The organism is Streptomyces sp. NBC_00459, from assembly GCF_036013955.1.
Taxonomy (GTDB): domain Bacteria; phylum Actinomycetota; class Actinomycetes; order Streptomycetales; family Streptomycetaceae; genus Streptomyces.
Genome location: NZ_CP107903.1, coordinates 1,941,383 through 2,170,005 on the forward strand (window position 1 = coordinate 1,941,383; position 228,623 = coordinate 2,170,005).

General features: G+C 70.1%; 204 protein-coding genes, 1 tRNA gene, 3 rRNA genes, 1 pseudogene and 1 riboswitch (2 of these 210 running past the window's edge). Of the genes and pseudogenes, 86 read left to right on the forward strand and 123 right to left on the reverse strand.

From position 1 onward, the window contains the following. The 7 genes from OHN74_RS08390 to OHN74_RS08420 all read right to left on the reverse strand — a co-directional run. Positions 1-425, reverse strand: partial view of a slipin family protein gene (locus OHN74_RS08390; protein WP_327693890.1) — the start only. 589 nt of this gene lie to the left of the window's left edge; the window shows 425 of its 1,014 coding nt (coding positions 1-425); the start codon lies at positions 423-425; its stop codon lies off the left edge, out of view. A gap of 242 nt (positions 426-667) precedes the next feature. Next, the gene (locus OHN74_RS08395) at positions 668-1,576 is read right to left on the reverse strand and encodes a S1 family peptidase (protein WP_327693891.1); all 909 of its coding nucleotides are present in this window, start codon (positions 1,574-1,576) and stop codon (positions 668-670) included. 220 nt (positions 1,577-1,796) lie between these two features. Then, positions 1,797-2,579, reverse strand: a complete 783-nt coding sequence (locus OHN74_RS08400) for a DUF1684 domain-containing protein (RefSeq protein WP_327693892.1) — start codon at positions 2,577-2,579, stop codon at positions 1,797-1,799. Positions 2,580-2,726: 147 nt separating this feature from the next. Continuing rightward, positions 2,727-4,034, reverse strand: a complete 1,308-nt coding sequence (locus tag OHN74_RS08405) for an NtaA/DmoA family FMN-dependent monooxygenase (protein ID WP_327693893.1) — start codon at positions 4,032-4,034, stop codon at positions 2,727-2,729. Next, on the reverse strand, positions 4,031-5,137 hold the full coding sequence (locus OHN74_RS08410) for an LLM class flavin-dependent oxidoreductase (protein ID WP_327693894.1): 1,107 nt from the start codon (positions 5,135-5,137) through the stop codon (positions 4,031-4,033). The genes OHN74_RS08405 and OHN74_RS08410 overlap by 4 nt, the downstream gene beginning before the upstream one ends. A 52-nt stretch (positions 5,138-5,189) precedes the next feature. After that, entirely contained in the window at positions 5,190-7,064 is a 1,875-nt protein-coding gene (locus tag OHN74_RS08415; protein WP_327693895.1) for an FAD/NAD(P)-binding protein, read from the reverse strand. After that, positions 7,061-7,927, reverse strand: a complete 867-nt coding sequence (locus OHN74_RS08420; protein ID WP_327693896.1) for an amino acid ABC transporter permease — start codon at positions 7,925-7,927, stop codon at positions 7,061-7,063. Before OHN74_RS08420 ends, OHN74_RS08415 begins: the two co-directional genes overlap by 4 nt. Positions 7,928-8,451: 524 nt before the next feature. Between OHN74_RS08420 and OHN74_RS08425 the strand changes: the two genes are divergently transcribed. Continuing rightward, positions 8,452-9,426 (forward strand): ABC transporter substrate-binding protein, encoded by a 975-nt coding sequence (locus OHN74_RS08425; RefSeq protein ID WP_327693897.1) that lies wholly within the window; start codon positions 8,452-8,454, stop codon positions 9,424-9,426. A 318-nt stretch (positions 9,427-9,744) separates the two neighbouring features. Next, a complete protein-coding gene (locus OHN74_RS08430; protein ID WP_189151702.1) occupies positions 9,745-10,188 on the forward strand; it encodes a cell division protein SepF in 444 nt (147 codons plus the stop codon). A 38-nt stretch (positions 10,189-10,226) separates the two neighbouring features. On the opposite strand, the gene OHN74_RS08435 is transcribed toward OHN74_RS08430, so the two are convergent. Further along, on the reverse strand, positions 10,227-11,423 hold the full coding sequence (locus tag OHN74_RS08435; protein ID WP_327693898.1) for an acyl-CoA dehydrogenase family protein: 1,197 nt from the start codon (positions 11,421-11,423) through the stop codon (positions 10,227-10,229). A gap of 448 nt (positions 11,424-11,871) precedes the next feature. Continuing rightward, on the reverse strand, positions 11,872-13,482 hold the full coding sequence (locus OHN74_RS08440) for an MFS transporter (protein WP_327693899.1): 1,611 nt from the start codon (positions 13,480-13,482) through the stop codon (positions 11,872-11,874). A 269-nt stretch (positions 13,483-13,751) separates the two neighbouring features. On the opposite strand from OHN74_RS08440, the gene OHN74_RS08445 reads away from it, so the two are divergent. Continuing rightward, complete coding sequence (locus tag OHN74_RS08445; protein WP_327693900.1) at positions 13,752-14,966, forward strand: mannosyltransferase family protein; 1,215 nt, start codon at positions 13,752-13,754, stop codon at positions 14,964-14,966. Positions 14,967-15,187: 221 nt separating this feature from the next. Next, positions 15,188-16,234, forward strand: a complete 1,047-nt coding sequence (locus tag OHN74_RS08450) for a phosphatase PAP2 family protein (protein WP_327693901.1) — start codon at positions 15,188-15,190, stop codon at positions 16,232-16,234. Between the two features lie 10 nt (positions 16,235-16,244). Here OHN74_RS08450 and OHN74_RS08455 read toward each other — a convergent pair whose 3' ends face one another. The 4 genes from OHN74_RS08455 to OHN74_RS08470 all read right to left on the reverse strand — a co-directional run bounded on the left by OHN74_RS08455 (position 16,245) and on the right by OHN74_RS08470 (position 19,758). Then, positions 16,245-16,457 (reverse strand): I78 family peptidase inhibitor, encoded by a 213-nt coding sequence (locus OHN74_RS08455; protein ID WP_327693902.1) that lies wholly within the window; start codon positions 16,455-16,457, stop codon positions 16,245-16,247. A 398-nt stretch (positions 16,458-16,855) separates the two neighbouring features. Continuing rightward, positions 16,856-17,854, reverse strand: a complete 999-nt coding sequence (locus OHN74_RS08460) for a helix-turn-helix transcriptional regulator (RefSeq protein ID WP_327693903.1) — start codon at positions 17,852-17,854, stop codon at positions 16,856-16,858. A gap of 46 nt (positions 17,855-17,900) precedes the next feature. Beyond that, positions 17,901-19,214, reverse strand: a complete 1,314-nt coding sequence (locus OHN74_RS08465; RefSeq protein WP_327693904.1) for an ABC transporter substrate-binding protein — start codon at positions 19,212-19,214, stop codon at positions 17,901-17,903. Further along, positions 19,189-19,758 (reverse strand): hypothetical protein, encoded by a 570-nt coding sequence (locus OHN74_RS08470; protein WP_327693905.1) that lies wholly within the window; start codon positions 19,756-19,758, stop codon positions 19,189-19,191. The genes OHN74_RS08465 and OHN74_RS08470 overlap by 26 nt, the downstream gene beginning before the upstream one ends. Positions 19,759-19,892: 134 nt before the next feature. Here OHN74_RS08470 and OHN74_RS08475 point away from each other — a divergent pair, with 134 nt between their 5' ends. Genes OHN74_RS08475 through OHN74_RS08485 form a run of 3 tightly spaced genes read left to right on the forward strand, consistent with a single transcriptional unit; the run spans position 19,893 to position 23,662 of the window. Further along, complete coding sequence (locus OHN74_RS08475; RefSeq protein ID WP_327693906.1) at positions 19,893-20,381, forward strand: hypothetical protein; 489 nt, start codon at positions 19,893-19,895, stop codon at positions 20,379-20,381. A gap of 3 nt (positions 20,382-20,384) precedes the next feature. Then, positions 20,385-23,018 carry an ABC transporter permease subunit gene (locus OHN74_RS08480; RefSeq protein ID WP_327693907.1) on the forward strand — a complete coding sequence of 878 codons (2,634 nt, stop codon included), beginning with the start codon at positions 20,385-20,387 and terminating at the stop codon, positions 23,016-23,018. Continuing rightward, positions 23,015-23,662: an ABC transporter ATP-binding protein gene (locus OHN74_RS08485; RefSeq protein WP_327693908.1), complete on the forward strand. Its 648-nt coding sequence runs from the start codon at positions 23,015-23,017 to the stop codon at positions 23,660-23,662. The genes OHN74_RS08480 and OHN74_RS08485 overlap by 4 nt, the downstream gene beginning before the upstream one ends. Before the next feature lie 88 nt (positions 23,663-23,750). Here the strand turns inward: OHN74_RS08485 and OHN74_RS08490 are convergent, their stop codons facing one another. Then, positions 23,751-24,464: a LysM peptidoglycan-binding domain-containing protein gene (locus OHN74_RS08490; RefSeq protein WP_327693909.1), complete on the reverse strand. Its 714-nt coding sequence runs from the start codon at positions 24,462-24,464 to the stop codon at positions 23,751-23,753. Positions 24,465-25,003: 539 nt separating this feature from the next. On the opposite strand from OHN74_RS08490, the gene OHN74_RS08495 reads away from it, so the two are divergent. Both OHN74_RS08495 and OHN74_RS08500 read left to right on the forward strand, forming a co-directional pair. Beyond that, complete coding sequence (locus OHN74_RS08495; RefSeq protein ID WP_327693910.1) at positions 25,004-25,777, forward strand: hypothetical protein; 774 nt, start codon at positions 25,004-25,006, stop codon at positions 25,775-25,777. 179 nt (positions 25,778-25,956) lie between these two features. Continuing rightward, positions 25,957-26,430 (forward strand): hypothetical protein, encoded by a 474-nt coding sequence (locus tag OHN74_RS08500; protein WP_327693911.1) that lies wholly within the window; start codon positions 25,957-25,959, stop codon positions 26,428-26,430. 72 nt (positions 26,431-26,502) lie between these two features. Here OHN74_RS08500 and der read toward each other — a convergent pair whose 3' ends face one another. From der to aroH, 5 genes are all read right to left on the reverse strand, one after another. Beyond that, a complete protein-coding gene (gene der / locus OHN74_RS08505; protein WP_327693912.1) occupies positions 26,503-27,975 on the reverse strand; it encodes a ribosome biogenesis GTPase Der in 1,473 nt (490 codons plus the stop codon). Positions 27,976-28,066: 91 nt separating this feature from the next. Next, the gene (locus OHN74_RS08510) at positions 28,067-28,810 is read right to left on the reverse strand and encodes a lysophospholipid acyltransferase family protein (RefSeq protein WP_327693913.1); all 744 of its coding nucleotides are present in this window, start codon (positions 28,808-28,810) and stop codon (positions 28,067-28,069) included. Continuing rightward, positions 28,768-29,445: a (d)CMP kinase gene (cmk, locus tag OHN74_RS08515; RefSeq protein ID WP_327693914.1), complete on the reverse strand. Its 678-nt coding sequence runs from the start codon at positions 29,443-29,445 to the stop codon at positions 28,768-28,770. The genes OHN74_RS08510 and cmk overlap by 43 nt, the downstream gene beginning before the upstream one ends. A 198-nt stretch (positions 29,446-29,643) precedes the next feature. Continuing rightward, positions 29,644-30,729, reverse strand: a complete 1,086-nt coding sequence (locus OHN74_RS08520) for a prephenate dehydrogenase (RefSeq protein ID WP_327693915.1) — start codon at positions 30,727-30,729, stop codon at positions 29,644-29,646. Further along, positions 30,726-31,088, reverse strand: coding sequence for a chorismate mutase (gene aroH / locus OHN74_RS08525; protein ID WP_189151717.1), 363 nt, complete (start codon positions 31,086-31,088; stop codon positions 30,726-30,728). Before aroH ends, OHN74_RS08520 begins: the two co-directional genes overlap by 4 nt. 292 nt (positions 31,089-31,380) lie before the next feature. Between aroH and OHN74_RS08530 the strand changes: the two genes are divergently transcribed. The 4 genes from OHN74_RS08530 to OHN74_RS08545 are packed head-to-tail and all read left to right on the forward strand — an operon-like array spanning position 31,381 to position 33,885. Further along, complete coding sequence (locus OHN74_RS08530) at positions 31,381-32,064, forward strand: hypothetical protein (RefSeq protein WP_327693916.1); 684 nt, start codon at positions 31,381-31,383, stop codon at positions 32,062-32,064. 27 nt (positions 32,065-32,091) lie between these two features. Then, a complete protein-coding gene (locus OHN74_RS08535) occupies positions 32,092-32,676 on the forward strand; it encodes a DUF6529 family protein (protein ID WP_327693917.1) in 585 nt (194 codons plus the stop codon). Next, entirely contained in the window at positions 32,673-33,080 is a 408-nt protein-coding gene (locus tag OHN74_RS08540) for a Rieske (2Fe-2S) protein (protein WP_327693918.1), read from the forward strand. Before OHN74_RS08535 ends, OHN74_RS08540 begins: the two co-directional genes overlap by 4 nt. A gap of 22 nt (positions 33,081-33,102) precedes the next feature. Then, on the forward strand, positions 33,103-33,885 hold the full coding sequence (locus OHN74_RS08545; protein ID WP_327693919.1) for a nucleotidyltransferase domain-containing protein: 783 nt from the start codon (positions 33,103-33,105) through the stop codon (positions 33,883-33,885). Here OHN74_RS08545 and OHN74_RS08550 read toward each other — a convergent pair. From OHN74_RS08550 to OHN74_RS08605, 12 genes are all read right to left on the reverse strand, one after another. After that, the gene (locus OHN74_RS08550) at positions 33,811-34,581 is read right to left on the reverse strand and encodes a nucleotidyltransferase domain-containing protein (protein WP_327693920.1); all 771 of its coding nucleotides are present in this window, start codon (positions 34,579-34,581) and stop codon (positions 33,811-33,813) included. The genes OHN74_RS08545 and OHN74_RS08550 overlap by 75 nt on opposite strands. Positions 34,582-34,584: 3 nt before the next feature. Continuing rightward, positions 34,585-35,607: an ADP-ribosylglycohydrolase family protein gene (locus tag OHN74_RS08555; RefSeq protein ID WP_327693921.1), complete on the reverse strand. Its 1,023-nt coding sequence runs from the start codon at positions 35,605-35,607 to the stop codon at positions 34,585-34,587. Then, complete coding sequence (locus OHN74_RS08560) at positions 35,604-36,425, reverse strand: NUDIX hydrolase (protein WP_327693922.1); 822 nt, start codon at positions 36,423-36,425, stop codon at positions 35,604-35,606. The genes OHN74_RS08555 and OHN74_RS08560 overlap by 4 nt, the downstream gene beginning before the upstream one ends. A gap of 301 nt (positions 36,426-36,726) precedes the next feature. Beyond that, positions 36,727-37,935: a pseudouridine synthase gene (locus OHN74_RS08565; RefSeq protein WP_327693923.1), complete on the reverse strand. Its 1,209-nt coding sequence runs from the start codon at positions 37,933-37,935 to the stop codon at positions 36,727-36,729. Next, positions 37,935-38,597, reverse strand: a complete 663-nt coding sequence (gene scpB, locus OHN74_RS08570) for an SMC-Scp complex subunit ScpB (protein WP_327693924.1) — start codon at positions 38,595-38,597, stop codon at positions 37,935-37,937. The genes OHN74_RS08565 and scpB overlap by 1 nt, the downstream gene beginning before the upstream one ends. Then, positions 38,594-39,625 (reverse strand): segregation and condensation protein A, encoded by a 1,032-nt coding sequence (locus tag OHN74_RS08575; RefSeq protein WP_327693925.1) that lies wholly within the window; start codon positions 39,623-39,625, stop codon positions 38,594-38,596. The genes scpB and OHN74_RS08575 overlap by 4 nt, the downstream gene beginning before the upstream one ends. Positions 39,626-39,643: 18 nt before the next feature. After that, complete coding sequence (locus OHN74_RS08580) at positions 39,644-40,225, reverse strand: hypothetical protein (protein ID WP_327693926.1); 582 nt, start codon at positions 40,223-40,225, stop codon at positions 39,644-39,646. After that, positions 40,210-41,346 carry a ParA family protein gene (locus OHN74_RS08585; protein WP_055530198.1) on the reverse strand — a complete coding sequence of 379 codons (1,137 nt, stop codon included), beginning with the start codon at positions 41,344-41,346 and terminating at the stop codon, positions 40,210-40,212. Before OHN74_RS08585 ends, OHN74_RS08580 begins: the two co-directional genes overlap by 16 nt. A 434-nt stretch (positions 41,347-41,780) precedes the next feature. After that, positions 41,781-42,896 (reverse strand): alanine dehydrogenase, encoded by a 1,116-nt coding sequence (ald, locus tag OHN74_RS08590; protein ID WP_327700045.1) that lies wholly within the window; start codon positions 42,894-42,896, stop codon positions 41,781-41,783. Positions 42,897-43,039: 143 nt separating this feature from the next. After that, positions 43,040-45,136 carry a tetratricopeptide repeat protein gene (locus tag OHN74_RS08595; RefSeq protein ID WP_327693927.1) on the reverse strand — a complete coding sequence of 699 codons (2,097 nt, stop codon included), beginning with the start codon at positions 45,134-45,136 and terminating at the stop codon, positions 43,040-43,042. 181 nt (positions 45,137-45,317) lie between these two features. Continuing rightward, positions 45,318-45,947, reverse strand: a complete 630-nt coding sequence (locus tag OHN74_RS08600; protein ID WP_327693928.1) for an NUDIX hydrolase — start codon at positions 45,945-45,947, stop codon at positions 45,318-45,320. Between the two features lie 137 nt (positions 45,948-46,084). Then, the gene (locus OHN74_RS08605) at positions 46,085-47,752 is read right to left on the reverse strand and encodes a CTP synthase (protein ID WP_327700046.1); all 1,668 of its coding nucleotides are present in this window, start codon (positions 47,750-47,752) and stop codon (positions 46,085-46,087) included. A gap of 533 nt (positions 47,753-48,285) precedes the next feature. Between OHN74_RS08605 and OHN74_RS08610 the strand changes: the two genes are divergently transcribed. The 3 genes from OHN74_RS08610 to OHN74_RS08620 all read left to right on the forward strand — a co-directional run bounded on the left by OHN74_RS08610 (position 48,286) and on the right by OHN74_RS08620 (position 53,346). Next, positions 48,286-50,091, forward strand: coding sequence for a glycoside hydrolase family 15 protein (locus OHN74_RS08610; protein ID WP_327700047.1), 1,806 nt, complete (start codon positions 48,286-48,288; stop codon positions 50,089-50,091). Between the two features lie 150 nt (positions 50,092-50,241). Then, the gene (locus tag OHN74_RS08615) at positions 50,242-51,624 is read left to right on the forward strand and encodes an FAD-binding oxidoreductase (protein WP_327693929.1); all 1,383 of its coding nucleotides are present in this window, start codon (positions 50,242-50,244) and stop codon (positions 51,622-51,624) included. A gap of 66 nt (positions 51,625-51,690) precedes the next feature. Beyond that, positions 51,691-53,346 (forward strand): PucR family transcriptional regulator, encoded by a 1,656-nt coding sequence (locus OHN74_RS08620; protein ID WP_327693930.1) that lies wholly within the window; start codon positions 51,691-51,693, stop codon positions 53,344-53,346. A gap of 16 nt (positions 53,347-53,362) precedes the next feature. On the opposite strand, the gene OHN74_RS08625 is transcribed toward OHN74_RS08620, so the two are convergent. From OHN74_RS08625 to OHN74_RS08645, 5 genes are all read right to left on the reverse strand, one after another. Beyond that, positions 53,363-54,493 (reverse strand): glycosyltransferase family 4 protein, encoded by a 1,131-nt coding sequence (locus OHN74_RS08625; RefSeq protein WP_327693931.1) that lies wholly within the window; start codon positions 54,491-54,493, stop codon positions 53,363-53,365. 233 nt (positions 54,494-54,726) lie between these two features. Next, positions 54,727-56,469: a DNA repair protein RecN gene (gene recN / locus OHN74_RS08630; RefSeq protein WP_327693932.1), complete on the reverse strand. Its 1,743-nt coding sequence runs from the start codon at positions 56,467-56,469 to the stop codon at positions 54,727-54,729. Positions 56,470-56,696: 227 nt separating this feature from the next. Then, positions 56,697-57,602 (reverse strand): NAD kinase, encoded by a 906-nt coding sequence (locus OHN74_RS08635; RefSeq protein WP_327693933.1) that lies wholly within the window; start codon positions 57,600-57,602, stop codon positions 56,697-56,699. Further along, positions 57,599-58,414, reverse strand: a complete 816-nt coding sequence (locus OHN74_RS08640) for a TlyA family RNA methyltransferase (RefSeq protein WP_327693934.1) — start codon at positions 58,412-58,414, stop codon at positions 57,599-57,601. The genes OHN74_RS08635 and OHN74_RS08640 overlap by 4 nt, the downstream gene beginning before the upstream one ends. 14 nt (positions 58,415-58,428) lie before the next feature. Next, positions 58,429-58,749, reverse strand: a complete 321-nt coding sequence (locus tag OHN74_RS08645) for a hypothetical protein (protein WP_327693935.1) — start codon at positions 58,747-58,749, stop codon at positions 58,429-58,431. A gap of 42 nt (positions 58,750-58,791) precedes the next feature. Between OHN74_RS08645 and OHN74_RS08650 the strand changes: the two genes are divergently transcribed. Beyond that, positions 58,792-59,139, forward strand: a complete 348-nt coding sequence (locus tag OHN74_RS08650; RefSeq protein WP_327693936.1) for an SCP2 sterol-binding domain-containing protein — start codon at positions 58,792-58,794, stop codon at positions 59,137-59,139. A 6-nt stretch (positions 59,140-59,145) separates the two neighbouring features. On the opposite strand, the gene OHN74_RS08655 is transcribed toward OHN74_RS08650, so the two are convergent. From OHN74_RS08655 to OHN74_RS08670, 4 genes are all read right to left on the reverse strand, one after another. Next, the gene (locus OHN74_RS08655) at positions 59,146-60,024 is read right to left on the reverse strand and encodes an ABC transporter ATP-binding protein (RefSeq protein WP_327693937.1); all 879 of its coding nucleotides are present in this window, start codon (positions 60,022-60,024) and stop codon (positions 59,146-59,148) included. Then, positions 60,021-61,085 carry a FecCD family ABC transporter permease gene (locus OHN74_RS08660; protein ID WP_327693938.1) on the reverse strand — a complete coding sequence of 355 codons (1,065 nt, stop codon included), beginning with the start codon at positions 61,083-61,085 and terminating at the stop codon, positions 60,021-60,023. Before OHN74_RS08660 ends, OHN74_RS08655 begins: the two co-directional genes overlap by 4 nt. Further along, positions 61,082-62,125, reverse strand: coding sequence for a FecCD family ABC transporter permease (locus OHN74_RS08665; protein ID WP_327693939.1), 1,044 nt, complete (start codon positions 62,123-62,125; stop codon positions 61,082-61,084). Before OHN74_RS08665 ends, OHN74_RS08660 begins: the two co-directional genes overlap by 4 nt. Positions 62,126-62,197: 72 nt before the next feature. Then, complete coding sequence (locus OHN74_RS08670; RefSeq protein ID WP_327693940.1) at positions 62,198-63,232, reverse strand: HAD hydrolase-like protein; 1,035 nt, start codon at positions 63,230-63,232, stop codon at positions 62,198-62,200. Between the two features lie 73 nt (positions 63,233-63,305). On the opposite strand from OHN74_RS08670, the gene OHN74_RS08675 reads away from it, so the two are divergent. Beyond that, positions 63,306-64,610 (forward strand): DUF1015 domain-containing protein, encoded by a 1,305-nt coding sequence (locus OHN74_RS08675; RefSeq protein WP_327693941.1) that lies wholly within the window; start codon positions 63,306-63,308, stop codon positions 64,608-64,610. A 56-nt stretch (positions 64,611-64,666) separates the two neighbouring features. Here OHN74_RS08675 and OHN74_RS08680 read toward each other — a convergent pair whose 3' ends face one another. From OHN74_RS08680 to OHN74_RS08705, 6 genes and pseudogenes are all read right to left on the reverse strand, one after another. Further along, on the reverse strand, positions 64,667-65,509 hold the full coding sequence (locus OHN74_RS08680) for a hypothetical protein (RefSeq protein WP_327700048.1): 843 nt from the start codon (positions 65,507-65,509) through the stop codon (positions 64,667-64,669). Between the two features lie 96 nt (positions 65,510-65,605). Next, positions 65,606-67,144 (reverse strand): annotated as a pseudogene (locus OHN74_RS42860) (hypothetical protein); the annotation flags it as partial. Positions 67,145-67,287: 143 nt separating this feature from the next. Beyond that, positions 67,288-67,404: ribosomal RNA gene (gene rrf, locus OHN74_RS08690) — 5S ribosomal RNA — on the reverse strand. Between the two features lie 106 nt (positions 67,405-67,510). After that, a 23S ribosomal RNA gene (locus OHN74_RS08695) occupies positions 67,511-70,633 on the reverse strand. Between the two features lie 322 nt (positions 70,634-70,955). Further along, positions 70,956-72,482, reverse strand: a 16S ribosomal RNA gene (locus tag OHN74_RS08700). Together the 16S, 23S and 5S rRNA genes form the textbook arrangement of a ribosomal RNA operon. Positions 72,483-73,010: 528 nt before the next feature. Next, entirely contained in the window at positions 73,011-73,652 is a 642-nt protein-coding gene (locus OHN74_RS08705) for a DNA-3-methyladenine glycosylase (RefSeq protein ID WP_327693942.1), read from the reverse strand. Between the two features lie 134 nt (positions 73,653-73,786). Here OHN74_RS08705 and OHN74_RS08710 point away from each other — a divergent pair. The 4 genes from OHN74_RS08710 (at position 73,787) to OHN74_RS08725 (ending at position 76,833) form a co-directional block, all read left to right on the forward strand. Beyond that, positions 73,787-74,730 (forward strand): IS5 family transposase gene (locus OHN74_RS08710; protein ID WP_443060330.1). Its coding sequence is split into 2 segments (ribosomal slippage): positions 73,787-74,215 and positions 74,218-74,730, totalling 942 coding nucleotides; the frame shifts between segments, so codons are not numbered across the junction. A 73-nt stretch (positions 74,731-74,803) separates the two neighbouring features. Further along, on the forward strand, positions 74,804-75,586 hold the full coding sequence (locus tag OHN74_RS08715; protein ID WP_327693943.1) for a sporulation protein: 783 nt from the start codon (positions 74,804-74,806) through the stop codon (positions 75,584-75,586). A 52-nt stretch (positions 75,587-75,638) separates the two neighbouring features. Continuing rightward, entirely contained in the window at positions 75,639-76,178 is a 540-nt protein-coding gene (locus OHN74_RS08720; RefSeq protein WP_327693944.1) for a YbhB/YbcL family Raf kinase inhibitor-like protein, read from the forward strand. A gap of 148 nt (positions 76,179-76,326) precedes the next feature. Further along, the gene (locus tag OHN74_RS08725) at positions 76,327-76,833 is read left to right on the forward strand and encodes an HNH endonuclease (protein WP_327693945.1); all 507 of its coding nucleotides are present in this window, start codon (positions 76,327-76,329) and stop codon (positions 76,831-76,833) included. An 88-nt stretch (positions 76,834-76,921) separates the two neighbouring features. Here the strand turns inward: OHN74_RS08725 and OHN74_RS08730 are convergent, their stop codons facing one another. The 3 genes from OHN74_RS08730 to OHN74_RS08740 form a co-directional block, all read right to left on the reverse strand. Beyond that, positions 76,922-77,875, reverse strand: coding sequence for an SPFH domain-containing protein (locus OHN74_RS08730; protein ID WP_327693946.1), 954 nt, complete (start codon positions 77,873-77,875; stop codon positions 76,922-76,924). Positions 77,876-78,023: 148 nt separating this feature from the next. Beyond that, on the reverse strand, positions 78,024-78,455 hold the full coding sequence (locus OHN74_RS08735; protein ID WP_327693947.1) for an NfeD family protein: 432 nt from the start codon (positions 78,453-78,455) through the stop codon (positions 78,024-78,026). A 109-nt stretch (positions 78,456-78,564) separates the two neighbouring features. Then, entirely contained in the window at positions 78,565-79,356 is a 792-nt protein-coding gene (locus OHN74_RS08740) for an ABC transporter ATP-binding protein (RefSeq protein ID WP_327693948.1), read from the reverse strand. 123 nt (positions 79,357-79,479) lie between these two features. On the opposite strand from OHN74_RS08740, the gene OHN74_RS08745 reads away from it, so the two are divergent. Continuing rightward, on the forward strand, positions 79,480-80,262 hold the full coding sequence (locus tag OHN74_RS08745; protein WP_327693949.1) for a hypothetical protein: 783 nt from the start codon (positions 79,480-79,482) through the stop codon (positions 80,260-80,262). Between the two features lie 217 nt (positions 80,263-80,479). On the opposite strand, the gene chpE is transcribed toward OHN74_RS08745, so the two are convergent. From chpE to OHN74_RS08760, 3 genes are all read right to left on the reverse strand, one after another. After that, positions 80,480-80,725, reverse strand: coding sequence for a chaplin ChpE (gene chpE / locus OHN74_RS08750; protein WP_327693950.1), 246 nt, complete (start codon positions 80,723-80,725; stop codon positions 80,480-80,482). A gap of 147 nt (positions 80,726-80,872) precedes the next feature. Beyond that, the gene (locus OHN74_RS08755) at positions 80,873-81,514 is read right to left on the reverse strand and encodes a response regulator transcription factor (RefSeq protein ID WP_327693951.1); all 642 of its coding nucleotides are present in this window, start codon (positions 81,512-81,514) and stop codon (positions 80,873-80,875) included. Next, entirely contained in the window at positions 81,507-82,652 is a 1,146-nt protein-coding gene (locus tag OHN74_RS08760; protein ID WP_327693952.1) for a GAF domain-containing sensor histidine kinase, read from the reverse strand. The genes OHN74_RS08755 and OHN74_RS08760 overlap by 8 nt, the downstream gene beginning before the upstream one ends. A gap of 185 nt (positions 82,653-82,837) precedes the next feature. Between OHN74_RS08760 and OHN74_RS08765 the strand changes: the two genes are divergently transcribed. The 3 genes from OHN74_RS08765 (at position 82,838) to OHN74_RS08775 (ending at position 85,640) form a co-directional block, all read left to right on the forward strand. Then, positions 82,838-83,533: an SDR family NAD(P)-dependent oxidoreductase gene (locus OHN74_RS08765; RefSeq protein ID WP_327693953.1), complete on the forward strand. Its 696-nt coding sequence runs from the start codon at positions 82,838-82,840 to the stop codon at positions 83,531-83,533. Further along, positions 83,530-84,576 carry an S-adenosylmethionine:tRNA ribosyltransferase-isomerase gene (locus OHN74_RS08770; protein ID WP_327693954.1) on the forward strand — a complete coding sequence of 349 codons (1,047 nt, stop codon included), beginning with the start codon at positions 83,530-83,532 and terminating at the stop codon, positions 84,574-84,576. Before OHN74_RS08765 ends, OHN74_RS08770 begins: the two co-directional genes overlap by 4 nt. Positions 84,577-84,917: 341 nt before the next feature. Next, positions 84,918-85,640: a transglycosylase SLT domain-containing protein gene (locus OHN74_RS08775; protein WP_327693955.1), complete on the forward strand. Its 723-nt coding sequence runs from the start codon at positions 84,918-84,920 to the stop codon at positions 85,638-85,640. Between the two features lie 101 nt (positions 85,641-85,741). Here the strand turns inward: OHN74_RS08775 and OHN74_RS08780 are convergent, their stop codons facing one another. Next, positions 85,742-88,252: an ABC transporter ATP-binding protein/permease gene (locus tag OHN74_RS08780; RefSeq protein ID WP_327693956.1), complete on the reverse strand. Its 2,511-nt coding sequence runs from the start codon at positions 88,250-88,252 to the stop codon at positions 85,742-85,744. A 239-nt stretch (positions 88,253-88,491) separates the two neighbouring features. On the opposite strand from OHN74_RS08780, the gene OHN74_RS08785 reads away from it, so the two are divergent. Together OHN74_RS08785 and serB are read left to right on the forward strand one after the other, a co-directional pair. Next, the gene (locus tag OHN74_RS08785) at positions 88,492-90,624 is read left to right on the forward strand and encodes a streptophobe family protein (RefSeq protein WP_327693957.1); all 2,133 of its coding nucleotides are present in this window, start codon (positions 88,492-88,494) and stop codon (positions 90,622-90,624) included. Positions 90,625-90,729: 105 nt separating this feature from the next. Continuing rightward, positions 90,730-91,932: a phosphoserine phosphatase SerB gene (gene serB, locus OHN74_RS08790; protein ID WP_327693958.1), complete on the forward strand. Its 1,203-nt coding sequence runs from the start codon at positions 90,730-90,732 to the stop codon at positions 91,930-91,932. A gap of 120 nt (positions 91,933-92,052) precedes the next feature. On the opposite strand, the gene OHN74_RS08795 is transcribed toward serB, so the two are convergent. The 4 genes from OHN74_RS08795 to OHN74_RS08810 form a co-directional block, all read right to left on the reverse strand. Further along, a complete protein-coding gene (locus OHN74_RS08795; protein ID WP_327693959.1) occupies positions 92,053-92,571 on the reverse strand; it encodes a SixA phosphatase family protein in 519 nt (172 codons plus the stop codon). Between the two features lie 85 nt (positions 92,572-92,656). Continuing rightward, positions 92,657-92,863 (reverse strand): hypothetical protein, encoded by a 207-nt coding sequence (locus OHN74_RS08800; RefSeq protein WP_327700049.1) that lies wholly within the window; start codon positions 92,861-92,863, stop codon positions 92,657-92,659. Positions 92,864-93,020: 157 nt separating this feature from the next. Further along, positions 93,021-93,137: an SGM_5486 family transporter-associated protein gene (locus OHN74_RS08805; protein WP_105974872.1), complete on the reverse strand. Its 117-nt coding sequence runs from the start codon at positions 93,135-93,137 to the stop codon at positions 93,021-93,023. A 66-nt stretch (positions 93,138-93,203) separates the two neighbouring features. Further along, positions 93,204-94,520, reverse strand: coding sequence for a CynX/NimT family MFS transporter (locus OHN74_RS08810; protein ID WP_327693960.1), 1,317 nt, complete (start codon positions 94,518-94,520; stop codon positions 93,204-93,206). 46 nt (positions 94,521-94,566) lie between these two features. Here OHN74_RS08810 and OHN74_RS08815 point away from each other — a divergent pair, with 46 nt between their 5' ends. Next, on the forward strand, positions 94,567-95,256 hold the full coding sequence (locus tag OHN74_RS08815) for a FadR/GntR family transcriptional regulator (protein ID WP_327693961.1): 690 nt from the start codon (positions 94,567-94,569) through the stop codon (positions 95,254-95,256). Here the strand turns inward: OHN74_RS08815 and OHN74_RS08820 are convergent. The 3 genes from OHN74_RS08820 to fabG all read right to left on the reverse strand — a co-directional run bounded on the left by OHN74_RS08820 (position 95,231) and on the right by fabG (position 97,258). Next, on the reverse strand, positions 95,231-95,584 hold the full coding sequence (locus tag OHN74_RS08820; RefSeq protein WP_327693962.1) for a hypothetical protein: 354 nt from the start codon (positions 95,582-95,584) through the stop codon (positions 95,231-95,233). The two genes, OHN74_RS08815 and OHN74_RS08820, sit on opposite strands and share 26 nt — an antisense overlap. Before the next feature lie 196 nt (positions 95,585-95,780). Further along, positions 95,781-96,548, reverse strand: coding sequence for an enoyl-ACP reductase FabI (gene fabI / locus OHN74_RS08825; RefSeq protein ID WP_327693963.1), 768 nt, complete (start codon positions 96,546-96,548; stop codon positions 95,781-95,783). A 5-nt stretch (positions 96,549-96,553) separates the two neighbouring features. Continuing rightward, positions 96,554-97,258: a 3-oxoacyl-[acyl-carrier-protein] reductase gene (fabG, locus tag OHN74_RS08830; RefSeq protein ID WP_327693964.1), complete on the reverse strand. Its 705-nt coding sequence runs from the start codon at positions 97,256-97,258 to the stop codon at positions 96,554-96,556. A 300-nt stretch (positions 97,259-97,558) separates the two neighbouring features. Here fabG and OHN74_RS08835 point away from each other — a divergent pair, with 300 nt between their 5' ends. The 3 genes from OHN74_RS08835 (at position 97,559) to tyrS (ending at position 101,813) form a co-directional block, all read left to right on the forward strand. Further along, positions 97,559-99,082 carry a TldD/PmbA family protein gene (locus OHN74_RS08835; protein WP_327693965.1) on the forward strand — a complete coding sequence of 508 codons (1,524 nt, stop codon included), beginning with the start codon at positions 97,559-97,561 and terminating at the stop codon, positions 99,080-99,082. Further along, positions 99,079-100,473, forward strand: a complete 1,395-nt coding sequence (locus OHN74_RS08840; RefSeq protein ID WP_327693966.1) for a metallopeptidase TldD-related protein — start codon at positions 99,079-99,081, stop codon at positions 100,471-100,473. The genes OHN74_RS08835 and OHN74_RS08840 overlap by 4 nt, the downstream gene beginning before the upstream one ends. A 74-nt stretch (positions 100,474-100,547) precedes the next feature. Then, positions 100,548-101,813: a tyrosine--tRNA ligase gene (gene tyrS / locus OHN74_RS08845; protein WP_327693967.1), complete on the forward strand. Its 1,266-nt coding sequence runs from the start codon at positions 100,548-100,550 to the stop codon at positions 101,811-101,813. Between the two features lie 73 nt (positions 101,814-101,886). On the opposite strand, the gene OHN74_RS08850 is transcribed toward tyrS, so the two are convergent. Then, the gene (locus tag OHN74_RS08850) at positions 101,887-102,162 is read right to left on the reverse strand and encodes a GlsB/YeaQ/YmgE family stress response membrane protein (protein ID WP_164412995.1); all 276 of its coding nucleotides are present in this window, start codon (positions 102,160-102,162) and stop codon (positions 101,887-101,889) included. Between the two features lie 246 nt (positions 102,163-102,408). Between OHN74_RS08850 and OHN74_RS08855 the strand changes: the two genes are divergently transcribed. Together OHN74_RS08855 and OHN74_RS08860 are read left to right on the forward strand one after the other, a co-directional pair. Continuing rightward, on the forward strand, positions 102,409-102,807 hold the full coding sequence (locus OHN74_RS08855; protein ID WP_327693968.1) for a DUF3099 domain-containing protein: 399 nt from the start codon (positions 102,409-102,411) through the stop codon (positions 102,805-102,807). 209 nt (positions 102,808-103,016) lie between these two features. Beyond that, complete coding sequence (locus OHN74_RS08860) at positions 103,017-103,241, forward strand: hypothetical protein (protein WP_327693969.1); 225 nt, start codon at positions 103,017-103,019, stop codon at positions 103,239-103,241. Between the two features lie 27 nt (positions 103,242-103,268). On the opposite strand, the gene moaA is transcribed toward OHN74_RS08860, so the two are convergent. From moaA to OHN74_RS08875, 3 genes are all read right to left on the reverse strand, one after another. Next, positions 103,269-104,258, reverse strand: a complete 990-nt coding sequence (gene moaA, locus OHN74_RS08865) for a GTP 3',8-cyclase MoaA (protein WP_327693970.1) — start codon at positions 104,256-104,258, stop codon at positions 103,269-103,271. A gap of 177 nt (positions 104,259-104,435) precedes the next feature. After that, on the reverse strand, positions 104,436-106,061 hold the full coding sequence (locus OHN74_RS08870) for a solute symporter family protein (protein WP_327693971.1): 1,626 nt from the start codon (positions 106,059-106,061) through the stop codon (positions 104,436-104,438). Continuing rightward, positions 106,058-106,414: a DUF485 domain-containing protein gene (locus OHN74_RS08875; protein ID WP_327693972.1), complete on the reverse strand. Its 357-nt coding sequence runs from the start codon at positions 106,412-106,414 to the stop codon at positions 106,058-106,060. Before OHN74_RS08875 ends, OHN74_RS08870 begins: the two co-directional genes overlap by 4 nt. A 459-nt stretch (positions 106,415-106,873) precedes the next feature. On the opposite strand from OHN74_RS08875, the gene OHN74_RS08880 reads away from it, so the two are divergent. The 4 genes from OHN74_RS08880 (at position 106,874) to OHN74_RS08895 (ending at position 112,670) form a co-directional block, all read left to right on the forward strand. Next, entirely contained in the window at positions 106,874-108,406 is a 1,533-nt protein-coding gene (locus tag OHN74_RS08880; protein ID WP_327693973.1) for a S8 family peptidase, read from the forward strand. 67 nt (positions 108,407-108,473) lie between these two features. Beyond that, complete coding sequence (locus tag OHN74_RS08885) at positions 108,474-110,000, forward strand: S8 family peptidase (RefSeq protein WP_327693974.1); 1,527 nt, start codon at positions 108,474-108,476, stop codon at positions 109,998-110,000. Positions 110,001-110,137: 137 nt separating this feature from the next. After that, positions 110,138-111,529 carry a CoA transferase gene (locus tag OHN74_RS08890; protein ID WP_327693975.1) on the forward strand — a complete coding sequence of 464 codons (1,392 nt, stop codon included), beginning with the start codon at positions 110,138-110,140 and terminating at the stop codon, positions 111,527-111,529. A gap of 97 nt (positions 111,530-111,626) precedes the next feature. Continuing rightward, positions 111,627-112,670 (forward strand): CopD family protein, encoded by a 1,044-nt coding sequence (locus OHN74_RS08895; RefSeq protein ID WP_443060357.1) that lies wholly within the window; start codon positions 111,627-111,629, stop codon positions 112,668-112,670. Here the strand turns inward: OHN74_RS08895 and OHN74_RS08900 are convergent. Then, positions 112,636-113,337 (reverse strand): lysoplasmalogenase, encoded by a 702-nt coding sequence (locus OHN74_RS08900; RefSeq protein ID WP_327693977.1) that lies wholly within the window; start codon positions 113,335-113,337, stop codon positions 112,636-112,638. The genes OHN74_RS08895 and OHN74_RS08900 overlap by 35 nt on opposite strands. Continuing rightward, positions 113,334-114,209, reverse strand: coding sequence for a sterol desaturase family protein (locus OHN74_RS08905; protein WP_327693978.1), 876 nt, complete (start codon positions 114,207-114,209; stop codon positions 113,334-113,336). The genes OHN74_RS08900 and OHN74_RS08905 overlap by 4 nt, the downstream gene beginning before the upstream one ends. A gap of 142 nt (positions 114,210-114,351) precedes the next feature. On the opposite strand from OHN74_RS08905, the gene OHN74_RS08910 reads away from it, so the two are divergent. The 5 genes from OHN74_RS08910 (at position 114,352) to OHN74_RS08930 (ending at position 119,243) form a co-directional block, all read left to right on the forward strand. Further along, on the forward strand, positions 114,352-115,365 hold the full coding sequence (locus tag OHN74_RS08910; RefSeq protein WP_327693979.1) for a DEDDh family exonuclease: 1,014 nt from the start codon (positions 114,352-114,354) through the stop codon (positions 115,363-115,365). Between the two features lie 88 nt (positions 115,366-115,453). Beyond that, positions 115,454-115,687 (forward strand): hypothetical protein, encoded by a 234-nt coding sequence (locus tag OHN74_RS08915; protein WP_327693980.1) that lies wholly within the window; start codon positions 115,454-115,456, stop codon positions 115,685-115,687. Between the two features lie 86 nt (positions 115,688-115,773). After that, on the forward strand, positions 115,774-116,580 hold the full coding sequence (locus tag OHN74_RS08920; protein ID WP_327693981.1) for an SURF1 family cytochrome oxidase biogenesis protein: 807 nt from the start codon (positions 115,774-115,776) through the stop codon (positions 116,578-116,580). Between the two features lie 60 nt (positions 116,581-116,640). Then, complete coding sequence (locus tag OHN74_RS08925; RefSeq protein ID WP_327693982.1) at positions 116,641-118,482, forward strand: glycoside hydrolase family 15 protein; 1,842 nt, start codon at positions 116,641-116,643, stop codon at positions 118,480-118,482. Between the two features lie 5 nt (positions 118,483-118,487). Continuing rightward, positions 118,488-119,243, forward strand: coding sequence for an SDR family oxidoreductase (locus OHN74_RS08930; RefSeq protein ID WP_327693983.1), 756 nt, complete (start codon positions 118,488-118,490; stop codon positions 119,241-119,243). 10 nt (positions 119,244-119,253) lie between these two features. On the opposite strand, the gene amaP is transcribed toward OHN74_RS08930, so the two are convergent. The 8 genes from amaP to OHN74_RS08970 form a co-directional block, all read right to left on the reverse strand. Then, entirely contained in the window at positions 119,254-119,832 is a 579-nt protein-coding gene (gene amaP / locus OHN74_RS08935; RefSeq protein ID WP_327693984.1) for an alkaline shock response membrane anchor protein AmaP, read from the reverse strand. Between the two features lie 6 nt (positions 119,833-119,838). Then, on the reverse strand, positions 119,839-120,546 hold the full coding sequence (locus OHN74_RS08940; protein WP_327693985.1) for a DUF6286 domain-containing protein: 708 nt from the start codon (positions 120,544-120,546) through the stop codon (positions 119,839-119,841). Then, positions 120,543-120,956, reverse strand: coding sequence for a hypothetical protein (locus OHN74_RS08945; protein ID WP_327693986.1), 414 nt, complete (start codon positions 120,954-120,956; stop codon positions 120,543-120,545). Before OHN74_RS08945 ends, OHN74_RS08940 begins: the two co-directional genes overlap by 4 nt. Before the next feature lie 6 nt (positions 120,957-120,962). Continuing rightward, complete coding sequence (locus tag OHN74_RS08950; protein WP_044472255.1) at positions 120,963-121,148, reverse strand: hypothetical protein; 186 nt, start codon at positions 121,146-121,148, stop codon at positions 120,963-120,965. 42 nt (positions 121,149-121,190) lie between these two features. Continuing rightward, a complete protein-coding gene (locus OHN74_RS08955; protein WP_327693987.1) occupies positions 121,191-121,691 on the reverse strand; it encodes an Asp23/Gls24 family envelope stress response protein in 501 nt (166 codons plus the stop codon). Between the two features lie 168 nt (positions 121,692-121,859). Then, positions 121,860-122,681 carry an enoyl-CoA hydratase/isomerase family protein gene (locus OHN74_RS08960; protein WP_327693988.1) on the reverse strand — a complete coding sequence of 274 codons (822 nt, stop codon included), beginning with the start codon at positions 122,679-122,681 and terminating at the stop codon, positions 121,860-121,862. 136 nt (positions 122,682-122,817) lie between these two features. Continuing rightward, entirely contained in the window at positions 122,818-123,039 is a 222-nt protein-coding gene (locus tag OHN74_RS08965; RefSeq protein WP_006123601.1) for a helix-turn-helix domain-containing protein, read from the reverse strand. Positions 123,040-123,403: 364 nt separating this feature from the next. After that, a complete protein-coding gene (locus OHN74_RS08970) occupies positions 123,404-125,002 on the reverse strand; it encodes an ABC-F family ATP-binding cassette domain-containing protein (protein ID WP_327693989.1) in 1,599 nt (532 codons plus the stop codon). A 199-nt stretch (positions 125,003-125,201) separates the two neighbouring features. Here OHN74_RS08970 and ypfJ point away from each other — a divergent pair, with 199 nt between their 5' ends. Together ypfJ and OHN74_RS08980 are read left to right on the forward strand one after the other, a co-directional pair. Next, positions 125,202-126,092, forward strand: a complete 891-nt coding sequence (gene ypfJ / locus OHN74_RS08975) for a KPN_02809 family neutral zinc metallopeptidase (RefSeq protein WP_327693990.1) — start codon at positions 125,202-125,204, stop codon at positions 126,090-126,092. Positions 126,093-126,240: 148 nt separating this feature from the next. Continuing rightward, positions 126,241-126,654: a VOC family protein gene (locus OHN74_RS08980; protein WP_327693991.1), complete on the forward strand. Its 414-nt coding sequence runs from the start codon at positions 126,241-126,243 to the stop codon at positions 126,652-126,654. Positions 126,655-126,835: 181 nt separating this feature from the next. On the opposite strand, the gene OHN74_RS08985 is transcribed toward OHN74_RS08980, so the two are convergent. The 3 genes from OHN74_RS08985 to OHN74_RS08995 all read right to left on the reverse strand — a co-directional run bounded on the left by OHN74_RS08985 (position 126,836) and on the right by OHN74_RS08995 (position 130,404). Then, a complete protein-coding gene (locus OHN74_RS08985; protein ID WP_327693992.1) occupies positions 126,836-128,245 on the reverse strand; it encodes a hypothetical protein in 1,410 nt (469 codons plus the stop codon). 235 nt (positions 128,246-128,480) lie between these two features. Further along, positions 128,481-129,608, reverse strand: a complete 1,128-nt coding sequence (locus OHN74_RS08990; RefSeq protein WP_327693993.1) for an alpha/beta hydrolase family protein — start codon at positions 129,606-129,608, stop codon at positions 128,481-128,483. A 70-nt stretch (positions 129,609-129,678) separates the two neighbouring features. Further along, positions 129,679-130,404: a class II aldolase/adducin family protein gene (locus OHN74_RS08995; RefSeq protein ID WP_327693994.1), complete on the reverse strand. Its 726-nt coding sequence runs from the start codon at positions 130,402-130,404 to the stop codon at positions 129,679-129,681. Between the two features lie 195 nt (positions 130,405-130,599). Here OHN74_RS08995 and OHN74_RS09000 point away from each other — a divergent pair, with 195 nt between their 5' ends. The 10 genes from OHN74_RS09000 (at position 130,600) to cobI (ending at position 144,417) form a co-directional block, all read left to right on the forward strand. Continuing rightward, on the forward strand, positions 130,600-131,349 hold the full coding sequence (locus OHN74_RS09000; RefSeq protein WP_327693995.1) for a lysozyme: 750 nt from the start codon (positions 130,600-130,602) through the stop codon (positions 131,347-131,349). Between the two features lie 142 nt (positions 131,350-131,491). Next, positions 131,492-132,760, forward strand: a complete 1,269-nt coding sequence (locus OHN74_RS09005; RefSeq protein ID WP_327693996.1) for an inorganic phosphate transporter — start codon at positions 131,492-131,494, stop codon at positions 132,758-132,760. A gap of 40 nt (positions 132,761-132,800) precedes the next feature. Further along, a complete protein-coding gene (locus tag OHN74_RS09010; RefSeq protein ID WP_327693997.1) occupies positions 132,801-133,022 on the forward strand; it encodes a hypothetical protein in 222 nt (73 codons plus the stop codon). Between the two features lie 145 nt (positions 133,023-133,167). Next, positions 133,168-133,312, forward strand: a riboswitch (cobalamin riboswitch). A gap of 98 nt (positions 133,313-133,410) precedes the next feature. Next, the gene (locus OHN74_RS09015; RefSeq protein WP_327693998.1) at positions 133,411-134,355 is read left to right on the forward strand and encodes a cobalamin biosynthesis protein; all 945 of its coding nucleotides are present in this window, start codon (positions 133,411-133,413) and stop codon (positions 134,353-134,355) included. Continuing rightward, positions 134,352-135,875, forward strand: a complete 1,524-nt coding sequence (locus OHN74_RS09020; protein WP_327693999.1) for a cobyric acid synthase — start codon at positions 134,352-134,354, stop codon at positions 135,873-135,875. Before OHN74_RS09015 ends, OHN74_RS09020 begins: the two co-directional genes overlap by 4 nt. Further along, positions 135,872-139,528: a cobaltochelatase subunit CobN gene (gene cobN / locus OHN74_RS09025; protein WP_327694000.1), complete on the forward strand. Its 3,657-nt coding sequence runs from the start codon at positions 135,872-135,874 to the stop codon at positions 139,526-139,528. The genes OHN74_RS09020 and cobN overlap by 4 nt, the downstream gene beginning before the upstream one ends. Further along, entirely contained in the window at positions 139,525-141,546 is a 2,022-nt protein-coding gene (locus OHN74_RS09030) for a putative cobaltochelatase (RefSeq protein ID WP_327694001.1), read from the forward strand. Before cobN ends, OHN74_RS09030 begins: the two co-directional genes overlap by 4 nt. Further along, positions 141,546-142,145 (forward strand): cob(I)yrinic acid a,c-diamide adenosyltransferase, encoded by a 600-nt coding sequence (gene cobO / locus OHN74_RS09035; protein WP_327694002.1) that lies wholly within the window; start codon positions 141,546-141,548, stop codon positions 142,143-142,145. The genes OHN74_RS09030 and cobO overlap by 1 nt, the downstream gene beginning before the upstream one ends. Continuing rightward, positions 142,142-143,671: a cobyrinate a,c-diamide synthase gene (locus OHN74_RS09040; RefSeq protein WP_443060358.1), complete on the forward strand. Its 1,530-nt coding sequence runs from the start codon at positions 142,142-142,144 to the stop codon at positions 143,669-143,671. Before cobO ends, OHN74_RS09040 begins: the two co-directional genes overlap by 4 nt. After that, positions 143,656-144,417: a precorrin-2 C(20)-methyltransferase gene (gene cobI, locus OHN74_RS09045; RefSeq protein WP_443060359.1), complete on the forward strand. Its 762-nt coding sequence runs from the start codon at positions 143,656-143,658 to the stop codon at positions 144,415-144,417. Before OHN74_RS09040 ends, cobI begins: the two co-directional genes overlap by 16 nt. A 29-nt stretch (positions 144,418-144,446) precedes the next feature. On the opposite strand, the gene OHN74_RS09050 is transcribed toward cobI, so the two are convergent. Beyond that, the gene (locus OHN74_RS09050; protein ID WP_327694005.1) at positions 144,447-145,187 is read right to left on the reverse strand and encodes a ZIP family metal transporter; all 741 of its coding nucleotides are present in this window, start codon (positions 145,185-145,187) and stop codon (positions 144,447-144,449) included. A gap of 98 nt (positions 145,188-145,285) precedes the next feature. Between OHN74_RS09050 and cobM the strand changes: the two genes are divergently transcribed. From cobM to cobC, 5 genes are all read left to right on the forward strand, one after another. Then, the gene (gene cobM / locus OHN74_RS09055; RefSeq protein ID WP_327694006.1) at positions 145,286-146,125 is read left to right on the forward strand and encodes a precorrin-4 C(11)-methyltransferase; all 840 of its coding nucleotides are present in this window, start codon (positions 145,286-145,288) and stop codon (positions 146,123-146,125) included. Next, entirely contained in the window at positions 146,122-147,399 is a 1,278-nt protein-coding gene (gene cbiE / locus OHN74_RS09060) for a precorrin-6y C5,15-methyltransferase (decarboxylating) subunit CbiE (protein WP_327694007.1), read from the forward strand. Before cobM ends, cbiE begins: the two co-directional genes overlap by 4 nt. After that, positions 147,396-149,120 (forward strand): precorrin-3B C(17)-methyltransferase, encoded by a 1,725-nt coding sequence (cobJ, locus tag OHN74_RS09065; RefSeq protein ID WP_327694008.1) that lies wholly within the window; start codon positions 147,396-147,398, stop codon positions 149,118-149,120. The genes cbiE and cobJ overlap by 4 nt, the downstream gene beginning before the upstream one ends. Before the next feature lie 76 nt (positions 149,121-149,196). Next, positions 149,197-150,135, forward strand: a complete 939-nt coding sequence (locus OHN74_RS09070; RefSeq protein WP_327694009.1) for a sirohydrochlorin chelatase — start codon at positions 149,197-149,199, stop codon at positions 150,133-150,135. Beyond that, entirely contained in the window at positions 150,125-151,198 is a 1,074-nt protein-coding gene (gene cobC, locus OHN74_RS09075) for an Rv2231c family pyridoxal phosphate-dependent protein CobC (RefSeq protein ID WP_327694010.1), read from the forward strand. Before OHN74_RS09070 ends, cobC begins: the two co-directional genes overlap by 11 nt. 235 nt (positions 151,199-151,433) lie before the next feature. Here the strand turns inward: cobC and OHN74_RS09080 are convergent, their stop codons facing one another. The 5 genes from OHN74_RS09080 to OHN74_RS09100 all read right to left on the reverse strand — a co-directional run bounded on the left by OHN74_RS09080 (position 151,434) and on the right by OHN74_RS09100 (position 156,114). Further along, the gene (locus tag OHN74_RS09080; RefSeq protein ID WP_327694011.1) at positions 151,434-152,330 is read right to left on the reverse strand and encodes an SCO1860 family LAETG-anchored protein; all 897 of its coding nucleotides are present in this window, start codon (positions 152,328-152,330) and stop codon (positions 151,434-151,436) included. A gap of 164 nt (positions 152,331-152,494) precedes the next feature. Then, on the reverse strand, positions 152,495-153,586 hold the full coding sequence (locus OHN74_RS09085) for an amidohydrolase family protein (RefSeq protein WP_327694012.1): 1,092 nt from the start codon (positions 153,584-153,586) through the stop codon (positions 152,495-152,497). Positions 153,587-153,596: 10 nt separating this feature from the next. Then, positions 153,597-154,439, reverse strand: a complete 843-nt coding sequence (locus tag OHN74_RS09090) for an amino acid ABC transporter ATP-binding protein (protein ID WP_327694013.1) — start codon at positions 154,437-154,439, stop codon at positions 153,597-153,599. Continuing rightward, positions 154,436-155,272 (reverse strand): amino acid ABC transporter permease, encoded by an 837-nt coding sequence (locus OHN74_RS09095; protein ID WP_327694014.1) that lies wholly within the window; start codon positions 155,270-155,272, stop codon positions 154,436-154,438. Before OHN74_RS09095 ends, OHN74_RS09090 begins: the two co-directional genes overlap by 4 nt. Then, entirely contained in the window at positions 155,269-156,114 is an 846-nt protein-coding gene (locus tag OHN74_RS09100) for a transporter substrate-binding domain-containing protein (protein ID WP_327694015.1), read from the reverse strand. Before OHN74_RS09100 ends, OHN74_RS09095 begins: the two co-directional genes overlap by 4 nt. Positions 156,115-156,314: 200 nt before the next feature. Between OHN74_RS09100 and OHN74_RS09105 the strand changes: the two genes are divergently transcribed. From OHN74_RS09105 to thpD, 5 genes are all read left to right on the forward strand, one after another. Continuing rightward, on the forward strand, positions 156,315-157,418 hold the full coding sequence (locus OHN74_RS09105) for a pyridoxal-phosphate-dependent aminotransferase family protein (protein ID WP_327694016.1): 1,104 nt from the start codon (positions 156,315-156,317) through the stop codon (positions 157,416-157,418). Positions 157,419-157,680: 262 nt separating this feature from the next. Further along, positions 157,681-158,268, forward strand: coding sequence for a diaminobutyrate acetyltransferase (gene ectA, locus OHN74_RS09110; RefSeq protein WP_327694017.1), 588 nt, complete (start codon positions 157,681-157,683; stop codon positions 158,266-158,268). 31 nt (positions 158,269-158,299) lie between these two features. Further along, the gene (gene ectB, locus OHN74_RS09115; protein ID WP_327694018.1) at positions 158,300-159,589 is read left to right on the forward strand and encodes a diaminobutyrate--2-oxoglutarate transaminase; all 1,290 of its coding nucleotides are present in this window, start codon (positions 158,300-158,302) and stop codon (positions 159,587-159,589) included. 64 nt (positions 159,590-159,653) lie between these two features. Further along, positions 159,654-160,076 carry an ectoine synthase gene (locus OHN74_RS09120; RefSeq protein WP_053740449.1) on the forward strand — a complete coding sequence of 141 codons (423 nt, stop codon included), beginning with the start codon at positions 159,654-159,656 and terminating at the stop codon, positions 160,074-160,076. A 5-nt stretch (positions 160,077-160,081) separates the two neighbouring features. Then, positions 160,082-160,987 (forward strand): ectoine hydroxylase, encoded by a 906-nt coding sequence (thpD, locus tag OHN74_RS09125; RefSeq protein WP_327694019.1) that lies wholly within the window; start codon positions 160,082-160,084, stop codon positions 160,985-160,987. Between the two features lie 77 nt (positions 160,988-161,064). Here thpD and OHN74_RS09130 read toward each other — a convergent pair whose 3' ends face one another. The 4 genes from OHN74_RS09130 to OHN74_RS09145 form a co-directional block, all read right to left on the reverse strand. Then, positions 161,065-162,123, reverse strand: a complete 1,059-nt coding sequence (locus OHN74_RS09130) for an aminotransferase class V-fold PLP-dependent enzyme (RefSeq protein WP_327694020.1) — start codon at positions 162,121-162,123, stop codon at positions 161,065-161,067. A gap of 108 nt (positions 162,124-162,231) precedes the next feature. After that, complete coding sequence (locus OHN74_RS09135) at positions 162,232-162,954, reverse strand: DsbA family oxidoreductase (RefSeq protein WP_327694021.1); 723 nt, start codon at positions 162,952-162,954, stop codon at positions 162,232-162,234. Positions 162,955-163,289: 335 nt separating this feature from the next. Beyond that, positions 163,290-163,898, reverse strand: a complete 609-nt coding sequence (locus tag OHN74_RS09140; protein WP_327694022.1) for a DUF1349 domain-containing protein — start codon at positions 163,896-163,898, stop codon at positions 163,290-163,292. Between the two features lie 107 nt (positions 163,899-164,005). Beyond that, the gene (locus tag OHN74_RS09145) at positions 164,006-165,535 is read right to left on the reverse strand and encodes an aldehyde dehydrogenase (NADP(+)) (protein WP_327694023.1); all 1,530 of its coding nucleotides are present in this window, start codon (positions 165,533-165,535) and stop codon (positions 164,006-164,008) included. A gap of 144 nt (positions 165,536-165,679) precedes the next feature. Here OHN74_RS09145 and OHN74_RS09150 point away from each other — a divergent pair, with 144 nt between their 5' ends. The 3 genes from OHN74_RS09150 (at position 165,680) to OHN74_RS09160 (ending at position 168,515) form a co-directional block, all read left to right on the forward strand. Continuing rightward, positions 165,680-166,453, forward strand: coding sequence for an IclR family transcriptional regulator (locus OHN74_RS09150; protein ID WP_327694024.1), 774 nt, complete (start codon positions 165,680-165,682; stop codon positions 166,451-166,453). A gap of 3 nt (positions 166,454-166,456) precedes the next feature. Continuing rightward, positions 166,457-166,948, forward strand: coding sequence for a GNAT family N-acetyltransferase (locus OHN74_RS09155; protein WP_327694025.1), 492 nt, complete (start codon positions 166,457-166,459; stop codon positions 166,946-166,948). 112 nt (positions 166,949-167,060) lie between these two features. Continuing rightward, positions 167,061-168,515, forward strand: coding sequence for a peptidoglycan D,D-transpeptidase FtsI family protein (locus OHN74_RS09160; protein ID WP_327694026.1), 1,455 nt, complete (start codon positions 167,061-167,063; stop codon positions 168,513-168,515). 82 nt (positions 168,516-168,597) lie between these two features. On the opposite strand, the gene OHN74_RS09165 is transcribed toward OHN74_RS09160, so the two are convergent. Continuing rightward, the gene (locus tag OHN74_RS09165; RefSeq protein ID WP_327694027.1) at positions 168,598-170,049 is read right to left on the reverse strand and encodes an NCS2 family permease; all 1,452 of its coding nucleotides are present in this window, start codon (positions 170,047-170,049) and stop codon (positions 168,598-168,600) included. A 285-nt stretch (positions 170,050-170,334) separates the two neighbouring features. On the opposite strand from OHN74_RS09165, the gene OHN74_RS09170 reads away from it, so the two are divergent. The 4 genes from OHN74_RS09170 (at position 170,335) to OHN74_RS09185 (ending at position 174,420) form a co-directional block, all read left to right on the forward strand. Next, positions 170,335-170,901: a SigE family RNA polymerase sigma factor gene (locus OHN74_RS09170; protein WP_327694028.1), complete on the forward strand. Its 567-nt coding sequence runs from the start codon at positions 170,335-170,337 to the stop codon at positions 170,899-170,901. Continuing rightward, positions 170,898-171,767, forward strand: coding sequence for a hypothetical protein (locus OHN74_RS09175; RefSeq protein ID WP_327694029.1), 870 nt, complete (start codon positions 170,898-170,900; stop codon positions 171,765-171,767). Before OHN74_RS09170 ends, OHN74_RS09175 begins: the two co-directional genes overlap by 4 nt. A 107-nt stretch (positions 171,768-171,874) precedes the next feature. Then, entirely contained in the window at positions 171,875-172,705 is an 831-nt protein-coding gene (locus OHN74_RS09180; protein WP_327694030.1) for a pectate lyase, read from the forward strand. 32 nt (positions 172,706-172,737) lie between these two features. Continuing rightward, positions 172,738-174,420, forward strand: a complete 1,683-nt coding sequence (locus tag OHN74_RS09185) for a rhamnogalacturonan lyase B N-terminal domain-containing protein (protein ID WP_327694031.1) — start codon at positions 172,738-172,740, stop codon at positions 174,418-174,420. 73 nt (positions 174,421-174,493) lie between these two features. Here OHN74_RS09185 and OHN74_RS09190 read toward each other — a convergent pair whose 3' ends face one another. Further along, complete coding sequence (locus OHN74_RS09190) at positions 174,494-175,648, reverse strand: right-handed parallel beta-helix repeat-containing protein (RefSeq protein ID WP_327694032.1); 1,155 nt, start codon at positions 175,646-175,648, stop codon at positions 174,494-174,496. Between the two features lie 266 nt (positions 175,649-175,914). Between OHN74_RS09190 and OHN74_RS09195 the strand changes: the two genes are divergently transcribed. Then, positions 175,915-178,167, forward strand: coding sequence for a family 43 glycosylhydrolase (locus OHN74_RS09195; RefSeq protein ID WP_327694033.1), 2,253 nt, complete (start codon positions 175,915-175,917; stop codon positions 178,165-178,167). 4 nt (positions 178,168-178,171) lie between these two features. On the opposite strand, the gene OHN74_RS09200 is transcribed toward OHN74_RS09195, so the two are convergent. From OHN74_RS09200 to OHN74_RS09295, 20 genes are all read right to left on the reverse strand, one after another. Continuing rightward, positions 178,172-178,969, reverse strand: a complete 798-nt coding sequence (locus OHN74_RS09200; RefSeq protein ID WP_327694034.1) for an HAD family acid phosphatase — start codon at positions 178,967-178,969, stop codon at positions 178,172-178,174. Between the two features lie 154 nt (positions 178,970-179,123). Continuing rightward, positions 179,124-180,248 (reverse strand): right-handed parallel beta-helix repeat-containing protein, encoded by a 1,125-nt coding sequence (locus tag OHN74_RS09205; protein ID WP_327694035.1) that lies wholly within the window; start codon positions 180,246-180,248, stop codon positions 179,124-179,126. Between the two features lie 88 nt (positions 180,249-180,336). After that, positions 180,337-181,518, reverse strand: a complete 1,182-nt coding sequence (locus OHN74_RS09210; RefSeq protein ID WP_327694036.1) for a dienelactone hydrolase family protein — start codon at positions 181,516-181,518, stop codon at positions 180,337-180,339. Next, positions 181,505-182,548 carry a pectinesterase family protein gene (locus tag OHN74_RS09215; RefSeq protein WP_327694037.1) on the reverse strand — a complete coding sequence of 348 codons (1,044 nt, stop codon included), beginning with the start codon at positions 182,546-182,548 and terminating at the stop codon, positions 181,505-181,507. The genes OHN74_RS09210 and OHN74_RS09215 overlap by 14 nt, the downstream gene beginning before the upstream one ends. Position 182,549: 1 nt before the next feature. Then, complete coding sequence (locus tag OHN74_RS09220; RefSeq protein ID WP_327694038.1) at positions 182,550-183,671, reverse strand: pectinesterase family protein; 1,122 nt, start codon at positions 183,669-183,671, stop codon at positions 182,550-182,552. Positions 183,672-183,673: 2 nt separating this feature from the next. Further along, the gene (locus tag OHN74_RS09225; protein ID WP_327694039.1) at positions 183,674-184,993 is read right to left on the reverse strand and encodes a pectate lyase family protein; all 1,320 of its coding nucleotides are present in this window, start codon (positions 184,991-184,993) and stop codon (positions 183,674-183,676) included. A gap of 50 nt (positions 184,994-185,043) precedes the next feature. Further along, the gene (locus tag OHN74_RS09230) at positions 185,044-185,844 is read right to left on the reverse strand and encodes a rhamnogalacturonan acetylesterase (RefSeq protein WP_327694040.1); all 801 of its coding nucleotides are present in this window, start codon (positions 185,842-185,844) and stop codon (positions 185,044-185,046) included. Between the two features lie 102 nt (positions 185,845-185,946). Further along, on the reverse strand, positions 185,947-187,284 hold the full coding sequence (locus OHN74_RS09235) for an ABC transporter substrate-binding protein (protein WP_327694041.1): 1,338 nt from the start codon (positions 187,282-187,284) through the stop codon (positions 185,947-185,949). Positions 187,285-187,335: 51 nt separating this feature from the next. Then, positions 187,336-189,360: a pectinesterase family protein gene (locus OHN74_RS09240; RefSeq protein ID WP_327694042.1), complete on the reverse strand. Its 2,025-nt coding sequence runs from the start codon at positions 189,358-189,360 to the stop codon at positions 187,336-187,338. 33 nt (positions 189,361-189,393) lie between these two features. Then, positions 189,394-190,935, reverse strand: a complete 1,542-nt coding sequence (locus tag OHN74_RS09245) for a glycoside hydrolase family 43 protein (RefSeq protein WP_327694043.1) — start codon at positions 190,933-190,935, stop codon at positions 189,394-189,396. Continuing rightward, positions 190,932-191,783 carry a PmoA family protein gene (locus OHN74_RS09250; RefSeq protein WP_327694044.1) on the reverse strand — a complete coding sequence of 284 codons (852 nt, stop codon included), beginning with the start codon at positions 191,781-191,783 and terminating at the stop codon, positions 190,932-190,934. Before OHN74_RS09250 ends, OHN74_RS09245 begins: the two co-directional genes overlap by 4 nt. Next, the gene (locus OHN74_RS09255; RefSeq protein ID WP_327694045.1) at positions 191,783-192,958 is read right to left on the reverse strand and encodes a Gfo/Idh/MocA family protein; all 1,176 of its coding nucleotides are present in this window, start codon (positions 192,956-192,958) and stop codon (positions 191,783-191,785) included. The genes OHN74_RS09250 and OHN74_RS09255 overlap by 1 nt, the downstream gene beginning before the upstream one ends. After that, complete coding sequence (locus OHN74_RS09260; protein ID WP_327694046.1) at positions 192,955-194,253, reverse strand: pectate lyase family protein; 1,299 nt, start codon at positions 194,251-194,253, stop codon at positions 192,955-192,957. The genes OHN74_RS09255 and OHN74_RS09260 overlap by 4 nt, the downstream gene beginning before the upstream one ends. After that, the gene (locus OHN74_RS09265; RefSeq protein WP_371659093.1) at positions 194,250-195,149 is read right to left on the reverse strand and encodes a carbohydrate ABC transporter permease; all 900 of its coding nucleotides are present in this window, start codon (positions 195,147-195,149) and stop codon (positions 194,250-194,252) included. The genes OHN74_RS09260 and OHN74_RS09265 overlap by 4 nt, the downstream gene beginning before the upstream one ends. Continuing rightward, positions 195,146-196,081, reverse strand: a complete 936-nt coding sequence (locus tag OHN74_RS09270) for a carbohydrate ABC transporter permease (protein WP_327694047.1) — start codon at positions 196,079-196,081, stop codon at positions 195,146-195,148. Before OHN74_RS09270 ends, OHN74_RS09265 begins: the two co-directional genes overlap by 4 nt. Before the next feature lie 100 nt (positions 196,082-196,181). Next, complete coding sequence (gene araD / locus OHN74_RS09275) at positions 196,182-197,930, reverse strand: L-arabinonate dehydratase (protein WP_443060360.1); 1,749 nt, start codon at positions 197,928-197,930, stop codon at positions 196,182-196,184. Next, positions 197,918-198,829, reverse strand: a complete 912-nt coding sequence (locus OHN74_RS09280) for a dihydrodipicolinate synthase family protein (RefSeq protein WP_327694048.1) — start codon at positions 198,827-198,829, stop codon at positions 197,918-197,920. The genes araD and OHN74_RS09280 overlap by 13 nt, the downstream gene beginning before the upstream one ends. Beyond that, positions 198,829-199,494, reverse strand: a complete 666-nt coding sequence (locus OHN74_RS09285; protein ID WP_327694049.1) for a GntR family transcriptional regulator — start codon at positions 199,492-199,494, stop codon at positions 198,829-198,831. Before OHN74_RS09285 ends, OHN74_RS09280 begins: the two co-directional genes overlap by 1 nt. A gap of 187 nt (positions 199,495-199,681) precedes the next feature. Continuing rightward, positions 199,682-200,434 carry an MBL fold metallo-hydrolase gene (locus OHN74_RS09290; protein ID WP_327694050.1) on the reverse strand — a complete coding sequence of 251 codons (753 nt, stop codon included), beginning with the start codon at positions 200,432-200,434 and terminating at the stop codon, positions 199,682-199,684. A 79-nt stretch (positions 200,435-200,513) separates the two neighbouring features. Then, positions 200,514-201,104: a TIGR03086 family metal-binding protein gene (locus OHN74_RS09295; RefSeq protein WP_327700052.1), complete on the reverse strand. Its 591-nt coding sequence runs from the start codon at positions 201,102-201,104 to the stop codon at positions 200,514-200,516. 142 nt (positions 201,105-201,246) lie between these two features. Here OHN74_RS09295 and OHN74_RS09300 point away from each other — a divergent pair, with 142 nt between their 5' ends. Further along, a complete protein-coding gene (locus tag OHN74_RS09300) occupies positions 201,247-202,482 on the forward strand; it encodes an MFS transporter (RefSeq protein WP_327694051.1) in 1,236 nt (411 codons plus the stop codon). Here the strand turns inward: OHN74_RS09300 and OHN74_RS09305 are convergent. After that, the gene (locus OHN74_RS09305; RefSeq protein WP_327694052.1) at positions 202,419-203,591 is read right to left on the reverse strand and encodes a hypothetical protein; all 1,173 of its coding nucleotides are present in this window, start codon (positions 203,589-203,591) and stop codon (positions 202,419-202,421) included. The genes OHN74_RS09300 and OHN74_RS09305 overlap by 64 nt on opposite strands. Continuing rightward, positions 203,588-204,571, reverse strand: coding sequence for a 5-dehydro-4-deoxyglucarate dehydratase (locus OHN74_RS09310; RefSeq protein ID WP_327694053.1), 984 nt, complete (start codon positions 204,569-204,571; stop codon positions 203,588-203,590). The genes OHN74_RS09305 and OHN74_RS09310 overlap by 4 nt, the downstream gene beginning before the upstream one ends. A 254-nt stretch (positions 204,572-204,825) precedes the next feature. Here OHN74_RS09310 and OHN74_RS09315 point away from each other — a divergent pair, with 254 nt between their 5' ends. The 6 genes from OHN74_RS09315 (at position 204,826) to OHN74_RS09340 (ending at position 210,965) form a co-directional block, all read left to right on the forward strand. Continuing rightward, positions 204,826-205,635 (forward strand): NAD-dependent epimerase/dehydratase family protein, encoded by an 810-nt coding sequence (locus tag OHN74_RS09315; RefSeq protein WP_327694054.1) that lies wholly within the window; start codon positions 204,826-204,828, stop codon positions 205,633-205,635. A gap of 322 nt (positions 205,636-205,957) precedes the next feature. Continuing rightward, positions 205,958-206,725 carry a DeoR/GlpR family DNA-binding transcription regulator gene (locus OHN74_RS09320; protein WP_327694055.1) on the forward strand — a complete coding sequence of 256 codons (768 nt, stop codon included), beginning with the start codon at positions 205,958-205,960 and terminating at the stop codon, positions 206,723-206,725. A 97-nt stretch (positions 206,726-206,822) separates the two neighbouring features. Beyond that, positions 206,823-208,193 (forward strand): ABC transporter substrate-binding protein, encoded by a 1,371-nt coding sequence (locus tag OHN74_RS09325; protein ID WP_327694056.1) that lies wholly within the window; start codon positions 206,823-206,825, stop codon positions 208,191-208,193. Further along, positions 208,190-209,131 (forward strand): carbohydrate ABC transporter permease, encoded by a 942-nt coding sequence (locus OHN74_RS09330; protein ID WP_327694057.1) that lies wholly within the window; start codon positions 208,190-208,192, stop codon positions 209,129-209,131. The genes OHN74_RS09325 and OHN74_RS09330 overlap by 4 nt, the downstream gene beginning before the upstream one ends. Then, the gene (locus OHN74_RS09335; protein ID WP_327694058.1) at positions 209,128-209,979 is read left to right on the forward strand and encodes a carbohydrate ABC transporter permease; all 852 of its coding nucleotides are present in this window, start codon (positions 209,128-209,130) and stop codon (positions 209,977-209,979) included. Before OHN74_RS09330 ends, OHN74_RS09335 begins: the two co-directional genes overlap by 4 nt. Beyond that, positions 209,976-210,965: a zinc-dependent alcohol dehydrogenase family protein gene (locus OHN74_RS09340; protein WP_327694059.1), complete on the forward strand. Its 990-nt coding sequence runs from the start codon at positions 209,976-209,978 to the stop codon at positions 210,963-210,965. The genes OHN74_RS09335 and OHN74_RS09340 overlap by 4 nt, the downstream gene beginning before the upstream one ends. A 180-nt stretch (positions 210,966-211,145) precedes the next feature. Here the strand turns inward: OHN74_RS09340 and OHN74_RS09345 are convergent, their stop codons facing one another. Next, a complete protein-coding gene (locus OHN74_RS09345) occupies positions 211,146-211,937 on the reverse strand; it encodes a TetR/AcrR family transcriptional regulator (RefSeq protein ID WP_327694060.1) in 792 nt (263 codons plus the stop codon). Between the two features lie 106 nt (positions 211,938-212,043). Between OHN74_RS09345 and OHN74_RS09350 the strand changes: the two genes are divergently transcribed. The 3 genes from OHN74_RS09350 to OHN74_RS09360 all read left to right on the forward strand — a co-directional run bounded on the left by OHN74_RS09350 (position 212,044) and on the right by OHN74_RS09360 (position 214,424). Then, positions 212,044-212,505: a nuclear transport factor 2 family protein gene (locus tag OHN74_RS09350; protein WP_327694061.1), complete on the forward strand. Its 462-nt coding sequence runs from the start codon at positions 212,044-212,046 to the stop codon at positions 212,503-212,505. Between the two features lie 415 nt (positions 212,506-212,920). Next, entirely contained in the window at positions 212,921-213,142 is a 222-nt protein-coding gene (locus tag OHN74_RS09355; protein WP_164316274.1) for a hypothetical protein, read from the forward strand. A 64-nt stretch (positions 213,143-213,206) separates the two neighbouring features. Next, positions 213,207-214,424 (forward strand): TerD family protein, encoded by a 1,218-nt coding sequence (locus OHN74_RS09360; RefSeq protein ID WP_327700053.1) that lies wholly within the window; start codon positions 213,207-213,209, stop codon positions 214,422-214,424. Positions 214,425-214,511: 87 nt separating this feature from the next. Here the strand turns inward: OHN74_RS09360 and OHN74_RS09365 are convergent, their stop codons facing one another. Beyond that, positions 214,512-215,003: an FBP domain-containing protein gene (locus OHN74_RS09365; RefSeq protein ID WP_327694062.1), complete on the reverse strand. Its 492-nt coding sequence runs from the start codon at positions 215,001-215,003 to the stop codon at positions 214,512-214,514. Between the two features lie 70 nt (positions 215,004-215,073). On the opposite strand from OHN74_RS09365, the gene OHN74_RS09370 reads away from it, so the two are divergent. Beyond that, positions 215,074-215,652 (forward strand): TetR/AcrR family transcriptional regulator, encoded by a 579-nt coding sequence (locus OHN74_RS09370; RefSeq protein ID WP_327694063.1) that lies wholly within the window; start codon positions 215,074-215,076, stop codon positions 215,650-215,652. 20 nt (positions 215,653-215,672) lie between these two features. Beyond that, the gene (locus OHN74_RS09375; protein ID WP_327694064.1) at positions 215,673-216,881 is read left to right on the forward strand and encodes a GDSL-type esterase/lipase family protein; all 1,209 of its coding nucleotides are present in this window, start codon (positions 215,673-215,675) and stop codon (positions 216,879-216,881) included. On the opposite strand, the gene OHN74_RS09380 is transcribed toward OHN74_RS09375, so the two are convergent. The 6 genes from OHN74_RS09380 to OHN74_RS09405 all read right to left on the reverse strand — a co-directional run bounded on the left by OHN74_RS09380 (position 216,878) and on the right by OHN74_RS09405 (position 223,853). Beyond that, positions 216,878-217,894, reverse strand: a complete 1,017-nt coding sequence (locus OHN74_RS09380; protein ID WP_327694065.1) for a 1-aminocyclopropane-1-carboxylate deaminase — start codon at positions 217,892-217,894, stop codon at positions 216,878-216,880. The genes OHN74_RS09375 and OHN74_RS09380 overlap by 4 nt on opposite strands. Positions 217,895-217,914: 20 nt before the next feature. Beyond that, positions 217,915-218,562, reverse strand: coding sequence for a GntR family transcriptional regulator (locus OHN74_RS09385; protein ID WP_327694066.1), 648 nt, complete (start codon positions 218,560-218,562; stop codon positions 217,915-217,917). Positions 218,563-218,656: 94 nt separating this feature from the next. Beyond that, positions 218,657-220,252 carry a TROVE domain-containing protein gene (locus tag OHN74_RS09390; RefSeq protein ID WP_327694067.1) on the reverse strand — a complete coding sequence of 532 codons (1,596 nt, stop codon included), beginning with the start codon at positions 220,250-220,252 and terminating at the stop codon, positions 218,657-218,659. A 354-nt stretch (positions 220,253-220,606) separates the two neighbouring features. Continuing rightward, positions 220,607-220,676 (reverse strand) — tRNA-Met (locus OHN74_RS09395). Between the two features lie 45 nt (positions 220,677-220,721). Continuing rightward, a complete protein-coding gene (locus tag OHN74_RS09400; protein ID WP_327694068.1) occupies positions 220,722-222,176 on the reverse strand; it encodes an alkaline phosphatase PhoX in 1,455 nt (484 codons plus the stop codon). A 207-nt stretch (positions 222,177-222,383) separates the two neighbouring features. Further along, on the reverse strand, positions 222,384-223,853 hold the full coding sequence (locus OHN74_RS09405) for a hypothetical protein (protein ID WP_327694069.1): 1,470 nt from the start codon (positions 223,851-223,853) through the stop codon (positions 222,384-222,386). 482 nt (positions 223,854-224,335) lie between these two features. Here OHN74_RS09405 and OHN74_RS09410 point away from each other — a divergent pair, with 482 nt between their 5' ends. After that, on the forward strand, positions 224,336-226,165 hold the full coding sequence (locus OHN74_RS09410) for an endonuclease/exonuclease/phosphatase family protein (RefSeq protein ID WP_327694070.1): 1,830 nt from the start codon (positions 224,336-224,338) through the stop codon (positions 226,163-226,165). Between the two features lie 36 nt (positions 226,166-226,201). Here OHN74_RS09410 and OHN74_RS09415 read toward each other — a convergent pair whose 3' ends face one another. The 4 genes from OHN74_RS09415 to OHN74_RS09430 form a co-directional block, all read right to left on the reverse strand. Then, positions 226,202-226,945 carry an SRPBCC family protein gene (locus tag OHN74_RS09415; RefSeq protein ID WP_327694071.1) on the reverse strand — a complete coding sequence of 248 codons (744 nt, stop codon included), beginning with the start codon at positions 226,943-226,945 and terminating at the stop codon, positions 226,202-226,204. A gap of 17 nt (positions 226,946-226,962) precedes the next feature. Next, the gene (locus OHN74_RS09420; protein WP_327694072.1) at positions 226,963-227,562 is read right to left on the reverse strand and encodes an ArsR/SmtB family transcription factor; all 600 of its coding nucleotides are present in this window, start codon (positions 227,560-227,562) and stop codon (positions 226,963-226,965) included. A 102-nt stretch (positions 227,563-227,664) separates the two neighbouring features. Further along, entirely contained in the window at positions 227,665-228,369 is a 705-nt protein-coding gene (locus OHN74_RS09425) for an antibiotic biosynthesis monooxygenase (RefSeq protein ID WP_327694073.1), read from the reverse strand. Between the two features lie 92 nt (positions 228,370-228,461). After that, a protein-coding gene (locus OHN74_RS09430; protein ID WP_327694074.1) for a hypothetical protein crosses the window boundary here: on the reverse strand, positions 228,462-228,623 show its final stretch. It continues 534 nt past the right edge of the window; 162 of the gene's 696 nt are visible here — the last part of the coding sequence; the start codon falls outside the window, past its right edge; the stop codon is at positions 228,462-228,464.

Sequence of the window (228,623 nt, forward strand, 5' to 3'; positions counted from 1 at the left end):
CCCTGGTTGAGCTTTTCGCGGTTGGACAGCAGATCGTCCAGGTCGCTCTTGCCGATGATCGAGCGCAGCGAGGTCTGCGCCATCTGCGAGACCGCGAACCGGTAGTCCTCGACCTGGACGACCGCCTCGGCCGCGTCGACGACCTTGAAGTAGACGACCGCGTCCACCCGGACCGTGACGTTGTCCCGCGTGATGCCCTCCTGCGCGGGCACGGGCATCGTCACGATCTGCATATTGACTTTGCGGATCCTGTCGACGAAAGGCACGATCACGGTGAACCCCGGCCCGCGCACATTCGACGACAGCCGCCCGAGCCGGAACACCACACCCCGCTCGTACTGTTTGACGACGCGCGCCGCAGCCGCCACGTACAGCACTCCGGCGGACGCGACAGCGACTCCCGCCGTCACCAGCTCCTCGACCATGCCGGCCCCCCAGGGTCCGAAGTGGGCGTGTGCAGGGGAGACTTCCCGTACGGCGGGCCTGCCCGCACTGCGGGTACTTCTCGTTCCGCCGATGCTTCCCGTACTTCTTCCTGTACTCCGAAGGTAACTCCGCCGGGCGGACAAGGGCGAGCCCCCGCACGCGACTCGCGTACGGGGGCTCTCCTGCTGCTGCCGGCTGCAGGTCAGGCCATGCGAAGAACGATGATGCCGTGGGGCAGGCCCTAGAAGACGCTGACGCCGTAGGCGCTCAGGGCCTCCGTGACGGGCTGGAAGAAGGTCGTACCACCGGAGGAGCAGTTGCCACTGCCGCCCGAGGTCAGACCGTAGGCGATGCCACTGTTGGAGTAGAGCGGGCCGCCGGAGTCGCCGGGCTCGGCGCAGACCGTGGTCTGGATCATGCCGTAGACGACATCGCCGCCGCCGTAGTTGACGGTCGCGTTCAACGCGGTGACCCGGCCGCTGTGCGTGCCGGTGGTGGAGCCGCGGCGGTAGACCGTGGTGTTCACCGACGGGGTGGCGGCGCTGGTGATGTCGACGCTGCCGACGGTGCCCGAGATCGAGCTGACGGGGTAGCTGCTCGCGTACTTGACGAGGCCGTAGTCGTTCGTCGGGAAGCTGGAGCCCGAGGTCGCGCCGAGCAGTGTCGTACGACCGGAGTTGGACCACCAGTTGCCCGCGCCGTCGGTGCAGTGACCGGCGGTCAGGAAGTAGTAGGTGGAACCGCTGCGGACGTTGAAGCCCAGGGAGCAGCGCCAGCTACTCGCATAGATTGCGTCGCCGCCGGAGATCAGTTTGCTGAACTTGCCCGGGGTCTTCTTGATGGTGAGGGCGTCGGCGGTGGTGCCCGCCTGCCGCTTGATCTTCGCGATCTCCGCCTTGGAGACCGTGCTGTCGACGGTGACGACAACGCGGTTCGTCTTGGCGTCGACGGCCCAGGCGGTACCTGGGATGTCGGCCTTGAGAACCGAGCTGCTCGCCTTGGAGAGCTGGGCGGTGCTGAAGGTGGTGACGTCGGCGGCGGTCGCATTGGGGATCGCGACGGCGGCCGCGGCCACGAGTCCGGTGCTGACAGCGATCAGCCGGGTCCGTCTCGTGATGCCACTGCGGGGGGTGGTGCGCTTGATCCTCACTTGTCGTTCCTCCACATGGGAAGTCGGGGGCCCGCGTGGGGTCGGGGCCCGTGAGGCGCAGTCAGGGCTTGTTCCGTCCGGATTCCGAACATGCTGTGACCCTGACAAGCGCTGGGTGGGAGTATTCGACCGTTCAACCGGTCGACGCAAGGGCGCCTTTCGGCCTCACGTTGTTCAACCCCCGCACAGCCCACAGGAGTTGATCAAGAACCATGGTGTTCTAGCGAAGGTTGCGCTCTCCTGCGGCTATTGCGACGCCCAGCGTATTGCCCGGCTGGGGAAAGGGGCAGACGAAGTGGTCGGCGAACGCACCCGGTGGGAGCAGGGACCGGTTGAAGTCCACCGTTGTGCGCCCCTCGACGTCCGGGGCCACCGGGCGCAGGAAGCGGAAGCGGTAACTGCCGTCACCGCTGGTGGAGTCGGCGAAGACGGCCCACAGTGTGCCGTCCTCATCGACGGTCACGCGCAGCGTCTGCTCCTGCCCGTCGAGCGAGAACGTCAGTTCACCGCCGAGCCCGAGCCCGCGCTCCCGCCCGTCCGCGTTCGCCACCCGCACGGTGCGCCGCCCGTCGTACGGCGTGAACCGGCCGGACACCGACCAGCGCGGGTCGTACGAAGTCGCCTCGATGCCCTTGAAAGCGGTGCGCGTCTCCGCATCGGGGTCGAAGTCGCGCACACCCCAGCTGCCCTCGCGCACCAGTACGACCAGGCGTCGCTCGCCCAGACCGACCCGGGCCTCGCCCGCCGGCCCCTGGTCGGCGGGCAGCCGGATCTCCCCGGTGAAGGGCTCGCCGTCGAGCGTCAGCCCGTCCGCGGCACCAGCGGCCGGCACGACAGTGTCGCCGTCGACCGTCCATCGGCCGGTGATGGCCGGAAGTCGACCGTCCGGAAAGTCTTCGAGCCAGTGTGTACCGACGAGCGCGAGGGGCCCGTAGGGCGCCGACGCCGTCTCGATGCGCCGTTCGTGCCGCTCCTGCCACGCCTCGGACCCGTCCCCCGTCATGAACCCACTCCCGAACCCACGCCAGAATCCACGCCAGCTCACTCCCTGGAATCCCACCGTGCGCCGCCTTCGGCGCACCCCGGGCCACGCGTTCCGCGCGCGGCCCGTACACAACCTGTATGTCATCTTTGTAAGTGCGGCGCTCAGTCAGCCCGTCCATACGGGTTCGCCCAGCCCGAGGTGCGAGCGCAGTGTGGTCCCCGCATATCGCGTACGGAACGCGCCACGTTCCTGGAGCAGCGGCACGACCCGGTCCACGAACTCGTCCAGACCGCCCGGGACGGGGTGCGGGACAAGAACGAAGCCGTCGGCCGCGCCCTCCCGTACGAACGCGTCGAGCACGTCGGCGACCGACTGCGGTGTCCCGACGAGGGAGTCCCGGCCGCTCGCCTCGATGACGGTCTGCCGGATCGACAGCCCCCCGGCCCGGGACAGGGCCCGCCACCGTTCGGCCGCCTTCACCGGATCGGCGGTCCTGAGCTGCCCCTGGGCCGGGGCGGACGCCGGCACCGGGTCGAAGTCGGGCAGCGGACCGTCGGGGTCGTAGGAGGAGAGATCGGTGCCCCAGACCTGCTCCAGGGCGAGGATGGCGTGCTGCGGCGAGACCTGCTGCCGGCCGATCACGGCCGCCCTCTCCCGCGCCTCGGCGGCGGTGTCCCCGAGCACGACGGTCACCCCGGGCATGATCTTCAGGTCTCCCGGCGCCCGCCCGTACCTCGCGAGCCGCCCCTTGACGTCGGCGTGGAAGGCGCGCCCGGCTTCCAGGCTCCGGTGTCGCGCGAGGACCACGTCGGCGGCCGAAGCGGCGAACTCCCGCTCCTGCTCCGAGTCCCCCGCCTGGATCACCACCGGATGCCCCTGCGGTGAGCGCGGTACGCCGAACTCGCCCGCGATGTCGAAGTGCCGGCCCCGATGGGCGAAGTGCCGGGACACCCCGTCCGGTGTCCAGGAGTCCCACAACTCGCGTGCCACGTCGAGGAGTTCGGCCGCACGCGGGTACCGCTCGGCCGGGTCGAGGCAGCCGCCGCGCCGGAGGTTCTCGCCGGTGGAGGCGTCGGCGGAGGTCACCATGTGCCAGGCGGCCCGGCCACCGCTGAGATGGTCCAGCGTGGCGAATCTACGGGCCAGTCCGTACGGTTCGTCGAAGGCCGCGTCGGCCGTGGCGGCGAGCCCGGTCCGCTCGGTGACGGCGGCGAGCGCCTCCAGGACGGTGACCGGTTCGGGCCGCCCGGCCTCGTCCGGGCCATGGACACCCCCCAGGTGTTCCCCCAGCGGCCCCTCCGCGACCAGGAGGAAGTCGAGCAGCCCGCGCTCTGCGGTCCGGGCGAGCCGCTCGAAGGAGGAGAAGTCGACCGGCGCCCCCGCTCTCGGACCGGCCCCCACGGCGGCGCCGCCGACGCCCGGGAGACACGCGGCGAGGTGCATCTGCCCACGCCCCGGCGCCCGTACGGTCATGACGCGCCCCCGGCGGCCACGACCGGCCCGGCGTACTGGTTGACCGGCCGGGCCAGCCCCAGGTGCTCCCGGAGCGTGCGGCCCGGGTAGAAGGTGCGGAACAGGCTCCGGTGCTGGAGCAGCGCCACCGTTCCGTTGACGAGCCGCTCCAGGTCACGGCGCGGCTCGGCGGGGACGAGATGGAAACCGTCGACGACGCCGGACGTGTGCCAGGTGGTGATCAGTTCGGCGAGGTCGACGGGCCCGCCCCGGTACAGCGGGCCGTGCACGCTCGGCCGGGGACCACCGCCCCCGTGCCCCGGCTCGGCCGCGTGCTCGCCGCCGCCGAGGTCGACGACAAGGCTCGCGAGGACCCGCAGCTCGTCCGGGTCACGCCCCAGGTCCTTTGCCGCGACCCGCAGTTCGTCACGTACGGCCCCCGCCTGCGCGGCGCTCACCGCCCGGACGAGCACCACGTCGGCGTACCGGGCCGCGGTCTGCCTGGCCTGTCCCTCGGTGGCGTCGACGAGGCGGACGGGGTGGCCCTGCGGTGGCCGCGGCACGGTGGACGGGCCTTTGACGGAGAAGGTGGCGCCCTCGAAGTCGACGTGGTGCAGCTTGCCCCGGTCGACGAAGCGGCCGGCGGCCACGTCCCGCAGCTCGGCATCGTCCTCCCTGCTGTCCCACAACCGGGCTGCCACGTCGGCGACCTCACCGGCCTCCCGCCACAACTCGTCGCCGGGTACGGCGCGGCGACGGCCGAAGAGCCGGGCCTCGGCCTCGGTCGCCGACACGTCCAGCTGCCAGCCGGCCCGGCCGCCGCTGACCCAGTCGAGGGTCGCCACCGCAGCCTGGACGTGGAAGGGCTCGGTGTGTGTGGTGGTCACGGTGGGCACCAGACCGATCCGCGCGGTGGCGGGTGCGACCCGGGCGAGCACACCGAGCGCGTCAGGACCGGGGCGCGCGAAGGAGTCGCCGAGCGTCACGAAGTCGAGCCCGCCGCTCTCGGCGAGCCGCGCCGACTCGACGTACAGGTCGGCGTCGAACAGGGCCTGTGGGCCGGCCACGGGTTGGTCGACGGCGGCGGCCAGGTGCAGCAGCCCCCGGCCGTGCGTTGAGGTCATGAGGATGAACCTTTCGTCGGTGCGTCACAGCACCCGCGTCGTAAGGGAGGCTTCATGCGGCGGTGTCGTGATCGGCGACCGGCTCGGCAGCACGCTCGGTGACGCGCTCGTCGCGGCGCTCGGAATCGCGATCTTCACCGTGGTCGGCACCGCGATCGGCATCGCGTCCGTGAGAGTCCAGCGCTCCCAGAAAGGTCAGCGCGGCGCGCGCGGTCGCGTCGTTCTGCCGGAAGGCCGGCCCGCCGGTGCGCGGCCGGGTGAACGCGCCGGAGCCACGCGCCTCTGTGTGCGGCCCGAGCGCGAAGCGGCGTGGATGCGGCCGGCCGTCCCGGTCGAGGAGCCGCCCGTCTCCGGGGTGCACGGCGAGCAGCCCCTCGGGGGTCACTCCGGTCCCGTCGTTGTACAGCTCACGCAACAGGGTGTCGCGGGCGCGCTCCAGGGTGGGTTCCGGCAGCCGCGCCTCGACGAGCGCGCGAGCCTCCACCGAGGCACCGGGCACACTGGCACCGCTCGCCCGGAACACCCCGTCCTCGGCGGTGACGGTCGTGTCCGCACCGAGGAAGTTGAGGATTCCGGCCCGGGACAGGGCGAGCATCTGCCGCAGCCGGGGTCCGGGCGGCCCGGAGGCGAGATAACTGAAGAAGCCGTGCCACCAGGACCCGATGTCACCGAGCCGCACCAGCTGCCCGTAGACGGAGAGCAGCCCGAGGAAAACGGCCAGGTCCGGGCTGTACGAAGCATTGTGACGTCGCGTCAGATCGTCTCGAATGTACCCTCGCAGTCCTTCCTGAAGCGCTTCGTACGACGGATACCGCACCCCCTCCAGTGGACGGTCGAGGGCGCCGAGGTCGAGCCGGTCGGCCGGATCGGGCACGGTGGAGGCGACCAGCACCTCCCGCTCCGCCCAGTCCGCGGCGGCGTACTTCTCCTCGAAGTCCGCCCAGGCACCGCTGGTGCGCTCCGGGTGGACGGTGAACAGCCGGTGGTAGTGCGCGAACCCCAACTCCTTCTCCACCAGCGGCCATACGTCCCGCCGGAAGTCGAAGCCGTCCGGACGCGCGAGCAGGGCGTCCACCTCGCCGGGCCCGAAGAACCGTGGCAGGGGCGGTCGTTCACCGGTCCAGTCGTAGCCGATCTTCGAGTGGTACGGCACCCCGCGCCGAGAGCCGACGTACAGCACGGGTTCCCGCCCGGACGGCCGATAGATCAACTCCCCCTCGCCGTCTTCCTCATAGCGCCCGCCACGCCCCTCCGTCAGCAGGACCATCAGGTCGACGAAGGCGAGCCCGAATCCCCGCACGAGGACGGGTTCACCGGGCCGCAGTGCGGACAGGTCGCTGTCGGCGGTGAAGTCGGGCGGCAGATGGACCAGCCCTTGGGCCTGCGCATACGCGGCCAACTCACTCTGCTCGTCGTCGAGTTCGGCATCGAGGTGCCCGAGCGTCAGGACCACCAGGTCGGCGAGCAGCGGCCGGGCGCGCCCCTCCAGCCACACCTGCTGGCGCCCCTCGCGCGGCCCGCCGACCCGCAGGGCGCGCCCGACGTGGTGCTGGACGCGGATGCCGGGCGGCAGAGCGGCCACCGTGTCCTCGTACACCCAGTTCAGGTAGGCGCCGAGGCTCCGGCGGTCCGAGAAGACCCGGCCGTCGATCTCCGCCCACTCGTGCAGCGTGGGTCCGGGACGCACCGGGCCCGCCATGGCCACCGTCTCGTCGGTGAACATGGTGACGTCCTGGGCCTGCGAGTTCATCCACAGCAGCGGGGACTGCTCCTGGCGCCAGATCCGGCCGCCGCCCGGCGGATGGGGGTCGACGAGATGGATGTCGAGGCCCGAATCCCCGTACAGCTCGGGCGCGTTGGCGGCGATCCGCTCCAGGAGACCGGTCCCCCGCGGACCGGCCCCCACAATGACGAGCACCGGCCTCATCGCGCACGCTCCGAACCGCGCGCGTAGTGGCGCTCCACGTAGTACTGGCCGACGCTGAGCACCGAGGTGACGACGACGTACCAGACGGTGGCCACCATCAGCAGCGGGATGACCTGGTAGGTGCGGTGGTAGACGAGCTGCACCGAGTAGAGCAGGTCCTGTACGGCGATGACGCTGACGATGGACGTGCCCTTGAGCGTGCCGATCAGCATGTTCCCGGCGGGCGGCACGATGGAGCGCATCGCCTGCGGCAGCACGATCCGCCACCAGCGCCGCCATCGGCTCAGCCCGAGCGCCTGCGCGGCCTCGATCTGCCCCCGGTCGACGGAGAGGATGCCGCCCCGGACGACCTCGGCGGCGTACGCGGCCTCGTGCAGGGTGAGCCCGATGACGGCGACGGTGACCGGGCCGAGCAGATCGACGGTCCGGACGCCGAGGATCTGCGGGTACAGGGCGCCGATGTTGAACCAGAGCAGCAGCTGCACCAGGATCGGGATCGACCGGAACAGCCACACGTATCCCCAACTGACGCTTCTCAGCACCGGGTTGGTGGAGAGCCGGCCGGCGGCGAGCAGGGCGCCCAGCGCGAAGCCGAGCACCATGACGACGGCGGTCAGCCAGAGGGTGAGCCACAGTCCGCGCAGTACGGCGGTCGAGGTGAAGTAGTCACCGACGACGTCCCACTGGAACGCCCGGTTGCGGACAACGGAGTTGACGGCGAGCCCGAGCAGAACGAGGACGACAACGGCTGCGATCCGCTGGCCGTGCCGACGGCGCCGGACGACGGTCGGAAGCGGCGCGTCGTCGCGCGGTTGTTCCGGATCTGCCGCCGGGGCCGACTTGGCCAGGGTGTGTGAGGACATGGGAAGGCTCCGTGACGCGATAGGTCGAACACGGTGGTGCCTTCACACGGGTGACGCGGGACGCGCGGTACGGCGCACATGGCAGCAGAGCGGCGTACGGAGCGCGCGATACGGCCGAGCCCCTCAGCAGGGCCGTCCACCGACTGTACGGCGACGTTTCCCCTCACTGTCAAGGCTGTCCGAACTGTGAGCGGTTCGTCTCACGTCAGTTGACGCAACACCGAATGCCTGTTCCACTTGCCCCATGCATCCACAGCAGTGGCTGGTCAAACGCTCCCACATCGACCTCGGTCGAGTGTGGTCCTCCTCCTGTTGAGCTGACCCCCTGCGCGCCCGCTCGTCCGGGCGCCTTTTCGCGTTCTCCCGCACGCAGCACGAACTTCACGCCTCGCCCGCGCCTTCACACCCGCGCACACCCCTCCCCTCAAGCACCCTCATTTCCTTTCACCTCCTTTCGCTCCCTTTCCCCTTGCTCATTTCTCTCTGCTCCTTTCTCTCTGCCTGCTCCCAGGAGACCGCACAGCATGAGCGACAGCTTGCGCACGACCACGCCCACGCGCGCCCGTAATCGGCTGTTCATCCCCTTCACCCTGATCACCTCGGCCGCGCTGCTGCTCACCGCGTGCGGCTCGGGTCCGGACACCGCGAACGGCGGGGGCACCGCCCAGGCCGCCGTCAAGATCGGCGCGATCCCCACCGCGGACGTCGTCTCCCCCATCGAGAAGGACCCCACCGCGGCAGCACTGCTCCCGTCCGGCACGAAATCGCTCACCGTCGCCATCAGCGTCGGCGGCTCCCCGCCCGGCACCTCCTACCTGGAGGACGGCAAGACGCTCGCCGGCCAGGACGTCGACTTCGCGGACGCCGTCGCCAAGGTGCTCGGCATCGGCCTGAAGCGCGAGTCGGCCGGCTTCGAGGCGATCCTGCCCGCGCTGGACAGCGGCAAGTACGACTTCGGGGCGAGCAACTTCGGCGTCACGGACGAGCGCCGCAAGACGATCGACTTCGTCACCTACATCAACGACGGCCAGGGCTTCGCCACGCGTGCGGACAGCAAGCTGACGAAGATCACGGACCTTGCCCAGTTGTGCGGCCTGAACGTGGCGACCGGCGCGGGGACGACTTTCGAGGCGACACTGGAGGAGAACGCGCACGTTTGCTCGGACGCGGGCAAAAAGTCGTACAAGGTGCAGACCTACAGCGAACAGGGCGCCATCTGGTCCTCGCTGCAGCAGGGCCGCAGCGACATCGTGATGTCGACGATCAACGGCCTGCGTTACGCGGTCGCCCAGCAGCAGGGTGTGAAGTTCCTGAACGAGTTCCACCGCCTCGACGTCGGCTTCGCCTTCAAGAAGGGCACGAAACTGGCCCCCGCCTTCCAGGCCGCGGTGAACGAACTCATCACCGACGGGACGTACGACAGGATTCTCAGGAAGTGGGGCACGACGGGCTCGGCGATCGAGAAATCGCGGATCTCCCCGCCGGAGATCAAGGACTGACCCGACGTCAGGTGTGATCCGGGCCCGACTGGGCACCTGCCGACCGTGACTGAGTCTCCGTCAGGAAAGCGGGCAGGACGCCCATTCACCCATACGTCCCAACGCTCACCCATACGCCACGAAGAATCATATTTCACTCTCAGTCAGCAGTCGGACACAGCAAGACCCTTGCGGCGCGGGGCCTCTCGACGAAATGGTTGTGCACCAGTACCGTCACGAAACCCCCGCGCGGCGTCTATTCACTTGGCGCGCCATCCGCATCATGGATGACCATAGGGATGCGGAAAGCATGAGAGACCGCTGTGAGAGGAGGCGTCCATGGGATCGGTACGCAAGGCGAGTGCCTGGCTTGGCCTCGTCGACGACAACAACGATGACGAGCGTTACTACGACGACGACTACTCCGAGGGGACCGAGCAGCCCGGGGATGCCTGGGTCACGGACCCCCGGGTCAAGGTCGCCGGCGAGGTCGCCGAGGAGAAGGGCCGCCGGATCGGCACGGTCACCCCGGACAGTTTCCGGGACGCCCGCGCCATCGGCGAGCTCTTCCGTGACGGCGTACCGGTCATCATGAACCTCACCGCCATGGAGGCCGCCGACGCCAAGCGCGTCGTCGACTTCGCCGCAGGCCTCATCTTCGGTCTGCGCGGCTCCATCGAGCGGGTGTCCAACCGCGTGTTCCTGCTGACCCCCGCCGACACGGAGATCGTCAGCGGGGAGGCCCAGCCGCACCGGGCGGACGGTTTCTTCAACCAGAGCTGAGCAAGGCCGCTCACCGGCCCCGCCGTCCGTTGTTCAGGTCAGCGGAAGGCGTCAAGTCCGGTGAGCGCCTTGCCCAGCACCAGCTGGTGCATCTCGACGGTGCCCTCGTACGTGAGCACCGACTCGAGGTTCGTCGCGTGCCGCATCACGGGGTATTCGAGCGAGATCCCGTTGGCGCCGAGGATCGTCCGGGCCGTACGACAGATGTCGATGGCCTCTCGTACGTTGTTGAGCTTGCCGAAGCTGACCTGCTCGGGACGCAGGCGGCCGGCGTCCATGCGCCGCCCCAGATGGTGGGCGAGCAGGATCCCCTTGTGCAGCTCGACCGCCATGTCGGCGAGCTTGGCCTGGGTGAGCTGGAACCCGCCGATGGGCCGCCCGAACTGTTCGCGCGTCTTCGCGTAGTCGACGGCGGCCTCGAAACAGGACCTGGCCGCGCCCATGGCGCCCCAGACGATCCCGTAGCGGGCGTGGGAGAGACAGCTGAGGGGTCCGCGGAGTCCGGTGACGTCGGGCAGTACGGCGTCTGCGGGCAACCTCACCTCGTCGAGCACCAGTTCGCTGGTGACGGAGGCGCGCAGGGACCACTTGTGCTTGATCTCGGGCGCGGAGAACCCGGGAGTGTCGGTGGGGACGACGAACCCGCGGATCCCGTCGTCGGTCTGCGCCCATACGACGGCGACGCCGGCGACCGACCCGTTGGTGATCCACATCTTCCGCCCGTTGAGCACCCAGTCGCCGCCGCTGCCGTCGCGCTTGGCGTACGTACGCATGCCGGCGGGGTCGGAGCCGTGGTCGGGCTCGGTCAGCCCGAAGCAGCCGATGACATCGCCGGAGGCCATGCGCGGCAGCCAGTGCTGCTTCTGCTCCTCGCTGCCGAAGGCGTGGATGGCGTACATGGCGAGCGAGCCCTGTACGGAGACGAGGGAGCGGATTCCGGAGTCGGCGGCCTCCAGTTCCAGGCAGGCGAGACCGTACTGCACGGCGGAAGCACCGGCGCATCCGTACCCCGTGAGGGACATCCCGAGGGCGCCGATGCCGCCCAGCTCACGGGCGAGCCCTCTGATGTCCGGCAGCTCGCCCTCCTCGAACCACCCGGCGACATACGGCAGCACACGGTCCGCCGCCCAGGTCCGCACGGTGTCCCTGATCGCCAGGTCCTCCGTGTCCAGCTGGTCGTCGAGGCCGAGCGGGTCGGCGGGGTCGAAAGGGGGCAGCTTCGCGAACTCGGCCACGGGAGCCTCCGGCAAGTTAAACTAGCACCGCTAGTGACGCGGCTGACGGTACGACGGAGTGCGACGTACGTCCAGCCGACGTTCACCCACCCCGTCGACAGGCTCGCGTCACCAGCGGGGCGAACCCGTCGTCGGCGTCTGCCCGCCACAGCACTTCCCACTCCGCCGGCCGGTGACCGTCATCTGACGAGGTGGGCGTCTCCCTTGGGGGTGCGGCTACCCGCATCGTCGACGGCAGCCGGGCCCAGCGGTCCGCTCGCCCTGGCGAGGACCCACCCTCGTCCCACTCCTCACCCGTACCCGTGCCGACCGACGCTCCCACGCCCCGCCACCCGCCACCCGCCACCCGCCACCCGCCACCCGCCGACGCTCCCGCACCCCCACGGGAGACGTCCACCCTTTCAGATGCCCGTCACGGGTGGTGCGTGGGTGGGAGATTCCGTGACGGTCACACCGACACACGTGACCCCGCGACCTCCCGAGGACCAGGCACGGCAACCGGCTCAGCGGCGCCGCCACACTGCATCATCCGCGGCAACCGCAACGCCATCACCGCCCCCAGCAGCAACAACCCCGCACTCACCAGCAACGTCACATGCAGCCCGTGCACAAACGCGTCCCGAGCCGCCGCCCGCAGGGCCACACCCGGTGACCCCCCGAGCCGCCCGGCAACCTCGTACGCCTCGCCCAGTGAATGCCCCGCCGCAGCCGACGCCGACGCCGGAACCCCTGGCACCGACCCCACCCCCGGCGCGTACGCCGCGTTCATCACGCTTCCCAGGAGCGCGATCCCGATCCCCGCGCCCAGCTGGTACGACGTCTCGCCGATCGCCGCCGCCCCACCCGCCTGCGCCGCCGGAGCCTCGCTCAGCATCGACTCGTACGCCCCGAAGAGCGTCGTCTCCAGGCCGAAGCCCAGCAACACGAACCCGGACAGCATCAGCCCCGCGTTGTCCTCGCCGCCCATCGTCGTCAGCAGCACGACCGCCGCCGCGGTGAGACAGAACCCGGCGCACACCATCGTCCGCGGCCCGAACCTCCGCAGCAGCCGCGCGCCGGCGAGTCCGGCCGCCATCGCCGCCACCGTCAGCGGCAGCAGTCGTAGCCCCGTCTGCAACGGCGAGAGGTCCAGCACCAGTTGGAGATACTGCGCCGCGATCAGCTCAAGCCCGACCAGCGCGAGCATCGCCAGCACGATGCACCCGACGGACGTACTGAACGCGGGCCGCGCGAACATCCCCAGGTCAACCAGCGGATGCTTGCGCCGCCGCTGCCGCCGTACGAAGACGACCAGCAGCACCGCACCCGCCACCAGCGGCGCGACCGTCAGAAGACTTCCCGCGCCCTCCCCGCCGCCCAGCCGCTTCACGCCCAGCACGACGCCGAACAGCCCACCCGCCGCCGTCAGCGCGCCGACCACGTCCCATGGACCCTCGACCCCCTCGCCGCGCGACTCGGGCAGCAGCAGTCGGCCTATCGGCAGGCTGACCAGCATCAGGGGGATGTTGACGAGAAAGACCGAACCCCACCAGAAGTGCTCCAGCAGGAAGCCGCCCAGCAGCGGACCGACCGCCGCGCCCACCGCGGCCACCGCGCTCCAGACACCGATCGCCAGCGCCCGTTCGCGCCGTTCGGGAAAGACCTGGCGCAGGATCGAGAGCGTCGCCGGCATGATCATCGCGCCGCCGACGCCCAGCAGCGCCCGCGCCAGGATCAGTACCGGGGCGCTGTCGGCGAGGGCGGCCAGGCCGGAGGCGACGCCGAACAGCCCGTACCCGAGGAGCAGGATCCGTCTGCGGCCGACCCGGTCGCCCAGCGTGCCGAAGAGGATCAGCAGCGAGGCGCAGACCAGTGGATAGATGTCGACGATCCAGAGCAGCTCTATCGCGCCGGGCCGGAGGTCCTCGCTGACGGCGGGCACCGCCACGTGCAGCACGGTCGCGTCGACCGCGACGAGCAGCAGGCTCGTACAGAGGACGAGGAGGACCACCCAGCGGTTGGCACTCGCCCCGGCCGCCCGACGGCGCAGCGCAGCGGCAGCCGTGGTCGTCCCGGACATGTACGTACCTCCAAGATTCCCTCGCGTTCGGCTGTCCGCGGGGTGGGGACTCCCCGGGGGCTTCGGCTTCGACCGAGGAGGAGCGGTGACAGGTGTCCTCGGGGCAGCGCGGCGAAAAGCGAGTGGTCCGACAGCGTACGCGAGTTCGCAGCGGCGAAAAGTGGCAGACCTCTCACGTGTCCACGGAACCCGTGTGTCGTACACCACGCCCCCGGCGGGCCGCCCGCCTCCGCGCCCGCCCTCGTCCCGTGCCCGTCGATAATCGACCGGTGACAGCTCTTGGACCTCGCCCGCTCCCCACGCTCCGCCGTGCCGCGCCCGCCCTTCTCGGGTACGCGGCCGTCCGTGTGCTGGGCCTGATCGTGCTGGCCCTGTGGAGCGCGGCGCGGGACAAGAGCGCGTACACACTGCTGACCGCCCGCTGGGATTCGCTGTGGTACACCCGGGTCGCCGAATTCGGCTACGGCTACGAGGTGCGCCTCCCCAACGGCGACGTGCACTCGAACCTCGCCTTCTTCCCGCTGCTGCCCTGGCTGGAGCGGCTCCTGGCATCCGTCAGCCCGCTGTCGTACGCCGACGCGGGCTTCGCGGTGAGCGCCCTCGCGTCACTCGCCGCCGCCTGGGGTGTGTTCGCGGTCGCGGATCAGGTGTACGGCCGCCGGGTCGGCGTCTGTGCGGCACTGCTGTGGGCGGTGCTGCCGGTCGGGATCGTCCAGTCGATGGCGTACAGCGAGTCACTGTTCACGGCCCTGGCCGCCTGGTCGCTGTACGCGGTCCTCACCGGCCGCTGGCTGACGGCGGGCACGCTGGCCCTGCTGGCCGGCCTGACCCGTCCGGTGGGACTCGCGGTGGTGGCGGCGGTGTGGGTGACGGCCATCGTCTCGTTCAGTTCGTCGTCCGGCACGCCGTCCCCCTCCTCGTCCGGCACTTCGTCCGGTACCTCGTTCGTACGGGACCGAAGCGCGCCCGGCTCGCACGGCGCACCCGTCTGGCGACGCGCCCTCGCCATGCTGATCGCGCCGCTCGGCGCCGCCGGCTACGTCCTGTGGGTCGGCCACCGCACCGGCAAGGGCCCCTTGGGCTACCTGGACGTCCAGGCGGGCTGGCGCAACGGTTTCGACGGCGGCGCCGCCTTCGCCCGCTTCGTCGCCGACAAGTTCACGTCTTTCCCGTCGGCGCTCGCCGGGATCGGGCTGATCGTCGGTGTGGGCCTGCTGATCTGGCTGTTCGTCAACTGTGTACGGCAACGCCAGCCGCTGCCGTTGCTGGTGTACGCGGGTGTCGTCACCGTGCTCGCCCTGTGCGCGTCGAGCTACTTCGGCTCGAAACCACGCCTGTTGCTGCCCGCGTTCCCTCTCCTGCTGCCGCTCGCCCGGGCTCTGGCCCGGCCGCGCACCCTCAGGCCGGTGCTGGTGACGGGCGCGGTCGCGGTGGCTTCCGCGATCTACGGAGCGTTCTGGCTGAACGGCTCCGGTCCGCCCTGAGCGACCTTCCGGCGAATTCCGGACAACGACCTGGTGAACCAATTCGAAAGAGCCATAAAACAGGACTGCCGCATGATCAATGGAAATTAAGGGAACACGGGCCGCCGAATAGGGATTCCAGGGAATTAAACATCCCCCTGAGAGGAATCCCACATCACATCGTCATTACAAAGCCGTGGATTGGGCGAAGATCCGAGCTCACTCGCTGTAACGTCGATTGGGTGCGTACCGAACGAAACCTCGCCCGTCTGGACCGGGTGTTCGCGAGGCTGGACCGTGAACCGGGACGGCCGACCCACATCGATGTGCCGAAGATGAGCCGGCACAGGATCGCGCTTCTCCTCGCGACCCTGGCCTTCTATCTCGCCACCGTGTGGGCCGTCGTGATCACCTCGTGGCTGGTCCGGCTCGACTGGCAGGTCATGTTCTTCCGGCCCTACCAGCAGTGGCCGGAGATCCACGCGTTCCTCGACTACTACGTGGTGCTCGGTCAGCGCGGCCCCACCGCCGTGATGATCTCGGCCTGGCTGGGCTGGCGCGCCTGGCGTCAGCACACCCTGCGCCCACTGCTCACGTTCGGTGCCGCTCTGTTGCTGCTCAACGTCACGGTCGGTGCCGCCAAGATCGGTATGGGCCGCCTCGGACCGCATTACGCGACCACCATCGGCTCGAACGAGATGGGCATGGGCGGGGATATATTTCCCAGCGGTCACACCGCGAACGCAGTGGTGACCTGGGGCATCCTGGCCTATCTGGCCTCGACCCCGGGGACCAGGCGCTGGCTGTCCGCGAGTTCGGCACTGATGTCCCTCGGCGTCGGCCTCACCACGGTCTATCTGGGCACGCACTGGCTGAGCGACGTCATCCTCGGCTGGGTCGCGGGTCTACTGGTCCTGCTGGCGCTGCCGTGGTGCGAGCCGCTGATCACCCGTGCCGAGACCTGGATCCTGGACCAGCGCGACCGCAGGCGCGCCCGTGGCCCCAGCACCGCGCCCGCCCCGGCCCGGGTCGGTTCGCCGGCGCTGCTCAAGCCGCACGCAACCGCCGAGGAAGAGGCCACGGTCCGCGAGAACACCACCCCCGCGGCCCGTTCGTCCCGGGCGCCCGCGCACCCCGCACACCCCGCACATCTGGCCTCGGGCCCGCACGCGAGCCGCTCGGAGCGCACCCCGGTCACGCCGACCGGCAGCCGCCGCCCACCGCACGCGGACCGCGCCCCGCGTGCCACCGGCAACCCTTCGACCCACCCCCTGCCCGGCAACGGCTGAGCCGTCGGCCTCAGCCCTTCCAGCAGCGCGTCACCCTGCCGCCGGTGACCTCGAAGTTGAGCCGCCCCGACCGGTACTCCATGGTGATGATCGCCCCGGGCGGCAGTGACCGCACCGCGGACCAGCCGCGCTCCCGGGCGAGCCGCTCGGCCCCCGCCGCATCGAGGCCGACATAACTGTCCGGATTGTCCTGGATTTCTTCGGGCCTGGGAATCGATGACATGCCCGCCACGGTAGGCGCCCACCGACAGCCGGGGAAGGCCGGACCCCGGCACCACGCATCACTCCGTACGACTCCGGTCACGCTTCCGTCACAGGATGGCACCGCCTTCTTCGAGCGACAGTCATCACGCGCACGGCTTACGCGAGGCCGGTCACCCATACTTCCGACAGCCATTCGAACGTAATTCGCCGACTCTTCGCGAGCCCCCATAAACCCCGTTCGCGATCGCCGAAAGAGCGACTCGGGGACGGTGAATTGCACCGGCATCCCCCGCCCCGACGCCTTACGTGCTTCCTACATACGTCATACGTGCTGATGCCACGCGTCTCGGCCGCCCACCCGGCGACAGAACGTATAAAACACCCACGACTTCCCCACATAATCTACGCATCACATCTTCACGACAGCTCCTCCGAGCTGCTCCGGGTACGCGGCGATCGCTCCACCGCGCGAGACAGCCGGTCCCGGGAGGCACTGATCACGTCGACGAGTTCCGCGGGCTCCAGTACCTCGAACTCGAAACCCATCAGCATGACGTGGATGACCATCACGTCGAGGCTCGCGGCCCCGGTGCGCAGCAGACAGGCCCCTTCGCCGTCCGGCTCCAGCGTTCCGGCGGAGGGCGAGATCCGCTCCGCGGCCTCCGCGAGGGGCACCAGCAACCGGACGACGGCATGCGAGGCGTACGCGCGCGTGGAGACGCCTCGGGAGACATAGGCGGCGAGATCGTCCGCAGGCGGCGTACGAGAGGCGAAGCGCGGTCCGTGCGGCGGCTTCGGCGTGATGCGGTCCACCCGGAACGTACGCCAGTCGGCGCGGTCGACGTCCCAGGCAACCAGGTACCAGCGCCGCTCGGTGCACACCAGGCGGTGCGGTTCGACGGTACGGCGGGACACGGATCCCTCGTGTGCCCGGTACTCGAAGCGCAGCAGCTCCGCGTCCCGGCAGAGGTGGGCGAGTTCGGTGAGGACGGCCGGGTCGACGGCGGAGGGCTGCGGCCCCCGCAGCATCGGCACGGTGAAGGCGTTCAGGGCCCCGACCCGTCGGCGGAGCCGGTCGGGCAGCACCTGTTCGAGCTTGGCCAGTGCCCGTACGGAGGTCTCGCCGATGCCCTCGATGCCCTGTCCGGCGGCGGTCCGCAACCCGACGGCGACGGCGACCGCCTCGTCGTCGTCCAGCAGCAGCGGCGGCAACTCGGCCCCGGCGCCGAGCCGGTAGCCGCCGCCGGTGCCCGGACTGGCGTCCACGGGATAGCCCAGCTCGCGCAGCCGGTCCACGTCCCGGCGGACGGTACGCGCGGTCACACCGAGGCGGTCCGCCAGGTCGGGGCCGGACCACTCACGATGAGCCTGAAGCAGCGAGAGCAGGCGAAGCAGCCGTGCCGAGGTCTCCAACATGGGAGCGAGTCTGCCAGCGGTCGCGGACAGCCACTGTCCTCAAGGGTCAAGGCCGGTAGGCAAGCTGCGGTACGTCGAAGCAGTCGGCGTTCATGTCCCGCTGCGAGACCCAACCCCTCCCGTCCTGCCACCGCGCCACCGACAGACATGTCCGGCGCGTCCTGGGCGGTTCGCTCAGCCGCTCGAACCGCACCGGAATCAGCAGACCGTCCGCCGTGTAACCGTCGCTGCGGTTCATGAATTCGTCGACACACGCGCGCGTGACGCCCGTTCCGGCTTCCGCACAGGCCCGGGCGGCCTCCGTGAACCACTTCGCCGCCGCCCACCCCTCCAGCTGCCACTGCGAGTGCGTGCCGAGCTTCTCGGTGCCGTCGCGGAACTCCCGTACGGCCGCCTGGTCCGTGTCCTCGTAGTTGCGGCTCGACCCGGTCGCCCACAGGGCGTTGCGGCACCGCGGGGAGTCCTTGTAGTCCTCGGGGACGGTGGAGGTCCAGTTCTGTACGTTCGTCACCTTGGCGGTGATCTCGGCCCCGACCTCGTCCATCGCCTCGCACAGTCGCGCGTTGCCGTGCGTGTCGAGTGCGTCGAGGACGAGGTCGGCGCCCTGCTCCTTCAGGTCGGCCGCCGCCGCGCGGAAGTTGGGCAGCGCGAAGTCGACCTCCTCGGTGACCACGTCGTAGCCCTCGGCCTTCAGCCCCCGGACGACCAGCCGGGCGTACGCGGCCGAGGCGGCCTGGTTGTACGAGACGACGGCGGCCGTTCGGGCACCGTGCTCACGCGCGAAGTACCGGTAGACCTCCGTGCCGCCGTACAACTGCCCGCCCCAGCCCGGGGTGCCGTTCCGGGGCGCGAGGCTGCCGTAGATGCCGTACAGGTGCGGGTAGGTGTCGTAGGCCGCGCCGATGGGCTGGCCGCCGATGTCGGGCACGCGCGCGTGGGAGACGCGGGAGGCGCCCGCGTAGTCGAGGGCGGTGGTCGCGACCAGGGCGACGACTGTGTCCGCGCCGTTCTCACCGTTCTCGCCGATCAGCCGGTGCACGCACTCGTTGTTGCCGACGCCGCTGCCGCCGTCGTCGCACAGCCGGACCTCGACCGGGCGGCCGTCGATGCCCCCGCGCGCGTTGAGCCGCTCGAACCAGGCCTTCGCGCCGTCGCGCGGGCCGGTGAAGGCGGCGGCGCCGACCGGGCTGGTGGCGCTGGTGATGATGCCGACGCGGATGGGTGTCGTACCGCCCGACGGTGTCGCCGAGGCACCGCGGTGCTCGAAGTCGCTCTCCGGGAGACGGCTGCCGCAGGCCGCGCTCAGCAGGAGCAGCAGTCCCAGGGCGGCCGACTCAACAGCCCGGAGCCGTCGACCCATTGCCGCTCAGCCCGACCAGCGCGCAGAGCGTGTTGAGGGAGACCTTCCAGGTGCCGTCCTGTTCGACGGCGGTGCCGGACGCGTTGGGCAGCGCCGTGGCGCCGTCGAGGAGGAGCGCGTAGTTCACGCTCGCGGCGGTCGGCGAGTTGAACTCGACGTCGGCGACCTTTGCCTCGACCTGTCCGCCCCGCTGGTCACCGCTGAACGCCTGGAGCAGCGGTCCCAGCTTGTCGCCGTTCTCCAGGACGGCCTGCTTGTCCTTGAGGGAGACGGCCGGGTCGAAGAACTTCACCCAGTTCTGCCGGATCTCCTTCTCGGCGGCGACGGGGTCGGCCGGACCGTCGCCGCTCGGCTGCGCGGAGGTCTCCGCCGGTTCCGCCGGTTCCGTGGCGGCCGAAGGGGTGGGGGATCCCGCGTCGCCGCCGGCTCCCCCGCCGTCGTCGCTGCACGCCGCGAGGGCCGGGCCGAGGAAGAGCAGCAGGGCGGCCGTGATCGCCGTACCCCGCCGTGTGTTCCCCCGCCTGAGGTCGCTCCCGAGAACCATCTGGCTCACCACCGGGTGTCGGTCCGGGCCATGGGTGCCCGGAGCTTTCAGGGTCGACCGACAGCAGGCATAGTGCAAGCCATTGGCCGGCTTGGACGGACACAGCCAGGACACACGACGTGTGGGAGCCAAGAATGCAGACAGCTCGGTCAGCTCGATCGGCTCGACTGCGGACCGCGCATCCCGTCCTCTGGACGGGCTGGGCCGTGCTGGCGGCGGGCGCGGTGCTGTGCGTGCTCGGCTGGTACGGCGTCTCGGGCGAGCGGTTCGCCGAACGACAGCTGCCCTACCTGGCGTCCTGCACGGTGCCCGGCGCGGCACTGATCGTCGCGGGCGCCGTCCTCCTCGCCCACGGCCGCGAGGCGCTCGCCGCAGCCCGCGTGGAGGAGCTGTACGGCCTTCTGGTGGCCGCCGAGCCCGCGGAGGCCGCCGGAGAGCCGGTCACCGCTCCCGTGGCCGTCAGCGGCCGTCTGCTGATGGTCCCGGGCGGGACCCTCTGGCACCGCGCGGACTGCCCGCTGGTCGCCGGGAAGCCGGAGGCGGTACCCGTGGACGGCAAACTCCTGGCCACCGGCGAACTGGCCCCCTGCCCGATCTGCGAGCCGGACTCGGCGGACGGCTGACCGATGTCCTCCCTGACGTACGACCTCACCCTCGCGGGTCTCTCGGTCGGCAGCACGGCGGCGCTCACCGGGATCGGTCTGATCGTCACGTACCGCGCGACCGGCGTGCTGAACTTCGCGCACGGCGCGATCGCGATGGTGTGCGCGTACGCGCTGCGGCAGTGCACGGTCGAGTGGGGCTGGCCGCTGTGGCTGGGGTCGCTGGTAACGCTGTTCGTGCTGGCCCCGGCCATCGGCATCGCCCTGGAGCGGTTCGTGTTCCGGCCGCTCGCCGTCCTGGGCGGCGGTCCGGCGCGGACCCTGGTCGCGTCGATCGGCGTGTTCGTGCTGCTGGTGGGCGGGGCCGCGCTGGTGTGGGGGCCGGGGGCGCGGGCGGACGCGCCGGAGCTCGTGTCGGCGGATCCGTGGGGGCAGCTGGCGGTGGCGCTGGTCCTGGCGGCGGTCGTGGGCGCGGTCACGCGGTGGACGCGGTTCGGGCGGGAGCTGCGCGCTGTGGTCGACGACCGGCGGCTCGCGGTGCTGAACGGCATCGACGCGGACCGGGTGGCCGCGGCGGGCTGGGCGTTCGGCTCGTTCACCGCGGGCCTGACGGGCGTCCTGCTGGCTCCGTACGTGCGGCTGGACCCGTACGGCATGCCGCTGCTGGTGATGGAGGTGGTGGCCGTCGCCGTGGCCGCCCGGATGCGCAGTCTGCCGGTGGCGGTACTGGTGGCCCTGGGTGTCGGGGTCGCCCAGAGCCAGCTGACCCGTGTGCATCCGGCGGGCTGGGCGCAACCGTTGCTCCAGGCCGTCGGCGCCAACCTCTTCGTGGTCGCGCTGCTGGTCGCTGCCCTGGTGCTGCCGGGGATCGGCACGCGCGACGCGATCGCGCGCGGGGCCACGGTCCGCGTACCGACCCCGCCGGGCGCGTGGATCGTAGCGGCGGTGCTGTTCCTGCTCCCACTGGGGTTCGCGGGCCCGGACCTGCACACGACGGTCCAGGTGCCGGCGCTGGGCGTGGTGCTGTTGTCCCTGGTGGTGGTGAGCGGCCGGGGCGGCCAGATCTCACTGGGCCAGGCCGCGTACGCGGGTCTGGGTGCCCTCTTCACGGCTCTGCTGGCGGCGGGCCGCTTCCCGGGCCTGCCCCGCCTGCCGGAACTGGCCGCGCTGGCCCTGGCGGTGTTCCTGGTGGCTCCCCTGGGCCTGTTGACGGGCTGGCCGGCGATCCGCCGCCACGGGCTGGCACTGGCGCTGGCCACGTTCGCGGTGGGCGTCGGGGTGAGCCGCTTCGTCCTCGCCCAGCCGTACGCCGTCTCGGGCCTGACCGTGCGCCGTCCGGCGGGCTTCGAGGGCGACCGCGCGTACTACGTCCTGGAGCTGGTCCTCCTGGCAGGCGCCTTGCTGGCGACGCGCCTCCTGCGGACGGGCCGTACGGGCCGGGCCCTGGCCGCGATGCGGGACCACGAGTCGGGCGCGTCGGCGGCGGGAGTGCGGGTCCCGTCCCTGAAGCTGCTGGCCTTCGTCGCGGGCGCCGCCCTGGCCGCTCTGGGCGGTGCCCTGCTCACGATGGGCCTGCGCGCCTTCGACCCCGGCGCGTTCGACCCCGTACGGGGGCTGCTGTGGTTCGCCGCGGTGGTGGTCCTGGGCGCCGACAGCACCCTGGGCGCGCTGGCTGCCGCGGCGCTGCTGGTGGGACTGGACGCGGGGGCACGGGGTGGGGTGGCGGCGGCCCTGATCGGCGTCCTGGCGGTTCTGGTGGGCCGGTTCCCGGGCGGCCCGTACGAGGCCCTGCGCGCGGCGACGAGACGGCTGCGACCTGGGCGGGGTGCGCGGCTGACGCCCCTGGGGGTCGCCGTACGTGAGCGGCTGCGGGGCGAGAGCCCGCGACCGACCGCCGCTCCGCCTCCCGCGCCCATTACCCGGACCGCCCCACCAAAGGGCTCCCCCTCCCCCGCCCCGCTCCTGCGCGCGCGTGGCCTGCACGTCCGCTACGGCGGCTTCGCCGCGCTCGACGGGGTGGATCTCGATCTCCGGCCGGGCCGGATCACCGCGGTCGTGGGGCCCAACGGCGCCGGGAAGAGCACCCTGTTCCACTGTCTCGCCGGAAGTGTGCGTCCGACGCGCGGGAAGGTGTTCTTCGGGGCGCGGGACGTCACACGGCTCGCCGCCCATGCCCGTACCCGCCTGGGAATCGCGCGGACCTTCCAGCGACTGGCCGTCTTCCCGTCGCTGACCGTGGCCGAGAACGTCCGCGTGGGCGCCGAACAGGGCTGTGCATCCGATGTGTCCGATCCGGCGGCGGCCGAGCGGGCGTTGCGGCTCCTCGCGCTCGACGGAGCGGTACGGGCACTGCCCGCCGCCGGCCTGCCGACGGGCACCCTGCGCCGCGTCGAGCTGGCCCGCGCACTCGCCGGAGGTCCGCGCGTCCTGCTCCTCGACGAACCCGCCGCCGGTCTCGACACCGCCGAAGTCACCGCGCTGACCCGGGTACTGCGTGCCCTCGCCGCCGACGGCACCGCCCTGCTCGTCGTCGAGCACGACCTCGACCTGGTCGCCGACCTGGCAGACGAGGTCCACGTCCTGACGGCGGGCCGGATCGTCGCGTCCGGGCCGCCCGGCCCGGTCCTCGCCGCCCTGGAAGCGACGGTGGGCCGATGACCCTCTCCCTGCGGCACGCGCGCGTGCGGTACGGCCCGTTGGAGGCCCTGCACGGCGTCTCCCTCACCGCCCCCGGTCAGGGCATCACCGTCCTGCTGGGCCGCAACGGCTCCGGCCGTACGACCGCCCTGCGCGCCCTCGCCGGAGCGGTTCCGCTGTCCGGGGGCGCGGTGGTGTGGGACGGGGTCGACGTGACCCGTGTGCCGGCGTACGAGCGGGCCAGACGCGGTCTGTGCCTGGTACCGGAGCGGCAGGCCGTGTTCGGGTCGCTGACCGTCCGGGAGAACCTGGAGCTGGGGCCGGGCGGTCCCGCCCCCGCGCTCGACGCCTACCCGCGGTTGGAACCCCTGCTGCCGCGCCGTGCCGGCACCCTCTCCGGCGGTGAGCAGCGCATGCTCGCGCTCTCCCGCGTCCTGTCGGCACGCGCGCGTGTGGTGCTCGTCGACGAACCCGCGCAGGGCATGTCACCGGCGGTCGCGGCCCGCACGTACGAACTGCTGAGTGCGCTGGACGGCTGTGTGATCCTCGCCGAGCAGCGGTTGCCGCCCGCCCTGCACGGCCGCCGGGCTCTCGTGTACGAACTCCGCCGGGGTGCTGTCGTGTTCAGCGGGGAGGCGGCCGAACTGGCCGGGCCCTCGCCATGACCGGCGGTCGGACGACCTCATGGGAAGCCGGTGCCCCACCCGGTCCGAGGACCGGATGGGGCACCGTGCCCGAAGCAGGGGGAGCTGCTCAGAAGTCGAGCCTCTGTCCGGGCACGATCAGGTCGGGACTGTCGCCGATGACAGCCTTGTTGGCGGCGTAGAGGTGCTGCCAGGTGGTCGTGTACCGGGCGGCGATGCCGCTCAGGGTGTCGCCCGCGCGGACGGTGTAGTCACCGCGGGACGAGCTGCGACCGACGTGGGCCGGCGAACGCTCCGGTGCCTTCGACGGAGCCTCGGACGCGGTGGACCCGCCGGAACCGGTCGCCTTCCCGGCCGACTGCCCGGTGGACGGCTTGGCCGACTTCTTCGTCGGCTTGGTCGACTTGGTGGTGGCCGAACCGGATCCCGAGTCTGAGCCCGATGCGGCGGGAGCGCTCCCAGAAGCACCGGCGCGCGCCGAACAGGTCGGCCAGGCACCCCAGCCCTGGGCGCCCTGGACCTTGGTCGCGACGGCGATCTGCTGGGACCTGCTGGCCCCGTCGGCGGTGGCCGCGTAGGCCGTGCCGCCGTAGGCGCGCCAGGTGCTCGCGGAGAACTGGAGTCCTCCGTAGTAGCCGTTGCCGGTGTTGATGTGCCAGTTTCCGCCGCTCTCGCACTGGGCGATGCGGTCCCACACCCCGCTGTCCGCCGCCGCGGCGTTGCCGGTCGCGGCCAGCAGTCCGAGCGGAGCGAGCAGTGCCGCTCCGGCGAGGACCGCCGTCTTGCGCGTCTTGCGGGTGTAACTATCGGCACATTCGGACATGTAGATCCCTCTCCACAGACCCGGGCTCCCCCTGACCGGAGCAAGCCGACCCCGCTCTGACGCGGTCGGCACACTCCACCCCGTCCGCCGGCGATGGTGCTGCGCGATGTCTGGTTCTGCGCTGCCGGCGGACCTACCCGAGCGGTGCTAGGTGCACACGGCGGAGGAATCTATGGACCCTGACGAGCCGTTATCAACCAACTCCCTGTCGCCCCAGGCCAGTTCACGGTTACCGCAGGTATCGGCGAATTCCGGCCACCCACTTCATACGTTCATTTCCTGATTTGTCGACCACCTACTCGGACAAACTGTGAGTCAGTTCACCAAACCAACTTCCGTAACCTGTCCGTTACTTGACATGGAGTGTCCAATTCCGCACCCAGTGTGACCGTGTGCGCAGGATGGTTCGATTACGTGCGCCGTGCAGCGTGACCCCTGACACAGATCGCCGTTGTCCTCTTCATGAGCCCGGACTGTCCGGGCCCACCGGCCGGGGGCGACCCGGCCCCGCCACGCACCGCATCCCGAGGGAGCCACCCGTGCCGCGCATGCTCGATGTCAGCGACGAGGTCCGCGCCGAGATCGGCGACGAAGAAGCCGACCGGCTGCTCGCCGGCGACAACGCCCCGGGCAGTTACGACTGCACGTCCTGTCGCACGCCGGGCGACTCCGCCCAGGAGCGCACCAGCACCGTCCTCTTCATCGGGGACGAGACCGCCGTCCTCGCCTTCGCCCATGCGGGCTGCCTGCCTTCGCAGGTCGTCCAGGTCACCGAGGAGCAGCTCCAGGGCGCGGTCCGCTCCATCAACGCCGACGAGGAGGCCCCGATGGCCGCACCCGAGCAAGCCGTACTGGGCATCACCAGTGGACTGGTCCTGATCGAGGGCGAGTTGCACCCCGCCCTGGTCGTCGAGCCGACCGCCCCGATCGTCCGCCCCGGCGCGACCGGCGCCGGCGACGACTTCCTGCCGCTCCTCATCGAGCAGGGCTTCATGCCGCTGACCGAGCTGACGGAGGTGCCGCCCGTACTGCACGGCTGGTCGGTGCTGCTCGCGGCGGGGCAGTTGCACGCCGTACTCCAGCCGGGCCCGAACGGCGGCTCCGCGGTGGCCTGGTGGCAGGCGCACCAGCCGCTCCAGGTCACCGAGAGCTGGCGCGCCGCCGCCAACAAGCACCAGCAGGTACTGATGTTCGCGGCGCCGGTCGGCTCGATCGGCCGCCAGCCCCGCGAGGACCTGCTGCGAGACGCGCTGGACAAGGCGGCGGGGATCGGCAAGCTGGTCGCCAGCGCGTTGCCGCTGGCGGGGACGTGAGCGCGTCGCCTCCGGCGGGGACGCGGGCGCCTTAGGCCGGCAGTGGTTCGGCTTGTTGGCGACTCACGGTTGAATGTGGCTGGTCGCGCAGTTCCCCCGCGCCCCTGCAGGGGCGCTCGCGCGCCCCGCAAAACCCGCGTCGGCCGCATCCGATGAACGGTGGGGTCGTTTGGACGTACGTGCACACCTATGACGTCCCCCGCCGCCAGTCCTATCAGCCGATCCCGTCCGCGCGGTCGACCCAGGACTACTCCAGCGGCCCATCGGCCACGCCGATCTACGACGCGCTCTATGCCGAGTACGGCAAGTCCTTCCGTTCGCTGCCGGGCGACCGCAGCGGCGAGGACGAGCTGGACTTCTCGGCCTTCGGGAACAGCCCGAACGGTCTCGCCCCGTACGGCGGCTCTTACGGCTCGGGCACGGGCTCGTACAGCGCCTACAGCGCGGGGGCGTTCAGCGCGCGCAACAGCGGTCAGGGCAGCCAGGGCGGCGGGCAGCAGTCCGTGTGGCAACGGGTCGGCCAACTCGACGCGCAGCAGGGCCAGACGGCCACCCCGACCGCCGTATGGCCGACGGGTGGACGACAGCAGCACTACACCGGGATGACCCACATCCCGGCGGCGCTGCCACCGGGCCCCCGCCGGGGTGTGTGACCACGTCCTGCACATGACTGAGGGCGGCTCCCAGCCGGGGCCGCCCTCAGTCATGTACGGGACGTACGACTGCTACTTCTTGCGGCCGCGCTTCTCGCGCACCCGGACCGAGATGTGGATCGGCGTGCCCTCGAAGCCGAACTCCTCGCGCAGGCGGCGCTCGATGAAGCGGCGGTAGCCGGCCTCGATGAAGCCGGAGGCGAAGAGCACGAACCTCGGCGGCTTGGTGCCCGCCTGGGTGCCGAACAGGATGCGCGGCTGCTTGCCGCCCCGGACCGGGTGCGGGTGGGCGGCGACCAGTTCACCGAGGAAGGCGTTCAGCCGGCCCGTCGGGACCCGGGTCTCCCAGCCCGCGAGGGCGGCCTCGATCGCCGGGACCAGCTTCTCCATGTGCCGGCCGGTGCGCGCCGAGACGTTGACGCGGGGCGCCCACGCGACCTGGGCGAGCTCGGTCTCGATCTCCCGCTCCAGGTAGTAGCGGCGCTCCTCGTCAAGCGTGTCCCACTTGTTGTACGCGAGGACGATCGCACGGCCCGCGTCGACGGCCATGGTGACGATCCGCTGGTCCTGGATGGAGATGTTCTCGGAGCCGTCGATCAGGATGACGGCGACCTCGGCCTTCTCGACGGCGGCGGCCGTACGCAGCGAGGCGTAGTAGTCGGCGCCCTGCTGGAGGTGGACGCGCTTGCGGATGCCCGCCGTGTCGATGAACTTCCAGGTGACACCACCGAGTTCGATGAGCTCGTCGACCGGGTCACGGGTGGTGCCCGCGATCTCGTTGACGACGACACGCTCCTGGCCCGCCACCTTGTTCAGCAGCGAGGACTTGCCCACGTTCGGGCGGCCGATGAGGGCGATACGGCGCGGGCCGCCGACCCCGGCGCCGAAGGTCTGCGCGGGTGCCTCGGGCAGCGCCTCCAGGACGGCGTCCAGCATGTCGCCGGTGCCGCGGCCGTGCAGCGAGGAGACGGGGTGCGGCTCGCCGAGCCCGAGGGCCCACAGGGACGTGGCATCGGCCTCGCCACTCGGTCCGTCGACCTTGTTGGCGCACAGGACGACGGGCTTGCCGGCCTTGCGCAGCAGCCGGACGACGGCCTCGTCGGTGTCGGTAGCGCCGACCTTGGCGTCGACGACGAAGACGACCGCGTCGGCCGCCTCGATCGCGTACTCGGCCTGCGCGGCCACGGAGGCGTCGATACCGAGGACGTCCTGCTCCCAGCCGCCGGTGTCGACGATCTTGAAGCGGCGCCCGGCCCATTCGGCCTCGTAGGTGACGCGGTCGCGGGTGACGCCGGGCTTGTCCTCGACGACGGCCTCGCGGCGCCCGATGATGCGGTTGACGAGCGTCGACTTGCCGACGTTCGGCCGCCCCACGACGGCGAGAACGGGCAGCGGCCCGTGCCCCGCCTCGTCGAGCGCGCCCTCGATCTCCTCGGCGTCGAAGCCCTCCACCGCGGCGAGCTCCATGAACTCCGCGTACTCGGCATCGCCAAGCTCTCCGTGCTCGTACTCTCCCGAGCCCTCGGAGGGAATGTGGTCGTTCATGAAGTCCGTACCTCGTTCATCGTGGTGATCGGTGGAACCTCCCGGTATCGGGTGATCCACTACTCAAACTGCTCAAGTACTCAAGTGTCGCTCAGTGCTCAGCGGGGCGCCCGGCGTTTTCCTGACGGCCGGTGAGCCGTCTGGCGTTCTCCAGGTGCGCGGTGAGCTGCTTCTGAATGCGTACGGTCGCCTCGTCCAGCGCCGCGCGCGTACGCCGCCCGGTGCCGTCGCCCGCCTCGAACGGGTCACCGAAGACCACGTCGACGCGGCTGCGCAGCGGAGGCAGCCCCTTTATCAACCGTCCGCGCCGGTCGGTGCTTCCCAGGACGGCCACGGGAACCACCTGTGCGCCGCTGCGAACGGCGAAGTAGGCGAGACCTGAGCGCAGCGACGCGAAGTCGCCCTCGCCTCGGCTGCCCTCGGGAAAGATCCCGAGGACCCCGCCTCTCTCCAGCACACCCAGGGCGTGGGTGATCGCCGTGCGGTCGGCCGTCGAGCGGTCCACCTCCACCTGGCCGAGGGCACGCATGGCAGGGGCGAGCGGGCCGATGAACGCCTCCTTCTTGACCAGGAAGTGCGACGCCCGGGGCGCCACGCCGATGACCATCGGGCCGTCGATGTTGTGCGAGTGGTTGACGGCGAGGATCACCGGGCCGGTCGCGGGGACCTTCCAGGCGCCCAGGACGCGCGGCTTCCACAGCCCGTACATCAGGCCGACACCGATGCGCCGCCCGACCTCGGCACCCCGCTCGGTGGGAACCCCGGCCGCCTTGGGCGCCTTCGACGGAGCGCTCACTTCGCGTCCCGCTTCTCCTCGACGAGGGTGACGACGCACTCGATGACCTGCTGCAGGGTCAGCTCGGAGGTGTCGACCTCCACCGCGTCGTCCGCCTTGGCGAGCGGGGAGGTCTTACGGCTGGAGTCGGCCGCGTCCCGCTTCAGCAGCGCCTCGCGGGTGGCGTCGACGTCGGCCCCCTTCAGCTCACCGCTGCGGCGGGCGGCACGCGCCTCCGGGGAAGCGGTGAGGAAGATCTTCAGGTCGGCGTCGGGCAGCACGGTCGTGCCGATGTCCCGTCCCTCGACGACGATCCCCTTGGCTGCGGACGCGGCGATGGAACGCTGCAACTCGGTGATGAGGGCACGCACCTCCGGGACAGCGCTCACCGCGCTGACCTTGGAGGTCACCTCCTGGGTGCGGATCGGACCGCCGACGTCGATGCCGTCCACGGTGATCGTCGGGTTCGTCGGATCGGTACCGGAGACGATCTCGGCCTTGCCGGCCACGTCGGCGATCGCGGAGGGGTCCGTGATGTCGATCCCGTTGGTCACCATCCACCAGGTGATCGCCCGGTACTGGGCCCCGGTGTCCAGGTAACTCAGCCCGAGCTGCGCGGCAACGGCCTTCGACGTGCTCGACTTGCCTGTGCCGGAGGGCCCGTCGATGGCGACAATCACTGCGGCGCGATCCACTGTGGAGGCACCTTCCTGGTCCGGGGTGGTGGGGTGGGGCCGGTTGGTGCCCCGGACAAGGTTACTGGGTGCGGGTCACTCATCCGGCCGCACGCCTTCACACCGGGCACCTTCAGCCCGTCCGGCGTTTGAGGACGAGGCCCCTTCAGGGCCGATCGGGGGTCTGGGGGCGGAGCCCCCAGCAGCGAGGCCCACTCCCTACTGCCGAATCGCCCACCCTCGCTCCCGCAGCGAAGCCGAAAGAACAGGCGCGGCCTTCGGCTCGACCATCAACTGCACAAGCCCCGCCTGCTGCCCCGTGGCGTGTTCGATCCGCACATCCTCGATGTTGACCCCCGCCCGTCCCGCATCGGCGAAGATCCGGGCCAGCTGACCGGGCTGGTCGTCGATGAGAACAGCCACGACCTCGTAGGCCCGCGGAGCGGACCCGTGCTTGCCGGGCACCCGGACCTGCCCGGCGTTCCCGCGCCGCAGGACGTCCTCGACCCCGGTGACGCCCTCGCGGCGCTTCGCCTCGTCGGAGGACTGGAGGGACCGCAGCGCCTGAACCGTCTCCCCCAGGTCGGCGGCGACGTCCGTCAGGAGGTCGGCGACCGGACCGGGGTTGGCGGAGAGGATGTCGATCCACATGCCGGGATCGGACGCGGCGATCCGGGTCACGTCCCGGATGCCCTGCCCGCACAGCCGTACGGCCGCCTCCTCCGCGTTCTCCAGCCGCGCGGCGACCATGCTGGAGACCAGGTGGGGCATGTGGGACACAAGGGCCACGGCACGGTCGTGGGCGTCCGCGTCCATGACCACGGGGACCGCACGGCAGTGCGAGACCAGTTCGAGGGCGAGGTTCAGGACCTCTGTGTCCGTGTCCCGGGTCGGCGTCAGCACCCAGGGCCGGCCCTCGAAGAGGTCGCCGGTCGCGGCCAGCGGGCCGGACTTCTCACGGCCCGACATGGGGTGCGAGCCGATGTACGACGCCAGGTCGAGACCCAGCGCCTCCAGCTCGCGGCGCGGACCGCCCTTGACGCTGGCCACGTCGAGGTAGCCGCGCGCGACACCCCGGCGCATCGCGTCGGCGAGGACGCCGGCCACGTACGCGGGCGGCGCGGCGATGATCGCGAGGTCGACCGGCCCCTCCGGCGCCTCGTCCGTACCGGCGCCCAGCGCGGACGCCGTACGGGCCTGCTCGGGATCGTGGTCGGCGAGGTGGACGACGACGCCGCGCGAGACGAGGGCGAGCGCGGCGGACGTACCGATGAGGCCGGTGCCGATGACGAGTGCGGTTCTCACTGGGCGATGTCCTTGCGCAGGGCACCAGCGGCACCGAGGTAGACGTGCGCGATGTCGGCGCGGGGCAGGTCCGACTCGATGTGCGCGAGGATCCGGACCACCCGAGGCATCGCGCCCTCGATGTCCAGCTCCTGCGCACAGATCAGCGGTACGTCGACGATGCCCAGCTTGCGGGCCGCGGCGGCCGGGAAGTCGCTGTGCAGGTCGGGAGTGGCCGTGAACCAGACGCTGATCAGGTCGTCAGCGGTGAGGCTGTTGCGCTCCAGGACCGCGGTGAGCAGCTCGCTGACCCGCTCGTCCATGTGTCCGGCCTCGTCCCGATCCAGTTGGACGGCGCCCCGGACAGCTCGTACCGCCACGGTGATGCTCCTTGCTGACGTACGTATACGGAGCCTATCCACGTGTTCGAATCCATTCGGATCCATGGATCGGCTCTTGGTGCATCCAGCCTAGTCAGCCGGTGCGGAACGGACGCGTGGCGCCCGCCCGCTGAGACGCGCCGCACGACTCGGGCCCGGCTCGGACCCGGCTCTGTCAATGTCACCCGATTCGCCCCAATCCGCGAGTTGGAGTGCGAACACGCCCGTGCGCTCTGGACGCGGGGGCGCGGGTCCGCTCTGATAGCAGGAAACTCGCCTCGGGGGAGGCCCGATGAAACGCACCGGACCGCTTTTCACACTGCTCGCGGGACTGTTGTTGGCCCTGTTCATGCTGTCGCTCAATGCGACGACCGGGACGAAGCCCGCATCCACGTCCCAGGCCGACTCACCCGCCGACAAGGTGTCACAGTCGCCGACGCCCACCGCCTCGAAGGCGTCTCCATCGCCCGCCCCCTCCGCGACCCCGTCCGCGTCACCCACCAAGGCACCCGCGCCGAACGCCGACTACGCGGGCCGTACGGACGACGACTCCTCCGCGGTGTCGGTGTCGCTCCGCGACGGCAGGGCGATCGCGTACTTCTGTGACGGACGTGACAAGGAGTCGTGGCTGAAGGGCGATGTCGGGGCCGACGGTTCCATGAAGCTCACCGGCGACGGCGGCTCCGTACTGAACGGCGCCCTCAAGGGGAAGAGCATCCGCGGCACGGTGGACATCGAGGGCGGGCACTACGCCTTCACCGCGGACAAGGCGGTCAAACCGTCCGGGCTCTACCGGGCGACCGCGACCGTCCGCGACGCCAAGGTCGACGGCGGCTGGATCGTGCTGTCGACCGGGGAGCAGGTGGGCATCCTCAGGCGCGACGGCAAACCCTCCCCCGCGCCCCGGATCGACCCGGAGACCGGCGCGGTCACGATCGACGGCCAGCGGCTCACGGCCCGCCCGGTCACACCCTGACACCCCATTGCCCACAGGGAGCCGAACATGACCGTGGACCCGAACGCCGCCACCCAGAGCTTCCCCCCTCGCCCGCCGGCCCCCAGTGCCCCAAGCGCCGCCCGCTACCTCGTCCCGGCCCTCGTCGCCGCCGCGGTGGCGGTGGGCCTCGGGGTGTACGGCAAGGTCCACGACCCGGAGGGCACCGCCTTCAACCTGGCCGGGTTCAGCAGCACGGGCGCGGTGAAGTCCTGGCTCGCGACGACGGCGTTCGGCTTCGCGCTCGTCCAGGTCGTGTCGGCGCTGATGGTGTACGGGAAGCTGCCGGGCCCGAGCTGGTCGGCGAAACTGCACCGCTGGTCCGGGCGGATCGCGTTCCTGGTGGCCGTTCCGGTGGCGGTGCACTGTCTGTACGCGTTCGGATATCAAACATACGATTCGCGAGTGATATGGCACTCCCTCCTGGGTTGCTTCTTCTTCGGTGTTTTCAGTGCAAAGATGCTGTTGCTTCGCTGGGACAGGCTGCCCGGCTGGCTGCTGCCGGTCGTCGGCGGACTGGTCTTCACCGCCCTGACGATCCTCTGGCTCACTTCCGCCCTCTGGTTCTTCCGCAACTTCGGAGTGACGACATGACGCAAGGCCCGACGCGACGCACGATCCTCCTCGCGACGGGCGTGGCGGCGCTCACAGCGGGATGCAGCGAGTACGGCGACGAATCCGCTTCCTCGGAGGTCTCCGCCGGCTCCCCCGGACAGGAGCTGGCCACGACGGCCGACATCCCGGTCGGCGGCGGGAAGATCTTCAAGGACGAGCAGGTCGTGGTGACACAGCCCAAGAAGGGCGAGTTCAAGGCCTTCACCTCGATCTGCACGCACCAGCAGTGTCCCGTGGCCAACGTCACGGGCGGCACCATCAACTGCACCTGCCACGGCAGCAAGTTCAACATCACGGACGGTTCGGTGGCCAACCCGCCGGCGACACAGCCGCTGGCCGAGAAGAAGATCACGGTCGCGGGAAATTCGATCCGCCTGGCGTGACCTTCCCGCGTACGCTCCCGGAATGCGCCCGCATTCCGGCCTCGAAGGCCCCGAGGGTTCCGAAAGCCCCGAGACCCTGGTACGCGACCACACGGTCTACGCCTGTGTGATGGGTTCGCGCGCCTTCGGCCTGGCCACGGACGACAGCGACACGGACCGGCGCGGGGTGTTCCTCGCGCCCACTCCCCTGTTCTGGCGCTTCGAGAAGCCGCCCACGCATGTGGAGGGTCCGGCGGAGGAGCAGTTCAGCTGGGAGCTGGAACGCTTCTGCACACTCGCTCTGCGGGCCAACCCGAACATCCTGGAGTGCCTCCACTCGCCCCTCGTGGAGTACGCCGACGACACGGGCCGCGAACTCCTCGCCCTGCGCGGGGCGTTCCTCTCACGCCGGGTGCACGAGACGTTCGCGCGCTACGCGCTCGGCCAGCACAAGAAGCTGGAGGCCGACGTCCGCATCCACGGCGCCCCGCGCTGGAAGCACGCGATGCACCTGCTGCGTCTCCTGATGAGCTGCCGCGACCTGCTGCGCACGGGCACCCTGACGATCGACGTCGGTGACGAGCGCGGCCCCCTGCTGACGGTGAAGCGGGGCGAGGTGCCGTGGCCGGAGGTCGAGGCCTGGATGAACCGCCTCGCGGCGGAGGCCGAGGCGGCGTCCCACCGCAGCCCTCTCCCCGATGAACCGGACCACCGACGCGTCGAGGACTTCCTCGTCCGCACCCGTCGCTCCTCAGCCCGCCAGCCGGACCCGTACGACGAAGTCGTGCAGGGCATCGTGCGCGGCGGGAGCATCCGGCAGCCCTGAGGCGGCCTGCGCCTCGTCCAGCACGCGGTGCAGCCGCTCCACATCGCGCGCCACGCGCGCGTGGTCGACACCGGCCGGCCCGTGCTCCCGCTCCGCCTTGGCCGCGACCAGTTCCGGCAGATACGCCGGTGCCTCACCGATCTCCCCGACGAGGGTCGGCAGATGGGCCTGCACACCGCCGGCACGCATCAGCCGGATGCCGGTGAGCAGCGCACGGAACGTGTACAGCAGCGGCTTGAGCTCACCGCTCTTCTCGAAGAGCCGCCACTGTGTCACCGCGAAGCCCCGGTAGTGGTGGGCATGGTGACCGGTGAGAACTCCGGGGGCGAGCGCGGCGAGCTCCCGGTGCGCGTCGGACGTGTGCACCACCAGCGGGGACAGCAACTGCTCCAGCACATAGCCGTTGCGGCGCAGCATCAGCCGTACGAACTTGCGCAGGTCGTGGGTGACGAGGTCCAGCTCGACACCGTCCCGCACCCACATCCGCGACCGGGTCTCCGCCGGCTCCCGGAGCCCGACCAGGTCGGCGGTCGGCAGCAGATGGACACCCCGGAGGTCCACGTCCGAGTCGCGGGACGGGAAGCCGTAGAGGTGGGCGCCCGAGACGGTGGCGAAGAGCACCGGGTCGGGCTGCTCGGCGACCACCGACGTCAGGTCGAGATCCGGGAGGTCCGCGAGACCCAGCGCGTCGTTCATCCGTCAAGCGTCCCAGAGCGCGCCCAGGGTCTGCAGGTCACCCCCGTACTCGATGCGGTCAGCCCAGCGGGTCGGCCAGGCGTCGGTGCCGTGGTGGGCGCCGGCGAAGGCCCCGGTCAGGCAGGCGATCGAGTCCGAGTCGCCGGAGGTGCAGGCGGCGCGGCGCAGGGCCGTGAGCGGCTCGTCGGGAAAGAGCAGGAAGCACAGCAGGCCGGTGGCCAGAGCCTCTTCGGCCGTCCAGCCGGCGCCGGTGGCGAGGCAGGGGTCGTCCTCGGGCGAGGCGGTGCGGACGGCGAGCTGGAGCCGGTCCAGGATCGCCAGGCACTCGTCCCAGCCGCGGGCGATGAAGTGCTCGGGGCTCTGGTCGTGGCCGTGCGTCCACAGGTCGCCCAGCCAGCGGTGGTAGTAACGGCTGCGGCTCTCGTGCGCGTGCGTACGCAGCAGCGTCACCAGTTCGGCCGGGCCCGCGCCGTGGGCGAGCAGCCGTACGGCGTAGGCGGTGAGGTCGGACGCGGCCAGAGCCGTCGGGTGTCCATGGGTGAGCGCGGCCTGCAACTGGGCGGCGCCCGCGCGCTGTTCGTCGCTCAGGGCCGCGACCAGGCCGAGGGGCGCCACGCGCATGTTGGCACCGCAGCCCTTCGAACCGATCTGGCTGGCCTCCTGCCAGGGCAGCCGCTCGTTCTCCAGCAGGTTGCAGGCGACCAGGCAGGTGTGACCGGGCGCCCGGTTGTTGTCCGGCGACCGGAACCACTTCACGAACTCCTCGCGCACCGGCCGTTCCATCCCGGCCGGGGCGAGCAGCCCCCGGTCCATGGCCGCGCGCAGACCGTGCGCGAGCGCCAGCGTCATCTGCGTGTCGTCGGTGACGACGGCGGGCGTGGGCAGCTCCATGCGCCGCCAGGGGCCGTACGCGGCGAGGATCGACGGGATGTCCTTGAACTCGGTCGGGAAGCCCAGGGCGTCGCCGAGCGCGAGCCCGATCAGTGCCCCACTGGCGGCGCGCTTCCTGACGGTCGTGGTGGTCATGCGGGGCGTCCTTCCGGTGACGACGGAGACGGTGACGAAGGGGACGGGGAGGAGGGAGGCGAGGCGGGCGACACCGACGTGGTCGGGCGCAGCAGCGGCGGATGCAGGGTGTCCGCGGTGCCCGCGCGGTAGAGCGCGGCGGGCTTGCCCCGGCCTCCGGTGAGACGCGCGGCGCCCGGTACGGGCTCGACGAAGCCCGGGGTGGCCAGCACCTTGCGGCGGAAGTTGGGCGGGTCGAGCGCGGTGCCCCACACGGTCTCGTAGACCTGCCGCAGCTCGCCGAGGGTGAACTCGGGCGGGCAGAAGGCGGTGGCGATGCAGGAGTACTCCAGCTTGGCGCCGACCCGGTCGTGGGCGTCGGCCAGGATGCGGTCGTGGTCGAAGGCGAGCGGCCCGAGTGCGTTGTACCGCAGCCATTGGGCCTGCGCCGCGTCCCCGCCGCCGTGTGGTTCGGGAGCGTGCGGCAGCAGCGCGGCGAAGGCCACGGACACGACCCGCATTCTCGGGTCGCGGCCGGGTTCGCTGTAGGTGCGCAGCTGCTCCAGGCGCAGCCCGGACACGTCCGACAGACCGGTCTCCTCGGCGAGTTCCCGCCTGGCCGCGTTCTCCGCGGACTCGTCGGGCAGGACGAACCCTCCGGGCAGCGCCCAGCGACCTGCGTAGGGCTCGTGACCGCGCTCGACGAGCAGCACGTGCAGCGCACCCGCGCGAAGGGTCAGGACGGCCAGATCGACGGTGACGGCGAAGGGTTCGAAGGCGTACTTGTCGTATCCCTCGGGCGCCCGGCCCCGGGCCGTTCCGTTCACAGGCGCGGTCATGCCTGCCACCCTCCCTCACGATCACTCTTTATGGTCACCATGACCAATAGTCATACCGACTATAAAGAGCGCGAGCGGACCGCACAACCCTTCTTGACGACTCCCATACGCCAAAAGCCCCTCAGTGGCCCCTCAGCCGCCCGGAAGGGGCATGACGGCCCCGAAGGGCACCCGAGGCCCTCCAGCGCTCCCAGGTGCGCGCCAGTGGCCTTCCTGGTGAAACAAAAAGGCCGGCCCCGGAAAGCTCCGGGACCGACCGACGGCACAAGCACTCAGCACTCAGCGCTCTGCGCTCTGCGCTCTACAGATCGACTTCCTGCATCAGCATGCCGACCTCCGTGTTGGACAGACGGCGCAGCCAGCCCGACTTCTGGTCGCCCAGGGTGATCGGACCGAAGGAGACACGCACCAGCTTGTCGACCGGGAAACCGGCCTCCGCGAGCATGCGGCGCACGATGTGCTTGCGGCCCTCGTGGAGGGTGACCTCGACGAGGTAGTTCTTGCCGGTCTGCTCGACGACCCGGAAGTGGTCCGCACGCGCGTACCCGTCCTCCAGCTGGATGCCCTCCTTGAGCTGCTTGCCCAGGTCGCGCGGGATCGGGCCCACGATGTGCGCGAGATAGACCTTCTTCACGCCGTACTTGGGGTGGGTCAGCCGGTGCGCCAGCTCACCGTGGTTGGTGAGCAGGATGACGCCCTCGGTCTCGGTGTCGAGCCTGCCGACGTGGAAGAGCCGCGTCTCGCGGTTCGTCACGTAGTCGCCGAGGCACTGCCGGCCCTCGTTGTCCTCCATCGTCGAGACGACGCCCGCGGGCTTGTTCAGCGAGAAGAACTGGTAGGACTGCGTGGCCACCGTCAGGCCGTCGACCTTGATCTCGTCGCGCTCGGGGTCGACGCGCAGCCCCTGCTCCACCACGATCTCGCCGTTGACCTCCACGCGCGCGTGCTCGATCAGCTCCTCGCAGGTCCGCCGGGAACCGTAGCCCGCGCGCGCCAGGATCTTCTGGAGCCGCTCGCCCTCCTGCTCGGCACCCGGGAACGTCTTGGGCAGCTTGACGTCCTTCTTCTCGGCGTACCGCTCCCGGTTGCGCTCCTCGGCCCGCGCGTCGTACTCACGAGAGGTCGCCGGGACCCAGCGCCCGCGTCCGGTGCTGTTGTGGCCCTGCCTGGGCCCGCCCTTGGCACCGCCGCGCGCGGAGGCACCGCGCCCGGACTTCGGACCGTCCGGAGTCGCGGCCGGCCCCACGTCGTAGCGGCGCTCCTCGGGACGCGGCTTACTGGGACGACCCTGAGCCTGGCCCTTGGCCTGGCCCTGAGCCGGACCCTGGCCTCGCCCCTGGCCCTGACCCTGACCGCGGCCCTGAGCCGGGCCCTGACCGCGACCCTGTCCCTGGCCGCGTCCTTGGCCCTGACCCTGGCCCCGCCTGTCGCCCCCGCCGTTGCCGGCGCCGCGAGAGTTACCGCGCCCGCCACCGCTCTTGCCGCTACCGCTGCCGCTACTGCTTCGCATCAAAATTCCGTCTGGTCGTCTGCGTCGTCTGCACCCGGAGCATCGGGAGCATCCGGATCGAACGACGGAACACCTTCCTGCGTCTCGGCCTCGATCGCGTCCGCCTCCGGAAGGAAGGGCGCGAGCTCCGGGAGTTCGTCCAGGCCTCGCAGGCCCATCCGCTCCAGGAAGTAGTTCGTCGTCGTGTACAGGATCGCACCTGTTTCGGGTTCCGTCCCCGCCTCCTGGACCAGACCCCGCTGCAACAGGGTCCGCATGACCCCGTCACAGTTGACTCCGCGGACGGCCGAGACCCGGCTGCGGCTGACCGGCTGGCGGTACGCGACGACCGCCAGCGTCTCCAGCGCCGCCTGGGTGAGCCGGGCCTGCTGCCCGTCCAGCACGAAGCCCTCGACGGCCGCCGCGTACTCGGGCCGGGAGTAGAAACGCCAGCCGCCGGCAATGAGCCGCAGCTCGAAACCGCGCCCCTGGACGGTGTACTCGTCGGCCAGCGCGCGCAGGGCGTCCGCGATCTGCCGCCGGGGCCGCTGGAGGATCTTCGCGAGGTGTTCCTCGGTCGCGGGTTCGTCCACGACCATGAGGACGGCCTCCAGGGCGGGCCTGAGATCGAGATCGGCGACGGTACGCGGCCCGGCCGACAGCTCGGTGGTCTCCTCGCTCACGCCTTCCTCTCCTCCTTCACCGGCTCCGGCGGCCGGTCGAACTCGTCGGTGACCGTCGGCTCCCGATCACCCTCCCCGCCCGTCCAGCGCACCACCAGCTCCCCGAGGGCGGTCTCCTGGTCCAGGGCGACGGCCTTCTCCCGGTAGAGCTCCAGCAGGGCCAGGAAGCGCGCCACGACGGTCAGCGTGTCGTCGGTGTCCTCGACAAGGTCCTGGAAGGTGGCCTCACCGAGCTCCCGCAGCCGCGCGACCACGATCTGGGCCTGCTCCTGCACGCTCACCAGGGGCGCGTGGATGTGGTCGACGTACACCTGCGGCCTGGGCCTCGGCTGCATCGCCTTCACGGCGAGCTTCGCGAAGCCCTCCGCCCCGATGCTGATGACGACCTCGGGCAGCAGTTCGGCGTGGTGCGGTTCCAGTCCGACGGTACGGGGATAGCGGCGGGCCTCGTCGTCGAGGCGACGGCTGAAGATGTCGGCGACCTGTTTGTACGCGCGGTACTGGAGCAGCCGCGCGAACAACAGGTCGCGCGCCTCCAGCAGAGCCAGGTCGGCCTCGTCCTCGACCTCGGCGGTGGGCAACAGCCGCGCGGCCTTCAGGTCCAGCAGGGTGGCCGCGACGACCAGGAACTCGGTCGTCCGGTCGAGATCCCAGTCCGGTCCCATCGCCCTGATGTACGTCATGAACTCGTCGGTCACCTTGGAGAGGGCGACCTCGGTGACGTCGAGCTTGTGCTTGGAGATCAGCTGGAGGAGAAGATCGAACGGCCCCTCGAAGTTGGCGAGCCGGACCTTGAAGACCCCGTCATCGGGTTCGTCCGACGCGGCGGGCTCTACAGGCCCGGCAGGCGGCTCCGGCTCGGGTTCCACCGGGGGAACCGGGGCCTCCGGTACTTCCCGTACCTCTTCGGCCGAGGATTCGACCAGGGATTCGATCGAAACGGGCGGCGCGCCCCCCGGACCCCGCCCCAGCACACGCCGACGACCGGCGGAGCCGGGGCCGGGTGCGGGGGCGTCGTTCGAGGTCATGGCCCACGCAGGCTACCGCTAGCGACCGCGCAACCGTCGTACGAGAATGCTCGCGTCCCCACGGGACTCGAGATCCGCGAGCACCACCGCGACCGCCTCGCGCACGATGCGCCCGCGGTCGACCGCGAGTCCGTGCTCGCCCCGAAGCACCAGACGCGCGTGCTCCAGGTCCATCAGCTCCTCGGCGGAGACGTACACCGTGATCTTCTCGTCGTGCCGCTCGCGCCCGCTGGGCCGCCGCGAGGGAGCCCGTCCGCGCTTGCGGGACGCCGACACCGACTGCGGTGACGGCCCCTGCCCGGAGGCAGAACCTTCCTGCTCGCCCTGGCGCCGCTCCGCGGTGCCCCCGCGGCTGCGGGACTCCCCGGCATCGGCCCGGTCCGCGCCTGCGGCGACATGCTCGTCGCCCGCGCCGTCCCCGCCCTGGACGGGCACCGAGTGCGGCGCGTCCTCCGCGGCGGCCCCGTCGCTCTCCCCGGCGGGACCCGGTACCCGGGCCTCACCGTTGGCCTGGCGCCTGGGACTGGACGACTGGAGCGCCATGCCCCCGGTGGTACGGAACAGTTCGTCGGCCCCCGGCAGACTCACTCGGCGTGACACCGGGCGAGCACCTCCCTGGCGAGCTGGCGATAGGCGGCGGCACCGACGGAGTTCGAGGCGTACGTGGTGATCGGCTCGCCGGCGACCGTGGTCTCCGGGAAGCGGACCGTGCGTCCGATGACCGTGTGGTAGACGTGGTCGTCGAAGGCCTCGACGACACGTGCGAGCACCTCACGGCTGTGCACCGTGCGCGAGTCGTACATCGTGGCGAGGATCCCGTCGAGCTCCAGCTCCGGGTTCAGCCGCTCCTGGACCTTCTCGATGGTCTCCGTCAGCAGCGCGACACCGCGCAGCGCGAAGAACTCGCACTCCAGAGGCACTATCACCTTGTGAGCCGCCGTCAGGGCGTTCACGGTGAGCAGGCCGAGCGAGGGCTGGCAGTCGATCACGATGTAGTCGTAGTCGGCCATGAGCGGCTTCAGGGCGCGCTGGAGCGTCGACTCGCGCGCGACCTCCGACACCAGCTGCACCTCGGCCGCCGACAGGTCGATGTTGCTCGGCAGCAGGTCCATGTTCGGGACCGCCGTCTTGAGCAGGACCTCGTCCGCGGACATCCCCCGCTCCATGAGCAGGTTGTAGACCGTCAGGTCGAGTTCCATCGGGTTCACACCGAGGCCCACGGAGAGGGCGCCCTGCGGGTCGAAGTCGACCAGCAGGACCCGGCGTCCGTACTCCGCGAGCGCGGCACCCAGGTTGATGGTCGACGTCGTCTTGCCGACGCCGCCCTTCTGGTTGCACATCGCGACGATCGTCGCGGGACCGTGACTGGTCAGCGGACCCGGGATCGGGAAGTACGGCAGCGGGCGTCCGGTGGGACCGATGCGCTCACGGCGCTGACGGGCCGCGTCGGGCGCGAGCGTGGCCGCGTACTCCGGATCGGGCTCGTACTCGGCGTCGGGGTCGTAGAAGTGCCCGTCGGGCAGTTCGTCGTAGTCGGCGAAGTGGTTGTGGACCCCGCCACTACCGTCGCCGGCCATGGCGTTCACGTGATGGCCATCCATGCTCATGTGTCCTGGCTGGGTCACCCCGGACATCTGGTGACCCTGATGGGCTGCGAAGGTGCGAACCGCGACGGAGCCGACCGCCGCGAGCCCCGCGGGGCCCGATTCCCGCGCCGGCATTCCTGGTTGACCACCCCCGGGAGTAAATGTCGACTCATTCACAAGTCGTCTTACCTCCTTGGTGACCAGGAAACTTCTCGATAGGTCAGCGTGGCACCATGCCGACGGTTGGCGACTCTATGGCGTGTCGGCCGTTCGCAGCAACACAATCCGCCGGACCCGGCCCGATGTGTCGGCAATGAAACATCCCTCTGTCAAGGGCGTACGGCCGTCGCACGGCAGGGTTCACCGGTGCGCGAATCGGTTGAAGCGTTACGTTCGAGGCGAGTTGAACGAGTGTCGCAAAGTGACCATACACACATCCGGCCGGACCTTGGCGGGCAAGGTCCGGCGGGGCGCGGGGCGTTGACGATCCCTGTTGACGTATCGCCTTTTACCCGCTGATGACTTGGTCGTTTAGTCGACCGGGAGCACCTGCGAAGGGGCCGGGAGGGTCAGCCCAGCAGTGCTTCCAACTCCACGTGCTCAAGGCCGTGCGCCTCCGCGACCTCGCGGTAGACGACCTTGCCGTCATGGGTGTTGAGACCCCGGGCGAGCGCGGGATCGCGGCGCAGCGCGGCCACCCAGCCGCGGTCGGCGAGTTCCACGATGTACGGCAGCGTGGCGTTGGTGAGCGCGTAGGTCGAGGTGTTGGGCACCGCGCCGGGCATGTTGGCGACGCAGTAGAAGACCGATCCGTGGACCGGGAAGGTCGGTTCGGCGTGGGTCGTGGGACGCGAGTCCTCGAAGCAGCCGCCCTGGTCGATCGCGATGTCGACGAGAACGCTGCCCGGCTTCATCCGCGACACCAGCTCGTTGGTGACCAGCTTCGGGGCCTTGGCACCGGGGATGAGCACCGCGCCGATGACGAGGTCGGCGTCCAGGACGGCCTTCTCCAGCTCGAAGGAGTTGGACATGATCGCCCGGACCTTGGTGCCGAAGACCTTGTCGGCCTCGCGCAGCTTGTTGATGTCGCGGTCGAGCAACGTGACATGGAAGCCCATGCCGACGGCGATCTGCGTGGCGTTCCAGCCGGAGACGCCGCCGCCGATGACGACGGCACGCGCGGGCTGCGTGCCGGGGACGCCACCGGGGAGCACGCCACGCCCGCCGACCGAGCGCATCAGGTGGTAGGCGCCGACCTGCGGGGCCAGCCGGCCGGCGACCTCCGACATCGGGGCGAGCAGCGGCAGGGCGCGACCGGGCAGCTCGACGGTCTCGTAGGCGATCGCCGTGGTGCCGGATGCGACGAGCGCGTCGGTGCACTCCTTGGACGCGGCCAGGTGCAGGTACGTGAAGAGCGTCTGGTCCTTGCGGAGGCGGTGGTACTCCTCGGCGATGGGCTCCTTGACCTTCAGCAGCAGGTCGGCGGTGGCCCACACCTCGTCGGCCGTCGGAAGGATGCTCGCCCCTGCGGCCACGAACTCGTCGTCGGTGATCGAAGAGCCGACACCGGCGTTCCGCTCGATGACGACCTGATGGCCGTGGCGCACCAGTTCGTGCACGCCGGCGGGGGTGATGGCGACGCGGAACTCGTTGTTCTTGACCTCGCGGGGGATGCCGACCTTCACGTCGATCACGGTCCTTGGCTCAGAGGATGCGGGGGCATAGCAATACATACCCGGACGTGCGGGGGCACACCAGGAGACCGCAGGAGAAGGCGCGGTAGAGCCAGTCTAATGAAGGCGTTCTCGGTGTCTAGCCTTTCAATGCATCAATCTTCCACTGATGTACTACGGATTTCGTAGGCGTTAGCGTCGTGTTCCAGGTCAGGATCACCTTCGGGGAGGTCCGGCCCGCTCTCCTGGGGGTCCGGCTCGTCGGCCAGCAGCCGCTCGGCCGCGCTCCGGTGCAGCCGGGCCGCCGCCGGATCGCCGAGGTGCTCCATCGTGTCGGCCAGCCGCAGATGGAGCGCTCCCTGCAGCCGTAGGTCGTCCGCGCGGCGCGCCCACTCCACCGCCTCCTGGCAGGTGCGCAGCGACTCCTCGGGCCGCCCCGCGTACTCCTGGACCCGCGCCAGCTCGCTCAACGCCCGTGCCTGCGCGGCCACATCGCCGTTCTTGCGGTAACCGGCCACCGCGGCCCGCCAGTTGCGCAGCGCCTCGCCGTAGCGGCCCGCGTAGGTGTGCGCGGCGGCGATACGGCCGAACAGCCGGGCGGCGTCCTCGCGCTCGTCGCGCGCCAGGCGCTGGGCGAGCGCACGCCCGTACCAGTCGGCGGCGCGGTCGTAGTCCCCGAGCTCCTGGTGTGCGCCCCCTACAGATTCCATCGCGCGCCCGGTCGCATACGGGTCGTTCGCCTCGCGTCCGGCGTCCAGGGCGGCCCGGTAGCGGGCCAGCGCGTCGTTCGTACGACCGGTCTGCGCGTCCAGGTCGGCGAGGTTCAGGAGGGCGGCGGCCCGCTCTCGGGGCAGGTCGCGGCGCTCGGCGACATCGAGGACGAGGCGGTGGATGCCGTAGAGGTCGGGGGCGGCGGCCTGGGTGCCGACGTGCGCGACCATCGCCTTGACCAGGGCGGACATCAGGCGGCGGGCCAGGGTGTCCAGCTCCCCGTCGGCCACCGCCAGCCGGGCCGCGGCCAGCAGGGCCGGTCGGCGGATCTCCAGCCAGTCCGCCGCCGCCCTCGGGTTCGGGAAGCGCAGCGAGCCGGGCGTGCCGAGGAGTTTCTCCCGGGCCAGCGGGCTGTCGGTCTCGGTGATCGTCCGGCAGGACACCAGCAGCCGTACCGTCCGCTCCAGCATCCGGGCTCGGGCCAGCTGGAGTTCGGCCGGGCGGTCCTGGGTCTCGGCGAGAGGGCGCAGGAGGGGCAGCAGGCAGCCGGGGACCTCGTACTGCGGCAGCGGCGACTCCACGGCCGTCAGGAGGCGCAGAGCGACGAAGTCGTCCAGGGTGGCGCGGGCGCCCCCGACCGAGCACCCGGCCAGCGCGGAGGCGGTCTGCGGGTCGACCAGGCCGCCGGGGGCCAGCGCGAGCAGTCGCAGTATCCGGGCGGCCGGGGTGGGCAGTGCGGCGTACACGAGGCGAAAGACGCGGCTGAGGGCGGTGCCCTCGTCGCTCTCGGCGTGCAGTTGCTTGGCGAGGTCGGAGACGGCCGACTGGGGCCGGGCCGCGAGCCAGCCGCCGGCCAGCATCAGCGCGGCGGGCTGCCCCTGGCACACCTCGGCGAGTCCTTCGGCGGAGCGCGGGTCCACGGTGACGCGCACCGACCCGGTGAAGCGTTCGAGCAGTTCCACGGCGGACTTGGTGTCGAGGCCGCCCAGGGTGCACGGGCGGACGTCGGTGATCCCGGTCAGCGGGCCCCCGGAGACGGCGACGGCGAGGCAGTCGGGGTTGTCCGGCAGCAGCGCGTCGACCTGCTCGGCGTCGGCCGCGTCGTCGAGCAGGAGCAGCATCCGCCGATCGGCCAGCGCGTCGCGCAGCGCCTCGGACAGCTCGTCCTCGTCGGCGCCGGGCGGGGTGGGCAGGCCCAGGACGGTCAGCAGTTCGCGGGCGGTGCGTTCGGTCGGCACGCGCGTGCCGTCGGGCTCGGTGAGCCGGGCGCGCAGCACACCGTCCGGGTAACTGTCCGCGACCTGCCGGGCCAGCTCCTCGGCGAGCGCGCTGCGGCCCGAGCCGGGCTTACCGGCGATGAGGAGCACGCGCGCGCGAGGCGCCTTCCGGCCCGCGAGAGTGTCGAGTCCGGCGCGCTCGATGTCGGCGCGCAGCTCCTTCAACTCTCTTGTCCGGCCGAGGAACTGACTGTCCGTAGGAACGGGCGAGCGATCGTTTCCGGACAGCTTCGTGCCGTCTGTGTCCACCGCCTGATCCGTCACGGGCCACACTCCCGTCCACCTGCACGCGCAAGCCCGCCGGGACTCCGGTTCGGGCGTTTCCAGAGCCTAGTTCACGCTCTGCAACGATCTGCGCGGAGCGCGGCGGGCAGGTCGCCCGATCGGATCAGGCGATGGTCACACCGGAGGTGAAGGGCGACCCCTGAGGGCGCCTCATGCCTCCTCAGGCCTCGAAGGGCCGGGCCGGCCAAGGCGCCCCGGCCGGGCGCAGCGCGTCGAGCCCGTCGCCCTTCTCTGCCGCCACCAGCGAAAGGACGCCCACGACGAGGCAGTTGTTGTGCAGTTCGCCGGCGAGGACACCCCGGACGAGCTCGTCGACGGGCACGCGCGCGTGCTCCATGTCGGCCTCCTCGTCCTCGACCTCGAAGCGCTCCCCCTCGGCCTCGGACAGATTCCGGGCCAGGAAGATCCGTACGGCCTCGTCGCAGCCGCCCGCCGTGGGGTAGACGTCGGTCAGCACCCGCCAGTCCTCGGCCTTGACGTGCGCCTCCTCGTACAGCTCGCGCTGGGCGGCGTGCAGCGGATTCTCGCCAGGTACGTCCAGCAGGCCGGCCGGGATCTCCCACATCCGCTGGCGGACGGGGTGGCGGTACTGGCGGATCAGCAGGACCCGGCCCTCGGCGTCCAGGGCGAGGACACCCACGGAGCCCGGGTGCACCTGGTAGTCGCGGCCCACGACCGAGCCGTCGGGCATGACCACCTCGTCGGTGCGCACGGAGGTCTTGTTGCCCACGAAGGGGGTCTCCGTGGCCCGGATCTCCCACTCCTCCGGAGTGTCCTTGATGGTGGTCATGTCGACTTGTCCTCCCGCATCCCGCGTCCCGCCCGTACACAGAGAACCGGCCCGGGGAACCGGCCCCGCGACCGGCACAGAAAACCGGGGCACGCACCCCCAAAGGCGCGCACCCCGGTCACCGTACAGCCCTTGCGCTACTTGCCCGTCTTGCGCTTGACGGCGGCCTTGACGAGGCCGGCGAAGAGCGGGTGGGGGCGGGTGGGGCGGGAGCGCAGTTCCGGGTGGGCCTGCGTGGCCACCAGGTAGGGGTGCACCTCGCGCGGGTACTCGACGTACTCCACCAGTTTGCCGTCCGGGGAGGTGCCGGAGAACTGCAGACCGGCCTTCTTCTCCAGTTCGGAGCGGTAGCTGTTGTTGACCTCGTAACGGTGCCGGTGGCGCTCCTCGACGTACTCCTTGCCGTCGTACACATCGCGCACGATGGAGCCCTCGGCCAGCTTGGCCGGGTACATGCCCAGTCGCATCGTTCCGCCCATGTCCCCGTCGCCCGCGACGATGTCGAGCTGCTCGGCCATCGTCGAGATGACCGGGTGGGCGGTGGCGGCGTCGAACTCGGTGGAGTTCGCGTCCTCGATGCCGGCCAGGTTGCGGGCCGCCTCGATGACGATGCACTGGAGGCCCAGGCACAGCCCCAGCAGCGGGATCTTGTGCTCGCGGGCGTACTGGATCGCGCCGACCTTGCCGGACACCCCGCGGTCACCGAAGCCGCCCGGGATGCAGATCGCGTCCACGTCCTCCAGCTGCTTCTTGGCGCCCGCAGGGGTCCTGCAGTCGTCCGAGGTGACCCACTTGATCTTCACTCGCGCGTGGTTGGCGAAACCGCCCGCGCGCAGCGCCTCGGTGACCGAGAGGTAGGCGTCGGGCAGGTCGATGTACTTGCCGACCAGCGCCAGGTTGATCTCGTGGGCGGGGTTGTGGACGCGGTCCAGGAGGTCGTCCCAGGTCGTCCAGTCCACGTCCCTGAAGGGCAGGTCCAGCTTGCGGACGACATAGGCGTCCAGGCCCTCGCGGTGCACGGTCTTGGGGATGTCGTAGATCGAGCGGGCGTCGGGACAGGCCACCACCGCGGCCTCGTCGACGTCGCACATCAGGGAGATCTTGCGCTTGATCGCGGTGGGGACCTCGCGGTCGCAGCGCAGCACGATCGCGTCCGGCTGGATACCGATGTTCCGAAGGGCCGCCACGCTGTGCTGGGTCGGCTTGGTCTTCAGCTCGCCGGAGGGACCGATGTAGGGCAGCAGCGAGATGTGGACGACGAACACGTTGTCGCGGCCGACCTCGTGACGGACCTGACGCACGGTCTCCAGGAAGGGCAGCGACTCGATGTCGCCGACCGTGCCGCCGACCTCGGTGATGACGACGTCGACCTCGTCGGTGGCCATCCGGCGGATGCGGTGCTTGATCTCGTTGGTGATGTGCGGGATGACCTGGACGGTGTCGCCCAGGTACTCGCCGCGCCGCTCCTTCGCGATCACCGTCGAGTAGATCTGGCCGGTGGTGACGTTGGCCGAGCCGTCGAGGTCGCGGTCGAGGAAGCGCTCGTAGTGGCCGATGTCCAGGTCGGTCTCGGCGCCGTCGTGGGTGACGAACACCTCACCGTGCTGGAAGGGGTTCATCGTGCCGGGGTCGACGTTGAGGTAAGGGTCGAGCTTCTGCATGACGACCCGCAGTCCGCGCGCCTTGAGAAGCATGCCGAGGCTGGAGGCGGTCAGGCCCTTGCCGAGCGAGGAGGCGACACCCCCGGTGACGAAGATGTGCTTGGTCGTCGTGGCTGTGCTGTTTCGAAAAGCAGCGGGTGTCATGGCCAAGGCGGGGCTCCCGTGGTCGCGGTCTGGAGTGCGGAACGGCCGCCCGGCCCGGAGCTTTCCGGGTTTTCATGGGGGGAGCCGACGCTGCGGTTCGGGGGTTTCGTGCCCACCGGTCCACGGGCTACCAGGGTATCAGCGACCCGAGGAGATGGCTTCCGGCCACGCTCCGCGCACACGCGGCCACGCATCCCGTACACGAGTCACCATCACCCTGTCCGGCGCTCACCCGAAACAGTGCCCGCTCACCCGAGCTTCACTCGTTCAGCGGACGCGGGTTGTCCGGAGCGGCACGCGGATCATCTGAGTGCGTCGTATGCTCCTCGGACACTCGCTGCCGAGCCCGGCCGGCAACACGGCACCACCCCCGCCCGTAACCCCGGAACAACGAGCGCTCGTCAGTCCGTTGAGCAAAGATTGGTGTTTGCTTCACCGCTCAACGATGGTGGACAACGAACCCTTGACCGCAAGATCGAGACCCCCGTTTTCCTTTTTTTGGGGGCGACGTGGCCGTTCGACTGGAGTTGCACGTGGCCGGGCTCATCGAGGACTACGCACTCATCGGGGACATGCAGACCGCCGCCCTGGTCTGCCGGGACGGCACAGTCGACTGGCTGTGCCTGCCCCGCTTCGACTCCCATGCCGTCTTCGCGGGACTGCTCGGCACCGAGGAGCACGGCTTCTGGCGCCTCGGTCCCGCGCACGCGGCGGACGCAGCACCGCCCGTGGCGGCCCGCCGCCGCTACCGGGGCGACTCACTGATCCTCGAATCGGAGTGGGACACCCCGCGCGGCACGGTCAGAGTGACCGATTTCATGCCCCCTCGCGACGGCGCCCCGCAGCTGATCCGCATCGTGGAGGGCGTCAGCGGCCGTGTGCCGATGCGCTCGGCCCTGCGTATGCGGTTCTCGTACGGCCGTGTCGTGCCGTGGGTGCACAAGCACGAGGGGCGGACGGTCGCCGTCGCCGGCCCCGACTCGGTGTGGTTCGACACCACCGCCGAGACGTACGGCAAGTCCCTGACGACGTACGCCGACTTCACGGTGGCGCCCGGCGACCGGATCGCGTTCACGATCTCCTGGGAGCCGTCGCACAAGCAGCCGCCCCCGCTGCCCGAACCGGAGCAGTCCCTCGACGCCACCGAGGAGTTCTGGCGCGAGTGGGTCGAACAGTGCACGTACCACGGCCCCTACCGCGAGGCCGTCGTCCGCTCGCTGATCACCCTCAAGGCGCTCACGTACGCGCCGACCGGCGGCATCGTCGCCGCGCCCACCACCTCCCTCCCGGAGGACATCGGCGGCGTACGCAACTGGGACTACCGGTACACCTGGCTGCGCGACGCGGCCATCACCCTGTCCTCCCTCCTGCGCACCGGCTACCGCGACGAGGCCCGCGCCTGGCGCGAGTGGCTGCTGCGCGCGGTCGCCGGCGACCCGGAGAACCTGCAGATCATGTACGGCATCGCGGGCGAACGGGAGCTGGGCGAGGCCGAGTTGGACTGGCTGCCCGGCTACGAGAACTCAGGCCCCGTCCGGGTCGGCAACGGCGCCGCGCACCAGCTCCAGCTGGATGTGTACGGCGAGGTCACCGAGGCCCTGCACCTGGCCCACATGACGGGCCTGGCCCGCAACGACTACGCCTCCCTGCTCCAGTTGAAGCTGATCCGCTATCTGGAGCAGCACTGGGACGAGCCCGACGAGGGCATCTGGGAGGTGCGCGGTCCGCGTCGGCACTTCGTGCACTCGAAGGTCATGGCCTGGGTCGCGGTGGACCGCACGATCAAGCTCATCGAGTCCGGCGACGCGGACGGCCCGCTGGAGAAGTGGCTCGAACTGCGCGACGACATCCACCGGGACGTGTGTGAGAAGGGTTACGACAAGGAGCGCAACACCTTCACACAGTCGTACGGCTCGAAGGAACTGGACGCCTCCCTGCTGCTGATCCCGCAGATGGGCTTCCTGCCTCCCGACGACAAGCGCGTCATCGGCACCATCGAGGCCATCCAGCGCGAACTGTCCACCGAGGACGGCTTCATCCTGCGCTACCCGACGACCTCGGGCGGCGACGAGAACCTCGACGGTCTGCCGGGCGACGAGGGCGCGTTCCTCGCCTGTTCGTTCTGGATGGCGGACGACCTGGCGATGATCGGCCGGGTCGACGAGGCCCGCAAGCTCTTCGAGAAGCTCCTCGCCCTCCGCAACGACCTGGGCCTGCTGGCCGAGGAGTGGGACCCGCGTCTCAAGCGCCAGGTGGGCAACTTCCCGCAGGCCTTCAGCCACGTCCCGCTGATCGACACGGCACTGAGGCTGACGGCTTCGGGGGCGTACGGCGGCTAGAGGCGAACGTCCAGGGAGCCGCGCCCAGCTTTCCGGGGCGCGGCTCCCTGGACGACCGGCCGCCCCGGCGCCGGGGCGAAAAAGCGCGCCCGCCGACCAGGACGCCTAGGCTGAAAACGCACCTACCCCTCCTTCAGAAGGGGGGACCCCATGGCCTCCCTGTCCAAGGTGAACGCGCGTCTCACCGCGTTCCGCGAAGACCTCACCGGCGACGTACTCGCCCCGGAAGAGCCGGGATACGACGACGCCCGTACCGTCTTCAACAGCATGATCGACCGCCGCCCGGCGGTGATCGCGCAGTGCGCGGACGAGGCCGACGTGGTCCGTTCCGTGCGCTTCGCCCGCGACCTGGACCTGCCGATCGCGGTGCGCGGCGGCGGCCACAGTGTGGCGGGCATGGGCGTGAACGACGCGGGTCTGGTGATCGACCTGCGCCGGATGCACGACGTGACCGTCTACCGTGCGGCGCAGTCGGTACGTGTCCAGGGCGGGGCCCTGATGAGCCACCTGGACCGGGCTACCCAGCCGCACGGGCTGGCGACCACCGGCGGCCGGGTCTCCACGACCGGCGTCGCCGGCTTCGTGCTCGGCGGCGGCAGCGGCTGGCTCGACCGGGTCCAGGGCCTCGCCGTCGACAACCTCCTCGGCGTCGACCTGGTCACCGCCGACGGCACCGCGCTCCACGCGAGCGCCGAGCACAACCCGGACCTGTTCTGGGCCCTGCACGGCGGCGGCGGAAACTTCGGTGTCGCCACCTCGCTCACCCTGCGGCTGCACGAGTTGCCCGCGTTCTCCATCGCGCTGCTGCTCTATCTCCCCGAGTTCGCCGGAGAGGTCACCCGTACCTACCGCGACGTGATCGAGGCAGGCCCGGTCGAGGCGAGCGGCGGGGTCATCCATCTCACCGGCCCGCCCGAGGAGTTCGTCCCGCCGCATCTGGTCGGACACCTGCTGTGCGGGGCGCTGCTGACGTACGCGGGCGCCGAGGAGGACATGCGCAAGCTCGTCGAGCCGCTGCTGGCGCTGCCGCACGAGGTGGAGATCGTCACCGCGATCCCGTACGCGGACTTCCAGTGCATGCTCGACGACCCGCCCGGGATGCGGAACTACTGGTCGGCCGAGTACCTGACGGGCGCGCCCGACGAGCTGCTGGACGTCTTCTGCGCTCTCGGGGACGCGCTTCCGGTGCCCACCGGAACCCAGAGCGCGCTGTTCCCGCTCGGCGGCGCCATCGCCGACGGCCCGCCGGAGTACCCCGTCCCCTACCGGGACGCCTCATGGGCCGTGCACCCCTACGGCTGCTGGGAGGACCCCGCCGACGACGAGCGCTGCGTCCAGTGGGTCCACGACGTCCGTACCGCCGTACGGCCGTGGAGCACCGGCGCGGTCTATCTCAACTTCATCGGCGACGAGGGCGCGGAGCGCGTGATAGCGGGCCTGGGCGCCGAGAACACGCGCCGGCTGGCGTCGGTGAAGCGCCAGTACGACCCGGACAACGTGTTCCGCTTCAACCACAACATCGTTCCGGCGTAGGCGAGCCGCGCGTGCCGCCGATGCGCAGGTCGTCAGCCGTACGTGGGTACGGGTAGCGTCCGCTGCATGGACAGCCGTGCGGACAGCCGTTTCGAGACCCGGGGCGCCGGCATCACCGTGCGGCGGGCGCTGGAGCTGCCCGGGCTGCGCAGCGGGCTGCCGGAGATCCTGGCGGGCGCCGACCGGCTGGGGCGGAACGTGCGGTGGGTGCACGCGGGCGAGGTCCCGCACATCGCCTCGCTGCTCAAGGGCGGCGAACTGCTCCTGACGACCGGGTACGGGCTCGGCACCCGGCCGGCCGAGCAGCGCGCGTTCGTCCGTACGCTCGCCGAGCGGGGCATCGCGGCGCTCGTCGTGGAGCTGGGCCCGCGCTTCACCCGGCTGCCCGCGGCCCTGGTCGAGACGGCCCGCTCGACCGGTCTCCCCCTGGTCCAGCTGCACCGCGAGGTGGCGTTCGTGGCCGTCACCGAGGAGATCCACACCGAGATCGTCAACGGCCACTACGCGCTGCTCCAGCGGGCCGAGGAGGTCCACCGGCGCTGCACGGAGGCCCTGCTGGGCGGTGGTGGCATCCCGCAGGTCCTGGGCATCCTGGCCGACTTCAGCGGCAACCCGGTCTTCCTGGAGACGACGGACGGCCAGCTCCTGTACGCCGCCGGAGCCGGCCCCGAGGGCGCCGACCCGCTCCAGGTGTGGGAGGGCCTGCGCGCCCAGCACAAGGACGCGCCGCCGCCCGCCGGTTCCGTGCTCGTCGATGTCCCTGGGGGCGGCCCCGGGGGCGGCCCCGGCACCGGCTCGGTCCGCGCACGCCTGGTTCTGCTGCCCGTCCTCGACCCCCTCGCCCCCGTGCACCGCATGGCCGCCGAACGGGCCGCCGGCATCCTGGCCGTCGTCCTCATGCAGGCCCGCCAGGAGGAGGAACTGGCGGCGCGTGGCCGCGGCGACTTCCTCACCGACCTCGCCGAGGGCCGCGTCGACGCGGAGGCCGCACCCGCGCAGGCCCGCGTCCTCGGCTTCAAGCCCGGCACCGGCCCACTGCTGCCGATGGTGATGCGACTCGGCGACACCCTGTCACCGGGGGGCGGCTGGGCGGTGCTGGCGCGGGCGGTCACGGAGGAGCTGGCGTCGGTGGGCGTACCTGTGCTGCTGGGCGTACGGCCGGTCGAGGGGCGCGTGCCGCTGCTGGTGGGCCTGCGTGCGGAGGCGGAGCGCCCGGCGGTCGCCGACCGGGTCGCGGCGGCGCTGCGGGCGGGTGTGGAGCGGGCCGGGATGCAACGCCCGGGCGCCCGGCCACCGGTCGTCGTGGTCGGGGTCCCCGGCGGCTGGGCGGCGGCCTCGGCGGGCCTGCGCCACGCGGCGGAGACGGCGACGGCGGCCCAGGGCCTGCCGGACCGCCCCTGGTACGACGCCCGCCGCCTGGACATCGACCTGCTGCTGTGGCGCCTTCGCGACCAGCCCGACCTGGCGGCCTTCGTGGACCGCGCGATCGGCCCGCTGCGCGCCCACGACGACCGCTCCAAGCCGCCTCTGCTGCCCACCCTGGAGACGTATCTGGCGCACGCGGGCCGCAAGGCGGAGACGGCCCGCGAACTCCACCTCAACCGCCAGACCCTCTACAACCGCCTCGCGCGGATCGGGGAGTTGCTGGGCACGGACCTCGACGACCCGCAGACGGTACTGGCGTTGAGCCTGGCGCTCCGGGCCCGCAGGCACGTGGCCTGAACCCGCGGCAGGCGTTTCAGGTCAGCGGCCGGGGCTGCGTGAACTCGTCGTAGACGCTCAGCACTTGGGCCACGGTCTCGTCCTCGCTGGGCCAGGTGCCGATCTGCCGGACGCCCCGCTCGCGGAGGACTTCCCGGCGCTCCGGATCCCCGAGCAGCCGTACGACGGCCCTGCCGAGCGCCACCGCGTCGCCGTACGGAACGAGTTCGGCCGCGTCCCCGACCAGCTCCGGAACGCCTCCCACGGCGGTCGCGATCAGCGGCACGCGCGCGTGGAGGGCCTCCTGGGCGAGAACGGAGCGCGACTCCCAACGGCTGGGCAGAAGTGCGAGATCGGCGGCGAGGAGCAGTTCGCTCACGTCGTCGCGCCGCCCGATGAGCCGGACCGGCAGCCCCTCGTGCTCGATGCGGCCCTGCAGCTCGGCCCTCAGCGGCCCCTCCCCCGCGATCACGAGGAGCGGCTCGGGATCGAGGCCTTGCCACGCGCGTACGGCGTCCAGCAGGACGTCGTACCCCCGGTGCCGGTCGAGAGCGCCGACAGCCATGAGCAACGGGCGGTCCGTGGCACCGAGTTCGGCGCGCGTCTTGCTCCGGTCGGACTCGTCCCGTCCCAGGGTGCCGCGCGGGGCGGGCAGCGCCACGGCGGACAGCCGGGCGTCCCGGGCTCCGCGCCGCCTGGCCCGGTCCACAAGGTCGGAGGAGGTCCCGAGGACGACGGCGGCGGCCTTCACCACCCGCCGCTCCAGCACCTTCAGCAGCTGGGCGCGCGGCCCCTCGGCGTACGCCCGGTTGTGCCAGGTGACGACAAGCGGAGTGCGGCGCCCGCTGAGCGCGAGGGCGGCCCGGAAGGAGGCGTGCAGCCCGTGCGCGTGCACGAGGTCGGCGTTCGAACAGGCCGCGCGCAGCGCCGCCACCGAGCCGGGGTCGCTACTGCGCGGGATGGGTACGTGCTCGGCACCGGCGCCCGTGAAGTCGTAGGCGCTGTCGGCATCGGAGGGGGCGCACACGGTCACCCGCACGCCTCTCTCGACGAGCCCCGCGGCCAGCGAACGCACGTGCGCGCTGCTGCCGGCGTTGCCGCCGCCGAGCACCTGCACGGTGCGCAGCGGCGACTGACCGTGCGGTGAGTGGCTGCTCGCGGGGCTCACGTGGCCGGGGGCTCCTGGTTCGGCATCGGGCGGTCACGAAGAAAGGACACGGAGAAACGTACAGAAGGTTTGGGCGGAAGGGGTGTACCGCGCTGCTTCCTCCGTGTACGGGGGTATTCCGTGCTCCTTCAAGGATGCCAGTACGTACGGGTGTTCCGGACCACGGAGCGGTGGGACGGGTCACTCACACGGGTGAGTGAGTCCCCACCGGACGTCAACTGTTCGAACGAACGTCAGCCGTCCGCCCGAGCCGCCGCCAGCAACTCCTCCGCATGGGCCCGCGCCGTCTCCGAGTCCTCCTGCCCGGCCAGCATCCGCGACAGCTCCCGTACCCGGTCCTCACCCTCCAGGACCTTCACGCCCGACCGGGTCACCGACCCGTCGTTGGTCTTCTCGACCAGCAGTTGCCGGTCGGCGAACGCGGCGACCTGCGGCAGATGCGTCACGACGACGACCTGCGCGCTCTTCGCCAGCCGGGCCAGCCGGCGCCCGATCTCCACGGCCGCCTTGCCGCCCACACCGGCGTCGACCTCGTCGAACAGATAGGTGGGCACCGGATCGGTCCCCGCGAACACGACCTCCACGGCCAGCATCACGCGGGACAGCTCACCCCCGGACGCCCCCTTGGCGATGGGCCGGGCGGGCGCGCCGGGGTGCGGGGCGAGCAGCAGTTCGACCTCGTCGGCGCCGGACGGCCCGTAGGCGACCGTACGTCCGTCGACCTCGACGCCCTCCGGGTCCTCGGTCTGCCTGATGTCGAACGACACGCGCGCGTGGGGCATGGCCAGCGAGGCCAGCTCGGCGGTCACGGCGTCCGCGAACCGCGAGGCGGCCTCCGTCCGCGCGTCCGTCAACGCCTGTGCCATCCCGCTCAGTTCGCCGCGCAGCGCGTCCCGCTCTGCGGTCAGCTCACCGATCCGGTCGTCGTCGCCGTCGAGTTCGAGCAGCCGCGCGGAGCCCTCCTCGGCCCAGGTGAGCACTCCGGCCACGTCGGAGCCGTACTTCCGCGTCAGCGCGGTGAGCGCGGCCCGCCGTTCCTCGACGGCCGCCAGCCGCAGTGGATCGGCGTCCAGGTCGTCCGCGTACCCCGCCAGATCTCCGGCGACGTCCCCGAGCAGGATGCCGACCTCACCGATCCGGTCGGCGAGCGCGGCCAGGGCGGAGTCGTGCGACCGTACGGCCTCCAGGGCCCGATGGGCGCCCGCGACGAGCGTGGCGGCGTCGATGCCCTCGGGATCCTCGGGGTTACCGGCCAGGGCGGCGTGGGCGACGGTCGCGGCCGAGGCCAGCGCCTCCGCGTGCCCGAGCCGCTCCGCCTCCTCGGCGAGCTCGGCGTCCTCGCCGGCCCGCGGTTCCACGGCGGCGATCTCGTCGAGCCCGTAGCGCAGCATGTCGGCTTCCTGGGCCCGTTCACGCGCGCGCGTGGTGATCTCGTCCAGCTCGTTCGCGACGGCCCGCAGCCTCCGGTACGCCTCCCCGTACTTGGTGAGGGGCGCGGCGACAGCGTCCCCCGCGTACCGGTCGAGCGCCGCCCGCTGCCGGGACAGCTTGAGCAGCCCCTGCTGGTCGGTCTGCCCGTGCACGGCCACCAGTTCGTCGGCCAGCTCGGCCAGCACACCCACGGGCACGGAACGCCCGCCCAGATGCGCCCGGGAGCGCCCCTCGGCGGAAACGGTACGGCTGATGAGCAGCACCCCGTCGTCCAGCTCGGCGCCGGCCTCCTCGGCCCGTACGACGGCAGCACCGCCCGGGGGCACGGTGATCCGCCCCTCGACGACCGCGTTCTTGGCCCCGATCCGCACCAACGCCGCATCAGCCCGGCCACCGAGCAGCAGCCCCAGGCTGGTCACGACCATGGTCTTACCCGCACCGGTCTCACCGGTCACGGCGGTAAAGCCTGGCGACAGCTCGACGACCGCATCGTCGATGACGCCGAGCGACCGTATCCGCATCTCCTCCAACACGAACACGACCATACGAGGTCAGCGGCTCCATGTGCGACGCCCCCCACCTCGAATGAGAGAACGCGCAGGTAACGAAAGGAGATCGGCCTCACTTTGTCACCCAGGGGAGTGGACGTGCCCGACGGGGGCGCGGGGCTGTATCCGATCTGCGGCTCCGCCCCGTGGGCGCGAACAACCACAGCGCACCCGCACCCGCACCCGCACCCGCCGACGAGCCCGATCCACCCCCACAGCAGGCGCTAGTGAGGAGCCCCCCGCCACCCGGACACCGGCAACGCGAACTTGGCCACCAGTCGATCGGTGAACGACGCATGGTGCAGCCGAGCCAGCCGAACCGGCACAGCCCCCCGCCGAACCTCCACCCGCGCCCCCGGAGGCAACTCCACGGTCCGCCGCCCGTCACACCACAGCACCCCCGGAGGAATGTGCGGCAGAACCTCCACAGCGAGCACGGAATCCGGCGACGTCACCAACGGCTTCGCGAACAGCGCGTGCGCACTGATCGGCACCATCAGCAACGCCTCCACCTCGGGCCACACCACGGGCCCACCGGCCGAGAACGCATAGGCGGTCGACCCGGTCGGCGTGGACAGGCAGATGCCGTCACACCCGAACCCGGTCACCGGCCGCCCGTCGATCTCCAGCACGACCTCCAGCAACTTCTCCGCGGACACCTTCTGCACGGCCGCCTCGTTCAGCGCCCAGTCGGTGTGCACGATGTTGCCGTTCTGGTGGACGACGACGTCGATGGTCATCCGTTCCTCGACCTCGTACGCCTTCGTCACCACCCGGTCGACAACCTTGTCGAGGTCGTCGCGCTCGGCCTCGGCGAGGAAGCCGACGCTGCCGAGGTTGACGCCGAGCATCGGCACCCCGGACGCCCGGGCGAACTCGGCGCCGCGCAGCAGCGTGCCGTCGCCGCCCAGCACGATGAGCAGCTCGCACCCGTCGAGGCACTGCGCGGTGGCCTCCTCCACGAGCTCCACCTCCGGCGGCAGCGGCAGGTTGGCCGCCTCCGCCGCGAGCACCCGCACCCCGAGTCCGGAGCGCACCAGCCCCTGGACGACCAGTTCGGCGCTTCTGATCGCGGCCGGCCGCCCGGTGTGGGCGAGCAGGAAAACAGTACGATCTCGGGTCTGAGTCAACGAGGCCCCTCCGCCACTGCACGGTCGACATCGGCCGGGTTGAGTTCAGGTGCGCCGGCCCGCAGCCACAGAAAGTACTCGACATTCCCCGACGGCCCGGGCAGCGGGCTGGCGGTCACGCCCTGCACACCCAGCCCCAACTGCCCGGCGCGGGTGGCAACTCCGCGTACTGCCTCGGCACGCAGTTCGGGACTGCGTACGACTCCTCCACTGCCCAGCCGTTCCTTCCCCACTTCGAACTGTGGCTTGACCATCATCACCAGGTCGGCATCTGGTGCCGCGCACCGCGCAAGGGCGGGCAGCACGAGACCGAGCGGGATGAAGGACAGATCCCCCACGACAAGATCCACTGGTTCCCCATCGATCGCTTCGAGCGTCAACTCGCGTACGTTCGTACGGTCCTTGACGGTGACGCGTTCATCGCTCTGGAGAGACCAGGCAAGTTGTCCGTACCCCACGTCGACGGCGACGACGTGTGCGGCACCGGCGCGCAGCAGTACGTCGGTGAACCCGCCGGTGGACGCGCCGGCGTCCAGCGCCCGCCGGCCGCCGACCTTCAGCCCCTGCGGAACGAAGACCTCCAGGGCGCCCGCGAGCTTGTGGCCGCCCCGGGAGACGTACTCGGGATCGTTGTCGTCGGCCACGACGACGATCGCGGCTGCGGTCTCCACCTGGGTGGCGGGCTTGGTCGCGACGGTCTTGCCGACGGTGACCCGCCCGGCGGCGATCAGCTGGCTCGCGTGCTCGCGCGAGCGCGCGAGTTTCCGCCGCACCAGCTCGGCGTCAAGGCGGCGGCGTGCCACTCCTGCCACGTTCGGTTCAGCTCCTATGTGCCGTACGTCGATGGGGGCGCCGGAGGTCCCGGGCGGGCGTCGAGCGCGGTGAGCGTGTCGCGCAGCCCCCGGTGTACATCCTCGTACACCTCCACATGTCCGTCCGTGGCGAGGTGGTCGGCGTCACCGAGCCGGTCGAGCAGGGCGTCGACGTCCGCGTTGCCCGTGGAGGTGCGGGGGATGTTCAGCGGGGCCGGGGCGCCGGGGTCGGCCCCGGGTTCGACGGCCGCCTCCGGAACCGTATCCGCAGCCGGATCCGAAACCGGAAGCGGTGCCTCCTCCGGGCCCTCGGCCGGCGGCACTGAGTCGTTCATGCCCTGACGCTACCGCGAACGGCTGAGGTACCGTCGTTCGCGATGGCGACGACAGAGGAGTGCCGCAGCGCACTCGACAAGCTCTCGGACAACATGGCGGGCGCGAGCGGGGACGTACGCGAGGCGGCGGCCCTGGACCGCTCGCTGAGCTGCCATGTCACCGATCTGGACGTCACCTTCGTCGGACGTCTGCAGGGCGGCCGTATCGAGGTCCGGGAGACTCTCCAGGGTCCGCCCCGGGAGAAGGCGGAGATCCGGCTCGCCATGTCCGGCGACGACCTGGTGGCGATGGTCTCCGGCGAGCTGAACTTCGCGAAGGCGTGGGGCTCGGGCCGGGTGAAACTGGAAGCGGGCCTGCGAGACCTCTTCCGCCTCAGAAAACTCCTCTGACCACCCTCAGGGGGCTTCCGCGGTCACCCTGGTACGGGCCTTGCGCGCGGCCGGCACCACCAGCGGCGTCCCCGTCTCCGGATCGTCGATGACCTGGCAGCGCAGCCCGAACACCTCCTCGACCAGCCCGGCCGTGACGATGTCGCCCGGCGCGCCCTCGGCGACGACCGAGCCGTCGCGCAGCGCGATGAGGTGCGTGGCGTAGCGAGCCGCGTGATTGAGGTCGTGCAGTACGGCGACCAGGGTCCGCCCCTGTTCCTCGTGCAGCTCGGCACAGAGGTCGAGGACGTCGATCTGGTGCTGGATGTCGAGATAGGTCGTCGGCTCGTCGAGCAGCAGCAGCGGTGTCTGCTGGGCGAGCGCCATCGCGATCCACACGCGCTGCCGCTGGCCGCCGGAGAGTTCGTCGACATAGCGGTCGGCGAGTTCGGCGACGCCGGTCGACTCCATGGACTCCTGGACGATCCGCTCGTCGTCGTGGGACCACTGGCGCAGGATGCCCTGGTGCGGGTAGCGGCCCCGGCCCACCAGGTCGGCGACGGTGATCCCGTCGGGCGCGATCGACGACTGCGGCAGCAGCCCTAGCGTCCGCGCGACCTTCTTCGCGGGCATCGACTGGATGACCTGCCCGTCGAGCAGCACGCGGCCCTCGCTCGGCTTCAGCATCCGCGACAGGGCCCGCAGCAGCGTGGACTTGCCGCAGGCGTTCGGGCCGACGATGACCGTGAACGAGTTGTCGGGGATCTCCACCGACAACTGTTCGGCGATCACACGCTGGTCGTAGGCGAGGGTCACGCCCTCGGCGGACAGGCGGTTCACGGTGTTGGTGCCCTTCTCGACGTTCTCGTTCACTGAGCCGCTCTTTCTCTGCGCGCCCGGGCTCATATCCGGCCCGCCTTCCGCTCGGTGACCAGCAGCCACAGCAGGTACACCCCGCCGAGCACACCGGTCACCACCCCCACGGGCAGCTGATCGGCGCCGAAGAGCCGCTGCGAGGCCCAGTCGGCCACGATCAGCAGGGTGGCGCCCATGCACATGGACGGAACCAGGTTGGGGCCCGGCGAGCGGGTCAGCCGCCGGGCGAGCTGCGGCGCGGTCAGCGCCACGAAACCCACGGGCCCCGCGGCGGCCGTGGCAGCCGCGGTGAGCAGCACGGCGGCCAGCATCAGCACCAGCCGTACGCGCTCGACGCGCACCCCGAGGGCGTACGACACGTCGTCGCCCATCTCCGTCATCCGCAGCCCGCGCGCGTTCACCAGCACCACGGGCACGAGGACCGCGCACAGCCACAGCAGGGGCCAGACCTGGTCCCAGTCCCGCCCGTTGAGGGAACCGGTCATCCACACGACCGCACGGGCCGCGTCGACGAGGTCGGCCTTGGTGATCAGGTAGCCGTTGACCGCCGTGACGACCGCGGAGACCCCGATACCGACGAGCACCAGCCGGTACCCGTGCACGCCCTGCTTCCAGGCCAGCAGATAGATGGCGAGCCCGGTCACCAGCCCGCCCACCAGCGCCCCGACCGTGACCGCGGCGGCACTCCCGGAGAACAGCACGATCATGACCAGCGCACCGGCGGTCGCGCCCTGGCTGAGGCCGAGTACGTCCGGACTGCCCAGCGGATTGCGGGAGATGGACTGGAAGAGCGCGCCGCCCAGCCCGAGCGAGGCCCCGACCAGCAGCCCGACCAGGACGCGCGGCAGCCGCAGCTCGGTGACGATGAACTCCTGGCCCGCGTTCCCGTCGCCCAGCAGCGTCTTGAGGACGTCCCCGGCCGGGATCGGGAAGTCACCGGTACCGATCAGCACCACGCTCGCGGTGAGGACGGTCAGCAGCAGCGCCACGACGACGACCAGCGCGCGCACGTCCAGCCGGAGCGAGAGGCCTCCCGGGGTCCGTACGACACGGTTGGCGCGGCGGGCCGGCAGTACGGGGTTGCTCTTCACAGCTGCGCCGTCCTCCGCCGTCGAACGAGAAAGATGAAGACCGGGCCGCCGATGACCGCGGTGACGATGCCGACCTGGAGCTCGGCGGGCCGGGCGACGATCCGCCCGATGACATCGGCGCCGAGCAGCAGCACCGGCGACAGGACGGTCGCGTACGGCAGGATCCAGCGCAGGTCCGGCCCGGTGAAGGACCGGACCGCGTGCGGGACCATCAGGCCGACGAAGACGATCGGGCCGCAGGCGGCGGTCGCGGCCCCGCACAGCACGGTCGCGGCGGCCATGGACAGCGCGCGGGTGCGCTTCAGGTCGGCGCCGAGGGCGCGGGCGGTGTCGTCGCCCATCGCCACGGCGTTGAGCGGCCGGGCGAGCAGCAGCGCGAGGACCGTGCCGGCCACGATGAACGGCAGGACCTGCGTGATGGTGTCGTCGGTGGCCGAGGCCAGCGAACCGACCGTCCAGAAGCGCATCCTGCTGAGCGCGGCGTCGTCCGTGATCATCACGGCCTGGAGATAGCCGTAGAGCGCGGCGCTGATCGCGGTGCCCGCGAGCGCGAGCCGCACGGGTGTGGCACCCCGGCTGCCGCCGAGGAACCAGACCAGCGTTCCGACGGCGGCGGCCCCGAGGAAGGCGAACCACACATAGCCGTTGAGGGAGGTGACGCCGAAGAAGGTGATGGCGGTGACGACGGCCGCCGACGCGCCCGCGTTGATGCCCAGCAGCCCGGGATCGGCCAGCGGATTACGGGTCAGCGCCTGGAGAACGGCTCCGGACAGCCCGAGCGCGGCACCGGCGAGCAGTCCGAGAAGGGTGCGTGAGACGCGCTCGCCGACGACGACGTCCCCGTAGGTCCCCGAGTCCTGGAACAGCCCGTGCCAGACCTGCTCCGGAGACAGTTCCTTCGCGCCGATCGCGATGCTCGCGAGGGCGACGAGAAGCAGGATCCCCAGGGAGAGGAGAAGTCCGACCGCTCGTATCGCCTGACGCTTCGGGGGCGCGGGAGCGGTCTCCGCACGCGGCTCAGGAGGACTGTCGACCAACACGAGGTTAGGTTAGCCTACCCTCCCCAAAGCCCCGTTGCCCGTCCCCGGCAGCAGCCCCCGAGACGCGCTGCTTCACAGCCCCAGCCGCGCCAGCGCCTTCCCCCCGTCCAACGCGCACACGCCGTCTCCCGCCGCCGTCCAGGCCGCCGCGCACAGCGCGCGAAGCCCGTCGAGCGCCTCCCCGTCGCCTGTCAGCTCCAGCCGCTCCTCCCCCGCCACAGCCGTCCAGCCCCCGCACCGGAACCCGCCGCCCGCGTCCGCCTCCGTCACCTCCGGCTGCCCGGTCAGCAGCCCCCTCAGGTCGGCGTCGACATAGGTGGGCCGGTGCTGCGGCGGCGCGGCCAGCAACTGCGCGCCGTCAGCCACTCCGGTCAGCACCAGCAGCGAGTCGACCTCCCCGTTGAACGCGCCCTCGATGTCCGTGTCCAGCCGGTCCCCGACGACCAGTGGACGCTCGGCCCCGGTCCGCAGCACCGTCTCGCGGTGCATCGGCGGCAACGGCTTGCCCGCCACCTGGGGCTCGGCGCCGGTCGCGATGCGCACGACCTCGACCGCGGCCCCGTTGCCCGGCGCGATCCCGCGTGCGCTGGGGATCGTCAGGTCGGTGTTGGACGCGAACCAGGGCACCCCGCGCGCGATGGCGTAGCACGCCTCCGCGAACCGCCCCCAGGGCAACTCGGGCCCGCCGTACCCCTGTACGACAGCCACCGGCGCGTCCTCGGCCGACTCGACGGGCTCCAGGCCGCGCTCGCGCAGCGCGACCCGCAGTCCCTCACCGCCGATCACCAGCACACGGGCGCCCGCCGGCACCTGGTCGGCGATCAGCCGGGCCACGGCCTGCGCCGAGGTGATGACGTCCGAGCCCTCCGTCGCTATGCCCAGCTCGGTGAGGTGCTCGGCCACCGCGTCCGGCGTCCGCAGCGCGTTGTTGGTGACATAGGCGAGCCGCATCCCACCGTCCCGCGCGACCCCGAGCGACTCGACGGCGTGCACGATCGCGTTGCCCCCCGCGTACACCACCCCGTCAAGGTCGAGCAGCGCCGTGTCGTACGCCTCACTGAGGGCCCGCGCACTGCCCTCGGGCCGCGTCCTGACGGTCTGGCTCATTGTGCATCGCTCCTCGTTCGACCGGCTTTCCCCAGATCATCCCCCATGCCACTGACAGCCCTACGATGCACCAATGAACACTGCAGGTCCCGCGGACGTACCGGCTCGCATGGGCCTTCAACTGACCCCCTTCCGGGGCCTGCGCTACGACCCCGACCGGGTCGGCAGCCTGGCCGCCGTGACCTCCCCTCCGTACGACGTCATCGTGCGCCCGGACGGCCTGATACACCTCGAATCGGCCGACCCGCACAACATCGTCCGGCTGATCCTCCCCCAGGCGGCCACACCGTCCATCCGCAACGAACAGGCGGCGGACACCCTGGACGACTGGCTGGCCGAGGGCATCCTGACCGCCGATCCCGAACCCGCCCTGTACGTCTACGAACAGCGCGACACGACCGGGCACCTCCAACGCGGGGTCATCGGCGCCCTGCGCCTGTCGGAACCGTCGGAAGGCGTCGTCCTGCCGCACGAGGACGTCATGCCCCACGTGGTGGCGGAACGGGCGGCCCTGATGCGCGCCACCTACGCGAACCTCGAACCCCTCCTCCTGACCTACCGGAGCGACGACTCCGCCACGGTGTCTCCGTGCACCACGAGCGCGGTGGTCGAACGCACGGTCGCCCGCCCCCCGCTGCTCTCGACGACCACGGAGGACGGTTTCGGCCACCGCCTCTGGGCGATCACCGACCCCGCCGAACTGGCCGGGATCCAGACGGACCTGACCCACCACCAGGCCCTGATCGCCGACGGCCACCACCGCTGGGCCACGTATCTGCGTCTACGCGCGGAGCACCCGTCCCCCAGCCCCTGGGACCACGGCCTGGTACTCCTCGTGGACACCGCCCGCTATCCCCTGCGCGTCCGCGCGATCCACCGCCTCCTGCACGGCCTCCCGGTCTCCGAGGCCCTGGCGGCCCTGGAGGGCCACTTCCGCGTACGTCGTCTGACGGCCCCGCTCCCCGAGGCTCTCACCGCCCTCGCGGAGGCGGCCACCGAGGGCAACGCCTACCTCCTGGCCGGCGACGGCGCCTTCCACCTCGTGGACCGCCCGGACCCTGCCCTCCTGGCCCGTACGATCCCGGCCGACCGCCCGCAGGGCTGGCGGACCCTGGACGCGACGGTCCTGCACGCCACGCTCCTGGACCACATCTGGCACATCCCCGAGGACTCACCGGCGCGCATCGCGTACATCCACGACACGGCGGCCACCGTCGAGAAGGCGGAACAGGACGGCGGAACGGCCGTCCTGATGCACCCGGTCCGCGAGCAGGTCGTACGCGACCTCGCCCGCCAGGGCGTGACGATGCCCCGCAAGTCGACGTCCTTCGGCCCCAAACCGGCCTCGGGCCTGGTCCTGCGCACGCTGTCGCACTGAAACGCGAAAGGGCGGGACCCCTTACCGGGATCCCGCCCTTCACCGATTACCGCAGGTCAGCGCTTGTCGCCCTCGACTTCGTCCGAAGGACTGTCGTCAGAGTCGTCGCTGTCGTCAGCGGATTCAACCGTTACCACCGACTCGACAGCCTCGGTGGCGTCGACAGCCTCGGTGGCGTCGGCAGACTCGACCTCAAGGGACTCGACGCTCTTGTCGTCAAGGTCGCTCTCATCCCCGTCCTCGTCGCCCTCCGCGTCCGCGTCGGCGTCCTCCTCGTTCTCGTCGAAGGCGTCGACGAACTCCACGCCGTCCAGCTCGGCGAGCCGGTCGGAGGCGTTCGTGCTGCCGTCCTTGTCGGACTCTACGGCCTTGGCGAACCACTCCCGCGCCTCGTCCTCGCGCCCGGCGGCGAGCAGGGCGTCGGCGTAGGCGTACCGCAGGCGCGCGGTCCACGGCTGTACGGAGTTGGAGGCCAGCTCCGGACTCTGCAGGGTCACGATGGCCGCGTCGAGCTGATCCATGTCGCGCCGGGCGCCGGCCGCGACGAGCCGCATCTCGACCTGCCCCGCCTTGTCCAGCTTGTGCACCTCGGGCGCCCCGGCCATCTCGAGCGCCTTCTCGGGCCGCCCGAGCCCACGCTCACAGTCGGCCATGACGGGCCACAGTTCGACGTTCCCGGTCATCCGCCGAGCCGCACGGAACTCGGCCAGCGCCTCGCTGTACTTCTGGTTCGCGTAAGCGGCGAACCCGGCCGCCTCTCGTACGGCGGCCACGCGCGAGGCCAGTCGCAGAGCCACCCGCGAGTACCCGTAAGCACCTTCGGGGTCCTCGTCGATGAGACGGGCGACCATCACCAGGTTCTTGGAGACCTCTTCCGCCAGCCCCTTGGGCAGGCTCATCAGCTCCTGGCGTACGTCCTTGTCGATCTCGTCGCCCGTGACGTCCTCGTGGATGGGCAGCCGCTTGATCGGCTCCCGGTCGCGGTCACGCTCGTCGCGGAACCCGCCGCCACGCCGGTCATCGCCCCGGCTGTCGTCACGCCCCCGGTATCCGCCGCCGCCGGCGGGGCGACCTCCACGGTCGTCACGCCCACGGAAGCCACCGCCGGTGGGACGGCCACCTCGGTCGTCACTCCGCCCACGGAACCCACCACGATCATCGTCACGCCGAACAAAGCCGCCGCGGTCACCACGGTTGTCGTCCCGGCCACGGCTGTCGTCCCGACTGAAGCCACCACGATCGCCTTCACGGCGGTCGTCATCACGCCGGAATCCACCACGGTCGCCACGGTTGTCGTCCCGGCCACGGAACCCACCGCCGCTTCCGGCTGAACTGCCCCCGCGGTCATCCTCTCGGCGGAAACCGCCGCGGTCACCCCGGTTGTCGTCGCGACGGAACCCGCCACCACCGGCGGGACGGCCACCTCGGTCGTCCTGACGGTCGTCTCGACGGGGGAACCCACCGCCGGCCGGACGGCCACCACGGTCGTCACTCCGCCCACGGAACCCACCACGATCATCATCACGCCGGAAGCCGGAACGCTCCCCGTCCCGACGGTCGTCGCGCCGGTCATCGCGACGGGGGGCTGCCGGCCGGTCATCACGCCCACGGAAGCCACCGCCGGCGGGACGGCCACCGCGGTCGTCCTGACGGTCGTCCCGACGGGGGAACCCACCGCCGGCCGGACGGCCACCACGGTCGTCACTCCGCCCACGGAACCCACCACGATCATCATCACGCCGGAACCCACCGCGGTCACCGCGATCGTCTTCCCGACGGAACCCGCCACCACCGGCCGGACGACCACCGCGGTCGTCCCGACGGGCAAAACCACCACCAGCGGGACGACCGCCACGGTCGTCACTGCGCCCACGGAACCCACCACGGTCGTCGTCACGCCGGAACCCACCGCGGTCACCGCGATCGTCTTCCCGACGGAACCCGCCACCGCTGGCGGGACGGCCACCGCGGTCGTCCTGACGGTCGTCCCGACGGGGGAACCCACCGCCGGCCGGACGGCCACCACGGTCGTCACTCCGCCCACGGAACCCACCACGATCATCATCACGACGAACGAAGCCGCCGCGGTCACCGCCACCACCACGGTTGTCGTCCCGACGGAAAGCGGGACGGTCCCCTCGGTCGTCACGACGGGGTCCCGCCGGACGGTCCGAGCGCTCCGGCCGGTCCGAACGGTTGTCACGCTGGAACGCGGGACGAGCCCCGCGATCTCCGTCACGGCGATCGTCGCGGCGCGGAGAGCTGCCGCGCTCACCACGGTTGTCGTCGCGACGGAAACCTCCGCCGGCGGGCCGCTCACCCCGGTCGTCACGACGGGGGGCAGCCGCGGGCCGGTCGTCACGGCGACCGTAACCACCCGTCGGTCGGCTCCCACGGTCGGACCCACCACGGTCGTCGCGGCGGTCGTTGTCACGGCGCGGAGCCCCTCGGTATCCGCCACGATCGCCGCGGTCACCACTGTCCCGGCGGCGCTGGTCGCGCTCCGGGCGCTCGTCGGGAGAGTTGGTGGACATGATGGGTGACTCCTGTCATCGGTACCGCAAGTCATTCTCGCGCAGCCGACTAGCCGGCGCGCTACGGGCAGTGTGCTTGTTGAAAAAACAAAAGGACCCCTGGTCCCAGCGTGAACGCTGGGACCAGGGGTCCTCCAAAGATTGTTCGGCGGCGTCCTACTCTCCCACAGGGTCCCCCCTGCAGTACCATCGGCGCTGAAAGGCTTAGCTTCCGGGTTCGGAATGTAACCGGGCGTTTCCCTCACGCTATGACCACCGAAACCCTATTGGTTTCGAGCGAACAAGCACACTTTTCAGTTGGATGTTCCAGCTCAAAAGCCGACAACGGTCGTTGTCTCAGAACTAACACAGTGGACGCGAGCAACTGAGGACAAGCCCTCGGCCTATTAGTACCAGTCACCTCCACCCGTTACCGGGCTTCCAGATCTGGCCTATCAACCCAGTCGTCTACTGGGAGCCTTACCCCATCTAGTGGGTGGGAACACTCATCTCGAAGCAGGCTTCCCGCTTAGATGCTTTCAGCGGTTATCCCTCCCGAACGTAGCCAACCAGCCATGCCCTTGGCAGGACAACTGGCACACCAGAGGTTCGTCCGTCCCGGTCCTCTCGTACTAGGGACAGCCCTTCTCAATGTTCCTGCGCGCGCAGCGGATAGGGACCGAACTGTCTCACGACGTTCTAAACCCAGCTCGCGTACCGCTTTAATGGGCGAACAGCCCAACCCTTGGGACCGACTCCAGCCCCAGGATGCGACGAGCCGACATCGAGGTGCCAAACCATCCCGTCGATATGGACTCTTGGGGAAGATCAGCCTGTTATCCCCGGGGTACCTTTTATCCGTTGAGCGACGGCGCTTCCACAAGCCACCGCCGGATCACTAGTCCCGACTTTCGTCCCTGCTCGACCCGTCGGTCTCACAGTCAAGCTCCCTTGTGCACTTACACTCAACACCTGATTGCCAACCAGGCTGAGGGAACCTTTGGGCGCCTCCGTTACTCTTTAGGAGGCAACCGCCCCAGTTAAACTACCCATCAGACACTGTCCCTGATCCGGATCACGGACCCAGGTTAGACATCCAGCACGACCAGACTGGTATTTCAACGACGACTCCACAAACACTGGCGTGCCCGCTTCACAGTCTCCCAGCTATCCTACACAAGCCGAACCGAACACCAATATCAAACTATAGTAAAGGTCCCGGGGTCTTTCCGTCCTGCTGCGCGAAACGAGCATCTTTACTCGTAGTGCAATTTCACCGGGCCTATGGTTGAGACAGTCGAGAAGTCGTTACGCCATTCGTGCAGGTCGGAACTTACCCGACAAGGAATTTCGCTACCTTAGGATGGTTATAGTTACCACCGCCGTTTACTGGCGCTTAAGTTCTCAGCTTCGCCACACCGAAATGTGACTAACCGGTCCCCTTAACGTTCCAGCACCGGGCAGGCGTCAGTCCGTATACATCGCCTTACGGCTTCGCACGGACCTGTGTTTTTAGTAAACAGTCGCTTCTCGCTGGTCTCTGCGGCCACCCCCAGCTCGGAGAGCAAGTCTCCTCACCAGTGATGGCCCCCCTTCTCCCGAAGTTACGGGGGCATTTTGCCGAGTTCCTTAACCATAGTTCACCCGAACGCCTCGGTATTCTCTACCTGACCACCTGAGTCGGTTTAGGGTACGGGCCGCCATGAAACTCGCTAGAGGCTTTTCTCGACAGCATAGGATCATCCACTTCACCACAATCGGCTCGGCATCAGGTCTCAGCCCTAATGTGTGACGGATTTACCTATCACACGGCCTACACCCTTACCCCGGGACAACCACCGCCCGGGATGGACTACCTTCCTGCGTCACCCCATCACTCACCTACTGCAGGTCTGGTCCGTCGGCTCCACCACTCCCCCTTGCCCGAAGGCTCCGGGGCGGCTTCACGGACTTAGCATCGCCTGGTTCAATGTTTGACGCTTCACAGCGGGTACCGGAATATCAACCGGTTATCCATCGACTACGCCTGTCGGCCTCGCCTTAGGTCCCGACTTACCCTGGGCAGATCAGCTTGACCCAGGAACCCTTAGTCAATCGGCGCACACGTTTCCCACGTGTGTATCGCTACTCATGCCTGCATTCTCACTCGTGAACCGTCCACCACTAGCTTCCGCTGCAGCTTCACCCGGCACACGACGCTCCCCTACCCATCCCAACAGGCGTTGGCCCTATTGCTGGAATGACACGACTTCGGCGGTACGCTTGAGCCCCGCTACATTGTCGGCGCGGAATCACTAGACCAGTGAGCTATTACGCACTCTTTCAAGGGTGGCTGCTTCTAAGCCAACCTCCTGGTTGTCTGTGCGACTCCACATCCTTTCCCACTTAGCGTACGCTTAGGGGCCTTAGTCGATGCTCTGGGCTGTTTCCCTCTCGACCATGGAGCTTATCCCCCACAGTCTCACTGCCGTGCTCTCACTTACCGGCATTCGGAGTTTGGCTAAGGTCAGTAACCCGGTAGGGCCCATCGCCTATCCAGTGCTCTACCTCCGGCAAGAAACACACGACGCTGCACCTAAATGCATTTCGGGGAGAACCAGCTATCACGGAGTTTGATTGGCCTTTCACCCCTAACCACAGGTCATCCCCCAGGTTTTCAACCCTGGTGGGTTCGGTCCTCCACGAAGTCTTACCTCCGCTTCAACCTGCCCATGGCTAGATCACTCCGCTTCGGGTCTTGAGCGCGCTACTAAACCGCCCTATTCGGACTCGCTTTCGCTACGGCTTCCCCACACGGGTTAACCTCGCAACACACCGCAAACTCGCAGGCTCATTCTTCAAAAGGCACGCAGTCACGACTGTATATGCAAGCACATACAGCGACGCTCCCACGGCTTGTAGGCACACGGTTTCAGGTACTATTTCACTCCGCTCCCGCGGTACTTTTCACCATTCCCTCACGGTACTATCCGCTATCGGTCACCAGGGAATATTTAGGCTTAACGGGTGGTCCCGCCAGATTCACACGGGATTTCTCGGGCCCCGTGCTACTTGGGTGTCTCTCAAACGAGCCGTTGATGTTTCGACTACGGGGGTCTTACCCTCTACGCCGGACCTTTCGCATGTCCTTCGCCTACACCAACGGTTTCTGACTCGTCTCACGGCCGGCAGACCATGAAAGAGAGATCCCACAACCCCGTATACGCAACCCCTGCCGGGTCTCACACGCATACGGTTTGGCCTCATCCGGTTTCGCTCGCCACTACTCCCGGAATCACGGTTGTTTTCTCTTCCTGCGGGTACTGAGATGTTTCACTTCCCCGCGTTCCCTCCACACACCCTATGTGTTCAGATGTGGGTGACAGCCCATGACGACTGCCGGGTTTCCCCATTCGGAAACCCCCGGATCAAAGCCTGGTTGACGACTCCCCGGGGACTATCGTGGCCTCCCACGTCCTTCATCGGTTCCTGGTGCCAAGGCATCCACCGTGCGCCCTTAAAAACTTGGCCACAGATGCTCGCGTCCACTGTGCAGTTCTCAAACAACGACCAACCACCCGTCACAACCCACCAAAGCGGATTTTTACCGGGGCCGGCACTGAAGGCGGCTTCACAGCCGTACCCTCAGACACCCAACAGCGTGCCCGACCATGTCCCGCCCGGAGATCATGCTTTCCACGCCCTCTTGCGAGAGCAGTACTTACAAGCCTCCGACCCGTGAACCCGGCCGAATAATCAACGTTCCACCCATGAGCAACCAGCACCGGACATTCGCCGATGTACTGGCCTCTGACCACGACCCCGAAGAGCCCTGGTAAGAAATGCTCCTTAGAAAGGAGGTGATCCAGCCGCACCTTCCGGTACGGCTACCTTGTTACGACTTCGTCCCAATCGCCAGTCCCACCTTCGACAGCTCCCTCCCCGTGAGGGGTTGGGCCACCGGCTTCGGGTGTTACCGACTTTCGTGACGTGACGGGCGGTGTGTACAAGGCCCGGGAACGTATTCACCGCAGCAATGCTGATCTGCGATTACTAGCAACTCCGACTTCATGGGGTCGAGTTGCAGACCCCAATCCGAACTGAGACCGGCTTTTTGAGATTCGCTCCGCCTCACGGCATCGCAGCTCATTGTACCGGCCATTGTAGCACGTGTGCAGCCCAAGACATAAGGGGCATGATGACTTGACGTCGTCCCCACCTTCCTCCGAGTTGACCCCGGCAGTCTCCTGTGAGTCCCCATCACCCCGAAGGGCATGCTGGCAACACAGAACAAGGGTTGCGCTCGTTGCGGGACTTAACCCAACATCTCACGACACGAGCTGACGACAGCCATGCACCACCTGTACACCGACCACAAGGGGGGCACCATCTCTGATGCTTTCCGGCGTATGTCAAGCCTTGGTAAGGTTCTTCGCGTTGCGTCGAATTAAGCCACATGCTCCGCTGCTTGTGCGGGCCCCCGTCAATTCCTTTGAGTTTTAGCCTTGCGGCCGTACTCCCCAGGCGGGGAACTTAATGCGTTAGCTGCGGCACCGACGACGTGGAATGTCGCCAACACCTAGTTCCCACCGTTTACGGCGTGGACTACCAGGGTATCTAATCCTGTTCGCTCCCCACGCTTTCGCTCCTCAGCGTCAGTAATGGCCCAGAGATCCGCCTTCGCCACCGGTGTTCCTCCTGATATCTGCGCATTTCACCGCTACACCAGGAATTCCGATCTCCCCTACCACACTCTAGTCTGCCCGTATCGAATGCAGACCCGGGGTTAAGCCCCGGGCTTTCACATCCGACGCGACAGACCGCCTACGAGCTCTTTACGCCCAATAATTCCGGACAACGCTTGCGCCCTACGTATTACCGCGGCTGCTGGCACGTAGTTAGCCGGCGCTTCTTCTGCAGGTACCGTCACTTTCGCTTCTTCCCTGCTGAAAGAGGTTTACAACCCGAAGGCCGTCATCCCTCACGCGGCGTCGCTGCATCAGGCTTTCGCCCATTGTGCAATATTCCCCACTGCTGCCTCCCGTAGGAGTCTGGGCCGTGTCTCAGTCCCAGTGTGGCCGGTCGCCCTCTCAGGCCGGCTACCCGTCGTCGCCTTGGTGAGCCACTACCTCACCAACAAGCTGATAGGCCGCGGGCTCATCCTTCACCGCCGGAGCTTTTAACCCCCACAGATGCCTGCAGGAGTATTATCCGGTATTAGACCCCGTTTCCAGGGCTTGTCCCAGAGTGAAGGGCAGATTGCCCACGTGTTACTCACCCGTTCGCCACTAATCCACCCCGAAAGGCTTCATCGTTCGACTTGCATGTGTTAAGCACGCCGCCAGCGTTCGTCCTGAGCCAGGATCAAACTCTCCGTGAATGTCAACCCGTAATCGGGTCACACCACGAGAGCGGAACAGTCAAGCGGAATAAGCCCGACCGTTCACAGCGTCCTCGCTGTGTTTACTGCTTCAAAGGAACCTCGCCCTCCCGAACGGGAGAGACGGGGTATCAACAAACTTGGCGTTGATTTTTGGCACGCTGTTGAGTTCTCAAGGAACGGACGCTTCCTTCGTACTCACCCTCTCGGGCTTTCCTCCGGGCAGTTTCCCTTCGGTCTTGCGTTTCCGACTCTACCAGACCGTTTTCCGGTCCGATTCCCTGTCGGCGGGATTGCCTCCGGCTTTTCGGCTTTCGCCTGTCGGCCTTTCGACATTCACTACGTTAGCCGATTCCCTCGGCAACTCATAATCGAGTTCCACGCGTTTGCAATTCGGTGTGCAGGCACGCCGAAATTGCCCCCGCTGAGAGGGAGTCGTAGGTAGTGGGTTGGCCACTTCCGGCTGCAGGCGATCGCCGTACCCGGTTCAAGCGGCTCGGGCTACATTACGGACCCCCCAAGGGCTCGTCAAGTTGAGCGACGACGGGGCGCATGAGCTCGATAAGGGCTCACCGTAGGGTCGTTGATGATCCAGAAGCGCCACGGGTGGACGCCTCCGTCGCCGGCCACGCCGGTGCGCGGACCGACGCCCACCTGCTCGGAGCCGACAGGGGTGCCGGTCAGGATCGTGATCGGCGCGGCCCCGGCGGAGCAGGCGTCCGTACCGTCGAGAGTCCTGTCCACACCCAGGGCTGTAGCCAGGCGAGCCGGGCCTTTGGCCAGTTCCTTGTCGTTTCGGGCTGAAATTCGACGTTTGCGAGCGAGTTCGGCGCCCGTGATGATCTCGCCGGCCCGGAGCAGGATCCCGCTTGCCGTGCCCTCGGGGCCGCACACCAGGTTCATGCAGTGCCACATGCCGTAGGTGAAGTAGACGTACACATGTCCGGGCGGACCGAACATCACGCTGTTGCGGGGTGTGGGTCCGCGATAGGCGTGGGAGCCGGGGTCGTTCGGGCCGTCGTACGCCTCCACCTCTGTGAGGCGCAGTTCGATCGGACCGTCCGGGGTGGTGCGTACGAGGACGCGGCCCAGGAGGTCGGGGGCCACCTCCAGTACCGGCCGGTCGAAGAACTCCCTGGGGAGAGGCGTACGGTCAGCGGGCGCGATCATGCCGTCCGAGCGTAGTGCAGTGTGTCTCGGCGAACGGGGTGGTCAGGAAGCGTCCGCCTTGCCAGGGTTAGGCCGTTTCTGATGGCTCTTGGTGGGCTGGGTGGATCTCGGGGTCGACCGGGCAGGACGTTCGTATGGTGCGGCGACATGAGCTCACGGACGTGCAGTGGCAGCGGATCGAGCCTCTTCTGCCCGACAACGGCAGACCGGGCGGGCAGTGGGCGGATCACCGCAGGGTGATCAACGGGGTGCTGTTCCGGGCCCGGACCGGGGTGCCCTGGCCGGACCTGCCGGAACGGTACGGTCCCTGGCAGACCGTCTATGAACGGCATCGCCGCTGGTCGGCCGACGGCACCTGGCGGGCCATCCTCCAGGAGCTGCAGATCGAGGCGGATGCCGGTGACCCGGACGCGGCGCTCGCCCGCGAGGAGTCCCGGCAGGAGTGGGCGGTGAACATCGACTCGACCTCCTGCCGGGCGCATCAGCACGCGGCCGGAGCGCCCCGCAAGCTCCCGGCCGACCACCCGCAAAAGGGGGCGGGACGCGTGAGGAGGCCGATGGGCGTGAGGCGTTGGGGCGCTCGCGGGGCGGGCTGACCAGCAAAGTCCATCTGCTCTCCGACGACCGGGCCCGCCCCCTGCACTGGCTGACCTCGCCCGGGCAGCGCGGTGACAGCCCGATGTTCGCCCCGGTCCTGGACGGCTTACGCATCCGGCGCCGTGGACCGGGCCGCCCGCGCAGCCGGCCGGACCGGGTGCGCGGTGACAAGGCGTACTCCAGCCGCGACAACCGCGCCTACCTGCGACGGCGCGGCATCAAAGCCACCATCGCGCAGCCCGACGACCAGCGGGCCCACCGCAGGAACCGCGGACGCTCCGGCGGCCGGCCCCCGGCCTTCGACAAGACCCAGTACCGCCGCCGCAACGCGGTCGAACGGTGCATCAACAAGTGGAAGCAGTTCCGCGCGGTGGCTACCCGGTACGACAAACGCGACTACATCTTCAACGGCACCCTCACCGTCACCGCGATCGTCATCTGGCTCCGCGACACCGTCCAAGAGCCATCAGAAACGACCTAGGGCGGAACCGGTCACGGTCGGATCGCGTTTCTAAGGATCAAGGGATCGCAAGGATCGCTGGAGAAGGAGAGACATGGCGTTCAAGAAGCTGCTCGCGAGCCTGGGTGCCGGTGGGGCTTCGGTCGAGACGGTGTTGACAGAGGTCAACGTCGTTCCGGGCGGTGTCGTCCAGGGTGAGGTGCGGATCCAGGGCGGTTCCGTCAACCAGCAGATCGAAGGGCTGTCCGTCGGGCTCCAGGCCAAGGTCGAGGTCGAGGGCGGCGACCAGGAGTACAAGCAGGACATCGAGTTCACGAAGTTGCGGCTGGGCGGTGCCTTCGAGGTTCAGGCCGGTGCCGTGCACGTCGTGCCGTTCGGGCTGGAGATCCCGTGGGAGACGCCGGTCACGATGATCGACGGTCAGGCGCTGCGCGGTATGCACATCGGAGTGACCACCGAGCTGGCGATCGCGCGCGCCGTCGACTCCGGTGACCTGGACCCCATCAACGTGCACCCCTTGCCCGCGCAGAAGGCGATCCTGGACGCCTTCGTCCAGTTGGGCTTCCGGTTCAAGAACGCGGACCTGGAGCGCGGGCACATCCGCGGTACGCGGCAGAAGCTTCCCTTCTACCAGGAGGTCGAGTTCTTCCCGCCGGCGCAGTACCGGGGCCTCAACCAGGTCGAGCTGAGCTTCGTCGCCGACGAGCACGCGATGGACGTCGTGCTGGAGATGGACAAGAAGCCCGGTCTGTTCAGCGAGGGCAGCGACACCTTCCGGTCGTTCCAGGTGGGCCTGCACGACTACCAGGCCACGGACTGGGCGGCGTACCTGAACCAGTGGCTGGCCGAGGTCGGCAGCAAGCGCAGCTGGTTCTAGTAGCGTCCGATACGACTACAGATCCGCCCCCGTCCCACCAGGAGGTACCGAGGTGACCGAGCTCAAGAGGCCGCCTATGCCGCACGACTTCCATCCGCCCGTGCCGTCGTTCACGGTCACGAGTGAGGACGTCGAGGCGGGTTCGACCCTCAAGGACGCTCAGGTCTACGCGTCCGGCAACACCTCGCCGCAGCTGCGGTGGGCGGGATTCCCGCCGGAGACCAGGAGTTTCGCCGTGACCTGCTACGACCCGGACGCGCCTACGGGCAGCGGGTTCTGGCACTGGGTCGCGTTCGACATCCCTGCCTCGGTGACCGAGTTGGCGGCCGGCGCGGGCAGCGGCAAGTTCGAGGGGCTGCCCGAGGGCGTGGTCCAGGTGCGCAACGACTACGGCACGAGGGACTTCGGTGGTGCGGCGCCGCCGGCCGGGGACGGCCCGCACCGGTATGTGTTCACGGTGTACGCCGTGGATCAGGAGAAGCTGGGTCCGGACGCGGACGCGTCACCCGCGGTCGTCGGATTCAATCTGCGGTTCCACGCGATCGCGCGTGCCCAACTCGTCGGTGAGTACGAGGTTCCCGCCGAAGACTGACGTTCATTGAACGTTTGCCCGCCTCTGGTCATGGAAGTGATCAGAGGCGGGCATTTTTTATTGCGTTGTCCATCTCGGCGTGCCCGGCCAGAGTTGATCCAAGCCCGCCCGCCACGCGGTGGGCCGGTGAGCAGAGGAGGTGGGCTGGATGCGGGACACGCTGGTACTGAACGCGAGCTTCGAGCCACTGTCGACGGTGACGTTGAACCGGGCCGTCGTTCTGGTGCTGCAGGACAAGGCCGTTGTCGAGCAGGCCCACCCCGAGATCCGTATGCGCGGAGCGGCGGTCGACATACCCGCGCCGCGTGTGATCAGGCTCTGCCGCTATGTCCGGGTGCCGTTCCGAAGACAAGCTCCGTGGTCGAGGCGCGGCGTGCTGGTCCGGGACCGGCACAGGTGCGCGTACTGCGGCCGGCGGGCGACGACCGTGGACCATGTGGTGCCGCGGGCGCAGGGTGGGCAGGACTCCTGGCTGAACACGGTCGCGTCGTGCGCGGAGGACAACCACCGTAAGGCGGCGCGGACTCCGGAGCAGGCGGGGATGCCGTTGCTGCGGCTGCCGTTCGAGCCTTCGCCTGCGGATGCGATGCTCTTGTCCTTGGGGCAGGGGGAGTTCGAGGCACTGCCTGAGTGGTTGGTGCAGCCCGCGGCGTAGTCCGTGCGGGTCGGATGTGGTTGATCACGCAGTTCCCCGCGCCCTTGAAGGGGCGCGGGGACACGCTCGCCGCATCTCTGAGGAGCCGTCAGTCTGTGATTGACGGCTTTTCCCGGCGTTCGGAGCCGCCGCTCGGGGTGTCTCCGCCGCCGCCCGAACCGCCGCCCAGGTTGCCGAAGTTGCCCATGGCGCCGGACAGGCCCTTGAGCGCGTCGCCGATTTCGCTGGGGACGATCCAGAGCTTGTTGGCGTCGCCCTGGGCGATCTTCGGGAGCATCTGGAGGTACTGGTAGGAGAGGAGCTTCTGGTCCGGGTCACCGGCGTGGATGGCCTCGAAGACCGTACGGACGGCCTGGGCCTCGCCCTCGGCGCGCAGGGCTGCGGCCTTGGCCTCACCTTCCGCGCGCAGGATCGAGGACTGCTTCTCACCTTCCGCCGTGAGGATCTGGGACTGGCGGATACCTTCGGCGGTGAGGATCGCGGCGCGCTTGTCACGGTCGGCGCGCATCTGCTTCTCCATCGAGTCCTGGATGGAGGTCGGCGGCTCGATCGCCTTCAGTTCGACGCGGTTGACGCGGATGCCCCACTTGCCGGTGGCCTCGTCGAGGACTCCGCGCAGGGCCGCGTTGATCTCCTCGCGGGAGGTCAGGGTCCGCTCCAGGTCCATGCCACCGATGATGTTGCGGAGCGTGGTGACGGTGAGCTGCTCGATCGCCTGGATGTAGCTCGCGACCTCGTACGTCGCCGCCCGCGCGTCCGTCACCTGGTAGTAGATGACGGTGTCGATGTTGACGACCAGGTTGTCCTGGGTGATCACCGGCTGCGGCGGGAACGGCACGACCTGCTCGCGGAGGTCGATGCGGTTGCGGATGGTGTCGATGAACGGGACGACGATGTTCAGGCCCGCGTTGAGTGTCCGCGTGTACCGGCCGAACCGCTCCACGATGGCGGCGCTGGCCTGTGGGATGACCTGGATGGTCTTGATCAGGGCGATGAAGACCAACACCACCAGAATGATCAGGACGATGATGATGGGTTCCATCGTGGATCCCCGTATCCCTTCTCCGCCTTGACGCTCACGGAAAGATCGTATGCCTGTTGAAGATCCTGCTTGTTGAAGATCTTGCTGGTCGAGTGTGACAGACCGTCGGCTGCCCCGGGGACGTTCCGTTCACTTACGTCGTGCGAGGTCACATGACGATCGCCGTGGCCCCCTCGATCTCGACGACGTCCACCTCCTGGCCTACTTCGTAGGCGAGTTGGGTGTCGAGAGAGCGGGCCGACCAGACCTCTCCGGCAAGCTTGATCCGGCCACCGGAACCGTCGACGCGTTCCAGGACTACGGCCTGTTTGCCCTTCAACGCGTCGATTCCGGAGAGGAGTTGAGGCCGGTCGGCGCGGTGCCGGGTCGCGATGGGCCGTACGACGGCGATGAGCGCGGTCGATACGACGGCGAACACGAGGACCTGGACGACGACTCCGCCGCCCAGTCCGGCCGCGCCGGCAGCCGCCAGTGCCCCCACGGCGAGCATGCCGAACTCCGGCATCGCGGTCACCACGAGCGGGATACCCAGCGCCACGGCGCCGACGAGCCACCACACCCATGCGTCGATGTCGTTCACATCGTCATGGTAGGTCCGCGGGCCTGGTCACCGACAGGGCGCCGATCAACTTGGCACAGGCTTCTTCCAGTTGTTCTACAAGGTGGTTCCCGCGAAACGGGGTGTGCCGTCAGGACATCGACAGGCCCTGCGCGGTCCAGCGTTCGCCGACCTGCTCGACGACGAGAGGGAGGCCGAAGCACATCGACAGGTTGCGGGAGGTCAGTTCGAGCTCCAGGGGGCCTGCGGCGAGCACCTTGCCCTGACGGATCATCAGGACGTGGGTGAAGCCCGGGGCGATCTCCTCGACATGGTGCGTGACCATGATCATGGAGGGTGCGATCGGGTCGCGGGCGAGACGGCCGAGCCGGCGCACGAGGTCCTCGCGACCGCCGAGGTCGAGGCCGGCGGCGGGCTCGTCGAGGAGGAGGAGCTCGGGGTCGGTCATCAGGGCGCGGGCGATGAGGGTGCGCTTGCGCTCGCCCTCGGAGAGGGTGCCGAAGCGACGTTCGAGGTAGTCGCTCATGCCGAGGCGGTCGAGGAAGGCGCGGGCGCGCTGTTCGTCGATGTCCTCGTACTCCTCCTGCCAGCCGGCCGTCATGCCGTACGCGGCGGTCAGCACCGTCTGGAGCACGGTCTGGCGCTTGGGCAGCTTGTCGGCCATGGCGATGCCGGCCATGCCGATGCGCGGGCGCAGATCGAAGACGTCGACCTTGCCGAGGGTCTCGCCGAGGATGGTGGCGGTGCCCTGGCTGGGGAAGAGGTAGCTGGAAGCGAGGTTCAGGAGGGTTGTCTTCCCGGCGCCGTTCGGGCCGAGGATGACCCAGCGTTCGCCCTCCTTGACCGACCAGGAGACCTGGTCCACCAGAGCCCGGCCCTCGCGGACCACGGATACGTCCTCCAGCTCCAGAACATCGCTCATGAGCGGGTTGTCTCCCATTGCAGTGTCGGCCAGTCTCGCGTGCGCCTGTGGGCGCAGCCCCCCACGAAATCTACGCCACCGGTCGCCCGGTCCCTCCCCTCGGTCGGTCCTTAGGGTGGGGGCATGCTCTCGGAACCACGCTCAGGACGACTGGCCGCATGGGGAAATGCCCTGTTGGCCGGACTTGTTTCGCCGGACGACGCGGTACTGGCCATCGTCGGGGAGGACGCGGTGCACCGCGTCGAGGGGCTGCCCGGTGAGGCGGCGCCCGTCGGTCTCACGCTCGCGCTGGGACGGCTGCGGACGCTCGGTGCCTCCGGGCTGCGGATCGCGCTGCCCGCGCCGGGGCATCCGCTCGGGCTGAGCGGGCCCCCCGAGTTCAACGCGCGGGCGCTGGATGCGGAGGAGGCCGTGATCTGCGAGGGCGCCGCGCTGGGGCTGGTGCCGGAGGTGTACGAGGCCGGGCCGGCCGGGGACGTGCACATCGAGGTCGTCTGGCACTGCCTGGCCGTACGGGAGGCTCCGCCCGCCGATGTGCCGTCCCTCGGGGAGGCCGAGCGCGAACTGGCGGAGGCGCTGCGGGACGCGACGGCGGTGTTGGCGCGGCTGGACGTCGCCGGTTCGGGGCCGGTCGCGGAGGCGGCGGTCGACGCGTACCGGGCGCGGGCGGAGCGCGGGCGCGAGGTGCTGGCGCCGGGGTATCCGCCGCGGGCGGTACGGGTGTTGGAGCTGGCGCAGCGGGTGGGGTTGCTGATCTCGGTGGCGTCGGAGAACGGGCCCGGCGGGGCGGTGAGCGCGTCGGAGATCGCGGCGCGGGCGGAGGCGTTGCGGCCGGTGGAGCGGACGGCTCGGCGGGCGCAGGTCGCGGCGTACAACTCCGTTGTGGAGGAGCGGGGGGTGCGGTGAGGTCTGTTGTGCGGTGCGGGTCGGTTGGTGTGGGCGTCTTCTGGGGGCTGTCGCCCCCAGGCCCCCGCTTCGGCCTGAACGGCCTCGTCCTCAAACGCCGGACGGGCTGAAATGCCTGGACCGGCGCTGACAACCAAATTCGGACCGGCCTCCCGGGCGTACCCAGGAGGCCGGAGGTCGGGACCTCAGTGCCTCAGCACTTCGGCGTCTCGGTTCCTCAGTGGTTGAGGCCGAGGTTGCCGAAGGCGGGGTTCAGCACACCGATGACGTTGACGCTGTTGCCCACCGCGTTCACCGGGATGTGCACCGGGGCCTGGACGAGGTTGCCCGAGGCGACGCCCGGCGAGCCCACGGCCTGGCCGTTCGCGTGCGAGCCCTCCGTGGCGGAGGCGAAACCGGCACCGGCGGCGATCAGGCCACCCGCCACCATCGTCACTGCGGCGGCCTTCTTCAGGTTCTTCACTTCTGAGCCCTCCCATTGCGTTCACCGCGGCAGATCGCCGCGGCACGCACTGAAGAACGCCGGAGATCCACGAAGGATGCGCCATCCGGGGGACATTCCCACGACGGTATGAATCTCAGCCCGGAAGGGAACGTTCCGAGTTGCCGGTCATCCGGTCACACCGTGACGTACCGCCCACAACGCCGCCTGCGTGCGGTCCGCCAGGTCGAGTTTCATCAGGATGTTCGAGACATGCGTCTTGACCGTCTTCTCGGACAGCACCAGGGCGCGGGCTATCTCCCGGTTCGAGCGGCCGTCCGCGATCAGGGTCAGTACCTCGCGCTCCCGCTCGGTGAGCGAGCCGCTCCTCCCCTGGCCCGAGTGCGTCTCCTCCTGGCTCAGCAGTGCGCCCGCGACCTCGGGCTGGAGCAGGATGTGTCCGGCGTGCACGGAGCGGATCGCGCCGGCGAGGGCGTCCGGGTCGATGTCCTTGTAGACGTAGCCGGCGGCGCCCGCGCGCAGTGCGGGGACCACCGTGCGCTGCTCGGTGAAGCTCGTGACGATCAGCACGCGCGCGGGGTTGTCGAGTTCGCGGAGTCTGCGCAACGCCTCGACGCCGTCCATGCCCGGCATCTTGATGTCCATGAGGACGACGTCGGGTTTCAGTTCCTGCGCGCGGTCGACTCCCTCGGCGCCGTCCGACGCCTCGCCCACGACCTCGATGTCGTCCTGCACTTCGAGGAACGTGCGCAGGCCCCGGCGGACCACCTGGTGGTCGTCGACGAGCAGCACCTTGATCGCGTCAGCCACCGGGTACCTCCATCTCGATCGTGGTGCCCTTGCCGGGCGCCGATTCCACGTCCAGCCGCCCGCCGACCCCGCTCGCCCTGTCCCGCATCGAGACCAGGCCGAGATGGCGTCCGGCGCTGCGTACCGCCGTCGGTTCGAAGCCGCTGCCGTCGTCGGTGACACGCAGCGCGGCGCCCGGGCCGCGCTTCGCGAGGGTCACCTCGACCCTGGCCGCCCCGGAGTGCCTCAGCGCGTTGTGCAGGGCCTCCTGAGCCACCCGCAGCAAGGCCTCCTCCTGGGCGGCCGGCAGGGCGCGGACCCCGTTGCTGTCGAAGGTCACGCGCGCGGAGTGCGCTCGGTCGAGGACCTGGATGTGGGTGCGGAGCGTGGCGATCAGACCGTCTTCGTCCAGGGCCGTGGGGCGCAGCTCCACGACCGCCGCGCGCAGTTCGTCGGCCGCCTCCGCGGCGAGCGCGGCCACCTGCTGCAGTTCGCCCTTGGCGCGGGCGGGGTCGCGGTCCACCAGGGTGGCGGCGGCCTGGGCGGTCAGGCGCAGGGAGAACAGCTTCTGGCTGACCGCGTCGTGCAGTTCGTGGGCGAGGCGGGAGCGCTCCTCGGCGATGGTCAGTTCGCGGCTGCGCTCGTAGAGGCGGGCGTTGGTCAGGGCGATCGCCGCGTGCTGGGCCAGGATGGTGAGGAGGTCCTCGTCGTCCTCGGTGAAGCCGCAGCCGCCGGACGGTTTCGGACAGTTCTTGTTGGCGAGGAACAGTGCGCCCAGCACCTCGTCGCCGTCCCGGATCGGCAGGCCCAGGAAGTCGGACATGTCGGGGTGGGCGGACGGCCAGCCCTCGAAGCGCGGGTCCTCGCGGACGTCGGCCAGGCGCTCGGGGCGGGCCTCGCGCAGCATCGCGGCGAGGATGCCGTGCTGGCGCGGGAGCGGGCCGATGGCCTTCCACTGGGCGTCGCTGACGCCGTCGACCACGAACTGGGCGAAGCCGCCGTGGTCGTCCGGGACCCCCAGCGCCGCGTACTGCGCGTCGAGCAGCTCTCTGGCGGAGGTGACGATCGTCTTGAGGACGTCGCGCACCTCCAGGTGCCTGCTCATGGCCAGCAGCGCGGCGCTCACCGCGGACAGGCCGGACCGTGGTCCTTGACTCATGCCCTCACGGTACCGGCGGGGTGTGACAGGGCGTATCCGTCCTGTGGCGGCCCTGCCTGGTCCGAAGGACCTAGGGCGAAGGACCTCACGTCCTGCGGCCCCAGGACGAGGCGGCCGGGACGGTTCCGTTCCTACGTTGGAGGCACCGCCGATCATCGGCGGCCGAGGACGAGGGGACGCGTGTCATGCCGGTAGCGATCATCACGGGGGCTTCCAAGGGTCTGGGGCGGGCGCTGGCCTCGGCGCTCGCGCAACGCGGCTGGGATCTCGTACTGGACGCCAGGACCCCGGAGGTCCTGCACACCACCGCCGAGGCGCTCGCCGCGTACGGAGTGCGGGTGGAGGCCCACGCCGGCGATGTCACGGACGCCGGTCACCGTGCCGGGCTGGTGGCTGCGGCGCGGAAGCTGGGCGGCGTCGATCTCCTGGTGAGCAACGCGAGCGCGCTGGGCGCCGAACCGCTCGTACGGCTGGAGGGGCTGTCCCTGGAGGGGCTGCGGCGGGCCCTTGAGGTGAATGTGGTGGCCGCGCTGGGCCTGGTCCAGGAGGCGCTGCCGCCGCTGCGGGAGTCGGCGGCCGGAACGGTGATCGCCGTCAGTTCGGACGCGGCTGCCGAGGCGTACGAGACGTGGGGCGGCTACGGGGCGTCCAAGGCGGCCCTCGATCAGCTGGCGGCGGTGCTCGGGGCGGAAGAGCCGGGGGTTCGGGTCTGGGCGGTCGATCCCGGGGACATGGGGACGGACCTGTACGCGGCAGCCGTGCCCGGCGACGACGACCCGCGTCCGGAGCCCGGCAGTGTCGTACCCGCGTTTCTGCGGCTGCTGGACGAGCGGCCGGCGAGTGGGCGGTACTCGGCGCCGTCCCTGCTGGAGGGGCGATGACACTGGCCGTACAGGTGCCGGAGGAGTTGTCGGCGCGGGTGCCGGCCGAGCAGCGCGGGCCAGGGCTGGACCGGGGCGACGTACGGCTGCTGGTGTCGCGGGGGACCACGGTGTCGCATCACGTGTTCGCCGAGCTGCCCCGGCAGCTGCGGGCCGGGGATCTGCTCGTCGTCAACACGTCGTCGACGCTGGCCGCAGCCGTGGACGGGTGGGTCGGGCACGCGCGCGTGGTGGTGCACTTCTCGACGCGCGGGGACGACGGGCGGTGGGCCGTCGAGCTGCGGGATCCCGACGGTACGGGCACCACACGCGCGCGTGCGGGCGCCTCGGGGACGGTCGTACGGCTGCCCGGGGACGCGGGGCTGGTTCTCGAGGAACCGCTGACCGTGCGCGGCTCCCGGCTGTGGTGGGCGCGGGTGGCCGGGCAGGTGCTGCCTCTTCTGCGGGAGCACGGGCGGCCCATTCGTTACTCCTATACGGAACGCGATCAGCCGTTGTCCGCCTACCAGACGGTGTTCGCCCTGCCGTCCTGCGACGGGGCGGGCAGCGCGGAGATGCCGAGTGCCGCACGGCCCTTCACCGCGCGGCTGGTGGCGGAGCTGGTGAGCCGGGGGGTGCAGTTCGCGCCCGTCAGGCTGCACACGGGGGTCGCGTCCGCGGAGGCGCACGAGCCGCCGTATCCGGAGCGGTTCGCCGTGCCGGAGCCCTCGGCGCGGCTGATCAACGCCGCGCGGGCCGGGGGCGGACGGGTCGTGGCGGTCGGTACGACGGCCGTGCGGGCAGTGGAGTCCGCGGCGGGGCCGGACGGTGTGGTCCGGGCGACCGAGGGGTGGACCGACCTGGTGGTGACGCCCGAGCGCGGGGTGCGGGTCGTGGACGGGCTGCTGACGGGGCTGCACGAGCCGGAGGCGTCGCACCTGCTGATGCTGGCGGCGGTCGCGGGACGGGCCGCTGTCGACCTGGGGTACGAGGCGGCGCTGCGCGAGCGGTACCTGTGGCACGAGTTCGGGGACGTGCATCTCCTCCTTCCGCAGGAGGCATGAAGCAGACCCCTCACGCTGAGCATTGCTCTCGCAACCAATGGTGAGACGAGCACTCGGCCGATGTGACCCCGCACATAGGACCCACATCACTTACTAGAGGCCATAGGAGACAAACGTCCACCCGGTGAGCGGGAAAGACGCTCCGGTCTGTCCTATTTTGCCCTTCGCGGGTCCACTACCCCCCGTAGTACGTCACACCTTTGCCACAGGATTTTGCGGCCGCTAAGAATGGCGGACGTCGCTCAGCGCCGCGGGTTCCGCCCGCGGCGTTTGTGCCGGAAGCACGCCTGTCCCCCCGGGCACCGAGCGACGTCCGCGCTATTCGAAGAGGTCCATCCGCCATGTCCAAGAACACCGCCACTCCTGGTCATAGTCGTATGTCCGCCAGGACTCGCAGGCTCGCGATCGCCGGTGCCGCCACGCTCGCCACTGCCGCCCTCGCGTTCACCTTCGTGCCGGGCGACGCGCAGACCACCTCCGAGGCCGTCTCCGCCGCTCCTGTGGTGTTCAGCCAGGACCAGATCAAGGACGTGAAGGCGAGCGTCACCGACCAGCTGGCCGGCGCGACCTGGCAGGCCGAGGCCGCCGCGGCGAAGAAGAAGGCCGCCGACGCGGCTGCCGCGAAGAAGGCGGCGGCGAAGAAGAAGGCGGCGGCGAAGGCCGCGAAGGAGCGCAAGGCGCGGGAGGCCGCGAGCCGGTCCGCCAAGCGCGCCGCGCTGAAGAAGGCCGCCACGAAGACGTACAGCAACAACCTCGACGGCTGGATCCGCGAGGCCCTCGACATCATGGGGAACAAGGGCATCCCGGGCTCCTACAACGGCCTGTACCGCAACATCATGCGGGAGTCGACGGGCAACCCGAACGCCATCAACGGCTGGGACATCAACGCCCAGAACGGCACCCCGTCGATCGGCCTCCTCCAGGTCATCCAGCCGACCTTCAACGCGTACCACGTCTCCGGTACGTCGACGAACATCTACGACCCGGTCGCCAACATCACGGCCGCCGCCAACTACGCGGCCGACAAGTACGGCTCGATCGACAACGTCAACGGCGCGTACTGAGGCCTGCGCGGACCTCTGACACGTAGCGGACCTCGGCTCGTACAGGCGAAAGGGCGGCACCCCCACCGGGGGTGCCGCCCTTCACCGTCGTACGGCCGTGATCACTTGCGCATGACCTCGGGCTCGTGGCGGCGCAGGAAGCGGGCCACGAAGAAGCCGCAGATCACGCCGATGGCGATCAGGGCCGCCATGTCGATGCCCCAGGCGGTGACCGTGTGGTCCCAGAGGGGGTCCGTGCTGCCGGGATCGTCGACGTTCGGGCTGATCTTGTTGAAGTCCAGCGTGGCGCCCGCGGCGGCGACCGCCCAGCGGGACGGCATCAGGTACGAGAACTCGTTGACGCCGATGTTGCCGTGCAGGATGAACAGGCAGCCGGTGAACACGACCTGGATGATCGCGAACATGACGAGCAGCGGCATGGTCTTCTCCGAGGTCTTCACCAGGGAGGAGATGACCAGGCCGAACATCATCGACGAGAAGCCGAGCGCCATGATCGGGACGGACAGTTCGAGCAGCACGAACTTGCCGAAGACCAGGCCCTCCTCCGGGATCGTGCGGCTGGAGAAGCCGATCGCGCCGACCATGAGTCCCTGCAGGACCGTGATGAAGCCGAGGACGATCACCTTGGACATCAGATACGCGGAGCGCGACAGGCCGGTCGCGCGCTCCCGTTCGTAGATGACCCGTTCCTTGATCAGCTCACGGACGGAGTTGGCGGCTCCGGCGAAGCAGGCGCCGACCGCGAGGATGAGCAGAACGGTGGTGGCCGTGCCGTTCGGGACGTTGAGGCCGCTTCTGTTGATCTTGCCGGGCAGCAGGGTCTTGTCCGGATCGATGAGCAGACTCACCGCGCCGAGCACCGCGGGCAGGATCACCGTCAGTGCCAGGAAGCCCTTGTCGGAGACGATGACCGTGACGTACCGGCGGATCAGGGTCATCAGCTGCGAGCCCCAGCCCTGCGGCTTGGGCGGGCGCATGGCCTGTGCGGCGGGCATGTCTACGGACTGCGGGGCGACCGCGTCGATGTCCGCGGCGTACATCTGGTAGTGCTGCGAGCCCTTCCAGCGTCCCGCCCAGTCGTAGTCGCGGTAGTTCTCGAAGGAGGAGAAGACGTCGGCCCAGGTGTCGTAGCCGAAGAAGTTCAGAGCCTCCTCGGGCGGACCGAAGTACGCCACCGAGCCGCCCGGCGCCATCACCAGGAGCTTGTCGCAGATCGCCAGTTCGGCCACGGAGTGCGTGACGACGAGGACCGTACGGCCGTCGTCGGCGAGGCCGCGCAGCAGCTGCATGACGTCGCGGTCCATGCCCGGGTCGAGGCCGGAGGTCGGCTCGTCCAGGAAGATCAGCGAGGGCTTGGTGAGGAGCTCCAGGGCCACCGAGACGCGCTTGCGCTGGCCGCCGGAGAGGGAGGTGACCTTCTTCTCCTTGTGGATGTCGAGCTTCAGCTCGCGCAGCACCTCGCCTATGCGGTTCTCGCGCTCCTCCGTGGTCGTGTCGGCGGGGAAACGCAGCTTGGCCGCGTACTTGAGGGCCTTCTTGACGGTCAGTTCCTTGTGCAGGATGTCGTCCTGCGGGACCAGGCCGATGCGCTGGCGCAGCTCGGCGAACTGCTTGTACAGGTTGCGGTTGTCGTAGAGGACGTCGCCCTGGTTGGCGGGCCGGTAGCCCGTGAGCGCCTTCAGGAGCGTCGACTTGCCGGAGCCGGACGGGCCGATGACCGCGATCAGCGACTTCTCCGGGACGCCGAAGGAGACGTCCTTGAGGATCTGCTTGCCGCCGTCCACGGTGACCGTCAGATGGCGGGCCGAGAAGGAGATCTCGCCGGTGTCGACGAACTCCTCCAGGTGATCGCCGACCAGGCGGAACGTGGAGTGACCGACGCCGACGATGTCGTTCGGGCCGAGCAGCGCCGTGCCGCCCTTGGCGATCGGCATGCCGTTGACGTACGTGCCGTTGTGCGAGCCCAGGTCGCGGATCTCGAAGCGGCCGTCGGGTGTCGCGTGGAACTCGGCGTGGTTGCGTGAGACCTGGAGGTCCGAGACGACCAGCTCGTTCTCCAGGGCGCGGCCGATGCGCATCACGCGGCCGAGGTGCAGCTGGTGGAAGGTGGTCGGGCTGCGGTCGCCGTACACCGGCGGCGCCCCCGCGCCCGGGCCGGGGCCCTGCTGCTGCGGGATCGCGGCGGACTGCTGCTCCGGCTGCGGCCAGCTCTGTTCCGGCGCCTGATGCTGGGGCGGCTGGGCCCAGCCGGGGCTCGCGCCCTGGGCGGCGAACGGTTGCTGCTGAGGCTGCGCCACCTGCGGTGTCGCCACCGAGGCGGCACTGCTGGAGAGGTTCAGACGCGGGCCGTCGGTCGCGTTGCCGAGATGGACGGCCGAGCCCGGCCCGATCTCCATCTGGTGGATGCGCTGCCCCTGCACGAAGGTGCCGTTGGTGCTGCCGTGGTCCTCGATCAGCCAGCTCCGGCCGCCCCAGCTGATCGTCGCGTGCCGCCAGGAGACCCTGGCGTCATCGAGCACGATGTCCCCCTGCGGATCACGCCCGAGGGTGTATGGCCTGGACGAATCGAGCGTCCAGGTCCGTTCGTTCAATTCCAGTACGAGTTCCGGCACTCCGCGCCCCACTGAGTTGTCCCCCGAAATTGCCCCAACACGGGGAGTCTAGGGATGTCGAACATCGTGGGGAACTATTTCAGGCTCAGCCCCCTGACCGAAAGTCGGGCCTTGCGGACGGGGCGTGGAAGCGGACAGCGACGCGCCGTTGACTGGGTGGAAACCGGCCCGGAGAGTGGTAATCCCACGCGAGGGGGACACGCGGGGTGGACCGCCGCCGCGCGGATCGGGGGCTGACGATGGGCATCGAGACCGCCGAGCAGGGCGGGAGGCTGCCGTGGGGAGATGTGCTGCTCTCCGCGATCACCTCTGTGAGCTGGGCGTTGATCGGAATGGCGGGCACTGCGGCGCTCGGTCTGCATCTGCTGGAGGCTGATGCCACGGCCTCGCTCGGGCCGATGACCGCGGCTGTTGTGGCACTTGGGGCGGGTGGTTCGGTCACCCCGTCCGGTGATGTGTCGGCCTTCGGCCTGAAAGGAGCGGAGGCGGCGACCGCGGTCGAGATCGCGCCACTGGGCGTCGGCCTGGTGGGAGCACTGCTCCTGTCATGGTTCTTCCTGCGGTCCCTGCGCGGGGCGGGCGCGGTGATCTCGCCGTCCGAACTCCTCGCGCGCGCGGGCGCGGTGGTCGTCCTCTTCGTGGCCACCCTGGGCGGGCTGGCCTGGGCGGGGCACGACCTCATCACCATCGACGGGGGCGGTCTGGGCCTCGACAGCCTGCCGGGCACGGGTGGCGACGGGGGCGGAGGGATCGACGTCCCCGGGCTCGGTGACATCAGCGGGCTGCTGCCCGACCGGGTCGGCGACCTGATCGACGCGAAGGCGGCGGTCGGCTTCAGCGTCGACACGCTCCCCACGCTGCTCGGCGGCCTGGTCTGGGCGGCCGGGGTCCTGGCGATCGCCCTTCTGGCCTCCCGCAGCACTTCCCTGCCGCGCGGCTGGGAAGTGGTCCACCATGTCGTACGTCCGGCGGTGTCCGCCCTGGTCACCGTGGCGCTGGTGGCGGTGGCGGCGGGGTTCGCGGTGGCGGCGTACGCGGCGATCGGCGACGCCCACCCCAAGCGCATCGCGGGCGCTGCGCTGCTCGGCGCCCCCAACGGGGTCTGGCTGGGGATCGCGATCGGTCTGTTCGTCCCGTTCGACGGCAGTGCGTCCGGGGTGCTGGTGAACGTCCTCCCGGACCCCCTCGACCGGCTGCTCAGCTCGGCGGACGACCAGTCGGTCAGCCTCGGCGAACTGGCCGAGCTGGACAGCCGGGTGTGGCTGCTGGGGGTGGCGGCGGTCCTGATGATGCTGCTCGCGGGCGTCCTCGCGGCGGCCCGGACACCGCTGGCCCGGGGTGTCGGTCCGGACGACGTCGACGGGCGGGTGCCCCTCGCCGTACGGGATCCGGGTGCCCTGCGTTTCGCCGGCCGGTGCGCGTTGCGGCTGGGGGTGGCGACCGCGGTGGCGCTGCCGCTGTTCGCCTGGCTGGCGGCGGTGTCCGTGGACGCCTCGATCTCGGTCCTGGGTTTCGACGCGTTCGGCGCCGGAATCGAACTGCACGGGCAACTGGTCGCGGCCCTGCTGCTGGGCGCGGTGTGGGGCGCGGTCGCGGGAGCCGCCGGCGCACTGCTGGCGTACGTGAGCGGGGCGGCGGGGTGGCGGGCGGTGCCGTTGGCACTGAGTGACGCGGGTGCGGGCTGGGCGGGAGCTGCTGTCGGGGCGCCGGAGGCCATGGGGACGAGCGGGGCGACGGGTTCGGAGGCCGGGGAGGCTCGGTACGGCGTTCACCCGGAGCAGGCCGGCGGCCCCGGTCCGTACTCCGGCCCGTACACGCCCGGTTCGCCGTACCGGCCGCCCAACCGCGACACCAATCCGTACCTGCGGCTGCCCGAGGGGCTGGTGGAACCCGAGGACGCGCGGCCGGCCGAGGCGTGGCGGCCCTACGGGGGCGGGCAGGGGGCCGGCGCCGGTCAGCCGCGCGAGAGCGGTCGGGGCCCTGCCGGCCGACGGCCGTACGAGGACGGCTGGGCGCCCGATGCCCCGCGTGCGGAGACGTGGTCGCCCGACAGGAGCAGCGCGCCCGAGCGGACCGGTTCCGGTGAGGGGAGCGGGCCGGGCGTGGACAGCGGTTCGGGTGAGCAGCGAGGCCCGGGTGGGGGTGGTGGTCCGGGCGAGGGGCGGGGGCGGGGTGACGGGGAGCAGCCGCCCGAGAACCTGTACGGCCTTCCCACCATGGCCAGGCCGCTCTCGCCGCCGCCGCGACGGCCCGGGGGGCGCACGAGCGGCACGTCGGAGTCCGCGCCGGAGAAACGGACCCCACCCCCGCCTCCACCTCCCCCACCACCGCCTCCTCCCCCGCCGCCACGCCCGCCCAAGGGGCGGCGCTGACCTGCTCGTAAGGTCTTCGCCACCGCCCCGAAACGTACTGTTCCCCGTCCGTCAGGCGGACCGCGTGCGCGGTAGGCACTGGGTGCCGGATACGGTGGAAACACCATGAACGCTACGCAGACCGCTGACGTACCCACCCTTCTCGTCAAAATCTTCGGCAAGGACAGGCCGGGCATCACCGCCGGGCTGTTCGACACGCTTGCCGCCTACTCCGTGGACGTGGTCGACATCGAGCAGGTCGTCACGCGTGGCCGCATGGTGCTGTGCGCGCTCGTGACACAGCCGCCTGCCGGTATCGAAGGCGATCTGCGGTCCACCGTCCACAGCTGGGCGGAGTCCATGAAGATGCAGGCGGAGATCATCTCCGGACTCGGCGACAACCGGCCGCGCGGGCTCGGGCGTTCCCTCGTCACCGTGCTCGGGCATCCGCTGACCGCCGAGTCGACCGCCGCGATCGCCGCACGGATCACCAGGGCCGGCGGCAACATCGACCGAATCTTCCGGCTCGCCAAGTACCCCGTGACAGCGGTCGAGTTCGCCGTCTCCGGAGTCGCGACCGAGGTACTGCGCACCGCGCTGGTCACCGACGCGGCGGCACTCGGTGTCGACATCGCGGTCGTCGCGGCGGGGTTGCACCGGCGGGCTCAGCGTCTGGTCGTCATGGATGTGGACTCGACGCTCATCCAGGACGAGGTGATCGAGCTCTTCGCCGCGCACGCGGGGTGCGAGGACGAGGTCGCCGAGGTGACCGCCGCCGCGATGCGCGGGGAACTGGACTTCGAGCAGTCGCTGCACGCGCGCGTGGCGCTGCTCAAGGGGCTCGACGCATCGGTGGTGGACAAGGTGCGCAGCGAGGTCCGGCTCACGCCGGGGGCGCGCACGCTGATCCGTACGCTGAAGCGGCTCGGCTTCGAAGTCGGTGTCGTCTCGGGTGGGTTCACCCAGGTCACCGATGATCTGAAGGAGCGGCTCGGGCTGGACTTCGCCCAGGCCAACACGCTGGAGATCGTCGACGGGAAGCTGACGGGCAAGGTCGTCGGCGAGATCGTGGACCGGGCGGGCAAGGCCCGGCTGCTGCGGCGGTTCGCGGCGGAGGCCGGGGTGCCGCTGGATCAGACCGTGGCGATCGGCGACGGGGCGAACGACCTGGACATGCTGAACGCGGCGGGGCTCGGCGTCGCCTTCAACGCCAAGCCGGTCGTGCGGGAGGCCGCGCACACGGCGGTGAACTTCCCCTTCCTGGACACCGTGCTGTATCTGCTGGGCGTCACCCGGGAAGAGGTCGAGGCGGCGGATACCCAGGAGTAGCCCTCCGGGGGTGGAGCGACGCCTCTTCGGTGAGGGCGAGCGTTTCCTCGCCGAATGCGGGGTGCAGGCTGTGGGCTGTCGTTACGCCTCTGCGGAACGACAGCCCACAGCCGGTGGCGCCTACTCCGTGGGCGCCCAGAAGTCGAGCAGTGTTGCCGTGCCCGGTTCCAGGCCCTTCCAGGAGCCCGTGAAGGACAGGGTCGCGAAGGCCGCCGCCGGGAAACCTCGGCTGGTCAGCCTTGTGCGGGCGTCGCTCTCGGACTCGGCGGACAGGATGTCGGTGAGTGCCTGCACTCCTGGGTTGTGGCCGATCAGGACCACGTTCCTGGTGTCGTCCGGGATCTCGTTGAGCAGGGCGATGAGTTCGCCGGGTGAGGCGTCGTAGATCCGCTCCTCATAGACGGTCTTCGGCCGTTGCGGGAATTCCTGGACGGCGAGTTTCCAGGTCTCGCGGGTCCGGGTGGCGGTGGAGCAGAGAGCCAGGTCGAAAGGGATGCCGGTGTCGGCCAGCTTGCGCCCGGCGACAGCGGCGTCCTTGCGTCCCCGGTCGGCGAGTGGCCGCTCGTGGTCGGCGACCTGGGGCCAGTCGGCTTTCGCATGCCGGAAGAGGACGATTCTGCGGGGTTCTGCGACGCTCATGACACCCAGCTTCGCATGAAACACGCCATGGGGCGCAGGGAGTTGACGGGCGGCTCCGCAGGTGGGAATGAGGTGTTCACTGCGCTCAGCGCGTCAGCAGTTCCCGCGCCCGTTCAAGGAAGTGGGCGATCAGCGGGTCGCCCGTCGCGGCCTGTGCGTCGGTGGGGTTCAGCATCAGTACGAGCAGCGCGACGAACGCGAGCGTCGGCAGTACCAGGGCCCACCACGGCAGCCGTATGTCGACTCCACGCGTGGTCGCCGGAAGGGGCCGGGAGTGCGTGCGGGCCGACATGATGCCTCCGTGGGTCTTCGAGCCGTCCGTGGCCGGCATCTCGCGGCCACACCTCGAAGTTACGGAAGTCGCGGCTCTCAACCCATCCGGTGATCCACCCACTTGACCCTGAGACTCGCCCCCTAGGGGATGGTGGGGATATCCCCACCAACGGTTCTCACGGTGAGGCGATCGTCGCGATGACGGCGATGATCACGAAGATGGCGAAGAACGAGCCGAAGACGAGCAGCATCTTCTTCTGGCCGTTCTGGGGGTTCGGATCGAGCACTGGCATGCCGCCAGTTTCGCACCCGTCCCGCCCGTCCGTACTCCCGGGGTGTCCGCATCTGGTGGGGCGGGGTCAGCGGGCCGCCGCCTCGTCCTCGACGGTGCGATCACGTCCCGCCAGTACGCCCACGGCCATCTGCGGCAGCAGCAGGCCGGCCATCAGCGCGAGCGGCAGTCCCCAGCCGCCGCTGTGCTGGTAGAGAACGCCCACGACGAGCGGCCCGGGAATGGAGATCAGATAGCCGGTGCTCTGGGCGAAGGCAGACAGCTGGGCGACGCCCGCGCCCGTCCTGGCCCGCATGCCGACCATCGTGAGGGCCAGCGGGAAGGAGCAGTTGGCGATGCCGAGCAGTACGGCCCAGACCCAGGCTCCACCGGCCGGCGCGATGTAGAGGCCCGCGTATCCGAGAAGCCCGCAAGCGCCGAGCACGACCACGATGGGCCCCTGGCGGGGCAGGCGCGTGGCGACGCGCGGGATGACGAAGGCGAGCGGCACCCCCATCGCCATGGTCACGGCGAGCAGCAGTCCGGCGGTGCCGGCCGGGACACCCGCGTCCCGGAAGATCTGCGCCATCCAACCCATGGTGACGTAGGCGGCGGTGGCCTGGAGCCCGAAGAACACGGCGAGCGCCCAGGCGGTACGGCTCCGGGTGATGCGCAGCGCGCCGGTCCCCGGCCCCGTGGCGGACGTCCCGCGCGCGGAGGGTGTCTCCCGTCGCGATCCGCTCGCGCCCCGTTCCCGTACCAGCGGGATCCAGGGCATCACGGCCGCCGCCGCGAGAACCGCCCAGACGGTCAGTCCCGACTGCCAACTTCCGCCCAGTGCTTCGGTCATGGGCACGGTGACCGCCGCCGCGGCGGCGGTGCCGAGGGCGAGGGCCATCGAGTACAGGCCCGTCATGGAGCCGACCCGGTCCGGGAACCAGCGCTTCACGACGACCGGCATCAGGACGTTGCTGACCGCGATGCCCATGAGGGCGAGCGCGCTGGCGGCCAGGAACCCGGCGGCGGTGCCCGTCCAGGGGCGGATCGCCAGGCCGGCGGCGATGGCGGCCATTCCGGCGCAGACGACCGCGCCGACGCCGAAGCGGCGGGCCAGCCGCGGAGCCATGACGCCGAAGAGGGCGAAGCAGAACGGGGGTACGGAGGTGAGCACCCCGGCCGCCGTGCCGCTCATGCCGAGTCCTTCGCGCACCTCTTCGAGGAGGGCACCGAGGCTGGTGATGGCGGGCCGGAGGTTGAGGGCGGACAGCACGATGCCGACGACGACCAGCCGCGTGACCCACGCGCGCGTGGCTGTCGCCCCGCTCCCGTTGTCCGGCTCGGCCGACTTGCGTATGGACGTGGACGTCGTCGTCCGGGTTTCCTCGCTCACCATGACACTCAGCATAGAATCATAGGATGATTGGTTGTAACCCCCCGTGCGAAGATGTGCCATGCCGCCGCTGAGCCACCCCCACCGATCGGCCCTGTCCGAGCAGGTCATCGCCGCACTGCGGAACCAGATCACCTCGGGCGAGTGGCCCGTCGGCTCCCGCATCCCGACCGAGCCCGAGCTGGTCGCGCAGCTCGGAGTGGCCCGGAACACGGTCCGGGAGGCGGTCCGGGCCCTCGCGCACAACGGGCTGCTGGACATCCGCCAGGGCTCGGGCACGTACGTCGTGGCGACCAGTGAGCTGGCCGGCGTGATGCACCGCCGCTTCGCCGACGCGGACCCCCGGCACATCGCCGAGCTGCGGTCCACCCTGGAGTCGGGCGCGGCCGAGCTGGCGGCCCTGCGGCGCACGGAACGCGACCTCAAGCAGCTGGACGCACTCCTGGGGCGCCGGGAGGAGGCCTGGGCGTCCGGTGACGCGGAGGCGTTCGTGACGGCCGACGCGAGCCTGCACATGGCGGTGGTGGCCGCGTCCCACAACGACGTGATGACGGCGGTGTACGCGGACCTGGGCGAGGTGTTGCGGGACTGGCTGCGCGACGACGTGGGCGGGAGGCTGACCCCTCAGTCGTACGTGGACCACGCTCCGCTCGTCGAGGCGATCCGCGCGGGCGACGCGGCGGCTGCCGCCAGGGAGGCGGCGGGTTATCCGTTCTCGTGCCGCCTCAGGTCGTCCGCTTCTGGTGGCTGACCCACACGGAGCGGATCTCCTTCCAGCAGCGGCCGGTGAGCCGTACGGTCTGCGCGGGCCCGGCCTCGACCGAGGAGCCGTCGCTGTCGAGGTCCCACCAGCGGTCGCACTCGATGTGCAGACGTACGCGGTCGGCGGCCACGAAGGGGTTGTGGCAGTAGGCGGTCACCTGGGAGCCGGTGACCCGGGTGTGGCAGGTGGAGCCGAAGGGCTCGGGCCGCTCCTGTCGTCGTCCCTCCACGCGTGTGTGCGGAACGGCTTCGTACGGAAGGCCGGCTATGAGAGCGGCGGCGACGAGCAGCGGGGCGAAGCTGCGGGAGAGACGCACAAGGGGGGACCTCCTCGACCGTGCTGGGGAGGGAACGCGAGGTGAACGCGTAATCCAGAGTGCCCAGTTACCCCTCTTCCCCGCCCGATCGGATGGGCCGAACGGGTGACGAGGCACCGACACGCCGAAGGCCCGCGCCGGAACGGGACGCGGGCCCTCGGAATGTCGGCCGAGCCTGTGACGGCAGCGGCAGCGGTCACGCGCCGATCGCGTGCAGCCCGCCGTCCACGTGGATGATCTCGCCGGTGGTCTTCGGGAACCAGTCGCTCAGCAGGGCGACGATGCCGCGGCCGGCCGGCTCCGGGTCCTTGAGGTCCCACTCCAGCGGGGAGCGGTTGTCCCACACGGCGGCCAGCTCACCGAAGCCCGGGATGGACTTGGCGGCCATCGAGGCGAGCGGACCCGCGGAGATGAGGTTGCAGCGGATGTTCTGCTTGCCCAGGTCGCGCGCCACGTAGCGGCTGGTGGCCTCCAGGGCGGCCTTGGCCGGGCCCATCCAGTCGTACTGCGGCCAGGCGTACTGGGCGTCGAAGGTGAGGCCGACGACCGAGCCGCCGTTCTGCATCAGCGGCAGGCAGGCCATGGTGAGCGACTTCAGGGAGTACGCCGAGACGTGCATGGCGGTCGCCACGGACTCGAACGGGGTGTTGAGGAAGTTGCCGCCGAGGGCGTCCTGCGGGGCGAAACCGATGGAGTGGACGACGCCGTCGAGGCCGCCGAGCTCCGCGCCGACGAGGTCGGCCAGGCGGCCCAGGTGCTCCTCGTTCGTGACGTCGAGCTCCAGGACCTTGGTGGGCTTGGGGAGCTTCTTGGCGATGCGCTCGGTCAGCGTGGGCCGCGGGAACGCGGTCAGGATGATCTCGGCGCCCTGCTCCTGGGCCAGCTTGGCGGCGTGGAAGGCGATGGAGGACTCCATCAGCACACCGGAGATCAGGACGCGCTTGCCCTTGAGAATTCCGCTCATGGTGATCAGTGACCCATTCCCAGTCCGCCGTCAACGGGGATGACGGCTCCAGTGATGTACGAGGCGTCGTCCGAGGCGAGGAACCGCACCGTTGCGGCGATCTCCTCCGGCTGCGCGTACCGGCCGAGCGGCACCTGGGCGACGATGCCCGCGCGCTGCTCGTCGGTGAGGACCTTGGTCATGTCGGTGTCGACGAAGCCGGGTGCGACCACGTTGAAGGTGATGTTGCGCGAGCCCAGCTCACGGGCGAGGGAGCGGGCGAACCCGACCAGGCCGGCCTTGGAGGCGGCGTAGTTCGCCTGCCCCGGCGAGCCGTACAGCCCGACGACCGACGAGATCAGGACGACGCGGCCCTTCTTGGCGCGCAGCATCCCGCGGTTGGCCCGCTTGACGACGCGGAAGGTGCCGGTGAGGTTGGTGTCGAGGACGGACGTGAAGTCGTCCTCGGACATGCGCATCAGGAGCTGGTCCTTGGTGACACCGGCGTTGGCGACGAGGACCTCGACCGGGCCGTGCTCGGCCTCGATCTCCTTGTAGGCCTGCTCCACCTGCTCGGTGTCGGTGATGTCGCACTTGACGGCGAGGAAGCCTGCCGGTGGCTCACCGGAACGGTATGTGATGGCGACCTTGTCGCCGGCATCGGCGAACGCGCGGGCGATGGCGAGGCCGATGCCCCGGTTGCCTCCGGTGACGAGAACCGAGCGGCTCAACGGATCACCCTTTCGGTAGCGGTTCAGGACCTGTCCGAACACCCGGGTTGACAGGCTTCTTCTCCGAAAACCTATCGGGCCGTCCAGGCCCGCGGACAATCGGGCACCGACAGTGGCTCACCCCTGGTCCTGTCGGGTCTCTACAGTCGGCGTGCCCGCAGAAGGGTCCGCCGGGCGGCGCCGCGAGCAAGGGACGGGCACGGTTCGGGGCGTGAATCCGGTGGAAGCCGGGGTGTCGGTTCTGCATGATTCACTGCGGGACATACTCATCTCGCCAACGGTGACAAGGGGAGGCCCCTCGTGGCCCATGAAATCGATCCGTCGTTCCTCGCGTTGCCCTTGCGGGCCCTCGCCGATGCCGCCCTGGCACGCGCGCGTGCGCTGGGTGCCGACCACGCGGACTTCCGCTTCGAGCGGGTGCGCAGCGCGTCCTGGCGGCTGCGGGACGCCAAGCCGTCGGGATCGTCGGACACCACGGACCTGGGGTACGCGGTGCGGGTGGTGCACGGCGGAACCTGGGGGTTCGCGTCGGGCGTGGACCTCAGCATGGACGCCGCCGCGAAGGTCGCCTCGCAGGCCGTGGCCATGGCGAAGCTCTCCGCCCAGGTGATCAAGGCTGCGGGGTCCGACGAGCGCGTGGAGCTGGCCGACGAGCCGGTGCACGCCGACAGGACGTGGGTCTCGTCCTACGAGATCGATCCGTTCACCGTGCCCGACGAGGAGAAGGCGGGCCTGCTGGCCGAGTGGAGCGCGCGGCTGCTCGCGGCGAACGGGGTCAACCACGTCGACGCCTCGCTGCTCACGGTGCACGAGAACAAGTTCTACGCCGACACCGCGGGGACCGTCACCACCCAGCAGCGGGTGCGGCTGCACCCGCAGTTCACCGCTGTCTCGGTCGACGAGTCGAGCGGCGAGTTCGACTCGATGCGGACCATCGCGCCGCCCGTCGGGCGCGGCTGGGAGTACCTCACGGGGCGGGGCTGGGACTGGGATTCCGAACTCGAACAGATCCCTGAGCTGCTCGCCGAGAAGATGCGGGCGCCGAGCGTCGAGGCCGGGCTGTACGACCTGGTCGTCGACCCGTCCAACCTGTGGCTGACCATCCACGAGTCCATCGGCCACGCCACCGAGCTGGACCGGGCCCTCGGCTACGAGGCGGCGTACGCGGGCACGTCCTTCGCCACCTTCGACCAGCTCGGCAAGCTCAGGTACGGCTCCGAGCTGATGAACGTGACCGGCGACCGCACCGCCGAACACGGTCTGGCGACCATCGGCTACGACGACGAGGGCGTCGCCGGCCAGTCGTGGGACCTGGTCAAGGGCGGCACCCTCGTGGGGTACCAGCTGGACCGGCGGATCGCGAAGCTGACCGGGTTCGAGCGGTCCAACGGGTGCGCGTACGCCGACTCGCCCGGGCATGTGCCCGTGCAGCGGATGGCCAACGTGTCGTTGCAGCCGGATCCGGGCGGCCTTGCGACCGAGGATCTCATCGGCGGGGTCGACCGCGGGATCTACGTCGTCGGGGACCGGTCCTGGTCCATCGACATGCAGCGCTACAACTTCCAGTTCACCGGGCAGCGGTTCTTCAAGATCGAGAACGGGCGGATCACCGGGCAGCTGCGGGACGTGGCCTACCAGGCGACGACCACCGACTTCTGGGGCTCCATGGCAGCCGTCGGCGGTCCGCAGACGTATGTCCTGGGTGGTGCCTTCAACTGCGGCAAGGCCCAGCCGGGACAGGTCGCGGCCGTGTCCCACGGATGCCCGTCGGCCCTCTTCAAGGGCGTCAACATTCTGAACACCACGCAGGAGGCCGGTCGATGAGCGCCCGTTTGATCAAGCCGCACGAGATCGTCGAGCGGGCCCTCGAACTGTCCCGGGCCGACGGGTGTGTCGTCATCGCCGACGAGGAGTCGACCGCCAACCTGCGCTGGGCGGGCAACGCCCTCACCACCAACGGGGTCACCCGCGGGCGCACGCTCACGGTCGTCGCCACCGTCGCCGGCAAGCAGGGCACGGCCTCCGGCGTCGTCTCCCGCGCTGCCGTCACCGCCGACGAACTGGAGCCGCTGGTACGGGCCGCCGAGGCCGCCGCGCGCGGTGCCGGGCCCGCGGAGGACGCCCAGGCGCTGGTCGGGGGTGTACCGGAGTCCCCGGACTTCACGGACGCGCCCGCCGAGACCTCGTCCGCGGTGTTCGCCGACTTCGCGCCGGCGCTCGGCGAGGCGTTCGCACGCGCGCGTGCGGGCGGCCGGGAGCTGTACGGCTTCGCCAACCACGAACTGGTGTCGAGCTATGTGGGTACGTCGACGGGGCTGCGCCTGCGTCATGACCAGCCCAACGGGACGCTGGAGCTGAACGCCAAGTCCCCGGACCGTACGCGTTCGGCGTGGGCCGGGCGGTCGACGCGGGACTTCAAGGACGTCGATCCGGCCGCCCTCGACGCCGAACTGGCCGTACGTCTCGGCTGGGCGGAGCGGCGGATCGAACTGCCCGCCGGGCGGTACGAGACGCTGCTGCCGCCGACCGCCGTCGCCGACCTGCTGATCTACCAGATGTGGTCGGCGTCCGCGCGGGACGCCGCCGAGGGGCGCACGGTGTTCTCCAAGCCGGGCGGCGGGACACGCATCGGCGAGAGGCTCACCGAGCTGCCGCTGACGCTGCGCAGCGACCCGAACGAGCCGGGCCTGGAGGCCTCCCCCTTCCTGCTCGCCCACTCCTCCGGCGACGACCAGTCGGTGTTCGACAACGGGCTGCCGCTGAGCGCCACGGAGTGGATCCGCGAGGGCGAACTGAACCGGCTGATCACCTCCCGGCACACCGCCGGGCTGACCGGCCTGCCCGTGTCCCCGGCGATCGGCAACATCGTCCTGGACGGGGGCGAGGACAAGTCCCTGGAGGAGATGGTCGCGAACACCGAGCGCGGGCTGCTGCTGACCTGCCTCTGGTACATCCGCGAGGTCGACCCGGCGACCCTGCTGCTGACCGGCCTGACCCGCGACGGGGTGTATCTCATCGAGAACGGCGAGGTCGGCGGGGAGGTCAACAACTTCAGGTTCAACGAGTCGCCGGTGAACCTGCTCGGGCGGGCCGTCGAGGCCGGGCGTACGGAGAAGACGCTGCCCCGGGAGTGGAGCGACTGGTTCACCAGGGCCGCGATGCCGGCTCTGCGGGTGCCGGACTTCAATATGAGCTCTGTCAGTCAGGGCGTATAACCTCGTAGCCGGTAGTCACTCGACTGCCGTACAACTGACTGTACGAAGACCATCCACAAGGAGATACGAGAACCGTGACGGACATCGTCGACGAGCTGAAGTGGCGGGGGCTGTTCGCCCTGTCCACTGACGAGGACGCTTTGCGCAAGGCGCTCGCGGACGGTCCCGTCACGTTCTATTGCGGTTTCGACCCGACCGCGGCCAGTCTGCACGTCGGTCACCTGGTGCAGGTGCTCACCATGCGCCGCCTCCAGCAGGCGGGCCTGCGTCCGCTGGCCCTGGTCGGCGGGGCGACCGGTCAGATCGGCGATCCGCGTCCCACCGCGGAGCGCACGCTGAACGACCCGGAGACGGTCGCGAACTGGGTGAACCGGCTCCGCGCCCAGATCGAGCCGTTCCTGTCCTTCGAGGGCGAGAACGCCGCGGTGATGGTGAACAACCTGGACTGGACGGCCGGTCTGTCGGCCATCGAGTTCCTCCGGGACATCGGCAAGCACTTCCGCGTCAACAAGATGCTGACGAAGGACTCGGTCGCCCGGCGGCTGGAGTCCCAGGAAGGCATCAGCTACACGGAGTTCAGCTACCAGCTCCTCCAGGGCATGGACTTCCTGGAGCTGTACCGGAGGTACGGCTGCACGCTCCAGCAGGGCGGCAGCGACCAGTGGGGCAACCTCACGGCAGGCCTCGACCTGATCCACCGCCTGGAGCCCGACGCCGAGGCGCACTGTGTGGCGACGCCGCTGATGGTCAAGGCGGACGGCACCAAGTTCGGCAAGTCCGAGGGCGGCGCCATCTGGCTCGACCCGGAGATGACGACGCCGTACGCGTTCTACCAGTTCTGGCTGAACGTGGACGACCGGGACATCTCGACGTACATGCGCATCCTGTCCTTCCAGTCTCCGGAGGAGCTGGAGGCGCTGGAGGCGCAGACCGCCGAGCGTCCGCAGGCGCGGGCCGCGCAGCGCGCGCTCGCCGAGGAGCTGACGAGGCTGGTGCACGGCGCCGAGCAGACCGCCGCCGTGATCGCCGCGTCCAAGGCCCTTTTCGGCCAGGGCGAGCTGGGTGAGCTGGACGAGCGGACGCTGGGCGCGGCCCTCTCCGAGGTGCCGCACATCCAGGTCGCCGAGGCGGGGCCGGTCATCGACCTGTTCGCCGAGGTCGGACTGGTGGCCAGCAAGTCGGCCGCGCGGCGCACGGTGAAGGAGGGCGGCGCCTACGTGAACAACGCGAAGGTCACCGCCGAGGACGCGGTTCCCGCGAAGGAGGACCTGCTGCACGGGCGGTGGCTGGTACTGCGCCGGGGCAAGAAGAACCTCGCGGCGGTGGAGGTCACCGGCTGACCGGGCCGTAGGTGTCCGAGCACGTGTGAAGGGGGCGGCCCGATCGACAGGGCCGCCCCCTTCACACGTACCGTCAGGCCCGCTGTCTCTTGCCGCGCATCATCGAGTACGCCATGTCGCCCAGGAACACGATCACGACGGCCGCCGCGAGTTGGAGCGCGTGCCGGCCCCAGTCGATGCCACTCGTCTCGTCGATGCCGAGACCTCGTGCGATCGCGTTGCCGATGACGGCACCGATGATGCCGAAGATGGTCGTCAGCCAGAGCGGGCTGTGTTGCTTGCCCGGAATGATCGCCTTGGCCAGCAGACCCAGCACGAATCCCACGATGATCGCCCACAACCAGCCCATGGATGCCTCCTCGTACGGCTCTACGTGAGCATTACGCCCAGTGTCGGGCCGTTCGCGCTACGGCGCATGTCGGGGACCCCGGTACGCGGTACGGCGCAGCCGGGTCACCCTCGCGGAAGGTGCCCCGGTCTCGTAGGCGACGCAGGCGCGGCGTAACGTGGAAGTGGTCCGGGCCTGGTTCCCCGACCGGGTTCGACGCAGGGTACGGGCCGGGGCGTGTCCGATTCGGGTGGATGGTGGAACGTGATGCGGAAGCGGAGCAACAGCGGTGGCGCCCAGGTCTTCCGGATCACCGGGGCCCGGCAGGGGCTCGCGGACGATGTCCGTGCCAGACAGCGTCGGTACGTCATCTCCATGTCCGTGCGGACGGTGGCCGTGGTCCTCGCGGCGGTGCTCTGGAACGTCGAACGGCACGTCGCGTTCGTGGCGCTGGTACTCGGCATGGTTCTGCCCTACATCTCCGTGGTGATCGCCAACGCGGGCCGCGAGAACGCGCCTGGACTTCCGTCGACGTTCGTGACGGTTCCGGTGCGGCCGATGATCACGCCGCCGCGGTCGGAAGAGGGCTTCGCGGAATCCGCAGCGGAAGACGCCGGGGGCGATCAGGGGGCCGGTATGCGGGGTAATCGGCACGAGCATTCCTGACCAAAAGTCAGTCCGAACAGCGTTGCCAAGCTCAAGAAAAGCTCAGATCAATCATGAAGTTCCGGTGCCGGTCGGACGGTTACCCATGACATACTTCGTACGCGCTCCGCATCCCCCGTCGGAGCGACAGACCGACGCCGGGCAGCTCCCCCCGTGGCTGCTCGGCGTCGCCTTTTTGAGCCCTGTTTCCGCCGGGTTAGGGTCAGCAGATGATCGGCTCCGACCCTGATTCCCCCATCTGTTCCGCCAAGGCATGCCGGGCGGACGCGGAGTGGGTGCTCGCCTGGAACAACCCGAAACTGCACACGCCCGAGCGACGGAAGACGTGGCTGGCGTGCGAGGAGCATCGCGAGCACTTGTCGCAGTTCCTGGGGGTGCGGGGGTTCCTGAAGGACGTGGTGCGGTTGGAGGCGTGGGAGTCTCCGGACAGCTGAGCCCGCTCCAGGCCGGTTCAGCCCGGTTCAGCCCCCGATCGCCGACATCGGCCTGTCCGGCTGGATGAAGGTCGGGTCGTCGAGGCCCGCGCCCGCCTTCTTGCCCCACATCGCCTCGCGCCAGATGCGGGCGATCTCCTCGTCCGGGGCGCCGGAGCGGAGGGCCGCGCGGAGGTCCGTCTCCTCGCGGGCGAAGAGGCAGTTGCGGATCTGGCCGTCGGCCGTCAGACGGGTGCGGTCGCAGGCGGCGCAGAACGGGCGGGTGACGGAGGCGATGACGCCGACTCGGTGCGGGCCGCCGTCGACCAGCCAGCGCTCGGCGGGGGCCGAACCGCGTTCGTCGGTGCCCTCCTCCGTCAGCTCGAAGCGGGTGCGCAGCGAGGTGAGGATGTCACCGGCGGTGACCATGCCCTCGCGCTTCCAGCCGTGCTGGGCGTCCAGGGGCATCTGCTCGATGAAGCGCAGTTCGTAGTCGTGGTCGACCGCCCAGGCGAGGAGGTCCGGGGCCTCGTCCTCGTTGAAGCCCGGCATCAGCACCGCGTTGACCTTGACGGGGGTCAGGCCGGCCTCGCGGGCGGCTTCCAGGCCCGCGATGACGTCCTTGTGGCGGTCGCGCCGGGTGAGGGTCCTGAAGACGTCCGGGCGGAGGGTGTCCAGGGAGACGTTGACGCGGTCCAGGCCCGCCGCCTTCAGGGCGGTCGCCGTGCGGCCCAGGCCGATGCCGTTCGTCGTCAGGGACATCTGGGGGCGCGGGGCCAGGGCGGCCACCCGCTCCACGATGCCTACCAGGCCCGGGCGCAGCAGCGGCTCGCCGCCGGTGAAGCGGACCTCTTCGATGCCCAGGATGCGGACGGCTATGTCTATGAGGCGGACGATCTCGTCGTCCGTGAGCAGGTCCGGCTTGGCCAGCCACTGCAGGCCCTCCTCGGGCATGCAGTACGTGCACCGCAGGTTGCAGCGGTCGGTCAGGGAGACGCGCAGATCGGTGGCGACTCGGCCGTAGGTGTCGATGAGCACGTGGGCCCCCTCCCTCGTAGCGGATCACGTGGGTAAAAGTTTCTCCTGCACCTGCGAGCCTACGTGACCCCACCGACAACGAGGCCTGCCCGATGCCACAGGATGCGGCGCGGGGCCGCCGTAGATCCCTACGACGGCCCCGCGCGATGCCTTGCCGGCGAACCGGCTGACGAACGCCTAGTGCGCTCCGGTGCCCGTGAGTGACCGCACCTCCAGCTCCGCGTACTTGCCGGTGTCGGGCTCCTCCTTGGAGAGGACCGTGCCGAGCCAGCCCATGAGGAAGCCGAACGGGATGGAGATGATGCCGGGGTTCTTCAGCGGGAACCAGTGGAAGTCGACGTCCGGGAACATCGCCTTCGGGTCGCCGGAGACGACCGGTGAGAACAGCACCAGGCCGACCGCCACGATCAGGCCGCCGTAGATCGACCACAGGGCGCCCTGGGTGGTGAACCTCTTCCAGAACAGGCTGTAGAGGATCGTGGGCAGGTTGGCGGACGCGGCGACCGCGAACGCCAGTGCGACCAGGCCGGCCACGTTGAGGTCGCGGGCGAGGGCGCCCAGGGCGATGGAGACGATGCCGATGAAGACGGTGGACCAGCGGGCCGCCTTCATCTCCTCCTTCTCGGTGGCCTGCCCCTTGCGGATGACGTTGGCGTAGATGTCGTGCGCGAAGGACGACGACGAGGCCAGCGTGAGACCGGCGACGACGGCGAGGATCGTCGCGAAGGCGACCGCCGAGATCGTCGCGAGCAGTACCGCGCCCCAGGCGGAGTCGACGCCGCCGATGTGCAGGGCGAGCAGTGGCGCGGCCGTGTTGCCCGACGGGTTGGAGTCGGTGATCTCTTTCTGGTCGATCAGTGCGGCGGCGCCGAAGCCGAGCGCGATCGTCATCAGGTAGAAGCCGCCGATGATGCCGATCGCCCAGTTCACGGACTTCCGGGCGGCCTTGGCCGTGGGCACCGTGTAGAAGCGGATCAGGATGTGCGGCAGACCTGCGGTGCCGAGGACCAGGGCGATGCCCAGGGAGATGAAGTCCAGCTTGGTGGTGCCGCTGGCGCCGTACTGGAGGCCGGGCTCCAGGAAGGCATCGCCCTTGCCGCTGCGTTCGGCGGCGGTGCCGAGCAGATCGGAGATGTTGAAGTTGAACTTCAGCAGCACCAGGAACGTAATGAGGATCGTGCCGCTGATGAGCAGCACGGCCTTGACCATCTGGACCCAGGTGGTGCCCTTCATACCGCCGATGGAGACGTACACGATCATCAGGACGCCGACGAGGGCGACGATGGCGACCTTGCCCGCGTCGGAGGTGATGCCGAGGAGGAGCGAGACGAGGACGCCCGCACCGGCCATCTGGGCCAGCAGGTAGAAGATCGAGACGACGATCGTCGACGTGCCGGCGGCGGTTCGGACCGGGCGCTGGCGCATGCGGTACGCGAGGACGTCACCCATGGTGTAGCGGCCCGAGTTGCGCAGGGGCTCGGCCACCAGGAGCAGGGCGACCAGCCAGGCGACGAGGAAGCCGATGGAGTACAGGAAGCCGTCGTACCCGAAGAGGGCGATGGCGCCCGCGATGCCGAGGAAGGACGCGGCGGACATGTAGTCGCCGGAGACCGCGAGGCCGTTCTGGAAGGCGCTGAACTGACGCCCACCGGCGTAGAAGTCGGCGGCGCTCTTGGTCTGGCGGCCCGCCCAGACGGTGATGAAGAGGGTCGCGACGACGAACACCGCGAACAGGGAGATGATCAGTGGCCGATGCTCGCCGGCCTCGCCCGCGGCGAGAACACTCTGCTGTACGGGGCTCATGCGCCGCCCTCCATCCGGGACTTGATCGCCTCACCCTTCGGGTCGAGGTTCGCGGAGGAGTACCGCGCGTACCACCAGGCGATGAGGAACGTGGTGACGAACTGGGCGATGCCCAGCACGAAGGCGACGTTGATGTGGCCGACGAGCTTGGTGCCCATGAAGCCGCCCGCGTAGTTCGACAGCAGGACGTACAGCAGGTACCAGGCGATGAAGCCGACGGTCAGCGGGAAGGCGAAGGAGCGGTGGGCACGGCGCAGTTCACCGAACTCAGCGCTCTGCTGGACCTCGACGAACTCCTCCGTGGAGGGGAAGTGGCGCTCTGTCTTCGAGGGGGGCGGTGCGTCGGTAGCCACGGAGTCTCCTCGCGTTGCGGGTGCCGTCACGGCGGTGGACGGGGGTGCGTGGTCGTTCGGGGACGGGGTCGGACTGGGTACGGACATGACTCTTCTCTGACCTCGCGGTGATCTGGATCACAGGGGGTCGGCTCGCGATGGTAGGGCCCCCACGCGTGATCCGACAGGGGCCCGATGGTCCTCGTGCTCCCTGCCCAAGGTCACGGCGCCACGCGAGGAGCGGTTCAACTCGCCGCGGTTCTTTCCGAACTGGTCTCCGGAAGTCATTGCTGGCCAGCGGCGATGCGGGATAGCTTCGCCCTGTACCACCCGTCATGTACCTGCAAATTCGGAGGTACGGGCCTCGCGCCCGTGCCTGCCTTTTCGCGTGTACGCAACTGTTGTCCGTCCCTGCTACGCGCTTGCCCGGCAACCATCCTTGTCCGGGCGAGCCTCGTTTCCGGATGATGTGGAGAACCCATGGCTCATCTGCGCTCCAGACGTCGGCTCGCTCTCGCGGTGCCGGTCGTGCTGTCCCTGACCGCCTCCCTCGGCTTCCTGCCCGTGGCCGCGTCGGCCGCCGAACCGGCCGCCCTTGCCGCCCGGGCGGCGGACGGTCCGAACCTCGCGTATGTCGTCAACACCAAGAGCACCGACCGTCACACGATCGGGGCGGTGACGAAGGCGATCTCCAAGGCCGGCGGCACCGTCGTGGTCACGTACGGCAAGATCGGTGTGATCGTCGTCCACTCCGCGAACCCCTCCTTCGGGGCGGAGATCCGCGCGGTGCGCGGTGTGAGGTCCGCGGGTGCCACCCGGACCACGCCGCTGGTCGCCGCCGGGACGACCGACGAGGGTGCGGCGGACTATCTGACGGCCGCGGAGGCAGCCAAGGTCGAGGCCGTGTCGGCCAGGACCCCCGAGAGCGAGCCCCTCGAAGCCGACCAGTGGGACCTGCGGTCGATCGGCGCCGACAAGGCCGCCAAGATCAACCCGGGCAGTCGCAGGGTCACCGTCGCCGTGATCGACACCGGCGTCGACGACACCCACCCCGACCTCGCCCCGAACTTCTCCGCGGCCCAGTCGGCGAACTGCGTGGGCGGTGTCGCGGACACCAGCGCCGGCGCGTGGCGCCCGTACACCGCCGAGGACTACCACGGCACCCATGTGGCCGGTGAGATCGCCGCCGCCCGCAACGGCATCGGCGTGGCCGGTGTCGCGCCCGGCGTGAAGGTCTCCGGCATCAAGGTGAGCGACCCGAACAACGGGCTCTTCTACCCGGAGAGCGTCGTGTGCGCCTTCGTGTTCGCCGCCGACCACGGCGTCGAGATCACGAACAACAGCTACTACGTCGATCCCTGGCTGTACAACTGCCTGGACGACCCCGACCAGCGGGCCATCGTCGACGCGGTCAACAGGGCGCAGCTGTACGCGACGAAGAAGGGCACCCTCAACCTGGCGTCGGCGGGCAACTCCAGCCACGACCTGGACTCCGACGCGATCGTCGACGACACCAGCCCCGACGACTCGACGGCGGTCACCCGCACGATCGACCCGCACGAGTGCTTCGACGTACCGACGCAGCTCCCGGGTGTCGTCACGGTGAGCGCCACGGGCGTCGACAACGTCAAGTCGTACTACTCCACGTACGGCAACGGCGTCATCGACATCGCGGCCCCGGGCGGCGACCGCAAGTACCAGATACCGGACACGCCGTCGAAGAACGGCCGCATCCTGTCCACCATGCCGAACGGCGAGTACGCCTTCCTGCAGGGCACCTCGATGGCCTCGCCGCACGCCGCGGGCGTCGCCGCGCTGCTGAAGTCGAAGCACCCGAAGGCGACCCCGGCCCAGCTCCAGACGCTGCTCAAGGTCCAGGCGAACAACCCGGGCTGCCCCGCGTCGTACGACCAGGACGGTGACGGCACGCCGGAGGCGGTGTGCGAGGGCGGCAAACGGGTCAACGGATTCTTCGGGTTCGGGATCGTCGACGCGCTGCGCGCGGTCAAGTGACCCGCACGCCTTTCCGAGTTCCCGCACGGTCCGCACGTCCCACGAACGAAGGAACTGGAGACCCTCTATGACAGCGCCTCACTCGCGCTCCCGTCGTGCCGTGGCGATCCCGGTCGGGATGGTCATGGCGTCGGCGTTCGCCTTCCTGCCGAACATCCAGGCCGTCGCGGCCGACGCCGCCCCGTCCGCCGACGCGGCCGACGCGACCTCGCTCAGCTATGTCGTCAACGTGTTCCCCGGCTTCGGCCCTTCCCAGTACGTGAAGAAGGCCATCGCCAAGGCCGGCGGCACGATCGTGACCTCGTACGACCGGATAGGCGTGGTCGTCGTCCACTCGGCGAACCCCGACTTCGCCAAGGTCGTCCGCAAGGTGCCCGGCGTCCAGTCGGCCGGCAACACGCGCAACGCGCCGCTGCCCGCGCAGTCGACCACCGACGAGGGCGCCCCGAAGGTGCTCTCCCCGGCGGAGGTCGCGAGCGCCACCGCCGACGCCACCGCGGCCCAGGACCCGCTGGAGCCGTTGCAGTGGGACCTGCCCGCCATCAAGGCGGACAAGGCGCACGAGAAGACGCTCGGCAGCCGCAAGGTCACCGTCGCCGTGATCGACACCGGTGTCGACGACACCCACCCCGACATCGCGCCCAACTTCGACCGCGCCGCCTCAGTCAACTGTGTGACGGGCAAGCCCGACACGACCGACGGGGCCTGGCGGCCGACCGCGGGCGAGAGCCCGCACGGCACGCACGTGGCCGGTGAGATCGCCGCCGCCAAGAACGGCGTCGGCGTCACGGGTGTCGCGCCGGGCGTGAGGGTGTCCGGCATCAAGGTGTCGACCACGGCCGGCTACTTCTACACGGAGGCCGTCGTCTGCGGCTTCGTGTGGGCGGCCGAGCACGGCGTCGACGTCACGAACAACAGCTATTACACGGACCCCTGGTACTTCAACTGCAAGAACGACCCGGACCAGAAGGCCCTGGTCGACGCCATCACGCGCGCCACGCAGTACGCGGAGCACAAGGGTGTCGTCAATGTCGCGGCGGCCGGCAACGAGAACTACGACCTCGCGGCCGACGAGATCACCGACCCGGTCTCCCCCAACGACGCGACGCCCTCGGACCGGGTCATCGACCCGTCCAAGTGCTACGACATCCCGACCCAGCTCCCGGGCGTGGTGACGGTCGCCTCGACCGGCGCCAAGGGCATCAAGTCGTCCTTCTCCAACCACGGCCTGGGCGTCATCGACATCGCGGCCCCGGGCGGCGACTCGACCCGCTTCCAGACCCCGGCCCCGCCGGCCACCAGCGGCCTGATCCTCGGCCCGCTGCCCGGCGGCACCTGGGGCTACATGGCCGGTACGTCGATGGCGTCCCCGCATGTCGCGGGCGTGGCTGCCCTGATCAAGTCGACGCACCCGCACGCGTCGGCCGCCCTGGTGAAGGCGCTCCTGTACGCCGAGGCGGACGCCACGCCGTGCACGGACCCGTACGACATCAACGGTGACGGCAAGGTCGACGCGGTGTGCGAGGGGCCGAAGAACTACAACGGGTTCTACGGTCACGGCGTCGCGGACGCACTGGACGCGGTGACGAAGTAGGTCTCTTCGGTACCGGTATCGGTACCGGTCCACTTCGCTATTGATCCTCTTCGGCGGGCCGGGCGGCATTGAGCCGTCCGGCCCGCCGTATTGATCGAGTACATATATTGATCCAGTACACACGGCATCATGGCCGTATGACTGTGTTGAGCACGGAGTACACCTGGGCCGCACTGGGCGGCGATCCCGCGCTCACCGCCCGGGTCTCGACCGTCGTACGCACCGGGGTGCTCGCGTCACGGCTTCCGGTACGGGAGTCGGCGCGGGCCTGTGTCGGATCCTGCGCGCTGGCCGCCGCGGAACTGGGCGCCCTCCGGGCCGGGCTGCCGGAGGTGCCCGGGGTCCGCGTGGACGACGGCGCGCTCGCCACGGCCCTCGTCAGCGAGCGGCATCTGCTGGTCGACGGACGCGCTCCGGTCTCCTTCGCGCCGCTGTCGCGCTTCTGGCGGACGGCGGACGGCTGGGTGCGCACGCACGCCAACTACCCGCACCACCGGGCCCGCCTCCTCACGGCCCTGGGCGCGTCCGAGGACCCCGCGTCCGTCGCCGCCGCGTTCGCCGAACGCTCCTCCGCGGAGGCCGAGGAGACCGTGTACGCGGCCGGCGGTCTCGCCGTCGCCCTGCGTACGGCCGAGGAGTGGGCCGCGCACGAGCAGGGCGCGACGGTGGCCGCGCGCCCCCTGGTCGAGCGCGGGCGGCTCGACTCGGCACCCGCGCGCGTGCTCACGCCGATCGGCACCGGCCCCCTGCTGCCCGCCGCCGGAATCCGGGTCCTGGACCTGACCCGGGTCATCGCGGGCCCCGTCGCCACCCGCACCCTCGCCCTGCTCGGCGCGGACGTCCTGCGCGTGGACGCCCCGCAACTGCCCGAACTCCCGGACCAGCACACCGACACGGGCTTCGGGAAGCGTTCGGCGGTGCTGGACCTGGCGGCCGACCGGCGCGCCTTCGAGGAACTCCTCGCCGGTGCCGACGTCGTCGTCACCGGGTACCGGCCCGGCACCCTGGACCGGTTCGGGCTGTCGCCGGAGGCGCTGGCCGAGCGCGGGCCGGGGGTGGTCGTGGCGCAGTTGTCCGCGTGGGGCGCCTACGGGCCCTGGGGTGAGCGGCGGGGCTTCGACAGCCTGGTGCAGGCCGCCACGGGCATCGCGGCGATCGAGGGGTCGGTGACGGAGCCGGGTGCGCTGCCCGCGCAGGCGCTCGATCACGGCACGGGCTATCTGCTGGCGGCGGGGGTGCTGCGGGCGCTCAGCGACCAGGTACGGGAGGGTGGCAGCCGGTTCGTGCGGCTGGCGCTGGCCCGGACGGCGGAGTGGTTGCTGAGCGGCGCGGAGCGTGGGCGGGAGGCCCCGGTGGACGACTCCGCGTACGACGCGTACGACGGGCCGGAGCCGTGGCTCGCCGAACGGGACAGCGCCCTGGGGCGGCTGCGGTACGCGCTGTCGCCGGTCTCCTTCACGGGCGGGCCGGTCGACTGGGCGAGGCCTCCCGGGGTTTGGGGTACGGATCGACCGCACTGGGTGTATTGAGATATTTGGACAGACACAGCGTGCGCCCTTGGGGAGGGGCGCCCGGGCGAGTCGCCGGGTGGCCGAAGGCGTGCCTACGGCTGGTGAGGATCTTGGGGTGGGCTTGATACGACCGACAGACGGGACGTCCGACGAGAGCGGGCCCGTGAGAACGCCCGGCGCCGGGCGCCCTGACAACGGACGCCCCGGTGTCGGACGGGCCGTCGCCGTCCTCGTGCTGGTGGCGTCGGCCGCGCTGATACCGCTGCTCGGCCCGTCCCTGGCCCTGGAAGGCACCGGGGAGGCCGCCGCGCCGGGCGTGGGCGGGATCGGGCTGCTGCGGACGGTGTTGTTCGCCGCACTGTGCGTTCCGATGGGCGAGTTGTTCGTACGGAGGCTGGCCCGCGGGTTGCCCGGGGCGCCGCCGGAGCGGGCCCGGAGTTGGGCGCCGTACGCGGCCGGGGTCGGTTTCGTCGCCGCGCTGGGGCTGGCCTCGGTGGTGTCGACCGGCAACCTCGTACCGCACAGCCTGGCCGCGATCGACGTGGGCGGCCTGTACGAGTCCCGGGACGGCAAGCTCGCGCTGCTGGAGGTCAACGGGATGGCCGCGGCGGGCCTGTGCGCGCTCTCGGCCCGCCCGGTGACGCAGATCTGGCCGTTGACGGCGGTGGCCGTGGCGGAGGCGCTGCGGGCCCATCCCGCGCCGGAACTCGATCCGCTGACCGGCTCGGCGCTGACCTTCGTCCACCTCATGTGCGCGGCACTGTGGGTGGGCGGACTGATGTACGTGCTGCGGACGTTGCGCCTCTGGGGGACGGCTCCGGAGGCGCGCGTGGCGCTGCTGGGCCTCTACGCGCGCGTGGCGGCCGTTCTGCTCGCTCTGATCACCGCAACGGGCATCTGGAGCACGCTGCGCCGGATGCCGCCGGACACCGTCCTGGACCAGCTGACGTCGACGGCGTACGGCCGCACGCTGCTCGCCAAGGTGATCGTCGTGGCCGCCGTCGCCGTCCTCGCCCTGTGGGCGCGGCTGCGGTTGAGCCGGGCGGCCGACCCGCTGGCCGCGTACTCCCCCGCGCGCGCGGAGGTCGTCGCGCTGGGACTGGTGGTCGCCGTCTCGGGGCTGCTCACCGCGCTGCCGGTGCCGATCCGCTGGACGTGACGGGTGGGCGCGTCGCGGTTCTCGCCGCCGCGAGTACGCCTTTGGTCAGGAGCCACTGGGCCGCGAGGTAGGTGAGCATGATCCAGAAGTCGGGCCGGGGCAGCCGGGGCAGGTCCGCGACACCGGTCGCGATGAGGGTGTCGGAGACCAGGAAGAGCGCGCCGCCCACGCCGGCGAGGAACCCGAGTGCGGTGGCCCGGTAGGCCATCGCGGTCAGCAGAAGGCTGTAACCGGCGACGGGGACGCGGAGTTCGGCGGGGAGGCCGGGCCAGAGGACGGCAAGAGTGCCGGCCAGGGCCAGGGCGTAGGCCCCCGCGAGCATGATGCGTGCGGGACGCGCGCGCGGAAGGCCGTTCGGGGCGCGGTCCTCGTTGCCGTACCTCCTGAAGAGGGCGAGGTAGCAGACGTGACCGGCCGCGAAGGAGGCCATGCCCGCCAGGAACGCCGGGTCGGCGTCGGAGAGGAGCAGGACGTCGCCGGCCCAGCCGAGGAGGAGGGCGGCAGGGAGAAGACGAGGGGCGCCGTGGAAGTGGGCGTGGGCGGCGAGGAGGGGCATCAGAAGGGGTTTGGCGAGGGCGTGCCCGGTGTCGGAGCCGGCCGCGAGGGCGATCAGGTCGACGGCCGCGGTGAGGGCGAAGGCGGCGAGGAGAACCCGGGCGGGCCTCACGAGGCGACGACGCTCTCTTCGGCCGGCTGCTCCTGGCACAGGTGCGCGGGCTGCCAGCCGGGCCCCCGGAACACCCGCCCGGCGCGCTCACGCCAACTGTCGGCCGCCTTGATGTCCTTGACGATCGCGACGTACTCATGGGTGGCGACCTTGACCGGGTTGAACGTGTTGATGTTCTTCGTCAACCCGTAGACGGGCCGTTCGGTCTCGGCGACGAACGAGCCGAAGAGCCGGTCCCAGACGATGAGGATGCCGCCGAAGTTGCGGTCCAGGTAGCCGCCTTGGGAGGCGTGGTGGACGCGGTGGTGGGACGGCGTGTTGAGGACGTACTCGAACCACCGGGGCATGCGGTCGATCCGCTCGGTGTGGATCCAGAACTGGTACACGAGGTTCGCGGAGGAGCAGAAGGCGAGCGCGGCCGGGTGCACACCGAGGGCGATGAGGGGGACGTAGAACGGCCAGACGGTGAGCGTGGTCCAGGGCTGGCGCAGGGCTGTCGTCAGGTTGAAGCTGCGGCTGGAGTGGTGGACGACATGGCAGGCCCAGAGGATGCGGACGACGTGGTGGCCCCGGTGGGACCAGTAGTAGAAGAAGTCCTGCGCCAGCAGCATCAGCGGGACGGTCCACCACAGGACGGGGACGCGCAGCGGGGTGAGTTCGTGGACCGCCGTGTAGACGGCGACGATCGGGATCTTCCAGAGGAAGTCGAAGGCCAGGCTGCCGAGTCCCATACCGACACTGGTCGCGGCGTCCTTGGCCTCGTACCCGACGGCGTCCTCTTCGGGGTGGATCCGGACACTGATCATCTCGATGACGGTGAGCAGCACGAAGGCGGGTATCGACCAGGCCACGACGTCGGGAAGGTTGGGCATGACTGCACGTTAGGACGGCTGCCAGGTGGCGCATAGACGTTGTTACTGACAAGTATTCAGTGCAGTACGCGCTTGCTTGTTGGTGGTCTCCACCAACGGGTGCGCGACGGACTGTCAGTCGAGGCCCGTATTCTCTGGGACCATGCTCGAAGACCTGACGCCCACGCCGTCCCCCGCCCCATGGCCGGCCGCATATCCCCAGGGATACGCGGTCGTTGACGTCGAGACGACCGGTCTGTCCCGGGACGACCGGATAATCTCCGCAGCCGTCTACCGGCTCGACGCGCGCGGTGAGGTCGAGGACCACTGGTACACCACGGTCAACCCGGAGCGCGATCCGGGACCGGTGTGGATCCACGGGCTGACGAGCGACGCCCTGGAGGGGTCCCCGCTTTTCGTGGACATCGCCGAGGAGTTCGCGTCCCGGCTCGCCGACCGCGTGCTCGTCGCGCACAACGCCGTCTTCGACTGGTCGATGATCGCCCGGGAGTACGCGCGCGCGGAACGCGAGGCGCCGGTGCGGCAGCGGCTGTGCACCATCGCACTGTCCAAGGAGCTGGGACTGCCGCTGCCCAACCACAAACTGGAGACGCTGGCCGCGCACTACGGGGTCGTCCAGCAGCGGGCCCACCACGCGCTGGACGACGCGCGCGTGCTCGCCGAGACGTTCCGGCCCAGTCTGCACGCGGCGGCCCGGGGCGGCGTAAGGCTGCCGCTGCTGGAGTGCCGGGCGCTGACGGAGTGGTCGGCGCCGGCGACCGGCGCCACCCGGCCGCAGATCGGACGGCAGGCCTCCGGTGGTTACGGGGGCTCCGGCGGCTACCAGCCGACCAGTTGGCGGCCGTCCCGCAAGCGGCCCGCGTGTCCGTACCCCAACCCGGGGCGGTACGAGGACGGCAAGCCGCTCAGGCAGGGCATGCGGGTGGCGTTCTCCGGGGACACCTCGGTCGAGCGCGACCTGCTGGAGGACCGGGCCGTCGAGGCGGGGCTCCATGTCGCGACGAGCCTGTCCCGGCTGACCAGCCTGCTCGTCACCAACGACCCCGACTCCATGACCTCGAAGGTGGTCAAGGCCCGGCAGTTCGGCACTCCGGTCGTCGACGAGGCGGCCTTCGGGCAGCTGCTGCGGGACGTGGAGCCCGCGGCAGGCGGGTGACCGTGACGACCGTACGGACGGGTGATTGGCGCCCGACTCGCCCGGCGCCGTCTCGCTCGGGCGCCACCGACGGCCCACCCTGTGGCGCATGGCCAGTTGTGAAGTCTGCGGGAACAACTACGGGATGACCTTCGAGGTGCACGCGCAGGGGTCGGTGCACGTCTTCGACTGCTTCGCCTGCGCGATCCACCGTATGGCGCCCATCTGCGAGCACTGCCGGGTCCAGATCATCGGACAGGGCGTCGAGGCCGAGGGGCACTGGTACTGCGGGGCGCACTGCGCACGCGCGGAGGGGAGGGTGGGGATCGTCGACAGGGTCTGAGAAGGACCGCGGGGTCCCGGGAGGGGCCGCGACCGAGTCCGTACCCGCCTGAATGCACCCCACGGACGAGTTGTACCGTCAGTGGGGTGTACCGCTTCCTCTTGTCCCGGCAGTGGGTGATCCTCACGCTGGTCGCCCTCCTCCTCATCCCCACGATGATCAGGCTGGGCATCTGGCAGATGCACCGCTACGAAGAGCGCACCGCCCGCAACCAGCTGGTCGCCGACGCGCTCTCCGCCCAGCCGGTGCCCGTGGAGAAGCTGACCTCCCCCGGACACACCGTCACCACCGACGAGCGGTACCACACCGTCAGCGCGAAGGGTCGCTTCGACACCGACGACGAGGTCGTCGTCCGCCGCCGCACCAACTCCGACGACGAGGTCGGCTACCACGTCCTGACCCCCTTCGTCCTCGACGACGGCAGGATCCTGCTGGTCAACCGGGGCTGGATCCCCTCCGACGGTCCGAGCCAGACCGCGTTCCCCACGATCCCGGCGCCCCCGAAGGGCGAGATCACCGTCACCGGGCGGCTGATGCCCGCCGAGACGACCGCGGCGAGCGGCATCAAGGACCTCAAGGGGCTGCCGGACCGGCAGGTCATGCTGATCAACAGCGAGCAGGAGGCCCGGCGGCTGGGCGCCGAGGTGCTCGGCGGCTACATCGTGCTGACGACGCCCGAACCGAAGGGCGACACCCCTGAGCTGCTCGGCAGGCCGGGCAATGAGAACGCCGCGCTGAACTACGCCTACGCCATCCAGTGGTGGCTGTTCGCCGCGGGCGTCCCGCTGGGCTGGGTGATCCTCGTGCGCCGGGAACGCCGGGACCGTGTGGAGGCCGAGGCGGCGGCGCTGGAGGCGCAGAAGTCGCCGGACACCGAGCCCGCCGGCGTGTGACGCGACCGGCCGTGTGACGTAACCGGGGATTCCGGCGTGTGACAGGACGATCTCGTCCGAATGCCGGGGCCCCACAGCGGGAACCCGCACGTCGTGCACCCCCATCAGAATCACCGCATCCCCCGTATCGAGGACTACGCCCTCATCGGGGACCACCAGACCGCCGCGCTCGTCGGCATGAACGGTTCCGTCGACTGGCTCTGCCTGCCCCGCTTCGACTCGGCCGCCTGTTTCGCCGCGCTCCTCGGCGACGAGCGCAACGGGCACTGGCGGATCGCCCCCGAGGGCGCCGATCGCTGCACCCGGCGGGGCTACCGGCCCGGAACCCTCGTCCTCGACACCGAATGGGAGACGGACGAGGGCGCGGTACGCGTCACCGACCTGATGCCACAGCGCCACCGGGCTCCCGATCTCGTACGGATCATCGAGGGCGTACGCGGCGAGGTGACCGTCCGCAGCACGCTGCGGCTGCGGTTCGACTACGGGGCGATCGTGCCGTGGATGCGCCGGGTGAACGGGCACCGGGTGGCCGTCGCGGGGCCGGACTCGGTGTGGCTGCGCACCGACGAAGGGGTGCGCACCTGGGGCCGGGACTTCACCACGCACTCGGAGTTCACCGTCGCCGAGGGCGAACGGGTCGCGTTCGTACTGACCTGGCATCCCTCGCACGAGGCGCATCCGCCGTTCGTCGACCCGTACGAGGCGCTGGACACGGCCGTCGAGGATTGGGAGGCGTGGTCGGCCCGTTGTACGTACGCCGGGCCGCACCGGGACGCCGTCGTGCGCTCGCTGATCACGCTGAAGTCGCTGACGTACGCGCCGACCGGCGGCATCGTGGCCGCCCCCACCACCTCCCTCCCCGAGGAACTGGGCGGCGTACGCAACTGGGACTACCGCTACTGCTGGCTGCGCGACTCCACGCTCACCCTGAACGCGCTGCTGTCGGCGGGCTACCACGAGGAGGCCGAGAGCTGGCGTGACTGGCTGCTGCGGGCGGTCGCGGGCGACCCGGCGGACCTCCAGATCATGTACGGGCTCGCCGGTGAGCGCCGACTGCCCGAGTTCGAGCTGGACTGGCTGCCCGGCTTCGGCGGCTCCGCCCCGGTGCGGATCGGCAACGCGGCCGTACGGCAGCTCCAGCTCGACGTGTACGGCGAGGTGATCGACTCGCTGGCGCTGGCCCGGCGTTCGGGGCTGCCGTCCAAGCCGCACATGTGGCGGGTACAGGTGGCGCTGATGGAGTTCCTTCGGACGGCGTGGCGGCAACCGGACGAGGGGCTGTGGGAGGTGCGCGGCCCGCGCCGGCACTTCGTGCACTCGAAGGTGATGGCCTGGGTGGCGGCGGACCGCGCGGTGCGTCAGCTCGAACTCAACCCGAAGCTCAACGGCGGCGACCTCGAAGGCTGGCGGGCGATGCGCGACGAGGTGCACCGGGAGGTGTGCGAACGCGGCTACGACCCGGAACGGAACACGTTCACGCAGTTCTACGGCTCCCGCGAACTCGACGCCGCCGTGCTGCTGTTGCCCCGCGTCGGCTTCCTGCCCCCGGACGACCCGAGGATCGTCGGCACCGTCGACGCCGTCAGGGACAAGCTGGGGCACGGCGGATTCGTACGCCGCTACAGCACGGACGGTCCGGTGGTCGACGGACTGCCCGGTGACGAGGGCGTGTTCCTGGCCTGCTCGTTCTGGCTGGCGGACGCCCTGCACATGATCGGCCGCACGAACGAGGCACGCGCGCTCTTCGAACGCCTGGTCGGTCTCACCAACGACGTGGGACTGCTGGCGGAGGAGTACGACCCGGTCGCCGACCGCCAGCTCGGCAACTTCCCCCAGGCGTTCAGCCACATCGGCCTCGTCAACACAGCCCTCGCCCTGTACGGCGAGGAGCGGGCAGGATAGGGACCATGGATCTTGGACTGAAGGACCGCGTGTACGTCGTCACCGGAGCCACCCGTGGACTGGGCAACGCCGCCGCGCGCGAACTCGTCGCCGACGGCGCGAAGGTGGTCATCACGGGGCGGGACGAGAAGACGGTCGCGGAGGCCGCGGCCGAACTGGGCCCGGGGGCGGTGGGGGTGGCCGCGGACAACTCCGACCCGGAGGTCGCCCAGCGGCTCGTCGCGGCGGCCCGCGAGCACTTCGGGCGCTTCAACGGCATCCTCATCAGCGTGGGCGGCCCGGCGCCCGGGTTCGTCGCCGACAACACGGACGAGCAGTGGCAGGCCGCGTTCGACTCGGTGTTCCTGGGGGCGGTACGGCTGGCCCGCACGGCGGTCGCGGAGCTGGAGGCGGGCGGGGTCGTCGGGTTCGTGCTGTCCGGGTCGGTGCACGAGCCGATTCCGGGGCTGACCATCTCCAACGGCCTGCGGCCGGGGCTCGCCGGGTTCGCCAAGTCCCTCGCGGACGAGGTGGGGCCGCGGGGGATCCGGGTTGTGGGGTTGCTGCCGGCGCGCATCGACACGGATCGTGTGCGCGAGCTGGACGGGTTGTCGGCCGACCCGGGTGCGACCCGGGTCGCCAACGAGTCACGGATTCCGTTGCGGCGGTACGGGCGGCCGGAGGAGTTCGGGCGTACGGCGGCGTTTCTCCTTTCGCCCGCGGCAAGCTATCTGACGGGGGTCATGCTGCCTGTCGACGGAGGGATGCGGCATGGGTTCTGAGTTCTGACCACTAGTTGACCCTTTCCGCGCGGTGCTTGACGGCCCTCAGGTCCACCTCTGTCGGCAGCGACTTGAGGCCCGCCGAGTCACGGGCGTTCGCCAGGGCCTCCGCCGTGAGGCGGGTCACCGCCTCGCCCGGTGCCGCGTGTGGCTGCAGAAGGAGCTGGACTCGGGCCTCGGGTGCTGTGCGTCGGCCCGTCAGGGTGACATGGGCTCGTTCCACGCCTTCCAGGCGGGCCGCTTCTCCTGCCACCGCGTTCTCCATGGCCCGGCCTCGCAGGAGGGCGCCCTCGCCGTCGCCCGTGTCGACCAGGACCTCGGTGAGGCGGCGTCGGCGGAGTACCGCGGCCAGCCACCACAGGGCCAGGAGGACCACGAGGGCCAGGACGGCCAGCACCGTCGGCCACCACCAGCCGGCGTCGTGGTAGCGGGTCCGTTCGGCGTCGCTCAGCAGTACGTCGTGGCGGTCGTCGTGGATCCACCACGTCGGCCATCGGCTGCCCAGACCCATGGCCAGTACCGAGCCGCCGACGACGATCAGGGCCAGGCCCACGAGGCCCAGCAGTACACGGTTGACGATGCGTGGCATCCGTCCTCACCCCTTCCGGCCGGGGCGGGCGACACGCACCGACAGGACCGGCGGCCGGGACAGTCCCAGGCTCCTGATCCCGTCGGCGAGCACGGCGTCCAGGTCGGCCCGTACGTCGTCGAGTTCGCGGAAGTGGGAGACCGCGCGGACGTCGGCCCTGGTACGGGTCATCCGGACCCGGACCGACTGAATGCCGGACACCTCCATGACCCGGTCGCGCAGCACCATCGCGGCGGCGGCCCGGTGCAGACCGGCCCGGACATCGGCGTGGGTGCGCCGCATCGGCAGAACACCGCGCAGGCCGGGTGTGGCGGCGAGGACGAGCAGCCAGGCGCCGAGGACCACGGCGAGGGCGGCTCCGACCAGGACCCAGGTGTCGTCGAGGGGGCGCTCCGCGAGCTGTCCGGCGAGGGACCTGCGCCAACTCATCGCCGGGCGGTGGGCGCGTACGGCGGTGATGTCGTAGAGGAACGCGCCCGCGCCGAGGAGGAGCAGCAGCGCGAGGACGGCCGCGGGGACCCGGCGCGCCGACCAGAAGCGGCGGCCACGGGGGGCGTTGTCCGCGTCGCCGAGGGTGGGCAGGGGGTCGTGGACGGACGAGGACTGCCCCGGTCCGGTGGTGCCGATCGCCTTGTCGTCCGCGTCGTCCGTTTTCTCCAGTACTGGCAGTCGTCGGGTGTTCCCTGAGCCGTCGAAGCCCTGGGGCTCGCTCATCGCGTCCTCCCCTGTGCCTTCCCTGGTGCCGCACCGTGCGGCGGTGCCAGGTGCAGCCGCTCGATCTCGACGGCGACCTCCGGCACGTCCATTCCCGCCAGGGCGTGTACCCGCGAAGCGACCCGATCACGCACTGTCGCGCACTGGCCACCGATATCGGAGGGATACGGGAGTTCGAGGCTCACCCGGACGCGGGCCCTGTCGTGGTGGACGACGACCGTGGCGTGTGGAGGTACCGCGTCCGGGGGCAGCTCGGCGAGGGCCTCGCGGGCCGCCTGTGCGGCGATCTTCGCGACGACCCGGTCCGCGATCCGGGTGGCACCGCGTTCACCCGGAGGCACGACCACAGGTGCCCTGCCGGGCTTGCGGGTTTCCCCGGACCGCTCCCCACCGGCCTGCTCCTCGGCCACGGGGCATCACCGCCGTCTGTCGTCGCGCGTGCGGAAGAAGTCGCCCAGGTCCAGGTCGCCCTCCAGGAACCGGCCGACGACGAAGCCGAGGGCGCCCAGGGCCGCCACCAGCAGAAACGCTCCGAAGCCGCCGAAGTACCCGGCGAATCCCAGCGCCATTCCGGCGATCATGCCGATCACGGCGATGCTCATGCTGCCCTGCCTTCCCGGTTCCTTTCCGATACCCCGAATCCGTCACTGCAGCCGGGGCTCGGCTTCTTCTTCCTCTTCGTCGGGCAGCTTGACGTCCGTCACCGCGATGTTGACCTCGACGACCTCAAGGCCGGTCATCCGCTCGACGGCCGCGATGACGTTCTCCCGCACGGCCCGGGCGACGTCGCCGATCGAGACGCCGTACTCCACGACGATCTCCAGATCGAGGGCCGTCTGCACCTCGCCGACCTCGGCCTTCACACCGCGGGACACGGACTTCGAGGCACCGCCCGGCACCCGGTCGCGGACCGCGCCGAAGGTCCGGGACAGACCACTGCCCATGGCGTGCACCCCGAGGACGTCACGGGCGGCGAGCCCGGCGATCTTCTCGACGACTCCGTCGGCGATCGTGGTGCGCCCCCGTTCGGCCGGGTCACCACCGCCGCGCTTGGTGACGTTCGTCTTCCGGGGCTGGGCGGACAGCGGGTCGACGCCCTCGTTCTCGGGCCGCTCGGGCCGGTTCCGCTGGGTCATGTCGGTCATCGCCGTACATCCCTTTCGGTCGTCCTCCACGAACCACAGTAGGTGGGGTCGGGCGGACTCGCGCCGGGGATGCGGCAAGCAGGCGATGCGGATGCGGGCCGGCGTTCGGAGGAAGACCAGGGGCCGCTGCCCATCGGCAGCGGCCCCTCATGGACGGGTGCGGGCGCGTCAGTCGCCGACGCCCGCCAGGTCCCGCAGGCGGCGCGCCTGGGCGGCACGTTCGGCGGTGCGCTGTTCGTCGTACGTCCGGCCCTGGACACCGCGCAGCAGCGCCTTCGTCTCGACCAGGGCGTCGCGGGGTGCGGCGAGCAGCGCGGCCGACAGGTCGCGTACGGCGTCGTCGAGCCGCTCGACCGGTACGGCGATGTTGGCGAGGCCCGTGTTCACGGCCTCCTCGGCCTGGACGAAGCGGCCGGTCGCGCAGATCTCCAGCGCGCGGGCGTAGCCGACCAGGCCGACGAGCGGATGGGTGCCCGTCAGGTCGGGGACGAGGCCCAGGCTGGTCTCGCGCATGGCGAACTGCACGTCGTCGGCGACGACGCGCAGGTCACAGGCGAGCGCGAGCTGAAAGCCCGCGCCGACGGCGTGACCCTGGACAACGGCGATGGACACGAGGTCACTGCGCCGCCACCAGGTGAAGCCCTCCTGGTATCCGGCGATGGTGCCGTCCAGGGTGGCGTCGTCGCTGCGTGCGAGATCGATGAACGACGGCTCGCCGTCGAACCCCTCGGGCGTGAACGCCTGTCGGTCGAGTCCGGCCGAGAACGACTTGCCCTCGGCGCGCAGCACGACGACACGCACGGTGCCCGGCAGCAGCCGTCCCGCCTCGGCCAGCGCCCGCCACAGAGCGGGGCTCTGCGCGTTGCGCTTGGCCGGGTTGGTCAGCGTCACCGTGGCGACCGCGTCGTCGACGGTGAGCCGTACGCCGTCCTTGTCGAGTACGGGAACTTCGGGACCTTGACCAACGACGTCCTGGTCGAACGAAGCCATGGGGCGCCTCCGATGAGTGCGGTCGGATCAGGTGCATGCCCCCTGCGGGACGCACCTAAGTGACTGCACAGTAACCACCCGGCCGGTCAGCCGACCGACCGGGTGGTCACCATCGAAGCCGACGAGTCGTCGGGGATCAGGCCGAAGCGGCCTTCTTGCCCCGTGTCGCCCCGCCCCGGCCACGGAGCGTGACGCCCGACTCGCTGAGCATCCGGTGTACGAAGCCATACGAGCGACCGGTTTCTTCGGCCAGCGCTCGAATGCTCGCACCGGAGTCGTACTTCTTCTTCAGGTCTGCCGCGAGCTTGTCGCGCGCGGCGCCGGTCACCCGGCTGCCCTTCTTCAGAGTCTCGGCCACCCGTGCCTCCTCGTGCGGAAGTGCGCTCTGGTCCTCTCATGATCACCCCTCGAGGGCGTCATGGCCACCCATTCGGCAAGGTCCATGCGACAAGGTTTTGACGACAGGAGCGCATCCCCACAAGCGGAATTAGTAATTCCGCACGCGCTTGTCCGTACGGCCGAACGAGTTGTTCCGCGAAGTGCCTGGTCAGGAACGCGCGACGGCCGGGCCCTTGTCGATGAAGGGCCCGGCCGTGAAAAGGATGTAGGACACACCTCGGTATGAGGAGATCTCACTCAGATGATGGATCACGGATCGGCCGAATGATCCAGTGGAAGTGGATCAGCGATTCGATCAAGTGACCGTGACCACCGACAAGCGGTCAGGCGAGAGCCACCAGGTCCGCGTAGTCGGCTCCCCACAGGTCCTCGACGCCGTCCGGCAGCAGGATGATCCGCTCCGGCTGGAGCGCGTGTACGGCGCCCTCGTCGTGGGTGACGAGGACGACGGCACCCTTGTACGTGCGCAGCGCGCCGAGGATCTCCTCGCGGCTGGCCGGGTCGAGGTTGTTCGTCGGTTCGTCGAGAAGGAGCACGTTCGCGGAGGAGACCACGAGGGTCGCGAGCGCGAGGCGGGTCTTCTCCCCACCGGAGAGGACACCGGCGGGCTTGTCGACGTCGTCGCCGGAGAACAGGAACGAGCCGAGCGTCTTGCGGACCTCGACCAGGTCCAGGTCGGGGTTGGCGGAGCGCATGTTCTCCAGGACCGAGCGCTCGGGGTCGAGGGTCTCGTGCTCCTGCGCGTAGTAGCCGAGCTTGAGGCCGTGGCCCTCGATGACCTCGCCGGTGTCGGGCTTCTCGGCGCCGCCGAGCAGGCGCAGGAGGGTCGTCTTGCCGGCGCCGTTCAGGCCGAGGATGACGACCCTGGACCCCTTGTCGATGGCCAGGTCGACGTCGGTGAAGATCTCCAGGGAGCCGTACGACTTCGACAGGCCCTCCGCCATGAGCGGGGTCTTGCCGCAGGGCGCGGGCTCGGGGAAGCGCAGCTTGGCGACCTTGTCGGAGACCCGGACCGCGTCGAGCCCGGCGAGCAGCCGGTCGGCGCGCTTGGCCATGTTCTGCGCGGCGACCGTCTTGGTGGCCTTGGCGCGCATCTTGTCGGCCTGCGCGTTCAGCGCGGCGGCCTTCTTCTCGGCGTTCTGGCGCTCGCGCTTGCGGCGCTTCTCGTCGGCCTCGCGCTGCTGCTGGTAGAGCTTCCAGCCCATGTTGTAGACGTCGATCTGGGCCCGGTTGGCGTCGAGGTAGAACACCTTGTTGACGACCGTCTCCACCAGCTCGACATCGTGGGAGATCACGATGAAGCCACCGCGGTAGGTCTTCAGGTAGTCGCGCAGCCAGACGATGGAGTCCGCGTCGAGGTGGTTGGTCGGCTCGTCGAGCAGCAGGGTGTCCGCGTCAGAGAACAGGATGCGGGCCAGCTCGATTCGGCGGCGCTGACCACCGGAGAGCGTGTGCAGGGGCTGGCCGAGCACCCGGTCGGGCAGGTTGAGCGCGGCGGCGATGGTGGCGGCCTCGGCCTCCGCGGAGTAGCCGCCCTTGGTGAGGAACTCCGTCTCCTGCCGCTCGTACTGCCGCATGGCCTTCTCGCGCGTGGCGCCCGAGCCGTTGGCGATGCGCTGCTCGTTCTCGCGCATCTTGCGGATCAGGATGTCCAGGCCGCGCGCGGAGAGGATGCGGTCGCTCGCCAGCACGTCCAGGTCGCCGGTGCGGGGGTCCTGGGGGAGGTAGCCGACCTCGCCGGAGCGGGCGATCTGGCCCGCCGCGGGGATGCCCTCGCCCGCGAGGACCTTGGTGAGGGTCGTCTTGCCGGCGCCGTTGCGGCCGACCAGGCCGATGCGGTCGCCCTTGGTGATACGGAAGGTGGCGGACTCGATGAGGACACGGGCGCCGGCGCGCAGCTCGATACCGGAAGCGGAGATCACGGACAGACTCCAGGGCGGGGTTGTTGGCGGGGTGGGCGGCTGAGGACTTTCCCGCCGTCTAATGCGCGAGGAGACAGGCCATGGGGCAAGTCTAACGGGGTCGTGCAAGCACTTTCTCTGCGTGCCGGTGTTCGGGCCGGGTCCCCCGTTCGGCCCTCCGTCCGGCGCCGCAGCTCAGGCGGCGTATGAGGATGACGCCATGCAGTTCGACGACGACGCCGATCTCGACACCTCCGAGGTGCAGGACGTACGGGGCAGCCGTGTCCCGGGTGGCAGAGCGACCGTCGGGGGTGGCGTCGGTGTCCTGCTCGCGCTGCTCCTGGGACTGTTCTTCGGGGTCGGTCCGGACCAGCTGGGTCTGTCCTCCGGCGGCGACGGGCCCACGGCGACCTCCTCCTCCCTCGCGCAGGTGCAGCAGAGCTGTCGTACCGGCCGGGACGCGAACACCGAGGACGACTGCCGCATCGTGGCGGTGGTCAACAGCGTCCAGGACTTCTGGGACGGGGAGTTCGCGCGCGGCCGGGGCACGTACACGCGGTCGCCGACCGTGGTCTTCAGCGAGCGGGTGGGCACCGCGTGCGGTACGGCGACCTCCGCGGTGGGCCCGTTCTACTGTCCCGGCGACCGCAAGGTCTATCTGGACCTGGGCTTCTTCGACGAGCTGCGGACGACGTTCGGCGCCGGCGGTGGCCCGTTCGCACAGGCGTACGTGGTGGCACACGAGTACGGGCACCATGTCCAGGACCTCATGGGCACCCTGGGCAGGTCCCAGGACGGCCGTACGGGCACGAACAGCAACGCGGTACGCGTGGAGCTCCAGGCGGACTGCTACGCGGGTGTGTGGGCCCACCACGCGACCACGACGAACGACGAGTCGACGGGCCGCCCGCTGATCACCAGCCTCACCGACGCCGACATCCGGGACGGCCTGGACGCGGCGGCGGCCGTGGGCGACGACCGCATCCAGGAGCGCTTCCAGGGCCGGGTGACACCGGAGACATGGACGCACGGCTCGGCGAAGCAGCGGCAGCAGTGGTTCCACGAGGGGTACCGCACCGGGGACACGGCCCGCTGCGACACGTTCCGCTGAGCGGGGCAGCGGGACGGGACGGGCGGTGGGGCTGCTTGCCGAGGCGTTGTCAGTGGCCGGTGCAAGACTGGGCGCAGGCCGTTCTTTCCGGTTTCCGGTCGTCCGGTCTCCGGTTCTCCGGCAGCGGGACCTAGGGAGTGTGATGGGCATGGCAGGCACGAGCGGCGGGCGTCCCAGCGTCTACCCGACACTGGTGTACGCGGACGCGAAAGCGGCGATCCGGCAGCTCACGGAGGCTTTCGGCTTCACCGAGGCGTCGGTGTACGAGGGGGAGGACGGCTCGGTGCTGCACGCCGAACTGGTGCAGGGCAACGGCGCGGTGATGCTCGGCTCGAAGGGCCGCGGCGGCGTCTTCGACACGGCGATGAAGGACGCGGGCCCCTGCGGGGTGTACGTCGTCGTGGACGATGTCGACGCACACCACCAGCAGGCCGTCGAGCACGGCGCGGAGATCCTGATGCCCCCGACCGACCAGGACTACGGCTCGCGCGACTACATGGCACGCGACATCGAGGGCAACATCTGGAGCTTCGGCACCTACGCGCCCGAGATACAGGCCTGACCCCGTCCAGCCCCAGGGCAGCCCGAGGCGGCCGTGCGGTACGACTGCGCGGCCTCGGTGGAAAAACCCGGCGCGCCACCGCGTCCCGCGAGGGCGGGCGACTGTGGCGGTGCGGCTCCGCCGCGTGGGCACGGCCGGGCCACACCGGCCCGCGACACCAACCGCGCAGCCGGCGGAGCCTTCAGCTGCCTCCGGTGTGCACCTGGAAGGCGGCCCGGCGGACCGCCTTGGCGAGGGCCGGGTCGGGGTGGGCGGCGGCGAGGGCGACCAGGACCTGGACGGTGCGGGGGTGGCCGACCGCGCTCACCTCGTCGAGAAGCGCGGGGATGGTCGGCTGCACCGCGGACTCCAGATGCCGCACGAGCAGCGGCGCCTCACCGTGGTCGGCGACGGCCGCGGCGGTGTCGACCCACATCCAGGTGGCCTCCTCGCGGGTGAGCACCTCGTGGGCGTCCTCCGGGTCGATCCCGTCGTGCTCGGCCAGCCACAGCAGGGCGTACGGCCGCAGCGGGGTCTTCTCCGTCACGGCGCGCACATCGGGCTCGGCGGGGCCGCCGACCACGCGGAGCGCCTCGAAGGCGAGACCGCGCAGCAGGGCGTCCTCGCCACGGGCGGCGTCGAGGAGCTCGGCGACGGCGCTGCCGACGGGGCGGGCGGCGAGCCAGGCCCGGTACTCGGCGCGGGCCGCGTTGGGACGCAGCTGGGAGCAGCCGCGCAGCATGTCCTCGGCGTTCTGCTCGATGTTGCCGGCCGGGCTCTGCGCGGCGACACAGATCTGCTCCAGCTTGACCCACACCGCCCAGCTGCCGAGCGGGGTGAGCGTGGCATGGCCGTCGCCGTAGGTGAGGGCGCCGACGGAGGCCAGGGCGTGCAGGGCCCAGTCGAGGAGGGGGGCGAGCGGGGTGTCGACGGCGGTGGCCTCGGGCTGCTGCGGCAGCGGCTCGGGCTGGGGGCCGTAAGGGACCTCGCAGCGCTCGGTGCGCAGTTCCGTGACCCGCTGCTCCAGGAGGTCCAGGAGCTGCTCCATGGGGACGGGCCCCGCGGAGAGCTGGAGGAAGGAGAGCACCTGGGGCATCGCGGAGACGACCTCGGCGACGGCGGCGGGCTCGTGGTCCGCGGCCTCCGGGTGGGCGATCGACCAGGCGTCGAAGAGGGCGACCCAGCCGCGCAGTACGGCACTGTCGTCACGGTTCCAGGCGCGCAGGCGCCAGCCGGGGCGCGCGATGTCGCCATGTACCTCGACGAGGCCGGCGAGCCGGGCGGTGTCCCAGTCGTGGCGGACCTGATCCGGGCTCAGCCCAAGTTCGGCGGCGGCCCGTTCGGCGGTCGCGTCGGACAGGGCGCCCCTGCCGTCGGACGACCCGCCGTCATGGCCGGGCCTCAGGGAGGGGTCGGCCCAGCGGGCCACGCGGGCCGCGCCGGCCAGACCGGAGCGGGCCATTCTGGCCAGTTCCGCCGGGGCCGGTGTGCCCTCGGGCGGACGCGGGGCGGGGCGGCGCGAGCGCCGCTGGTTCATCGCTCGTGGGGCGGCGGCCAGGGGTCGCGGGCGGACAAGTCGAAGCCTGGAGTCGCGCGGGATACGGGACGTCACGGGTGCAGTCTTCCGGTTGACGGTCCGAAAACCCAAACGGAATGTCACGGCGGGCCACAGGGCTGGCCAAGGGAGGGGGGTCGGTCAGGGGTCCAGGGGGGTGTTCAAGCCAGTGGTCCAGGCTTAAACGGAAGGGGGCGCATCGTGTGGCGGTGTGGGAGCGAAGGGCTGCGGACCAGCGGTTTCGCACGGCGGGCGACAGGCGGGGCCGACGACGGCCGGGCGGCCCGGTCGTCTACATCAGCGGGGTGAGGAAGCGGCGCAGGGTCTCCTCGTACGTCGCCGGGTCCGCGTTCCACATCGCGCCGTGCGGGGCGTCCGGGACCTGGTGCAGGGTGACGAGGTCGGGGCGGCGGGCCGCGAGACGGCGGGAGGGGCCCCAGGGGGCGATCGTGTCGGCGGGGCCGTGGAGGATCAGGGCCGGGACGGGGAGCCGGGCGGGGTCGGCGGCGTGGTCGACACGGTCGCCGTGCAGACCTGTGCGGCCCTGGGCGGCGCGCACCGCCAGCGGGAGCAGCGCGCCCGGGGTGCGGCGGGCCGTGGCGAGGGCGCGCAGGGTGGTCTCCCAACTGAGCACCGGCGAGTCCAGGACCAGCCCGGAGACCCGGTCGCGCAGCGCGGAGTGGGTGGCGGCCCGCAGGGCCATGGTGGCGCCGGTGGACCAGCCGTAGAGGACGACGTGCTCGGCGCCGTGGCTCAGGGCGTACCGGATCGCCGCGTCGAGGTCGCGCCACTCGGTCTCGCCGAGGTGGCCCAGGCCGTCCTGGGGCCGGGGCGCGCCGGGATCGCCCCGGTAGGCGAGGTTCAGGACCGGGAACTGCTGGCGGTGCAGGAACGGCAGGACGTTCAGGGGGTGCTCGCGGGTGGCGCCGAGGCCGTGCACGGTGATCACCCAGGTGGTGCGGGCCCCGGGCACGAACCAGGCGGGCAGCGCGCCGAGTTCGCCGGGGATCTCGGTGTCGAGGTGGTCGAGTCCGAGGGCGCTGCCGGGATCGCCGACGTGCACGTTCGGGGTGAGCCAGACCTTGTCGCGGGGTTCCAGGGTGCCGTGGGTGACCCGTTCGAGGCGGCGTACGACGGTGTCGGCGGAGTGGGCCGCTTGGTCCAGGACGGGACCGACGACGGCGTGGGTTCCGTCACCGGCGAGGCCGTAGGTTCCGGGGCGCTGGGAGGCCAGGGCGCGGGTGAGCACGACCCGGCCGGCGGCGGTGGAGTGCACGGTGAGCACGGGCTCGGTGGGCAGGGGCCTGCCCGGGGGCGCCTTGAGGGCGGCGTCGCTGGCGTAGCGGCCGGCGGCGACACTGGCGGCGCCTGCTGCCAGGGCTGCGGTGACGGCAGCGGCCGTCGCGGTGACTGGGCGCACGGACCCAGTCTCCTTGCGGAGTGCTCCGACGGCCAGCGGGAGGACGTGGTGGGAGTGAGACTCCTCTCCCCTACCGGCCCCGCTGCCCGTACCCCTTGAGCCGCTCCCCCGCTTCTCCCACCTGTTCCGCCGACAGCAGCGTCGGCGCCAGTCCGGGCACGGAGGACGCCGTCAGCCAGACGCGGCACATCCACTCCAGCTGGGCGGTGCGGTCGTACGCCTGGTCGAGGGTGGCACCGTGGGCGAGCGTGCCGTGGTTCTGGAGGAGGCAGGCGGCTCGGTCGGTCAGGGCCCGGAGCATGTTCTCGGCCAACTCCTCCGTGCCGTATGTCGCGTACGGGGCGACTCGCACGGGGCCGCCGAGGTCGCCCGCCATGTAGTGGATCAGCGGCAGCTCTCGGACGAGCGTCGAGACGGCGGTCGCGTGGACGGCGTGGGTGTGGACGACGGCGCGGGCGTCGGTGGCGCGGTAGACGGCGAGATGCATGGGCAGTTCGCTCGTCGGGGTCAGGGTGCCGAGGACCTGTCGGCCGGTCAGGTCGACGCCGATGATGTCGCCGGGGGTGAGCCGCCTGTACGGAACGCCGGACGGGGTTACCAGGACGGTGTCCCCGACGCGCACGGAGACGTTGCCCGAGGTGCCGACCACCAGCCCGTCGGCCACCGTGCGGCGAGCGGTCTCGACGAGCCCGGCCCAGGCACGCGCCGTCTCGTCGGACACGGCGCGCCCCTGCCCCGTACCCGCTCCCTGTGCGTCGTCCCGCACGTCACGCCCGTCCCGTCGCTGCTCAGCCATGCCCCGATCCTGCCAGGCGCGGTCCCGGACCGGCTCCGGGCGAGGGCGCTTCGGGGGAACCCCGGTGACCGCAAGGGCGCGTATGCGTACGCATCGGCGCGTGCGTGCACTTTGGCCGGAGATCGCCGGAAATCCTTCGATCTTCCAGTAGCCTCCTGGAGATTTGTCACGCACGCAGCCATTCCGGGGGGACACATGGCCCGTGATCACCGAGCCTTCCGCCGCCGCTCCCGCGCTCTCGCGGCTACCGCGGCGGCGTTCGCCATCGGCGGGACCGTTCTGACGGAGGTTCCGGTCTCCGCGGCGGAGGAGCCGAAGGGGCACGACGTCTCGTCGCACCAGAAGGACGTCGACTGGCAGTCCGCGAAGGCGAAGGGCGCCGCTTTCGTATACATCAAGGCGACCGAGTCCCACACCTACCGCAGTCCGTATTTCAGCCGGCAGTACGACGGTTCACGGGCCGCGGGCCTGATCCGCGGGGCCTACCACTTCGCCCTACCGGACAGGTCGTCCGGCATCACCCAGGCCCGGTACTTCGTGCGCAACGGCGGGGCCTGGCGTGCGGACGGCCGGACGCTGCCGCCCGCGCTCGACGTCGAGTACAACCCGTACGGAAAGAACAAGTGCTACGGCCTCGACAAGGCGGAGATGGCCAGGTGGATCACGGCCTTCAGCGACGAGGTCGCCCGGCTCACCGGCCGCCGTCCGGTCATCTACACGACCGCCCACTGGTGGAACACCTGCACGAACAGCAGCAGCGTCTTCACCTCGAAGCACGCGCTGTGGCTGGCCCGCTACGACGCGGCCGACGCGGGGGCGCTGCCGTCCGGCGGCTGGAAGTCCTGGACGTTCTGGCAGTACGACAACAGCGGCCCGCTGCCGGGCGACCAGAACCTCTTCAACGGGTCGTCGGCCCAGCTCGAACGGTTCGCGAAGGGCGTCTGAGGAAGGGGCGTCACCCGTCCGGCACATCCGGAGGAGCGGCACCTCATATCAGGTCACCCGCCATCCCCCACCAGTTCATCTTCCGTTCATCCAGATTGCCTACGGTCCACATGGCACTGATGTCCCAAAGAAATCTGGGTAAATGGAAAGCTTCTCGCTGATCCTCGCGATCGTGGTCGTCACCGCGCTTGCGTTCGATTTCACGAACGGTTTCCACGACACCGCCAACGCGATGGCCACCACCATCTCGACCGGTGCACTCAAGCCCAAGGTCGCGGTCGCCATGTCGGCCGTGCTCAACCTCGTGGGCGCCTTCCTTTCCGTCGAGGTCGCCAACACGATCTCCAAGGGCCTCGTGGACGAGAGCGGTATCCGTCCCGAGGTGATCTTCGCCGCGCTGGTCGGGGCGATCCTCTGGAACCTGCTGACCTGGCTGGTCGGGCTCCCGTCCAGTTCCTCTCATGCGTTGATGGGCGGCCTGATCGGCGCGACCATCGCCTCGGCGGGCACGGGCGCCGTCCACGGCGACGTGCTGGTGACGAAGGTGCTGATCCCGGCGATCGCCGCCCCGCTGGTGGCGGGCATGGCCGCCATGCTGGCGACCCGGCTGTCGTACAGGCTCGGCGCCAGGCGGGCCGAGGGCAAGGCGGCGGAGAAGGGCTTCCGGGTCGGCCAGATCGCGTCCGCGGGCCTGGTGTCGCTGGCCCACGGCACGAACGACGCGCAGAAGACGATGGGCATCATCACCCTCGCCCTGGTCGCGGGCGGCGCCGTCTCCCCCGACTCCGATCCCCCGGTGTGGGTCATCCTCTCCGCGGGCCTGGCCATCGCGCTCGGCACGTATCTGGGCGGCTGGCGCATCATCCGGACGATGGGCAAGGGTCTTACCGACCTTCAGCCCCAGCAGGGCTTCGCCGCCCAGACCAGTGCGGCGACGGTCATCCTGGCCTCCTCCCACCTCGGCTTCTCCCTCTCCACCACGCACTCGGTGTCGGGTTCGGTGATGGGCGCGGGCCTCGGTCGCAAGGGCGGCGTGGTCCGCTGGTCGACAGCGACCCGGATGTTCGTGGCGTGGGGGCTGACACTGCCCGCGGCGGCTCTCGTCGGCGCGCTGGCGGAGTACGTCACCGGCTTCGGCGACTGGGGTACGGCTCTGGTGGCCGTCTTCCTCATCGCTTCGAGCACGGCGATCTGGGTCGTGTCGCGCCGCGAGGTGATCGACCACACGAACGTCAACCATGTCGAGGGCGAGTCCCCCGAGAGCGCCGCGGACGCAGAGCCCGCAGGCGTCATCACGACTGCCATCGCGGCTGTGACCCCGCCGCCGGTGGGCACCGTCGCCGACAACCTGACGGCGACCATCCCGTCCCCGGCCGAGGTCACGGCGAAGCCGTCGGCCACAGCCCTCTGAGTCCGGCTCCCGGTCCGAGCGAGAAGCAGAAGGAAGCAACATGAAGATCGACTGGGCAGCCCTCGGCTCCGTCTTCGGCGTCAGCCTCGTCATCACCGTGGCCATGGTGGGAGTGTTCACCCTGGGCATCGTCGGACTCTCGCGCCGCGAACGGGCGGTCGCGCAGGGCCAGTCGGCGGGTCTTGCCGTCTCCGGCGCGTACGCGTGCTTCGCCGCCTGTGCGGCAGTGGTGGCGTACGGGATCTATCTGATCGTGGCCTGACCCGGCCGGACACCCTCTCGTCGCCCGCTCCGACCGTGACCGCCCTACCGGTGGTCACGGTCGGAGCGGGCGTTTTTCGTCGCCCCGATCCGGTCGCGGTGTGGGGCTCAGCACAGTCCTCCCTTCCAGGTCAACGGCAAGTTGACGGGTGTTCCGGGCCCGTGGTGGACTGCCGGAGCCATGTACGGCGGCAGAAGAGGAAGCCGGTGCGAATCCGGCGCGGTCCCGCCACTGTCACCGGGGTAGGTAACCCGGGAGCCAGGAACTCTTGCCGCCGGTCTCGTCGAACCAGGGCGTGGACACCCTGAGTGAGGACATATCACCATGTTCGGCTGCCGTTCGAGGCATAGCACCAGGCCGTTGCCCGCCCCCACGGCCGGCTGAGCCGATGCGTGCCGATCGCGTTTTCGCGTACGGCGCCACCGCCGGACTCCTCGCTGATCTGATCCTGGGCGACCCTCGCCGCGGGCATCCGGTCGCCGCGTTCGGGCGGGCCGCCGGCGCCGTCGAACGGGTGCTGTGGCGGGACCACCGGGGGTGGGGCGCGCTGCACACCGCCGTGTGTGTGGGAGGTGCCGTCTCCCTTGCCATGGCGGCCGGTTCACTCGTCCGTCCGTCCCGTACCGCCTCCGTGGCGCTCACCGCCGCCACCACCTGGGCCGTGGTCGGCGGTACCTCACTCGGCCGGGAGGCACGGGCCGTCGGCCGGTCGCTGGAGGCCGGGGACCTCGAAGGGGCGCGGGAGCGGCTGCCCCACCTCTGCGGACGGGATCCGCAGGCCCTCGACTCCGACGGGATCGCCCGGGCCGTCGTCGAGTCCGTCGCCGAGAACACCTCCGACGCCGTGGTGGGCGCGCTCGTCTGGGGCGCCCTGGGCGGGGTGCCCGGGCTGGTCGGGTTCCGGGCCGTCAACACCCTTGACGCGATGGTCGGGCACAGGTCGGACAGATACCGGCGGTACGGGTGGGCCTCCGCGCGGCTCGACGACCTCGCGGGGTGGCCGGGGGCGCGGCTGACCGCCGTACTCGCCGCCGTCGCCGGCGGTGATCCGCGCGGGGCCGTCCGGGCCTGGCGTGCCGACGCCGGGCGCCATCCCAGTCCGAACGCCGGGCCCGTGGAGGCCTCGTTCGCGGGGGCGTTGGGGGTTCGGCTCGGCGGAACGCTGTCCTACGGGGGGCGGGTCGAGCATCGGCCGGTGCTCAACGGGGAGTCCGGGCGGGCTGTCCGCGTGTCCGACGTCGAGCGGGCTGTACGGCTGTCGCGGCGCGTCACCTGGCTGGCCCTCGGGGTCAGTGTCAGCGCACGACTCGTAGCGAAGGGGCGTACCTCATGAGTGGTGGGGCTCTGGGTGGTGGGCTGCTCGTCGCCGGGACCACCTCCGACGCCGGCAAGAGTGTCGTCACCGCCGGGATCTGCCGGTGGCTGGTGCGGCAGGGGGTCAAGGTCGCGCCGTTCAAGGCGCAGAACATGTCCCTCAACTCCTTCGTCACGCGTGAGGGTGCCGAGATCGGGCGGGCGCAGGCCATGCAGGCGCAGGCGTGCCGGATCGAGCCGACGGCGCTCATGAACCCCGTACTGCTGAAGCCGGGGGGCGACCAGAGCAGTCAGGTCGTGCTCATGGGGAAGCCGGTGGGCGAGATGAGTGCGCGCGGCTATCACGGAGGGCGGCAGGGGCAACTTCTCGGGACCGTGCTGGAGTGCCTCGCCGAACTGCGGGGCACGTATGACGCGGTGATCTGCGAGGGGGCCGGGAGCCCGGCTGAGATCAACCTCAGGCGGACGGACATCGTCAACATGGGAATCGCGCGCAATGCCCGGCTCCCGGTGCTCGTCGTCGGCGACATCGACCGCGGCGGGGTCTTCGCCTCCTTCTTCGGGACGGTCGCCCTGTTGTCCCCCGAGGACCAGGCGCTCGTCGCCGGGTTCCTCGTCAACAAGTTCCGCGGGGATGTCAGCCTGCTCGAACCCGGGCTCGACATGCTGCTCGGGCTCACCGGACGGCCGACCTACGGCGTGCTGCCCTTCCGGCACGGGCTCGGTATCGACGAGGAGGACGGGCTGCGGGTCTCGCTGCGGGGGACGGTCCGGGAGTCGAACGTCGCCCCGCCCGTCGGGGAGGACGTGCTGCGGGTCGCCGTGTGCGCGGTCCCGCTGATGTCCAACTTCACCGACGTGGACGCGCTCGCCGCCGAACCGGGCGTCGTGGTGCGGTTCGTGGACCGGCCGGAGGAACTGGCCGACGCCGACCTCGTCGTCATTCCGGGGACGCGCGGAACCGTGAAGGCGCTGGCGTGGCTGCGTGAGCGCGGGCTCGCGGACGCCGTCATGCGCCGGGCCGCCGAGGGGCGGCCCGTGCTCGGCATCTGCGGTGGCTTCCAGGTTCTCGGCGAGCACATCGAGGACGACGTCGAGAGCCGGCAGGGCCATGTCGAGGGGCTCGGGGTCCTTCCCGTACGGGTGCGGTTCGCCCGCGAGAAGACCCTCACCCGGCCCGTCGGCACCGCCCTCGGCGAACAGGTCGAGGGGTACGAGATCCATCACGGGGTCGCCGAAGTCGCAGGCGGGGAGAGCTTCCTGGACGGGTGCCGGGTCGGGAGCGTCTGGGGTACGCACTGGCACGGCTCGCTCGAATCCGACGGGTTCCGGCGGGCGTTCCTGCGCGAGGTGGCCGCCGCCGCGGGCCGCCGCTTCGTACCCGCCGCCGACACCTCCTTCGCCGGGCTGCGCGAGGAACAGCTCGACCTGCTCGGCGATCTCGTCGAACAGCACGCGGACACCGACGCGCTCTGGCGGCTCATCGAGTCGGGCGCGCCGCAAGGACTGCCTTTCATTCCACCGGGAGCGCCCGCATGAGCACAGTGTTGTTGTTGTCGACCGCCGACACGGACCTGCTGGCGGCCCGGGCCGCTTCCGGTGCCTCGTACCGGATCGGCAATCCGACCCGCGTGGACGTCGCGGAGGAGCTGCCCGCGCTCGTCGAGGGCGCGGACATCGCCGTCGTACGGCTGTTGGGCGGGAAGCGGGCGTGGGAGGACGGGCTCGCCTATCTGAAGACGTCCGGTGTGCCGACCGTGCTGCTCGGCGGGGAGACCGTGCCCGACGCCGAGTTGATGGCCGAGTCGTCGGTGCCCGCCGGGGTGGTCGCGGAGGCGCTGCGCTATCTCGTCGAGGGCGGGCCCGCCAACCTCGTGGAGATGGCGCGGTTCCTGTCGGACACCGTGCTGCTGACCGGTGAGGGGTTCGACGAGCCGCAGAAGATGCCCGAGTACGGGGTGCACGGCTCGTACGCTCGGGAGAGCGGCCGTCCGACCATCGGGGTGCTCTTCTACCGGGCCCACGAGCTCAGCGGCAACACCGGGTTCGTCGACACACTGTGCGACGCGATCGAGGCGCGGGGCGCCAACGCCCTTCCCGTGTACTGCGGTTCACTGCGCGGCGCCGACGCAGGTCTGTACGAGCTGCTCGCCGGGGCCGACGCCCTGGTCGCCACCGTCCTCGCGGCCGGCGGTACGCACGCCTCGGAGGCCTCGGCCGGCGGTGACGAGGAGGCCTGGGACATCGGGGCGCTCGCCGACCTCGACGTGCCTGTGCTGCAAGGGCTTTGCCTCACGTCGTCCAGGGCAACGTGGGACGCGTCCGACGCCGCCCTCTCCCCCATGGACGCGGCGATGCAGGTCGCGATCCCCGAGTTCGACGGCCGGCTGATCACCGTGCCGTTCTCCTTCAAGGAGGACGGCCCCGGTGGCGTGCCCGTGTACACCGCCGACCCCGAGCGGGCCGCCCGGGTCGCCGGAATCGCCGTACGGCACGCCCGGTTGAAGTACAAGCCGAACGCCGAGAAGAAGCTCGCGCTCGTCTTCACCGCCTACCCGACGAAGCACTCGCGCGTCGGCAACGCGGTGGGCCTGGACACTCCCGCGTCGGCGGTACGGGTGCTGGACGCGCTGCGCGCCGCCGGGTACTCGCTCACCGAATACCCGGACAACGGGGACGAGTTGATCCACCGGCTCATCGCGGCCGGCGGTCACGACGTGGAGTGGCTGACGGAGGACCAGCTGGCCGCCGCGCCCGCGCGGGTGCCGCTCGCCGACTATCAGGCGTGGTTCGACAAGCTGGACAGCGGGATGCGGGACGGGATGCTTGAGGCGTGGGGCGAGCCTCCGGGCAGCCTGTACGTCGACGGGGACGACATCGTCCTGGCGTCCCTCCAGTTCGGGAACGTCGTCGTGATGATCCAGCCGCCGCGCGGCTTCGGCGAGAACCCGATCGCGATCTACCACGACCCCGACATGCCGCCGTCCCACCACTACATGGCCGCCTACTGCTGGCTGGAGAACAGCTTCGGCGCGGACGCGATCGTCCACATGGGCAAGCACGGCACCATGGAATGGCTGCCCGGCAAGGGACTCGGGCTCAGCAAGGGGTGCGGGCCGGACGCCGTGCTCGGTGAACTCCCCCTCGTCTACCCGTTCATCGTCAACGACCCCGGCGAGGGCACCCAGGCCAAGCGGCGCGGGCACGCCACGGTCGTCGACCACCTCGTACCGCCGATGGCGCGCGCGGACACCTACGGCGACCTGGCGAAGCTGGAGCAGCTCCTCGACGAGTACGCGCTCGTCTCCGACCTGGACCCGACGAAGGCACCGGCGGTACGCGCGCAGATCTGGACGCTGGTCAAGGCGGCCGAACTGCATCACGACCTGCATGTGGACGACCAGCCGGACGACGACGCGTTCGACGAGTTCGTCATGCACATCGACGGCTATCTGTGCGAGATCAAGGACGTACAGATCCGGGACGGGCTGCACATTCTCGGCGGCGGCCCGGAGGCCGAGCCGCGCGTGAACCTCGTCCTGGCGGTGCTGCGTGCCTCGCAGGTGTGGGGTGGGCAGGCGAACGCCCTGCCGGGGCTGCGGGCCGCACTCGCGGTTCATTTCGGTCTGGTCGAGAAGGAGTTGCTGGCCGAACCGGGGGCTCCGGTGAAGCTGCCGGTCGAGCTGACGGATCTCGTCGAGGGACCGGCGCGTTCGGCCGCCGACGCGATCGATCTGCTGGAGCAGCTGTGCCGGCGGCTCGCGGAGGGCATGGAGGAGCGGGCGTGGGAGGCCACGGCCGTTCCGGCCCTTGTGCGGGACGTGCTGGGTCTCGAACTTCCGGACGCCGTCGCGGTGCTGGAGTTCGCCTGCGACGAGGTGGTGCCCCGGCTGGCCCGTACGACGGACGAGATCACCCACATCCTCAAGGCACTTGACGGCGGCTACGTCCCGGCGGGGCCCTCGGGCTCGCCCACGCGCGGTCTCGTCAACGTCCTGCCGACCGGCCGCAACTTCTACTCCGTCGACCCCAAGGCCATCCCGTCCAGGCTGAGTTGGGAGGTCGGACAGGCACTCGCCGACTCGCTCGTGCAGCGGTACGTGACCGACAACGGCGAGTATCCGACGTCCGTCGGCCTGACCGTCTGGGGCACGTCGGCCATGCGGACCCAGGGCGACGACATCGCCGAGATCCTGGCGCTGCTCGGCTGCCGTCCGGTGTGGGACGACGCGTCGCGGCGGGTGACCGGGTTCGAGGTGGTGCCGGTGGCCGAGCTGGGGCGGCCTCGTATCGACGTCACGGTGCGTATCTCCGGGTTCTTCCGGGACGCGTTCCCGCACGTGGTCGGTCTGATCGACGACGCGGTGCGGACGGTCGCGGACCTGGACGAGCCGGCCGAGTCCAACTTCGTACGGGCCCACGTGGACGCCGATGCCGCCGAGCACGGCGACCGGCGGCGGGCGACGGCCCGTATCTTCGGGTCGAAGCCGGGGGCCTACGGCGCCGGTCTGCTGCCGCTGATCGACGCGCGCAACTGGCGGTCGGACGCGGACCTCGCCGAGGTGTACGCGGTGTGGGGCGGTTACGCGTACGGGCGCGGGCTGGACGGGCGGGCTGCCCGGGGCGACATGGAGACGGCGTTCCGGCGGATCGCTGTGGCGGCGAAGAACGTCGACACGCGCGAGCACGACCTGGTCGACGCCGACGACTACTTCCAGTACCACGGCGGCATGGTCGCGATGGTGCGGCATCTGACGGGGGCGAGCCCCGAGGCGTACGTCGGTGACTCCGCGACTCCCGACCAGGTGAAGACGCGAACGCTGGGCGAGGAGACCCACCGGGTGTTCCGCGCCCGGGTGGTCAACCCGCGCTGGATGGCGGCGATGCGGCGGCACGGCTACAAGGGCGCGTTCGAGATGGCCGCGACCGTGGACTACCTCTTCGGGTACGACGCCACGGCCGGGGTCGTGGACGACTGGATGTACGAGAAGCTCAGCGCCGAGTACGTCTTCGACCCCGAGAATCGGGACTTCATGAAGAAGTCCAACCCGTGGGCGTTGCGCGGGATCACGGAACGGCTGCTGGAAGCCGCCGAGCGCGGGTTGTGGGCCGAGCCGGACGCCGACACCATCGAGCGGCTGCGCGCGACCTACCTGGAGCTCGAAGGCGATCTGGAGGGCGACGACAAGTGAGTACCCCGTTTCCGTTCACCGCCGTCGTCGGCCAGGACGACCTGCGGCTCGCGCTGCTGCTGAACGCCGTCTCGCCGGCGGTGGGCGGTGTGCTCGTGCGCGGCGAGAAGGGCACCGCCAAGTCCACTGCCGTGCGCGCCCTTTCGGTGCTGCTGCCCGCGGTCGATGTCGTCGCCGGGTGCCGGTTCTCGTGCGACCCCGGGGCGCCCGATCCGGCCTGCCCCGACGGGCCCCACGAGGCCGGGGCCCACGAGTCCCGGGCCGCCCGGATGGTCGAGCTGCCCGTCGGTGCCTCCGAGGACCGGCTTGTCGGCGCCCTCGACATCGAGCGGGCACTCTCGGAGGGCGTGAAGGCGTTCGAGCCGGGGCTGCTCGCCGACGCGCATCGCGGGATTCTCTACGTCGACGAGGTCAACCTCCTTCACGACCACCTCGTCGACCTGCTGCTGGACGCCGCCGCGATGGGCGCCTCCTACGTCGAACGTGAAGGTGTCTCCGTACGGCATGCGGCGAAGTTCCTGCTCGTCGGGACCATGAACCCCGAGGAGGGTGAGCTTCGGCCGCAGCTTCTCGACCGGTTCGGGCTGACCGTCGAGGTCGCGGCCTCGCGGGAGCCCGATCAGCGGGTCGAGGTCGTGCGGCGGCGGCTGGCGTACGACGACGATCCCGCCGGGTTCACCGCGCGGTGGGCCGACGAGGAGTCCGCCGTACGGGCCCGGATCGTCGCCGCGCGGGAGCTGTTGCCGTCCGTGCGGCTGGGCGACGGGGCGCTCAGGCAGATCGCCGCCACCTGTGCCGCCTTCGAGGTGGACGGGATGCGCGCCGACATCGTGATGGCGCGGACCGCCGTCGCACTGGCCGCCTGGGACGGGCGTACCGACGTGCTCGCGGAGGATGTACGGCAGGCCGCGTTGCTCGCCCTGCCTCATCGGCGGCGGCGGAATCCCTTTGACGCGCCGGGACTTGACGAGAACAAGCTCGACGAGACGCTGGAGGAGTTCGGCGGGCAGGGATCGGGTGCGGACGGCGAGGACGAGGATCCCGATCCCGGTCCGGACGGGCCCGGTGGTGGCGGTGGTCAGGCCCCCGAGTCCGACGGTCCGCAGGGGGACGACGCCGGCGCGCGGCCCGAGGCCGGGGAGGGCGGTGAGCCGCAGCCCTCGGGGGCCGGTTCCGGCGAGCAGCAGCCCGTGCGGGCCGGTGAGCCCTTTCGTACCAAGGTGCTGAGTGTTCCCGGTGTGGGTGAGGGTGCTGCCGGGCGCCGGTCGCGGGCACGGACCGAGCGGGGGCGTACGACGGGGTCCCGGCGGCCTCAGGGGGCGCTCACCAAGCTGCACCTGGCGGCCACCGTGCAGGCCGCCGCGCCGCATCAGCTGGCGCGGGGCCGGGCCGGGCGTGGGCTGGTGGTGCGACGGGACGATCTGCGGCAGGCGACGAGGGAGGGACGCGAGGGGAATCTCGTGCTCTTCGTCGTCGACGCCTCGGGGTCGATGGCCGCCCGGCAGCGGATGAGCGCCGTCAAGGGCGCTGTGCTGTCGCTGCTGCTCGACGCCTATCAGCGGCGGGACAAGGTGGGGCTGGTGACGTTCCGCGGGACGGCGGGCGATGTCGCTCTGCCGCCGACCTCGTCCGTGGACGCGGCGGCCGTCCGGCTGGAGTCGCTTCCCACCGGTGGGCGTACGCCGATCGCGGCGGGGCTGCTGAAGGCGCACGACGTGCTCCGGGTGGAGCGGATGCGGGATCCGGCCCGGCGTGCGCTGGTGGTGGTCGTGACCGACGGGCGGGCCACGGGTGGCCCGGAGCCCGTCGCGATGGCCGGGCGGGCGGCTCGGCTGTTCGCCGCCGAGGGGATCGCCTCCGTGGTCGTGGACTGCGAGTCCGGGCCGGTACGGCTGGGACTCGCCGGGCGGCTCGCGGGTGAGCTCGGGGGTACGGCGGTGACGCTCGACGAGTTGCGGGCGGACTCCATCGCCGGTCTGGTGAGGGATGTGCAGGGGACTTCGAGGAGGGCCGCGTAATGCCTCAGGGACAGCCGAGTGTCGTACCGGAGGATGGGTTGACGACCCGGCAGCGGCGTAACCGGCCGCTTGTCGTCGTGCACACGGGGATCGGGAAGGGCAAGTCGACCGCCGCTTTCGGGCTCGCGCTGCGCGCCTGGAACCAGGGGTGGCCCATCGGGGTGTTCCAGTTCGTCAAGTCGGCGAAGTGGAAGGTGGGCGAGGAGAACGCTCTCCGGGTGCTGGGGGCCAGCGGCGAGGGCGGGACCGTCGACTGGCACAAGATGGGCGAGGGCTGGTCCTGGGTCCAGCGGGACGCGCAGCTCGACAACGAGGAGAAGGCCCGGGAGGGCTGGGAGCAGGTCAAGCGGGACCTCGCCGCCGAGACGTACAAGCTGTATGTGCTGGACGAGTTCGCCTATCCCATGCACTGGGGGTGGGTCGATGTAGACGAGGTCGTCGCTGTGCTGCGGGACCGGCCGGGGAACCAGCATGTGGTGATCACCGGGCGCAACGCTCCGGAGAAGCTGGTGGAGTTCGCGGATCTGGTGACGGACATGTCCAAGGTCAAGCATCCGATGGACACCGGGCAGAAGGGGCAGCGGGGTATCGAGTGGTGACGTCCTCCTCCGTCTCGTCCGGGTCCCCGTCGTCCGGGTCCGTGCCCCGGCTGGTCATTGCCGCGCCCTCCTCGGGCAGCGGCAAGACCACCGTTGCCACGGGGCTGATGGCCGCGTTCGCCGCGCGGGGGCTCGCCGTGTCTCCGCACAAGGTGGGGCCGGACTACATCGATCCCGGGTATCACGCGCTCGCCACCGGGCGGGTGGGGCGGAATCTCGACGCGTACATGTGCGGGCCCGAGTTGGTCGGGCCGTTGTTCGTGCACGGGGCGCGCGGGTGCGACATCGCCGTGGTCGAGGGTGTGATGGGGCTGTACGACGGGGCCGCGGGCGAGGGTGAGCTCGCGTCCACGGCTCAGGTGGCGAAGTTGCTGCGGGCGCCGGTGGTGCTTGTCGTCGACGCGTCCTCGCAGTCCAGGTCCGTGGCCGCACTCGTGCACGGGTTCGTGTCGTGGGATCCGGAGGTGCGGATCGGGGGCGTGATTCTCAACAAGGTCGCGTCGGATCGGCATGAGGAGATGCTGCGGGAGGCGTTGGAGTCGGTGGGGGTGCCTGTGGTGGGGGTGCTTCGGCGGGCTCCGCAGGTGGATGTGCCTTCTCGGCATCTGGGGCTGGTGCCTGTCGCCGAGCGGCAGGGGGCGGCCGTGGCGGCTGTTGCGGCCATGGCCGCGCAGGTTTCCGCAGGGTGTGATCTTGAGGCGTTGTTCGCGTTGGCGCGGGGGGCGGGGGCGTTGGCGTGTGCGGGGTGGGATGCGGGTGAGGTCTTGCCCGCGGCGGAGCCGCTGAAGGATGCAGCCTCGCCCCCGCCGCCCCTACCCGTCCCATCCCTTCCTGGGGGCTGCGCCCCCGGACCCCCGCTTTCGGCCCTGAACGGGCCTCGTCCTCAAGCGCCGGACGGGCTGGAAATGCCGACCGCCGGCTCAGGAGTGACTGTTGCTCTCGCCGGCGGCGCCGCCTTCACCTTTTCCTATGCCGAGCATGCCGAGCTGTTGCGGGCCGCCGGGGCCGAGGTCGTCGTGTTCGATCCGCTTCGGGATGAGCAACTGCCGGACGGGACGCGGGGGTTGGTCATCGGGGGTGGGTTTCCCGAGGTGTTCGCCGCCGAGTTGTCCGCCAATGAGCCACTGCGCAAGTCCGTCGCCGCCCTCGCGGAGAGCGGTGCGCCCGTTGCCGCCGAGTGTGCCGGGTTGCTGTATCTGGGGCGGGAGTTGGACGGGCTGCCCATGTGCGGGGTGCTCGATGCCACCGCCCGGATGACCGATCGGCTCACCCTCGGTTATCGGGATGCCGTGGCCGTGAGTGACAGTTCGCTCGCGGCGGCCGGTACCCGGATGCGTGGGCACGAGTTTCATCGGACCGTCGTCGAGCCCGGGGCGGGTACTGCTCCCGCCTGGGGTGTACGGGGTGCGGCGCGGCGGGTCGAGGGGTTTGTACAGCGCGGTGTGCACGCGAGTTATCTGCACACGCACTGGGCGTCTGCGCCCGGTGTCGCCCGTCGGTTCGTGGAGAGGTGCCGGACGTCATGAGCAGCGAGAGCAGCGTCAGCAGCAGGTTGATCGGGGTCGGGGTCGGGCCCGGTGATCCCGAGCTGGTGACCGTCAAGGGCGTCAACGCGTTGCGCGCCGCCGATGTGGTCGTCGTACCCGTGATGGACACCCTTGAGCGAGGGCGCGCCGAGGCCACCGTGCTGCACTACGTGCCCGCCGAGAAGATCGTCCGGGTCGTCTTCGCGCTCAACGAGCGGTCCGACCATGCCCGGCGCGAGGCTGCCTGGGATGCCGCCGGTGCTCGGGTGGCCGAGTTGCTCGGCGCGCATTCCGTCGTCGCCTTCGCGACCATCGGGGACCCCAACGTGTACTCGACGTTCACCTATCTCGCCCACACGATCGGGGAGCTGGTCCCTTCGGCCGTCGTCGAGACCGTGCCCGGTATCACCGCGATGCAGGATCTGGCGGCCCGGTCGGGGGCCGTGCTCACCGAGGGGACCGAGCCGCTCACCCTCGTGCCCGTGACCGCGGGGGCGGCTGTGCTCAAGGAGGCTCTGGGCGGGCCGGGCACCGTCGTGGCGTACAAGTTCGGGCGGCAGGCCCAGGAGGTCGCCGAGGCGCTGCGGGAGAGCGGGCGGATCGGCGATGCCGTCTGGGGGTCGGCCCTGGGGCTGGAGGACGAGTCCATCCGGCCCGCCGACGAACTCGACGGTGCGCCGCTCCCGTACCTCTCCACCCTCATCGCGCCCGCGCCACGCGGCGGCGGGCGGGGCGGCAAGTTGTGAACCACCGCCTCGACGGCACACGCCCGGGCTCAGCCCGACAGGCCCACCACCAGCCAGATGAACGCCGCGCCCGCGATCGTGCAGAGCACCGTCGAGTGGGTGGGGTGTTCGTGGTGGGCCTCGGGCAGGATCTCGGCGGCTGCGAGGTAGAGCAGTACGCCGCCGAAGAGGCCGAGATAGCCGCCGAGCGCCTGTTCGGGGATCGTGAAGAAGAGGGTCGAGGCCGCGCCCACGACCGGTGCCACCGCGTCGGCGAACAACATGGCCACGGCCTTGCGGCGGGCGTTTCCGTACAGGCTCGTGATCGTGTACGTGTTGAAGCCGTCGGCGAAGTCGTGGGCGATCACCGCGAGCGCGACCGCGAGGCCCATACCGCCGCCCACCTGGAAGGCGGCGCCGATCGCGACGCCGTCCATCGCGCTGTGGCCGACCATGGCCGCGGCTGCCGTCAGACCCACCTGGGGCGTCCGGCCGCCGTGTTCGCCGGTCCCCTCGGCGGCGCCGTGCGAGGCCTGCCGTACGGCGAGCAGCCGTTCCACCAGATGGGCCAGCAGAAAGCCGGCGACGAACAGCAGCAGCGCGGCCGGTACGCCGAACACCTCCTGGCCCGCCGCGTCCAGTGCCTCCGGCAGCAGGTCGAGGCCGACCACGCCCAGCATCAGGCCGCCGGCCAGGCCCAGGACGAGATGGCGGCGGTCGGTCACACGCAGTGCCGTCCAGCCGCCGGCCAGCGTCATCAGGAACGCGCCGAGCGCGACGAAGACCGCCATGTGCCCTTGCTATCCGATCGACCCGCCTTCGCGCACCTCCACACCCACCCGCACACCAACTGACGTATTCGCTGTTCCGTACGAGAGGATCTCGCCCCATGGCTCCCACGGCCGACGTTTCGACCGGCGCTCCCACCGGCAAGGTGACGTTCGTCGGTGCCGGTCCCGGCGCCGCCGATCTGCTGACCTTCCGCGCCGCCCGCGCCATCGCCGACGCCGATGTCGTGATCTGGGCGGCCAGCCTCGTACAGGAGGCTGTTCTCGAACATGCGCGCGAGGGGGCGGAGATCCTCGACTCGGCGACGATGTCGCTGGAGGACGTCGTCGCCGTGTACGAGCGTGCCGTGCGCGAGGGCCTGCGCGTGGCCCGGATCCACTCCGGCGATCCCGCGCTCTGGGGCGGCACCCAGGAGCAGGTCGACCGGTGTGCCGAGATCGGGATCGAGACCGAGATCGTGCCCGGTGTCTCCTCCTTCTCCGCCGTCGCCGCCCTCGCCCAGCGTGAGCTGACCATTCCCGAGGTCGCGCAGTCCGTGATCCTCACCCGGCTGGGCGGCGGGAAGACCCCGATGCCGCCCGGTGAGGAGGTGCGGGAGTTCGCCCGGCACGGGACCACCATGGCGATCTTCCTGTCCGCCGCCCGTAGTGGGCAGCTCGTACGGGAGCTGCTGGAGGGCGGTTATCCGACGTCCACGGCGGTCGTCATCGCCTATCAGGCGACCTGGCCGGAGGAACTGGTCGTGCGGTGCACGATCGAGACGCTGGAGGAGACGGTCAAGGAGCACAAGCTGTGGAAGCACACCTTGTTCCTGATCGGCCCGGCCCTCGACGCCAGCGGCACCCGCTCGCACCTCTACCACCCCGGCCACTTCCACGGCTTCCGCAAGGCCGACCCGGCGGCCCGCCGGGCGCTGCGCGAGCGAGGGGCGAGTACGTGATCACCGTCATCGGTACGGGGACGGGGGCGCCGCTTCCGCCGGACGCCACGGCCGCCGTCGCCGGGGCCGCGCTGGTCGTGGGCGCCCGGCGGCATCTGGCCGCGGTGTCCACGGTGGTGTCCGAGGGTGCCGAGCGGGTCGTTCTCGGGGCCTTGCCTCCGGCGCTCGACACCGTCGAGGAGTACGTCGGCAAGGAGCGGCCCGTCGTCGTGCTCGCCTCCGGTGATCCGGGGTTCTTCGGGATCGTGCGGGCGCTGGCCGAGCGGTTCGGGGCCGGGCTGCTCGATGTCCGGCCGGGGGTGTCCTCCGTCGCCGCCGCGTTCGCCCGGGCCGGGCTGACCTGGGACGACGCGGTGGTCGTCAGCGCGCACGGGCGTGCGCTGCGTACGGCGGTCAACGTGTGCCGGGCGCGGCCCAAGGTGGCGGTGCTGACCGGGCCGGGCGCCGGGCCCGCCGAGCTGGGCGCGGCCCTGGCAGGCGAGCCGCGTGCGCGCGTGCTGGTGGTCGCCTCGGCGCTGGGCGATCCGGAACTCGAACGCGTCGAGCGGGTCACTCCTGCCGAGGCGGTGGAACGGGACTGGGGCGACGCGGTGAGTGTGGTGCTGTGCCTGGACGAGGCGCGGACGCTCGCGCCGGTCCGTGTCACGGTCGCCGGTTCGGCTGTCGGGCCCGGCCGATGGGCCCTGGACGAGCGGGAGTTCGCCCATCGCGACTCGATGATCACCAAGTTCGAGGTACGGGCCCTGGCGCTGGCCCGGCTAGGGCCGCGCCTAGGTGACCTGGTCTGGGACATCGGCGCGGGCTCCGGGTCCGTGGCCGTGGAGTGCGCGCGGCTCGGGGCGGCCGTGGTCGCCGTCGAGAAGACGTCGGACGGGGCGGAGCGGGTACGGGCCAATGCCGCCGCGCACGGTGTCGACGTGCGGGTGGTGGAGGGGGTCGCGCCCGATGCCCTGCCCGCCCCCGCCCACGAACTGTCCGATCCCGACGCCGTGTTCATCGGCGGGGGCGGGCGCGAACTGCCCGCCGTCGTCACCGCGTGTGCGCTGCGGGCCCGGCGGACGGTGGTGGTCGCGCTGGCCGCCCTCGACCGGGTGCCCGCCGTGCGCGAGGCGCTCACCGGGGCCGGCTTCGACTGCGACGGCGTCCTGTTGCAGTCGTCCCGGCTTGCCCCCCTGCCGGGTGATGTGACCCGGCTCGCGGCGACCAATCCCGTTTTCCTGCTGTGGGGCACGCGTCCCGCAACACCTGTGGCTAGAGAAGGAGTTCCACTGTGATCGGCCTGATTTCCGCGACGGCGGCGGGCGCGGCGGCGCGTGATCGGCTTGCCGCCGCCTGGCCCGACCGTACGCGTGTGTACGAGGGGCCGGTCGCCGACGCCGTCCGGCGCGCGTTCGGAGAGTGCTCGCAGCTCGTGTGCTTCCTGGCCACGGGGGCGGTCGTACGGCTGGTCGCCCCGCTGCTGTCCGACAAGGCGTCCGACCCCGGTGTGGTGTGCGTCGACGAGGGCGGGCGCTTCGCCGTTTCGCTGGTCGGCGGGCACGGTGGCGGGGCCAATGAACTCGCCCGTGCGGTCGGGCGGTTGCTGGGTGCGGAGCCGGTGGTGACCACCGCGACGGACGCGGTGGGGGTGCCGGGGCTCGACACGCTCGGGCTGCCCGTCGAGGGCGATGTCGCGGGGGTCTCGCGGGCGCTGCTCGACGGTGAACCCGTCGCGCTGGAGCTGGAGTCGGTCTGGCCGCTGCCCGCGCTGCCGGCCAATGTGCTGCCGTCCGGTGCCGGGAGTGCGGCGCCGGGTGTCGCTCCGACGATCCGGGTGACCGACCGGCTGATCGGCACCGGCCGGGCGGGCGAGGTCGTCTTGCGGCCACCGTCCCTCGTCGTCGGTGTCGGCGCCTCCAAGGGGGCCCCGGTCGACGAGGTGCTCGGGCTGGTCGAGGGCGCGTTGGCGGACGCGGGGCTCGCTGTCGCCTCGGTAGCCGCGCTGGCCACCGTCGACGCGAAGGCGGACGAGCCGGGGATCGTCGGGGCCGCCGGGCGGCTCGGGGTGCCTGTACTGACGTACTCCGCCGAGGAGTTGGCCGGGGTCGAGGTGCCCAATCCCTCCGCCGCGCCACTCGCCGCCGTCGGTACACCGTCCGTGGCAGAGGCTGCCGCGCTGGTCGGCGGGGGTGAACTCCTCGTCCCCAAGAGGAAGTCGGAGCGTGCGGACGGGGCGCCGGCCATGGCGACCTGTGCCGTCGTACGGCGGCCGGGGCGCGGGCGGCTCGCGGTCGTGGGGCTCGGGCCCGGGGCGCGGGATCTGCTGACGCCACGTGCCGAGGCGGAGTTGCGGCGGGCGTCCGTGCTGGTCGGGCTCGATCAGTACGTCGACCAGATCCGTGATCTGCTGCGGCCCGGTACCCGGATCCTGGAGTCGGGGCTCGGGGCCGAGGAGGAGCGGGCGCGGACGGCGGTGGCCGAGGCCCGGAAGGGGCAGGCTGTCGCGCTGATCGGCAGCGGGGACGCGGGCGTGTACGCGATGGCGTCGCCCGCGCTCGCCGAGGCGTCCGACGACATCGACGTGGTCGGGGTGCCCGGCGTCACGGCGGCCCTCGCCGCCGGCGCGATTCTCGGGGCGCCGCTCGGCCACGACCATGTCTCCATCAGTCTCTCCGACCTGCACACGCCCTGGCACGTCATCGAGCGGCGGGTGCTGGCGGCGGCCGAGGCTGACATCGTCGTGACGTTCTACAACCCGCGCAGCCGGGGCCGTGACTGGCAGCTGCCCAAGGCGCTCGCCATACTCGGCGCGCACCGGGAGCCGACGACGCCCGTGGGTGTCGTACGGAACGCGTCGCGACCCGACGAGTCCAGCCGCGTCACGACACTGGCCGGCCTCGACCCGGCGACGGTCGACATGATGACGGTCGTGACCGTCGGCAACACCGCGACCCGGAACATCGCGGGCCGGATGGTCACACCTCGCGGGTACCGCTGGCAGGAGACCACCCAGTGATCCTTCGTCCGGTACTTCCCGGCTTCCTTCTCAACACCCTTCAGTTCCAGCCCACTTCACCGTCAGAGGAGACATCGTGACCACCCCGCCGCCCGCCCTGCTCATCGCCGGCCACGGCACCCGGGACGAGGCCGGGGCCGAGGCGTTCCGTGATTTCGTGCGGGAGTTGGGACGCCGCAACCCCGAACTGCCCGTCGCGGGAGGCTTCATCGAACTGTCGCCGCCGCCGCTGGGCGACGCCGTGACCGAGCTGGTGGAGCGCGGCGTACGGAGGTTCGCCGCCGTTCCGCTGATGCTGGTGTCCGCCGGGCACGCCAAGGGGGACATCCCGGCGGCGCTGGCCCGGGAGAAGGAGCGGCACCCGGGGATCTCCTACACGTACGGGCGCCCGCTGGGCCCGCACCCGGCGCTGCTGACGGTGCTGGAGCGGCGCCTGGAGGAGGCGCTGGGCGGTGGGGCGCGTACGCCCGCCGACCGGGCCGACGTGACCGTGCTGCTGGTCGGGCGCGGCTCGACCGATCCGGACGCCAACGCCGAGGTGCTCAAGGCGGCGCGGCTGCTGTGGGAGGGGCGCGGATACGCCGGTGTGGAGACGGCGTTCGTGTCGCTGGCGGCGCCGGACGTGCCGTCGGGGCTCGACCGGTGCGTGAAACTGGGTGCGCGGCGGATCGTCGTCCTGCCCTACTTCCTGTTCACCGGGATTCTGCCGGACCGGGTACGGCAGCAGACGGAGGGCTGGGCCGCCGCGCACCCGGAGATCGAGGTGCGGTCCGCCGACGTCATCGGTCCGGAGCCGGAGCTGCTCGATCTGGTGATGGAGCGGTACCGGGAGGCCGTGCGGGGGGATCTGCGGATGAACTGCGACTCGTGCGTGTACCGGATCGCGCTGCCCGGCTTCGAGGACAAAGTCGGGATGCCTCAGCAGCCGCACTTCCATCCGGACGACGATGGCGACCACGATGGTCACCATCATGGACATCACTCACACGGGCACTCGCACTCCCATGCGCACTGAACCGGACACCGACGGGCATGACCTTCGGCACCACGGGGACGCCGAAGTGCGGGACGACGGCGCCAGGTTGATCGACCTCGCCGTGAACGTCCGGGCCGGCACTCCCCCGGCCTGGCTGCGCGAGCACATCGCCGGGTCGCTCGGCGGGCTCGCCGCGTATCCCGACGGGCGGGCCGCACGGGCGGCGGTGGCGGCCCGGCACGGGGTGCCCGTGGAGCGGGTGCTGCTCACCGCCGGGGCCGCGGAGGCCTTCGTGCTGCTGGCGCGCGCCCTGAAGGTGCGCCGGCCGGTGGTCGTGCACCCGCAGTTCACGGAGCCGGAGGCGGCCCTGCGGGATGCCGGGCACAGTGTGGACCGGGTGCTGCTGCGGGCGGAGGACGGGTTCCGGCTGGACCCGGCGCTCGTGCCCGAGGACGCCGACCTGGTGGTGATCGGCAACCCGACGAACCCGACGTCGATCCTGCATCCGGCGGACACCATTGCCCGACTCGCCCGTCCCGGTCGGACGTTGGTGGTCGACGAGGCGTTCATGGACGCGGTGCCGGATGAGCGGGAGGCGCTGGCCGGACGTACGGACGTGCCCGGGCTTGTGGTGCTGCGGAGCCTGACGAAGACGTGGGGGCTGGCCGGGCTGCGGATCGGGTACGTGCTGGCGGCGCCGGAGACGGTCGCGGAGCTGGAGCGGGCGCAGCCGTTGTGGCCGGTGTCCACGCCGGCGCTGGCCGCGGCGGAGGTGTGCGTGTCCGGGCGGGCGTTGGCGGAGGCGGCGGAGGCGGCGCGGCGGATCGCCGCCGACCGGGCTCATCTTGTCGCCGGGCTCGACGAGTTCGGGTCGGACGGGGTGCGGGTGGTGACTCCGGCGGAGGGGCCCTTCGTGCTGGTGCGGGTGGGCCGGGCCGGGGCGGTTCGGGGGCACCTGCGGGGGCTGGGGTACGCGGTGCGGCGGGGGGACACGTTTCCCGGGCTGGGGGAGGAGTGGTTGCGGGTGGCTGTGCGGGACCGGGTGACGGTGAACGGGTTCCTGCAGGCGTTCGACCGGGCGGTGACTGTCGCTGGACGGTGATTTTTCTCGCCCCCGCCGCCCTTGCCCGTCCCATCCCGTTCCTGGGGGCTGCGCCCCCAGACCCCCGCATCGGCCCTGAAGGGGCCTCGTCCTCAAACACCGGACGGGCTGGAAATACCGGCCGGCGCTGGTGCTTCAGCCTCTCCGGCGTTTGAGGAGCGGGGGTTCGGGGGCAGCGCCCCCGAGGATGGGACGGGTAGGGGCGGCGGGGGCGAGGAAGGACGGGTCCGGCGCGTCAGTTCTTGGTGCGGCGTCGCGCCAGGGCGACCGCTCCGGCACCCGCCGCGAGCAGCGCCACCGCCCCGCCCGCGACGTACGGCGTCATCGAGCTGCCGCCCGTGTCCGCGAGCCCAGCCTCGGCCGGTGCGCCCTGCGGCTCCACCTCCGGTGCCGGTTTCGTCGGGGTCGGCGAAGCCGCCTGTGCCGCCGGTGCCTCACAGGTCGCCTTCGCCAGTGTCACCGTGCCCTCCACCTCCGCCACGTTGAGGTCCAACGGGTTGACGGAAACCGTGAGTTCGAGGGCGGTCGCCGCCGCCGTACGGGTCGTCGTCTCCGTCCGGGACAGGTCGAGGCGCACCTCGCCGACCCCTGGCACCTTCACCTCGACCGGGCCGCTCGGCGTCAGCGTCACCTTCTTGCCGAGGGCCGTCACCGAGCCCAGGAGGTTCGAGGCGGCGACCGGCTTCTCCCCCGCCACGCAGGTCGCCTTCGACGTGACCTGTTCGACCTCGATCAGGGACAGCAGTGGCAGGCCTGGCACATGCAGCTTGGCGTGTGCGAGCCGCGTCGACGCCTCCGCCTTCCCGTCCGACACCGCCGCCTTCGCCTCCGCGACCTCCGCACCGAGCACGGTGAACGGCTTTCCGCCGTCCACACCGTCCAACGTGGCGGTCAGCGCCGTCTGTTCGGCGCTCTGCGGCGCCCGCACCTCGTTCAGCGCGACCGTGAGCGGGACGTTCACGCTCTTGTTGAGGAGCGACACGTTCAGCCCGGTGCGCAGGACGACCGCGCTCGCGCGGCCCTGGTCCTCCGTCGCGTGGACCAGGGCCGCGGGACCGGCGGCCACCAGGGCCGTGGCCGCCGCGACGGTGGCCAGACGGCGTGCGGGCATGCGGAAGTTGGTGGCGTTCACGGTGGGGACCTCTCGGAAGAGACACGCTTGGGACCCGGTAAGAATTACCTACAGAAAGCCAACGGTCAGCAATCCAACGGGACTTCACTCCTACGTGGGGTTTCCGCGCAGATCTTCGAATCCCGCTGCACGGATGTTCTCCACATTCACCCGGGTCACTCGCGTCACCCCACGATCCGCCCGTTCAGCACCACCCGCGACGGCGCCCCCAACACCCGTACGTCCGCCCGCGGATCGCTCTCGTACACCACCAGGTCCGCCGCCGCGCCCTCCGCGAGCCCGGGGCGCCCCAGCCACTCCCGCGCACCCCACGTCGTCGCCGACAGCGCCTCGACCGCCGGGATGCCGGCCTTCGTCAGCTCGGCCACCTCCGCCGCGACCAGCCCGTGCGCCAACGAGCCCCCCGCGTCCGTGCCGACGTACACCGCGATCCCCGCGTCGTACGCGGAACGCACCGTGTCGTAGCGGCGTTCGTGCAGTCGGCGCATATGGGCCGACCAGGTCGGGAACTTGGCGTCGCCGGCTGCCGCCAGGTTCGGGAACGTCGCGATGTTCACCAGGGTCGGGACGATCGCGACGCCGCGTGCGGCGAACAGGGGGATCGTGTCCTCGGTCAGGCCCGTCGCGTGCTCGACGCAGTCGATGCCCGCCTCGACCAGGTCCCGCAGAGAGTCCTCGGCGAAGCAGTGGGCCGTGACCCGCGCGCCCAGACGGTGGGCCTCCGCGATCGCGGCCTCCACCTCCTCGCGCGGCCAGCAGGCGGAGAGGTCGCCGGTGCCGCGGTCCAGCCAGTCGCCCACCAGTTTCACCCAGCCGTCGCCGCGCCGGGCCTCCCGGGCGACGTACGCCACCAGGTCGTCCGGCTCGATCTCGTGCGCGAAGCCCCGGATGTAGCGGCGGGTGCGGGCGATGTGCCGGCCTGCCCTGATGATCTTCGGGAGGTCCTCGCGGGCGTCGATCCAGCGGGTGTCGGACGGCGAGCCGGCGTCCCGGACGAGGAGGGTCCCGGCGTCCCGGTCGGTCAGCGCCTGCTTCTCCGCCGTGTCCTCGGGCACCGGGCCGTGCGGCCCCAGGCCCACATGGCAGTGCGCGTCGACCAGACCGGGCAGCGCCCAGCCCTCCACCGTGCGGATGTCCCGGGCGCCGGGCGGACGGTCGTATGTGATCCGGCCGCCGACCACCCACAGCTCGTCGCGGATCTCCTCCGGGCCGACCAGCACCCGCCCCTTCACCCTCAACACCGCCTGATCGCTCATGGACGGCACCTTAGTTCGGCCCCGTCGGCTTCTTCCCCTCCCCCTCCGCCTCCTGTACCGACTCCTCCTCCACGTCCGCCATCGCGGGGTCCAGCAGGCGGGAGAGGAAGTGGCGGGTGCGTTCGTGGGCCGGGGCGGTGATGACCCGGGCCGGGGTGCCCTCCTCGACGATCACTCCGCCGTCCATGAAGACGACCCGGTCGGCGACCTCGCGGGCGAACGTCATCTCGTGCGTGACGACCATCATCGTCATGCCCTCGTTCGCCAGCCTGCGCATCACCGCGAGTACGTCCCCCACCAGTTCGGGGTCGAGTGCCGACGTCGGCTCGTCGAAGAGCATGACCTCCGGGCCCATGGCCAACGCCCTCGCGATGGCGACCCGTTGCTGCTGGCCGCCGGAGAGGGACGACGGGTACGCGTCCGCCTTCTCCGACAGGCCCACCCGCTCCAGGTTCTCCGCGGCCACCCGAGCGGCCTCGGCCCTGTCCCGCTTCAGCACCCGGCGCTGCGGCAGCGTCAGGTTCTCCGTCACCGTCAGATGCGGGAAGAGGTTGAACTGCTGGAAGACCATGCCGATGCGGCGCCGGACCTCGTCGATGTCGACGTCCGGGTGCGTGACCTCCGTACCGCCGACGAAGACCTGGCCCTTCGTCGGCTCCTCCAGCAGGTTCACACAGCGCAGGAGGGTCGACTTGCCGGAGCCGGACGGGCCGATCACGCACACGACCTCGCCCTGCCCGATCTCCAGGTCGATGCCGCGCAGCACCTCGTTGTCCCCGAACGACTTGTGCAGGTCCCGGACCTCGATCTCCGGCACAGTCGCGTCCTTGATACCGCCGATACCGTCGCTCACTTCGTCGCCTCCCCCGCCTTCGTCTCCAGCCGTCGTACGACGAGGCCCAGCGGCACCGTCACCAGCAGATAGCACAGGCCCGCCACCAGGATCGGCGTGGAGTTGGCGGTCTGGCTGGCCAGGTCACGGCCGTACTTGGCCAGTTCGCGTTCCTCCAGGGTGACGCCGAGGAACAGCACCAGCGAGGAGTCCTTGAACAGGAGCACCAACTCGTTGGTGAGCGGCGGGATCACGATGCGGAACGCCTGCGGGATGATGATCGAGACCATCGCCCGGGCATGCGAGAAGCCCAGTGAACGGGCCGCCTCCATCTGCCCCTTGGGCACCGCCTGGATGCCCGCGCGGATCGTCTCCGCCATGTACGCCGCCGACACCAGGCCGAGTGCCAGCGCCACCTTGCCGTACGTCCCGCCCGGGATCTCCGTGCCGGGGAAGGCGAGGGGTACGGCCACGCCCACGAAGATGAAGATCAGCAGGGCCGGCAGGCCCCGGAAGATCTCGATGTAGATGCCCGCGACCCAGCGGTAGGGGCCCACCGGTGACAGCCGCATGAGGGCGATCGCCATACCCAGCACCAGGCCGAAGACGAAGCCGGACAGGGTGTAGAGGACGGTGTTCTTGAGGGCCAGCGTGATGATCTCCGGGAACATCTGCTCGGCCAGGTCCGCCTGCGCGAACTGGTTCTTCAGACGGGCCCAGTCGGCCGACACCGCGAGGGCGACGACGGCCGCGACGAACAGCGCGTATTGCGCGCCACGGGACAGCGCCCGTTTCTGGGTGCGGCTCAGCCCCTGCCTGCGGGGCTGCAGCTGCTTCGCGGAGGCGTCGGTCATGACGCGGACGGAGCAGCCGCGGACTCGTCGTACGGGCCGATCCACTGTTCGTACAGCTTCTTGTACGTGCCGTCGGCCTTGGCGTCGGTGATCGCCTTGTTGAGGGCGGCGAGCAGCTTGGTGTTGCCCTTCTTCACCGTGAAGCCGTACTGCTCACCGGTGTTGAGGTTGTCCACCACCTTGAAGGCGTCGGCGTTGGCCGAGTCCTTGAGCCAGCCCTGGACGACCGGGTAGTCGATGATCACGGCCTCGACCTGGCCGGTGCGCAGGCCGTTGAGGACGGCGTCGGAGGACTCGAAGGAGACCGGGTCGAGACCCTTGCTCTTGGCGTAGTCCTCGCCGGTCGTCTGCGCCTGGGCGCCGACCTTCTTGCCCTTGAGGCCGGCGAAGGAGGTGATGCCGCTCTTCCTGTCGACGAGGACGGCCTGCGTCGCGGCGAAGTACGGGTCGGAGAAGTCGACGTTCTTCTTGCGCTCGTCGGTGATGGTCATGCCGGCGGCGCCGAGGTCGCACTGGTCGGCGTTGAGGAAGGCGCCCGTCTTGAAGTTCTCGAAGGGCGTGTCGAGGATCTCCTGCTTCACGCCGAGGTTCTTGGCGGCGAGATCGACGAGCGACACGTCGAAGCCCTGGACCTTGCCGTCGATCTCCGACTGGAAGGGCGGGTAGGGCAAGTGGGTGCAGACCGTGAGCTGTCCGCCCTTGACCAGTTCGACTCCGCCTGCGGCGGTCTTCGAGGCGCCGCCTCCGTCGTCGTCCGAGGAGCAGCCGGCCACGAGCAGGAGCCCGGCCGTCGCGGTGGTGGCGGCCAGGATGCGGGACCGTCGTGCGAGGACCGTCTTCAAGGGGACCTCCTGTGGGGGAGTGTGGCTTCTGATTATAAGGAGACGTTTGACTATCTCAAACTATTCCCATGGTCATGACGCCATATGGCCTGCGGTTTTCAGGTCGCGTGGCCTCGGGTCCTGTCGACCCGAGGGTCAGGAAGCTCTCCGGTTAGTCTCGACTCGACTTACCTACCCCGCGATCCGAAGAGAGCACCACCGTGACCACGCACCCCTTCCTGGACCTGGCGCCACTGACCGCCGCCCGCTTCGCGTCGATCGAGGACCGGGTGGCGCGGCTGCTCTCCACCGAGCAGGACGTCGTGATCATGCAGGGCGAGGCGCTGCTGCCCCTGGAGGGCGCCATCCGGGGGACCGCGGGCCCGGGCACGACCGCCCTCAACATCGTCACGGGCCCCTACGGGCAGACGTTCGGCGACTGGCTGCGGGACTGCGGCGCCACCGTCGTCGATCTCGCGGTGCCCTTCCACGCCGCGGTCACGGCCGCACAGGTCCGGGAGGCGTTCGCCGAGCACCCGGAGATCGACTTCGTCTCACTGGTGCACGCGGAGGCGGCGACCGGCAACACCAACCCGGTGGCGGCGATCGGCGAGGCGGTACGAGAACACGGCGCCCTCTTCTATCTCGACGCCGTCGCGTCGGTGGGCGCCGAGCCGGTGCTGCCGGACGCGTGGGGCGTCGACCTGTGCGTGATCGGGGCACAGAAGGCGATGGGCGGGCCCGCCGGGGTGTCGGCGGTGTCGGTGAGCGAGCGGGCGTGGGCACGGATGGCGGCGAATCCGGGGGCGCCACGGCGGTCGTACCTCTCGCTGCTGGACTGGAAGGAGCGGTGGATCGACGGGGGCCGGCGTGCGCTTCTGCACGCTCCCGCCCAGTTGGAGATGCTCGCGCTGGAGGCGTGCGTCGAGCGGATCGAGGCGGTGGGCCTCGACACGGTGATCGCCCGGCACACGGCAGCGGCGGCGGCCACCCGGGCGGGGGCGCTCGCGCTGGGCGGCGGCCTTGAGCCGTATGTGTACGAGGCCGAGGACGCGGCGCCGGTCGCCACGACCCTGCGGGCACCCTCCGGGGTCGTCGCGTCGGAGCTGGTGGCGAGCGCGCTGGCCGCCGATCCGGCGCTGCCGCTGGCGGCGGGCGGGGGCGCGCTGGCCAAGGAGATGATCCGGGTCAACCACTACGGGGCGGACGCGACGCGCGAAGCGGTGCTCGGGAGTCTGGTCGCGCTGGGCGCGGCACTGACGGACCGAGGACTGAGCGTGGACGTCGAAGGGGCCCGGCGCCAGGCGGTCGCGAATTTCTCGTGAATGCGCGATGAAATTGGGCAATTAAATTGAGGGCAGCTTCCCGCATTCTCCTGCCCGCTTTCAATTGACCTAAACGCAAAGGTTTTGCGAACGAATCAAGTAAATTGCATGGTTGTGACACACTCAACAACCTGCCCGCTTTGTTCGATTATCGATCGGACAAAGCGGGCTTTCCCGCACTCGCGGAATAACACATTCCATGCTCGCACGGAACCCCGATCGGCGATGCATTTTTGATTTTCTCTCGGTAAGTTCCATTTGCATGAGCGCAGCACGGACAGACCTGCAAATAGACCGCCCGGTGACTGCCGACGGGGCGGCGCTGTGGCGGATCGCCCGGGACTCGAAGGTTCTCGATCTCAACTCGTCGTACAGCTATCTGCTGTGGTGCCGGGACTTCGCCGCCACCTCGGCCGTCGCCCGGGACCCGGACGGGACACCGGTCGGCTTCGTCACCGGTTACGTCCGGCCGGACCGGCCCGGCACCCTGCTCGTCTGGCAGGTGGCCGTCGACGCCGACCACCAGGGGCGCGGGCTGGCCGCCGACCTGCTCGACGGGCTGACCCGCCGGGTCGGCGCCGAGCAGGGGCTCACCACCGTCGAGACCACCATCACACCGGGCAACACCGCCTCGGAACGGCTGTTCACCTCGTTCGCCGAGCGCCACGGCGCCACCGTCGAGCGGGAGGTGCTGTTCGACGCGGGCCTGTTCCCGAACGACCCGCAGCACCCGCACGTCCCGCACGACCCCGAGGTCCTGTACCGCATCGGCCCCCTCTCCGATTGCTCCGACTCCTCGGATTCCTCCGAACTTTTCGGACTCTCCGAACTGTCCGGACTCTCCGGCTGATCTCACCCCCCACCTCAAGGAGTTCACCGCCGTGACCATCACCCAGCCCGACCTGAGCGTCTTCGAGACCGTCGAGTCGGAGGTGCGCAGCTACTGCCGCAGCTGGCCCGCCGTGTTCGACCGTGCGCAGGGCAGCCGTATGTACGACGAGGACGGCCACGCCTACCTCGACTTCTTCGCGGGCGCCGGATCACTCAACTACGGCCACAACAACCCCGTACTCAAACGGGCGTTGATCGACTATCTGGAGCAGGACGGTGTCACCCACGGGCTCGACATGTCGACCTCCGCGAAACGCGCGTTCCTGGAGTCCTTCCAGGAGCTGGTGCTGCGGCCCCGCGACCTGCCGTACAAGGTCATGTTCCCGGGCCCGACGGGCACCAACGCCGTCGAGGCGGCGCTGAAACTGGCGCGGAAGGTGAAGGGGCGGGAGGCCATCGTGTCCTTCACCAACGCCTTCCACGGTATGTCCCTCGGGTCGCTCGCCGTGACCGGCAACGCCTTCAAGCGGGCCGGCGCGGGCGTTCCGCTGGTGCACGGCACGCCGATGCCGTTCGACAACTACTTCGAGGGGACCGTCCCCGACTTCCTGTGGTTCGAGCGGCTGTTGGAGGACCAGGGCTCCGGCCTCAACAAGCCGGCCGCCGTGATCGTGGAGACCGTGCAGGGCGAGGGCGGCATCAACGTGGCGCGCCCTGAATGGCTGCGGGCGCTGGCCGACCTGTGCGTACGGCAGGACATGCTGCTGATCGTCGACGACATCCAGATGGGCTGCGGGCGCACCGGCGCCTTCTTCTCCTTCGAGGAGGCGGGTGTCGTACCCGACATCGTCACCGTGTCGAAGTCCATCAGCGGGTACGGACTCCCCATGTCCCTCTGCCTGTTCAGGCCCGAGCTGGACATCTGGGAGCCGGGCGAGCACAACGGCACGTTCCGCGGCAACAACCCGGCGTTCGTGACGGCCGCCGCCGCGCTGGAGACGTACTGGTCCGACGGTTCCGCCATGGAGAAGCAGACACGCGCCCGTGGCGAGCAGGTCGAGGAGTCGCTGATCTCGATCACCGAGGAGAACCTCGCCGACGTCAAGGAGTACCGGGGCCGGGGGCTGGTGTGGGGCCTGGAGTTCCACGAGAAGGCACGCGCCGGGCGAGTGGCGCAGCGAGCCTTCGAACTCGGCCTGCTCATCGAGACGTCCGGCCCGGAGAGCGAGGTCGTGAAGCTGCTGCCGGCGCTCACCATCACGCCCGAGGAACTGGACGAGGGCCTGCGGATCGTCGCCCGCGCCGTACGCGAGACCGCCGAGACCACCGCGACCGTCTGAACAGCTGTCTGCCCTTATGCACTTCTGCACGTCCGAACCATCTGGAAAGGGGTTGTTGAGCGCTGTGATCGTCCGTTCGTTCAAGGACATCGAAGGCACCGACCGGCATGTGAGGGCGGCGTCCGGTACCTGGGAGAGCAAACGCATCGTCCTCGCCAAGGAGCGGGTCGGCTTCTCGCTCCACGAGACGGTTCTGTACGCGGGCACGAAGACGTCGATGTGGTACGCGAACCATGTCGAGGCCGTCGTGTGCGTCGAGGGCGAGGCCCTGCTGACCGACGACGAGACCGGGCGGACCTACACGATCACCCCCGGCACCATGTACCTCCTCGACGGGCACGAGCGGCACACGATGCGGATCAAGGAGGACTTCCGCTGTCTGTGCGTCTTCAACCCGCCCGTGACCGGCCGCGAGGACCACGACGAGAACGGCGTCTATCCCCTGCTGACGGAACCCGACCCCGACTTCGACCCCGAGGAGGTCTGACACCCATGTCACCCACGTCCACCACGTCCACTCTCACCGACCTCTACCCCACCCGTGGCTCCGCCGAGGTGTCCGTCCCGCGGCAGGACCCGGTCCTCTGGGGCGCGCCGGACACGCCCGGACCGTTCACCGCGGCCGACCTCATGGCGTACGAACGTGATGGCTTCCGGGCCCTCGACCGACTCCTCGAGGACGACGAAGTCGCGCTCTACCGGGCCGAGTTGGAGCGGCTGGTCACCGATCCGGCGGTGCGGGCCGACGAGCGGTCGATCATCGAGCCGAAGTCGAAGGAGATCCGGTCCGTCTTCGAGGTGCACCGGATCAGCGAGATATTCGCCCAGCTCGTACGGGACGAGCGGGTCGTCGGGCGGGCCCGGCAGCTCCTCGGCTCCGACGTGTACGTCCACCAGTCGCGGATCAACGTCAAGCCGGGGTTCGGGGCGGGCGGCTTCTACTGGCACTCCGACTTCGAGACCTGGCACGCGGAGGACGGCCTGCCGAACATGCGGACGGTGTCCGTCTCGATCGCGCTGACCGAGAACCTCGACACCAACGGCGGCCTCATGATCATGCCGGGCTCGCACCGCACGTTCCTCGGCTGTGCGGGGGCGACGCCCGACGACAACTACAAGAAGTCGCTCCAGATGCAGGACGCGGGCACCCCGTCCGACGAGGCGCTGACCTCGCTCGCCGACGAGCACGGCATCAGGTTGTTCACGGGCGGGGCGGGTTCGGCCACCTGGTTCGACTGCAACTGCATGCACGGTTCCGGCGACAACATCACGCCGTACCCGCGCAGCAACGTCTTCATCGTCTTCAACAGCGTGGAGAACCAGGCGGTGGAGCCGTTCGCGGCCCCGGTGCGCAGGCCGGAGTTCATCGGGGCGCGGGACTTCACGCCGGTGCGGTGACCGGCACCCGACGCGCCGCCGGTGACCGCGAAGGTCACCGGCGGCGCGTCGGGTTCCGGGGATCCCCCGTCAGCGGTTCAGCCGGACAGGACGTCCAGGATTCGGTCGACGTCCGACGTGGTGTTGTACAGGTGGAAGGCCGCGCGCAGGTTTCCGGCCCGGTCGGAGACCTCGACCCCGGCCCGGCTCAACTCGGCCTGCCGGTGCCCGAGTCGCGGGACGGAGACGATGGCCGAGCCGGGCGCGGGTATGGGCTGGTACCCCAGCCGGTCGAGCCCGGCACGGAACCGGTCGGCGAGCGCGAGGTCATGGGCGCGTACGGTGTCCACGCCCAACTCCTCGATGAGGGCGAGGGAGTGGCGGGCTCCCGCGTAGGAGAACAGGCTCGGGCTTTCGTCGAACCGCCGGGCGGAGTGGGCGAGTTCGCGCACCGGGCCGTAACAGCTGTCCCAGGGCTCCTCCCCCGCGACCCAGCCCGCGAACACGGGCGTCAGCCCGCCCAGGTCCTCGGGTACGACGAAGAAGACCACACCTCGTGGGCAGACGAGCCACTTGAAAGCGACGGAGGAGACGAAGTCGTAGGCGTCCGCGTCGATCGGCAGCCAGCCGGTGGCCTGGGAGGCGTCGACATAGGTACGTGCCCCGTGCTCGCCGGCGGCCTCGCGCAGCGCGGCCAGGTCGACGACGCGTCCGTCGGCGGACTGGGCCGCGCTGACGGCGACAAGGGCGGTGCCGGGCCGGACGGACTCGGGGATCCGCTCCAGCGGCACGGTCCGTACCTTCAGATCCCCGCGTACGTGGAACGGGTTGAGGACGGAGGTGAAGTCGTCCTCGGCGGTGAGGACTTCGGCGCCGGCGGGCAGCGAGGCGGCGATCAGCGCGCTGTAGACGGCGACGGAGGCCCCGGCCGCGACCCTGCGGTCGGAGACCCCGACGAGCCGCGCGAAGGCGGCGCGCGAGGCTTCCACGTCGGCGAACATGTCCTGCGGCCGGCCGTCGGCCACGGACTGCACGGCGTCGCGCATGGCGGCCACGGCACGGGCCGGGAGGAGCCCGGTGCTAGCGGTGTTCAGATAAGTGTTCTTCGGAGCGAACTCGGCACGGACGAGGTTCCGGAGGTTCTCGAAGGTCTCCATGGGACCACTCTGGGGCCCGAAGATCCCCTCGTCCATTGCCGAATTCTGCACGGCACCGCGAAGGACTGCTTATACATAAGCCCTGACCTGCGGCTTTTCCTCCCGGCGTTACTGCTGGGGTACCGCACACCCGTCGGGCCCGCATACCTCGGCGCCGTCGCCCTCCGCCTGGACGATCTTGAGGGGAGCGGGTCGCTCGCCCCACGCCTGGGTGAGCGCCTGGGTGAAGGCCTCGACGGGCTGGGCGCCGGAGACGCCGTACTTCCGGTCGAGGACGAAGAACGGCACGCCGTTGGCGCCCAGTTCGGCCGCCTCACGCTCGTCGGCGCGCACCGCGTCGGCGTACGCGTCCGAGTCGGCGAGCACGCCCCGGACCTCGTCGGCGTCGAGACCGGCGGCGACGGCCAGCTCCACGAGCCGCTCGTCGTCGCCGAAGACGGACTGCTCCTCGGCGAAGTTCGCCTGGTAGAAGAGCTGGATCAGCTCGTCCTGCCGTCCCTTGTCCTTCGCGAGGTGGAGCAGCCGGTGCATGTCGAAGGTGTTGCCGTGGTCACGGTCCCGGGTGCGGTACGCGAGCCCCTCGGCGGCGGCCTGCGCCCCCAGGTTCTCCTCCCCGGCCTGCGCCTGCGCCTCGCTCATGCCGTACTTCTTGGTGAGCATCTTGAGGACGGGCTGGATGTCGCCCTTGGCACGCCCCGGGTCCAGCTCGAACGACCGGTGCACCACCTCGACGCCGTCCCGGTGCGGGAAGGCGTCCAACGCCTTCTCGAAACGGGCCTTGCCGACGTAGCACCAGGGGCAGGCGATGTCGCTCCAGATCTCGACGCGCATGTCTTCGGCTCTCCAGGTCGTACGGGTACGGATGCGGAGACTCCCTCCGCTGGGTGGATGAACGTTCAAGCAGCGTGGATCATTCCCGGAGCTGCGACGCATGGGCGGCTCAGTGAGGGCTCGCGCAGCGCCTACGGGTGGTGAGTGGGTCGATGCCGAGGCGGGGAGCCTGGCTCGGACCGGCCGTTCCGCATACGGCCAGCAGGGTCGTCCAGGGTTCCCTGTGCCCACCCAGGGGCGCGGGGAACTGCGTGACCAGCCCCACAGGGCCCGCACCCGCCCGACAACGTGACCCGATACCCCAGATGGCGCGCGGCTCAAGCCCAGTGCAGCGCTCAGCTGCCGTCCCGCAGGTCCTTCGGCCACTCCGGCAGGAACTCGATGTGGTCGTACGTCACCACGCACCCCTCCCCCATCGGCGACTGGGTCATGAAGCCGACCAGGGCCGCGTCGGCCTCCTCCTCGTCGCCCAGGGTGAACAGGCGGACGAAGGTCCACTTCTTGCCGTCCCGCGAGGCGTGGAAGGCGAAGGCCCGGCCGGTGCGGCTGATCCGGAGCCAGACCGAACTGCCTTCCACGGTGAAGGAGTTGGCGTCGTCGGAGTGTCCCCGGGTGACCACCGTGCAGACGGTGGGCACATCCGGGGAGTACTCCAGACAGAGCTTGGCCCAGGCCCGCTCGCCGACATGGACGTAGAGCACCCCGGCGTCGAAGGCCGCTCCGAACCCGACGGTCACACGGGCGATCAGCTGGAACTCCCCCTCCGGGGCGCCCAGCAGACGCGGCGCGTCGGCGGCGGGGTCCAACGCCTCCCCGGTGGGCGGGACGAACCGGTCCTGCCGGGGCCCGGCCCACCCGGTGAGCACCCCGTCCTCGAAGGACCAGTGCCCATCGGGCCCATAAGTGCGGAGGGGAAAGGGCAGCGGGGAAAGCTCCAGGTCCATTGCCTGATTATCGCAGGTACGGACGGGCGCCCCGATGGGGGCGCGGGGAACCGCGCGACAAGCCACAACAGGCCCGCAGCCGCGAAATCCACCGCGCCCCAACGGCGTCAGCGCTCCAGTTGGCCGTTGAAGCGCCGAGGCAGTCCCAGCACGTTCTCGTCCCGCAGCTCCACCGGCAGCAGCGCGACAGGCGTGTTCTGATAGGCCACCGGCCGCAGCCACCGCTCAATGGCCGTCCCGCCGACCGAAGTCGACGTGGACGTCGTGGCCGGGTACGGCCCGCCGTGCTGCTGGGCCGCGGCCACAGCGACCCCGGTCGGCCACGCGTTCACCAGCACACGCCCGGCCAGCGGAGTCAGCTCGGCCAGGATGTCCGCCCCACGCCCCTCCCCCGCGGCTTCCTCCGCCGAGAGGTGGACCGTCGCCGTCAGGTTTCCCGGCAGCCGCGCGAGAACCGCGTTCGCCTCGGCGTCGTCCGCGTAGCGGGCCACCACGGTGACCGGCCCGAAGCACTCTTCGAGGAGCAGGTCGTACGCCCCTTCCACGGCCAGCTTGTCCGCCGCCACCGTGAGGAACCCCGCGCTGACCGTGTGGTCGCCGCCCGCGCCCGGCGTCACCGGGGACTCGACCTCGGGCAGCTCGGCGCGCTCGGCGACCCCGGCGACGAAGTTGTCGCGCATCCGGTGGTCCAGGAGGACACCGGACGCGGTGTCGCTGACCGCGTCCGTCAGGGACTTCAGCAGACGGTCGCCCGCGGCTCCGGCAGGCGCCAGCACCAGGCCGGGCTTCACGCAGAACTGGCCGACACCCAGCGTCATGGAGCCCGCGAGCCCCGTACCGATCGCCTCGGCGCGCTCGTTGGCCGCCGCCTCCGTGATCACCACGGGGTTCAGCGAGCCCAGCTCGCCGTGGAACGGGATCGGGACCGGACGGGCCGCCGCCGCGTCGAAGAGGGCACGGCCGCCTCGTACGGAACCGGTGAAACCGGCCGCCGCGACGAGCGGGTGCTTGACCAGCTCGACGCCCGCCTCGAAGCCGTGGAGCAGGCCGACGACGCCCTCGGGGATGTCGTGCAGGGCCGCGGCCCGGCGCAGGACGGCCGCGACCAGCTCGGACAGGCCCGGGTGGTCCGGGTGGGCCTTGACGACCACCGGGCAGCCGGCCGCGAGCGCGCTCGCGGTGTCGCCGCCGGGGACGGAGAAGGCGAAGGGGAAGTTGGAGGCCGAGTAGACGGCCACGACACCCAGCGGAATCTTGTAGCGCCGCAGATCCGGGATCGGCGGGGTCGCGGTGTCGTCGGGGTGGTTGATGACGACGTCGAGGTAGTCGCCCTCGTCGACGATGTCAGCGAAGGCCCGCAGCTGGTAGCAGGTGCGGGCGAGTTCGCCGGTGAGCCGGACCGGGCCGAGCGCGGTCTCCGCGTCGGCCGCCTCGACGAGCTGCTCCTTGGCCGCTTCGAGCTGCTCGGCGGCGCTGCGCAGGAAGGCCGCGCGGACCGTGCGGTCCACCAGGGCCGGGCGGGCGGCGTGCGCCGCGCGGACGGTGGAGTCCACCTCCTGGGCCGTGGCCTCGACCGCGACCTGCTCCCGCTGCTTCCCGGTACGGGGGTCGACACTCCAGACTGGTGCTGCTGCCACCGGGGGTCCCTCCAGATTGTGTTGCCATTTGTGGTGCGAATTTCCTGCGTCATCCACCAGGGGCGTTCGATATGCTGAACAGCGTCTCTGATGATGAATATGCTGTTGGAGACTATTTCCCGTCGAACTAAGGGGTCAAGGGCGATGTCGGCAGCCGAGACAGGCGGCGGGGCGCAGGTCAAGTCCGCGGTACGGACCGTTGAACTGCTGGAATACTTCGCCGGACGTCCCGGCATGCACTCCCTGGCAGTGGTCCAGGAGGCTGTCGGTTATCCCAAGTCCAGTCTTTACATGCTCCTGCGCACCCTTGTCGACCTCGGGTGGGTCGAGACGGACGCCACCGGCACGCGGTACGGCATCGGCGTACGGGCCCTGCTGGTCGGCACCTCGTACATCGACGGCGACGAGGTGGTCGCGGTGGCCCGCCCGACCCTCGACCGGCTCTCCGACGACACGACGGAGACCATCCACCTGGCCCGGCTCGACGGCACGAACGTCGTCTATCTCGCCACCCGCCAGTCGCAGCACTACCTGCGCCCCTTCACCCGGGTCGGCCGGCGGCTGCCCGCCCACTCGACCTCCCTCGGCAAGGCGCTGCTGGCCACCCACACCGACGAGCAGGTCCGCAAACTGCTCCCGGAGACGCTTCCCGCGCTGACCGAGCACACCATCACCGACCGGGAGAAGCTCATCGAGGAGCTGCACGTGGTGCGCGAACAGGGCTTCGCGGTGGACCGCGAGGAGAACACGCTGGGGCTGCGCTGTTTCGGCGTGGCGATCCCCTACCGCACCCCCGCGCGGGACGCGATCAGCTGCTCGGTGCCCGTCGCACGGCTCACCCCGGCCCACGAACAGATGGTCAAGGACGCCCTGTTCGACGCGCGGGACCGGCTCACACTGGCCACCAGGAGGCTCTGAGCGATGAGGTACACGGCATCCACGGACGTCGAGCTCCGTGAGGTCCACGACAGTGACCTGCCGGTCTTCTTCCGGCAGACCAACGACCCGGAATCCCTGTGGATGGCCGCGTTCACGGCGAAGGACCCGACCGACCGGGACGCCTTCGACGCCCACTGGGAGCGGATCCGCGCCGCGCCGGGCGTGCTGAACCGCACGGTCCTCGTCGACGGTGACGTGGTGGGCAGCGCGGCGGTGTACGGCGAGCCGGGCGAGCGCGAGGTGACGTACTGGATCGACCGCGCCTACTGGGGCCGCGGCATCGCGACGGCCGCCCTGCGCGCGCTCGTCGCCGAGGTCACGGAGCGCCCGCTGCACGCGCGTGCGGCCGCCGACAACGCGGGCTCGCTGCGGGTCCTGGAGAAGTGCGGTTTCCGCGTCACCGGGCACGACCGGGGATACGCGCAGGCGCGCGGCACGGAGATCGACGAGGTCGTGCTGACGCTGGAGGCCTGACCGTCGCACGACGGCGCAGGTGCCCCTTACAGCCTCCCGGGTTTCCTGAATGTGCCATGAGAAATCAGGCGGAGGGGAACGCTCCGTCCGGCGCCGGTCGTCTTCAGACGGGATGAACAAGACGATCAGGCGCGCCTCCGTCTTCTCGCTGCTGCTCGTGCTCTCTCTGCTGGTCAGGGCGACATGGGTGCAGTTCTACGACGGTCAGGCGCTCGCGGACGACAGCAAGAACCGGCGGAACGCGATCGCGTTGTACGCGAACCCGCTCGGGAACATCATCGTGGCCGGTGAGTCGGTCACCGGCTCGAAGGAGACGAACAGCGGAGATCTGAAGTACCAGCGGACGTACACGGACGGGAAGCTCTACGCCGCCGTGACCGGATACAGCACGCCCCTGTTCACGCCGACGCAGTTGGAGGGCATCTACAAGGACGTGCTCGACGGCTCGGACAGCAGACTCACGACCATCATGGACACGGTCACCAAGGAGCACGCGGCCCCGGGGAACGTGATCACGACGATCGACCCGGACGTGCAGAAGGCCGCGTACGCGGCGCTCGGGGACAAGAAGGGCGCGGCCGTCGCCATCGACCCGAAGACCGGCAGGATCCTCGCCATGGTGTCCACTCCGTCGTACGACCCGTCGACGATCACCGGCGCGAGTGACGGCGACACCTGGACCAAGCTCAACGAGGACGCCGACAAACCGCTGGTCAACCGGGCGATACGGCAGCCGCTGCCGCCCGGTTCGACGTTCAAGCTGGTGGTCGCGGCGGCGGCCCTGGAGGACGGACTGTACGGGTCGGTGGACGACCGTACGGACAGCCCTGACCCGTACCCACTGCCGGGTACGACCCGCGAGCTGACGAACGAGAACCCCAACGCGCCCTGTGAGAACGCCACGATCCGGGTCGCGCTCCAGTACTCCTGCAACAACGTGTTCGGGAAGATGGCCGTCGACCTCGGGCAGGACAAGGTCAGGGCGATGGCGGAGAAGTTCGGCTTCAACGACGAGAAGCAGGACGTGCCGGTGCGGGCGTACCCGAGCGTGTACCCCTCGGACATGGAGAAGTCGGAGACCGCGCTGACGGGGATCGGGCAGTTCGATGTCACGGCGACGCCGTTGCAGATGGCCATGGTGTCCGCCGCGATAGCCGACGGCGGCAAGCTGGTCTCGCCGCACATGGTGTCCCAGGTCACGAACTCCGACGGGGACGTCCTGGAGGACTACGACAACGAGGCGTCGACGAAGGAGATCGTCAGCTCGCGGACGGCCGAGCAGTTGCAGTCCGCCATGCAGACGGTCGTCTCCGACGGTACGGGGACGAACGCGCAGGTGGCCGGGGCGACGGTGGGGGGCAAGACGGGTACGGCTCAGCATGGAGAGAACAACAGCCAGACGCCTTATGCCTGGTTCACGTCTTATGCGAAGTCCGACTCCAACGGGAAGGAGGTTGCCGTGACTGTGCTGGTCGAACAGTCGGGGGCGGCTCGGTCCGAGGTGAGTGGGAATGGGCTGGCGGCTCCTGTTGCCAAGGCGATGATGCAGGCTGCGCTGGCTGGGTGAGTTCTTCGGCCGCTGCGCCGTCGTGGCTGGTCGCGCAGTTCCCCGCGCCCCTGCAAGCAGGCGCGGGGACCCCGCCCCCTGTCTACTTCGTACCGAAGAGCTGCTGAAGGGGATCGATCGCGAAGTAGATCAGGAACAGGGCGCTCGTGCCCCACAGGAGCCAGTGGACCTCCTTGGCCTTGCCGAGGACCGTCTTGATGAGGACGTAGGCCAGGAAGCCGGCGCCGATGCCGTTGGTGATGGAGTACGTGAACGGCATCACGGCGATCGTCAGGAACGCGGGGATGGCGACCTCGTACTTGTCCCAGTCGATGTGCTTGACCTGGGTCATCATCAGGAAGCCCACCGCGACCAGGGCGGGGGCGGCGGCCTGCATCGGGACGATCGTCAGGACCGGCGTGAAGAAGAGCGCGCAGGCGAACAGACCGCCGGTGATCAGGTTGGCGAAGCCGGTGCGCGCGCCCTCGCCGACGCCCGCCGCCGACTCGATGTACGAGGTCGCCGAGGACGAGGAGCTCGCGCCGCCCGCCACCGCCGCCGCGCCGTCGATGAGCAGCACGCGGCCCAGGTTGGGGACCTTGCCCTCCTCGTCCAGGAGGCCGGCCTCGGCGGTGATGCCGACGACCGTGCCCATGGTGTCGAAGAAGTCCGACAGGATCAGGGTGAAGATCAGCAGGACCACGGTGATCACCGTGGTCTCGCCGAACGCGCCGAACAGGCTGAAGTGGCCGATCAGTCCGAAGTCAGGGCTGTCCGTGATCTTGTCGGGCCAGGCCGGTGTGGTCAGGCCCCAGCTCTTGATGTCGGCGACCGAGTTGATGATGAGCGCGAGGAGCGTCATCGTGACGATGCTGATCAGGATCGCGCCCTTCACCTTGCGCGCGATCAGACCGATGGTCAGCAGGACGCCGAGACAGAAGACCAGGACGGGCCAGCCGCTGAGCGTTCCCGTGCCGCCGAGCTGCACCGGGACCGTGGTGCTCGCGACGTCCGGGATACGGGTGACGAAGCCGGCGTCGACGAAGCCGATGAAGGCGATGAACAGACCGATGCCCACCCCGATCGCCGCCTTGAGCGGCCCGGGGATGGCGTGCATGATCGCTTCTCTGAGGCCTGTCAGCACAAGGACGCAGATCAGCAGGCCCTCCAGGACGACCAGACCCATCGCGTCGTCCCAGCTCATCAGCGGGGCGATCTGGAAGGCGACCACCGCGTTGAGGCCGAGGCCCGCGGCGAGGGCGAGCGGGAGGTTGCCGCCGACGCCCATGATGATCGTCATCACCGCGGCCACCAGAGCGGTGGCGGTGACGAGCTGGACGCTGTCGAGCTGGTGACCGAACTTGTCCTTGGCGCTGCCCAGGATGATGGGATTCAGGACAAGGATGTAGGCCATCGTGAAGAACGTGGCGAAGCCGCCGCGTACTTCACGGGCGAAGGTGGATCCCCGCTCGGAGATCTTGAAGAAGCCGTCGACGCTGTTCGCCGCCGGGGGCGCGACGCCGGATCGGCCGGCCACCTTCTGTGGTTCGGACATGGGGGTTACTCCTCGTTGCCTGATTGATCTGTGTGCGGATGCTGGCTGGATTGTTCCTGTGTTGAACCGTTCTCAGGTTTTCTCCGTGTTACGGAATCAGGATCGACCTGTCGTACGACCATCGAAGGGTCGTACGCATCCCTGATACTCTCTCGGCTCTCGCGCCAAACGATCACCGTCCCTTCACCGGCGCACCACAGCGGCCGTGTACGCAGACGCCCGGTTTCGACCGGCAGCCGCCGCCGGCCTGGGAAAACTCGTGAAACTAAGGGGGAGAGGTCGCCCGTGGGCACTGTCGTCGACGACGCAGCCTCCGTGGAGTTCCATGCCTTCTTCGAGCGGCACTACGCCGAACTCGCGCGCCTGGCCCACCTGCTGACAGGTGAGGCCGACGCCGCCGACGATCTGGCGGCGGACGCACTGCTCGCACTGTGGCACCGCTGGGACCGGGTGCGGGCCGCCGACCACCCGGTGGCGTACGCGCGCGGTGTGGTCGCCAATCTGGCCAAGACCCGTATCCGCAGCGCGGTCCGGGAGCGCCGCAGGATCACCCTGTTCTGGTCGCAGCGGGAAGAGAAGACCGAGAATCCCGACATACCCGGCGTGATCGACGTCCAGGAAGCCTTGCGCAGACTGCCGTTCCGCAAGCGGGCGTGTGTGGTGCTCCGGCACGCCTTCGACCTCTCGGAGAAGGACACGGCTCTCGCCCTGGGAGTTACTGTCGGTACGGTTAAGAGCCAGACTTCCAAGGGAATGGCCGAACTGCAGCGGCTCCTTGGCACCGACGAGGCCCCGCTTCGAGTGCGTACTCCTGTGCGCACCACCGGCGGAGCGGGAGGGACGAACCGATGAGGACGCCGCACGACGAGCTGCGCGCCGGGCTGCGCGAAGCAGCCGAGGCGTACGAGCCCGACCGCGCGCGCATCCTCGCGCGGGTCGAGCGTGGCATGGCCGCCGGTCCCGAGGAGAAGCGCACCCGGCGCCGGGCGACGCGTGCGCCGCTGCTGGCCTGGGCTCGGGTCGCGGGTGCCACCGCCGCCGTCTCCGGGATGCTCGCGATGGGCGGGTACGCGCTGGCCTCCGTGGTGAAGAGCGACGAGACCCCGGCCGATCCGACCGTCTCGGTCGCGCCGTTGCCGACCCCGTCGCCGGACGCGACCAGCCGGGCACCGGTCCAGCCGGCGCCGGACCCGTCGGGCGGGAACGCCCAGGACGACGAGCCGAGTTCGGCGCCTACGCCCACCCCGACACCGAAGGCCTCGAACACGGCGGCGGCTCCGGCCGCGAAGGGCACCGAGGACGGGCCCCTGTGGTCGGACGGCTCGATCGATCCGCACAGCAACGACTTCTGGGCGCAGAGCAATGTCACCATCAAGACGTCCAAGCAACTGACCGCGCTCACCGTCGAGTTGAGGGTCGCCGACACCGGCGGGGTCACTTCGGCGGGCGCCTGGCGGTCGGCTCCTGAGGACGACTTCGACCTGACGGTCGCCGAGCACGACGGGTTCCTGGTCTACACCTGGGTGCTCAAGGAGGGCCGCACGGTCTGGCCGGGCGAGTGGGTCTTCGCGGGCCAGTACGACCACACGCGCGGCGGCCGGGACGCGAAGGACGACACGTACACGGTGACGGCCGAAGCGGCGGGCGAACAGCTTGCCGTGAAGGGCGACTTCGCAGGCCAGGACGGTAACGACAAGTCCGACGAGGGCGATTCGTGAAGCGGTAGCGGCAGCTCGTAAAGAAATCCGGCAGACTCGGCAACCCTTTCCGCGCGGGTGGCGACCAGGAGACGCACGCATCTCCTCGCCACCAAGGAACACGGTCCATGACTGCACGAGTCGAACAGCGCGTCCGCCACCGCCGTCGGGTCACCGGACGGCGGGCCGTGATCGCCGGCACCGCCGCTCTCGGGCTCACCGGGGCGGCGGTCCTGACGACGACGCTCCTGTCCTCCGCCGGTGCCGCCACCACCTGGCCGACGGCCAAGGGCAGCAAGGCCGTGTCCTCGAAGATCACGGTGTCCGGCACGTACGACGGCAAGCTGAAGAAGTTCTTCGGCAGCGGCGCGCTGGACAACGGCAGCCAGGAGGAAGGCCAGGACCCGATCTTCGAGCTGAAGGACGGCGCGGTCCTGAAGAACGTGATCATCGGCACTCCGGGCGCGGACGGCGTCCACTGCACCGGCTCCTGCACGCTGCAGAACGTGTGGTGGCTGGACGTCGGCGAGGACGCGGCCAGTTTCAAGGGCAAGAAGTCGACGGCCGTGTACAAGGTGATCGGCGGCGGAGCGAGGTCCGCCTCCGACAAGGTGTTCCAGTTCAACGGGGCCGGCAGGCTCAGCATCACGGGCTTCCGCGTCGAGAACTTCGGCAAGCTGGTGCGCTCGTGCGGCAACTGCAGGACGCAGTTCAAGCGCACGATCGTGATCAGCGACATCGACGCGACCGCACCGGGCAAGGTCCTGGTCGGCGTGAACGCGAACTACGGCGACACGGCGACGCTGAGCAGGATCCGTATCCACGGCGACCCCAAGAAGAAGATCAAGCCGTGCGTGCGCTTCAAGGGCAACAACAAGAGCAAGGAACCCACCGAGATCGGCAGCGGTGCGGACGGAACCACCTGCAAGTTCTCGCCATCTGACATCACGTACAAGTAAGTGATCCTTCAAGCACGACGGAGCCGGCAGCCGTGAGCACGCACAAGAGAAACCTCAGTCGCCGCAGGTTGTTGGCCGCTTCGGCCGTGGGAGTGGCCGGTACCGGCGCCGCCGTGGCGACCGGCAGCGGTCTGTTGTCGTCCGCGTCTGCGGCTACTTTCGGCCACACCGACGACGGCTCCAACTTCGTGATCAACACGGGTGCCTCGCTCGTCTTCAAGATCGCCAAGAAGACCGGCGACCTCACATCCCTGGTCTACCGGGGCAAGGAGTACGAGGGGTACGGCGGCAGGCACTCGCACGTCGAGTCGGGGCTCGGCGCGTCCACGGTCACGATCAGGCAGTCCGGCCCGACGATCCTGGTCAAGGTCGCGCACGGGGCGATCACCCAGTGGTACGCGGCGCGCAGCGGCCAGAACAACATCTACCTGTGGACGAACAAGGCGGACGCCTCCTTCACGGCCACCCGCTTCCTGGTCCGCCTCAAGCCGGGGATGTTCCCGAACGAGGGACCGGACTCCTGGATCGAGGCCTCGGACAAGATCATCGAGGCCGGGGACGTCTGGAAGCGTGCGGACGGCACCACGCACTCCAAGCACTACTCGGGCAAGCGGGTCATCGACTACGACCACATCGGCTTCACCACCGGTTCGGCCGGTCTGTGGATCGTGCGCTCCAACCACGAGAAGGCGTCCGGCGGCCCCTTCTACCGCTCGCTGCTGCGCCACTCGAACGACAAGGGCGCGGGGCTGTACGAGATCCTGCACTACAACGAGGCCCAGACGGAGCCGGAGCGTTTCGGTCTGCAGGGTCCGTACGTCCTCGCCTTCACCGACGGCGGCGCCCCCTCGCCCTCCCTCGCCGCCGCCCGCCTCGACACCTCCTGGGTGGACGGGCTCGGCATCACCGGCTGGGTGGGGGCGGCCGGTCGGGGCAAGGTGGCCGGCGTCGGCATCAAGGGGATGGACGCGAAGTACCCGTACACCGTGGGCTTCGCGAACACGGACGCGCAGTACTGGGCGAAGGCCGCTGCCGGCACCGGTGCCTTCTCCTGCAAGGGGATGCTGCCCGGGAAGTACACGCTGACCGTGTACAAGGGCGAGCTGGCCGTGCACACCGCTTCGGTGACGGTGAAGGCGGGCGGCGCGACCGCGCTGAACAGCATCACCGTGACCGGGGACCCGTCCGCCGCGAAGACGATCTGGCGGCTCGGAGACTGGGACGGCACGCCCGGCGAGTTCAAGAACGCCAAGCTGATGACGTACGCGCATCCGTCGGACGACCGCGCGGCGAAGTGGACGGGGAACGTCACCATCGGCAGCGGCCCGCAGGCCCCCGCCTTCCCGGCGTACATGTGGAGCGCGGTCAACGACGGCATCCTCGTGTACTTCAAGCTGACCGCGGCCCAGGCCGCCGCCGCGCACACCCTGCGCATCGGCGTGACGGACGCCTTCGCGGGCGGACGCCCGCGCGTCACGGTCAACGACTGGGTGTCGGCCGTCCCCTCCGCGTCCACTCAGCCGTCGACGCGCTCCCTCACTACTGGTTCATATCGAGGGAACAACCGTACGATCAATTACAGCGTCCCCAGTAGTGCGTGGAAGACGGACACGAGTCAGTACAACGTGTTGAAGATCAATATCGTCAGTGGTTCGAGCGGCACGGCGTTCCTCAGCCCGGGCACCTCGTTCGACTGTCTGGATCTGCTGGCCTGAGCCCCCCTCGGCCAGTCAGAGAGCCCCCTGCCGGTGACGACCGGCAGGGGGCTCGTTCTCCTTGCGGGGTACGTCAGTTCATGGTCGACCCGATCGCTGTCGAGTCCACCGCCAGGAACGTGGTCGCCGGCAGCGAGCCGTTCGACCGACGGGCACCGTAGGCCGTCGTCGCGTCCTTCGACTTCAGCGCCGGTGTCGAGATGCCGCTGTCCCAGTTGTTGGCCGCCGAGACGGTGGACGAACCGAGCTTGGACAGGGCGCCCTTGTTGCTCACCGCGAGGTTCCTCGCGAGACGGGCCTTGCCGGTGGCGAAGTAGAAGCCCGTCCGGGCGTTGGCGTAGGCGGTGTTGCGGTTGAGCAGGATCGCGCCGGTGTTGGAGTTCTCCGTGAACCCGTGCAGATTGTTGTCCCAGGCCGCGTTGTTGTTGACGACATGCGCGACCGAGGCACCCCCGCCGCCCAGCTTGAAGCCGTTGCCGTTGCCCTCGAACGCGGAGTCCTTCCAGCGGTTTTTGCCGTTGCCGAAGGCCCAGCTGTGCTCGATGGTGACGGCGGTGGAAAACTGCCAGAGGTCGAGCCCGTCGTCCGCGTTGTCGTAGAGGCGCGCTCCGGTGATCCTGTTTCCGGTGCCGGAGCCGAACTTGATGGCGAGGCCGTCGGCGTTCTGGCCATGGGCCGCGGGGTCGTAGTTGAGGTAACTGTCCAGGTTCTCCACGAGGTTACCGCTGGTGCCGTCGCCTCGGAGCGTGAAGCCGGAGTCGCCGTTGCTCGCGGTGACGAGGTTCCTGAAGATCCCGCCGACCGACGAGGTGACGACGAAGCCCTGGGCCGGTGAGTTCTGGAAGGTGAGGTTCTGGACCGTCCAGTAGTCACCGTAGATGCCTGCCAGCCAGGACCCGGCGGGCAGTTCGGAGCCGTCGATCCTCACCTTCTCGCCGCCGTACGCCTGGAGCGTGATCCGCGCCGAACTCGTGCCGTTCGCGGTCGACTTGAGGGTGGCCGTCGGGTAGTACGTGCCGGCGCGCACCTGGATGACACTGCCGGCCACCGCTTTCCTCACCGCGGATTCCAGCTCGGCGGTGCTGGAGACGGTGACCGTGGTGCCGACAGCGCTCGCCCCGTCGGGCGAGAGGCCCAGGTAGACGCCGCCCGCACCCGAGGAGAGGGCCACCGCGGCGGCGATGGAGAGGGTGCGGTTCCTGCGGTGACGGCCGGTGCCGATGCGCACGGGCGTTCCTTTCCTCGGGGCTGGACTGTGTCTCTCCTCCTCAGAGGCAAGCCGGGCTGCGGCCCCGATGAGGTGAGACCGCAGCCCGGCTCCGCTGTCTTGTCGCCGCCCGGCCGAAAAGGGTTGCCGTGCGGTCCGTACGAAGGGCAGTCGAAAGTTTCGGTCCCATCAGTCTCGTCCGCACCGATTGACGCGCTGTCCCACTGCTGGTGAGATTCCGAGGACGATCACTCAACAGAAACCATCAGACTTCCACAGGATGTGTCATGCGCCCCCACCTCGCCCGCACCTTCCTGCTCCCCCTCATCCCCCTGGCGGCCCTCCTTCTCGCCCTGCTCGCCGCCCCGCCCAGCCCCGCCGCCTCTGGAGCCCCACCCGTGACCCAGCAGAAGCACGAGCAGCAGCCCGAGCCCAAGTCGGCACAGAAGTACGCCGGTTACCTCTTCGCCTACTTCACCGGCGAGGGCACCGCCGACGGAGAGCAGATCCGGTACGCCCTCAGCCGTGGCAACGACCCCCTGCACTGGCGGGAGTTGAACGCGGGCAAGCCGGTCCTCACCTCCACCACCGGCGAGAAGGGCCTGCGCGACCCGTTCGTGATCCGCTCCCCCAAGGGCGACAAGTTCTACATGATCGCGACCGATCTGCGCATGTACCGCAACAGCAGCGGCAGTTGGGACTACGTCCAGCGCCACGGCAGTAAGTCGATCATGGTCTGGGAGTCGACCGACCTCGTCCACTGGACCGACCAGCGACTGGTGAAGGTCTCCCCCGACTCGGCCGGCAACACCTGGGCACCGGAGGCGTACTACGACAGCGAGCTCGGCTCGTACGTCGTCTTCTGGGCATCGAAGCTGTACGCCGACGACGACCCCGAGCACACCGGCTCGACGTACAACAAGATGATGTACGCGACGACGAAGGACTTCCGCACCTTCAGCGAGCCGAAGGTCTGGGACGACCCTGGCTACTCGGTGATCGACTCGACCGTCGTGGAGCACAAGGGGACTTACTACCGCTACACGAAGGACGAGCGGGACCCCACCTCCTCCAGCCCCTGCTCGAAGTTCATCACGGCGGAGAAGTCGACCTCGCTGACGGACACCTCGTACGACTTCGTCTCGGACTGTGTCGGCAGCGGGTCCATCGACCGGGGCGAGGGACCGACGGTCTTCAAGTCCAACACCGAGAACAAGTGGTACCTGTTCATCGACGAGTACGGCGGTCGGGGTTACGTCCCCTTCGAGACCACCGATCTCGACTCGGGCAGGTGGACGATGTCCGCGAACTACCAGCTGCCCACCAGCCCCCGCCACGGCACGGTGATGCCGGTGACCCGGGCGGAGTACGACCGGCTGCTGGCCGCCTACCCGCAGTCCTCGACGTCCGTCGTGGACGCCACGGCCAGTGGGCAGAAGGGGTACGCGGTGGTGACCGAGGCCGCCGCCAAGGTCGTGCTGCCGATGCGGCCGGACGCCGAACTGGCCGAACTGGCACCGAAGTTGTGGGTCGGCGAGGGCGCGAAGGTCAGCCCCGCGTCCGGTACGCGGCGCGACTTCCGCAAACCGCAGAAGTACACGGTGACGGGGGCGGACGGAACGCGCCGCACCTGGACGGTCGAGGCCGTGCCCACCCACAGCCCTGTTCTGCCGGGGCTGTACGCCGACCCCGACATCCAGTACCTGGACGGCCGTTACTGGATATACCCGACCACCGACGGCTTCCAGGGCTGGAGCGGCACCAGGTTCAAGGCGTTCTCGTCGAAGGACCTGGTCCACTGGACCGACCACGGCGTGATCCTCGACCTCGGCCCGGATGTGTCCTGGGCGGACAAGAACGCCTGGGCTCCGGCGATCGCCGAGAGGAACGGCAAGTACTACTTCTACTTCTGCGCAGAGCAGGCGATCGGGGTGGCGGTGGCCGACTCCCCGGCAGGCCCGTTCAAGGACGCACTCGGCAAACCCCTGGTGGCGAAAGGGCAGTTGAGCGGCCAGATGATCGACCCGGCCGTCTTCACGGACGACGACGGTCAGGCGTACCTCTACTGGGGCAACGGGCACGGTTACGTCGTGCCGCTGAACGACGACATGGTGTCGTTCGACGCGGCGAAGGTGCAGGACATCACCCCGGACAACTTCCGGGAGGGTTCCTTCGTGGTGAAGCGGCAGGGGACGTACTACTTCATGTGGTCCGAGGACGACACCCGCAGCGAGGACTACCACGTCGCCTACGCGACCGGACCGTCCCCGCTCGGCCCGTGGACCAAGCGGGGGACGATCCTGTCCAAGCGTCCCGAGTACGGCATCAGGGCCACCGGCCACCACTCGGTGGTGAACGTGCCCGGCACCGACGACTGGTACATGGTGTACCACCGGTTCGCCCTGAACGGCCCCGGGAAGGCGGGCGGTGACGGCATGCACCGGGAGACCACCATCGACCGGATGCGGTTCGCGTCCGACGGGACGATCCTGCCGGTCGTACCGACCCTGGAGTCGATCAGGCCCGTACGAAACCGGTGACGGCTCAGCTCACGAAGTACGTCGGGTTCGGGAACTTGTACGTCTTGTCGGCGTAGCCGCCGTCGAGGTCCGAGTACTGGTCGCCGAAGTTGGCGATGACCTCGTACCCGAGGTCGTTCTCGATGTGCTTGCGGGTGCCGGACTTGTACTGCACGGTCGTGCAGGTCCAGGCGGCGGCGGTGGCACAGGCGCTCAGGTAGGCGGGCGGGTTGGCCGCGTCCTTGAGGAACATGTGGGCGGCGTCGAGGTTGATGTCGGCGCCGACCTTCCTCAGGTTCGCGACGGCCGCGGCGCGCTGCGACTCCTTCAACCCGGAGTTGTAGAACACCTCGACGCCCTTGGCCTTGGCGTAAGCGACCAGTTCGGGCGTGCCGAAGACGGCCGGACGGTCGGCCTTCGCCACGTACTCGGCCCAAGTGGCCGAGTTGTAGGTGTAGTTGGTCTTCTTCTCGTAGTCGAGGGAGAGCAGCAGCGTGTCGTCGATGTCGAAGACGACAGCGGGCTTCTTGCCCTTGTGCAGCGCCTTGCGCGCCGCCTTGTCGATGTCCTTCTTCGCCCCGGCCTCGATACGCGCCAGATCCTTGGCGTACGGGCTGGTGGCGGAGGCCTGGTACACGCCGGCGCTGTCGGCAGTGGTGCCGTAGTAGGTGTCGATCTCCTGGACCAGGAGCCCGATGTTGTGGGGCTCGTGGGTGGAGTTGGCCGTGGACTGGCCGGCGGTGGCCGCGCCGGTGCCGTACAGGGCGACACCGGCGACGGCACAGGCGACGGCGATCGTCGCGAAACGGGGTGGCTTATGCATGACAGGTTTCTACGCGCGTCACCCTGCTGGTTGCCAGACCTTTTGCCTGATCTATATCAAGTCCATAGAGGTCGGAAACCGGCCATTGAGCAGCGAGGGGTGCGGTGACGGCACCGCACCCCTCGGTTCATCGCGCGGTTCTCCCGGCGGGCGGTCAGTTCATCGTCGACCCGATCGTGCTGCTGCCCGTCGTAAGGAACGTGGTCGCGGGCAACGTCCCGTCCGAGGCACGGGAGTTGAACGTGGTCGACGCGTTCGTGGACACGAAGGACGGGGTCGAGATCCCCGAGTCCCAGTTGTTGCCGGACGAGACGACCGACGAGCCCTTGCTCACCGACCCGGAGCTGTTGCTGACGGCCAGGTTCTTACCGAGCCTGGCTGCTCCGGTGGCGAAGTAGTAGCCCCACTTGGCGTTGGCGTAGGCGGTGGTGCGGTTGATGACGATGGCGCCCTTGTTGCTGTTCTCGGTGAAGCCGTTGCCCGCGTTGTCCCAGGCGGCCGAGTTGTTGATGACATGGGCCACGGTCTCGCCGTCGCCGCCCAGCTTGTAGCCGTTGCCGTCGCCCGCGAACGCCGAGTCGGACCAGCGGTTCTTGCCGTTGCCCATCGACCAGGTGTGCTCGACGGTGACCGGCGAGGAGAAGGACCAGAAGTCCAGCCCGTCGTCCGAGTTGTTGTAGAGGCGGGCGCCGGTGATGAGGTTGCCGGTGCCGGAGCCGAACTTCACGGCGATCCCGTCGGCGTTCTCGCCGTGGTTGGCGGGGTCGTAGTGGCCGTACGAGTCGAGGTTCTTGACCGTGTTGTTGGTGGTGTTGTCGCCGGTGAGCGTGAAGCCGGAGTCGCCGCCGTTGATGGTCTTGATGTTGCTCCACACCGTCGAGGCGCAGGACTGGCAGACGACCGCGCTGTCCGGCGAGTTCTGGAAGGTGATGTTGGAGACGGTCCAGTAGTCGGCGGTCAGCTTGAAGATCCAGTCACCGTCGGGCAGGTTCGACCCGTCGATCTTGACCGTCTCCGAGCCGTAAGGCTGGAGGTAGATACGGCTGGCGGACGTGCCGTTGGCCGTCGACTGGAGGGTGGCCGTCGGGTAGTACGTTCCGGCGCGCACCTGGATGACGGTGCCGGCGGTGGCGCTGGACAGCGCGCTGCTCAGCTGGGCGGAGGTGGAGACGACCACGGTCGCGGCCTGGGCGGGGGTGGGGAGTACCGCGAGGCCTGCACCGGCGGTGGCTACCGCGAGAGCGGTCAGGGTGTTGTTGACACGAGTAATACGACGCATGACGTGCGGGTCCTTTCGTCGTAACGGGGACGGGTGTGGGGAGGCGGTGGGGGGTTGGGAAAGCGGTCGGGGGCGGGCATCGGGGGGGTTACAGGACGGTGTCCAGCCATGAGAAGACGTCGTCCTGCATGGGTGCGGTGAACACATGGCCGAGGTCGGGCCAGATCCTGGTGTGCAGCCGCTCCCCGGCGCGGCGTGAGCGCCAGACGGCGCGCAGCTTCTCGTGGGCCACGCGTACGCCCTCCGCCGGGAACAGCGGATCCTGGGCGCCGTGGAAGAACAGCATCGGCCTGGGTGCGGCGATGCTCGCCACGTCGGGGAAGTCGAGATGGCGGGCCAGCCCGGGGTGGAGCATGTAGTAACTGGACTGGCCGCGCAGGGTGTTGTTGCCGGGGACCATCATTTCCTTCAGCCCGGTCATCCAGCAGACACTGACCGCGGCGGCGATGTCGTCGCTGAGCGCGGCGGTCTGCCAGGCGCGGTAGGCGCCCATGGAGAACCCGACAGCCGCGACCCGGCGCCGGTCCACTCGGTCGAGCCCGGCGAGGAAGCGGGCGGCGCGTACGTCCTCGCGGGCCATGAGTCCGGCGAGGGACGAACCGAGGTTGTACAGGTTGCTGGCGAGGGCCTGCTGCTGGTCGTAGGCGATCGGGCCGCGGTCGGCCCAGCCGAGCGCGTCGAGGGCCAGCACGACGTAACCGCGCCGGGCCAGCTCGTCGCCGACGAACCGTCCGCTGAAGTACCGGTCGGCCCAGGCCTGCGCGGAGGCGAGCCGGGTGTCGTCGTACCAGGGCCGGACGAGTTTCTCCTTCCCGATGTCGAACCTCGCCCCGTGGTCGTGGAGCAGCAGTACGGCGGGGAAGGGGCCGGGGCCGTGCGGGGTGAGCAGCGCACCGCGCACGGGTTCGTACCGGGTGAGGGCGAGGGTCACCAACTCCCTTGTGTAGGTGGGGGTTTCGGCGCTTTCACTGAACTCCGGTCGGTACGGGGTCTCGTCGCCGTCCGGCTCGACGAGGAGCGTTTCCTCCACCTTGGCGCGGGCGATCCGACGCCAGGACCGGAAGTCCCGGACACCGGACCGGCCCCAGGCGAGCGGGAAGTCCAGCTCGTCCTTGAGCACCGGATGGAAACCTGGCAGGGGCCCGTCGACGACGGCCGTGCCGAAGTCCGTTGCCGCGTGGCCGGGTTGGGCGGCGGCCCCGTTGATCAACGCCGCCCCCGCCCCCACGACGAACGCCCGCCGCCCCACCGCCGGATCACTGCCGTTCATACGGGCACCAGTCGCCGAGATACGTCCGCCGCGTGTGCTCGCCGGCCTCCGCCGCGGTGAGCTGCGGCCGGTTCTCCGGTACCGGGATCGCCGCGCCGGGACCGGAGTTGCCGTACTCGCAAAAGCGCATGGTCTGCCACGGATAGGCGTCACGCATGTTGGTGTACGGGGTGACGGCGTCGATGCCCGGGCCGAGCCAGGTGTCCCGGACGACCAACGAGGGCCAGGCGGTTGTCTCGTACGAGGGCACCCAGGGACGGGCGATCTTGTACGCGCCGTCCTCCGCGCCCGAGGTCACCAGTCCGCGCACGGCCAGGAAGCCGTACGGGTTGGCACGGGCCGTGGCGGGTGCGAAGACCATGCCCTCGGGCTTGAAGGCGACATCCCGGTCGAGGGTGTGGAAGTGGCAGCGTTCGAAGACGGCCCGTGCCCGTCCGAAGACGAAGTCGACGTCTCCCTCGATGTAGCAGTCGCGGTAGTAGTGCCGGTCGAAGGCGCTCAGCGCCGTCGTGTCCGCGAACAGGGTGTCCTGGTGGGCGAGGAACCTGACACGCTTGAACTGCGAACGGTCACCCGTGACATAGGCCGCCACGGCCTGCGTCCCCGTGATCTCGGGGTGGTCGGCGCGCAGCCAGTCGTTGGCGAGGGTCAGGTCGCGTACGGTCAGGCCGGGCGCCGCCGAGGTGAAGGTGGCGGAGCCGGCGGTGCCGTAGGTGCCCGAACCGTCGGGTTTCTGCGTGCCGTTGGCATTGTCGTACACGATGACGGTCTCGCGCGGGTCGCGGGTGGCGCCGCGGATCGTCAACTCGGCTGCCTGGGCGGGGATGTCGACGACTTCGCGGTACGTCCCCGGGTGCACGACGATCGTCCGGCCGGTGCCGCCCGTCGCGACCACCGCGTCCACGGCTGCCTGGACGGAACCGCCGGGACGGACGTGCAGGACCCGGCGGTCGGCGGAAGCGAACGCCGGAACCGCGCCGGCGGCGATCAGGCCGCCGGCGAACCCGGTGAGCAGGGTGCGTCGGCGCATCTCAGCACCACCGTCCGCGCCACGGTGTCCAGTCGCCGAGGTAGGCCTCGCGGGTCGCCGACTCGGCTTCGGTGGCCGTGAGTTGGGGGCGGTTCTCGGCAACGAGGATCCTGGCTCCCGGGCCCGTGTTCCGGTACTCGGCGAACCGCTGGCTCTGCCACGGATAGGTGTCCGACATGTTGGTGTAGGGCGCGACCGCGTCGATGCCGGGGCCGAGGTGGGTGTCCCGGACGGTGAGCATCGGGCGGGCGGTGGTGTCGGAGCTGGGCACCCATGGACGGGCCAACTTGTAGGCGGCGGCCGGGGCTTCGCTGGTGACACGGCTGTCGGTGACCAGGTAGCCCCGCGGATTGGTGCCCACGGTGGAGGGCGCCAGGACGAAGCCGTAGGGGGTCCCGGCGAGGTCGGTGCGGTCGAGGGTGCGGAAGTGGCAGCGCTCGTACACGGCGGTGGCCCGGCCGAAGACGAAGTCGACGTCCCCTTCGACGTAGCAGTGCGCGAAGTACTGCCGGGCGTACGCCTCACGGCTCATCGAGTCGGCGTACAGGGTGTCCTGGTGGCCGAGGAACCGGCAGTGGTGGAAGGCCGAGCGGTCGCCCTGCACCTTGATGGCGACGGCCTGGGTCCCCGCGATGTCCGGGTGGTCGGCGCGCAGCCAGTCGTTGGCGAAGGTGATCCAGCGGGCCGTGAAACCGGCGGCCTGCACGAGAGTGGTGGCGGAGCCGGTGGTGCCGTAGGTGCCGCCGCCGGGCTTCGGGGTGCCGGCCGCGTTGTCGTGGACGATGACGACGTCGCGGGGGTTCTCCGAGGCGCCGATCAGGGTCAGTTCCGTACGGGTGGCCGTGACGGCGACGGTCTCGCGGTAGACGCCCGGTGCGACGACCAGCGTGAATCCGGTGCCGCTCACGGCGGTCACCGCGGCCTGGACGGAGGTGAAGTCGCCGGTGCCGGCCGCGTCGACGTACAGGGTCTGCTCGGTCAGCCGACGGGACGGGGAGCCGTAGCGGCCGAAGCGGGTCCGGCCGGTCGCGCGGGCGGGGGCCGCGAGCCCCAGGGCCAGTGCGGCCCCGGTGCTCGCGACGACGAACGAACGTCTACTCAAAGGGAGTTGGGGGGCAGCCATGATCAGCAGACCTTGCCGGCGCCCGCACCGCGGTTGACGATGGACGGCACCGAACGCGGGGAGTCGACCTTCGTGCGGAGGGTGGGCGTCCAGCCGGCGCCCGACTGGAGTGTCTCGGCGGGGATCTCGGCGTTGTGGACGGCGATCAGGTCGGTCAGCCTGCCGTTGACGTAGTTGTTCTCGGCGGTGAGCGGCGACTCCTTCCACTTCTTCAGCACCTTGCCGACACTGGCGCCGGCCGGCAGCGAGATGGCGTTGTCGCTGGCGTACAGCTGCGAGGAGATGCCGACACCGAAGATGTAGTAGTCGGACTTCTGCGCCTCGGTCACCACGTAGCTGTTGTTGTAGACGTCGACCTGTCCGAAGCGCACGCGCGGAGAGCGCTGCAGGATCCCGTCGAACCGGTTGTGGTGCATGGTGACCTTGAGCTTGCCCGCGTCCGTGGTGGCGGTGCTGTCGCTGTTCCCGATCAGCATGTTCTTGTCGTGGTCCTTGAAGGAGTTCCAGGACATGGTGACGTAGTTGGCGCCGCGCACGATGTCGGTGAGCCCGTCGTGCTGCTGGAAGACCTTGCCGAAGTAGCTCGGCCGCTCGCTGTCGGGGTAGCGGCCGTCGGTGAGCGTGTTGTGGTCGATCCATACGTGGTCGGTGCCGTACACGACCACGGCGTCGTACTCGGAGTTCCAGTTGCCGGTGTTGTTGTCGTCGGTCGGGTCCCACTTCGGGAAGCAGTCGAGGGGCGCCTCGATGGTGAGGTTGCGCAGGATGACGTTCGAGACGGCCTTGATCTGGAGGCTGCCGCCGAGGATGCCGGAGTTCTTGCCGACGCCGACGATGGTGGTGTTGCTCGGGATGTTGGCCTTGATCTCCGTGTCCTGGTTGGCGGCGGACGCGACCCGCGCGTCCTCCTGCGGACCGCTGGCGACCTTGTCGTTGCCCCAGACCGCCGGGTCGTAGTCCTTGAGGTACTGCTGGAGGTCGTATCCCCCGGCGACGAAGGCCTCACAGCCCTCGGACACCGCGTCGATCATGCCCTTGACCTTGATGATCTTGGGTGCGCTGCCGCCGTCCTGCAGCGCGGCCTTGAACTGCGCCCAGGTGGTGACGGTGTAGACGTGGTCGGCGGTGGCGGCCGAACCGCCGGTCGTGCCACCCGCGTCGGACCCCCAGCCGTCACCGGCGGCGAGGGTCTGCCGGCCGAGGTCGCGGGCCGGAGCGGCGGCCTGGGCGACGGGGCCGGTGAGGGTGAGGACGAGGGCGGTGCAGCCGAGCAGGGCGGCGGCCTTCATGGTGACATGATCATGACATGCGCGAGCGTTCATGGTGCGGCTCTCCTTCTGGAGGAACAGGCTGGGGGACTTGGGGGAAGCGGCTACGCGGTGGCCGACGGCCAGGTGATCCAGGACTCCGGGATCACGTCGTCGAGGCGGCGCACGTCCCGGCGCGCCAGCACCCGGCGTTGCACCAGCCCGGCGGCGACGAGCCTGGCCACGGCGATGGCTCCCGGCGGGTTGAAGTGCGTGTTGTCCTGCTCGGTCGCTGTCCAGTTGAAGTACTTCTTCGTCTCCTCGACCCCCAACTCCTGCCAGAGCGCGATCGACAGGGCCTGGATGTCGAGCAGCGCCACGTGCTCCTCCTCGGCGAGCGCACGCATCGCCGCCGGGTAGTCGCCGTGGGTCGGCACCGCGTTGCCGCTCGCGTCGAACTTTCTCCGCTCGACGGAGGTGGCGAGCACCGGCCGGGCACCCCGGGCCCGCGCCCCGTCGATGTACAGCCGCAGATGGTCCTGGTACGTGGTCCAGGGCTCGGTGTAACGGACGGGGTCGGCGCTCTTCTCGTCGTTGTGCCCGAACTGGATGATCATGAAGTCACCCGGGGCGATGACATCGAGAATGACGTCAAGGCGCCCTTCGTCGAAGAAGCTCTTGGAACTACGCCCGTTCACCGCGTGATTGGCGACAACCAGATCCTTCCGAAGAAAGAAGGGAAGTGCCATTCCCCACCCGGTCTCCGGAGCGGCGTCAGCGTATTTCTGGGCGGCGGTGGAATCACCGGCGATATAGAGAGTGCGGCAACGGCGACCGGAATACGCCGAGGCGCTCCCGGAGGACGCGGCGACAAGAGGAACAGCGCCAAGAGCAGCCACGGTCATTTGCCTACGGCTAAGAGACACGACGTTGTGCCTTTCGAGAGGAGTCGGGCACCCGCGCCCCTGTTTTTAGGGGCGCGGGGAACTGCGCGACAGGCCACGGCGGACCCGCGGCCGGAAAGCGACCTAACCCATCTGCTCATTCCACTCGGCCTGCGCAGCATTGAGCTGCTCGGCCAGCGTGTCCAGGAATTCCTTCGCACTCATCTTCTTCAGCAGCACCTTCTGGAAGTTCGGCTCGTTGTCCGCCTTCGAGATCGTGTTCCAGTCGGGCAGGTAGTACGGCAGCTGGACGATCTTGATCGTGCCGCTGTTCAGCGACTCGGCCGCCAGCTTCGTCGCCTCCGCCGACTGGATCCACGCGTCCTTCGCCGCCTCCGTGTTGGACGGAATGGCGCCGGCGGACTCGTTCCACTTGCTGTTGGACGCGTGCGAGACGGCGAACTCGATGAACTTCCACGAGGCCGTCTTGTTCTTGCTGGACTTGAACAGGCCGAGCCCGTCAACGGGGTTGGAGACCTGAACCCGCGTTCCGTCGTCCTGCGTCGGGTTCGGAATTCCCCGGAACTTGCCCTTCAGCGCCTTCAGGTGGTCCTGGTAGGAGCCGAGGTTGTGGCTCAGCATGCCGATGTCGCCGCTGTCCCACTGGGCGACCATCTTCTTGAAGTCGTTGTTGACGTCGGCGGACGGCGTGTCCTTCTTGAACAGCGCCGTGTACTTCTCCAGCGCCTCGACGTTCTTCGGGTCGTTGACGGTGGTCTTCGTGTCCTTCCAGAACGACGTGATGCCGGACTGCCCGTACATCGCGTCCAGCGCCTGGGCGATGGACCCCTCACCGCCGCGAATGGTGTACCCGAACTTGTTCTTGCTCGCGTCGGTGAGCTTGTCGGCGGCGGCGTAGAACTTCGACCAGGTCGTCGGCGGGTCCAGCTTCGCCGCCTCGAACAGGTCGGTGCGGTACCAGAGCGTGCCGTTGTTCGCGGAGGTCGGAATGGTGAACAGTTCGTCGCCGCCGCCCGCGCTGCGCACGCTGTCGATCATGCCCGGGGTCAGCTTGCCGTTCAGCGAACTGCCCTTGAGCCGGGCGTCCAGGGGCTCCAGGGCGTTCTGAGCGGCGACGCCGGCGAGCATGGCCGCGCCGACCCCGCCGACGTCGGGCAGGCCGCCGCCCTGGATCGCGGTGTCGTACTTGGACTGGATGCTGTCGGACGGTATCCCGACGTACTTGACCTTGATGTCGGGGTTGGCCTTCTCGAAGTCGGCGATGATCTCCTTCCAGACGTCGGTACGCACACCGCCGTTGTTGTCCCAGAAGGTGATCTGGCCCTTGCCCGAGCCCTCGTTGCCCTTGTCCCCGCCCGCTCCGCTGCCGTCGTCACCGCAGGCGGTGGCGGTCAGGGCGAGCACGGATCCCAGGGCCACGGCGATGGCCGCGCGCCTGCTTCTGCGGATGCTGATCTTCATTGGTCGGCACTCTCTCTTCTGGATCAATCGGAACTATGAAGTTGTGGGGGGTCAGCGGCGGGCGTAGGGGGCCCAGCCATCCGTACCGTTCAGGTAGTCGGCCACGGTGTGCGTGATCGCGTCGGCCTCGCTCATCTGGGGCCGGTCGGCGGTCACTTGGGCACCGGGACCGTAGGTCCGGTACTCGGTGAAGCGGGCGTCCTTCCACGAGAAGCCGCTCATGTCGGTCCACGGCGAGGCCTTGACCGCGGCGGGCAACTCGGTGTTCCGGAACAGGACCTGGGCCACGGCGTTGGGCTCGCCGCCCGGGTGCCAGGGCCGGCCGAGGTGGAAGGAGCCGGCGGGCGCGTCGCTGACCACCTTGGAGCGGGTGATCAGGAAGCCGTACGGATTGCCCGTCCAGGTCGAAGCGGCCGTGATGTAGCCGTTGTTGGTGGTGGAACCGCGGCTCAGTGCGCGGATCACCGACCGCTCGATGACGGTCGTGGCGCGCCCGTAGATGAAGTCGACGTCGCCCTCGATGTACGAGTCGCGGACGTAGACCCGGCTGATCACGTCCAGCTTGGGGCTGTCGGTCATCAGGGTGTCCTGGTTGCCGAGGAAGGCGGTGTTCTCGAAGACGATGCGGTCGCCGGTCGTCTTCATCGCGAGCGCCTGCTCACCCTTCAGCTCGACCGCGGCCTCGTCGAAGTCGTTGCTGAAGGTGAGGTTGCGGGCGGTGACGTCGCTCGCGGCGATGCGGACGGTGGCGCTTCCCGTCGAACCGCCGTACTCGGCGGGTGTGTTGAAGACGATGACGGTGTCGGAGCGGTTCCGGCCGGTCCCCTGGAGCAGGATGTTCGACTTGCCGGCCGGGATGAAGACCTTCTCGCGGTACGTTCCCGGCGCGACGGCGATGGTCACCCGACTGGCGTTACCGGTGGGCACGGCGTCGACGGCGGCCTGGACGGTCGGGTAGTCGGCGGGGACATGGAGCGTCACCGCGGCGCCGATCCGCTGCTGCGGCCCGGAGAAGCGCTTGACCAGCGCGGGTACGGCGGCGGCCCGGTCCAGCCGGTAGGCGTAGAAGTCACGGGGGTCGAAGGCGCTGCCCCATGCGTCCTGCCGTCCGCTGACGTTCCTCAGGATCGACCCGCGCTGCACCAACTCGGCGGTGGCGTCGGCCTGGTAGGGGTGCTGGACGCCGTCGTAGTAGCTGTTCTCGATGACCATCTTCGTTCTGCCGCGCGACCAGTTCCCGTACGTCCAGACGGGATCGCCGTCCGAGACCTGTGCCGAGACGTAGTTGTTGTAGAGGTGCGCGTAGGCGCAGTTGTCGGCGGAAGGGTTGCGCTGCTTCGTGCCGGTGAACCAGTTGTGGTCGATGGTGATCTGGGTGAGCACGTTGGGCGTCCAGCCGATCCCGAACGCCTTGTTGTGGTTGGCGAACTGGTTGTTGGAGACGGTGATGTACTGGCTGTCCTTGCGGATGTCGAGCAGCCCGTCGCCCATGTGCGTGAAGCGGTTGTGGTCGATCCAGACGTGGTCGACGGTGTCCATCTGGATGGCGTCGAAGTCGGTCGTCTTGCCGTCCCAGTCGCCCTCGACGTACGAGTCGCGGATCGTCAGATTGCGGATGACGACGTTGCTGGTGCCGGGGTTGAGGTGCAGCTCGCCGTGGACGATCTCACCGGTGTCTCCGACGCCGATGATCGTCTTGTTCGAGGTGACGACGACGTCCGATCCGAAGGGCGCCACGGCGATCGAGCCCGCGACCCGGATGACGTACGGCTCCTCGGCCGCCGCGTACCTGACCAGCGAGGCCTGGTCGGTGACCGTGACGACCTTCCCGCCCGCACCGCCGGAGGTACCACCGGCCAGGGAGGCGAAACCGTGGGCCCGGTCGGTCCAACGGGGGGCCGCCGTCGCGGTGCCCTCGGCCGTGGAGGAAGCGGCCGTCACGGAGGTGACTGCCGTCGCTTCACCGGCCGCACCGAGGGCCAGAGCGGCCACCAGAGCCACCACGGTCGCCAGGGTTCTGCCGGCGGCGACCGGGCCACCGGCGCCCGGTAAGCGCTTGCTAGGGAAGTGCGTCATTGCGGCTCCCAACAGGCATACGAATAAGGTCAGTTATGGAGATACGACTCTGAACTGCGTGAACGTGGCCGCGCCGGCGTGTCCCCCGCCGACGGGCGCGAGTGCGAAGAGGCCGAGCAAGGCGCCGACCCAGCGCCAGGGGGTGGCCGCGAACACCGGCCCGGACGGCTCCCAGCCGTCCCCGGCACCGAGGTCGTAGGCGAACCGGCAGCGCGCCCCCGCCCCGATCCCGATCCGCAGCCGGACCCGCCCCTCGGGGGCCACCCGCGGATGACCGGCGTCCCGCTCCCCCTTGGCGACGGACTCCGCGAACCGGTGGACGAGCCGAACCGTCCCGTCGTCCGCACGCTCCAGGCCGATCCAGCCGAAGGAGTCGCCCAGCACGGCGAGCCCGGCCCGGGCGCCCGGCTCCTCGCTGTCGAGCCTCAGCTCCACCTCGACCACGCATTCGGCGCCGGGCAGCCGCTGGGTGAGGATGCTCGGGAGTTTGCGCAGGTCATGAGCGTCGGCACTACGTACACAGGTCAGCCGTAGCCCGTCGCCCGAGTGCTGGGTGGCCCAGCCGTCCTGCGGGTTGGCCGTCCACTGCCACTGCCGGCCGTACCGTCCGCCGGGGAAGTCGTCGTCGGTGGCGGGCGAGGCGGGCGGCTGCACCGGCAGATCGGGCTTGCGGTGTACGGCGACGGGGGCGCCGGCATCGCCCACGACGGGCCAGCCGTCCGCGCCTTCCTCGCCCCAGCTCATCGGCTGGAGGTGCACGACACGGCCGTACGGGCCGCGCTGCTGGAAGTGGAGGAACCAGTCCTCGCCGGCCGACGTGCGGACCCAGCCGCCCTGGTGGGGGCCGTTGACGTCGGTGTCCCCCTGCTCCAGGACGATCCGCTCCTCGTACGGGCCGAAGAAGTCACGGGAGCGGAGGGCGCCCTGCCAGCCGGTCTCCACTCCCCCGGCGGGTGCCAGGATCCAGAACCAGCCGTCGTGCCGGTAGAGCTTCGGGCCCTCAAGGGTGAACCAGCCGGGGATGCGGTCGCCGTCGACGATCACCTTGCCCTCGTCCAGAAGTCCCGTGCCCTCGGGGTGCATTCGGTGGCCGGTGAGCCGGTTCTTGATGCCCGAACGGGACTTGGCCCAGGCGTGCACGAGATACGCCTCGCCGGTCTCCTCGTCCCACAGCGGACACGCGTCGATGAGTCCCTTGCCCTCCTTGACCAGGTGCGGGCTGGTCCAAGGGCCGCGTATCGCCGGGGCGTTGATCTGGAAGATGCCGTGGTCGGGGTCGCCCCAGAAGATCCAGAACCGGTCGTCGTGGTGCCGGAGCGAAGGTGCCCAGACACCGCAGTCGTGCCGCGGGACCCTGAACTCGCCTGCCGGTTGCAGGCGTTCGAGGGCATGGCCGACGAGGGTCCAGTTGACGAGGTCACGGGAGTGCAGGAGCGGCAGACCGGGAGCCCGGCCGAAGCTGGACGCGGTGAGGTAGAAGTCGTCGCCGACACGGACGACGTCCGGGTCGGACCAGTCGGCGTTCAGGACCGGGTTGCGATAGGTCCCGTCGCCGAGATCGGCACCGGTGATCACGGGCTCACCGCCTTCCGTACGAGAGCCGCGGCCTCGCCCCGGTCGAGGCGCCCGTCGGCGACGACCGTGACGATCCGGCGTACGACGGTCTCGCCCGCACCGATCGGCAGCCGCTCGTCGAAGGCGAGCGACGAGCCGACCCCCGGGTACTCCTCGGCCCGGACGAACCACGGGTCACGGCGCGTCTGTTCGGTGGCGCCGGCGAAGACGAGCGTCCAGTTGGTACCCGCCAGCGCTAGCCAGTCGGCGCGGGTGCCGTGGACCGACGACTCGCCCTCGGTGGCGGCCGTGAAGACGTCGGGAGTGCCGGCCTCCTTGCGCGCCCGCCAGAAGAAGCCGCCGTAGGCCGCGCCGGGGCGGCCGTTGGTGGCCGGGCTGCCGATGGAGAGGGGGCCGGTGGTGATATTGGTGAGGGAGAAGGTGAAGTCCAACGCCCAGGCGGAGCCGGTGAGTTCGGTGGCGGCGACCGTTCGGCGCTCGCGCAGCAGCTCGCCGCCGCCGACCATCCAGCGCAGTTCCTCGACGAAGCCGTCGGGGTCGCGGAGCTGGTAGGCGGTGTGCCGCTGGGCACCGTGGTTGTCCAGCTCGGTCGGCCCCTGGTCCCGTACGTAGGTGCGCCCGCCCCAGAAGTTGTTCCCCTCGACGTCGGGTATGGCGACACCGACGCCGAGGTGGTGGGTGTGGTCGGCGGGGCTGAGCTCGGTGACAGCGGTGCCGGCCAGGGTGGTGACGGGGTGCAGATACGGGCGGGGCGCGTGGCGGAGCGGCAGCTCCGGCCGGCCGGTGTAGCGGCCGACCGGGCGGCCCGCGACCCGCAGGACGAGCGACTCGTTGGGCATCTGGTTCATCAGGTGCTCACCTCTTTCGGGAGCGCCCAGGAGGCGCCCAGCTCGGAGTAGAGGGAGAGGGTGTCGGCGGCCGCGGCGACAAGGCCGTCGATACCGGGGACCACTCGGCGGCGATCCTCGCCGGGCGCGAACTCCCACGCGTCCGAGGGGAGTTCGGCCGGGTCGGGAGCCTGACGGATCGCCTCCACGACCCGCATGAACGCACCGGTCACATCGGGCACCACCAGCAGTTCGGCACCCTCGGTGAGATGGTCGACGAGGTTCTCCAGCAGGTCGGTGCGGTCGTACTCGTACTCCTCCGGGCCGTGTCCGGAGCGCTGGAGGAGGACCCGGTCCTGCTTGTACCAGAAGGTGATCCGGCCGCTGGTGCCGTGCACGAGGACGTACGGGTCGTCCGGGTGCTCGGCGCACAGGGTGGCGGCGACGGTGACCGGGACGCCGTTCGTGGTGGAGACGCGGACGCACGAGGTGTCGTCGGACTCGATGTCGTTGGCGCGCAACAGCTCGGTCTCGATACCGGTGACGTCCTCGGCGCGGGTGCTGCCGGCGAGGGCGAGTCCGGTGGCGACGGCGTGCGCGAGCGGGTTGGTGAGAGCGCCGTCGATGACGTCCACGCCGTTCAGCCTGCGCTTGCCCGCCCAGGGCGCACGCCGGTAGTACGCCTCGTCGCGCGCCCACGCGCCCGCCCCGCCGACGCCGGTCACCGTGCCGATGGCGCCCTCGGAGACCAGTTCCCGGATCGCGGGCAGGGCGTGCGAGCCCAGCGACTGGAACCCGATCTGGCAGGCGACCCCGGCCGCCGCGACCCCGTCGGCCATCCGGCGGAACTCCGCGTACGAGGGCGCCGGCGGCTTCTCCAGCAGCAGGTGCACGCCCTTGGCGGCGGCGATCAGCGCGAGGTCGGTGTGGGTGGGGATCGGCGTGCAGATCACGGCGATGGCGGCGCCCGTGGAGTCGAGGAGCGCGCCGAAGTCGGCGGACTGCTCGGGCGTGCCGAGGCCCTCCAGCTCCTCGTCGGTCAGCGGGGTCAGCTCGCAGACGCCTGCCAGGCGTACGAGCCCCTTGTCCTGGAGCCGGCGGATGTTCGCCAGGTGCCAGTGCCCGTGCCCGCGTGCTCCCGCGAGAACTACCGGAACCGGGGTGACCAGCCGAGTGGTCGTCCGTGTCGTGTTCATGTGAGCCTCCCTGCGCCCGCGCCGCGTGCCACCTCTCGGTCGGCCGTGTCGGCGCTGTCGATCTTTGTGTGCAGGGTAGGCGTCCAGCCGACGTCGGCCGTGAGATCGCGCTCGCTGCCCGAGTTGTAGGCGTTGTAGATGGTCAGAAGATCGACCGGGAAGCCGTTGAAGAGGGTGCCGGTCTGGTGCAGGGCGGTGCCGTTCCAGCTCTTGACCAGGTCGGAGGCCTCGACGTGCCCCGGGGTGGTGAAGGCGTTGTTCTCGGCGTACACGGCGGACTCGGTGGAGACGCCGAGGGAGTAGCGGTAGTCGTCGCCGTGGTCGACCAGGTAGCGGTTGTTGTAGACGTGCACCTGTCCGAAGCGGACGCGCGGGGCGCGCTGGGTCACCGAGCGGAACTCGTTGTGGTGCAGGGTGACGCGGAGTCTCCCGCGGTCACCGGTGGCCGTGTCGCCGCTGCCGATGAGCATCGCCTTGTCGTGGTCGGCGAACCGGCTCCAGGAGACGGTGACCAGGTCGGAGGCGTTGGTGATGTCCAACAGGCCGTCGTGGCGCAGGTAGTTGCGGGCGAAGTAGGTGGGCTCGTCGGCGTCGGGGTGGCCCTTGTCGGAGGCGGTGACGTGGTCGACCCACACATGGGTGGCGCCGTTCAGCCAGATGGTGTCGTAGGCCGTCTTCCAGTCGCCCAGGCCACCGGAGTTGGGCTGCCAGACGGGGAAGCAGTCGTAGGCGTCCCGGAGTTCGAGGTTGCGGACGATCACGTTGTCCGCGTTCCTGACCTGGAGGCTCGCCCCCTTGAGGACGGCGCCCGAACCGAGCCCGACGATGGTCGTGTTGGACCCGACGGGCAGCACGACCCGCTCGGCCTGCCGGGCCGCCGCGACCTGCCTGGCCTCCTCCTGCGTGCCGCTCGGCCTGGTGGAACCCCAGGTGCGGGGGTCGTACGCGGCGAGGTACTTCTTCACGGTGTAGCCGGTGCCGTCCGCGTAGTCGCGGCAGCCCAGGTGAGCGCCATCGTCGTCCGTGTTGGCGTCGATCGTCCCCGCGACCCGGATGATCTTCGGGGTGGCGCTGCCGCCGGCGAGGGCGCGGACGAGTTCGGCGCGGCTGCGTACGGTGAACACGTGGGCGTCGTCCGCCGCCGCGCCGCCGGTGGTGCCGCCGTCGGCGGCGGCCCAGCCGTCGTTCGCGGGCAGGGTGTCGCGGCTGATGTCACGGGCATCGGCACCGGCCGGGGTGCTCAGGACGGCACCCAACAGGCCGATGGTGGCGGCGACCTGGAGAAGGCGTCTCATCCCTTCACCGCCCCCGCGCTGAAGCCGGTGATCAGCCACTTCTGGATGAAGGCGAAGACGATGACCACGGGTACGGCGGCGATGATGCCGCCCGCCGCGAGGGCGCCCAGGTCGACGCTGTCCGCGCTCATCAGGGTGTTGAGGCCGACCGGGATGGTCTGCTTGCCCTGGTCGCTGAGGAACATCAGGGCGAACAGGAAGTGGTTCCAGGAGTGCACGAAGGCGAAGGAGCCGACGGCGATCAACCCGGGCCGCAGCAACGGCAGTACGACGATGCGGAACGCGGTGAAGCGGTTGCAGCCGTCGACCCAGGCGGCCTCTTCCAGGGTGTACGGCACGTTCTTGATGAAGCCGCTGATGAGGATCATCGACAGCGGGAGCTGGAAGACCGTCTCGGCGATGATGACCGCGCCCAGTGAGTTGATCATCTGGAGCTGGGCGAAGATCTGGAACAGCGGCACCAACAGCAGGGCGCCCGGCACGAACTGGGAGCAGAGCAGGGCCAGCATGAAGGCGCGCTTGACCTTGAAGTCGAAGCGGGCGAGGGCGTAGCCGCCGGCGAGGGCGACGAGCGTCGTCATCACCAGCGTGGCGAGGCCGACGAGGATGCTGTTCTCGAAGTACGTGCCGAAGGCCCGCTCGGTCCACACCTTGTCGAAGTGGTCGAAGGTCATCGGCCAGGGGACCAGGGAGGTCGAACCGGCCGGACGCAGCGCGAAGAGGAGGATCCAGTAGAAGGGGATGAGGGTGAAGACGAGGTAGATCCCGAGGGGCAGGTAGATCTGCCAGCGCGGGGCCTCGTCCCAGGCGCGTCGCTGCTTCCTGGTCGGGCGCGGCGGCTCGGGAACGTCGTCCACGGGCGTGGGCACGATCACGGTGGCTTCCTTGGTGATCACTTGTTCTCCCCTCCGAACTTGCTCAGCCGCAGGTAGACGATCGAGAAGAAGAGCAGGATCACGAACGCGACCGTGGTGAGGGCCGACGCGTAGCCGAAGTTATGGGCGTCGACGCTGGTGTTGGCGATGTAGAGCGGGAGTGTCGTGGTCTCGCCGGCCGGTCCGCCGCCCGTGAGGGTGTAGAGGAGGTCGACGTTGTTGAACTCCCAGACCGCGCGCAGCAGCGTGGACAGGACGATGGCGTCCTTGAGGTGCGGCAGTGTGATGTGCCAGAACTGCTTGATCCGGCTGGCGCCGTCGACCTCGGCGGCCTCGTACAGGTCCTTCGAGACGGACTGGAGGTCGGCGAGGATGAGGATGGCGAAGAAGGGCACGCCTCTCCACAGGTCGGCGACGATCGCCGCCGGGAACACGGTGGAGGTGTCCGACAGCCAGCTGGTGCCGTACGTTCCGATGCCCGCGTCGGCGAGGTAACGGGTGATGCCTGTCTGGGAGTTGTAGAGCAGTACCCAGATCGCGGAGGTGAGCACGCCCGAGACGGCCCAGGGCGAGAAGACCAGCGCGCGGCCGATCGACCGCCCCACGAAGGTCTGGTTGACGATCAGCGCGAGCGCCAGACCGAACATCAGCTGCAGGCCGACCTCGACGACGACCCACTTACCGCTGAAGACCAGCGTGTCCCAGAACTGGGGGTCGTCGGTGAAGGCGTGCGTGAAGTTGTCGAAACCCGCGAAGCCGTTGCGCCACGGCTTGGTGGGGTTGAAGTTCTGCAGGCTGTAGTAGAAGACGCTGATGACCGGGTAGGCGATGAAGCCCACCATGAGCAGGGCTGCCGGTGCGATCAGCAGATAGGGGAGCCTTCGCGGCGTCGCGGAGGCACGCCGCCGCCGGGGAGGCGCGGGCGGTTTCGCCACGACTGCGGCTTGGGCCATGACTGTTCTCCGTTCTCGGTACGTCGTGCGTGCGTTGTGCCTGCGTCGTTCGGGAAGCGCTTTCTCCTTGTGCAGGGGTGTGCGCTGTCGGGCTCCGCGGTCAGCCCGCGTACGGGTCGCGCACCTTGCCCGGCCTGGCCAGGAACTCGAAGTCGCAGCCGGTGTCGGCCTGCGTGATCTGCTCGTTGTAGAGCGCGCCGTAACCGCGCTCGTACCGTTCGGCCGGCGGCGTCCACTCCGCCCGCCTGCGCGCCAACTCGTCGTCGTCCACGTTGAGTCGAAGCGACCGCTGCTCGACGTCAAGGGTGATGGTGTCGCCGGTGCGGACGAGCGCGAGCGGCCCGCCGACATGCGACTCGGGTGCCACGTGCAGCACGCATGTGCCGTAACTGGTCCCGCTCATCCGGGCGTCGGAGATCCGCACCATGTCCCGCACGCCCTGCTTGAGCAGGTGGTCGGGGATGGGCAGCATCCCGTACTCGGGCATGCCCGGGCCGCCCTTGGGACCGGAGCCGCGCAGCACCAGGACCGTGTCGGCGGTGATGCCCAACTCCGGGTCGTTGATGGTGCGTTGCATGGTCCGGTAGTCGTCGAAGACAACCGCGCGACCGGTGTGCTTGAGCAGGTGCGGCTCGGCGGAGATGTGCTTGATGACCGCACCGTCAGGACAGAGGTTGCCGCGCAGGACGGCGACCCCGCCCTCGTTCGCGACCGGCTTGTCGCGCGGGCGGATCACCTCGTCGTTGTGCACCTGCGCGCCGTCGAGCTGCTCGCGCATGCTGTCGAACGAGACCGTCGGCCGGTCCAGATGCAGCAGGTCGGTGATCCGGGAGAGGAACCCGGGCAGGCCGCCGGCGAAGTGGAAGTCCTCCATGAGGTACGTCTGGCCGCCGGGCCGTACGTTGGCCAGCACCGGAACGGTCCGCGCGATGCGGTCGAAGTCGTCGAGGGTGAGCCGGACGCCGGCCCGGCCCGCCATGGCGATCAGATGGATCACGGCGTTGGTGGAGCCGCCGAGGCCGAGGACGGTGGTGACGGCGTCGGTGAAGGCGTCGGCGGTGAGGATGTCGCTCAACTTGCGGTCCTGGTGCACCAGTTCGACGATCCTGATCCCCGAAGCGGCGGCCATCCGGTCGTGCCCGGAGTCGACGGCGGGGATGCTGGACGCCCCCGGCACGGTCACCCCGAGTGCCTCGGCGGCGGCGGTGAGCGTGGACGCCGTCCCCATGGTCATGCAGTGCCCGGGGGAACGGGCGAGCCCACTCTCCAGTTCCGTCATCTCGCAGTCACCGATGAGCCCGGCACGCTTGTCGTCCCAGTACTTCCACATGTCGGTGCCGGAGCCGAGGATCTCGTTGCGCCAGTGCCCGGGCAGCATGGGCCCGGCGGGCACGAAGACCGCGGGCAGATCGACGGACGCGGCGCCCATGAGCAGGGCGGGCGTGGACTTGTCGCAGCCGCCCATCAGGACGGCTCCGTCGACCGGGTACGAACGCAGCAGCTCCTCCGTCTCCATGGCGAGGAGGTTGCGGTAGAGCATGGGGGTCGGCTTCTGGAAGGTCTCGCTGAGTGTGGAGACCGGGAACTCCAGGGGGAATCCGCCCGCCTGCCAGACACCCCGCTTCACGGCCTGCGCCCGGTCACGGAGGTGCACATGACAGGGATTGATGTCCGACCAGGTGTTGAGGATCGCGATGACGGGCTTGCCGAGGTGCTCCTCGGGGAGGTAGCCGAGCTGACGGGTACGGGCCCGGTGACTGAAGGAACGCAGCCCGTCGGTGCCGTACCACTGGTGGCTTCTCAGCTCTTCCGGCGCCTTTCGCGCCCGGTCGGGCTTCATATCGACCATCCGGCGGCTATCTCGGCGATCTCGGCACGCTCGTCCTCGGGCAGCGCGCGGCTCGGCGGGCGGACGTCGCGGCGGCACAGGCCGAGTGAGGCGAGGGCCTCCTTGACGACGGTCACGTTGTTCGCGGAGGCGTTCGCGCCGCGCAGCTCCTCGAAGCGGCGGATCTGCTCCCAGACCTTCATGGCGCCCGGGAAGTCCCCCGACCGAAGCGCCTCGATCATGTTCAGCGAGACCGCCGGGGCGACGTTCACCAGCCCGGAGGTGAAGCCGGTGGCGCCGGCCGAGAAGTAGGAGGGCGCGTAGGGCTCGGCGAGCCCGGCCACCCACACGAAGCGTTCGAGCCCGGCGTCCCGCGCGAAGGCGGCGAAGCGAGCGGCATCGGGGACGGCGTACTTCACGCCGATGACGTTCGGGCAGACATCGGCGAGCTCGGCGAGCCTGAGGCCGCTCAGCGTGGCGTTGCGGATGTACGGGACGACCCCGAGTTCGGGCACGGCCTCGGCGATGGCCCGGTGGTAGTCGACCCAGCCGCCCTCCGAGACGTACGGGTGGATGGGCTGATGGACCATCACCATCGCGGCCCCGCTGTCCCGGGCGTGCCGGGCGGCTGCCACGGCGGTCGGTACGTCGTGGCCGACGCCGACGAGGATCACGGACCGGTCGCCGACCTCGTCGACGGTCAACTCGGTGACGAGGCGCCGCTCTTCGGGGGTCAGGGTGTAGAACTCACCCGTGTTGCCGTTCGGTGTGAGGGTGGTGATGCCGCCGTCGACCAGTCGGCGCAGCAGGGCCCGGTGGGCGGGCCGGTCGACGGTGCCGTCCTCGGCGAACGGAGTCACCGGGATCGCCACCACATCGGCCAGGGCCGCCCGTTGGGCCTCGAACGCCACGCCGCTCATCACTGACCGTCCTCTCCCTGGACCTCGGACTCCCCGGCGGGGAAGGCCCGTTGCACGAACGACTCGATATGGGCGTGCAGGGCGCGCGCCGCGCCGTCGGAGTCACCGTCGAGGGCGAGCCGCAGGATCTCCCGGTGCTCGTCCGCCTCCCGTTCCCAGGAGGGGTTGGCGGCCCAGGCGACGGCGGAGACCAGGGCGGCCTGGTCGCGCACCTCGTCGAGCATCCGGCCGAGCAGCGGATTGCCGCACCGGACGTACAGCGAGCGGTGGAACTCCCGGTTGGCCAGGGAGCGTTCGGCGGTGTCGGTGGCCTCGTCGGCCCGGGTGAGCGCATCCCGTGCGGCGTCGAGCGAGGCTCCTCTGCGCACGGAACGCTTGAGGGCCTCCGGCTCCAGCAGCAGCCGTACGTCGTAGACCTCGCGCGCCATGTCCGCGTCCACCATGCGCACCGTGACGCCCTTGTACTGGTTCATCACGACGAGCCCGGTTCCGGCCAGCGTCTTGAGCGCCTCGCGCACCGGGGTCTTCGACACCCCGAACTGTGCGGCGAGCTCGGTCTCGACCAGGGCCTGACCCGGCGTCAACTGCCCGGTGAGGATGCGGTGTTTGATCCCCTCCAGCACGAACTGCGTGCGGGACGGGATCGGCGTGGGCACAGAGGTCATGCGTGCCTCTCGGATCTTGACGGACCTGACCCATCGGATCAGATCTCGCGTATCGGATCTCACATATCGCGTCTCATATATGACGTACGAAGTACGACGGCTTGAAGGTAGGAGGGGTGCCGTGTTTCGTCAACGCTTCCGACAAAGAAAGTAAAGAAGACGCATGATTCGGGGGCCGCCGCGTGGGTCAGATGAGCTTCGTGGTGCCTTCGTACGCGGTGTCGGTGGGCCCGCCGAAGACGGCGGCGGCACGGTCGGTGGCCGCGTCGGGAGTGAGCGTGGGACCGACATGGGTGACGAGCAGCGAAGCCGCCCCCTTCGCGTACGCGCCGGCGTCCTCCGGTGTCAGATGCACCTGTTCGCCATCGCCATCACCATGCCTGTCGATGTCGGCCTCACACAGGAACAGGTCGGCGCCCCGGGCGAGTTCACCGAGCGCGTCACAGGGTCCGGTGTCCCCGGAGTACGCGAGCACTTTCCCCTGCGACTCGGCACGCAGCCCGTACGCCTCCATGCCGTGGGAGACGGCACGGGTCGTCAGACGCAGGTTCCAGTGCCGGACGGTGTGGCCGTCGTACAGCGGCCTGAAGTCGAGGATTCCGCTCAGGAAGCCGAGGTTGGGCTGCCCGAAGAACCCGGCGAGCCGACGCGCGCACTCACGCGGCGCGTAGACGGGAATCGGCGCGGGCGGGGTGAGCCCGCCGTACGCGAAGCCGTACACGGCGGCGAGCAGATCGGCGTTGTGGTCGGCGTGCAGATGGGAGATCCAGATCGCGGTGAGCCGTGCGGGATCGGTGTGCCTCTGCAACTCCGCGAAGGTGCCGGGCCCGGCGTCCACCCATACCTCGGCACCGCCGCCGCGCACCAGATAGCCGGAGCAGGGGCGCCCCGGCTCGGGATGCGGAGAGGCGGTGCCGAGGACGGTGAGGCTCAGGGGCATGCGGGGAGCGTACGGGGCGGCGCGGGCAGGCGTACGGGGATTCGGAGGCCGTGCAGGCAGGGGCCGTCCCCGCCCCCGGTCAGGCCGCCGTCCACCCCGGATCCCGCCCGCTGAGCCCGATCACCCGGTCCAGCAGCGGCGCGTCGTCCGGCACGGGGACGACCGGACCGAAGATTCCGTCCCCGCCGTTCTGCTCGGCCGCGGCGGCCAGGAAACCGTACGCCGCCTCCACCGCGGCCGGATCGGGCTCGTACTCCTGCCCGGTGGCGCGGGCCAGGTCCCAGCCGTGGACGACGAGTTCGTCGGCCGCGACGGCCGCGGCGACCGCGCCCGGCAGGGTCACACCGCCGGCGCGGGTCTCGCCGGTCCAGGCGGCCGGGTCGCGCCAGGCGTCGGCGAGTTCGTCGAGCGCCTTCGGCAGGGTCTCGCGCCAGTCGGCCGCGATGTCCGGCACGGAGGAGTCCGGGCCGGTGTCCGTCGTCGCGCCGAGGTCCTTGCGCGCGGCGTCACGGAAGGCTACGGACAGCCCGGCGACGTGCCCCAGCAGATTGCGCACGGCGTACGCCGGACACGCGGTCCCGGCCGCGAGCTGCTGGTCGGTCACCCGCTCGGCGAGCCGGGCCACGGTCCTGGCCTGCGGTCCGAGGTCGAGGGTCGTCTGGTCGGTCATCGGCTTCTCCTCAAGGCTGGTCGGCACTCCGGGCGGTAGACCGATGCCGTACGCGAAACTCATCGCCCGTCCCTCCGCGTCCGCGTTCCTAAGGCACCTGCCCGATCCCCTCACCCGCCCCTTAGCCCCACGATGACCAGGCATGACGACTCGAAATTGGTCCGTGCTGCGTGTCCTGAGGGACCGCGACGCCGGGCTCTGTCTCGCCGGGGTCGTGGTCTCCGGCTTCGGCACGTCGGCGCTGTGGCTGGCGTCCGGGATCTGGGTCAAGGACCTCACCGGTTCGGACGGCCTGGCCGCGCTCTGCCTGTTCGCGATGTGGGCGCCGAGCCTGGCGGGCCCGGTGCTGGGCACGCTCGCCGACCGCGCCCGCCGTAGAACCCTCCTGATCCGGACGAACCTGGCCCTCGCGGCACTTCTGCCGGCCCTGTTCGCGGTCGACTCCGCAGACCGCGTGTGGATCCTCTTCGTGGTCCTGCTGGTGTACGGCGCGGCAGGCGTCGTCCATGACGCGGCCGAGGCGGCACTGGTCGCCACGGCGGTCGACAAGTCGCTTCTGGGCGACTTCAACGGCCTGCGCATGACGGCGACCGAGAGCATGAAGCTGATCGCCCCACTGGCCGGTGCGGGCATCTACGCGGCGTTCGGCGGCCCGGCCGTGGCCCTCCTGGACGCCGTCACGTTCGTCCTCGCCGCGCTCCTGTACGCCTGTCTGCGCGGCCGCGAGAGCGCCCCGCCGCCCCCGACGACCGGCCCGCGCACCCGGGCCACCGAGGGCGCCGCCTTCCTGTGGCGGCACGACCGGCTGCGCCCGCTCGTCCTGGCGGGCGGCACGACGATGCTCCTGTCGGGCCTGAGCGCCGCCACCCTCTACGCCGTCATCGAGGGGCTCGGCCACCCACCCGCGTACGCCGGTCCCCTGTACGTCCTCCAGGGCGTCGGCTCGGTGGCGGTCGGCCTGGCCTCGGGTCCGCTGCTGCGGCGCCTCGGGGAGCGCCGGTTCGCGGCGTACGGGATCGCCCTGACCGGCGCCGCCATGGCACTGCGGGCGGTCCCGGCGGACCTCGCGGTCCTCGGCTCGGGCGTGGCCGTCGGGACGGGCCTGCCGTGTGTCCTGGTCGCGGGCCTCACCGCCGTCCAGCGGGAGACCCCGGAGGAACTGCTCGGCAGTGCCGCGGCGACCGCCAACACCCTGATGTTCGCGCCCACGGCGATCGGGCTGGCCGTGGGCGCGGCGCTGGTCGAACTCGTCGACCACCGGGTGCTTCTGGTCGGCTGTGCCCTCGCCCTGCTGCTGACCGCGCTCCCGCTCCTTCAGCGCCCGGCCAGTGCGTCCCGTACCGCGTCCAGGTCGCCGTCCGACGCCAACCCGGCGTGATAGAGCCGCAGTTCGGTGGCCCCGAGCCCGGCCGCGCGCTCCGCGTCCGCCGCGAGGGTGCCGGGCCTGCCGCCCATCCCGGAGACCACGACGAAGTTGGCGGCCAGGACGGCGCCCTCCCGCTCCGCCTCCGCGAACGGCGTCAGCAGACCCGCTCCGCCCGTGCACGGCACCACCACACCGTCCGCGACGGACAGGATGTGCGCGGGGTCCACGCCCGGGTTGGCGCCCACGTGGTAGGAGACGGGGTCGGCGTGCAGCAGTACCTGGAAGCCGGCCGGAGCCGCCGCCCGGACCGCCGCGACGGCAGCCTCCTGAAGCGTTCGTGCCGTTTCCTCGCGCCACGCGCGTGTGAGGGCCGCCTTCTTCTCGCCGAGGGCCTCCTCCACCGCCGCCCACCCCCCGTGATCGGGCTCGCCCCGCCAGAGCGGCTCCAGCGCGGCACGTACGGCCGCCGCCAGCTCGTCGGGGTCCAGGCCCTGACCGCCGTACCCCGCCCGGCAGGACGGGCAGAAGCACAGGGCCATCAGGTACTGGCCGGCGTCGCCGAGCCCGATGGCGCCGGTCTTGTCGTGGGCGTGCAGATGCGTGAGCCCGTACCAGCCGAGGGACTCCAGTTCCGTACCGCTCGCCCCGGGCCGGACGGCGGCCTCGGCGGCGAGATCGACGAGGTACGCGCGCGTGGCTGGCTGCGCGATGCAGGGCGCCCACGGATAGCGGTCCCCGTAGGCGTTGACCACCGAGGTGTCCGGATGGTCGGCGCCCAGGCGGGAGTTGTGCGCGAGGACGACCCAGGTGTGCACGTCGAGGCCCGCGTCGGCGAGGGCCTCGGCGGCCTCGCCGTACGCGTCCCCGGGGGCCCATGCCCCGGCGGCGTAGGGGCGCAGTGCGCGGCCCGCCCAGCGCTCGTCCGAGGGGTCCGTGGGGTACAGCACGGCCGCGTGCTCCGCGGTGACGATGCGGTGGCGCGGGTGACGGGGGGTCAACGCGCGCGTGGAGTGGTAGGCGGAGGCGAGGGTCACCTGTTCCACACCGAGCGCGGCGATCCGGCGGGCGGCGCCGGGGTCGCCGTTGACGTCCCAGGGGTAGACGAATGCGGACGCCTTCACACGCGCTCCTCGAACTCGGAACCGACAACGACCGCGGGCCCGGACCCGGCCTCCAGCAGTGCGTGGCCGCGCTCGACGAGCCGCACGAGCTGCTTCACATGATCCTCGGTCGGCTCGTGCAGCGGCGGCCGGACCTCCCCCACGTCGAGCCCGGCGTGCCGCACGCCTGCCTTGACGAGCGAGACGGCGTACCCGCGCCCCTGCGCCCGCAGTTCGACGAACGGCCGGTAGAAGCCGTCCACGAGCCGGTTCACGGTCTCGTCGTCGCCGGTGTTGAGTGCCCTGTGGAAGGCGAGCGCGATCTCGGGTGCGAAGCAGAAGACGGCCGACGAGTAGAGGGTGACGCCGATGCCCTTGTAGGCGAGCCCGGTCAGTTCCGCGGTCGGCAGCCCGTTGAAGTACAGGAAGTCGCCGGGCACCTCGGTGCGTACGGCGCTCACGATGCGCTGCATCAGGTCCAGGTCGCCGACTCCGTCCTTGAGCCCGATGATCCCCTCGGTGCGCGCCAGCCCGACGACGGTCTCGGGCGTGAACACCGCGTTGTCGCGCTGGTAGACGATGACCGGCAGGGCGGTGGCGGCGGCCAACTCCCGATAGTGGCGCAGCAGCCCCTCCTGCCCGGCCACGACCAGATAGGGCGGCATGGCGAGCAGCCCGTCGGCTCCGGCCTCCTCCGCGAGACGCGCGTAGCGCACGGCGAGCGCGGTGCCGTACCCGGCGCCCGCGACCACGGGCACACGCCCGGCCGTCTCCTCCACCGCCGCCCGTACGCAGTCCTGGAACTCCTCGGGCGTCAGCGCGTGGAACTCCCCCGTGCCGCAGCACGCGAAGACGGCTGCGGCTCCCGCCTCCACACCCCGGCGTACATGCGTGCGGAAAACGTCGAGGTCGAGCGAGCCGTCGGGGCCGTACGCGGTGACGGGGAAGAACAGCGGACCGCTCGGGACGGTGAGTCGGGTGGCGAGGGGGGCTGGCGTCACGGGCTCTCCCTGGGCATGCATTCGTGCACGCTTCTGATTAACGTCTACATTTCTGAACACTTTCACGCTAAGGGCCCACCACAGGGCAGGTCAAGCCGACCGACGGCCAACCAGGAGACAGAATCCGCAGCTCTGCGTCACACTTGACGACACCGGTCACCCCTCCATAGCGTGTCCATGGATGTGAATGCCGTACACAAATGCGGCCTTCGCCTCAAGGAGACCCCTCCAGGAAGCCCCAAGGAGACCCGAGGATGCCCGCTCCCCGCACCGTTCTGCTCACCGGCGCCGCCGGCGGACTCGGCACCCTGATGCGGGACCTGCTCCCGTCCTACGGCTACGAACTGCGCCTGTTCGACCTGCTCCCGATCGAGGGCGAACCCGACGCGATCACCGCGGACCTCACCGACCGGGCGGCGCTGCGCGAGGCCGTGCGGGGTGTCGACGCGATCGTCCACCTCGCCGGCATCTCGCTGGAGTCCTCTTTCGACAAGATCCTCAAGGCCAACATCGAGGGCACGTACAACCTGTACGAGGCGGCGCGCGAGGAGGGCGTGGGACGCGTCGTCTTCGCCTCCTCGAACCACGCCGTGGGCTTCACCCCCCGCCCTCAGGGCGCCGACCCCCTGATCCCGGTCGACACCCCGCACCGCCCGGACACCTTCTACGGCCTCTCCAAGTCCTTCGGCGAGGACCTGGCCCAGCTCTACTGGGACAAGCACGGCCTGGAGACCGTCTCCGTCCGCATCGGCTCCTGCTTCCCCGAGCCGACCAGCGTGCGCATGCTGTCGCTGTGGATGAGCCCCGCCGACGGCGCCCGCCTCCTCCACGCGGCCCTGACCGCCGAGGAGGTCGGTCACACCGTCGTCTACGGCTCCTCCGCCAACACACGCCTGTGGTGGGACCTGGGCACCGCGCGGGCACTCGGCTACGCACCGCAGGACGACTCCGAGCCGTACGCCGAGAAGCTGATCGCCGAACAGGGCGATCTCGACCCGGAGAACGTGGGCCACGCCCACCTGGGCGGCCACTTCGTGAGCGACCCGCCGATCTGGCCGTACTGAGCACACGGAGCGCACTCCCGAGGCGGGCGGGCACCGAACGGGCCGCCCGCCGCCCTGTTCGGGCACACAAGGCCCCACTGCCGCGCCCTTCGAACGGGCGCGGCAGCGCCCTTCCAGGGGCGCGGGGAACTGCGCGACCAGCCACATCGAACCGGCAGCCGCGACACGACCGCACCGACCGAGCCAGTAGGCGCACCCCGCCCGAACGGGCACACGCGGTCACTATCACCCCCGCAACAGACCTCGTCACCGGACCCCACCCGCTGTACAACTTCCCCCGAGGGCCCGAACGGGCAGACGGCGCAGGAAAGCGGGTGACCCCATGACCGGAACCGCGGAGGACCGCCAGCGGCACATCGTGCGCGCCGCCCGCGCCACCGGCTCGGTCGACGTGACCACGCTCGCCGCCGATCTGGGCGTGGCCAAGGAGACCGTACGGCGCGATCTGCGCGCCCTGGAGGACCACGGCCTGGTCCGCCGCACCCACGGCGGCGCCTATCCCGTGGAGAGCGCCGGTTTCGAGACGACGCTCGCCTTCCGCGCCACCAGCCATGTGCCCGAGAAGCGCCGGATCGCCGCCGCGGCGGCCGAACTGCTCGGGGACGCCGAGACGGTCTTCGTCGACGAGGGGTTCACCCCGCAGCTCATCGCCGAGGCACTCCCCAGGGACCGGCCGCTGACCGTGGTCACCGCGTCCCTGCCCGTCGCGGGCGCGCTCGCGGAGGCCGAGAACACCTCGGTCCTGCTGCTCGGCGGCCGGGTACGCCCCGGCACCCTCGCGACGGTCGACCACTGGACGACGAAGATGCTGGCCGGCTTCGTCCTGGACCTGGCCTACATCGGCGCCAACGGCATCTCCCGCGAACACGGCCTGACCACGCCCGACCCCGCCGTCAGCGAGGTCAAGGCGCAGGCGATCCGGGCCTCGCGGCGCACGGTGTTCGCGGGCGTGCACACCAAGTTCGGGGCGGTCAGCTTCTGCCGGTTCGCCGAGATCGGCGACCTGGACACGATCGTCACGAGCACCCTGCTGCCCACGGCGGAAGCACACCGCTACTCACTGCGCGGCCCGCAGGTCGTCCGAGTCTGAGCCCCCCAACTCACCCACCCCTCAACCCTTTCACCCCTTACTGGCACCCCCACGCCCGCACGAGCCCGTTATGCCCCCATATCTCCAGGAGCGATCCATGCGAACCCCGAGCCGACGGAGGCCGCGAGCCGCACTCGCCCTGGCCGCCGCAGGGACGCTGCTCGCCCCGCTGCTCTCCGGCTGCTGGGCCGGAGCGGGCGGGTCCGGTTCCGGCGGCGACGCCGTCAACGTCCTGATGGTGAACAACCCGCAGATGGTCGAGTTGCAGAAGCTCACCGCGGCCCACTTCACCAAGGCGACCGGAATCAAGGTCAACTTCACCGTCCTGCCCGAGAACGACGTCCGCGACAAGATCAGCCAGGACTTCGCCAACCAGGCGGGCCAGTACGACGTGGCGACCCTCTCCAACTACGAGATCCCGATCTACGCCCGCAACGGCTGGCTGCACGAGATGAACACGTACGTCGCGAAGGACGGCGCGTACGACGAGCAGGACGTCCTCAAACCGATGCGCCAGTCCCTCACGGGCGACGACGACAAGCTGTACGGCCAGCCCTTCTACGGCGAGTCGTCCTTCCTGATGTACCGCAAGGACGTGTTCGAGGCGAAGGGCCTCACCATGCCCCCGCACCCCACGTGGACCCAGGTCGCCGACCTGGCGGCCGAGGCCGACGGCGCCGAGCCTGGCATGAAGGGCATCTGCCTGCGCGGACTGCCGGGTTGGGGCGAGGTCATGGCACCCCTCACCACGGTGGTGAACACCTTCGGCGGCACCTGGTTCGACAAGGACTGGAAGGCCCGGCTCGACTCCCCGGAGTGGAAGCAGGCGGTGACGTTCTACGTCGACCTGGTCCGCGAGCACGGCGAGTCCGGCGCCCCCCAGGCCGGCTTCGCCGAGTGCCTCAACAACATGACCCAGGGCAAGGCCGCCATGTGGTACGACGCCACGTCCGCGGCCGGCTCCCTGGAATCGGCGAACTCCCCCGTCAAGGGAAAGATCGGCTACGTGCCGGCCCCCGTCGAGAAGACGGAGTCCTCCGGCTGGCTCTACACCTGGGCCTGGGGCATCCAGCAGGCCTCCCGAAACCCCGACGACGCCTGGAAGTTCGTGTCCTGGGCGTCCAGCAAGCAGTACGAACAGCTGGTCGGCGACGAGATCGGCTGGTCCGACGTCCCGGCGGGCAAGCGCGCGTCGACGTACGAGAACCCCGCCTACCGCCAGGAGGCCGCCGCCTTCCAGGAGACGACGAAGGAGGCCATCGAGGGCGCACGCCCCGACGACCCCGGAGTGCAGCCGCGCCCGGCACCCGGCATCCAGTTCGTCGGCATCCCCGAGTTCACGGATCTCGGCACCAGGGTCTCGCAGGAGATCAGCGCGGCCATCGCCGGACGCCAGTCCGTCAAGTCGGCCCTGAGGAAGTCCCAGAAGCTGGCAGAGGAGATCTCCGAGGAGTACGAGGGACGATGACCGCGACGACGACAGCCCCGACCACCGCCGCACCATCCGTACGCGCCGACAAGCGCCCCTCGAACCGCATGCGCGCCTGGGCGACCCGAGCCCCACTCCTCCCCGCCCTGATCTTCATGATCGCCGTGACCCAACTCCCGTTCGTGGCCACGCTGGTGATCTCCTTCTTCGACTGGAACTCGCTGTACCCGAAGGCCCGCCACTTCACGGGCTTCGCCAACTACACGGAGGTCCTGACCGACGCGGACCTGCGCCACTCCGTGTGGACGACGGTCCTGCTCACCGCGGCGGTGGTCCTGGCCAGCCTGATCCTGGGCCTGGGTCTCGCTCTCCTCCTGGACCGCAGGTTCCGCGGCAGGGGCATGGTCCGCACCCTCCTCATCGCCCCCTTCCTGGTGGTCCCGGTGGCGGCGGCCCTGCTCTGGAAGCACGTGCTCTACAACCCCGAATACGGCCTGCTGAACGGCCTGTTGCACTACGTCGGAGGCCCGCAGCCGGACTGGATCTCCAACACCCCGCTGCTCGCGGTGGAGGCCTCACTGGTCTGGCAGTGGACGCCGTTCATGATGCTGATCCTGCTGGCGGGACTGCAGAGCCGCGACCAGCAGCAGATCGAGGCGGCGAAGGTGGACGGCGCGAACGACTGGCAGATCTTCCGCCATCTGACCCTCCCCCACCTGCGCCGCTACCTCGAACTGGGGGCACTCCTGGGCTCGATCTACATAGTCCAGAACTTCGACGCGGTCTTCACGATCACCTCGGGCGGCCTGGGCACGGCGAACCTCCCCTACACCGTCTACCAGAGCTTCTACCAGGCCCATGAGAACGGCCTGGCCTCCGCGGCCGGTGTCCTGGTGGTCATCGGCTCGATCATCATCGCGACCTTCGCCCTGCGCGTGGTGTCGTCCCTGTTCCGAGAGGAGGCGTCCCGAGCATGAGCGAGACCGCCAAAGGTGTACGTCCGCGCCGCACCCGGGGAGCGGGCCTGGGTCTGCTGGCCTGGCTGGCGGGCATCCTCTTCGTCCTCCCGATCGCGTGGATGGCCCTGACGTCCTTCCACTCGGAGGAGGACGCGGCGACCAACCCGCCGTCCTTCGGCGCCGCACTGACCCTCGACGGCTACCGCGAGTTCTTCGGCACGGGAGGCGGCGCGAGCCCGTGGCCGTCCCTGATCAACTCGACCGTGGCGTCGGTGACATCGACGTTGTTCGTGCTGGTACTGGCACTCCCGGCGGCGTACGCCTTGTCGATCCGCCCGGTGAGGAAGTGGACGGACGTCCTGTTCTTCTTCCTGTCGACGAAGATGCTGCCGGTGGTTGCGGGCCTGCTCCCGATCTACCTCTTCGCCAAGAACACGGACATGCTGGACAACATCTGGCTGCTGGTCATCCTCTACACCTCCATGAACCTGCCGATCGCGGTGTGGATGATGCAGTCCTTCCTCTCCGAGGTCCCGGTGGCGATCATCGAGGCGGCAAGGGTGGACGGGGCGAGGCTGCCCACGGTCCTCACCCGGGTCGTCGCCCCGATAGCCCTCCCCGGCATAGCCGCGACGGCACTGATCTGCTTCATCTTCAGCTGGAACGAGCTGCTGTTCGCGCGGGTGCTGACGGGTGTGGTCGCGGAGACGGCCCCCGTCTTCCTGACCGGTTTCATCACCAGCCAGGGCCTGTTCCTGGCGAAGGTGTGCGCCGCGTCGCTCGTCATCTCCCTGCCGGTGCTCGCCGCGGGGTTCGCCGCCCAGGACAAACTGGTCCAGGGCCTGTCACTGGGAGCCGTGAAGTGAAGGCAGCCGTCATCGAGTCCGTGGGCAAGGCCATCGTCCTGGAGGTCCCGGACCCGACACCCGGCCCCCGCGAGGTCGTCGTCGAGGTCGCGGCCTGCGGCCTGTGCGGCACCGACCTGCACATCCTCCAAGGCGAGTTCGCCCCCACGCTGCCGATCGTGCCGGGGCACGAGTTCGCGGGGACGGTGGTGGGGGTGGGCACGTCGGTCACGGAACTGACGGTGGGCGACCGTGTGGCGGTGGACCCCTCCCTCTACTGCCACGAGTGCCGCTACTGCCGCACCGGCCACAACAACCTCTGCGAACGCTGGGCGGCGATCGGCGTGACGACGGCCGGCGGTGCGGCGCAGTACGCGGTGGCGCCGGTCGCGAACTGCGTACGTTTGCCGGAACACATCCGCACCCAGGACGCGGCGCTGGTGGAGCCGCTGTCGTGCGCGGTACGGGGCTACGACGTACTCCGGAGCCGCCTGGGTGCCCGCGTCCTCATCTACGGCTCGGGAACGATGGGCCTGATGATGCTGGAGCTGGCCAAGCGGACGGGCGCGGCGAGTGTCGACATGGTGGACATCAACGCCCGGCGCCTGTCGACGGCCCAGCTGCTGGGCGTATCGGGTTCGGCGACGAACGCCGACGAGCTGGAGCGGCCACAGGGCTGGGACGTGGTGGTGGACGCGACGGGCAACGCGGCGGCGATCCAGGACGGTCTGGACCGGGTCGCGAAGGCGGGCACGTTCCTCCAGTTCGGCGTGGCGGACTATGCGACCCGGGTCACGATCGACCCGTACCGCGTCTACAACCAGGAGATCACCATCACGGGGTCGATGGCGGTACTGCACAGCTTCGAACGGGCGGCGGAGCTGTTCGCGGCGGGTGTCCTGGACCCCGAGGTCTTCATCAGCGACCGTCTGCCGCTGGACCAGTACCCCCAGGCCCTGGACCAGTTCGCCTCGGGCGTGGGCCGGAAGATCGTGGTGGTGCCGTAGGCCGTTTCCCACCCGCCCACCCACCGTTCACCGCACCTCAACGCGTCCGGTGACCGAGGCCCAGGTCCCGGGGCCGGTCCGGCGCCCGAACAAGCCGAGCACGAGGACGCCCTTCGCCCCGCACACGCACCGCACGATTCGAAGCCGGCTCTTCGGGACGGCGCGACACCGGACCTGGTTCTAGCGAGCGCGCAACCGATGGGCCTTCTGGCGGCAGGCATCGCTGCAGTATCTGCGGGGACGACCAGTTGCCGCGACCGGCAGCGGGCCGCCGCACACAGGGCAGAATCCCTCGCCGGTTTCGTTACAGCCTGATGGGTCACTTTCGTTACGGTCGGGTGCGCTCGGTGCCGACTCGGTTTCCGACCCGGGTTCCGTCATGGCGGCCGGCAGTTCGGTCGCGGCTGCCGGGCGCAACGCGTCGCAGGCCAGGGCCACCATGCGCCCGGCTGAGCCCCGGCCGGCTTCCATGGCGATACAGCCGGTCGCCAGCGCGACCACGTCGGCGTCGTCCACGTCCGCACGCACCGCCCCCGCCTGTTGGGCCCGCAGCAACAGTGCGGCGACCGCCTCGCGAAACTCCCGCTTCAAACCGGAGACCACCGCGGGGCGGATCTGCGCCCGGCCGTCCAACGCTGCGACCAGGGCCTTGTTGAACGTGACTCGCTCAACCATCTCGGTGAAGAACGTGAAGAAGGCCGCGCCAGGATCATCAGCCGCGGTCATCGTGCGGGTGTCCGCGGCCATCCGCGCGATGCGGTCAACGATGACGGCCTCGAACAGGGCCTCCTTACTGGCGAAATGACGGTAGACGGTACCCGCGCCGACCCCGGCTCGACGGGCCACCTCATCCAGCGGGACGTCAGCCCCCTCGGCGGCGAATGCGGCCTCGGCGGCCCGCAGCACCCGGGCCCGATTGCGACGGGCGTCGGCACGCGACCGCCGACCTGTCTGAGTGTCCGCGTCCGCCATGACAGTCGGCCTCTCTTCTCCCATAGATCCTCGATTGACAACCGGGGCGATCGTTCCGTAACTTCAATCGGGCCGTGCGTTCCGATTCTAAGCTCTGGAGTCCCCCATGACCGAAGTCAGCGCACCCAGCCCGCGCGAGGTCGCCGAGCGCTTCCTCCGGGTCGCCTCGGAGGGCACCCCCGACGAACTCGCCGACCTGTATGCCGAGGACTCCGTGATCGAGATGCCGTTCGGACCTCACCCCGGCGTCCCGCTGCGCTTCGAGGGCCGCGCGGGGCACCGCGCGCGGTTCAGGAACTTCGCGCCGTCGATACGGGTCGAACGGATCGACCCCGTCGCCCTGCACGAGACGGCCGACCCGGAAGTCGTGATCGCCGAGTACGACTACCACGCCACAGCGGTCCCCACCGGACGGTCGTTCACCAACCGCTACATCATGGTCATGCGCGTTCGGGACGGACTGATCGTGCACTCCCGCGACTACGCCAACCCCCTTGGCAGCGCCGCTGCTTTCGGCAACCTCGACCGTCTACTCCAGGCTGCCCGGCAGTCCACCGCCGGCTACTGATCTTGAACGGGTGGTGTCGGGGACGGAGAGCGTGGTCGTGCCCAGAGCCGCCCCAGCTGTGGCCGGCTCGGCAAGATTGACCGCATGCCCGCATGCCCGCATGCCCGCATGCCCGCATGCCCGAGAGCGAAGTGGATTCGCTGGCGCTGCTGCGCGAGCTTGATGATCCGGAACGGCTCGGTGCACGGATGAGCAGGACACCCGGGACTCCAGCGAGTACGGAAGCATCGTCGTGCCGGCCGACGTGGCCGCGTGCGGAACCCGGATCGTCGTGTGCGTGAGCAGGTTCGACTCACCGGCGCCGGTCTGCGCGGACAAACCCGGGTGCCTTCCTCGGAACGGAGGAGGGACGGGTAGGGGCGGCGAGGGCGAAAACCCTTCGGCGGGACCCACCCCACCCGCCTACCATCCCTCCATGCCCCGCCCCAACGGCTTCGCCTACACCCACCACCCCGACGGCACAGTCAAGATCACACACGGCGCCCACCCCGCCACCACCCTCCGCGGCCCGAGAGCCACCGAGTTCCTCGCGGAAGTGGAATCCGGCGACCCCCAGCTGGTCATGGCCCGCTGGACCGGCAACTACAAGCGCGGCAACGAGCGGACGGCCCGCAACCACCCCCGCAACCGCCACTGACCCAGTTGGCCGCCGGGTAAGGGAACGGTAAAGCGGGCCCGCTCGTTCACCGGTCATGACAGCTATGACCCCCGGCTCGAACATCCCTCTTCCCGTCGCCCGAGTGACGGTGGACGTCGCTGCCCCGGTGCGGCTCGACGTATCGAGCCTGCTGCTCACCGCCGACGGCAAGGTGCGCTCCGACGACGACTTCATCTTCTACAACCAGCCGACCGGCCCCGGTGTGACCTACCGATCCGGCGGCGGCACCGCCCCGGACTCGATCACGGTCGACACCGCCGCCGTCCCCCCGGGCATCGAGAAGATCGTCGTCACGGCGAGCCCGGACGCCGCGGGCCAGACCTTCCAGGGCATCGAACCGACAGCCACGATCCGCAACGCGGCCGACAGCTCCGTCCTGGCCACGTTCACACCCCCGCGGCTCGGCTCGGAAACGGCCCTGGTGATCGTCGAGATCTACCTCCGCAACGGCGCCTGGAAGGCCCGCGCGGTCGGCCAGGGCTACGCGAACGGCCTGGCCGGCATCGCCACGGACTTCGGCGTGAGCGTGGAGGAACCGGCACCGGCCGCGGCACCGGCCGTGCAGCCGACCCCGGTCCAGCCCCCCGCGCCCCCGATGGCACCGCCCGCCCCGGCCGGGTCGTTCTCCTCTCCCCCCGCGCCGGCGGCACCCCCGGCTCCCCCCGCCCCGCCACTGGGCGCCGGAAAGATCAACCTCGACAAGGGCCGCGTAAGCCTCCAGAAGAACCAGACCGTGTCCCTGGTCAAGGGCGGCCGGCCGCTGCTCTCCCAGGTCAAGATGGGCCTCGGCTGGGAGCCGGCCTACCGGGGCAAGGACATCGACCTGGACGCGTCGGTCATCGCGTACGGCCCGCAGCGCAACCACATCGACAGCTGCTACTTCGGCAAGCTCTCCATCGTCAACGGCGCGATCAAGCACTCCGGCGACAACCTCACGGGCGAGGGCGGGGGCGACGACGAGGTCATCGTGGTCGACCTGGGCCGTCTCCCCCAGGAGGTCACCGGTCTGGTCTTCACGGTCAATTCCTTCTCCGGTCAGAAGTTCACCGAAGTGGCGAAGGCGTACTGCCGTCTCCTGGACGCGACGACGGGCGAGGAACTGGTCCGCTTCGACCTGACCAGCGCCGAACCGCAGACGGGCGTGATGATGGCGAAGATGATCAAGCAGTTCTCGGGCGAGTGGGAGATGACGGCCATCGGCGACTTCGTCAAGTCCCGCACGGTCAGGGGCATGGTGAAACCGGCAGCCCAGTCCCTGTAACCACGCGCAACCCAACCCCCAACTACCCAACTACCCACCGAAGCGGACCGTGGGGCGGCACCACCACCCCGTCATCGCGCTCCAACGTCAAGCCGTCACCTTGACGACGAACGCGGCGACGTTCCCCACGGTCCGCCGGATCTTCTCCTCCAGAGTGATCGTCTCGTGGAGTCGCGACCCGGCGCCCGCGTCCTTCCTGCCCCGCACATACAGCGAGCAGCAGAGGTCGCCGCATATGTACGCACCCACCGAGTTGCCCTGTTTCCCGGCCTTCCCCGCCTTCGGCGCGACCATCAGGGCCACGCCTGCGGTGTGCGAGGTGAGGCACATCGAGCACATGCTGCGCCGCGACTGCCCGAAGGCGGGCGCGGAAGCGCGCAGGGCGAGGCCGGTCACCCGGCCGTCCAGCTCGGTGACGAGGTAGGCGCGGTCGGGAGCCTGGGGGTCCCGCCAGCCGAGGAAGTCCAGGTCCTCCCAGGGCCGGTCGGCCAGGTCGCGCGGCACGGACAGGCGCTGCGCCTCGCCCTTCGTGCAGTTCACGAACGCGGCACGGATCTCTTGCTCAGTCAGCGGCTCCATAACGGCAGGCTAATTTGCCTATATCTTTTAGGCAAACCTATATTTGCCTTAGCCAAACAGGAGGAGGGTCATGGCACGCGTAGGACTCACCGCGGAACGCCTGACCAGAGCCGGAGCAGAACTCGCCGACGAGATCGGTTTCGACCAGGTGACCGCCTCGGAGCTCGCCCGGCGGTTCGGCGTCAAGGTCGCGAGTCTGTACTCGCACGTCAAGAACAGCCAGGACCTCAGGACCAGGATCGCCCTCCTCTCACTGGAGGAACTCGCCGACCTGGCCGCCGACGCCGTGGCCGGACGGGCCGGCAAGGACGCCCTGACCGCCTTCGCGAACGTCTACCGCAACTACGGCCGGGAGCATCCTGGCCGCGCCGCCGCCGCCCGGATGCGGCTCGACCCCGAGACGGCTGCCGCCGGCGCGGGTGTCCGGCACGCCCAGATGACGCGGGCGATCCTGCGCGGCTACGACCTGGCGGAGCCCGACCAGACCCACGCGGTCCGCCTTCTGGGCAGCGTCTTCCACGGATACTCCAGCCTGGAAACGGCAGGCGGCTTCAGCCACAGCGCCCCCGATTCGGAGGAGAGCTGGACCCGTGTCCTGGACGCCCTCGACGCCCTGCTGCGCAACTGGCCGACCCTTCCCACCCGTTGACCGACAGGCCGAGGACTGACATGCACACCGAGCCCGAGTGGACGACCACGCACATCACCGCGGACCTCGTACGTGGGGCCCTCGACCTGGAACACACGCCCCATGGCGTGCTCCCCCACCGTCTGCCCGCCCGGGCCCGCGCCCAGTGCACGGACCCACAGCTCGCCGCTGCGGAATCCCAGCCCTCCGGCATACGGCTGGTCTTCCGCACCCGGGCGACCTCTGTCGAGCTGGACGCGCTGCCCACCAGACGGGTCTACGTGGGCGCCCCACCCCGCCCCGAGGGCGTGTACGACCTGCTCGTCGACGGCCGGCTGACCGCCCGGTCCACCGTGACCGGCGGCGGGAACACGGTGACCGTAGACATGACCGCCGGTACCGCGACGCACGAACCCGGCCCGCCGGGCACCCTCAGCTTCACCGGCCTGCCGGAGCACATGAAGAGCATCGAGATCTGGCTGCCCCACAACGAGACCACCGAGCTCGTCGCCCTGCGCACCGACGCCCCCGTGGAACCCATGACCGCAGCCGACCGGGGCCGCAAGATCTGGCTGCACCACGGCAGTTCGATAAGCCACGGCTCCGACGCCACGAGCCCCACCGGCATCTGGCCCGCGCTCGCCGCGTCCCTCGGCGGCGTGGAACTGATCAACCTGGGCCTGGCCGGCAGTGCCCTGCTCGACCCGTTCACCGCCCGGGCGATGCGCGACACCCCCGCCGACCTGATCAGCGTCAAGATCGGCATCAACCTGGTCAACACCGATCTGATGCGTCTGCGTGCCTTCGGCCCGGCGGTCCACGGCTTCCTCGACACCATCCGCGAGGGCCACCCGGCCACACCGCTCCTGCTCGTCTCGCCCCTCTACTGCCCCATGCACGAGGACACCCCGGGCCCCACCGCACTGGATCTCTCCACGATCGGCGCGGGTGAACTGCGCTTCCAGCCCATGGGCGACCCCGCCGAGCGCGCGACCGGCAAGCTGACGCTCAACGTCATCCGGGAGGAGCTGTCCCGCATCGCGAAACAGCGGTCGGCTGACGACCCCAACCTCCACCACCTCGACGGCCGCGCCCTGTACGGGGAGTCCGACTTCGCGGAACTCCCCCTGCCCGACCACCTCCACCCGGACGCGGCCACCCACCGCCGCATCGGCGAACGCTTCGCCGAACTCGCCTTCACGACGACAGGCCCCTTCCGAAACCAGAACCCGTCCGCAGTCCCGGACTAGAACAGCGCGCTGTACGCGTTCAGCGCCGGCTGCCCGCCCAGGTGCGCGTACAGCACGGTGGAGTCCCGCCCGATCTCTCCTCGCACCACCAGATCGACCATCCCGGCCATCGACTTCCCCTCGTACACGGGATCGGTGACCATCCCCTCCGTACGGGCGGCGAGCCGCATCGCGTCCAGGGTCGTGTCGTCGGGGATCCCGTACGTACCCGCGTGGTAGCGCTCGTCCAGCTCGACGTCCGCCTGCGTCAACTCCCGCTTGACGCCGATGAGTTGGCTGGTGTTGTGGGCGATCCGCGCGATCTGCTCCCTGGTCCGGGCGGGCGCCGCCGACGCGTCGATGCCGAGCACGCGCCGCGAACGGCCACCCGCCTCCTCCAGCGCCGCGAACCCGGCGACCATGCCGGCCTGGGTCGACCCGGTCACCGAGCACACCACGACCGTGTCGAAGAAGACCCCCAACTCCCGCTCCTGCTCGGCGACTTCGTACGCCCAACCGGCGAACCCGAGTCCGCCCAAGGGGTGGTCGGAGGCGCCCGCCGGAATCGCGTACGGCTTGCCGCCCCCTTCCTCCACCTCCCGCAGCGCCAGTTCCCAGCTCTCCTTGAAGCCGATGCCGAACCCGGCGCGCACCAACCGCACATCGGCCCCGGCGAGCCGGCTGATCAGGATGTTGCCGACCTTGTCGTAGACGGAGTCGGGCCACTCCACCCAACTCTCCTGCACGAGAACGCACTTGAGCCCGGCACGGGCGGCGCAGGCTGCGACCTGGCGGGTGTGGTTGGACTGCACACCGCCGATCGAGACAAGGGTGTCGCAGCCCTGGGCGAGGGCGTCGGCGACGAGGTACTCCAGCTTGCGCGTCTTGTTGCCGCCGTACGCGACGCCGGAGTTGCAGTCCTCCCGCTTGGCCCAGAGCGAGGCGCCGCCGAGATGCGCGGTGAGCCGCTCCAGGGGGTGCACGGGCGAGGGTCCGAAGAGGAGGGGGTAACGCTCGTACGAGTCAAGGGACATGGGGTCCTCCGAGAGTCGGGTCAGTCGCTGTCGGCGAGTTCGGCCAGCCCGCGCCAGATCTCCGCGGTGACACGGACCGCTTCGTCCACGTCCCCGGCCGCGCAGGCATCGAGGAGCCGGTCGTGCAGTCCGGCCGAACGACAGTTGCCGCCCTCGCTGAAGCGTCGCCGCTCCAGGCGGCGGATGAGTGGTGTGTAGCGCGCGGCCGTGGCAGCCGCCGCCCGATTGCCGCTGACTCGCACCAGGACGTCGTGCAACTGGTCGTCGGCGCGCAGGGCGGACTCCACGTCACCGGCGCGGACGGCCGCCGCGAACCGCTCGTTGGCCGTGCGCATCGCCTCGACGTCCGCGGCGAACAGCCGGGGTACGGCGATCCGCGTGACCAGCTCGTGCATGGCCCCGACCACGGCCGCGGCGTCCCGCACGTCGGCGGCCACGACCGGCGTCACCTTCGTGTAGCTCTGCGGCTTGCTCTCCAGCAGCCCCTCGTCGACCAGCCGCGAGAACGCCTCACGCACCGGCGCCCGGGACAGCCCGAGCCGCTCGGCGAGTTCGGCGTCGCGCACCACGGCACCGGGTTCGATCTCCCCGGAGACGATGGCGTCCCGGATCGCTTCGTACGCGCGGTCCCTGAGCAGGGTCCGGGCGACGGGTCGTATCGCTTCCACAACTGAAATGTTAGATGTCAGAAACGCGGGCGCACAAGGGTGTGGCCCGCACCGAAGTGCGGGCCACACCCGTCCAGGCAGCTGTCGACTCGACTCAGCGGACCCCGGCCCCGACCCACGGCCAGTCCGCGTCACGCGCGCCTTCCAGCAGCGGAATCATCCGGAAGGCCGCGTCCGAGAGCCCGCCGAACGTGTGCCGGTTCGCCGTCCCCGACGGGCCGTGGCCCGCCCGGTATCCGGCGAGGTTCCAGGTGTAGACCGGGACGTCGGCCGGCACCTGCTCGGTGGGATCGCCGTGCACGCTGTGCGCGTACTGCTCGTCCGTGACGATCAGGACCCGGTCGTGCCCTCGGTAGTGGCGCCGGACCGCCTCGGTGGTGTCGGTGCCGCCCAGGTCGCCGAAACGGTCCAGGATCTTCAGCACCGACTCGCCCTTGCGGTACTTCACGCGCTTGCTCGACGTACCGAACTCGACGAGATCCGCGTCCGCCGCCCGCAGTGCGAGCGCCGAGCCGAAGATCGCCGCCGCGTCGGCCCGGGTGAGTTCCGAGCGCTCGGACAGGCGGGAGTAGAACATGGAACCCGAGCGGTCGACGAGGACGAGCGTCCGACCGCCCAGCGCCGGCACGTTGGCCAGCGAGTGCCCGAGCGCCTGCTCCAGCGGGTACGCCCAGCGCAGCGAAGGTACGTGCCGGTACGCGGCGAGGTACCGGAAGGGGAACTGCCGCGAGCGCGCGACCTCGGCCGGGTCACTGATCTTCGCCGCGACCCGTGCCGCGACCTCGTCGCTCACTCCCGCCTCGTCGAAGTTCCGCAGGTTCCGGACGAGGGCCATCGCTCCCATGGACGGGATGACAGCCTCCCAGGCGGCCCTGTCCATCGGCCCCTGGAGCCAGCCGGCCAGCGTCTCCCAGGTCATACCCGCCTCCGCCAGCCGCTCGGCGCCGTGCGCCCCGGTCACGACCTTGCGCCGCTTCGCGGGCCGCAGCGCCATCAGGTCCCGGTGTGCGGTGAGGACGGGCAGGGACTTGGGGACGACGGCCGTGTCCGGGTTGTGGCGCCGGTCCAGCGCGTACTGGAACAGCTCGCCCTGCCACGGCTTGTCCGGGTCCGGCGCCGCGTGCACGAGGTTGAGGATGTCGCCGAAGCGGTAACCCTTGGACGCCGTGTCGTACTTGAGCAGCGACTTGGCGCTGTAGAGCCGTCGTACGGCGTCGGCGACGCCACGCTTCACCGGCTTGGGGATGTTCCGGCCGTACCGGGAGGTCCAGTAGGCGAGCAGTTCGCCGGGCTCGTCCGGTCGGCGCAGTACGGAGTCGATGACCTGACGGTTCGTGGGGCCGTCGGTGGCGTTCGCGTCGAGGCGGGCCTTGACGTACTCGGCGGCGCCCACGATGGCGGCCGTACGGAGGTTGCCCTCGCCGCGCAGCCAGCCGAGGAGGCCGGCCGTCCACGCCGGGTCGGTGACGGCGAGCCGGCGTACGAGCGCGGCGAACCGGTCGTCCCGGTCCTCGCCGCTCTCGTAGAAGGTCTTCTGTGCGACGAAGTTGGCGAGCGACAGCAGGAAAAGCTCCGAGCGCTCGTCCCGCTCACGGCCGCGGCCGCCCTGGTACGTCCGGAGTACGCGCCCTGTCGAGGTGACCCGCGAAGTGGGCTGCGCCTTGGCGGCCTTGGTGTTGAATCGCGCCATGATGAATTTCCCCCCATTCGCCAGCACTTCGTGCGTGGAACGGTTTTGGAGGGAGGCACAGCAATAGGAGGATGACCGAGGTCGAAATCGGCGACGGTTGCTTATAAACTGGCGCGTCTTCCGTTCCGCCACATCGGCCCTCGGCCGATGACGGGATTCGAACCCGCACGAGGAGTCAACCCCACCAGTTCCCGAAGTATCCGCTGCCTGCGCACCGGGCACCCACCTATTGCTGCGCCTCCCCGAGATCGAATAGCGCACCGGGAGGTGCATGAAGTTCTGGGTGTCCAGAGATCGAAGCCGGCGGAACCGACGTAGGTGCTCTAACCCCTGAGCTACACCGGCGCGTTGTGCCGGTGACGGGACTCGAACCCGCGGCCGCCCCATTATGAGTGGAAGTAGGTCCTGCCTTCGCACCTGGACGTTCATCACTCTAGGAGGCGTGCCGCGGGCCGGGCGACCCAATTAATTATCCGCGCTTCTGCCGCTTCCAGGGTCCGGTGATCGCGAGCATGATTCCCGGCGTCTGGATGTTCGCGTACAAGGTCCTGCCATCGGGCGAGAAGGTGACCCCCGTGAACTCGCTGTATTCCGGAGCCTCTTCGGTACCCGCGTTGAGTTCGTTGCGGGCGATCGGATACGTCCGTCCGCTGTCCGTCGCGCCGAACAGGTGCTGGACGCCTTCGCCGTCCTCGGCGATGACCAGGCCGCCGTACGGGGAGACGGTGATGTTGTCGGGGCCGTCGAAGGCACCGTCGGCAGACGGGTCGGGGTTCACGCCCAGCAGGACCTTCAGGGTGAGCGTGCGGCGCTTGGGGTCGTAGAACCAGACCTGGCCGTCGTGCTGGACGGGGCTCTCGGCGCGGGCGTACGAGGAGACGATGTAGGTGCCGCCGTCGCCCCACCACATGCCTTCGAGCTTGCGGGCCCGGGTGATCTCCCCGTCGCCGAACTGCTTGCGCACGGCGACGGTCCGGGCGTCGCGGTCGGGTACGTCCACCCAGTCGACTCCGTAGACCGTGCCGATCTTCGTGGCGCGGGAGAGGTCGTCGACGAACTGGCCCGCGGAGTCGAAGCACTTGGGCGCCTGGAGGGTGCCCGCGGTGTCGGAGAGGGTGCGGAAGGCGCCGTGGCCGTAGTGGAAGTGCTGCGGCGGGGTCCAGCGGTAGAGAAGTCCGTTGGGGGACGCGGCGTCCTCGGTGAGGTAGGCGTGGCCGCGCTTGGGGTCGATGACGACGGCCTCGTGGTCGTAACGCCCGAAGAACTTCAGGGGCTTGGGGTTCCGGTTGGCGCGCCTGTCGCAGGGGTCGACCTCGAAGACGTACCCGTGGTCCTTGGTCATGCCGTTGACGCCGGCGCGGTCGGAGTTCTCCTCGCAGGTGAGCCAGGTGCCCCAAGGGGTGCTGCCGCCCGCGCAGTTGGTGGAGGTACCGGCGATACCCACCCACTCGGCGACATGGCCGCCGGGACGCACCTCGACGACCGTGCAGCCACCGGACGCCGCGGGGTCGTAGACGAGGCCCTCGGTGAGCGGCACCGGGTACTTCCAGTTGGCGCGCGGACCCTTCAGCTCGTGGTTGTTGACGAGGAGGGTGGTCCCGCGCGGGCCCTCGAAGGCGGCGGTCCCGTCATGGTTGGACGGGGTGATCTCGCCGGAGTCCAGCTTGGTCTTCCCGCTGTGGGTGATCACGCGGTACGAGAATCCGGCGGGGAGCGCCAGCAGACCCTTGGGGTCGGGCAGGAGCGGGCCGTAGCCGACTCCGTGGTGCCCGTGCCGGTCCGCCGGTTCCCCGGCCGCGTTCTCGGTCTCCGTGGACGCGAGGGCGTTCGGCGCGGTGGCGAGGGCGCCGACGGTGCCGGCCAGCGCGACCCCGGCGCCGGTGATCGCGGACTGTCTGGTGAAGTCCCTGCGGGTGAGCGACATGGTGTCTCCTGTGACGGCGGGGGGCGGCGCACTCGGTTCGACGCCACGGTCCCGCCAACACCTGAACGCCACTTGAACGGAACCCGACTTCACGGGGCAGCTGCCCCGAAGGGGCAGCGCCGAGGAGCGCGGGGAACTGCGCGACAAGCCACGACGCACCCGCAGTCGGAGTCGGTCCGCAGCTCACCCCACAGAACCCGCACCCGCTCAGCCCAGCTGCTGCGACCTCGCCTTGAACGCCGCCTTCCGCGCCTCCTTGGCCACCCGCTTGTCCGGATGCAGCCGCCCCATCGCCTCCAGCACATCCGCCGTCGCCGGGTGCTCGACGCGCCAGGCCGCCTCGAAGAACGCCCCGTGCTGCTGCGCCAGCCCCTCCACCAGCCCGCGCAGCTCCGCCGAGTTGCCCTCGGCCGCCAGCTGCGCGGCCACCGTGTCGATGGTCAGCCAGAACACCATCGCCTCGGACGGGGCCGGCACGTCCGGCGCGCCGTACTCACTGAGCCAGACGCGGGCGAGGCCGCCGAGTTCGGCGTCGTCGAGGACCTCGCGCAGCGCGGGCTCGGCCTCGCCGCCGACGAGGGACAGGGCCTGTTGGCAGTGCAGCCGTCGCAGTGGTGCTCCGGCGTCGCCGCCCCGGGCCGCCGCGAGCAACTCCCTTGCGGCGGCGAGGGGTTCGCGGCGCGTCAGCCACTGTTCGGTCTCGGCCCGCGCTGCCGTGGCGGGAAAGGCCGCCGTGCCGTCGAGCAGCGCGTCCGCGCCCTTCTCGGCGAGGTCTCCGACGGCGGGCGCCTCGAAGCCCGACTCCAGCAGCCGCGCCCGTACGCCGTACAGGCCGAGCGGGGTGAGCCGCACCATGCCGTAGCGGGAGACGTCGGTCTCGTCGCCCGCCGTCGCCCCCTCGGCGGTGTCGTCGATGTCCGCCATCAGCGCCTCGTCGACGGGCCGGTATGCGACGAGCCCGACGGGTTCGAGCAGCCTGAACTGGTCGTCGAGGCGCATCATCATGTCCGAGACCTGCTCCAGGACGTCATTGGTGGGCTCGCCCATGTCGCTCGGTACGACCATGGACGCGGCCAGCGCCGGCAGCGGCACCGGGACGTCGGCGGGGCCGCCCTCGCTGACGCTCAGCAGGTACAGGTTGGCGAGCACACCGTCGAGGAAGTCGGCCTCCGCGTCGGGGTCCCAGTCCAGCCGGGAGAAGTCGACCTCGCCGCCCTCGCCCATGGCGTCGACGAGATCGTCGAGGTCGGGCACGCTCGCGTCGGCGAGGACGGTCTCCAGCGCCCCGAGCCACACCCCGAGCACCTCGTGAGGCGACCCGGAGGTGAGCAGCGCCAGGTCCTCGCCCACCGTGACGGTGCCCTCGTCCTCGTCGACGACCTCGATGAGCCCGGCGTCCACGGCGACCCGCCAGGCCTCACTGGCACTGGCGAGCGCGTCCTCGACACTCACGTCACCCACGTCGACCGCGCCCTCGCCGCCGATCAGCCCAAGCTCCTGAGCCGCCGCCGGGAGCTGCTCCTCGACGAGTACGCCGCCGGTCTCGACCCGGGTGTCCGGTCCGGCCCAGCGGGCGAGGCGCACGGCGCGGGAGACCAGCGGGGCGGCGAGCGCGTCCCGCGCCAGTTCCGCTTCGGAGTGCAGTCGCACCGGCGGCAGGGGGGAGCTGTCTGACATCGGCTGTTTTCTCCTCAGGCGCCCGAATGGCCGTACGGCGGCACCCGGTAAGCGTCCGGAGTCCGACGACGGCGTCTGACGACCGTACGACGTTGCGTTGAAGGCCGTACGACTCAGCCGCTCAGCCTAGACGGATTTGGCACCATGCCGCCCGGTTCATGTACCTGTCAGGGCTGCTAGATGGCTGAAACCTTGACAAGTGGCCTGACCAGGCAGGAGATTGACGCGCGTAGAAGTGGAGAGGGTGCCGATTCACCGCACCCTCTTGCCTTCCACCGTGCCCCATCATGTTCACTGTTCTCCCAAGCCGGGCGTTCACTGCCGATCGCCTGGTGCCGAACCTTCGGCACGGAGCCTTCCGTACCGAGTGTTCACCGGATGTCTACGCGCGTCGCCAGCCGCCCAGCAGGTCGCGTTCCCCCCACTGCACCACCCTTGTCACTTTCGTCCCGGCACCCACGTTTGTCCCCGGAGGGATCCCGTTGCCGAGCAAGTCTTCTGCGCGTCTTGCCGCGCTCACTGTCGCCGCTGTCTGCTCCACGGTCGCCACCATGGTCGTGGTCCCGTCGGCCGCACACGCCGACACCGTGCACATTCATGACATCCAGGGCACCACGCGCCTCTCCCCGCTCGCGGGCCAGAAGGTCACGGACGTGGCGGGAATCGTCACCGGCGTCCGTACCTACGGTTCGTCGCGCGGTTTCTGGATCCAGGACACGGCCCCTGACGCCGACCCGGCCACCAGCGAGGGCGTCTTCGTCTTCACCAGTTCCAAGCCGACCGTCGCCGTCGGCGACTCGGTCACCGTCACCGGCACGGTCTCGGAGTTCGTGCCCGGCGGTGTCTCGACCGGCAACCAGGCGGTGACGGAGATCGTCAAGCCGACGGTCACCGTCGTCTCCAGCGGCAACGCGGTCCCGGCCCCGGTCGTCGTCGACGCCCGGTCCGTACCGGCCGCGTACACCCCGGCCGGCGACACCGCCGCGAGCGGCTCGGTGAACGCGCTGACGCTGCGGCCCAAGAAGTACGCCCTGGACTACTACGAGTCCCTGGAGGGCATGAACGTCCAGGTCAAGAACGCCCGCGTGGTCACCGCCACCGACCCGTACACCGAGCTGTGGGTCACGGTGAAGCCGGACGAGAACGACAACCGGCGCGGCGGCACGGTCTACGGCGCGTACACCTCGCAGAACACCGGCCGACTCCAGATCCAGTCCCTGGGCGCGGTCGCCGACTTCCCGACCGCGAACGTCGGCGACAGCCTCAAGGGCGCCACGACCGGCCCGCTGGACTACAACCAGTTCGGTGGCTACACGCTCGTCGCCAACGAGATCGGCACCCTCAAGCAGGGCGGCCTGAAGCGCGAGACGACCCGCAAGCAGTCGCGGAACGAGCTCGCGGTGGCGACGTACAACGTCGAGAACCTCGACCCGTCGGACGGCTCCTTCGCCGCGCACGCCGCCGCGATCGTGAACAACCTGCAGTCGCCCGACATCCTGTCCCTGGAGGAGATCCAGGACAACAACGGCGCGACGAAGGACGGTACGGTCGCCGCCGACCAGACGGTCAAGAAGCTGATCGACGCGATCGTCGCGGCGGGCGGCCCGGCGTACGACTGGCGCTCCATCGACCCGGTGGACCTCGCGGACGGCGGCGAGCCCGGCGGCAACATCCGTCAGGTGTTCCTGTTCAACCCGGCGCGGGTCTCCTTCACCGACCGGCCCGGCGGCGACGCCACGACCGCCACCGGTGTCACCAAGGACCACGGCAAGGCGGCCCTGACCCTCTCGCCGGGCCGAATAGACCCGGCCAACGCGGCCTGGACGAACAGCCGCAAGCCGCTCGCGGGCGAGTTCGTCTTCCGCGGCAAGACCGTCATCCTGATCGCCAACCACTTCTCCTCGAAGGGCGGCGACCAGGGCCTCACCTCGCAGTTCCAGCCGCCGACGCGCAGCTCGGAGACCCAGCGTCACCTCCAGGCGACCGCGGTGAACACGTTCGTCAAGGACATCCTGAAGGTCCAGAAGAACGCGGACGTGATCACGCTCGGCGACATCAACGACTTCGAGTTCTCCGACACCGCCAAGCTGCTGGAGGACGGCGGCGCGCTGTGGTCGGCGATCAAGTCGCTGCCGAAGAGCGAGCGTTACACCTACGACTACCAGGGCAACAGCCAGGTCCTGGACCAGATCCTGGTCAGCCCGTCGATCAGCCGCGGCTGCGACTTCGACTACGACTCCGTGCACATCAACTCGGAGTTCAACGACCAGATCAGCGACCACGACCCGCAGGTGCTGCGGTTCCAGCCGTGACCAGCCGTAACTCCCGGCGGTAGTACGGAGCTTGTCTCAGGACTGGCTGAACACACCGTTCAGCCAGTCCTGCCAGGCGGCCTCGCACTCCTTGATCTCGCCGCTCTCGGCACCCGGCGTGAAGTCGTGCAGGGAGATGCCCACCGGGTAGCCCCAGTGGTTCCGCCCGAAGAAGCGGGTGAGTCCCCGGTCCGTGCGCAGCCCGATGAAGTAGGGGTTGCGGAAGTCGACCACGGCCTCGAACACATCCGGCCCCCGGACGGTCACCCGCGCACCGGCGGCCACGTCCTCCCCGAGCCCGAGCGCCCGCGCGACGACGGCGAGGGCGTCAGGAGTCCTGGAGCCCTCGGGCCCGTCGAAGGTGGCGAAGGCGACCGGCCGGGGCGCGAAATGGACGAGATACTCGCGCAGGGTGTGCAGATAGAAGTCGGTGTGCTTGGCGGCGCCGTCGTACTGGTTGTCCCAGTCGTCGACGAAGATCCCGCTGTGCACGTAACGCACCCAGGCCCGTCGGCCCTCGTCACGCGGCTCGACGGTGTAGTCGAGCTGGTTGAGGGTCTGTTCGGAGATGCCCTCGACGTCCTCGACGCGGTTGGTGTAGCGGTGCGGCGGGTCCCAGGCGGTGACCTCGGACCCGAAGGGCCCCTTGCCACCGACCCGTGGCTCCGGCGGCTCCATCGGCCACAGATATCCACCGGTCCCGGTGGTGATCGCCGCCCACACCTCCTCGGGCGTGGCGTCGACCTCGAACTCACGGGCGATCTCGAATTCCTTGGGCATGGCGGGCTCCTTGCCGTTCACGGTGCCAACTCGGTCTGCTTGAGGGTGGGATGGACGGCCACGACGATCCGGTGGTCGCGGCCGGTGTCGGCGTCCGGCGAGTCGTACTTGCGCACCAGCGCGGCGACTCCCGCCGTCAACTCCTCGATGAACGCGGCCCGTTCGGCCGCCGAGGCGAAGCGCACCTCGCCGTCCAGCGCGTACGTGGCGAGCCCTTTGCGGGCCTTCGTCGCGCCGGTGATCAGTGCCCCGACGTCCCGCACCAGCCGTGCCCCGACCGCCAGCAGCCAGCGCGCGGAGAGCTGGTCCCTGAAACGGTCGGGATCGGGCTGCACTGCGGCCAGGGCGAGCGGCGAGATGACGTACGACGCGGCGGTCGCCCGCATCAGCCGCTCGGTGACATTGCCCTTGCGGCGCTCCCCGGCAAGCTCGACCAGTCCGTGCCGCTCCAGCGCCTTGAGGTGGTAGTTCACCTTCTGCCGCGGCAGTCCGACCTTGCCGGCCAGCATGGCCGCCGACGCGGGTCCGGCGGCCAGCTCGGCGAGCAGCCGGCCCCTTATGGGGTCCAGCGAGACGGCGGCGGCCGCCGGGTCCTCGATCACGGTGACGTCCAGCATGGCTCCACCGTCTCACCGAACACTTTTTTTGTCCAGGGGAGAAAAGTCTTCGGTGAGACCTCGGCGAGACAGGCTCATTCGGGCCGGATCGTCCAGGCAGGCTCATTCGGGGACGAGCCCCAGGACGTACGAGTACCGACTGCCCGTCACCGACTTCACCGCGGGATGCGTCCGCACGCGCTCCCACAGCGCGCCGACCACCTCGGCGCCCTCCCCCGGGTCGGCGACGGCCACCTCGTAGGACTCCGGGCTCTCCCACTCCGCGTAGTTCAGGACATGGGTGCCGTCCTGGCTCAGATGGAAGTGGGCCGAGATGAGCCCGCGGTCGCTCTCCAGCGACTCGGCGAGGGCACCGAGCACCAGGTCGACCCACTCGCGCCGCCGCTCCGCGGCTCCTTCCTCGAAGTCGATCCGGACGGTCACGACGAGCCCGGGAACGCGCACGTCCCCGGTGGCCCGCTCCTGGCTGCGGTACCGCCGGTACCGGTCGAGAGCGACCCGCTCGATCCCCGGCACGGCGGTGTCGATCTCGTCGACGCGCTCCTGCCGCTGGGTCTTGAGAAAGGCCTCGTAGTCCTGCTCGCGGGCCCACTGGGAGTGGTGGAGCAGAGTGGTCCCGTCATGACCGGCGTAGACGAAGTAACCGAGCCCTCCCCGCACCGGCCAGGCCCGGCGCTCCCAGGTCGCGGCGATCGCGTCGACCGTCTCCCGCTGCCGCTCGGGTGTACCGACCCGCCAGGTACTGAAGAAGGGCGCTTCGACGTCCGGGCGGGTGAGGTCGGGGTATGCGTCGGTACGACGGGTCATGGCAGCCTCCGTTGATCGGCATCGATGCTCACGCCGACCAGCCTCCGACCTCGACCAAGGTTGAGGTCAAGCTCTGCTGGAGACCAACTCCCCTACCCCTTGAGCCCGTTGCCCGGGCCTCGCTCGTCCAGTCGCGCCAACTGACCCTGGAACCAGTCGAGCCGGGCCTGCAACAGGGCGGCCTCGGCGACGAGTTCGGGCACCCCCAGCCCCTCGGCCACGCCCGGGAGATCGCCGACCGAAGTGGCGCCGCC

What these genes read in the sequence shown, in the direction of transcription:
- OHN74_RS08400 (WP_327693892.1), bottom strand. Translation starts at nt 2,579, where the DNA reads ATGACGGGGGACGGGTCCGAGGCGTGGCAGGAGCGGCACGAACGGCGC.
- OHN74_RS08405 (WP_327693893.1), bottom strand. Translation starts at nt 4,034, where the DNA reads ATGACCGTACGGGCGCCGGGGCGTGGGCAGATGCACCTCGCCGCGTGT.
- OHN74_RS08410 (WP_327693894.1), bottom strand. Translation starts at nt 5,137, where the DNA reads ATGACCTCAACGCACGGCCGGGGGCTGCTGCACCTGGCCGCCGCCGTC.
- OHN74_RS08415 (WP_327693895.1), bottom strand. Translation starts at nt 7,064, where the DNA reads ATGAGGCCGGTGCTCGTCATTGTGGGGGCCGGTCCGCGGGGGACCGGT.
- OHN74_RS08420 (WP_327693896.1), bottom strand. Translation starts at nt 7,927, where the DNA reads ATGTCCTCACACACCCTGGCCAAGTCGGCCCCGGCGGCAGATCCGGAA.
- OHN74_RS08425 (WP_327693897.1), top strand. Translation starts at nt 8,452, where the DNA reads ATGAGCGACAGCTTGCGCACGACCACGCCCACGCGCGCCCGTAATCGG.
- OHN74_RS08430 (WP_189151702.1), top strand. Translation starts at nt 9,745, where the DNA reads ATGGGATCGGTACGCAAGGCGAGTGCCTGGCTTGGCCTCGTCGACGAC.
- OHN74_RS08440 (WP_327693899.1), bottom strand. Translation starts at nt 13,482, where the DNA reads ATGTCCGGGACGACCACGGCTGCCGCTGCGCTGCGCCGTCGGGCGGCC.
- OHN74_RS08455 (WP_327693902.1), bottom strand. Translation starts at nt 16,457, where the DNA reads ATGTCATCGATTCCCAGGCCCGAAGAAATCCAGGACAATCCGGACAGT.
- OHN74_RS08460 (WP_327693903.1), bottom strand. Translation starts at nt 17,854, where the DNA reads ATGTTGGAGACCTCGGCACGGCTGCTTCGCCTGCTCTCGCTGCTTCAG.
- OHN74_RS08465 (WP_327693904.1), bottom strand. Translation starts at nt 19,214, where the DNA reads ATGGGTCGACGGCTCCGGGCTGTTGAGTCGGCCGCCCTGGGACTGCTG.
- OHN74_RS08470 (WP_327693905.1), bottom strand. Translation starts at nt 19,758, where the DNA reads ATGGTTCTCGGGAGCGACCTCAGGCGGGGGAACACACGGCGGGGTACG.
- OHN74_RS08475 (WP_327693906.1), top strand. Translation starts at nt 19,893, where the DNA reads ATGCAGACAGCTCGGTCAGCTCGATCGGCTCGACTGCGGACCGCGCAT.
- OHN74_RS08480 (WP_327693907.1), top strand. Translation starts at nt 20,385, where the DNA reads ATGTCCTCCCTGACGTACGACCTCACCCTCGCGGGTCTCTCGGTCGGC.
- OHN74_RS08485 (WP_327693908.1), top strand. Translation starts at nt 23,015, where the DNA reads ATGACCCTCTCCCTGCGGCACGCGCGCGTGCGGTACGGCCCGTTGGAG.
- OHN74_RS08490 (WP_327693909.1), bottom strand. Translation starts at nt 24,464, where the DNA reads ATGTCCGAATGTGCCGATAGTTACACCCGCAAGACGCGCAAGACGGCG.
- der (WP_327693912.1), bottom strand. Translation starts at nt 27,975, where the DNA reads ATGAACGACCACATTCCCTCCGAGGGCTCGGGAGAGTACGAGCACGGA.
- OHN74_RS08530 (WP_327693916.1), top strand. Translation starts at nt 31,381, where the DNA reads ATGAAACGCACCGGACCGCTTTTCACACTGCTCGCGGGACTGTTGTTG.
- OHN74_RS08535 (WP_327693917.1), top strand. Translation starts at nt 32,092, where the DNA reads ATGACCGTGGACCCGAACGCCGCCACCCAGAGCTTCCCCCCTCGCCCG.
- OHN74_RS08540 (WP_327693918.1), top strand. Translation starts at nt 32,673, where the DNA reads ATGACGCAAGGCCCGACGCGACGCACGATCCTCCTCGCGACGGGCGTG.
- OHN74_RS08545 (WP_327693919.1), top strand. Translation starts at nt 33,103, where the DNA reads ATGCGCCCGCATTCCGGCCTCGAAGGCCCCGAGGGTTCCGAAAGCCCC.
- OHN74_RS08550 (WP_327693920.1), bottom strand. Translation starts at nt 34,581, where the DNA reads ATGAACGACGCGCTGGGTCTCGCGGACCTCCCGGATCTCGACCTGACG.
- OHN74_RS08555 (WP_327693921.1), bottom strand. Translation starts at nt 35,607, where the DNA reads ATGACCACCACGACCGTCAGGAAGCGCGCCGCCAGTGGGGCACTGATC.
- OHN74_RS08560 (WP_327693922.1), bottom strand. Translation starts at nt 36,425, where the DNA reads ATGACCGCGCCTGTGAACGGAACGGCCCGGGGCCGGGCGCCCGAGGGA.
- OHN74_RS08565 (WP_327693923.1), bottom strand. Translation starts at nt 37,935, where the DNA reads ATGCGAAGCAGTAGCGGCAGCGGTAGCGGCAAGAGCGGTGGCGGGCGC.
- OHN74_RS08575 (WP_327693925.1), bottom strand. Translation starts at nt 39,625, where the DNA reads ATGACCTCGAACGACGCCCCCGCACCCGGCCCCGGCTCCGCCGGTCGT.
- OHN74_RS08585 (WP_055530198.1), bottom strand. Translation starts at nt 41,346, where the DNA reads ATGCCGGCGCGGGAATCGGGCCCCGCGGGGCTCGCGGCGGTCGGCTCC.
- OHN74_RS08600 (WP_327693928.1), bottom strand. Translation starts at nt 45,947, where the DNA reads ATGACCACCATCAAGGACACTCCGGAGGAGTGGGAGATCCGGGCCACG.
- OHN74_RS08605 (WP_327700046.1), bottom strand. Translation starts at nt 47,752, where the DNA reads ATGACACCCGCTGCTTTTCGAAACAGCACAGCCACGACGACCAAGCAC.
- OHN74_RS08615 (WP_327693929.1), top strand. Translation starts at nt 50,242, where the DNA reads ATGGCCTCCCTGTCCAAGGTGAACGCGCGTCTCACCGCGTTCCGCGAA.
- OHN74_RS08620 (WP_327693930.1), top strand. Translation starts at nt 51,691, where the DNA reads ATGGACAGCCGTGCGGACAGCCGTTTCGAGACCCGGGGCGCCGGCATC.
- recN (WP_327693932.1), bottom strand. Translation starts at nt 56,469, where the DNA reads ATGGTCGTGTTCGTGTTGGAGGAGATGCGGATACGGTCGCTCGGCGTC.
- OHN74_RS08645 (WP_327693935.1), bottom strand. Translation starts at nt 58,749, where the DNA reads ATGAACGACTCAGTGCCGCCGGCCGAGGGCCCGGAGGAGGCACCGCTT.
- OHN74_RS08650 (WP_327693936.1), top strand. Translation starts at nt 58,792, where the DNA reads ATGGCGACGACAGAGGAGTGCCGCAGCGCACTCGACAAGCTCTCGGAC.
- OHN74_RS08655 (WP_327693937.1), bottom strand. Translation starts at nt 60,024, where the DNA reads ATGAGCCCGGGCGCGCAGAGAAAGAGCGGCTCAGTGAACGAGAACGTC.
- OHN74_RS08670 (WP_327693940.1), bottom strand. Translation starts at nt 63,232, where the DNA reads ATGAGCCAGACCGTCAGGACGCGGCCCGAGGGCAGTGCGCGGGCCCTC.
- OHN74_RS08675 (WP_327693941.1), top strand. Translation starts at nt 63,306, where the DNA reads ATGAACACTGCAGGTCCCGCGGACGTACCGGCTCGCATGGGCCTTCAA.
- OHN74_RS08680 (WP_327700048.1), bottom strand. Translation starts at nt 65,509, where the DNA reads ATGAGCCTGCCCAAGGGGCTGGCGGAAGAGGTCTCCAAGAACCTGGTG.
- OHN74_RS08705 (WP_327693942.1), bottom strand. Translation starts at nt 73,652, where the DNA reads ATGATCGCGCCCGCTGACCGTACGCCTCTCCCCAGGGAGTTCTTCGAC.
- OHN74_RS08715 (WP_327693943.1), top strand. Translation starts at nt 74,804, where the DNA reads ATGGCGTTCAAGAAGCTGCTCGCGAGCCTGGGTGCCGGTGGGGCTTCG.
- OHN74_RS08725 (WP_327693945.1), top strand. Translation starts at nt 76,327, where the DNA reads ATGCGGGACACGCTGGTACTGAACGCGAGCTTCGAGCCACTGTCGACG.
- OHN74_RS08730 (WP_327693946.1), bottom strand. Translation starts at nt 77,875, where the DNA reads ATGGAACCCATCATCATCGTCCTGATCATTCTGGTGGTGTTGGTCTTC.
- OHN74_RS08740 (WP_327693948.1), bottom strand. Translation starts at nt 79,356, where the DNA reads ATGAGCGATGTTCTGGAGCTGGAGGACGTATCCGTGGTCCGCGAGGGC.
- OHN74_RS08745 (WP_327693949.1), top strand. Translation starts at nt 79,480, where the DNA reads ATGCTCTCGGAACCACGCTCAGGACGACTGGCCGCATGGGGAAATGCC.
- OHN74_RS08760 (WP_327693952.1), bottom strand. Translation starts at nt 82,652, where the DNA reads ATGAGTCAAGGACCACGGTCCGGCCTGTCCGCGGTGAGCGCCGCGCTG.
- OHN74_RS08765 (WP_327693953.1), top strand. Translation starts at nt 82,838, where the DNA reads ATGCCGGTAGCGATCATCACGGGGGCTTCCAAGGGTCTGGGGCGGGCG.
- OHN74_RS08770 (WP_327693954.1), top strand. Translation starts at nt 83,530, where the DNA reads ATGACACTGGCCGTACAGGTGCCGGAGGAGTTGTCGGCGCGGGTGCCG.
- OHN74_RS08775 (WP_327693955.1), top strand. Translation starts at nt 84,918, where the DNA reads ATGTCCAAGAACACCGCCACTCCTGGTCATAGTCGTATGTCCGCCAGG.
- OHN74_RS08785 (WP_327693957.1), top strand. Translation starts at nt 88,492, where the DNA reads ATGGGCATCGAGACCGCCGAGCAGGGCGGGAGGCTGCCGTGGGGAGAT.
- serB (WP_327693958.1), top strand. Translation starts at nt 90,730, where the DNA reads ATGAACGCTACGCAGACCGCTGACGTACCCACCCTTCTCGTCAAAATC.
- OHN74_RS08795 (WP_327693959.1), bottom strand. Translation starts at nt 92,571, where the DNA reads ATGAGCGTCGCAGAACCCCGCAGAATCGTCCTCTTCCGGCATGCGAAA.
- OHN74_RS08800 (WP_327700049.1), bottom strand. Translation starts at nt 92,863, where the DNA reads ATGTCGGCCCGCACGCACTCCCGGCCCCTTCCGGCGACCACGCGTGGA.
- OHN74_RS08805 (WP_105974872.1), bottom strand. Translation starts at nt 93,137, where the DNA reads ATGCCAGTGCTCGATCCGAACCCCCAGAACGGCCAGAAGAAGATGCTG.
- OHN74_RS08810 (WP_327693960.1), bottom strand. Translation starts at nt 94,520, where the DNA reads ATGCTGAGTGTCATGGTGAGCGAGGAAACCCGGACGACGACGTCCACG.
- OHN74_RS08815 (WP_327693961.1), top strand. Translation starts at nt 94,567, where the DNA reads ATGCCGCCGCTGAGCCACCCCCACCGATCGGCCCTGTCCGAGCAGGTC.
- fabI (WP_327693963.1), bottom strand. Translation starts at nt 96,548, where the DNA reads ATGAGCGGAATTCTCAAGGGCAAGCGCGTCCTGATCTCCGGTGTGCTG.
- OHN74_RS08840 (WP_327693966.1), top strand. Translation starts at nt 99,079, where the DNA reads ATGAGCGCCCGTTTGATCAAGCCGCACGAGATCGTCGAGCGGGCCCTC.
- OHN74_RS08850 (WP_164412995.1), bottom strand. Translation starts at nt 102,162, where the DNA reads ATGGGCTGGTTGTGGGCGATCATCGTGGGATTCGTGCTGGGTCTGCTG.
- OHN74_RS08855 (WP_327693968.1), top strand. Translation starts at nt 102,409, where the DNA reads ATGCGGAAGCGGAGCAACAGCGGTGGCGCCCAGGTCTTCCGGATCACC.
- OHN74_RS08860 (WP_327693969.1), top strand. Translation starts at nt 103,017, where the DNA reads ATGATCGGCTCCGACCCTGATTCCCCCATCTGTTCCGCCAAGGCATGC.
- OHN74_RS08870 (WP_327693971.1), bottom strand. Translation starts at nt 106,061, where the DNA reads ATGAGCCCCGTACAGCAGAGTGTTCTCGCCGCGGGCGAGGCCGGCGAG.
- OHN74_RS08880 (WP_327693973.1), top strand. Translation starts at nt 106,874, where the DNA reads ATGGCTCATCTGCGCTCCAGACGTCGGCTCGCTCTCGCGGTGCCGGTC.
- OHN74_RS08885 (WP_327693974.1), top strand. Translation starts at nt 108,474, where the DNA reads ATGACAGCGCCTCACTCGCGCTCCCGTCGTGCCGTGGCGATCCCGGTC.
- OHN74_RS08890 (WP_327693975.1), top strand. Translation starts at nt 110,138, where the DNA reads ATGACTGTGTTGAGCACGGAGTACACCTGGGCCGCACTGGGCGGCGAT.
- OHN74_RS08905 (WP_327693978.1), bottom strand. Translation starts at nt 114,209, where the DNA reads ATGCCCAACCTTCCCGACGTCGTGGCCTGGTCGATACCCGCCTTCGTG.
- OHN74_RS08910 (WP_327693979.1), top strand. Translation starts at nt 114,352, where the DNA reads ATGCTCGAAGACCTGACGCCCACGCCGTCCCCCGCCCCATGGCCGGCC.
- OHN74_RS08915 (WP_327693980.1), top strand. Translation starts at nt 115,454, where the DNA reads ATGGCCAGTTGTGAAGTCTGCGGGAACAACTACGGGATGACCTTCGAG.
- OHN74_RS08925 (WP_327693982.1), top strand. Translation starts at nt 116,641, where the DNA reads ATGCCGGGGCCCCACAGCGGGAACCCGCACGTCGTGCACCCCCATCAG.
- OHN74_RS08930 (WP_327693983.1), top strand. Translation starts at nt 118,488, where the DNA reads ATGGATCTTGGACTGAAGGACCGCGTGTACGTCGTCACCGGAGCCACC.
- amaP (WP_327693984.1), bottom strand. Translation starts at nt 119,832, where the DNA reads ATGCCACGCATCGTCAACCGTGTACTGCTGGGCCTCGTGGGCCTGGCC.
- OHN74_RS08940 (WP_327693985.1), bottom strand. Translation starts at nt 120,546, where the DNA reads ATGAGCGAGCCCCAGGGCTTCGACGGCTCAGGGAACACCCGACGACTG.
- OHN74_RS08950 (WP_044472255.1), bottom strand. Translation starts at nt 121,148, where the DNA reads ATGAGCATCGCCGTGATCGGCATGATCGCCGGAATGGCGCTGGGATTC.
- OHN74_RS08955 (WP_327693987.1), bottom strand. Translation starts at nt 121,691, where the DNA reads ATGACCGACATGACCCAGCGGAACCGGCCCGAGCGGCCCGAGAACGAG.
- OHN74_RS08960 (WP_327693988.1), bottom strand. Translation starts at nt 122,681, where the DNA reads ATGGCTTCGTTCGACCAGGACGTCGTTGGTCAAGGTCCCGAAGTTCCC.
- ypfJ (WP_327693990.1), top strand. Translation starts at nt 125,202, where the DNA reads ATGCAGTTCGACGACGACGCCGATCTCGACACCTCCGAGGTGCAGGAC.
- OHN74_RS08980 (WP_327693991.1), top strand. Translation starts at nt 126,241, where the DNA reads ATGGCAGGCACGAGCGGCGGGCGTCCCAGCGTCTACCCGACACTGGTG.
- OHN74_RS08995 (WP_327693994.1), bottom strand. Translation starts at nt 130,404, where the DNA reads ATGGCTGAGCAGCGACGGGACGGGCGTGACGTGCGGGACGACGCACAG.
- OHN74_RS09000 (WP_327693995.1), top strand. Translation starts at nt 130,600, where the DNA reads ATGGCCCGTGATCACCGAGCCTTCCGCCGCCGCTCCCGCGCTCTCGCG.
- OHN74_RS09005 (WP_327693996.1), top strand. Translation starts at nt 131,492, where the DNA reads ATGGAAAGCTTCTCGCTGATCCTCGCGATCGTGGTCGTCACCGCGCTT.
- OHN74_RS09010 (WP_327693997.1), top strand. Translation starts at nt 132,801, where the DNA reads ATGAAGATCGACTGGGCAGCCCTCGGCTCCGTCTTCGGCGTCAGCCTC.
- OHN74_RS09015 (WP_327693998.1), top strand. Translation starts at nt 133,411, where the DNA reads ATGCGTGCCGATCGCGTTTTCGCGTACGGCGCCACCGCCGGACTCCTC.
- OHN74_RS09020 (WP_327693999.1), top strand. Translation starts at nt 134,352, where the DNA reads ATGAGTGGTGGGGCTCTGGGTGGTGGGCTGCTCGTCGCCGGGACCACC.
- cobN (WP_327694000.1), top strand. Translation starts at nt 135,872, where the DNA reads ATGAGCACAGTGTTGTTGTTGTCGACCGCCGACACGGACCTGCTGGCG.
- cobO (WP_327694002.1), top strand. Translation starts at nt 141,546, where the DNA reads ATGCCTCAGGGACAGCCGAGTGTCGTACCGGAGGATGGGTTGACGACC.
- OHN74_RS09050 (WP_327694005.1), bottom strand. Translation starts at nt 145,187, where the DNA reads ATGGCGGTCTTCGTCGCGCTCGGCGCGTTCCTGATGACGCTGGCCGGC.
- cobM (WP_327694006.1), top strand. Translation starts at nt 145,286, where the DNA reads ATGGCTCCCACGGCCGACGTTTCGACCGGCGCTCCCACCGGCAAGGTG.
- cobC (WP_327694010.1), top strand. Translation starts at nt 150,125, where the DNA reads ATGCGCACTGAACCGGACACCGACGGGCATGACCTTCGGCACCACGGG.
- OHN74_RS09085 (WP_327694012.1), bottom strand. Translation starts at nt 153,586, where the DNA reads ATGAGCGATCAGGCGGTGTTGAGGGTGAAGGGGCGGGTGCTGGTCGGC.
- OHN74_RS09095 (WP_327694014.1), bottom strand. Translation starts at nt 155,272, where the DNA reads ATGACCGACGCCTCCGCGAAGCAGCTGCAGCCCCGCAGGCAGGGGCTG.
- ectA (WP_327694017.1), top strand. Translation starts at nt 157,681, where the DNA reads ATGAGCGCAGCACGGACAGACCTGCAAATAGACCGCCCGGTGACTGCC.
- thpD (WP_327694019.1), top strand. Translation starts at nt 160,082, where the DNA reads ATGTCACCCACGTCCACCACGTCCACTCTCACCGACCTCTACCCCACC.
- OHN74_RS09130 (WP_327694020.1), bottom strand. Translation starts at nt 162,123, where the DNA reads ATGGAGACCTTCGAGAACCTCCGGAACCTCGTCCGTGCCGAGTTCGCT.
- OHN74_RS09135 (WP_327694021.1), bottom strand. Translation starts at nt 162,954, where the DNA reads ATGCGCGTCGAGATCTGGAGCGACATCGCCTGCCCCTGGTGCTACGTC.
- OHN74_RS09140 (WP_327694022.1), bottom strand. Translation starts at nt 163,898, where the DNA reads ATGGACCTGGAGCTTTCCCCGCTGCCCTTTCCCCTCCGCACTTATGGG.
- OHN74_RS09150 (WP_327694024.1), top strand. Translation starts at nt 165,680, where the DNA reads ATGTCGGCAGCCGAGACAGGCGGCGGGGCGCAGGTCAAGTCCGCGGTA.
- OHN74_RS09155 (WP_327694025.1), top strand. Translation starts at nt 166,457, where the DNA reads ATGAGGTACACGGCATCCACGGACGTCGAGCTCCGTGAGGTCCACGAC.
- OHN74_RS09160 (WP_327694026.1), top strand. Translation starts at nt 167,061, where the DNA reads ATGAACAAGACGATCAGGCGCGCCTCCGTCTTCTCGCTGCTGCTCGTG.
- OHN74_RS09165 (WP_327694027.1), bottom strand. Translation starts at nt 170,049, where the DNA reads ATGTCCGAACCACAGAAGGTGGCCGGCCGATCCGGCGTCGCGCCCCCG.
- OHN74_RS09175 (WP_327694029.1), top strand. Translation starts at nt 170,898, where the DNA reads ATGAGGACGCCGCACGACGAGCTGCGCGCCGGGCTGCGCGAAGCAGCC.
- OHN74_RS09180 (WP_327694030.1), top strand. Translation starts at nt 171,875, where the DNA reads ATGACTGCACGAGTCGAACAGCGCGTCCGCCACCGCCGTCGGGTCACC.
- OHN74_RS09195 (WP_327694033.1), top strand. Translation starts at nt 175,915, where the DNA reads ATGCGCCCCCACCTCGCCCGCACCTTCCTGCTCCCCCTCATCCCCCTG.
- OHN74_RS09200 (WP_327694034.1), bottom strand. Translation starts at nt 178,969, where the DNA reads ATGCATAAGCCACCCCGTTTCGCGACGATCGCCGTCGCCTGTGCCGTC.
- OHN74_RS09205 (WP_327694035.1), bottom strand. Translation starts at nt 180,248, where the DNA reads ATGCGTCGTATTACTCGTGTCAACAACACCCTGACCGCTCTCGCGGTA.
- OHN74_RS09210 (WP_327694036.1), bottom strand. Translation starts at nt 181,518, where the DNA reads ATGAACGGCAGTGATCCGGCGGTGGGGCGGCGGGCGTTCGTCGTGGGG.
- OHN74_RS09215 (WP_327694037.1), bottom strand. Translation starts at nt 182,548, where the DNA reads ATGCGCCGACGCACCCTGCTCACCGGGTTCGCCGGCGGCCTGATCGCC.
- OHN74_RS09220 (WP_327694038.1), bottom strand. Translation starts at nt 183,671, where the DNA reads ATGGCTGCCCCCCAACTCCCTTTGAGTAGACGTTCGTTCGTCGTCGCG.
- OHN74_RS09225 (WP_327694039.1), bottom strand. Translation starts at nt 184,993, where the DNA reads ATGAACGCTCGCGCATGTCATGATCATGTCACCATGAAGGCCGCCGCC.
- OHN74_RS09235 (WP_327694041.1), bottom strand. Translation starts at nt 187,284, where the DNA reads ATGAAGATCAGCATCCGCAGAAGCAGGCGCGCGGCCATCGCCGTGGCC.
- OHN74_RS09240 (WP_327694042.1), bottom strand. Translation starts at nt 189,360, where the DNA reads ATGACGCACTTCCCTAGCAAGCGCTTACCGGGCGCCGGTGGCCCGGTC.
- OHN74_RS09250 (WP_327694044.1), bottom strand. Translation starts at nt 191,783, where the DNA reads ATGAACCAGATGCCCAACGAGTCGCTCGTCCTGCGGGTCGCGGGCCGC.
- OHN74_RS09255 (WP_327694045.1), bottom strand. Translation starts at nt 192,958, where the DNA reads ATGAACACGACACGGACGACCACTCGGCTGGTCACCCCGGTTCCGGTA.
- OHN74_RS09260 (WP_327694046.1), bottom strand. Translation starts at nt 194,253, where the DNA reads ATGAGACGCCTTCTCCAGGTCGCCGCCACCATCGGCCTGTTGGGTGCC.
- OHN74_RS09270 (WP_327694047.1), bottom strand. Translation starts at nt 196,081, where the DNA reads ATGGCCCAAGCCGCAGTCGTGGCGAAACCGCCCGCGCCTCCCCGGCGG.
- araD (WP_443060360.1), bottom strand. Translation starts at nt 197,930, where the DNA reads ATGGTCGATATGAAGCCCGACCGGGCGCGAAAGGCGCCGGAAGAGCTG.
- OHN74_RS09280 (WP_327694048.1), bottom strand. Translation starts at nt 198,829, where the DNA reads ATGAGCGGCGTGGCGTTCGAGGCCCAACGGGCGGCCCTGGCCGATGTG.
- OHN74_RS09285 (WP_327694049.1), bottom strand. Translation starts at nt 199,494, where the DNA reads ATGACCTCTGTGCCCACGCCGATCCCGTCCCGCACGCAGTTCGTGCTG.
- OHN74_RS09290 (WP_327694050.1), bottom strand. Translation starts at nt 200,434, where the DNA reads ATGCCCCTGAGCCTCACCGTCCTCGGCACCGCCTCTCCGCATCCCGAG.
- OHN74_RS09295 (WP_327700052.1), bottom strand. Translation starts at nt 201,104, where the DNA reads ATGACCGACCAGACGACCCTCGACCTCGGACCGCAGGCCAGGACCGTG.
- OHN74_RS09300 (WP_327694051.1), top strand. Translation starts at nt 201,247, where the DNA reads ATGACGACTCGAAATTGGTCCGTGCTGCGTGTCCTGAGGGACCGCGAC.
- OHN74_RS09315 (WP_327694054.1), top strand. Translation starts at nt 204,826, where the DNA reads ATGCCCGCTCCCCGCACCGTTCTGCTCACCGGCGCCGCCGGCGGACTC.
- OHN74_RS09320 (WP_327694055.1), top strand. Translation starts at nt 205,958, where the DNA reads ATGACCGGAACCGCGGAGGACCGCCAGCGGCACATCGTGCGCGCCGCC.
- OHN74_RS09325 (WP_327694056.1), top strand. Translation starts at nt 206,823, where the DNA reads ATGCGAACCCCGAGCCGACGGAGGCCGCGAGCCGCACTCGCCCTGGCC.
- OHN74_RS09330 (WP_327694057.1), top strand. Translation starts at nt 208,190, where the DNA reads ATGACCGCGACGACGACAGCCCCGACCACCGCCGCACCATCCGTACGC.
- OHN74_RS09335 (WP_327694058.1), top strand. Translation starts at nt 209,128, where the DNA reads ATGAGCGAGACCGCCAAAGGTGTACGTCCGCGCCGCACCCGGGGAGCG.
- OHN74_RS09345 (WP_327694060.1), bottom strand. Translation starts at nt 211,937, where the DNA reads ATGGCGGACGCGGACACTCAGACAGGTCGGCGGTCGCGTGCCGACGCC.
- OHN74_RS09350 (WP_327694061.1), top strand. Translation starts at nt 212,044, where the DNA reads ATGACCGAAGTCAGCGCACCCAGCCCGCGCGAGGTCGCCGAGCGCTTC.
- OHN74_RS09355 (WP_164316274.1), top strand. Translation starts at nt 212,921, where the DNA reads ATGCCCCGCCCCAACGGCTTCGCCTACACCCACCACCCCGACGGCACA.
- OHN74_RS09360 (WP_327700053.1), top strand. Translation starts at nt 213,207, where the DNA reads ATGACCCCCGGCTCGAACATCCCTCTTCCCGTCGCCCGAGTGACGGTG.
- OHN74_RS09365 (WP_327694062.1), bottom strand. Translation starts at nt 215,003, where the DNA reads ATGGAGCCGCTGACTGAGCAAGAGATCCGTGCCGCGTTCGTGAACTGC.
- OHN74_RS09370 (WP_327694063.1), top strand. Translation starts at nt 215,074, where the DNA reads ATGGCACGCGTAGGACTCACCGCGGAACGCCTGACCAGAGCCGGAGCA.
- OHN74_RS09375 (WP_327694064.1), top strand. Translation starts at nt 215,673, where the DNA reads ATGCACACCGAGCCCGAGTGGACGACCACGCACATCACCGCGGACCTC.
- OHN74_RS09380 (WP_327694065.1), bottom strand. Translation starts at nt 217,894, where the DNA reads ATGTCCCTTGACTCGTACGAGCGTTACCCCCTCCTCTTCGGACCCTCG.
- OHN74_RS09390 (WP_327694067.1), bottom strand. Translation starts at nt 220,252, where the DNA reads ATGGCGCGATTCAACACCAAGGCCGCCAAGGCGCAGCCCACTTCGCGG.
- OHN74_RS09400 (WP_327694068.1), bottom strand. Translation starts at nt 222,176, where the DNA reads ATGTCGCTCACCCGCAGGGACTTCACCAGACAGTCCGCGATCACCGGC.
- OHN74_RS09405 (WP_327694069.1), bottom strand. Translation starts at nt 223,853, where the DNA reads ATGTCAGACAGCTCCCCCCTGCCGCCGGTGCGACTGCACTCCGAAGCG.
- OHN74_RS09415 (WP_327694071.1), bottom strand. Translation starts at nt 226,945, where the DNA reads ATGCCCAAGGAATTCGAGATCGCCCGTGAGTTCGAGGTCGACGCCACG.
- OHN74_RS09420 (WP_327694072.1), bottom strand. Translation starts at nt 227,562, where the DNA reads ATGCTGGACGTCACCGTGATCGAGGACCCGGCGGCCGCCGCCGTCTCG.
- OHN74_RS09425 (WP_327694073.1), bottom strand. Translation starts at nt 228,369, where the DNA reads ATGACCCGTCGTACCGACGCATACCCCGACCTCACCCGCCCGGACGTC.